Source organism: Agromyces sp. NPDC058104 (genome assembly GCF_042884835.1).
GTDB lineage: Bacteria > Actinomycetota > Actinomycetes > Actinomycetales > Microbacteriaceae > Agromyces.
Window position 1 is genome coordinate 448,902 of record NZ_JBHVTD010000002.1, and the last position, 227,129, is coordinate 676,030.

Genomic DNA, 227,129 nt, shown 5'->3' on the forward strand with positions numbered 1-227,129 from the left:
CGGTGGGCGCCGGCGGGGCACGTCGTGGCGCGCGGGCAGCAGGTCGTCGCGGCGCCGTCGGGGGAGGCGGGCTCGAATCGCGGAGCCTCCGGAGCCGCCGGAGCCTCCGGAGCCTTCGGAGCCGCCGATGCCCCCGTCGTCGGTGCCCCCGCCGCCGACGCTCCCGAGCTCATCCAGGGCATCCACAACATCGGCGTGCGGGGCCCGCACTTCGAGGTCCTCTTCTCGCGCCTGACCGGCGCGCTGGTGTCGTACCGGTACGGCATGACCGCCGACGGCGGCCGCCAGATGCTCACCTCGCCCCCGCGGCCGAACTTCTGGCACGCCCCCACCTCGAACGAGCGCGGTTGGGGCGCGCCGTTCGAGGACGGCCAGTGGCTGCTCGCGAGCCGCTACGCGCGCCCCGTGGGCGACGCCCTGCGCGTCGCACGGGTGCACAACGGCGACGGCGCCGTGACGGTCGGCTTCACCTACGAGCTGCCGACGACGCCGCGAGCGAGCTGCGACGTCGACTACCGCATCACGCGCGACGGCCGCATCGAGGTCACCCTCGCGCTGGATGCCTCGGACGAGCTGCCCGAGCTGCCCGAGTTCGGCATGCTGCTGACGGCGCCGGCCGAGTTCCGGCGGCTCCGATGGTACGGCGACGGCCCCGAGGAGTCGTACGTCGACCGCAGGCTGGGCGCGCGCCGCGACGTCTACGAGCGCGACGTGACGGGCGAGCTGACCCCGTACCTCCGTCCGCAGGAGGCCGGGAGCCGGACCGGCGTCACGTGGGCCACGGTCACCGACGGACGCGGTTGGGGACTCCGGTTCGAGAGCGTCGCGGGCAGCGACGGCATGGAGTTCTCGGCGCTGCCGTGGACGCCGTTCGAGATCGAGAACGCCGAGCACCCGAACGAGCTGCCGCCCATCCACCGCACGGTGCTGCGGCCTGCGCTCATGCGGCGCGGCGTCGCGGGCGACGACTCGTGGGGCGCCCGCACGCACCCCGAGTTCCGGCTGCCGCGCGGCGGGCGACTGACGTTCACCTTCGCGGTGCAGGGGGTCGCCGGGCAGTACTGAGCCGGCCCGGCCGGGCCGGATCGACCGAGCCGGCCCGACTGAGCCGGCCCGACTGAGCCGGTCGGCCGCGTCACGTGGCCGGTGCGCTGCGCAATTCAGGACGAGAGCGTCGATGGGACCAGTGGAGGGCCTGTCGACGCTCTCGTCCTGAGAAGTGCGCGCGAGTGCAGCTGACGAGCGGGAGGCGCCGCCGACGATGCAGCGGCTCGGCGGCTCGGCGGCTCGGACGCGACGGCAGGATCGCTCAGCGGCGCTCAGCGGCGCTCAGCGACGCTCAGCTGCGTTCAGCGGCGCTCAGCCGCGCGGCTCGTACCGCTCCGGCTCGAACGCCCGTGCGACGAGCGCGCGCAGCGACTCGAGGTCGCCCGAGGCGAAGCCCTGCGCCCGGGCCTGCACGAGCACGTTGCCGATCGCGGTCGCCTCGACGGGGCCGGCGAGCACGGGCAGGCCCGCGCGATCGGCGGTGCGCCGGCAGAGCAGCCGGTTGAGCGCGCCGCCGCCGACGATGTGGATCGTCTCGACCTCGACGCCCGAGAGGGCGGCGGCGTCTCGCACGGCGTCGGCGAAGGCCTGCGCGAGGCTCTCGATGATCGAACGGGCGAACTCGGCCCGGGTCTGCGGGGCGGCGAGGCCGTGCTCGGCGCACCACTCGGCGATGCGGCCAGGCAGGTCTCCGGGTGCCATGAACCGCGGGTCGTTCGCGTCGAACACGGGCATGGGACGGTCGACGGCGGCCGCGGCATCCAGCAGCTCGCCGAGCACGATCTGCGAGCCGTCGCGTTCCCACCAGCGCACCGACTCGCTGAGCAGCCACAGCCCCATGACGTTGTGCAGGAACCGTACCCGGCCGTCGACGCCGCCCTCGTTCGTGAAGTTGGCCTCGCGTGCGGCGTCGCTCGTGACCGCGTGCTCGAGCTCGACGCCGACGAGGCCCCAGGTGCCGCACGAGATGTACGCGGCCGACTCGGCTCGCATCGGCACTGCGGCGACGGCGGAGGCCGTGTCGTGCGAGCCGACGGCGACCACCTCGACGCCGTCGGGTGCGCCGAGCTCGGCGGCGACGGCGGGGCGCAGCGGGCCGATCGCGGCTCCGGGCGACACGAGGGGCGCGAGCAGGGATGCCTCGAGCCCGAGCCGCTCGATCAGCTCGAGGTCCCACTCGCCGTTCGCGACCCCGAGCAGCCCGGTGGTCGACGCGTTCGTGCGCTCGGCCACCGCGGCGCCCGTGAGCTGGAAGGCGATCAGGTCGGGGATCAGCAGGAGCGTGTCGGCGAAGCCGAGCCATCCCGTCGGCCGCTCGGCCGCGAGCTGGTAGACCGTGTTGAACGGCAGGAACTGCAGGCCGTTGCGGCGGTAGAGCTCGTCGAACGGCACGGCCGCGTGCACGCCGTCGACGGCGCGGGCGTTGCGCTCGTCGCGGTAGTGGAACGGCTCGCCGAGGAGGCGGCCGTCGCGCAGCAGCCCGTAGTCGACCGCCCACGAGTCGACGCCGATCGACGCGATGCCGGGCTCGCGCCGGAACGCCTCGGCGAGGCCCTGCGAGAGGTCGCGGTGGAGGCCCGTGACATCCCAGTGCAGCCCGGACGCCAGGCGGACGGGGCCGTTCGCGAAGCGCGCGACCTGCTCGAGCTCGAGTCGTCCGGCCGCCTGGTCGACGCGGCCGACGACGACCCGGCCGCTGGTCGCGCCGAGGTCGACCGCGGCGACCGAGCCGCCGGTGGCGTTCATCGCAGGAACGCCGCGGCGACGCCCGAGTCGACCGGGATGTGCAGGCCCGTGGTGCGGCTGAGCTCGGGACCGGTGAGCACGTACACGGCGTCGGCGACGTTCTCGGGCACGACCTCGCGCTTCAGGATCGTGCGGTTCGCGTAGAACTGGCCGAGGTCCTCCTCGTTCACGCCGTAGGTCGCGGCGCGGTTGGCGCCCCAGCCGCTCGCGAAGATGCCCGAGCCGCGGACGACGCCGTCGGGGTTGATGCCGTTGACGCGCACGCCGTGCTCGCCGAGCTCGACCGCGAGCAGGCGCACCTGGTGGGCCTGGTCGGCCTTCGTCGCCGAGTAGGCGATGTTGTTCGGGCCGGCGAACACCGAGTTCTTCGAGGAGATGTAGATGATGTCGCCGCCGAGCCGCTGGTCGATGAGTGCGCGCGCGGCGGCCTTGGACACGAGGAACGACCCCTTCGCCATGACGTCGTGCTGCAGGTTCCAGTCGGCCTCGGTGGTCTCGAGGAGGGGCTTCGAGAGCGAGAGGCCGGCGTTGTTCACCACGAGGTCGACGCCGCCGAAGGCGAGCACCGCCTCGTTCAGGGCGGCCTGCACCGCGTCGGCGTCGGCGACGTTCGCGGCGACGCCGATCGCGACGTCGGTGCCGCCGAGCTCGGCGGCGGCGGCCTGCGCCTTCTCGAGGTCGAGGTCGGCGACGACGACGCACGCGCCCTCGGCCGCGAGCCGGGTCGCGATGGCCTTGCCGATGCCGCTCGCGGCGCCGGTGACGAAGGCGATGCGGCCCTGGTGGGTCTTGGGCTTCGGCATTCGCTGGAGCTTGGCCTCCTCGAGGGCCCAGTACTCGATGCGGAACTTCTCGGCGTCGGAGATGGGGGAGTAGGTCGAGACCGACTCGGCCCCGCGCATGACGTTGATCGCGTTGACGTAGAACTCGCCCGCGACGCGCGCGGTCTGCTTGTTCGCGCCGTACGAGAACATGCCGACGCCCGGCACCAGCACGATGAGCGGGTCGGCGCCGCGGATCGCGGGGCTCTCGGCCGTGGCGTGGGCGTCGTAGTACGCCTGGTAGTCGGCGCGGTACTCGGCGTGCAGCTCGTGCAGGCGCGCGAGCTGCTCCTCGGCCGTCGCGGTCGCGGGCAGGTCGAGGATGAGCGGCTTGACCTTCGTGCGCAGGAAGTGGTCGGGGCAGCTGGTGCCGAGCGCCGCCAGGGCCGGGGCCTTCTCGCTCGCGAGGAAGTCGAGCACCACGTCGGCGTCGGTGAAGTGGCCGACCATGACCCGATCGTGCGAGGCGATGCCGCGGATCGTCGGGGCGAGGGCGGCGGCGCGCTCGCGGCGCTCGGCCTCGGGCAGCGCCTCGTAGCCGGCGCGCACGCCCCCGAAGGGCTGCGCCTCGCCGTGCGACGCCAGGTAGGCGGCCGCGGTGTCGATGATCCAGAGCGAGTTCGCCTCGGCCTCGTCGGAGGTGTCGCCCCACGCGGTGATGCCGTGCCCGCCGAGGATGCAGCCGATCGCCTGCGGGTTCGCCGCCTTGATCTCGGCGATGTCGAGGCCGAGCTGGAAGCCGGGGCGACGCCACGGCACCCAGACCACCTTCTGCACGCCCGCGGAGTCGGTGAAGATCTTCGCCGTCAGCGCCTCGCCGTCGGCGGCGGTCGCGATCGCGATGCCCGAGTCGGGGTGCAGGTGGTCGACGTGCGCCGCGTCGACGAGGCCGTGCATGGCCGTGTCGATCGACGGCGCCGCGCCGCCCTTGCCATGGAGGCAGTAGTCGAACGCGGCGACCATCTCGTCTTCGCGGTCGACGCCGGGGTAGACGCCCTTCAGCGCCTGCAGCCGGTCGAGCCGGAGCACCGCGAGGCCCGGCTCGGTGAGGGTGCCGAGGTCGCCGCCCGAGCCCTTGACCCAGAGGAGCTCGACGGGCTCGCCGGTGACCGGGTCGGTTTCGGTGCCCTTTGCCGAGGTGTTGCCGCCGGCGTAGTTCGTGTTCTTCGGGTCGGCGCCGAGGCGGTTCGACCGGGCGATGAGCGCTGCAGCTGCGGGGTTCGTCATGATCACGCCCCCCAGCCGGCCTGCACGCCGCCGACGCGGTCGGCGGCGATCTGTGCGAGGTAGCCGGATGCCGCGAACGCGCGCATCGGGTCGGCCGGCAGGCCGCGCGACTCGCGCCACTCGGCGAGGGCGGGACGCACGTCGGTGTAGAAGGCGTCCATGAAGACGCGGTTGGCCTCGAGCACGTCGCCCGAGACCTGCGCGGCGCGCAGCGCCTCGGCGTCGACGAGCAGGGCGCGCGCGGTCATCTCCTGCACGTTGAGCACGGAGCGGATCTGGCCGGGCACCTTGTCCTCGACGTTGTGGCACTGGTCGAGCATGAAGGCGACGTCGGGGTGGTTGAAGCCGCCGCCGCGGATCACCTCGAAGATGATGCGGAACAGCTGGAACGGGTCGGCCGCGCCGACGATGAGGTCGTCGTCGGCGTAGAACCGCGAGTTGAAGTCGAACGAGCCGAGCTTGCCGAGGCGCAGCAGCTGCATGACGATGAACTCGATGTTCGTGCCCGGCGCGTGGTGTCCGGTGTCGAGGCACACCATCGCCCGGTCGCCGAGGGCCGCGACCTGGGCGTAGCTCGTGCCCCAGTCGGGAACGTCGGTGTGGTAGAACGCGGGCTCGAAGAACTTGTACTCGAGCACGAGGCGCTGCTCGTCGCCGAGACGGGCGTAGATCTCCTGGAGCGACTCGTGCAGGCGGTCCTGCCGGCCGCGCAGGTCGGCCTGGCCGGGGTAGTTCGAGCCCTCGGCGAGCCAGATCTTCAGGTCGCGGCTGCCGGTCGCGTGCATGATGTCGATGCACTCGAAGTGATGGTCGATCGCCTTCCGGCGCACCGCCGCGTCCTCGTGCGTGAGGGCGCCGAACTTGTAGTCGTCGTCCTGGAAGGTGTTCGAGTTGATCGTGCCGAGGGAGACGCCGTGGTCCTCGGCGTGCCGCTTGAGGGCCTCGTAGTCGTCGACCCGGTCCCACGGGATGTGCAGGGCGACCGTCGGCGCGAGCGCCGTGTAGCGGTGCACCTGCGCGGCATCCGCGATCTTCTCGAAGGGATCGCGCGGGGTGCCCGGCGTCGCGAACACCTTGAAGCGCGTGCCCGAGTTGCCGAACGCCCAGCTCGGCAGCTCGATGGCCTGCGCGGCCAGCTGCGACTGGATCTCGGGGGTGAAGGTGGTCATGTCGTGTCGCTCTCTTCGATCGATCGGATGCCGCGTGGCGGCGCTGTTCGTGTGGCTGGTGCGGCTCGCGGTCAGGCGCCTGCGGGGCCCGGGGGCGCGGCGTCGAGTGCCGCGAGCTGGTCTTCGAGGTGGAACACCTCGGGGAGTCTGGGTGCGCCCTGGTCGGGCCGGTCGCCGTCGAGGGCGACGAAGAACGGGGCCATCTCGGCTTCCCAGGCTGCGGTGCGGGGGTCGGCGGCGAGCGCCGCCTGCGCGGCCGCGTCGTCATCGGTCTCGTAGTAGCCGATCAGCAGCCCGTCGGGGCGCAGGAAGAGCGAGTAGTTGCGACGGCCGGCCGCTTCGATCGCGCGCAGCATCTCAGGCCGGACGGCGGCGTGGCGCTCGCGGTACTCGTCGAGCCGGGCGGGGTCGACCTGGAGCTGGAACAGGACGCGCTCGGGGCGCGGTGCGGTGTTCATCGGTCGTCCTCCGTTCAATCTGTGAATCGTTTCAGGATGGAGTTGGGGTCGAGCGCGGGGCATCCGCTCGATGCGGCGAATGCGGAGGGCGCAGGCCGGCCGGCTGTCCGGACGTCCTGCGCCCTCCCATGGCGATCCGCTCGCTCCGGCTTCTTAGAAGTCGAAGTCGCCGATGTTGTCGGCGTCGAACACGTAGGGGTCGCCGAGGAGCACGACGCCGTCGGCGCCGACCTCGTAGTCGCCGAGCTTGCCGGCCTCGAACGAGTCGCCCTCTTCGCCGGTGATCTCACCCTCGATGAGCGCCTTCGACGCGTACGCGGCGAGGTAGCCGAGGTCGGCCGGGTTCCACAGCGCGAACGCGGTGACGGTCTCGTCCTCGACGTACTCGCGCATCTGGTTCGGCGTGCCGAGGCCCGTCAGCGCGACCTTGCCCTTGTACTCCGAGGTCGAGAGGTAGCGCGCGGCGGCGGCGATGCCGACCGTCGTGGGCGAGATGATGCCCTTGAGGTTCGGGTGGGTCTGCAGCAGCGCCGCGGTCTTGTCGAACGAGGTCTGGTCGTCGTCGTCGCCGTAGACGGTGTCGACGAGCGTCACGTTCGGGTGGTTCGCCTCGAGCTCGGCCTTCATCAGGTCGATCCACGCGTTCTGGTTGGTCGCGTTCGCCGACGCCGACAGGATGGCGATCTCGCCCTCGTCGCCGATCTGCTCGGTGATGAGGTCGACCTGCACCTTCGCGATGCCCTCCGCCGTGGCCTGGTTGATGAACAGGTCGCGGCAGTCGGCGTTGGTGTCGGAGTCGAAGGTGACGACCTTGATGCCGGCGTCGCGCGCCTCGTTCAGCGCGTCGCAGATCGCCTCGGGGTCGTTCGCCGACACCGCGATCGCGCCGACGCCCTGCTGGGTGAGCGTGTTGATGTAGCTCACCTGCGCGTCGGGCGTGGCCTCGGCCGGGCCGACCTCGGCGAAGGTGCCGTCGAACTCGCCGATGGCCTCCTTCGCGCCCGCCGACGAGGTGTCGAAGTACGGGTTGCCGAGGTTCTTCGGCAGGAAGGTGATCGCGAGGTTGGCGGAGTCGCCGCCGCTCGAGTCGCCGCCGTCGCTGCCGCTGTCGACGGCGCATCCGCTCAGTACCAGCGCTGCGGTCGCGACGACCGCGGCCAGCGCGCCGGCGCGGGTCTTCTTCTGAAACATCGTTGTTCTTCCCTTCATCGGATGAGGTCGACGAGTGATCGCCTCGACGGCCCGCGCGGCCCGGTCAACCTGCTGTGGAGGCCTCGACGCGCGGTGTTCCACCTGGTGCCTTCCGGCGCTTGCGCAGCCAGACCAGGAAGCTGGAGGTCACCACCGAGAGCACGAGCAGCGCCCCGGTGATGATGTTGATGACGTCGCTGGTGACGTTCGCGAGGCGGAGCGCGCTCGAGAGCACGCCGATCAGCAGCACGCCGGCGATGACGCCGTGGATCGCGCCGCGGCCGCCGAAGACCGAGACCCCGCCGAGCACGACGGCGGCGATGACCTGCAGCTCGAGCCCGGTCGCGTTGTCGCCGCGCGCGCTGCCGAAGCGCAGCGTGTAGAAGATGCCCGCGAGGGCCGAGATGAGGCCGGCGAGCACGAACAGCACGAACTTCGTGCGCTCGACGTGCACGCCCGAGAAGCGGGCGGCGGCCTTCGACAGTCCGATGGCGTAGATGCCTCGACCGAACGGCGTGAAGTGCAGCAGCACGATGAACACGACGAGGAGCACCAGGAACACGAACAGCACGACCGGCACGTTGCTGCCGCCGACGCGCGCCTTGGCGAGGTCGGTCCAGAAGTCGGGGAAGTCGGTGATGGCAGTCGTGCCGAGCAGGCCCACCGCGAGGCCGCGGAAGAGGGCGAGCGTGCCGATCGTCACCGCGAGCGAGGGCAGCCCGACGACGGTCACGAGGAAGCCGTTCACGGCGCCGCACACGGCTCCCGCGACGAGTGCCACGACCGCGGCGAGCTCGAACGGCAGGCCGCCTGCGGTGAGCACGCCCGTGAGCACGCTCGAGAGGCCGACGATGCTCGCGACCGAGAGGTCGATCTCGCCCGTGATCATGATGAGCGTCATCGGCAGCGCGATGAGCAGGATCGGCATCACGTCGAGCAGCAGATAAGTGACCGTGATCGGCTGGCCGAAGCCCCGCACGGTCGCCGCGGCCACGACGGCGACGACGACCACGAGGGCGACGATGGCCATCTCGCGGGTGAGCAGCACGCGCTGCCAGAGCGGGCGGTCGTAGTCGCGGTACGTGCGCGCGATGGCGGCGGCCGCGGTGGTGGTGGCGGTCATCGCTCGTCCTCCCTCGCCTCGAGGAGCTTTCGTTTCTGACGGACGGCCAGCACGCGGTCGAGCACGATGGCGCCGATGATGAGGGCGCCGACGACGGCGCGCTGCCAGAAGTCGGGGATGCCGAGGATCGGCAGGGCCCGGTTGATGGTGAGCAGCAGCCAGGCGCCGATCGCGGCGCCCCAGACCGATCCGACGCCGCCCGTGATGGCGACGCCGCCGATGACGGCCGCACCCACCGCGTCGAGCTCCCAGCCGGCGCCGGCCTGCGAGTTGATGGTGCCGTAGCGGGCGGCGTAGAGCACACCGGCGAGGCCCGCGAGGGCGCCCGAGGTGGCGAACGCGATGAGCAGGCGCCGGGTCACGCGGAGGCCGTAGAGCTCGGCCGCGGCGGGGTCGGAGCCGATCGCGTAGAACTCGCGGCCGCCGCGGGTGTTCTTCATGATCCAGCCGGTCGCGGCGAGCACGACGACGGCGATGATCGTGAGGAGCGGGATCCAGAGGATCTGCCCGGTGCCGAGCGCGAGGAAGTCCTTCGGCAGGTCGGAGGCGTTGATGCGGTCGCTGCCCGTCCACAGCACGTTGATGCCGCGGTACGCGTAGAGCGTGCCGAGCGTGATGACCATGGCCGGCACCTTCGCGAACGCGACGAGCGCGCCGTTGACGAGGCCCAGCAGGCCGCCGAAGACGACGGCGATGAGGAACACCGCGACGATCGGGATGCCCTGCAGGTCGATGAACAGGCGACCGGTGAGGTAGGCCGACAGGCCGAGGATCGAGCCGACCGAGAGGTCGACGTTGCGCGTGATGATGACGATCGCCTGCCCGATCGCGACGAGCACGAGGATCGCTGGGGTGAGCAGCAGGTCGCGCCAGCCGTCGGCGCTGAACAGGAAGTTCGGGTTCGCGACGGTCGCCGCGAGCACGACGAGCGCGAGCGCCAGCAGGATGCCGAACTCGCGCACCGCCCCGATGGCGTGCAGCCGCTTGGTGACGGCGGTCTTCTCGATGGTGGCGGTCACTGGTGGGCTCCCTGGGCGTGGGTCGCGGCGAACATGACGTTCTCGCTCGTCGCGTCGTCGCGGTCGATCTCGGCGGTGATGCGGCCCTCGCGCATGACGAGCACGCGGTCGGCCATGCCGAGCACCTCGGGCAGCTCCGACGAGATCATGAGGATGCCCATGCCGCGCCCCGCGAGCTCGGAGAGCAGCCGGTGCACCTCGGACTTCGTGCCGATGTCGATGCCGCGCGTGGGCTCGTCGATGATGAGCACCTTCGGCTCGGTGGCGAGCCACTTGCCGAGCACGACCTTCTGCTGGTTGCCGCCCGAGAGGGTTCCGGCCACGGTCGAGAGCGCGTTCGTCTTGACCTCGAGCCGGCTCGCCCACTCCTTCGCAGCGCGGTTCTCCATGCCCGAGGTGATGAGCCCGGCCTTCGCGATCGTCTCGCGAATGGCGAGCGTCACGTTGCGGGCGACGGACGACTCGAGCACGAGTCCCTGCTTGCGGCGGTCCTCGGGGACGAGCGCGAGACCGGCCTTCATCGCGGCATCCGGCCGGTTCTTCGGGATCTGGCGCCCCGACAGCCGGACCGTGCCCTGGTCGTACCCGTCGACGCCGAAGACGGCGCGGGCGACCTCGCTGCGGCCCGCGCCGACGAGGCCGGCGAGGCCGACGATCTCGCCCGCGCGCACCGTGAAGGAGATGTCGTGGAACAGCGGGCTCGAGAGCCCCTCGATCTCGAGCAGGGGCTCGCCGATCTCGGCCTCGAGCTTGGGGAAGAGCTCGGTCACGTCGCGACCGACCATCTGCCGCACGAGGTCCTCGACCGTCGTCTCGGAGATCGGCGTGGTCGCGATGTAGGAGCCGTCGCGCATGACCGTGACGGTGTCGCAGAGCGCGAACACCTCGTCGAAGCGGTGCGAGATGAAGAGGAGCGCGCGGCCCTCGTCGCGGAGGCTCCGGGCGATCTGGAAGAGGCGCTCGACCTCGACGCCCGAGAGCGCGGCGGTCGGCTCGTCCATGATGAGCACGCGGGCGTCGAGCGAGACCGCCTTCGCGATCTCGATGACCTGCTGGTCGGCGATCGAGAGGCCCTCGGCCGGTCGGTCGGGGTCGATGCCGACGCCGAGCCGGGTGAAGAGCTGTTCGACCTCGTGCCGCATCGCCTTGCGGTCGATGCGGCCGAAGCGGCTCACGGGCTGACGGCCCATGAAGACGTTCTCGGTGACCGTGAGGTCGGGGAAGAGCGTCGGCTCCTGGTAGATGACCGCGATGCCCGCGGCCTTCGACTGGGCGGTCGAGGTGAAGTCCACCGACTCGCCGTTGAGACGCAGGTCGCCGGCATCGCGGCGGTAGAGCCCGGCGACGATCTTCACGAGCGTCGACTTGCCGGCGCCGTTCTCGCCGATGAGGGCGTGGATCGAGCCGCGCTCGAGGCGAAGGCTGCCGGAGCGCAGGGCCACGACGGCACCGAACGACTTCGCGACGGCGTCGAGTTCGAGCATGGGCGGGGTCGCCGCAGGCACGGGCGGGGTGTCCGCCGACGTGCGCGGGATGTCCGTCACGGGGCCTCCTCGTCGAGGTGGGAGCAGGGGGATCGCTCCGCGGTGCAAGTGTGTGAATGAATCGATTCAAAATCGATCCATGGTCACTGTAGAGTCATGCGGGGCGGATGGTCAAGTCGGATCGAGTCACGGTTTTGAAACGAATCAATCCGCGTGCCGGACGCCCCGGGGATTCGATGCCATGATCGAATCGGTTCAACGCCGTCCGGCTCGCGCGGGCGGTGCGACATGAGGAGGAGCGGCAATGGCAGTCAGTGTTCGTGACGTCGCGGCCGCTGCGTCCGTCTCGGTGGGCACCGTCTCGAACGTGCTCAACCGCCCCGACCGCGTCGCGCCCGCGACCGTCGAACGAGTGCAGGCCGCGATCGAGGAGCTCGGCTTCGTGCGCAACGACGCGGCTCGCCAGCTCCGCGCCGGGCGCAGCCGCTCGATCGGCTTCGTGGTGCTCGACGTGCGCAACCCGTTCTTCACCGACGTCGCCCGCGGCGCCGAGACGCGCGCGGCCGAGGCGGGGCTCACCGTGCTCCTCGGAACGAGCGACGAGAACGTCGACCGCGAGCGCGTCTACGTCGACCTCTTCGAGGAGCAGCGCGTGCACGGGGTGCTGATCTCCCCGCTCGCCGACGACCTGCCGCGGCTGCAACGGCTTCGCGAGCGCGGCACCCCGGTCGTGCTCGTCGACCGGCAGGCGCACGACCGCAGCTTCTCGTCGGTCGCCGTCGACGACATCGCCGGCGGCAGGCTCGCCGCCGAGCACCTGCTCGGCATCGGGCGGCGGCGCATCGCGTTCGTGGGCGGCCCCGCGAGCATCCGGCAGGTCGCCGACCGGCTCGAAGGGGCGCGACGCGCGATCGCCGAGGTGCCGGGCGCCTCGCTCGAGGTCATCGCCACCGAGAGCCTCACCGTGCTGCAGGGCCGCGCCGCCGGGGAGTCGATCCGCTCCCGCCCCGCCGCCGAGCGGCCCGACGCCGTGTTCGCGGCGAACGACCTGCTCGCGATGGGCGTGCTGCAGGCCCTCGTCATGCGCGGCGACGCCCGCGTGCCCGGCGACATCGCGCTCATCGGCTACGACGACATCGACTTCGCCGCGGCCGCGGTGGTGCCGCTGTCGTCGATTCGGCAGCCCGCCGCGCTCATCGGGCACACGGCCGTCGACCTGCTGCTGCGCGAGGCCGACGACGCCGACTTCGACCCCGAGCAGATCGTCTTCCAGCCCGAGCTCGTCGTGCGGGCGTCGACCGCGGGCTGAGGCGCGGGCGCGCCGACCCGAATCGGGGAGGTTCGTGCGCACTTCTCAGGATGAGCGGGTCGATGGGTCTCGTGGAGGCCCTGACGGATGGCTCGTCCTGAATACTGCGGCGTGCCCAGCGGGTCAGGCCGCCGAGCGCGACTCCGCGCGCACGGCCGGCGCCGCGCGTGCCGGCAGCACCTCCCGAACCGTCACGACGACGAGCGCGACGAGGAGTGCGAGCACCGCGACATCCGCGGCGATATAGGCGTAGTGCGCCCAGTCGGTGCCGGGCGCCTCCGAGCCGGCGATCACGAGGTCGCTGCGCCGGTTGAGCACGGGGCGGATGACGGCGATCTCGGCGAGGTAGACGAGCCAGATCGATCCGAGCAGCACGAGCGGGGCGCGCCCGGCGCGCGGGCGGCGAAGGCTCACGAGCGTGAGCACGGCGAGGGCGATCCCGGTCAGCACGTTGAGCGCGGTGAACACGAGGCGGCCGATGCCGAGCCCCAGCGGGATGGTGATGCCCGGCGCCTGGAACTTCAGCGGCGCCTCGAGGAACGAGATCGCGACGATCGCGCCGATGAGGAAGGCGGGCAGCAGCAGACGGAGGGCGAGCGTCGCGCGGGACATATTTCTACACTACGTCGAAAAGGCTGGGGAGATGCCCCGCTACGGTGCCGACTCGCGCACCACGAGCCGATACGGCGCCTGCTCGACGCGCGGCGGCGCGTGCGGGTCGTCGGCGAGTCGCAGCACGGATGCCACGGCGAGCCGTGCGAGCTCGGTGAGGTCGGGGGCGATGCTCGTGAGTGACGGCGCGGCGAACGCCGATTCGGGGGAGTCGTCCCAGCCGACCACCGCGACCTGCCCGGGCACCTCGACACCCGCCTCGCGGAGGGCCCGCAGCGCGCCGATGGCGAGCAGGTCGTTCGCGCAGACCAGGCCGTCGAGGCCGTCGAGGCCGCCGCCTTCGAGCATGGCCCGAACGCGGGCGTACCCCTCCTCGCGCGAGTAGTCGCCGTCGGGCGACGCCGGATCCCACGGCGACACCTCGAGCACATGCTGCGGCTTCGCCTCGAGACCTGCCGCGCGCAGCGCCGAGCGGAAGCCCTCGAGCCGGAGGTCGGCGGCCGCGGCGCCGACCGAGGCATCGGGGACCGTGCCGAGGAAGCCGAGGGTTCGACGGCCCGACGCGATGAGGTGGGCCGCGGCATCCCGCGAGGAGGTGACGCTGTCGACGACCACGCGATCGACGCGCGCGGCGCGGATGCGCTCGCCGAGCACGACGAGGGGGGTGCGTCCGCGCGCGGCCACGAGCTGCGCGTCGTCGAGCGACATCGGGCTCAGCAGGATGCCGTCGGTGAGGAGGGTCTGGAACCCGGAGGCCGCGCGGAGCTCGCGTTCGGGATCGCCGTGCGTCTCGTCGACGACGACGTCGTACCCGACCCGCTCGGCGGCGCCGACGACGGCATGCGCGAGCTGGGCGAAGTACGGCAGCGAGAGGAACGGCACGGAGAGCGTGATGAGGTTGCTGCGGCCGACCCGGAGCTGGCGCGCGGCGAGCTGAGGCCGGTAGCCGAGTTCGGCGATCGCGGCCTCGACCCGTTCGCGCGTCGGCCCGCTGACCGGCACGCGCCCGTTGATGACGTTCGAGACGGTGCGGTAGGAGACGCCGGCGATCGCCGCGACATCCCGGAGCGTCGGGCCGGCCGAGCGGTGGCCGGGGCGTGCCCGGCCGGCCGGCCGACCCGTGCGGCCCGGCTCCTCGTGACCCGCGCGGCCCGGCTCCTCGTGCCCGGTCACCAGCGGTTCCGCACGTCCTCGGCCCAGCCGAGCAGGCCATCGACGGCGACGCGCTCGCCGCCCGCGTCGACCCAGCCCGAGTAGTGGCCGAAGCACTGGTGCCCGTGCGAGCCGAAGACGACGAGCTCGGTCGCGCTCACCCGGTCCCAGAAGGGCTCGAACCACAGGTCGGCGTGCTCGCCGCGGATGTGCCACGGTGCGAGCCAGTCGTGGACGTCGTAGTCCCAGTCGAGCTCCTCGCTGATCTTGTGCAGTCGGCCGTCGACGACGACCGCGTTCTCGGTCGAACCGGTGCCGTCGGTCCACTTGCCGCCGAGCTGCAGGCCGATCGTGCGGCCGTCGACGATGCCCGAGGCCGCGCCCCAGTTCCAGATCATCCGGTACGGCCAGCGCCCGCGGCCGTGGTCGAGCACGGCCCAGCTCTCGCCCTCGGGCAGTTCGATGCGCTCGACCGAGCCGTCGCCACGGCTGCCGTCGCCGCCGAGCTCCAGCCACCCGGTCGCGGGGCGCGCGACGTCCTTCACCGTGTACTGGAATCGGCGATCCGACCAGGGCACCACGACGCCGAGGCTCTCGTGGCCGGCGGGCCGGTGGGCGTCGATCTCGAGGCGCACGCCCTTCGCGGTGCCGCGCAGGCGCGTTCCCGCGCCGTCGGGCAGCTCGTCGAGGTCGATCTCGATCGACGAGGTGCGGGCGCGCGCCGGCCCGTCGCCGAGCGAGGCCGGCAACGTCGCGCTCGAGCCGAGCGGTGCGATCGCCGAGCGGTCGATAGTCGACCCGTCGCGCCGGTCGTGCACGAGGATCGCGTGCACCGCCGCGTAGTCGATCGACGAGACGGTGAGCGCGATGAGGTGGGTCGGCGTCGTGACCGCCCAGTACTCCCAGCGCTTGTTGCGGCCCCACACCCGGCGGCCGTCGATGCCCGAGGTGTCGTGCAGCGGCGTGCGGGTCCAGCCGACGGCCTCGCGGTTCAGGCGGCCGTCGGGCCCGCAGAGGGCGACGGGGGCGGTGAGCTCTCGCTCGACGATGGTGCGGGCCATGGGGTTCCGTTCTCGGGGAGGGGCGGGGAAGTGCGGGGACGCCGCGGGTACGGCGGTCAGGCTCGGGCGTCGGATGTCGCGGGGTGCGCCTCGGCCGGGGAGGCCGCGCCCGCCCCCGTGACCGCGTCGAACTCGGCGAACAGCTCGCCGATGGCGCCGCGCACGCGGTCGGCGTCGACCTTCACGACGGTGCGGTCGGCGGTGAGCAGCCCGTTGAGCTCGTCCTCGACGTCGGAGAGCTGCGTGTAGACGATGCCCGACAGCCCCGCGCCGATCGCGGGCAGCACCTCGTCGCGGTGCAGCCCGACGAAGCCGTCGGTGAGGGCGTCGATGCTGCGGTAGCGCCGGTAGCCGAACTCGCGCGGCCCGAACTCGTGACCGGGCAGCCGCAGGCTGTAGCCGCCGTACTCCGAGACGACGACGGCGCGCCCGTCTCGGCCCCAGCGTCGCTTCGGCTTCAGCCTCCGGAAGTACACGTGCAGGCTCTCGAGGTCGCCGCCGCGCTGGTCGTGCCATCCGCTCGCGTGGTCGATCACGCGGTCGGGGTCGATCGCGCGCACCCGTTCGACCGCGTCGAGCGCGTCGAACTGGCCCCACCCCTCGTTGAACGGCACCCACACGACGACGCTCGGCGAGTTCCTCAGCAGTCGCACGGTCGTCTCGAGCTCGGCGGTGAACTCGGCGCGCCCCGCGGCATCCTGCCGGCCGAACCGGCGGTGCCTGCGGTCGTCGAGCCGCAACGGCAGCTTCACCGGCAGCGTGATGACCGCCGGGTCGTACCGGCGGCCGCCGTTCACCATGTCCTGCCAGACGAGGAGTCCGAGCCGGTCGCAGTGGTGGTACCAGCGCTGGGGCTCGATCTTGATGTGCTTGCGCACCGCGTTGAAGCCGAGGTCCTTCATGCTGCGGAGGTCGTGCAGCATCGCCTCGTCGGACGGCGGCGTGTAGAGCCCGTCGGGCCAGTAGCCCTGGTCGAGCACCGCGGCGTGGAAGACGGGCTCGCCGTTGAGCAGCAGCCGCGGGCGGCCGAAGGCGTCGGGCGCGACGCCGACCGAGCGCATGCCCACGTAGCTCTGCACGACGTCGTCGCCGAGGCGCACCTCGACGTCGTGGAGGAAGGGGTCGTCGGGGCTCCAGCGCCGGGCGTCGGGCACCGGGACGATGAGGGTGCGGCCGGCCGGGCCCTCGGTCCGGGCGATCTCGCGTCCGTCGGCGCGCACGATGACGGTCGCGAGCGGGGCGGCGGCGTCGGCGGCGGCGTCGGCCGAGTCGACGGTCGCGTCATCGGCCACGTGCCCGGATGCCTCCACGACGACCTCGATCGTCCCGTCGTCGAGCCTCGGGCGCAGCACGAGCTCTCGCACGTGGAGCTCGGGCACCGACTCCATCCAGACGGTCTGCCAGATGCCCGACTGCGCGGTGTACCAGATGCCGCCGCGCTTCAGGGCCTGCTTGCCGCGCGAGTGGTACGAGGTGTCGCTCGGGTCGACGACGTCGACCGTGAGCTCGTGCTCGGCGCCGTCGGCGAGGGCTTCGGTGACGTCGATCGAGAACGGCAGGTAACCGCCCTCGTGCGCCCCGACCTCGACTCCGTCGACGAAGACGCGGCAGCGCTGGTCGACCGCGCCGAAGTGCAGCAGGGCCCGCCCGACGAGGAAGCCCTCGGGCAGGCGCACCATGCGCCGGTACCAGAGGTGCTCGCCGGGCTGCAGCTGCCGCCCGACGCCCGAGAGCTCTGCCTCGGGGGAGAAGGGCACGAGGATGCGGCCGTCCCAGTCGGCCGGCCGGCGGTCGTCGGCGGTGAACGCGTGGTCCCACCAGCCGTTGAGGTTCAGGTGGCTGTCGCGGGCGAGCTGCGGGCGCGGGTACTCGGGCAGCACCGCGTCGGGGTCGAGGGCGTCGGCCCATGGGGTGCGGCGGCTCATGCGCGGGTCTCCTCGGCGGCGTCGGTGGTGTCGCCGGCGTCGGCGGCGTCGGTCGCGGCGGGGGCCGGGGCCCCGGCATCCGCCGCCCGCCGCAGCACCCGCGTGCGGAGCGCCGCGAGCACCGGCACGGCGACGAGCACGAGCGCGGCGACGGGGAAGATCTCGGGACCGGGCACGGGGTGCTCGCGGCCGAGCTCGACGTAGCTGTGGGCCGCGCCCGAGATGACGGCGGCGCCGATCGCCGGACCGATCACCATCGGCAGCATCACCGCCATGAGCATGCGGGCGCCCTGCACGCCGCCCGCCCGATCGGCAGGCGTCTGGTCGCGCGTCATCGCCGAGACGGCGGCGATCGAGGCCATCATGCCGGCCATCATGAACGTCGCGGCGACGATCACCCAGGCGAAGTCGCGCACGAAGGTCATCGCGACGAGGCCTGCGACGAAGACGCCGACGGCGGGCAGCAGGAACCGCTCCTTGCCGACGCGATCCATCACGCGTCCGCCGACGACGCTGAGCGCCGAGGCGAGGACGAGCACGATGCCGAGCGCGATCGCCGAGGCCTCGAGCGCCAGCGAGTAGCGCAGGTAGATGAGCACGAAGGGGATGAACACCTGCGAGCTGATGCCGATCACGCACCAGATCGCGAGCGTGAGGAAGAGCGCGGGCTCGCGCCGGACGGTGGCCGGACGCAGGCCCTCGACGACCGCCCGCAGCACGTGCTGCTCGCGAGGGGCGACGCCCCGGTCGCGCACGAGGAACCAGGCGACGACGCCCGTGGCCGCGGTGACGCCGCCGACGAGGGCGAAGAAGGCCGGCCACTGCCCGGCCTGCGTCATCGGGTCGAGCAGCACGAAGACGAGCAGCATCGCGACGAGCGGCATCGTCGCGAGCCATCCGTCGACCCGGCCGCGGTTCGCGGGCACCGTCGAGTCGGTGACCCAGGCGGCGAAGGCCGCGTCGTTCGCGCCCGAGCCGATGAAGCTCATCACGCAGTCGAGCGCGATGATCGCCACGACCGCGCCGATCAGCACGGGGGCGGCCGCCGCCGCGGCATCCGGTGCGCCGACGAGGCCGAACGCCGCGGTGACCGCACCCCAGGCGAGGTAGCCGCCGGCGATGAGCTCGCGTCGACGGCCCATCCGGTCGGACCAGGCGCCGACGATGAGGGTCGCGACGGTCGCCGCGATCGCGCTCGCGGCGACCATCCACGCGATGACGCCGGGATCGGTCGAGACGGTCTCGTAGACGAACAGGTTGAGGTACATGTTCTCGATCACCCAGGCGAGCTGGCCGACGAGGCCGATCAGGATGATCGCGGCCCAGGTACGGGGGCCGAGCGCGGGGGCGGTCGCGGCGGCGTCGGTCGGGATGCCACGGGGTGGGGTTCGGGTCGTCATGTCCTCGGCTCTCTGCGATTTCAACGTTGAAACCAACAGGAACACTAGCAGGCCCGGCCCCGCCGTATGCGGGGCCCCGTCAGTTCCCGCCCGCCGGCGCGCCCGACCGCTAGGGTGGCCCCATGACCGACGCCTCGCGCTCATCCCGGCTCGAACCGATCGGCGTCGTCGCGTTCGTGCTGGGCATCGTGCTCGTCGTCACCGACTTCGCCGCCATCTTCATCAACGCGGCGCTCATCCGATCGGGCGACTTCTCCTCGTTCTCGACCGTCTCGTTCGTCATGACGACCATCTCGGTCGTGCTCGCCCTCGCCACGGTCGCGATCGGCATCGTCGCCTGCCTGCGGGGCGGGCCCACCCGCGTCTACGGGGCGATCGGCACGACGGTGGGCGCGATGGTGCTCCTCCAGCAGTTCGGCTCGCTGATCTACGCGCTCATCGTCAACGCCTGACGCCCGATCCGCTCCGCGGATGCGGTCGAACCGCGAGCCGCCTATCCTCGTTCGTGGCCCCCTGAACGCGGGTCGCACGATGAGACGAGGCCGATGTGAGCGACGGAACCGGCGAACGCCGCACCCGACCGCGCGGCCGCCGCGCCGCCGAGCCCGCTTCGGCGACCGCGAAGCAGCTCGATGCGGTCGCCGCGAGGCTGGCCGCGGCCGTCGCCGCGACGGCGGGTTGGGTGACCGCGCACCGGGCGGTTGCGCTGACGGGTGCGACCGCGCTCCTCTCCATCGGGATCATCGCCGGTGGAGCCGCCGTCATCCAGGCCGGCACCGGGGCGCCCGACACCGAGGCCTCCTCCGAACTCCAGACGCCGCGGCCGACCCCGAACGCCCCGGCGAACTCGCAGGCGTTCCCGCCCGTGCTGCCGACGGCGACGCCCGCGGCTCCCCAGCCCACGACCGAGCCCACGACCGCGCCCGACGAGCCCGTCGCCGACGAGCCCGACGAGCCCGTCGTCGAGCCGACCGTCGAGCCCACGCCCGAGCCCGAGGACGACCACCCCGGGCGCGGGCAGGGGCCGAAGAAGCCAAAGGGCTGACGGCGGGCCGCGTGCCGCGCCGGCCGCCCCCTCGACGCCGCCCCGCGGTATCCACCGGGGCTTTCCCAGCACCGGGGACTACCCTGAAGCGTGACTTCTGAAGAACTTCCCGCCCCGGCCGCGGCACCTGAAGAGCCCGCCGCGACGACATTCGCAGACCTCGGTCTCGACGGGGCGGTGCTCGAGGCGCTCGACGACGTCGGGTACGAGACGCCCTCCGCCATCCAGGCCGCGACCATCCCGACCCTGCTCGAGGGGCGCGACGTCGTCGGCCTCGCCCAGACCGGAACCGGCAAGACCGCCGCGTTCGCACTGCCCATCCTCGCCCGCCTCGACCTCTCGCAGAAGACGCCGCAGGCCCTCGTACTCGCCCCCACCCGCGAGCTCGCCCTGCAGGTCTGCGAGGCGTTCGAGAAGTACGCCGCGCACCTGAAGGGCGTGCACATCCTCCCCGTGTACGGCGGGCAGGGCTACGGCGTGCAGCTCTCGGCGCTGCGCCGCGGCGTGCACATCGTCGTCGGCACGCCCGGCCGCATCATGGACCACCTCGACAAGGGCACCCTCGACCTCTCGGAGCTCAAGTACCTCGTGCTCGACGAGGCCGACGAGATGCTCAAGATGGGCTTCGCGGAAGACGTCGAGACGATCCTCGCCGACACCCCCGACGACAAGCAGGTCGCGCTGTTCTCGGCGACCATGCCGGCCGCGATCCGCCGCATGTCGAAGCAGTACCTGCACGACCCCGAAGAGATCACCGTCAAGGCGAAGACGCAGACCTCGGCGAACATCACGCAGCGTTCGCTGATCGTCGCGTACTCGCAGAAGGTCGACGCGCTCACCCGCATCCTCGAGGTCGAGAACTTCGAGGGCATGATCATCTTCGTCCGCACGAAGAACGTCACCGAGGAGCTGGCCGAGAAGCTGCGCGCCCGCGGCTACGCGGCCGCCGCGATCAACGGCGACGTCGCGCAGGCCCAGCGCGAGCGCACGGTCGAGCAGCTGAAGAACGGCAAGCTCGACATCCTCGTCGCCACGGATGTCGCGGCCCGCGGCCTCGACGTCGAGCGCATCTCGCACGTCGTGAACTTCGACATCCCGACCGACCCCGAGCCGTATGTGCACCGCATCGGCCGCACCGGCCGCGCCGGTCGCACCGGCGACGCGATCAGCTTCGTCACCCCGCGCGAGCGGAGCCTCCTCGCCCGCATCGAGAAGACGACGAAGCAGCCGATGACGCCCATGACGCTGCCGAGCGTCGACGACGTCAACGTGACCCGGCTCGCACGCTTCGACGACCGCATCACCGCGGCGCTCGAGCAGTCGGAGCGCATCGAGGGCTTCCGCGACATCATCGCCCACTACCTGCGCCACCACGACGTGCCCGAGGTCGACGTGGCCGCCGCGCTCGCCGTGGTCGCCCAGGGCGAGTCGCCGCTGCTGCTCGAGCCCGAGCCCGAGCGGCCGGCGCGCTTCGACCGCGACCGCCGCGACGACCGGGGGCGCGACCGCGACGACCGGCGCGACGACCGAGGCCGCGGCGGCGACCGGTACGACCGCGACGACCGCCCCGCCCGCCGCCCGCGCGGCAACGGCGTGCCCATGGCGACCTACCGCATCGCGGTCGGCCGACGCCACCGGGTCGAGCCGCGCCAGATCGTCGGCGCCCTCGCGAACGAGGGCGGGCTCAACCGCGACGACTTCGGCGCGATCCAGATCAAGCCCGAGTTCTCGCTCGTCGAGCTGCCCGCCGACCTGCCCCGCGAGACGCTCGAACGCCTCGACGGCACCCGCATCTCGGGGCGCCTCATCGAGCTGCGGCCCGACCGCGGGGCCCCGCGGCGCCGCGACCGCGACGACCGCGACCGCGACGGCCGCGGCGGGCGCTACGGGCGCGGCGACCGGACGCGTCGTGACGACCGGTACGACCGGCCGCGTCGCGACGACCGCGACGACCGGCCGCGTCGCGACGACCGCGCCGGCGACTCGGGCGACGACCGCCCCGCCCGCAAGCCCCGTCACAAGGGCTCGCGCGACGAGTGACCCGCGCGGCGGGTGAGGGGCGTGCGCGACTGAACTTCGCCGCGACCGCCGCGGTCGTGCTGCTCGTGGGCCTCGGCCTGCAGCTGCTCGACCGCACGGTCGTGGTCGACCTCGCCGGAAGCGCGCTGTACGCGTGCCTCGCCGGGCTCGTGGTCGCGATCGTGCGACCCGGCCTGCCTGCGTGGGTCGTCGCGGCAGCCGGGTTCGGCATCGCGGCGGCGGTCGAACTGCTGCAGCTCACCGGCATCCCGTCGCGCCTCGTGGAGGCGGTGCCGCCGCTGCGGCTCGTCTTCGGCAGTTCGTTCGACCCGCTCGATCTCGTCGGCTACGCCCTCGGCGCGCTGCTGCTGATCGGGATCGTGCCGCTCGCCGCACCCGACTGACCGCATGCTGCTTCTGCAGGAAATTGGGCCTCATGGTCACCTGACAGCCCGGCTCAGTGCAATTCTCCTGCAGAAGCAGCATGACCCCGGATGACGGCCCGTTCCATTCTGTGAAGCGGGCGGTCGCGGCATCCCCGAGCCCTGCCTAGCGTCGAGGCATGTCGCACCACGTCTCGCTCGTCGCCGTCTCGGGCAGCCTGCACAGCCCGTCCAAGACCACCGTGCTCGTGCGCGAGATCCTCGAGGAGTTCGCGGTCGCGCTCGCGGCGCAGCCCGGGGTCGAGGTCGAGACGCACCTCATCGAGCTCGGCGAGATCGGGCGCGAGTTCAGCGGCGCGCTGCGGCGCGACGAACTGAGCCCGGCCGCCGAGGCGGCGATCCGCCGCATCGAGTCGGCGACGCTGCTCATCGTCGCGAGCCCCGTCTACCGGGCGAGCTTCACCGGTCTGTTCAAGCACGTGTTCGACTTCGTCGGGCAGTACTCGCTCATCGACAAGCCGGTGCTCCTCGCCGCGACGGGCGGCAGCGACCGGCACGCCCTCATCATCGAGCACCAGTTCCGGCCGCTGTTCTCGTTCTTCCAGGCGCTGACCCTGCCGATCGGCGTGTACGCGAGCGACGGCGACTTCGTCGACTACCGCATCGCGTCGTCGCAGCTCCGCGAGCGCATCGCCCAGGCGGTGCAGCGCGGGGCGCCCGTGGTGCGGGGCACGCTGCCCGACCGGGTCTCGGAGTACGTCGCGACCTGGTGAGCGGCGGGTCCGACAGCCCCGTCATGTGACGCCCGCTGTCCCCGTGTGACACCCGGTTCCCCCGTGTGACGGGTGGGCTCGCGGCATCCGATCGCCCTCCCTAGCGTCGGATCCCGGGAGGTCGAAACATGACACGACTCATCATCGGCGCAATGGTCAGGGCGATCGGCGCCTACCCCTCGGGCTGGCGGTATCCGGGCGCGCATCGAGATCCGAGAGGGGATGCCGCGGTGCTGCGCCGCACGGCCGAGATCGCCGAGCAGGCGCGCCTCGACTACCTGTTCTTCGGCGACTGGCTCGCCACGGGGCACGACCTCGAGTACCGCGACCCGTACCTCGTGGCCCGCATCGACCCCCTGTCGGCGGTCACCTACCTCGCGGGCGTCACCGAGCGCATCGGCCTCATCGCGACGGCGAACACGAGCTACTCCGACCCGTTCACGCTCGCGCGGGCGACCGCCTCGGTCGACCTCCTGAGCGGCGGTCGCGCCGGGCTCAACCTCGTGACGGGGGCCGAACCGCGGGCGGCCGGCAACCACGGGCGCGACTTCCACGCGGCCAACGAGACGCGCTACGACCGCGCGGTCGAGTTCGAGCACGTGCTGCGCCGCCTCTGGGACTCCTTCGAGGACGACGCGATCGTCGCGGATGCCGCGGCCGGCGTCTTCCTCGACCCGTCGAAGCTGCACGCCACCGACTTCAACGGCCAGCACCTGAGCGTGACGGGGCCGTTGAACGTCGCCCGGCCCGTGCAGGGGCACCTGCCGATCGTGCATGCCGGCACCTCGCCGCGCTCGCGCCTGTTCGCCGCGCAGAACGCCGACCTCGCGCTCGTCGCGGTCAGCGATCTCGACCACGCCGTGCAGGTGCGCGAGGAACTGCGGGCGCTCGCCTTCGAGTCGGGGCGGGACGACCGCACCCTGAAGGTCATCGCACCCGTGCTGCCGATCGTGGGCGAGACCCGCGAGCACGCGCAGTCGATCGCAGACGAGCTCAGCGAGCTCGTGCAGATCGCCGAGGACTGGCCCGACGGCCCGCCGGCGGCGTTCCCCGCGAACCGCTCGCTGGCCCAGCTCTCGACCCTGCTGGGGGTGGATGTCTCCGGGCTGTCGCCCGACCGCGCGGTCACCCCGGCGATCGTCGCCGAGTTCAGCGCGCCCGGCCAGGAGCTCGTGGAGATCGTCGCCGAGCGCACCGGGCGGAACCCCTCGGGCGAGCGGCCCCCGACCCTCCGCCACCTCGTCGTGGCCGCCTCGGTGAACGCCTCGATGATCGTCGGCACCGCCGAGGACATCGCGACCGAGTTCGAGGCCTGGGGCGACGCCGGCGCCGTCGACGGCTTCAACGTGCTCTCCGCGATCCAGCCCGCCCAGTTCGACGCGTTCGCTCTCGGGGTCGTGCCCGAGCTGCAGCGACGCGGCGCGTTCCCGACCGAGTACGAGGGCGAGACCCTGCGCGACCACCTCGGCCTGGCCCGCCCGGAGAACGTCCACGTGACGCCGGGTGACGCCCCGTTGCCGCCGGTTTCCCGCGGTGACGGCCGGCGTCGAGGGGTGGTTGAGACGGGCGCGGGGCATCCGTAGCTTCGACGATCACACCCCGCACCCAGGGGCCGAACGTCTCGATTCCGAACCGAAGGAACCCACAGCACATGTCCACGAAGAACACGCGACTGATCGCCGCCGGCGTCGCCGCGCTCGCCGCGACCGGCCTGCTGGCCGGTTGCGCCGGGCAGGGCGCGCCGGGCACGGCCGACGCGGCCGGCGACCCGGTCACCGGCGGCACGCTCACCTATCTCGAGCACCAGCCCCACACGACGCTCTACCCGCCGCAGGCGGGCTTCTACCCGAACGGCGGCATCGTGAACAACATCACGGCCCGCCTCACCTGGCAGGACCCCGAGACCCTCGAGATCGAGCCGTGGGTCGCGACCGAGTGGTCGGTCAACGAGGATGCCACGGAGTACACCTTCGAGCTCCGCGACGACGTCACCTTCTCGGACGGCACCCCGCTCGACGCGTCGGCCGTCGCGAAGAACTTCGACACCTACGGGCTCGGCAACGAGGAGCTCGGCCTCACCGTCTCCGAGGCGATCAACAACTACGCCGCGAGCGAGGTGGTCGACGCCGACACGGTGACCTTCACCTTCTCGGCGCCCGCACCCGGGTTCCTGCAGGCGACCTCGACGATCAACTCCGGGCTCGTCTCGCCCGCGACCCTCGACCGCAAGCTCGAGGACTGGGGCGCGGGCGCCTCGACCGAGATCGTCGGCTCGGGGCCGTTCGTCGTCACCGAGGAGGAGATCGGCACCTCGCTGCACCTCGAGGCGCGCGAGGACTACGACTGGGCGCCGCCCTCGTTCGAGCACCAGGGCCGGGCGTACCTCGACGCCATCGACCTCATCGTCACCCCCGAGGACAGCGTGCGCATCGGCTCGCTGCTCGCGGGCCAGGCCGACGTCATCCGATACGTGCAGGCCTTCGACGAGGCCCAGGTCGCGGACGCCGGCTTCGAGATCGTCGCCGCCCCCACCCGGGGCGTCAACAACTCGCTCGGGCTGCGGTTCACCAACCCGCTGCTGAGCGATCTGCGCGTGCGCCAGGCGCTCGTGCACGGCGTCGACGCCCAAGAGGTCGTCGACACGATCTTCACCGAGAACTACCCGGTCGCGACCTCGCAGCTCGCCGCGACGGCCGCCGGGTACACGGACGAGTCGGCGGCGCTCGCCTTCGACCCCGAGCGCTCGGAGGAACTGCTCGACGAGGCCGGCTGGAAGGTCGGCGCCGACGGCATCCGCGAGAAGGACGGCGAGCGGCTCTCGCTCGCCGTCTACGAGGCCAAGCCGCAGCCGCTCTCGAAGCAGACGCTCGAGCTCGTGAGCCAGCAGCTCGCGAAGATCGGCGTCGAACTCGAGGTGAAGGCCGCCGACGCGGGCAGCTACGCCGAGGACATCCTCGACCCGCTGAAGACCCCGCTCTACCACTCGATGGTCGGCCGCGCCGACAACGACGTGATCAAGAGCCAGTACTTCACGAAGAACCGCAACACGCTGCTCTCCGACGACGCGAAGCTCGACGAGCTGCTGCTCGCCGTGGCATCCGAGCCCGACCCCGCGAAGCGCGACGAGGCCTCGGCCGCCGTGCAGGACTACCTCACCGAGCAGGCCTATGTGATCCCGCTCTTCGAGGAGCCGCAGGTGTACGGCGCCGCGCCGTACGTGCACGGCTTCACGACCGAGGCGGTCGCCCGGCCGCTGTTCTACGACACCTGGGTCGCGAAGCAGTAGCGAAGCGCTCGGCGGGGGGGGGGCGGCCCCCCCCCCCCCGGCCCCCCCCACCGCCGCGGACCCCTCACGCGAACAGAACGGAAGGAGACGACGATGGCCTATCTCGCACGCCGCTCAGGGCAGGCGCTCCTCGTGCTCGCGATCGCGTTCACGGCGACGTTCGTGCTGCTGCAGGCGCTGCCGGGCGACGCGATCCTCATCAAGTTCGAGAGCCCCGAGCTGGGGCTCTCGCCCGAGCAGATCGCCGAGATCCGCCAGAGCTACGGCGCCGACGTGCCGGTCTGGCAGCAGTACCTGCACACCGTCGCCGGGTTCCTCGCGGGCGACTTCGGCACCTCGGTGCAGTACGGCACCCCGGTGCACGAGCTCATCGGCTCGGCCCTGCCCGAGACGCTCGTGCTCGCCGGGCTCGGGTTCCTCGTCGCGGTGGTGCTCGCCGTGGTGCTGGCGTTCCTCTCGACGCTGGCCCCGTTCGGCTGGCTGCGACAGGCCCTGCGCTCGCTGCCGGGCGTGTTCGTGTCGGTGCCCGTGTTCTGGCTCGGCATCGTGCTCATCCAGGTGTTCTCGTTCCAGCTCCGGCTCGTGCCGGTCATCGGCGCCGACCCCGTGCAGGCGCTGATCCTGCCGGTGCTGACCCTCGCCATCCCGATCTCGGCGCCGCTCGCCCAGATCCTCGCCCGGGCGATCGACGACGTGCAGCTTTCGCCGTTCGTCGCGGTCGTGCGGGCGAAGGGCGCGAGCCCCGCGCGCGTGCTCTGGCGCGACGTCGCCCGCAACGCGACGCTGCCGACGATCACGATCGCGGGAGTGCTGATCGGCGAGCTCATCGGCGGCGCGGTCGTCACCGAGACGGTCTTCGGGCGGGCGGGCATCGGCCGGCTCACCGAGCAGGCCGTCGCCAACCAGGATGTCGCGGTGCTCCAGGCGATCGTCATCCTCGCCGCGCTCGTGTTCGTCGTCGTGAACCTCGCCGTGGATCTCGTGTATCCGATCCTCGATCCTCGGCTCAAGCGAAAGGCGGTGGCGGCATGAGCGCCGACGTCCTCGAACGGGCCGCCGGCGGCGGCCTCGACACGCGCCCTCCCTCGTCGGGCGCTCCTCGACCGACGGCGACGGCGACGGCGACGGCGGCCGCGCGGCGGCGGCTCCGTGGCATCCGCCCCGGCCTCGTGCTCGCCTGGCTCGTGATCGCGGTGGCGGTCGCGTGGGCGCTCGTACCGTGGCTGTTCACCGGGCAGGACCCGCTCGCGGGGGTGCCCGCCGACAAGCTGCAGGCGCCGAGCGCCGCGCATCTCTTCGGCACCGACGCGATCGGCCGCGACCTCTTCACTCGAGTCGTGTACGGCGCGGTGCACTCATTGTCGGGCGCGTTCGTCGCCGTCACGGTCGGCCTCGTGGGCGGCACCCTGCTCGGCGTGCTCGCGGGCTCGCTCGGCGGCGCCGTCGACGCGGTCGTGATGCGGCTCGTCGACGTGCTGCTCGCGATCCCCGGGCTGCTGCTCGCGCTCAGCATCATCATCCTGCTCGGCTTCGGCACTGTGAACGCCGCGATCGCGGTCGGCGTCGGCTCCATCGCCGCCTTCGCCCGGCTCTCGCGCTCGGAGGTCGTGCGGGTGCGGCAGGCCGACTACGTCGAGGCGGCGATCGGTTCGGGCGCGCGGCTGCACGCCGTGCTGTTCCGGCACGTGCTGCCGAACTCGCTCACGTCGGTCGTCGGGCTCGCCGCGCTGCAGTTCGGCACCGCGATCCTCGCGATCTCGACGCTCGGCTTCCTCGGCTACGGCGCCCCGCCGCCGACGCCCGAGTGGGGCCTGCTCATCGCTGAGGGCCGTAACTACGTCGCGACCTCGTGGTGGCTGACCGTGCTGCCCGGCCTCGTCGTCGTCGCCGTCGTGCTCAGCGCCAACCGCATCAGCCACGCCCTCGGGAGGACCCGATGACCGCGAACACGAACCCGAACGCGACCTCGCCGCTGCTCGCGATCGAGCACCTCGACGTCGCCTATGCCGGCCGCGACGGACTCCGCCGCGTCGTGCACGACGTGTCGTTCGAGGTGGCCCCCGGTGAGGTCGTCGCCCTCGTCGGCGAGTCGGGCTCGGGCAAGACGACCACCTCGAGCGCCGTGCTGGGCCTGCTGCCCGGCGGCGGCCGCATTCAGGGCGGCGCGATCCGCCTCTCGGGCACCGACCTCGCCGGCTGGAGCGATCGACGCCTCGAGTCGGTCCGCGGCGCGCGCATCGGCTACATCCCGCAGGACCCGGTCTCGTCGCTCAACCCCGTGCGGCCGATCGGCGTGCAGCTCGCCGACACCTTCCGCATCCACGGGCGCGGCGACCGCCGGAGCATCCGTGCCCGCGTGCTCGAACTGCTCGACCGGGTGGGCCTCGACGATCCGGCGCTGCGGGCGCGGCAGTACCCGCACGAGCTGTCGGGCGGCATGCGCCAGCGGGTGCTCATCGCGAACGCGGTCGCACTCGAGCCCGAGCTCGTGATCGCCGACGAGCCGACGAGCGCCCTCGACGTCACCGTGCAGCGACGCATCCTCGACCTCATCGACGAACTGCGCCGCGAGCACGGCACCGCAGTGCTGCTCGTCACCCACGACCTCGGCGTCGCCGCCGAGCGGGCCGAGCGCGTCGTCGTCATGCAGCACGGCCGCGTCGTCGAGCAGGGCGGCACCGGGCAGCTCATCGACGCGCCGGTCGAGGCATACACGCGCCGCCTGCTGGCGGATGCCCCGGGGCTCGCCGAGCATCCGTTCCGCCACCCCCGTCCGCCGCTGTTCCTGCGCGACCCCGGGGTCGCCGCGGCCGAGAACCCGTTCGTGCTCGAGGCATCCGGACTCGTGAAGGAGTTCTCGCTCGGACGCGGGCGCGAGCCGTTCCGGGCCGTCGACGAGGTGTCGTTCCAGGTGCTGCGCGGCACGACCCACGCCATCGTGGGGGAGTCGGGCTCGGGCAAGACGACGACGGCCCGCATCATCGCGCGCTTCGTCGAGCCCGACGCGGGCACGGTCGCGCTCGGTGCCCGCGGCGGAGCCCCGTCGCTCGACGTCACCGCGCTGGCGGGGGCGGCGAAACGGGAGTTCCGGCGGCGGGTGCAGCTCGTCTACCAGAACCCCTTCGCCTCGCTCGACCCCCGGCAGACGGTCGCCGAGATCATCGCCGAGCCGCTGCGTAACTTCGGCATCGGCGACCGCCGCAGCCGCGGCGAGACGGCACGCGACCTCATCGAACGGGTCGCACTGCCGGCCGACGTCGCCGGGCGCCGTCCCGCCGAGCTCTCGGGCGGGCAGCGCCAGCGCGTCGCGATCGCCCGGGCGCTCGCCCCCGAGCCCGAGCTCGTGATCCTCGACGAGGCCGTCTCGGCGCTCGACGTCACCGTGCAGGCGCGCATCCTCGAGCTGCTCGAGCGGCTGCAGGAGGAGCTCGGGCTCAGCTACCTGTTCATCTCCCACGACCTCGCCGTCGTCGCCCGCATCAGCCACTCCGTCTCGGTGATGCGCCGCGGGCGGGTCGTCGAGCAGGGCGCCACCGAGCAGGTGTTCGACGCGCCGCAGCACGAATACACCCGCGAGCTCCTCGACGCGGTGCCGCGGCGGGCCGTGCGGCCGTTCGACGCGGACGGCGGGCTCGGGCCCGGCTCCGCCGACGCCCGCGATGCTGCCGCCGCTCCAGCCGCTGCCGCCGACCCAGCCGCTGGCGCCGCGCACGACCCTCGCGACTCGACCGACGTCGCCCTCGCCGTCTCCTCAGGAAAGGCCCTCGCATGACCCGCATCGGATTCTTCACCCGGCTGCTCGACGACGCCGGCGCCGCCGAGCGCTACCGCATCGCGACCGAGCAGATCGTCGCTGCGGAGCGCCATGGCTTCGACTCGGCCTGGGTCGCGCAGCACCACTTCCACGCCGCCGAGGGAGGGCTGCCGTCGCCGTTCGTGTTCCTCGCGCACGTCGCCGCGCAGACCTCGCGCATCCGGCTCGGCACGGGCGTCGTCACGCTGCCGCTCGAGGACCCGGTCCGGGTCGCCGAGGACGCGGTCGTGCTCGACCTCGTCTCGGGCGGCCGGGCCGAGCTCGGACTCGGCTCGGGCTCGACGCCCGCCTCCTTCCTCGCCTTCGGCGAACGCTCGGAGGACCGGGGTCGCGTCTTCGGTGAGAAGATCGACTCGCTCGTCGCGGCGCTCGCGGGCGGCGCGCTCGGCGACGACGCCAACCGGTTGCAGCCGCCCGGGCGCGACCTGCTGGGCCGCGTCTGGCAGGCGACCTTCTCGCCATTCGGCGGCACGCGCGCCGGTCGCGCCGGTCACGGCCTGATGCTCTCGCGCACCCAGCCCAGGGCGGCGGATGCCCCGCGCGCGAGCCTCTCGGACGTGCAGCAGCCGGTCGTCGACGCCTACCTCGAGGCGCTGCCGCACGGCGTGCCGCCGCGCATCCTCGCGTCGCGCACGCTCTTCGTCGCCGACTCGCGCGACGAGGCCCGGCGCTACGCCGAGATCGGACTGCGCCGGGCCGCCGTGGGCTTCACCCGCATGGGCCAGGCGCCGCACGGCGACACCCTCGACGACCTCATCGCCGCCTACGACACGCACGTCGGCACGGTCGACGAGGTGATCGAGTCGCTCTCGCGCGACGCGGTCGCCGCGCAGGCGAGCGAGGTCGCGTTCCAGGTGCACTCCGTCGATCCGCCGCACGAGCTCGTGCTGCGCTCGATCGAGCTCATCGCCCGCGAGGTCGCGCCGGCGCTCGGCTGGGGTGCGACCGCACCGGCCGCCGCGCTCGCCGGCTGATCCGGCCGCCGTCCGCTCTCCGACGCATGACGTCGGGGAGGAGGTCCTCCTCCGAAGAAGGCGACCACATGACCACATGACCACCCCGGCCGCGACCATGACCACCCAGGCCGCGACCACATGACCACATGACCACACCTCGTGCGGAGCAAGCCCCGCCCGTGGGCGGACCGGACCGGCGACCGTCGTCGTCGCGGCCCCGCGGCCCGAGGCCGCACGACCGAAGCGACGCGACGCAGACGCTGACGATTCATCGCCGGAGCCGGCGATCCCGACGGGAACCCCGGCGGGACCCGGATCGGCACCCGAACGACCGACAGAAAGGCACCGACATGACCGACCTCATCGACCGACTCGCGGGGGTGACCCCCGGCAGCTCCGCCGACGCGCTGCGCCGGCACCGCCCGGCGACCCGCGACAACGCCCAGGCGAGCTACGACGCGCTCTTCACCGAGATCGACGAGTCGCACGCGACCCTCGCCGAGCGCGCCGCCGTCGCGCAGTTCGCCGCGATCCTGCACGACGACGAGGTGGCGACCGCGCACTACGGCGCCCTGACCCGCAGCGCCGGCGGCGACACCGGCGACGCGCTCGCCGACGCCGTGGCCGACCTCGCCGCCTCGGTGCGCACGACGGGACCGTACGGCGACTACCCGACGGCCGCGCTCGCGGCCGAGAACCGCGACGGGCTCCGTCTCTCGGTCGCCGCAGGCGACCCGGCCCGTGCGGCGCTCGGCGATCGGCTCACGGCCGCCCTCGAGCACGCGCACCTGCTCGTGTTCCGGCCGCGTGAGGCCTCGCCCGAGGCGCTCGCCGCGCTCGCCGCGGCGGGGTGGTCGAGCGACGGCATCGTCACCCTCTCCCAGCTCGTGTCGTTCCTCGCGTTCCAGCTGCGCGTCGCCGCCGGGCTCCGACTCCTCACGACGGAGGACGCAGCATGACCGACCACGCCACGCACGAGGCCGCCCGGGTGCTCGGGCACCCCGAGGCATCCACCCCCGAGGTCTTCACCCAGGCCGAGCTCGGCTGGGTGCCCTGGCTCCCACCGGCCGACGAGGCCGAGCTCACCGAGCGCCAGTACGACGGGCTCGTCGACCGGGCGCGGGCGAAGAGCGACTACTTCCGGCTGCTCGCGCGCGACCCCGACATCCTGAAGGCGCGCACGCTCACCGACAAGGACATCTTCTACAACGCCAAGGACGGGCTGCCGCGCGCCGAGCGCGAGCTCGCCGCCGCCGCGACGAGTCGCTTCAACGGCTGCATCTTCTGCGCCTCGGTGCACGCGCGGTTCGCGACGCACCACTCGAAGCGCCACGACGACGTGCAGCGGCTGCTCGACGAGGGCGTCGACGGCGAGCAGGATGCCGCGTGGCGGGCCGTCATCGACGCGGCCGTCGCGCTCGCGGCCACGCCGCCGCGACTCGAGCGCGGCCACCTCGACGCGCTCCGCGAGGCCGGCTTCGACGAGCAGGCCGTATCGGACGTCATCCACTCCGCGGCGTTCTTCAACTGGGCGAACCGGCTCATGCTCTCGCTCGGCGAGCCGACGAACCCGCCCGGCGAGTAGCCGCGGCACGGCCCGGCCTCAGCGTCTCGACCCTCCGTGTTTCCGTTTGTTGCGTGCCGTGACGGCCCGCGTCACGGAGGGTTGAGGCGGGCCAGGGGCATCCGTAGCGTCGTCCGAACCACGCACCCGAGGAGAGCCCCGTGATCGCCACCGAGTCGACCGCCGCCCGCACCGCGCGCACGTCGGAGCCGGCGGCGATGATGGACGCCACGGCCGACGGCACCGCGCCCGGCCCGCTCGCGCGGCTCGTCGACGCCGGACTCGAGGTGCCCGTGCTCGGCGGCGGGCTCGTGCGTCACGTGAACCTCGACACCGCGGCCTCGGCGCCTGCGCTCTCGGCGGTCGCCGCGCACGTCGCCGAGGTGCTGCCCTATTACGCGAGCGTGCATCGCGGCACCGGCTACCCGTCGCAGCAGACCACCGCCCTCGTCGAGGCCGCCCGAGTGACCGTCGCCCGGCACGTCGGCGCCCGCGACGACGACCTCGTCGTCTTCACGCGCAACACGACCGACGCCCTCAACCTGCTCGCTGCCGCAGTGCCGGGCGACACCGTCGTGCTCGACCTCGAGCACCACGCCAACCTGCTGCCCTGGCGCGACGGCGCACGACGGGTCGTCGTCGCCCGCGCGACCATCGCCGAGACCCTCGAGGCGCTCGACGCCGAGCTCGCCCGATGTCCCGCGGCCCTCCTCACGGTGACGGGCGCCTCGAACGTCACCGGCGAGGTGCTGCCGGTCGACCGTCTCGCCGAGCTCGCGCACGCGCACGGCGCCCGCCTCGCCGTCGACGCCGCACAGCTGCTGCCGCACCGCAGGGTCTCGCTCGAGGCATCCGGTATCGACTACCTCGCCTTCTCAGGGCACAAGGCCTACGCGCCGTTCGGGGCGGGCGCCCTCGTCGGCCGGGCCGACTGGCTCGACGCGGCACCGGCGCACCTCGCCGGCGGCGGCGCCGTCGACTCGGTCGAACTCGACCGCGTCGCATGGAAGCAGGGGGCGGCCCGCCACGAGGCCGGCACCCCGAACGTCCTCGGCATCGCCGCGATCGCGCGTGCGCTCGGCGAGCTCGAGCGCCTCGGCGACACCGCCCGCGACCGGCACGAGCGGGCGCTCACCGAACGACTGCACGCCGGGCTCGCGGCGCAGCGCGGCGTGCGCGTGGTGCGCGGCTTCGACGATGCCCACGACCGGCTCGGCATCGCCACGATCGAGCTCGAGCGCGGCTCGGTGGGGCTGCTCGCCGCGGCGCTCGGGGCGGAGCACGGCATCTCGGTGCGCGCGGGCCGGTTCTGCGCCCACCCGTTCTTCGAGCGCGTCGCGAGCCGCGCGAACGGGTTGCGGGCGAGCCTCGGCGCGGGGTCGTCGGCCGACGACGTCGACCGCTTCCTCGCCGCGCTCTCGCGACTCATCGCCGACGGCCCCGCGCACGCGTACGACCGCGGGCCCGAGGGGTGGCATCCGCTCGTCGACGACAGGCCGCGGCCCGTCTTCTGAGCCGCGCGCCGTGGCCGACATCGGGTGCGGCTCGGCGGCTGCGCGCCGCACGATTCAGGACGAGCGGGTCGACGGACCGGGTGGAGGGCGCATCGGGGCTCTCGTCCTGAATTGTGCGGTGGTGCGGTGTGCTGGGACGGCGAATTCCCGGTGGTCGTCTCGGCACTTTTCAGGATGAGCGGGGCGTTGGCTCTCGTGGAGAGGTCATCGGGGCTCTCGTCCTGAAAAGCGCGGCGGGCGGGATGCCGCGGACGGGGGCTTTCCGAACGATCCTCTGCGGGCTAGCGTCGGCATCGGAGGGGCCTTGACGAGCGACGACGCGGAACTCGAGGCGCGGGCCGACGACCTGCGCCGGATCGTCTACGGCACTCGCGACGGCTTCGCCTCGGGCGCCGCCGAGGAGCTCGAGTCGGTCGAGACCGAGCTCGCCCGGCGGGCCGACGAGCGCGATCGGGCCGACGAGCGCGAACGGGCCGCGGCCGCGGCGGCCGCCGCCACGGCGGTGCGGGCCGGCGAACGGGGCGCAGGCGAGGCATCCGGGCCCGGCAGCGCGAGGGTCGGCCCTGGCGGGACCGACGGCGCACCCGGAGCCGTCGGCGGAACGCCGGGCGCCGCGAGCTCGGGCGCGACGGACGGCGGGCACCCCGCGGCATCCGCGAGGCGTGTTCGATGGCCGCGGCGGCTGGGCACCCGCGCGGTGAACGGGCTCGCGATCGCGGCCGTGCTCGCGGGCTTCGCGATCGTCGGCGGGGTCGCCGTCGTGACCCTCGCGACGCCGGTCCGGGGCCTGGCCGTGTTCGATCGGCCGCAGCGCGCCGACGACGAGAGCCTCACGGTCGCGCTCGGCGCACAGGCCGACACCGTGCGCCGCATCGACGACGTGTTCGGGCGCGGCTTCTGGGCCTACCTCAACGGCATCGACCAGGTCTGCCTCTCGGTGGTTCCCGAGGGGACGAGCCTCGTCGAGCGCGGCGAGTGCGCCTCACGCGCGCGCTTCGACGAGCACGGCATCATGGTGCAATATGCCGCCGCCGAGCTCGGCGACGAGCGCCCCGAGGGCATGGGCGAGCGCGACGTGGTCGTGATCTCGTGGTCGGCGAAGAGCGAGGGCGTCACGTGGGAGCTCGTGTTCATCGATCCGCCCCCGCCCGACCGGATGACCTTCGAGGAGTGGTCGGGCGGATCCGACGGCCCCGGTGTCCCCGACACCGTGCCCTGAGCGGTCTCCGTGGTCCGTTCGTAGACTGGAAGGGTCGCACGAGGGGATCCGCATGCAGCCACTGGTCGAGTCCGAGGTCCGGGCGGCGCTCGGCAACGCCGACGCCTCCGAGCTCGAACAGCTCTCGCTGCCGGTGAACTTCTTCGTCACCGAATGGGCGCACCTCGACGCGTTCGCGTGGCGCGACCCGCGCATCGCCTCGCGGGGCTACCTCGTCACCGAGCTCGACGGCGCTCCCGCGGGCATCGTGCTGCGCAGTGCCGAGCGCACGGGCTCGCGGCATCGCGCCGCGGTCTGCAACCTCTGCCACACGCACCAGCCGGGCGACCAGGTCGCGCTGTTCTCGGCTCGTCGCTCGGGAGCAGCCGGAGCCCGCGGCGACAGCGTCGGCACCTACATCTGCGGCGACCTCGCCTGTCAGGAGACGGTGCGGCTCGGCCGCCCGCCTGCACCGTCGGAGGTCATGCCGAGCGTGCACGAGCTCGAGCGCATCGAGGGGCTCGCGCGTCGCACCCGTGCGTTCGTCGCGGACGTGCTCGGCGGGTAGCGCGGCAGGCCCATGGCAGGCCCGGCGGCGCGGTGTGCGCCGGCCCAAGTTCAGTGCTCGCCGGCTGGGGCACGGCGTTCGTCGCACGGGCGCGCGACCCCGCGAGTCAGCTCGGCGCGAGCGCCTCGAGCGTCGCGCGCTTCGCGACCCGCCCGTCGCCCGACGAGCGGCCGGTGAGACGGCGGCCGATCCACGGCAGCACGAACTCGCGGTAGTACGCGGCCGTGTTGCGGCTGCGCGGGCCCGCCGGAGCCGCCGCGACCTCCTCGACGCCCCATTCGGGCGGCACCGGCACGTCGAGCGCGGTGAGCACGTTCGACGCGACGCGGGCGTGCCCGAGGGCGTTGAGGTGCAGCTTGTCGGGCGACCAGTACCGGATGTCGCGGAGCCCCCGGTCGTTGAAGTTGTCGACGAAGGTGACGCCGTCGAGCGAGCCGAGGTCGACGAGCGCCGCGGTGAGGCGGGCGCCGCGGGTGTCGAAGACGCGCCCCATCGGCAGGTGGTCGGTCGGATTCGCGCCGCTCAGCATGAGCACGTGGATGCCCGACTCGCGGATGCGGTTGATCGCCGCGCGGAAGCGGATCGCCGTCGCCTGCTCGTCCATGCGGGGGCGCAGCATGTCGTTGCCGCCGCCGTTGAAGCTCAGCAGCTCGGGCTTCAGCGCGATCGCGGCCTCGAGCTGCTCGTCGATGATCGGGCCGAGCTTGCGGCCGCGGATGGCGAGGTTGGCGTAGCCGATCGGCTCGCGGGCGTGCTTCGCGAGGCCGATGGCGACGAAGTCGGCCCAGCCGCGCACGCTGCCGTCGGGCAGCTCGTCGCCGACGCCCTCGGTGAAGCTGTCGCCGATCGCCGCGTAGGAGTGGAACATGCCCTCAACGCTAGCGCGCCGCGCTCACTGCTCGGCGTGCTCGATCTCGCAGTCGGCGCCTGGGAAGAGCAAGGTCTCGTGGCCGTCGTCGAACCGCACGAGGTACGGCGGCCCGCCGTTCTCGCCGCGCACCTCGAGGATCTCGCCGTGCCGGCCGGGCTGACCGACCTGCTTGCCGTGGATGACGAGGCGTTCGCCGACCGTCGCGTTCATCGGAGCCCCCTTCGACCACTCCAGCGTACGCTCGGGCGCCGCGGGCGGGAAGGGGCGGCGGCCCTTCCCAGCGCGGGCCCGGCCCGCTAGGGTGGGTCGAACTGGGTCAAGCGTCCCAGTTGCGACGGACAGTGAGGTTCACGATGCAGAGTGCCCCGATCACGCGTGCGACGGCCGAGCCGTGCGCGGCCGAGCCGGCGCTGCGACTGCCGGCAGGCTTCCGCTGGGGCGCGGCGACGGCCGCGTTCCAGATCGAGGGCGCCACGGACGCCGTGGGGCGCGGGCCGAGCATCTGGGACACCTTCACGGCCGAACCCGGCCGGGTGATCGACGGCTCGAACGCGCTCGTCGCGGCCGACAGCTTCCGGCGGTTCCGCGACGACGTCGCCCTCCTCGCCGAACTCGGCGCGAGCGACTACCGCTTCTCGATCGCGTGGCCCCGCGTGCAGCCGGGCGGCACCGGGCCCGCGAACGCCGTGGGGCTCGACTACTACGAGCGACTCGTCGACGCGCTCGCCGAGGCGGGCATCGCGCCGCTGCCGACGCTCTACCACTGGGACCTGCCGCAGCCGCTCGAGGACGCCGGCGGCTGGCTCGTGCGCGACACCGCCGCGCGCTTCGCCGAGTACGTCGGCCTCGTGCTCGAGCGCCTCGGCGACCGGGTCGGCCGCTGGATCACCCTCAACGAGCCCGCGATGACGACGCTCGAGGGCTACGCGCTCGGCACCCAGGCGCCGGGGCGTGAGCTCATGCTCGGCGCCCTGCCGACCGTGCACCACCAGCTGCTGGGGCACGGTCTCGCGGTCGCCGCGATCCGCGCCGCCGCGCCCTCGGCCGAGGTCGGCATCACGAACAACCACACGCTCGTCGTGCCTGCGGGCGACTCGCCGGCCGACGCCATGGCCGCGGGCGCCTTCGACCTCATCTACAACCGCATCTTCGCCGACCCCGTGCTCACGGGCGCCTACCCCGATCTGTCGGCGTTCGGCCTCGACGAGTTCCCCGGGCTCCAGCCCGGCGACCTCGAGCTCGTCTCGGCGCCGCTCGACTTCTACGGCGTGAACTTCTACAACCCGACGTATGTCGCCGCGCCCGCCGCCGACTCTGAGTTCGCCGCAGCCGGGCTGCCGTTCGAACCGGTCGACCCGCCCGCGGGCACGCCGCGCACCGGCTTCGACTGGCCGATCGTGCCTGGCGCGTTCACCGAGCTCCTCGTCGGCCTGCGCCGCGACTACGGCGACGCGCTGCCGCCCGTCGTCATCACCGAGAACGGGGCGTCGTTCGCCGACGAGGTGGTCGAGGCATCCGACGGTGGTCGCGCCGTGCACGACGACGAGCGCATCGCCTACCTCGACGGCCACCTGCGGGCCGTCGCCGCGGCGATCGAGCAGGGCGTCGACGTGCGGGGCTACTTCGCCTGGTCGCTCATGGACAACTTCGAGTGGGCGCAGGGCTACACGCAGCGCTTCGGGCTCGTGCACGTCGACTTCGCGACCGGCGAGCGCACCCGCAAGGACTCGTTCGACTGGTACCGCCGGGTGATCGCCGCGCAGCCGCGCTGAGGCCCCGGCCCCCGGCCTCGGCCGCCCTCGCGCCGCGCGTGGTGGGCGCGGGCAGGTCCCCGGGCCGGAGCAGGGCCGGAGCTGGCGCCCGGGAAGCTGTGGACTCCCTACTCGACGGCGAGCAACGCCGCCCAGAGGTCGGCGCGGGCGTGGAACCCCGAGAGGTCGCGGCCCAGCAGCCGCTCGGCGAGCGCGATGCGGCTGCGCACGGTGTGCCGGTGCACGCCGAGGGCCTGCGCGGTCGCATCGAACTGCCCGCCGTGCTCGAGCCAGGTGCGGGTGGTGACGACGAGCGAGGTGCCGTTCGCGGCGTCGTGCTCGGTGAGCGGGGCGAGCGTCGCGAGGGCGACGGCGCGCGCGTCGGTGCGGGCGAGGAACGCCAGGACGCCCTGGCGGCTGATCTCGTCGAAGGCGATGACGCCGGCGCCGCTCTCGCGGGCCCGGTCGAGGGCGCGCAGCGCCTGCTCGTGCGCCTGCGCGACGGCGACGGCGCCGACCGGGTCGGAGACGCCGACGGGCAGTTCGAACTCGGCCGCGATCTCCTCGGCGAGTGGGGCGTCGGCCTCTTCGACGACGAGCACGTACTGCTCGTCGTCGCGGCCGAAGAAGAGCCGGCCTCCGCGCTCCTCGACGCGGAGCTCGAGGAGCTCGGTGAGGCGGTCGGCCTGGGTGAGCGGGGCGTCCGTCACCATGATGCGCAGCGGCGGCTCGGGCAGCGGCCCCCACATCTCGGCCGAGACGCGCTCGGCGAGCGTCGTGTCGCCGGCGAGGATGCCGCTGAGCAGCCCCGACCGGAGGTGGCCGCGTGCCCGGTCGAGGTCGCGGTTCTGTTCGAGCGCGAGCCCCGCGAGCGCGATCACCGAGGTCACGACCTCGCGGCCGGCCTGGTCGAGCTCGGCCGAGTCGCCGATCGCGAGCACGCCGCGGAGCGCGCCGCCGCCGCCGAGGGTCTGCAGGGTCATGCGCTGCGGCGACTCGGTCGACTCGGCGGCGAGCAGGGTGCGGCTCGCGCGCTGGCCGCGGCGCAGCATCGAGCGGGCTTCGCCGACGACCTCGCCGAGCGCGGGCTGGGCGAGCCCGCCCTCGGGGGCCTCCCGGTCGAGCGATCCCGTCGCGTCGATGAGCCCCACCCAGGCGCCGAGCCGGTGCGAGAGCTCGGCGAGGGTCGCCGAGAGCCCGTCGGGGCGCAGCGCCGCGAGCGAGATCGCGCGCTGCGCGGAGAGCGCCCAGGCCTGCCTGGCGTAGGCGTCCTCGGCGATGAGGTCGGCGACGGTGCGCGCGATCGCGATGAAGGGCACCCGGTAGGGGACCTCGAAGAGCGGCAGGCCCTGCGCGAGGCACGCGGCGACCAGCGTCTCGGGGGTGCCGGCGCGGATCACCTCGGTGCCGAAGCCGAGCGCCGCGATCCCGCGCTCCCTGAGCCGGCGCACGAAGGACTCGGCGAACCCGTCGTCGGCCGCGGCGCCGTCGGCGAACTGGGTGCCGGTCGTCAGCAGCACGTGGCCGGCGTCGAGGAACGGGGTCGGGTCGGCGAGGTCGGAGCTGTGCGCCCACACGACGGGGGCGTCGAGCGCGCCGTCGGGCAGGGCGTCGGCCGGGGTGAGCAGGCCGAGGGCGAGCTCGGGGTGGTCGAGCAGGGTCTGCACGGTGGGCTTCACGGGGCTCCTCGGTGATCCCGAACGGATCTCGAGTCGGCCGCTGAGGGCCTACTCGACCGGCGAGCTGGTGTACACGCCGGCGATCATGATGCCCTGAGTGTACACATCGGCCCGTGGCATCCGCCGAATGTTGCGCGGTGCCCCTGAGCGCGGAGCGCGGTCAGGTGACCGCCCCGCGACGTGCGAATCGGGGCTCGCGCCAGCTGCCGCTGCGAAGGAGGTCCTCGAGGGCCGCGACCGCGTCCCACACGTCGGTGTGCGTGACGTAGAGGGGGGCGAAGCCGAAGCGCATGAGGTCGGGCGCGCGGAAGTCGCCGATCACGCCACGTTCGATGAGCGCCTGCATGAGCGCGTAGCCGTCGCCGGGATCGAGCGCGCCGCCCGACCCGCCCGCGCGCAGCGCGACCTGGCTGCCGCGCCGTGCCGACTGCCGCGGCGTCACGACCTCGATGCCCCACTCGGCGAGCCGTGCGTCGACGAGGCAGATGAACAGCTCGGTCAGCCGCAGGCTCTTCTCGCGCAGCTCGGCGAGGTCGACCTCGGCCCAGAGGGCGAGGCTCGCCTCGAGCCCAGCGACCGCGAGCAGCTGCGGGGTGCCGACGCGGAACCGCGTGATGCCGTCGGCGGGTTCGTAGCCGACGGTGAAGTCGAACGGACGGGCGTGCCCGTGCCAGCCCGTGAGCGGGGGGCGCGCGACGCCCTGGTGCCGGCCCGCGACCCAGATGAACGAGGGCGAGCCGGGCCCGCCGTTGAGGTACTTGTAGGTGCAGCCGATCGCGAAGTCGGCGCCGGCGGCGTTGAGCTCGACGGGCACCGCGCCGACGCTGTGGCAGAGGTCCCACACGATCAGCGCCCCCGCCTCGTGCACCCGGCGGGTCACCTCGGCCATGTCGTACATCCGCCCCGTGCGGTAGTTCACGTGCGTGAGCACGACGACCGCGACGTCGTCGTCGAGCACCTCGTCGAGGGTCGGGCCGTCGTCGTCGATCAGCCGCCGCTCGAGCGGACGGCCCGGCTCGCCGAGGAGCTCCTGCACCGACTCGAGCACGTAGAGGTCGGTCGGGAAGTTGCCGCGCTCGGAGATGATCACCCGGCGGCCGGGGCGCAGCCGCGCCGCCGCCGTCGCCACCTGGAACAGGCTCGCCGAGGTCGAGTCGCCGAGCACCACCTCGCCGGGCGCGGCGCCGATGAGCAGGGCGATGCGGTCGCCGAGGGCGGCCGGCTTGTCGAACCAGCCCGCATCGTTCCAGCTGCGGATGAGGCCCGTGCCCCACTCCTCGGCGATCACGCGCTCGACGTGCCCCGGCGTCGCCCGCGGCAGCGCGCCGAGCGAGTTGCCGTCGAGGTAGACGACGCCCTCGGGCAGCGCGAAGCGCTCGCGGAAGCGGGCGAGCGGGTCGGCCGCGTCGAGCGCGGCGCAGGTCGCGCGGTCGATCGTGTGGGGTTCGGATGTCGCGAGGCTCATGTGCGGGGTCTCCGTGTCTGGGGTCGGGCGGGACGAACGGGCGGGGCCGTTCCGGGGCGCCCACGACGCGGGGCGCCCCGGATCAGATCGCCAGGAAGCGGCGGGCGTTGCCGTGGCGGATGGCCGCCTTCTGCCCCTCGGTGAGGAAGCCGGCGCGATCGACGACCGATCCCGCAGGGCGCTCGCCGAGCGGGTAGGGGTAGTCACTGCCGACCATGACGTGCTCGGCGCCGAGGGTGTCGACGAGCAGGCGCAGCGGCGCCTCGTCGAAGACGACCGAGTCGACGCTGAAGCGATCGAGGTAGCTCGACGGCGGCCGCTCGCTCGTCGCGATGAGGTCGGGCCTGCGGTGCCAGCCGTTCTCGAGCCGGCCGAGCCAGAACGCGAACGAGCCGCCGCCGTGGGCGAAGGCGATCCGGAGCGATTCGGGCACCCGGTCGAAGACGCCGCCGAGGATCATCGCGATGATCGACAGGTGCGTCTCGGCGGGCATGCCGGTGAGCCAGCGCGCCATCCAGCGGTCGAGCCGCGGCGACTCGGGCATGTCCCACGGGTGCACGAGCACGGGCACGCCCTGCGCCGCGCAGTGCTGCAGGAAGGTGACGACGCCCGCGTCGTCGAGGTCGCGGTCGCCCACGTGGTTGCCGATCTCGACGCCGCGATGGCCGGCGGCGATCGCGCGGTCGACCTCGGCGCACGCCGCGTCCGTGTCCTGCAGGGGCACCTGCGCGAACGGCAGCAGGCGGTCGGCGGCCGGTGCGCAGATCTCGAGGGCGAGGTCGTTGAAGATGCGCGCGACCTTCACGGCCTCGTCGCCCGTCTTGTCGTACGAGAAGAAGACGGGCGTCGGCGAGACGACCTGGATGTCGACGCCGTCGGCGTCCATGTCGGCGAGGCGAGCCTCGGCATCCCAACAGTCGGCCTCGACGCGACGGAACTCGGCCTGGCCGAGCATGATCATCGCCTCGCGCTCCGAGTCGACCCGCAGCGACGGCCAGACCCCCGGCCCGACCTGCGTCGACAGATCGGGCCAGGCGCTCGGCACGTAGTGCGTGTGGATGTCGATGGTTCCCAACGGGTTCAGCCCTTGCCGGGGTGGACGGTGCCGCACTTCGGGCACGTCCGACCCTCTTCGCTCTCGTAGAACTCGCGGAAGACGGGCGGCAGGTCCTCGACGATGTCGCGCACCTGCAGCTCGACCTCGTGCACCTTCTCGTTGCAGTTCGGGCAGAACCACGCGAACTTCTCGAGCGTGCCCTCCTCGCGGATGCGCTCGATGACGATGCCGATCGAGCCGGCCTCGGGGCGCTGCGGCGAGTGGTACACGTTGCCGGGCAGCAGCCACATCTCGCCCTCGCGGATGTCGATGCGCCGCGGGCCGTCCTCCGTCTGGATGTTGACGTGCATGTCGCCCCGGTACTGGTAGAACCACTCCTCGTAGGGGTCGAAGTGGAAGTCGGTGCGCTGGTTGGGACCGCCCACGACCTGCACGATGAAGTCGTTCATGGGGATGAACGCCTGCTTGTTGTTCACCGGCGGCTTGAGCAGGTGCTCGTGCTCCTTGATCCAGGCCGGGAAATCGATCACGGGTGGGATGGCGGTCATTTCTTCTCCTCCTCGAGAGTGGTGGTGCTGGGAACGGGGGAAGCATCGGGGCGCCGCGCGATCGCCTGGATCTCGATGCGCAGGTGCGGGTGCGGCAGCTGGTGGACGGCGACGGTCGTGCGGGTGGGCCCGCCCTCGTCGAAGTACTCGGCCCAGACCGCGTTGTAGCCGGCGAAGTCGTTCATGTCGACGAGGTAGCTCGTCGCCTGCACGAGGTCGTCGAGCCCGCAGCCGGCCTCGGCGAGGATCGCGCGGAGGTTCTCGATGACGGCGCGGGTCTGCACCGCGATGTCGAGCCGGGTCGCGCCGAACTCGTCGGCCTCGGCGCCCGCGATCGTGTTGTCGGGCCGACGGCTCGACGTGCCCGACACGAACACGAGGTCGCCCGAGACCTTGGCGTGCGGGAACCGCCCGCGAGGGGTCGCCTTGCCGGCGACGAGGATGCCACGGGTCTCGCTCATGACGCGTCCTCCTGCCGTTCGGCGGCGCCGACGGGCTCGACGCGGAACGACACCCGGCCGAGGCCGGCGATCGTCGCCTCCACGAGGCCGTGCTGCGGCAGCGGCACGGCGGCGGTCGCCGCGCCAGCGAGCAGCACCGTGCCGGCGCGCAGCGCGAAGCCGTGCTCGCGTGCGAGACGACGGGCGGCGCCGAGCGCGCGGGCGGGGTCGCCGAGGATCGCGGCGGTCGACCCGGCCTGGGCGAGCCGCCCGCTGAGCTCGAGCCGCACCGCGCGGTTGTCGAGCGGGCCTGCCTCGGCGGGCGTGCGCCACGGGCCGATCGCGTACGCGGCGGCCGAGGCGTTGTCGGCGACGACGTCGTCGAGGCTGAACCGGAAGTCGCGGTAGCGGGAGTCGATCACCTCGAGCGCGGGGGCGACCGCGACGATCGCGAGGGCCGGGTCGGGCTCGGCGTCGCTCGCGTCGTCGAGGTCGGCGCCGAGGAGGTACGCGACCTCGGGCTCGACGCGCGGATGGATCGCGGCGCGGGGGTCGAAGGCGCCGCCATCGGCGACCCGCATGGCGTCGGTCAGGGTGCCGATGATCACGTCGTCGACGCCCATCTGCGCGGCCTTCGCGCGGCTCGTGAACCCGAGCTTCACGCCGGTGACGCGCTCGCCGCGAGCGACGCGGCGGGCGACGAGGGCGTGCTGCGCGGCATAGGCGGTGCCGAGGCCGATGACCTCGCCCGCGTCGAGCCGGGCGATCGGCGACGCGGTGCGCTGGGCCCGGTCGAGGGCGGCGGCGAAGGCGGCGGCGGTCATGCGGCGTCCCCGTCCGCGCGGGCAGCGGTCGCGGCGTCGGCGTCGCGCGCGGCGACGAGGTCGAGGGCGACGTCGACGATCATGTCCTCCTGGCCGCCCACCATGCGCCGGCGGCCGAGCTCGACGAGGACGTCGCGGGCGTCGAGCCCGTGGCGCTCGGCCGCGCGCTCGGCGTGCAGCAGGAAGCTCGAATACACCCCGGCGTAACCGAGCGTGAGGGTTTCGCGGTCGACGCGGACGGGCCGGCGCTGCAGCGGCCGCACGAGCTCCTCCGCGGCATCCTGCAGTGCGAAGAGATCGCAGCCGTGCCGGAAGCCGAGCAGGTCGGCGACGGCCACGAACGCCTCGATCGGGCAGTTGCCGGCGCCGGCGCCCTGCCCCGCGAGCGAGGCGTCCACGCGGAAGACGCCGTGCTCGACCGCCGTGACGCTGTTCGCGACGCTCAGCGAGAGGTTCTCGTGCGCGTGGATGCCGATCTGCGTCGCCGGGTCGAGCACCTCGCGGTAGGCGTCGACGCGGTCGGCGACGCCCTGCATCGTGAGCCGGCCGCCCGAGTCGGTGACGTAGACGCAGTGCGCGCCGTACGACTCCATGAGCCGCGCCTGCTCGGCGAGGCCACGCGGGTCGTTGAGGTGGCTCATCATGAGGAACCCCGAGACATCCATGCCGTGCTCGCGCGCCCAGCCGATGTGCTGGGCGGCGACGTCGGCCTCGGTGCAGTGCGTCGCGACGCGGACGCTCCGCACGCCGAGGTCGCGGGCGCGGGCGAGGTCGTCGATCGTGCCGATGCCCGGCAGGATGAGCGTCGTGAGCTTCGCCCGATCGAGCACCGACGCGGCCGCCTCGATCCACTGCCAGTCGGTGTGCGCGCCCTGCCCGTAGGCGACGCTCGAGCCGCCGAGGCCGTCGCCGTGCGCAACCTCGATCGCGTCGACGCCGGCGGCCTCGAGGGCCTGCGCGATGTCGCGGACCTGGTCGAGCGTGTAGCGGTGCGCGATCGCGTGCATGCCGTCGCGGAGCGTGACGTCCTGCACGTAGACGGTCGGCGCGGCGGTGGCGGCGGTGGCGCTCGCGGTGGCGGCGGCGGCGGCGCTCGCCGTGGCGGCGGCGGTCATGCTGCGGCTCCGTTCCGTGCGGCGACGAGACGCTCGGCCGTGCGCAGCGCCGCCGAGGTCATGATGTCGAGGTTGCCCGCGTACTCGGGCAGGTAGTGGCCGGCGCCCGCGACCTCGAGGAGGACGGTGACGCGCATGCCGCGGAAGGGTCGGTCGACCGCCGGCACGTAGGGCTCGTCGACGCGGTCGAACTGCACCTCCTGCTTGAGGCGGTAGCCGCCGACGTAGCCCTGCACCTCGGCGACCATCGCGGCCACCGATTCGCGCACGGCGGACTCGTCGAGCGGTGCCGAGTCGTCCTCGACGAGGCAGTAGACCGTGTCGCGCATGATGAGCGGCGGCTCGGCCGGGTTCAGCACGATGATCGCCTTGCCGCGCTCGGCGCCGCCGATCACCTCGAGCGCCCGGGCCGTGGTCTCGGTGAACTCGTCGATGTTCGCCCTCGTGCCGGGGCCGGCCGAGCGCGACGAGATCGACGCGACGATCTCGGCGTACGCCACCGGCGCCACCCGCGAGACGGCCGCGACCATCGGCACGGTGGCCTGGCCCCCGCACGTCACCATGTTGACGTTCGTGGCCTCGAGCTCGTCGCCCAGGTTCACGACGGGCACGACGTACGGCCCGATCGCCGCAGGGGTGAGGTCGACCATGAGGCGCCCCAGGTCGCGCACGATCGCGTCGTTGCGCGCGTGGGCGCCCGCGGAGGTCGCGTCGAAGACGAGCTCGACGCCCTCGAACTCGGGCAGGGCGACGAGCCCGTCGACGCCCTCGTGCGTCGTCGCGATCCCGAGGCGGCGTGCGCGGGCGAGGCCGTCGGAGTCGGGGTCGATGCCGGCCATGGCCGCCACGTGCAGCGTCGAGGAGAGGCGCTTGACCTTGATCAGGAGGTCGGTGCCGATGTTGCCCGAACCGATGATGGCGACGGCGGTGGTCATGCTGCGGCTCCTTCGAGAACGGTCGTGGTGAAGTCCGCGCGCACCTCGCCGAGCCCGTCGAGCCGGGCGTGGAAGACGCCCGCGCCCGCGGCGATCATCGGTCCGAGCGCGCCCGAGAGCACGATCTCGCCGGCGCGGAGCGGACGCCCGTGCCGGGCGACCTCGCGTGCGAGCCAGGCGACGGCGATGACGGGGCTGCCGAGGCACGCGGCGCCCGACCCGGTCGACACGGGGTCGCCCTCGTGGTCGAGGCGCATGCCGAGGGCGGCGAGGTCGAGCCCCTCGATCCGGCGCGGCGTGGTGCCGAGCACGATCGCCCCGCTCGAGGCGTTGTCGGCGATCGTGTCGGTGATGCGGATGTCCCAGCCGGCGATGCGGGAGTCGACGACCTCGATCGCCGGCAGCACGAACTCGGTCGCGGCGAGCACCTCGGCCACGTGCGTGGTGGGGGAGTCGAGGTCGCGGCCGAGCACGAAGGCGACCTCGGCCTCGACGCGGGGCTGCAGGAAGCGCGCGAGGTCGATCGGCTCGCGGTCCGCGAACGCCATGTCGTCGAGCAGCACCCCGTAGTCGGGTGTGAACACCCCGAACTGGGACTGCACGGCGGGCGAGGTGAGGCCGATCTTGCGCCCGACGATCCGCCGGCCCTCGGCGAGCCGGCGCGCGATGCCGAGCGACTGCACGGCGTAGGCCGCATCCTGGTCGGTCTCGCCGATGAGCTCGCGCACGGGCGCGCAGGCGAGGCCGTCGCGGGCCGCCGTGTGCAGTCGCTCCTCCGCGGCGCGGAGCGCGGCCGCCGTCGTCTCGGTGCTCACAGCTGCACGCACACGTTCGTCGGCTCGGTGTAGAACTCGAGCGAGTGCGTGCCGCCCTCGCGGCCGATGCCCGAGAGGCCCACGCCGCCGAACGGGCTGCGGAGGTCGCGCAGGTACCAGGTGTTCACCCACGACATGCCGACCCGCATGCGCTGCGCGACCCGGTGCCCGCGGGTGAGGTCGCTCGTCCAGGTCACCGCCGCGAGGCCGTAGTCGGTGTCGTTCGCGAGGGCGATCGCCTCCTCCTCGGAGTCGAAGGGGATGAGCGCGGCGACGGGACCGAAGATCTCCTCGCGCACGGTGCGGTGCGAGTTGTCGAGTCCGGTCCAGAGGGTCGGCTCGATCCACGAGCCGCCGTCGAGGCCGTCGCCGAGGGTCGGGATGCCGCCGCCGGCGAGCACCGTCGCGCCCTCGGCGACGGCGAGGTCGAGGTAGGAGCGCACCTTCTCGCGGTGCGCCTGCGAGATGAGGGGTCCGGTCGTGGTCGCGGGGTTCTCGGGGCGGCCGAGGCGCAGCCGTCGCGCCTGCTCGGCGAGGCCGGCGGCGACGTCGTCGAAGACCGAGCGCTCGACGTAGATGCGCTCGGTGCAGAGGCACACCTGGCCCGTGTTGAGGTACGTCGAGCGGGCGAGGCCCGCGACGGCGGCGTCGAGGTCGGCGTCGGCGAAGACGACGGCCGCGTTCTTGCCGCCGAGCTCGAACGACACGGGGCGCACCCGCGGGGCGACGGCGCGCATGATGGTCGAGCCGGTCGAGGACTCGCCGGTGAAGGTCACGCCGTCGATGCCCGGATGCTCCGTGAGGAACGCCCCGGCCGAGCCCGCGCCGAAGCCGTGCACGACGTTGACGACGCCGGCCGGCAGCCCCGCCTCGGCGAGGATCTCGGCGAGCATGGTCGCCGACGACGGCGTCTCCTCCGAGGGCTTCACGACGACGGTGTTGCCCGCGGCGAGTGCCGGGGCGAGCTTCCAGGTGAGCAGGAGCAGCGGCAGGTTCCACGGCACGATGACCGCGACGACGCCGAGCGGCTTGCGCACGGCGTAGTTCAGGGCCCGGCGCCCGTCGGGCAGCTCGGTGAGGAACGAGTCGAGCCCGGCCGCGGCGACGGTGTCGGCGAACGAGCGGAAGTTCATGGCCGCACGGGCGACGTCGAGGTCGCGGGCGAGGGTCTCGGGCTTGCCCGTGTCGCCGACCTCGGCCGCGACGAGCTCCTCGGCCCGCCGATCGATGACGTCGGCGATGCGCCGCAGCAGGCGGGTGCGCTCGATCACCGACATGCGTCCCCACGGGCCGTCGAGCGCGGCTCGGGCCGCGGCCACGGCACGGTCGACCTCGACCCGGCCGGCCTCGTGCACCTGCCCGACGAGCGACCCGTCGACGGGGTCGAGCTTGTCGAAGCCGCGGATGCCGTCGACGAACTCGCCGTCGATGAAGTTGCGGATCTGGCGGGGCGCGCGAGGCGTCGGCTTGGTCGGCAGGGCGAGCGTCGCCGGTGACGTCGGGGTGGACATGGCTTCAGGTTAGGAAGCGGGCGGGATGCCGACAAATGCCATCTTGCCGCGCTGCCATGCCTGTTCGGCTATGGTTCGGTTGCATGAGCACTGACCGCCTCCTCGATGGCCGACTCAAGATCCGGCACCTCGTCCTCGTCACGACCATCGCCGACGAGGGCACGCTCGTGCGGGCCGCCGAGGCGCTCCACATCACGCAGCCCGTCGTGACCCGCGGGCTGCGCGAGGTCGAGGAGCTGCTCGGGGTGCCGCTGTTCGAGCGGCTGCCGCGCGGCGTCACGCCCACGGAGTACGGCCGGCCGTTCATCGAGCGCGCGAGGTCGGTGCTCGCCGAGCTGCGGATCGCGGGGGAGGAGGTCCGGCTGCTGCAGTCGGGCCAGCTCGGCACCGTCACGGTCGGCACGCACCTGGCCGGCTCGAACCTGCTGCTGCCCCGGGCGATCGCGGGGCTCAAGGCCGAGCATCCGCGCCTCACCGTCGTCGTCCGCGAGGGCACGCCCGACACCCTGCAGCAGCTGCTGCTCGCCGGCGACCTCGACCTCATGGTCGGGCGGCTCTCGTCGAGCGTGCCGGTGCGCCTCGAGCAGGAGCGGCTGCACCTCGAGCCCATCCGGCTCGTGGCGCGGGCGGGGCATCCCGTGCACCAGGGCCCGACGACCGCGCTCGCCGAACTCGTGCGCTATCCGTGGATCTTCCCCCTCGCGCAGACGGCGCTGCGCGCCGAGCTCGAGGCCGTGTTCTTCCACGAGGGCCTGCCGCTGCCGGCCGACCGGGTGGAGTGCACCTCGATGCTCACCCTCCGCAACCTCCTCGTGTCGACCGACGTCATCGCGGCGCTGCCGATGTTCATCGCCGTCGACGACCGCGAGCTCCGCATCCTGCCGACCCCGCTGAGCTCGATCCGCCGCGCGGTCGGCGTCACGCGGCTCGCCGACCGCGCCCCGTCGGCGGCGTCGTCGGCCCTGCTCGAGCACCTCCGCGTCGAGGGCGCGCGCCTCGCGGAGTTCGAACGCGAGCACGCGGAGCGCGAGGCGCAGCAGTTCGGCCGGTATGCCTGAACGGTCATGGCTGCGAGCCGAATAGATATTGGACGGCATCGCAACTTCTGGCGACGCTGATTGGGACGACGCACCGCGTCGAGACGATCTCAGTTCCAGCTGCCAATGGAGGCGACATGGCCGGCTCACCGTACGTTCCCCACGCGAAGAAGTACCGCCCCGAGGACTTCCAGCGAGTGGCCGGCGAACCGAGCGATCCCGAGCCCGGCACCTGGGGCATGCAGCCCGACGGCACCTTCCTCCCGCCGGCCTCGACCCCGTCGGTGCCGCGCGACGTCTTCGTCGACTGGCCCGGCCAGCTCGACTACCGCGACCCCGAGACGTACGCGCTGAACGCGACCGCCGAGGCGTTCTACCCGATCGTGGTGAACACGAGCCACTCGTGGCAGTGCATCTACGACTGGGACGACCGCCGCCTCATGCTGCACTACGGCGGCGGCAACCACTGGAAGCTCTACGACATCACCGACCCGCGCGACCTGAAGGTCGTCGACGAGGAGCAGTGGGGCTGGGACGACCCCCGCCCGCAGTTCGGCGCCACGACGGTGCAGTACAACGAGAAGCTCGGCAAGCACATCGCGATCCAGGCGTCGGAGACGCCTCGCTACTTCCTCAAGGGGCGCGTCGCGAACAAGTGGACCGACGACACCGTCGAGGGCCAGCTGCTCGAGTGGGAGGGCCTCCGCGGCTTCCGCACCTTCGAGATGAACGGCCCGAGCCCGCGCGACTGGACGCTCATCACCGAGGTCTCGACCGACCCGAACCACGGGCCCGACGAGATCCAGGAGGGCAACGGCGTGCTCGACCTGCCCGTCTACTACGGCGACAAGTACCTCTTCGTCGCGACGGCGCCCGACAACACCTTCACGAACCAGCCGTACAAGACGACGCTCTGGGCGGCGGGCCACGCCGCCTACGACGTGAGCGACCCGGCCAACCCCGAGCTGCTCTCGACCTGGTGGGTGCCGGGCACCCGCGCGGGCGAGGAGCAGGACTCGGAGTACCTCGCCGGCAACGACCGGTGGAACAACAAGACGAGCTGGTTCGGCTCGCGCATGGGGGTCTTCATGCCCCGCTCGGTCGAGTCGGGCTACCGGTACGCGTACGCGGCCCAGGGCGGCCAGGGCTTCTTCGTGCTCGACGTCTCCGACCCGGCGAACATCCACCACGTCGGCTGGTGCGCCCTGCCGACGAGCGTCGCCGGCACCGAGGGCGACAACGTCGACACGACCCAGGTCGAGGAGACCGGCTACGTCTACGTCTCGGGCTACCCGATGAACACCGACTGCTACGAGCCGGCGAAGGAGATCTACCAGATCGATGTCAGCGACCCCACGCAGCCGAAGGTCGTGCGCACCCTGCCCCGCCCGCTGCCGCCGGCCGAGGCCGCGTTCACCGACTGGGCGCAGCGCCGCGGCTCGTTCGGGCCGAAGCGCTCGGGCTACTTCACGAACACGGGCACGCCGCACGGCGGCGTGATCCCGTACGCGTTCTACGCGGCGGGCCTGCAGATCTTCGACGTGCGCGACCCCGAGGACCCGAAGGTCGGCGCGTACTTCGTGCCGCCGATGGGCCTGAAGGACGACGACGACCTCGCCGCCCCGGTGCACGGCATCTTCGTCGAGTGGGACCGCAACCTCATCTGGCTCTTCGCGAACCACGGCATCTACGCGGTCTCGACCCCGCTCCTCGGCGACCCCGTCGTCGGGCTGCCGGGCGGGTCATCCGACGCGAACTGAACCGAACCGAACCGAGCCCCGGCCGTGACCTCCCCCTGCGAAAGCCGACCATGAACCAGACCGCCAGACCGTGGCCCGCCCTCTGGGCGCTCGTCATCGGGTTCTTCATGATCCTCGTCGACACGACGATCGTGTCGATCGCGAACCCGGCGATCCTCGACGACCTCGACACCGACCTGACGGCGGTGATCTGGGTGACGAGCGCCTACCTGCTCGCGTACGCCGTGCCCCTGCTCATCACGGGCCGGCTCGGCGACCGCTTCGGACCGAAGCGGGTGTACCTCGTCGGCCTCGTCGTGTTCACGCTCGCGTCGCTGTGGTGCGGCCTCTCGGCCGACATCACGACGCTCATCGCGGCCCGCGCGGTGCAGGGGCTCGGCGCCGCGCTCATGACCCCGCAGACGATGGCGGTCATCACCCGCGTGTTCCCGCCGAACCAGCGCGGTGCGGCCATGGGGCTCTGGGGCTCGGTCGCGGGCGTCGCGACGCTCGTCGGCCCGATCCTCGGCGGGGTGCTCGTCGACTCGCTCGGCTGGGAGTGGGTGTTCTTCGTGAACATCCCGGTCGGCGTGGTGGCCTTCGTCGCCGCGTGGCGGCTCGTGCCCGACCTCGAGACGCACGCGCACCGCTTCGACTGGCTCGGCGTGGTGCTCAGCGCCGTGGGCATGTTCCTCCTCGTCTTCGGCATCCAGGAGGGCGAGACCTATGACTGGGGCGTGATCGTCGGGCCGATCACGGTCTGGGGCCTCATCGTCGCCGGCCTCGTCGTGCTCGCCGGCTTCGTGGCCTGGCAGGCGTTCAACAGGGCCGAGCCGCTGCTGCCGCTCGGGCTCTTCCGCGACCGCAACTTCTCGCTCTCGAACGTCGCGATCTCGCTCGTCGGCATCGCCATGACGACGATGCCGCTGCCGCTCGCGTTCTACTTCCAGGTGGGGCGCGGGCTCACGCCGACGCAGGCGGCCCTCATGCTCGTGCCGATGGCGGTCGTCTCGGGCGTGCTCTCGCCGCTCGTCGGCCGCTTCAGCGACCGGATCGACCCGAAGTGGGTCGCGCTCGCCGGGCTGTCGCTCTCGGCGATCGCGCTCGGCTGGTACAGCGTGCTGATCGGGCCGGATGTCCCGTACTGGCTGCTGCTCCTGCCCTCCGCCCTGCTCGGGTTCGGCATCTCGGGCATCTTCGCCCCGCTCGCCTCGACGGCGACGCGCAACCTGCCCAGGGCGCAGGCCGGCGCCGGATCGGGCGTCTACACGATGACCCGCCAGCTCGGCTCGGTGCTCGGATCGGCGGCCATCGCCGCACTCATGAGCGCCACCCTCGCGGCGCAGCTGCCGGGCTTCACCGCCGAGGAGCTCGCGCCGGGCGCCGCCGGAGCGCTGCCCGAGGCGGCCGTCGGCGGGTTCGCGACGGCGATGGCCCAGTCGCTCTGGCTCGCGGTCGGCGCGTTCGCCCTCTGCGCGCTGGTCGTGCTCTGCTTCGCCAGGCCGAAGGTCACGGTCGGGTGGGGCGACGCGCGCGAGGCCGGTGCCGCCGGTCGCGGCGGGGTGCCGGCCGAGGCGGTCGATCGCTGATGGCCGCCGCGACGCCTCGGCGGGGCCTCCTCGCCGTCCAATCGGATCCAGAATACAAAAATTGCCAAGGAGCGGACACATGAGTGCAGCAAGCGGAGGCGGCCGGCTCGTCGTCGACGGCCTCGAGAAGCAGTACGAGCTCGACGGCGGCGCGGTGCCCGTCGTCAAGGGCGTCAGCTTCACCATCGAGCCGGGCACCTTCACCTCGCTCCTGGGGCCCTCGGGGTGCGGCAAGACGACCACGCTCCGCTGCGTCGCCGGCCTCGAGACGAGCAACGGCGGGCGCATCACGCTCGACGACAAGGTGCTCTCGACCGGCACCGAGCACATGCCGCCCGACAAGCGCGACGTCGGCATGGTCTTCCAGAACTACGCGATCTGGCCGCACATGACGGTCTTCGCCAACGCGGTCTTCCCGCTGCAGGTCTCGGGCGGCAAGCTGCCGAAGAAGGAGGCGCGCGCCCGCGCCATGGAGGCGCTCGAGCTCGTGCAGCTCGACGCCTACGCGAACCGGCCGGCCACCGCCCTCTCGGGCGGCCAGCAGCAGCGCCTCGCCCTCGCCAGGGCGCTCGCGCACCGGCCCCGCCTCCTGCTGCTCGACGAACCCCTCTCGAACCTCGACGCCAAGCTCCGCGACACGATGCGCAACGAGCTGCGGAGCCTCCAGCAGCGCCTCGGGATCACCGCCCTCTACGTCACGCACGACCAGTCCGAGGCGCTCTCGATGTCGGATCGCGTCGCCGTGATGAACCAGGGCCGCATCGTGCAGGAGGCCTCGCCCCGCGAGCTCTACTACCAGCCCGCCGACCGCTTCGTCGCCGACTTCGTGGGGCGGGTCAACATGATCCCCGCCGTCGTGCGCGAGCGCGGCGCCTCGGGCGAGGCGTTCGTCGAGGCCTTCGGCACGCGGCTCGCGACCCCGTGCCCCGACGGCGTCGGCCTCGGCGACGAGGTGACGGTCACCTTCCGCCCCGAGAGCGTGCGCTGGCACGAGGCGGGGCCCGACCGGCCCAACGTGCTGCCCGCCCGCGTCGTCCGCGTCGAGTTCCTCGGCGAGATCGTCGAGGTCGAGGTCGAGGTGCTCGCAGGCCCGACCGTCGTCGGCACGATCGTCGCCCGCGGAGCCCCCCTCGACTCGCCCGCCAACGGCAGCGAGATCTTCATCGAGCTCGCCCCGCACGCCTGCCGCGTGCTGGCCCACTAGCGCTCCACCGCCGCCGAGAGGCCCGCCCCACCCGTTCCACCGCACCGTCCCACCCCGCTCCACCCACCCGAGATCCACGTCAGAGAGGACACCCGGATCATGAAGTCATCCACAGCCCGCAGCGGCCTCATCGCCCTCGCGGCGAGCGGCATGCTGCTGCTCAGCTCGTGCAGCACGCCCTCCGGCGCATCGGAGCCCATCGAACCCTCGGGCGACGCCGCGCAGGCCGGCGCCTGCGACGCCGTCGAGGTCGGCCCCGTCACCCGATGCGAGAACTTCTACGAGGACATCTGGCCCGCGATCGACGAGCAGATGGACGCCCTCTACGAGCAGGCCAAGGAGGCCGACGGCGGCCGCCTCGTGATCTGGGACTGGTACGAGCTCTCGCCCGAGGTCATCGCCGAGTTCAACAAGAGCTACCCCGACCTGAAGATCGAGACCCAGGGCCTCACCTACAACCTGTCGTCGGCGATCATCTCGGCGAAGGCGACCGGCGCCCGCAACACCGACGTGATCTCGGGCTCGATCGTCTCCTCGGCGGCGATGACCGACGAGGGCTACTGGGCCGACGTCGACTGGGCGAAGTTCGGCGTGCCCGAGGAGTTCCTCACCCTGGGCTCGACCGGCATGCTGCCCGACAGCGTCAACGGCTCGCTCATGCAGGTCAACACCGAGAAGATCGAGGCGCCGGCCACGCTCGAGGGGCTGCTCGACCCGCAGTACACGGGCAAGGTCTCGGTCGCGAGCTACAACGCGAACGTGTTCTCGGGCGTCGGCATGGCCGACGGCGAGGAGGCCATGGTCGACCTCATCGGCGAGCTGAAGTCGTCGGGCACCCTCCAGGTGCTCGAAGACCAGGACTCGCCGCTCTCGAACGGCGACGTGCCGATCGCGCTCGGCCAGACCCTGTTCAACCCGAACCCGGCCCTCACCGTGCAGCCGTACGAGAACGGCCCCGTCTTCGCCCAGTTCTCGGGCGTGAACGTCGACGCGAAGAACCAGGCCGGCGGCATGCTCTGGGTGCTCTGGAACGCCTTCAACCCCGAATGGCTGAACCTGCGCATGACCGACGAGCAGTTCTCGACGACGCAGGTGCCGTACGCGGGCCTGCCGTCCTCGGTCTTCGAGGAGGCGACCGGCCTCATGAAGACCAACGCCGACGCGCTGCTCGAGGGCCTCGAGGGCACGACCAACATCGAGTCGCCCGAGAACCGCGACGAGTGGATCGCGATGATCAACGCCGCCGACGCGGCACTGAACGGATAAGACATGTCGACGGCAGGACGGACCACGGACACCGGGCGCACGCGCCCGACCGGAATGAAGATCGCGACGATCGTCGCCGGAGCGGTGATCACCCTCCTCCTCGCGATCCCGCTGGCCGTGCAGGTCATCACGGCGTTCCGTGGCCCGTTCCTGCCGTTCGGCGTGTCGAGCGCGAAGTGGTCCGTCGACAACTTCGTCACCCTCTGGGAGCTGCGCGAGGACTTCTGGTCGGTGCTCGGCTCGACCGCCGTCTTCGTCGGCGGCTCGACGATCATCTCGCTGCTGCTCGCCTTCGGCCTCGCGTGGGTCACGGTGCGCACCGACATCCCGTTCAAGCGGGTGATCTCGGTGCTCGTCGTGGTGCCGTTCATCATCCCGCCGATCGTCAAGGCGCAGGCGTACCAGCTCATGCTCTCGCCCGAGTCGGGCGTGCTGAACCAGCTGCTTCGGCTGCTGCCCGGCGACCTCGTCATCGACCCCTACTCGTTCGCGACGATGACGGTCGTGCAGTCGCTCACGAACGTGACGTTCCCGTTCCTCATGATCGTGCCGATCCTCACCTCGATGGACGGCTCGCTCGAGGAGTCGGCGCGGGTGTCGGGCGCGTCGTGGGGCCAGACCCTGCGCCGCGTCACCCTGCCGATGCTGTGGCCGGGCCTGCTCGGCGTCGCGGTGCTCACCGGCATCCTCGGCCTCGGCAGCCTCGAGATCCCGCTGCTGTTCGGCCAGGAGGCGGGCAAGAACATCTTCGCGCTCAAGCTCTGGAACCTCATCAGCGCGGGCGCCGGCGAGCTGCCGCAGTACGGCCTCGCCGCGGCGTGGGGCTGCGTGTTCCTCGTGATCACGACGATCGCCTTCGTCATCTACCTCCGTGCGACGCGCAGCGCGGAGCGCCGCGCCTCGATCTCGGGCAAGGGCTTCCGGCCGACGATCATGAAGCTCGGCGGCTGGAAGGCGCCCGTCCTCCTCGCGATCCTCGTCTTCGTGCTGCTCACCGCGATCCTGCCGATGTTCGCGCTGCTCTGGTCGGCGATCACGCCCTACCCGATCGCGTTCTCGTTCGAGGCGCTCGCGACGCGCACGCAGTTCGGCGCGTTCGGCGAGGTGCTCGCCGACGGCGAGTTCTGGGCCTCGCTCGGGCGCACGCTCCTCATCGCCGGCGCCAGCGCGACGATCGCGTGCGTCGCGGCGACGGTGCTCGCCTACGGCATCGCGCGCGGCCGGCGCACGCCGGGGTCGAGGGCGATGGATCTCTTCGCCTCGTCCTCGGTCGCGATCCCCGCGGTCATCGCCGGCTTCGCGATGTTCCTCACCTTCCTCGTGATCAACCCCGTCATCCCGCTCGCGGGCACCATCGCGGCGCTCGTGATCGCCTACTCGTACCGGGTGTCGATCGCGTACCGCTCGGGCTACAGTGCGACCCTGCAGATCCGCAAGGAGCTCGAGGAGGCGGCCGTCGTGAGCGGTGCGAGCCCGCTCGAGGGCTTCCGCCGGGTGGTGGTGCCGCTCCTGATGCCCACGGTGTTCGCCGTGTGGATCCAGATGTTCATCCTCGGCACGAACGAGTTCACGCTGCCCGCGTTCCTCGCGACGCCCGAGTCGCGGCCGCTCTCGGTGTACATGTACGCCATGATCAGCCCGCGCTCGGCGCAGCTCTACCAGCCCGACCAGGGCGCGGCGATGGCGCTCATCTTCACCCTGCTCGTGTTCCTGATCGGCTACGGCCTGCAGTGGGCGGTGTCGCTGCGGGCGATCGGCCGGGCGCGGCGCCGCTCGGCGATCCCGGGCCTCGGCGCCCGGCCCGCCGCCGCGCCGAACGACCCGCCGGCGCCCGCGACGCGCGCCGTCGCGGCGCAGGAGATCGAGGAGCAGAAGGAGTTCGCCGGCCGCTGACGCCCAGCCCCGGACATCCGGCCCGCACCGGCTCGCACCCGGCTTCTGCAGGAAATTCGTCGCCATGGTCGCCTCACACGGCGTCTCGCGTCATTTCTCCTGCAGAAGCCGGGTGTTCGCGTTGTACGCGGTGTCCAAGAAGGGGATGCTTCGTGTACACGCTGGCGCCGAGGCATCCGTGCCGCCCGACCTACCATCGACGCATCAGCCACCGTCGTCACATTGCATCGGAGCAGCCATGACCCTCGTCGACACCCCGGCCACCACCATCCCCGGCGGCCCCGCACTCGCCCAGGAGCGCCGTCTCGTCACGGCCATCCCCGGCCCCCGCTCGCAGGAGCTCATCGCCCGCAAGGCGCAGGCCGTCGCGGCCGGCGTGGGCCACACCCTGCCCATCTCGGTCGTCGTCGCAGGCGGCGGCGTGGTCGTCGACGCCGACGGCAACTCGCTCATCGACCTCGGCTCGGGCATCGCCGTCACCGGCGTCGGCAACTCGGCCCCGCGCGTCGTCGACGCCGTCGCGGCGCAGCTGAACGCCTTCACCCACACGTGCTTCACCGTCTCGCCGTACGAGGGCTACGTCGCCGTCGCCGAGAAGCTCAACGAGCTGACCCCCGGCGACCACGAGAAGCGCTCGGCCCTCTTCAACTCGGGCGCAGAGGCCGTCGAGAACGCGATCAAGATCGCGCGCCACTACACGAAGAAGCAGGCCGTCGTCGCGTTCGACCACGCGTACCACGGCCGCACGAACCTCACCATGGGGCTCACGGCGAAGAACATCCCGTACAAGAGCGGCTTCGGCCCGTTCGCCCCCGAGGTGTACCGCGCGCCCCTCAGCTACCCGTTCCGCGACGGCGGCCTCGACGGCCGCGAGGCCGCGGCCCGCGCGATCCTCCAGATCGAGAAGCAGGTCGGCGTCGAGAACCTCGCCGCGATCATCATCGAGCCCATCCAGGGCGAGGGCGGCTTCATCGTCCCGGCGAACGGCTTCCTCGCCGCGCTCGTCAAGTGGGCGAACGAGAACGGCGTCGTCTTCATCGCCGACGAGGTGCAGACCGGCTTCGCCCGCACGGGCGCCTGGTTCGCGAGCGAGCACGAGGGCATCGTGCCCGACGTGATCGTCACCGCCAAGGGCATCGCCGGCGGCCTGCCGCTGTCGGCCGTCACCGGCCGCGCCGAGATCATGGACTCCGCCATGGCCGGCGGCCTCGGCGGCACCTACGCGGGCTCGCCGCTCGCCTGCGCCGCCGCGCTCGCGACCATCGAGACCTACGAGCAGGACGGCCTCGTCGAGCGCGCCAAGGAGATCGGCTCGGTGCTCATCGGCCGCCTCAACGCACTCCGCACCGCCGACCCGCGCATCGGCGACGTCCGCGGCCGCGGCGCCATGGTCGCGATCGAGCTCGTCGACCCCGCCACGGGTGCGCCCGACGCGGCCCTCACGAACCGGGTCGCGAAGTTCGCCCACGAGCAGGGCGTCATCCTGCTCACCTGCGGCACCTACGGCAACGTGATCCGCTTCCTCCCGCCGCTGACGATCTCCGACGAGCTCCTCATCGAGGGCCTCGGCGTGATCGCGGAGGGTCTCAAGCAGGCATGAGCACCGTGATCGACAACGTCGTCGCCGCGCACACGACCCCCGTGTCGACCCCGCTGGCCGACGCGCGCTCGCAGCTGGCCGAGGCCATCGGCCTGCTCGGCTTCTCCGAGGGCACCCACCAGATGCTCGCGACCCCGCGTCGCGAGCTCACGGTCGCGGTGCCGCTGCGCCGCGACTCGGGCGAGACCGTGCTGTTCACCGGCTACCGCGTGCAGCACAACTTCAGCCGCGGCCCCGCCAAGGGCGGCCTGCGCTACGCGCCGAACGTCGACATCGACGAGGTGCGGGCGCTGGCCATGTGGATGACCTGGAAGTGCGCCCTGCTTGACGTGCCGTACGGCGGCGCCAAGGGCGGCATCGCGATCGACCCCCGCGAGCACTCCAAGGCCGAGCTCGAGCGCGTGACCCGTCGCTACACGAGCGAGATCCTGCCGATCATCGGCCCGGAGCGCGACATCCCCGCGCCCGACATCGGCACCGACGAGCAGACGATGGCCTGGATCATGGACACCTACTCCGTGAACTCCGGCTTCACCGTGCCCGGCATCGTGACCGGCAAGCCCATCGCGCTCGGCGGATCGCAGGGGCGCGCGAGCGCGACGTCGCGTGGGGTCACGCACATCGCGCTCGCGGCGCTCCGCCACGCCGGCATCACCCCCGCGCAGGCCACCGCGGCCGTGCAGGGCTTCGGCAAGGTCGGTGCGGATGCCGCGCGGTTCCTCACCGAGTCGGGCGTCACCGTGCAGGCGGTCAGCGACCAGTACGGCGCCGTCTTCAACGCCGCCGGCCTCGACATCGAGGCGCTCAGCGCGCACGTGCGCGAGACCGGCGCGGTCGTCGGCTTCGCCGGCGCCGAGGCGCTCGACGGCGCGGCCCTGCTCGAGCTCGACGTCGACCTGCTGGTGCCGGCCGCCGTCGAGGGCGTGCTGCACGAGGCCAACGCCGCGCGGGTGCAGGCCAAGGTCGTCGTCGAGGGCGCCAACGGACCGACGACGCCGGCGGCCGACCGCATCATGCGCGAGCGCGGCGTCCTCGTCGTCCCCGACATCCTCGCGAACGCGGGCGGCGTGATCGTCTCGTACTTCGAGTGGGTGCAGGCGAACCAGGCCTACTGGTGGCGCGTCGACGAGGTCGAGGCCAGACTGGAGGAGCGGATGCTCAGCGCGTGGCAGCACGTGCTCGGCTACGCGACCTCGCGGGGCCTGTCGCTCCGCACCGCCGCCACCGCGCTCGCGGTCGAGCGGGTCGCCGAAGCGCACAAGCTGCGCGGCCTCTACCCCTGATCCGATCACAGCTCCCCGAGTCGCCCGTCACCGCACGGGGGCGGGCGACTCGGAGGCATCCGGACCATCGCAACCGCACGAACCGCACAACTGCACGAATCGAACGGGAAGTCACACATGACGAACGCAACGCTTGAAGCCACGGTGCTCGACAAGGTCGAGACCGGCCTCTTCATCGCCGGCGAGTGGGTGCCGGCCGAGGGCGGCAAGACCCTCGCCGTCATCGACCCCGCCACCGGCGACACGATCAAGGAGATCGCCGACGCCTCCGTCGCCGACGGCCTCAAGGCGCTCGACGCCGCCGTCGCCGCCCAGGACGAGTGGGCCGCCACCGCGCCCCGCGTCCGCGGCGAGCTGCTGCGCCGCGCCTTCGACCTGCTGCAGGAGCGCAAGGAGGAGTTCGCGCTCCTCATGACCCTCGAGATGGGCAAGCCGCTCGCCGAGGCCCGCGGCGAGGTCGCCTACGGCGGCGAGTTCCTCCGCTGGTTCAGCGAGGAGGCCGTGCGCATCTCGGGCCGCTACGGCCTCAACCCCGAGGGCACCGGCCACATGGTCGTCTCGCAGCGCCCCGTCGGCCCCTCGTTCTTCATCACCCCGTGGAACTTCCCGCTCGCGATGGCGACCCGCAAGATCGCGCCCGCGCTCGCGGCCGGCTGCACGGTCGTCATCAAGCCCCCGGCACTCACGCCGCTCACGACGATCGCGTTCGTGCAGCTGCTCGAAGAGGTGGGCCTGCCCAAGGGGGTCGTGAACGTCATCGCGACCTCGACCTCCTCGGCCGTCTCGGGCCCGATCATCGAGGACCCGCGCCTCCGCAAGCTCAGCTTCACGGGCTCGACCGGCGTCGGCCGCGCCCTCATGAAGCAGGCCGCCACCGGCATCCTGCGCACGAGCATGGAGCTCGGCGGCAACGCGCCGTTCGTCGTCTTCGGCGACGCCGACCTCGACAAGGCGGTCGACGGCGCGATGCTCGCGAAGTTCCGCAACATCGGCCAGGCGTGCACCGCCGCGAACCGCTTCATCGTGCACGAGTCGGTCGCAGCCGAGTTCTCGAAGCGGGTCGCCGAGCGTGTCGCCGGCTTCTCGGTCGGCCGCGGCACCGAGGACGGCGTCAACATCGGCCCCCTGATCGACGACAAGGCGGTCGCCACGACCGACGAGCTCGTGCAGGACGCGGTCGGCAAGGGCGCGAAGATCCTCACCGGCGGCACCGTCATCGACGGCGCGGGCACGTTCTACGCGCCCACCGTGCTCGGCGACGTCTCGGCCGACGCCCGCCTCCTCAAGGAGGAGATCTTCGGCCCGGTGCTCGGCATCACGACCTTCTCGACCGAGGACGAAGCGGTGCGCCTCGCCAACGACACCGAGTACGGCCTCGTCTCCTACGTCTTCACGCAGGACCTGGCGCGCGGCCAGCGCATGATCGAGAAGCTCGCCACGGGCATGATGGGCCTCAACACCGGCCTCGTCTCGAACGCGGCGGCCCCCTTCGGCGGCATCAAGCAGTCGGGAATCGGCCGCGAGGGCGGTGCGGAGGGCATCCACGAGTACCTCGACACCAAGTACACGCTCATCCCGGTGAGCTGAACGACGCGAGCGGATGCCACCGGCTGAGCCCGTGGCATCCGCTCGCCTCTTTTCGGGCGCGAGCCCAAACGAACCGCAGAAAGCGAAACGAAGAACCATGGAACGCATCGAGACCGACGTCGTCATCGTCGGCGCGGGGGCCGCAGGCCTCACCGCCGCCAACAAGCTGAGGGACGCCGGCGAATCGGTCGTCGTGCTCGAGGCCCGCGACCGCGTCGGCGGCCGCCTCTGGACGGGCGACGTCGACGGCGCCATGCTCGAGATCGGCGGCCAGTGGGTCTCGCCCGACCAGGACGCCCTGATCGAGACGCTCGCCGAGCTCGGCCTCGAGACCTACGAGCGCTACCGCGACGGCGAGAACATCTACATCGCAGGCGACGGCGAGCGCCGGCGCTTCGAGGGCGACATCTTCCCGGTGCCGGCGAAGACCGAGGGCGAGATCGTCGGCCTCATCGAGAAGCTCGACGCGCTCGTCGCCGAGATCGATCCCGACGCTCCGTGGGCGCACCCGCGCGCGAAGGAGCTCGACGAGGTCTCGTTCGCCGAGTGGCTCGGCACCCAGACCGACGACGACGAGGCCAAGCTCAACATCGGCATGTTCATCGCCGGCGCGATGCTCACGAAGCCCGCGCACGCGTTCAGCGCGCTGCAGGCCCTGCTCATGGCCGCCTCGGCCGGCTCGTTCTCGAACCTCGTCGACGCCGACTTCATCCTCGACAAGCGCGTCGTCGGCGGCCTCCAGCAGGTGCCGCTCGGCCTCGCCGCGAAGCTCGGCGACGCCGTGCGCCTGAACCAGCCGGTGCGCAAGCTGCGCTGGGACCCCGAGCACCCCGATGCGGGCGTCGTCGCCGTCACCGACTCGATCGAGGTGCACGCGAAGCGCGTCGTGCTCGCCGTGCCGCCGATCCTCTACAGCCGCATCTCGTACGAGCCGCCGCTGCCCCGCCGCCAGCACCAGCTGCACCAGCACCTCTCGATGGGCTTCGTCATCAAGGTGCACGCCGTCTACGAGACGCCGTTCTGGCGCGAGCAGGGCCTGTCGGGCACGGCGTTCAGCCCCTACGAGCTGTGCCACGAGGCCTACGACAACACGAACCACGGCGACAGCCGCGGCACGCTCGTCGGCTTCGTCTCCGACGAGGAGGCCGACGGCGTCTTCACCCTCTCCGCCGAGGAGCGGAAGGCGAGGATCCTCGAGTCGCTCTCGCACTACTACGGCCCCGAGGCCCTGAACCCCGTCGTGTACTACGAGAGCGACTGGGGCAGCGAGGAGTGGACCCGCGGCGCGTACGCGGCGAGCTTCGACATGGGCGGACTCGCCCGCTACGGCGCCGACCTGCGTGAGCACGTCGGCCCCATCCACTTCGCCTGCTCCGACATGGCGGGCAAGGGGTACCAGCACGTCGACGGCGCGATCCGCATGGGCCGCCTCGTCGCCGAGCAGATCCTCGACGAGCAGCGTCTCGCGGGCTGAGCGGAGCGGCACGATGTCCGAAGCCATCCGCATCGTCGTCGGCTACACGGCCGACGACTCGGGTGCCGACGCGCTCGCGTTCGGCGGCCGGCTCGCCGCGGCGACCGAGGCGTTCCTCGAGGTCGTCATGATCCTGCCGATCGAGGCCCGCGGCGGCGTCGTGCCCCGCGACCCCGGTTACGAGCGGCACGTCAAGGAGCGCTCGCAGCGCTGGCTCGCCGAGGCGAGCGCGAAGATCGGCGACGAGATCGACCAGTCGCTGCACATCCGCTACGCGGAGTCGTTCGCCGAGGGCCTCGTCGACGCGGCGCACGAGTTCGGCGCCTCGCTCATCGTGGTCGGCTCGGCGCGCGGCGCCGCACTCGGCCGCTCGCGCATCGGCTCGGTCGCGAGCGCGCTGCTGCACGCCTCCGACGTGCCGGTCGCGCTGGCCCCCGCGGGCTCGCGCGAGGTGCCGACGTCGCTCGGCGTCACCCGCATCACCGCAGCGATCGGCCTGCGCGCCGGGGCGAGCGCCGTGCTCGAGGCATCCGTGCGCCTGGGTCGTGCGACCCACGCGCCGCTGCGCCTGCTCTCGCTCGTGCCGATCGACCTGCCCTCCGGCATGGACGAGGAGCTCGCCGACCTCACGTCGACCGCCCACGCGCACGAGGTGCTCGTCGAGGCGCAGCGGGCGCTGCCCGCGGGCGTCGAGGCGACCGTCTCCACCGCGACCGGCTCCTCGATCGAGGAGTCCGTGCGCGGACTCGACTGGCACGCCGGCGAGATCGTGCTCGTCGGCTCGAGCCGGCTCGCCACGCCGAGCCGGCTGTTCCTCGGGTCCACCGGCTCGAAGATGCTCCGCGAGCTGCCGGTGCCGATGATCGTCGTGCCGCGCCCCACCGACTGAAAGACACGCAATGACGCACCCACACGAACACCACACCGAGCCGCATGCGCCGCTGACCACGGCGAGCGCCACGGTCGACGGCACCGAGGCGGGCCTCTCGAAGAAGGGCCTGTCGGCCGGATCGGTCGGCCTGATCGGCGCGATCGTCATCGGCATCTCGTGCATCGCCCCGGCCTACACGCTGACCGGCGCGCTCGGCCCGACCGTCGCCGAGGTGGGCACGCAGCTGCCGGCGATCTTCCTGCTCGGGTTCATCCCGATGCTGCTCGTCGCCTTCGGCTACCGCGAGCTCAACAGCGCGATGCCCGACTCGGGCACCTCGTTCACCTGGGCGACCCGGGCCTTCGGCCCGTGGCTCGGCTGGATGGGCGGCTGGGGCCTCATCGCCGCGACCGTGGTGGTGCTCTCGAACCTGGCGGGCATCGCGGTCGAGTTCTTCTACCTCGCGGTCTCGCAGGTGGTGGGCTTCTTCGGCGGGGATGCCGCCGCCGTCGCCGACCTCGTCGGCAACCCGTTCGTCAACGTCGCCACCTGTCTCGTGTTCATCCTCGGGGCGACCCTCATCTCGTACCGCGACATGCAGACGACGCAGAAGGTGCAGTACTGGCTCGTCGGCTTCCAGCTGCTCGTCATGATCGGCTTCGGCGTCGCCGCGTTCTGGCACGTCGCGAACGGCACCGCGTTCGACGCGACGCCCGTCGAGCTCAGCTGGTTCAACCCCTTCGAGATCGGCTCGTTCTCGGCCGTCGTCGCGGGCCTCTCGGTCTCGCTCTTCGTGTTCTGGGGCTGGGACGTCACGCTCACGATGAACGAGGAGACGAAGGGCTCGCGCACCACGCCCGGTCGCGCGGCGACGCTCACCGTCACGATCGTCGTGGCGATCTACCTCTTCGTCGCGATGGGGTCGCTCGCCTTCGCGGGCGTCGGCACGGAGGGCGTCGGCCTCGGCAACGAGGAGATCCAGGAGAACGCGTTCTTCTACCTCGCCGGCCCGATCCTCGGCCCGCTCGCCATCCTCATGTCGCTCGCGGTGCTCTCGAGCTCGGCGGCGTCGCTGCAGTCGACCTTCGTCTCGCCCGCCCGCACCCTCCTCGCCATGGGCCACTACGGCGCCCTGCCCGAGAAGTTCGCGCGCGTGAGCCCGCGCTTCTTCACGCCCGGCTACGCGACCGTCGTCGCGGCGATCGTGGCGGCCGTGTTCTACACGGTCATGCGCTTCGTCAGCGAGGACGTGCTGTGGGACACGATCACGACGCTCGGCATGATGATCTGCTTCTACTACGGCATCACGGCGTTCGCGTGCGTCTGGTACTTCCGCAAGACGTGGTTCCGCTCGGGCCGCGACTTCTTCTTCCGCCTGTTCGCCCCGTTCGTCGGCGGGCTCATCCTGTCGGTGCTGTTCTTCACGACGCTCATCGACAGCATGGACCCCGACTACGGCTCGGGCTCGGAGATCGGCGGCGTCGGCCTCGTGTTCGTGCTCGGCATGGTGATCCTGCTCACGGGCGTCGTGATCATGTTCTGGCAGCGCTGGAAGCGCCCGGCCTACTTCCGCGGCGAGACCCTCTCGCGCGCGGTGGCGGAGGAGTGACGCCCGCGTCCCCTCCGTGCGTATGACGAGGCCGCCCCCTGCGACACCAGGGGGCGGGCTCGTTCGCGATTCCGGTGGCCGAAGACCGGCCTGAACGGTGGAGCGGCGACGGGTGCCCGCCGGGCTCGGTGTGCGCGCTCCGCCCGGCGCGCTCCGCCCGGCGCTCTCCGAGCGGGGCTCTCCGATCTTCGTCCTCGATGGGTGCGGGCTTCCCGATGAGCTGTGCCAGTTCCGCCTCAGTGATGAGGCGGAACTGGCACAGCCCCGAAAGGATCACCTGCTCGACGCACGCGCAGTCGGCGACCGGGGGTGGAGCGGCGGTCGAGGAGCGCCCGACGAAGGAGGGGCGCGTCTCGAGACCCCTACGCCTCGAAGGCGGTGCGTCCGCCGACGACGGTCCGGATGACTCGTGCCTCGAGCAGCGCCGCGTCGCCCACCGCGAACGGATCGGCGTCGAGCACCGCGAAGTCGGCGGCGAGCCCCGCGGTGAGGCGCCCGCGCACGTGCTCCTCGCGGATCGACGCGGCGGCATCGCGGGTCGCGTGCCCGACGGCCTCGCCGAGCGGCAGGGCGTACTGCGGCGTCAGCGCCTCGAGCGAGGGGTCGAGCGCCGAGCGGCGGGTCGCGGCGATGTAGAGGTTCGCGAGCGCCTCGTGCGGCGCGGTCGGCGCATCGGTCGAGAACGCGAGCAGCGCCCCGGCGTCGCGGTACTCGCTCCACGCGAAGCCGCGGTCGGCACGCGCGTCGCCGAGCTGCGCGATCCAGTTGTCCATGACGGCGGGGTCGCAGTGCACGGGCTGCATCGAGGCGGTGACCCCGAGGCGCGCCATGCGCTCGGCGGTGCCGGGCGCGGCGTACTCGAGGTGCTCGATCCGGTGGCGGCGGGGCCGGTCGCCGTTCACCTCGGCCGCGTGCTCGAGCGCGTCGAGCGCCGACTCGCTCGCGAGGTCGCCGATCGCGTGCAGGGCGATCTGGAGGCCGGCGGCGTCGGCCGCGGCGACGACGGGCGCCATCTGCGCGTACGGCCAGATGGGGTCCTCGTTCGAGCCGTCGGCGTACGGCTCCTTCATCGCGGCGGTGCACGCGTCGATGACCCCGTCGGTGATGAGCTTGATGCCGACGACCTGCACCCCCGAGGCATCCGGCCGCTGCGCGAGCTCGGCGGCCCGCGCGACCTGGGCGAGGTTCTGCGCGTCGTCGCCCGTGTTGTCGATGAGCCAGTAGGCGACGAGGTGGAACGGCAGCTCGCCGCCGCGGCGCGCGACGACGCGTTCGATCGAGGCGAGTTCGAGCTCGCCGAACGCCATATCGGCGGCCCCGGTGACGCCGGCCGCGACGTAGGCGTCGAGGGCGCGCTCGACCGCGGCGTCGCGGTCGGCGTCGGTCGTCTGCTCGGCGAGGAACCGCCACACGAAGAACTGCGTCGCCGTCTCGTAGAGCATGCCGTCGGGTTCGCCGTCGGCGTCGCGCCCGATGCGCCCGCCGATCGGGTCGGGGGTGTCGCGGGTGATGCCGAGCTCGGCGAGCGCCGCGGTGTTGACCCACGTCGAGTGCAGGTCGTTCGCGTCGAGGTAGACGGGCACGTCGGCGACGGCCTCGTCGATCATCTGCCGGGTCGGCGCACCGCCCGGCACCGCGTCGAACAGCCACGAGACGCCGAGCAGGCGCGGGGCCTCGGGGTCGGCGTCGCGGCCCGCGCGGAGGCGCGCCTGGATCTCGCCGAGGTCGCCGGCGTCGCGCAGCTGCACCCGGCCGAGCGCGTCGCCGAGCATGTGCAGGTGCGTGTGCACGTCGAGGAAGCCGGGCATCACGAGCCGGCCGCCGAGGTCGAGCACCTCGGCGTCGGCGCCGGCGGCCGCGGCGGCGCCCGTGGCATCCCCGACGTAGGCGAGCACCTCGCCGTCGACGACGAGCGCCTCGGCCCATTCGGCGCCGTCGCCGGGCAGGTTCGCGGTGAAGATGCGGGCGTTGGTGACGAGCGTGCGACTCACGCGATGACCTCCTGGGTTTCGGTGGATGCCTCGGCGCGCGCGCCGGCCGACGGCTCGGCCTCCGCACGCTGCAGGCGGGTGGAGAGACGGGCGACCGCGACGGCCGGCACGGCGAGCACGAAGCTCGCGATGCCGAGCGCGACGGCGAAGCCCTGGTAGCCGAGCACCTCGACGAGCGCCGCCCCGATGACCGGGGTGAGGCTCGAGCCGACGAGGTAGACGGCGAGCAGCGGCCCAGACCAGCGGCCGTCGGCGTCGAGCGCGGCCGAGGTCGAGACGAAGTACATGAAGGCGATGGCGTAGACGGTGTTCCACGCGATGAAGACGACGATGAACGACGTCTCGTCGCTCGTGAAGCCCTCCACGATCTTCAGGATGCCACCGAGCGCGAGCAGGATGCCGAGCGGGAGCGCGCGTCCGAAGCGGTCGCCCACGATCATGAGCAGCACCGAGCCGACGAGGCCGCCGGCGGTCGCGCCGCTGAGCGCCAGGCCGAGGCCCGCGTCGGTGAGTCCGGCCTGCTCGGCGCCCATGAAGCCGGCCATCGCCCAGAGCGAGTCCTCGCTGGCCGCCCAGAGGGCGAAGGTCACGAGCAGCGTGAACCCGGCGATCGTCACGAGGCGGGTCGTGGCGGGGCTGCGCTCGGGCAGGGCGCGCACGGTGCCCGTCGGCGGGACCTCGACCGGGACGGCCTCGGCGACCGCCGCGCCGGCCTGCGGTGCGTGCACGGGCGCGGCCGGCAGCCAGCCGCTCACGGCGATGCCGATCAGGCTGAAGAGCGCGAGTGCGCCGAACACGTCGATCGGGGCGAGCCCGATGAGCGGGAGCACGAAGAGCACGATCGTGATGACGCCGCGGTTCGCGAGGCCGTTCACGCCCGCGACCCGGTCGGGGTTGCGGAACGCGGCGATCGCGGCGCCCGCGGCGGCGACCGCGCCGCCGGCGCCGGCCCCGCCGAGGAGGAGGCCGCCGACCACGACACCGGGCGCCGGCACGAGGGCCGCCGCACCGAAGCCGACGACGCCGAGGGCGAGCCCGCCGCGGGCGACGAGCAGCCGGCGCGGGCCGGCGCAGAGCGGTGCGAGGGCGAGCCCGACGACGGCGGTGGCGAGGAGCGCGGCGGTCACGATCCAGCTCGCGGTGAGCAGCTCGGTATCGAGCGCCGTCTGCAGGGCGGTGATCATGTACGGCGAGAGGTTCACGCCGAGGTAGCCGGCGATGGCGATCGCGAAGGTGGCGGTCGCGGTGGGCAGGCGCAGCGGGACGCGTGCGCTGAGGTCGGAGTGCGACATCGGGGGCTCCGTCGGGGGTCGGGGCACATCGGCGTGCCTGGGGGTCGACACGCGGCGGGGGACCGCGTTAAACGAATAGTGTTCGTTTATTATGCATCGCGAGGCCGGATGACGGAACCCCCGGCCCGCGGCATCCGCGTAGGCTGACCTGATTGCGCGAGTGATCGCCCGAGACGACCACCGACCCGAGGAGTGCGCATGGCGAGGCCGAAGGTGCCGCTGCTGTCGGCCGATCGCATCGCCGACGCCGCCATCGAGCTCGCCGACTCGGGCGCCGGCTTCGGGGTGAACGCGCTCGCGCGCAGCCTCGGCGTCACCCCCTCCTCGCTCTACAACCACGTCGACGGGCGCGACGGCATCATCGAGCTCATGCGGGGGCGGCTCGCCCACCGCTACCTGCCCGAGCTGCCCACCGGCACGTGGGAGGAGGTGGTCGTCGCCACCCTGCAGGGCCTGCGCCGGCTCTACGCGGAGCACCCCGCGATCGTGCCGCTGCTCGTCGGCAAGACGATCACCGACGACACGGTCATCGCGAGCTACGACGCCCTCGCGACCGCCCTCGTCGACAGCGGGTTCCCCGACGACGAGGTGCTCTCGGTGGTCGCCGTGCTCGATGCGTTCGCCCTCGGCTTCGGGCTCGACGTCGCCTCGCCCGACGACATCTGGCAGCCCGGCGCGCCCACGCGGAGCCTCGGCCGGCTCATCGCCTCGGCCGAGCGCGGCGACGCGCGCTCGGAGCGGGTCTTCGAGCTCGGCCTCGAACTCCTCCTCGACGCGCTGCGCCTGCGGCTCGCACGGCTGCGCGACGACTGAGCCCGCTGTCACCGGGCCGGGCGCCTCTTCCGGTGACTGCGTCGCTCCCGATACCGTGAAGACCGGGGCGTCCCGACGGCGGGCGCGGAAACGGGGAATCCGAATGCCTGCACTCGACGACATCATCGCCGACCTCCCTATCGGCGACATCGCCGCCAAGCTCGGGGTCGACGAGGCCACCGCGAAGCAGGCGGTCGGCGACGCGCTGCCCGCGCTGCTCGCGGGCATGGGCGCCAACGCCGCCGACCCCGCGGGCGCGGCCTCGCTCGAGAAGGCCGTCGCGAGCCACGACCCGAAGCTCGTCGAGGGCGGGGTGAACCTCGCCGACGTCGATGAGGCCGACGGCGAGAAGATCGTGAAGAACGTCTTCGGCGGCAACACCGACCAGGTCGTGCAGGCGCTCGACAAGAAGGAGGGCGGCTCCGGCAACCTCATCGGCAAGCTCCTGCCGATCCTCGCGCCGATCGTGATGAGCTTCCTCGCGAAGCAGTTCCAGCAGAAGCAGGGCGCGCCGGCCGAGAGCGAGGCCTCCGGCGGGGGCATCGGCGACCTCCTGGGCGGGCTCCTCGGCGGCGGTTCGGGCGGCGGCGGCGGTTCGGCCGGCGGCATCGACCTCGGCGGCATCCTCGGGGGTCTCCTCGGCGGCGGCTCCGGCGGCGCCGGCGGCTCGGGGTCGGGCGGCGGCCTCGGCGACCTGCTGGGGGGTCTCCTCGGCGGCGGTAAGCGCTGACCTCGTCCGCGGGGCCGCGGGCGGCCGAGTCGCTCCCGCGGCCCCGCGGCATGCGACCCGCATAGACTGTCCGGGTGTCACTGAACCCCGAGCTGCAGGGGCGGGTCTACCCGTCCACCGAGCCGTACCTCGTCGGTCGTGAGAAGGTGCGCGAGTTCGCCCGCGCCGTGTTCGCGACGAACCCGATCAACCTCGACCCCGAGGCCGCCACGGCCGCCGGCTACGCCGACGTCGTCGCCCCGCCGACCTTCGCCGTCGTGGTGCAGGAGCGCTCGCTCGCGCAGCTGCTCGCCGATCCCGACGCGGGCATCGACTTCTCGCGGGTGGTGCACGGCGACCAGCGCTTCACCTCGACCCGCCCGATCGTCGCGGGCGACCTGCTCAGCGCGACGCTCACCGTCGCGAGCGTGAAGACCCTCGGCGCCCACTCGATGGTCACCGCCGAGACGGCGGTCACCGACGCCGCGGGCGAGCACGTCGTCACCGCGATCTCGACGCTCGTGATCCGAGGAGAAGACTGATGGCCGCCCCCGACTTCGCGTCCCTCGCCGTCGGCGACGTGGTCGCCGGGCGCGAGTTCCCGCTCACCCGCGACTCGCTCGTGCGCTACGCCGGCGCCTCCGGCGACTTCAACCCGATCCACTACCGCGACGACGTCGCCGCTTCGGTGGGGCTGCCGGGCGTGCTCGCGCACGGCATGCTCACGATGGGCCTCGCCGTGCAGCCGGTCGTCGACTGGGCCGGCGACCCCGGCCGCGTCGCCGACTACCAGGTGCGCTTCACCCGCCCCGTCGTCGTCGACCCCGAGCAGGGTGCGCTCGTCACCGTGTCGGCCAAGGTCGGTCAGCTCGACGAGGCCGCGACCGTCGCCCGCATCGACCTCACCGTCAAGCTCGGCGACGACACCGTGCTCGGCAAGGCGCAGGTCCGCGTCGCGCTCGGCTGACATGACCGGCGCCTCGTTCTCGGAGCTCACGACCCTGCGGGTCGGCGGGCCGATCGCCCGGCTCGTCACCGCGACCACCCAGCGCGACCTCGTCGACCTCGCCGCCGAGGCGTGGTCGACGGACGACCCGTGGCTCGCCCTCGGCGGCGGCTCGAACCTGCTCGTCGGCGACGACGGGTTCGACGGCACCGTCATCCGCGTCGCGACCAAGGGCATCGAGGTGCTTCCGCGGTCGGGCGAGGGCGAGGGCGACGACGTCGCCCGACTGCGGGTGCAGGCCGGCGAGGTGTGGGACGATCTCGTCGCCTGGACGGTCGAGCACGGCTACTCGGGCCTCGAGGCGCTCTCGGGCATCCCCGGCTCGGTCGGTGCCGCGCCGGTGCAGAACATCGGCGCCTACGGCCAGGAGCTGGCCTCGACGCTCGTCGCGATCGAGTTCCTCGACGAGGGTGCCGAGCGGCCGCGCCGCATGACGGCCGAGGAGCTCGAGCTCGGCTACCGCACCTCGGTGCTCAAGCAGGGTCTCCGGGGCATCGTCGTCTCGGTCGAGCTCGAGCTGCACGACACCGCCTCCGAGCTCGCCGTGCTCGGCGAGGCGCCGGGGCAGCCGATCGCCTACGCCCAGCTCGCGACCGCCTTGAACGTGCAGCTCGGCGACCGCGTGCCGATCGCGCGCGTGCGCGAGACGGTGCTCGCGCTGCGCGCCTCGAAGGGCATGGTGCTCGACGACGCCGACCCCGACTCGGTGAGCGCGGGCTCGTTCTTCACCAACCCGATCGTGACCGAGCGCACGGCCCGCTCGATGCCGGCCGACGCGCCGCGCTGGTACGTCGAGCCCGACGAGCCCGACGAGGTGACCCCGCTCTCGACGATCGCCTCGGGCACCCCGCTCGACGCGTTCCTCGCGCTGCAGGCCGAGCTCGAGGCATCCGGCATCGAGACACCGCCGGATGCCCCGGCCCACGGGCCGCTCGTGAAGCTCTCGGCGGCGTGGCTGATCGAGAACTCGGGCATCTCGCGCGGCTTCGCGCTGCCGGGGTCGCGGGCCGCGATCTCGTCGAAGCACACGCTCGCGCTCACGAACCGGGGCGGGGCGAGCGCCGACGAGCTGGCGCAGCTCGCGCGCTTCGTGCAGCAGCGCGTGCAGGCGGAGTTCGGCATCGTGCTGCGGCCCGAGCCGGTGCTCGTCGGCGTCGAGCTCTAGCCCGGCGCGGCTGAGTGAGGTTCGGCGCCCCGAGGGCGGTGCGAACCGTCCTCACGGCGCAGAACCTGCCGTGGAGTGCGCGAGCGGCGCGCCGGAGCGGGCTATCGTCGAACGGGTGGACCGCAGCGACTTCATCGAACACCGCCGCCCCGACGGGGAGCTCGTCGGCTGGCTGCGCCCCGAGGGCGAGGACTTCGTGCCCGTCGACCTGCTCGGGCGCGAGCTCGGCGATGCCGTCGACTGGCTGACGGGCGAGCAGCAGCTCGAGGAGCACGGGCTCCGGTATCTCGCCGATCCGTACGTGCTCCGTCTCGACGACGGCAGCGAGCTGCGGGTGCGCATCACCGAGGTGAGCACCGACCGCATCGTCGTGAAGAAGGACGACTTCGGCGCGATCGACGTGCCGCTGATGCGGTTCGAGCTCGGCTGGCCGATGCCGGCCGAGCTCACGCCGCTCGGCGACCGGGACGTGCCCGTCGTCTGGTGACGGCGAGCGCGCCCGGTGCGCTCAGGACGACGACGAAGCCGACGCGCGGCGCTGGCGCTCGCCCCGCCGGATGAGCCCCACGATGCCGAAGAGCGCGACGACGATGCCGACCACGGCGAGCAGGTAGAGCGGCACGAGCTGCATCGGCACGGCGGCGATCCAGAAGAGCACCTCGTCGCGGTGCTGCAGGTCGGTGAGCGTCCAGAGCGCGAACGCGGCGACGGTGCCGAACAGCAGCGCCCAGACCAGCGCGCCCCAGCGGATCGTCGGGCGGGGGAGCGCGGCGCCCGTCGCCGCAGCGGTGTCGCTGCTCGAGGGGGTCGCGGTCGCGGTGGACCAGTCGGCCGCGGTCGCGGCCGGCGGCGTCAGCGGGGTGTCGTCGGCGAGCACCCGGTCGGAGGCGAGCGTCTCGATGCCGTCCTCGACACGAGCCGTGCCGTCGAGGCGAGCCGTGCCGTCGAGGCGAGCCGTGTCGTCGCGGCGCTCGTCGGGCGTGGGTTCGGGCATGTTCGCTCCGTTCATTCGAAGACCTCGATGAAGACCGATCCGCTGTTCTGCCGGAGGACGAGTCGCGCGTCGGCCGTCGCGCCCTCGGTGTCGTCGGCCGCCACGTCGCCGAGCACGAGGATGCGGTCGTCGACGTCGCCGAACTGGCGCTGCGACGGGTTGCCGTCGGCGTCCCAGACGGTGTAGGTGATGGCACCCGCGTCGTTCGCGTCGAGCACGAGCGAGGTGCGCGGCTCGACGGCGATGTAGGTGTCGCCGGTGCCCTGGGTCAGGGTGATCACCTGGGTGTCGTTCGGATAGGCGTCGTAGGAGCCGACCGAGACGTACGCGTCGCCGACGGGCTGCAGGAGCTGCTGCGGGTAGCCGAGCGAGATCGCCTGGTTGGGGCCGATGAGCGAGCCGTAGGGCGCGAAGGCCGAGACCGCGGTGCTCACGAGCATCGCCACGAGGGTCGTCGCCGTGACCGCAGCGAGGATGCCGCTGCGGCGGCGCCGGAGGGCGGCGATCGCCATGCCGAGCGAGAGCGCGAGCGTCGCGGCGGCGAGGGCGATCGCGGTGCTGAACGCCGCAGCCTCGGCCGAGCCGAAGGCCCAGATGGCGGCGACGGCCCCGACGACGACCGCGAGGCCGAGCATCGTGAAGACGTATGCGGCGCTCGCCCGGGGACGGCTCGCCTTGCGCGCGGCACGGGCCGCTGCGGCCTGCGCCTGGAACTCGAGCGACCGGGCCCGGTTCTCCTCGGCGAACTGCGCCCGCGCGGCCCGATCGGCCTCGGCCTGGCCGGCCTTCCATTCGGCGTGCGAGACGCGCCACGCCTCGTGCTGCGCCCGCCAGTCGGCGATCGCGGCCGCATCGGCGCCCTCGGCGGGCACGGGCGGCTCGGCGGCCGCGGGCGGCGCGGCGGAGGCGGCGGATGCCGCTCCGGCGGCCGTGCCGGCGGCGAACGCGGCGGCCGTGGTCGGGGTTGCCGCGGTGGCCGGGGTCGCGTCGGCCGTGGTGCCCGGGTCGCCGGGGGCGGCGGCGACGGGCCCCGAGCCGGCGGCGCTCGGCGCGGAAGCCATTCGCGCGGCACCGCCGGCCGGGGAGTTCGCGGAGGATCGACGGGCGAGCCAGATGACGAACCAGACGATCGCGCCGACGACGAGCAGCACCCAGATGACACGCAGCGGCCACGTCAGGTTGACGCCGAACACCGGGTCCGAGATCTGCCAGTCGGGCCACCAGCGCCAGCCGAGCCACCCGCCCTGCACGAGGGGGATGAACCCGATGACGCCCATCACCGCGATGCCGACGACCGCGGGGTCGACGATGCCGCGGGTGAGGCGCTCGAGGTGGATCTCGCCCTCGGCGTCGGGCAGCAGCAGCCAGGCGATCGCGTAGACGAGCACGAACGGAGCTCCGAGCACCGCGAGCACGACGACGATGCCGCGCACGATGATCGGGTCGATGCCGAGCCGGGCGCCGACGCCGGCGCAGACGCCGCCGAGCCAGCCGGCCCGCCGCGGCACGCCGAGCCGGCGGAGCCAGGCGTAGAAGCCGGGGCCCGTGGCATCCGGCTGGTTCGAAGGCGAACCGACCGCCCCGTCGGCCTGCTGGCCGGCGGACGCGGAGTCCCCCTGCACATCCTCCGGCGCTGGGCCGGCCCCTGGGGCGGTCTGGTTCGTCTCCATGCTTCGATGCTGGCAGCGCCGCCGGGTCGCCCGCCATGGGGTGGATCCCTGATTCGACCCTGAGGGTGGGCCCACGCCTGAGGCCGGGGCGGCGTCGTCTGCTTGGATTGCAGGCATGGAGCAACGCGCGGTGCCTGAGGAGGTCGCGTCGGCGACCGCGGCGCCGTCGCCGAGGATGACCCGCCCGCGCGCCTGCCTCGCGACGGGCACCGCGGCCGGGCTCGCCGAGCACCTCGGGTGGCCCGTCGCGCTCGTGCGCGCGGCGTTCGTCGTGACCTGCCTCGCGAGCGGCGCCGGGCTGCTGCTGTACCTCTGGTTGTGGGCGCTCACCCCGTGGCAGGAGGGCGAGGCGCAGCCGACCCGGCGCGCGCCGGTGGCCTGGATCCTCGTCGTCGCCGCGACGGTGTGCCTCGTGGTGGCCTGGGCGACGCCGGGGCGCGTCGTCGAATCGGGCGGCCAGGGCCTCGTCGGCTGGCTCGGCCTCGTCGCCGCGGGCGTCGCGCTCGCCGCAGGTGCCGGAGCCTGGGCGACGCTCGTCGACCGCCCCGATCCCGAACGCGGGCCGCGCGCCGAGCTCGCGATCCGCCTCGTCGCGACGGTGCTGCTCGCGGTGACCGCGCTCGCCCTCGTGCTCGGCCCGACCGCATCGTGGTACCCGGTGCCGACCTTCGTCGCGGCGTTCGCCGCGCTCATCGGCATCGCGCTCGTCTACCTGCCGACCCTCCTCGCCCAGTGGCGCGAGCTGAGCGACGAGCGCACGAAGCGCATCCGCGAGGAGCAGCGCAGCGAGATCGCCGCGCACCTGCACGACTCGGTGCTGCAGACGCTCGCGCTCATCCAGAACCGTGCGGGGGCCACGAGCGAGGTCGCCCGCATCGCACGGGCGCAGGAGCGCGAGCTCCGCGACTGGCTCTTCGCGGGCGACGGGCCGGCCGACAGCGACCTCGGCACCGACCTCCGCGACTTCGGGGCCGCGCTCGAGATCGACTACGCGGTGACGGTCGACGTCGTGGTGGTGGGCGAGATCCGCGAGCGGGCGAGCGGCGAGCTCGCCGCGGCGGCGCGCGAGGCGATGTTGAACGCGGCGCGTCACGCCGGGGGAGAGGTGTCGGTGTACGTGGAGTCGAGCCGTGAGGCGGTCGAGGTGTTCGTGCGCGACCGCGGGCCGGGGTTCAGCCTCGCCGAGGTGCCGGGCGACCGGCTCGGGGTGCGCGAGTCGATCATCGGCCGGATGCGCCGGGCCGGCGGCTCGGGATCGGTCGCGCCGGGCGCGGGCGGAGTCGGCACCGAGGTGCGCCTGCGGTTCCCGGCCGAGCGCGGCAACGGGGAGGGGCAGCGTGGCTGAGCGCGTCAGGGTCGTCGTGGTCGACGACCATTCGATCTTCCGGTCGGGACTGAAGGCCGACCTCGACGAGACCATCGAGGTCGTCGGCGAGGCGCACGACGTCGAGTCGGCCGTCGCGACGGTGGTGGAGGCCGCGCCCGACGTCGTCCTCCTCGACGTGCACCTGCCCGGTCTCGCGGTGCCCACGGGCACGAGCGGCGGGGCGGAGGTGATCCGGCGTGCGGCGAACTCCGTGCCGGCCACGAAGTTCCTCGCGCTGTCGGTCTCCGACAAGGCCGAGGACGTCGTCGGCGTGATCCGCGCCGGCGCGCGCGGCTACATCACGAAGGGCTCCTCCGGCGCCGACGTCAGCCGCGCGGTGCACGCCGTCGCGGGCGGCGACGCGGTGTTCTCGCCGAAGCTCGCCGGCTTCGTGCTCGACGCGTTCGGCGCCGCGGTCGGCGAGACCGCGCAGGCGAGCGACGAGCTCGACCGGCTCTCGGCGCGCGAGCAGGAGGTCATGCGGCTCATCGCCCGCGGCTACGCCTACAAGGAGGTCGCCTCGGAGCTCTTCATCTCGACGAAGACCGTCGAGACGCACGTCTCGGCGGTGCTGCGCAAGCTCCAGCTCTCGAGCCGGCACGAGCTGACGGCGTGGGCGAACGCGCGGCGCCTGCTCTGAGGCGCCGCCCTCCGGGGGCATCCTGCCCGGCGGACCCGCCCGCACGCGCCGTCCGGTCGACAGGGACTTCGGCGGCCGTCGGCAGGGGGTCCCCTCGGGAGATCGCGCTGCAACTCCGCTTCACCACCGATTCTGCGGCGGCACCTCCTCGCCGGGCGAGGATCGACGCGCAGTCACGCCGAAGTACCGACGCACCGACGTACCGGCGTACCGATACCGACCCCGGACGCGCAGCGGCCGACTACTCCGAGCGCTCGAGCAGTGCGTCGCGCACCTCGCGGCGCAGCACCTTGCCGATGAGCGAGCGCGGAAGCTCGTCGAACGGCTCGATGCGCCTCGGCACCTTGTACGGCGTGAGGCTCGCGCGGCAGAAGTCGCGCAGCGCCGTCTCGTCGAAGACCGCGCCCTCGCGGAGCTCGACGCCCGCCGCGACGGTCTCGCCGCCCGAGCGGCCGGGGAGGCCCACGACGGCCGCACCGCGTACGTCGGGGTGCGCGAGCAGCGCGACCTCGACCTCCGAGGGCGAGACGTTGAATCCGCCCGTGATGATGAGCTCCTTTCGGCGGTCGACGATCGTCACGAAGCCCTCGTCGGAGACGCGCACGATGTCGCCGGTGCGCAGCCAGCCGCCGGGCAGCAGCGTCTCGGCGGTCTCGACCGGGCGTCGCCAGTACCCCTGGAACACCTGCGGACCGCGCACGAGCAGTTCGCCGGCCTCGCCGGCGGGCAGGTCGACGTCGGGGTGGTCGGGGTCGATGACCCGGATGTCGGTGCTCGGGAACGGCACGCCGACGGTGCCGGGTCGCCGGGTCGGCCCCATCGGGTTGCCGAGGGTGATCGGCGACGACTCGGTCATGCCGTAGCCCTCGACGAGCAGCCCGCCCGTCGCGTTCTCCCACAGGTCGACGGTCGCGATCGGCAGGCTCATCGCGCCCGAGATGGCGAACCGGATGCTTCGGAGCGCGCGCGGATGCGTCGCGGCATCCCGCACGAGGCGGTCGTAGATCGGCGGCACGGCCGGCAGGAACGTCGGCGGCGAGTGCCGCGCGGCGTCGAGCACCAGCTTCGAGTCGAACGTCGGGAAGAGCACGAGCCGCGCGCCGATGCTCATCGCGAAGGTGAGGCAGAGGGTCATGCCGTAGGCGTGGAAGAGCGGGAGCACCCCGTAGAAGACCTCCTCGCCCTCGACGAGGCCCGGCACCCAGGCCCGCCCCTGCATCGCGTTCGCCCGCAGGTTGCGGTGGCTGAGCACCGCGCCCTTCGGCGACCCGGTGGTGCCGCTCGTGTACTGCAGCACCGCGGTGTCGTCGAGCCCGGGGCGCGGATGGCGCTTCGAGAGCGCGCGCCGAGCGGTGAGCCGCTCCCAGGCGATGAGGCCGCGCGCCGTCGGCGTCGTCGTGAGCGCCGCGCGGGAGCGGCGCGCCGTCGGGATCGGCAGTCGGAGCGCCACGCGCTTGCCGAGCGGGAACGCGCGCGTCAGGTCGACGGCGACGATGCCGCCCGGCCGGATGTCGGGCGGGAACTCGGCGACGGTGTCGGCGACCTTGTCCCAGACGATCGCGACCTTCGCGCCGTGGTCCTCGAACTGATGCCGCAGCTCGGGCGGCGTGTAGAGCGGGTTGTGCTACGATCGCGCCGAGGCGCAGCACCGCGTAGAACGCGACGACGTGCTGCGGGCAGTTCGGCAGCACGATCGCGACGCGGTCGCCCGCCTCGACGCCGAGCCGGCGCAGCCCTTCGGCGGCCGAGGCGATCTGCGCGCCGAGCTCGGCGTAGCTCGTCTCCGCGCCGAAGAACTCCAGGGCTGTGCGTCGGCGGAACCGGCCGACCGCGTCGTCGATCATGTCGACGAGGGTGTGGCTCGGCTCCTCGATCGTGTGCGGCACGCCCTCGGCGTAGTGCGCGAGCCAGGGGCGGTGTTCATACGGGGTCATGCGAGCCTCTCGAGGCCGTCGGCATGCGTCGACGGCGGGCTCGGCCCGGCCGCTCCTGCGGTGCATGCGGACGCCACGTCCAGCGTAGGCGACCCCGCATGCACCGCACCGGATGCGAGCGGGTCAGCGCTGCGCGGGCGTCGATCCGGTGGCGGCCCCGGCCGGGTCGCCGTCGTCGGCCGGCCCCGTCACCACGGTGCCGCCGTCGCGCAGCGCGAGCTCCGCGGCATCCGCCTCACTGCCCGCGATCGCCTCGCCGCGCGCGACCATGCCGGCCTCGTCGGAGAGCGGGATCTGCTTGAGGAACAGGGCCAGCACGAAGGCCGCGAGGATGAACGGGATGAGGTACCAGAACACCGGCGCGAGGGAGTCGGCGTACGCCGTCACGATCGCGTCGCGGACGGGGTCGGGCAGCTCCGAGAGCGCCTGCGGGTCGAGCGTCGACATCGCGTCGCCGGCCTGCGAGGCGCTCGCCCCGGCATCCGTGAAGATCTTCGTGAGGTTCTCGGAGAGCCGGGTCGTGAACATCGCGCCGAAGATCGCGACGCCGAGCGAGGCGCCGACCTCGCGGAAGTAGTTGTTCGTGCTGGTCGCGGTGCCCACCTGGGTGGCCGGCACGGCGTTCTGCACCACGAGCACGACGACCTGCATGATGAGGCCGAGGCCCGCGCCGAACACGAACAGGTAGACGCAGATCAGCCAGATCGGGGTGTCGGCCGAGAGGGTCGTCATGGCGAGCATCGCCGCCGCCGTCACGAGGGTGCCGGCGATCGGGTAGGCGCGGTAACGGCCCGACTTCGAGATCGCGATGCCCGACCAGATCGACGTGCCCATCATGCCGGCCATCATCGGCAGCATCAGCAGGCCCGAGGCCGTCGCCGAGGTGCCCGACGACATCTGCAGGAAGGTCGGCACGAAGGCGATCGCCGAGAACATGCCGATGCCGAGGGTGAAGCCGATCGCGGTCGCGTTGATGAAGACCGGGTTCTTGAAGAGCGACAGCGGGATGATCGGGTCTTCGGCACGCGCCTCGGCCCAGACGAACATGCACGCGGCGGCGAGGAGGCCGACACCCCAGGCCCAGGTCTCGATCGCGCCCCAGCCGTGCTCGGCGCTGCCGCCGAAGTCGGTGAAGAAGATGAGGCAGACGGTCGCGGCCGAGAGCAGCATGACGCCGAGCACGTCGATGCGGTGCGTCGCCTTCTTGCTCGGCAGCGTCAGCGTGAACCAGGCGATGGCGAACGCCGCGATGCCGATCGGGATGTTGATGTAGAACGCCCACTGCCACGTGAGGTGGTCGACGAAGTACCCGCCGAGCAGCGGCCCGGCCACGGCCGAGAGGCCGAAGATGGCGCCGAGCGGGCCCATGTACTTGCCGCGCTCGGAGGCCGGCACGATGTCGGCGATGATCGCCTGCGACAGGATCATGAGCCCGCCGCCGCCGAGGCCCTGCATGGCGCGGAACGCGACGAAGGCCCAGAACGTGGGTGCGAAGGCGGCGCCGACCGAGGCCACCGTGAAGAGCGCGATCGCGATGAGGAACAGGTTGCGGCGCCCGAGCACATCGCCGAACTTGCCGTAGATCGGCATGACGATGGTCGTCGCGAGCAGGTAGGCGGTGGTGATCCACGCCTGGTACTCGACGCCGCCGAGCTCGCCGACGATCGTCGGCATGGCGGTCGAGACGATCGTCTGGTCGAGGCTCGAGAGCAGCATGCCGGCGATGAGCGCCGAGAAGATGATCCAGATGCGTCGCTGGGTGAGGAGGAGGGGGGCCGCCGGGGCGGGTGGTGCGGTGGTCATTCGGTTCCTTCGGGGGTGGGGGAGAAGAGGGCGCGTGCCGAGTCGAGCGACTCGAGGAGCAGCGCCGCGAAGTCGGTGGTGTTGCCGGGGGTGAAGTAGCGGGCGGCCGAGGCGCGCACGATCGTGCCGATCAGCTGCACGGCCATCGCGGCGCGGGGGTCGCCGGGGGCGAGGCCCTCGCGGAACTCGATGACGCCGATCATCCTGCGCTCGAGCTCGGCGCCCTCGCGCATGAACTTCGGCAGCAGCTGCGGCTCGCGTTCGACGAGCATCTCGGGGTTCGGCTCGTCCTCGGGGTGCTCCACGTCGAAGGGGATGCTCGCGATCGCGAGGCCGACGAGATCATGCATGAGCGTCGACGAGATGCCGGTGGCATCGCTCGGGCGCGCGTTCACGAACTCGGTGAGCGCGGCATCGTCGAGGGTGTCGTCGCGGTGGCCGATGACCGCGTCGTCCTTCGCGTGGAAGTAGTTGAAGAAGGTGCGGCGGGAGACCCCCACGCGCTCGCAGAGCTCCTCGACCGTGAAGCCGCCCAGGCCGTGCTCCATGGTGAGCAGGCGCGCCTGGCGGGTGAGTTCGCGCCGAGTGCGCTCCCGGCGTTGCGCACGGACGCCCTCGGGTTTCGTTGCACTCTCGTTCATAGAGTGCAAGTTTGCACTATTGGGCCAGGAGTGCAAAATCCCGATCGGTTCTCGAGGCTTCTAGAGCAGGCCCAGCTCCATCGCCCGGGTCACCGCGCGGGTGCGGTCGCTCACCCCGAGCTTCTCGAAGACGTGCAGCAGGTGCGTCTTCACCGTCGCCTCGCCGATGAAGAGCTCGCGCGCGATCTCGGGGTTCGAGCGGCCGGCGGCGACGAGCCGCAGCACCTCGAGCTCGCGCGGCGAGAGCGACGGCGCGGCCTCGGCGGGCTCCGCGGCGTCGGCGCGCACCCGCGCCACGAGCTTCGCGGCGATCGACGGCGCAAGCACGGTCTCGCCGCCGGCCACGGCGCGGATGCCCGCGAGGATCTCCTCCTGCGGCGCCGCCTTCAGGAGGTACCCGCCGGCGCCGGCCTCGATCGCCGACAGGATGTGCTCGTCGGTCTCGTAGGTCGTCAGCACGAGCACGCGGGTGCCCGGCACCTCCGCGACGATCGCGGCGGTCGCCGAGGCGCCGTCGACGCCGGGCATGCGCAGGTCCATGAGCACCAGGTCGGGATGCTCCGCGCGCGCCAGCTCCACGGCCTCCGCCCCGTTCGACGCCTCCCCGACGACCTCGATGCCGGCGGCCGTGCCGAGCAGCCCGACGATGCCGGCCCGCACGATCGGGTGGTCGTCGGCCACGACGACGCGGATCGGATTCATCCCTGCTCCTTCCGGGGCACGGTCACGCGCAGCAGCGCACCGCCGCCGTCGGCCGGGCCGAACTCGAACGTGCCGCCGACGAGCGCCGCGCGGTCGCGCAGGCCCGCGAGCCCGAAGCCGCCGGGCTCCGCCTCCTCGCCCGCGCCCGCCGGGCCGACGCCGTCGTCGCGCACCGTCAGCTCCACCCGCTCGGCCGACGCCCGCACCGCGATCTCGGCGCGGCTCGCCTGCGCGTGCTTGCGCACGTTGGCGAGCCCCTCCTGGGCGCACCGCAGCAGCACGACCTCGAGCTCGCGGTCGAGGCCCGTGGCATCCGCCTCGATGCCCACCCGCACCCCCGTCTCGCGCTCGAACGCGGCACCGAGCCGGCCGAGCGCGGCGGCGAGGCCGCCGTCGGCCGAGACCGGGGCGAGCGAGGCGACGAGCCCGCGTGCTTCGGTGAGCGCCTCGCGCGCCATCTGCTCGATCAGCTCGACGTCGCCGCGCGCCGCGGCCGCCGCCTCGCCCTCGACGGTCGCGAGGCGGTTCTCGGTGCGCTGGGCGACCATCACGAGGCCGGTGAGGCTCTGTGCGATCGTGTCGTGGATCTCGCGGGCGAGCCGCCCGCGCTCCTCGTTCACGCCCGCCTCGCGGTGCATCGCCGCGAGCTGGCCCTGGGCGGCCTGCAGTTCGTCGTACAGCCGCACCCGCTCCTCGCCGATCTCGGCGATGTGGGTGATCCAGAGGCCGAGCGCGAGGCTGAAGCCGAGCGAGAGCGCCGCGACGGTGAGGCCCGCGAGCCAGCCGCCGAGGCCGAAGTGCACGAGGTACCCGACGAGCAGCGCGAGCGCGATCACCACGTTGGCGATGATCGCGCGCCTGGTCGACGGGGCTGTGATCCAGATGAACGGGTAGGCGAAGGCCTGCAGGATCGACGCGCTCGGGTCGTACGCGACGCCCGTGCCGACGACGGCCGCGAGCACGATCGTGATGACGACGTGCCGCGTCGGGTCCTCGCCGCCGATGCCGCCGCGCAGGTAGGCGAAGTAGAGCACCAGGAACGCGGCCGAGACCGCCCACGCGCCCCAGTCGCCCGGGCCGTAGGGCGGTTCGGCGAGCCCGAAGAGCACGGTCACCGCGGCGACCGCGAGCGCCCCGAGATCCCACCAGCGCCGGTTCAGCATGCCGTCATGCTCTCACGGGCGGATCGGGGCGCTCGCGAGGCCCGCGAACGCTCGCGGGCCCCGCGGAGTGGGATCTCAGGCATCCCGCCTGATCCAGCGGAACGTGATGCGGCTGAGCACGATCCCGACCACGAGCCAGATGCCGAGCGCGATCGCCACGCCGGGCAGGTTCCACGACTCGTTCTGCTCGAGCGCCTCCCAGCCCTCGGGCAGGAAGACGTACCGCATGCCCTGCGCGATCCACTTGAGCGGGAACAGGCTCGCGATGTCCTGCAGCCAGGTGGGCAGCATGTTCCACTGCAGGTAGACGCCCGAGATGAACTGCAGCAGCAGCACCATCGGCACGACCACCGCGGTCGCGCTCTTGCCGCTGCGGGGCACCGCCGAGAGGGCGATGCCGACGAGCGCGCACGTCACGAGGCCGAGCACGAACACCCACGCGAAGGTGAGCCACTTCTCGGGCTCGGTGGGCATCTCGATGCCGAGCACGAGCCATCCGCCGAGGATGAGGAGGCCGGCCTGCAGCGAACCGGTGACGAACACCTGGCCGATCTTGCCGAGGAAGTAGCCGACCGGCGACAGCGGGGTGCCGCCGAGCCGCTTGAGCGTGCCGTTGCTCTTCTCGAGCGCGATGTCGACCGCGAGGTTCTGCACGCCCGACAGCAGGATGCCGGCGGCGATCATGCCGGGGAGGTAGTACGCGGCGATCGAGACCTCGGCCCCGGGAGGGCCGACTTCGCCCTGCGCGCTGAACGCGGCCGAGAAGATCGCGAGCATCACGAACGGGAAGAGGAACGTGAAGAACAGGGTGTCGATCGAGCGGAAGTACGTCTTCGTCTCGTAGCCGATGCGCGAAGCGCCGAGCGCGACCGTGCTCATGCGAGCACCTCCTCCGGTTCGGCAGCGTCGACGCTGCCCACGAGCTGCAGGTAGATGTCCTCGAGGCTCGGTCTGATGACCTCGAGGTCGGCGGGTTCGCCCACCGAGGATGCCATGACCGCGGCGACGACCCGGCCGGGCTCGTGCGTGCGCTCCTCGTGGAGCACGCCGGCCGCGTCGCGCCAGCGCACGAGCGGCACGCGCGCGTCGGCGCCGCCGATCTCGTCGATGCCGCCGAGGCCGACCAGCCGGCCGCCGGCGATCACTCCCGCCCGGTCGGCGAGCTGCGCCGCCTCGTCGAGGTAGTGGGTCGTGAGCAGGATCGTGGTGCCCTCGGCCTTGAGCCCCCGGATGACCTCCCAGAACTGCCGCCTGGCCTCGGGGTCGAAGCCGGTCGTCGGCTCGTCGAGGAAGAGGAGCTCCGGCCGTCCGATGATGCCGAGAGCGACGTCGACGCGCCGCTGCTGCCCGCCGGAGAGCTTCGCGATGCGGGTCTTCGCCTGGGCCTCGAGGCCCACGGCCGCGATGACCTCGTCGACGTCGCGCGGGTTCGGGTAGAACCCCGCGAAGTGCCTCAGCTGCTCGGTCACCGTCACGAGCCCGGTCTCGCCGGTCGACTGCAGCACGATGCCGAGCCGCGCCTTCCAGTCGAGGCCGCCCTTCGCCGGGTCGGTGCCGAGCACGCTCGCCTCGCCGCCGGTGCGGCTGCGATACCCCTCGAGGATCTCGATGGTCGTCGACTTGCCCGCGCCATTCGGCCCGAGCAGCGCGAAGGTCTCGCCGGGGCCGATGTCGAAGCTCACCCCGTCGACCGCCGTCTTCTGGCCGTACTGCTTGCGGAGCTCCCGCACGCTCACGGCCGCGTCGTTCTTCGTCATGGCTCCAGCGTGACAGTCGGCCCGCCCGGGCGGCAGCGTCCGACGGGTCGATTCCGGCATCCACCGGTCGATGGATGCCGGGGCGGGCGCGCCCCTACCGCGGCTCGATCTCCGCCAGGCGGCGCTCGAGGAACCGCCGCTCGGGCGCGGTCGGCGCGAGCGCGATGGCGTCGCGATAGCGGTCGGATGCCTCGGCGAGCCGCCCCTCGCGGCGCTGGAACTCGGCCTGCGCCGCGGGCAGCAGGTGGTACTCCGCGAGGCGTCCGTCGGCCTGGAGGCGGGCGAGGGCGAGGAGTGCCGTAGCGGCGCCCTCGGCCTCGCCGAGGGCGATCGCCCGGTTGAGCCGGACGAAGGGCGAGTCGGTGAGCGTCGCGAGCGCGTCGTAGCGAGCGACGATCGCGGGCCAGTCCGTCGCGTCGGCGGTCGTCGCGACGGCGTGCAGCGCCTGGATCTCCGCCTGGAGGCGGTAGGCGCCGGCAGGCGCGCCGCCCGGTCCGGCGGTCGCGCTCGGGCCCGCGAGCAGTGCCAGTCCTTCGGTCGTCTCGCCCCGGTCCCAGCGGGACCGATCCTGCTCCGCGAGCGGCACGAGGTCTCCCGCCGCGTCCACCCGTGCGGCGGAACGCGCGTGCTGGAGCAGGAGCAGCGCCAGGAGCGCCCGTGCCTCGTCGAAGTCGGGCATGAGCGAGACGACGAGCCGGGCGAGCCGGATCGCCTCGGCTGAGAGGTCGAGCCGTTGCAGGCGATCGCCCGACGAGGCGAGGTAGCCCTCGTTGGCGATCAGGTAGACGACCGCGAGCACGCCGCCGAGCCGCTCGGCCAGCGCCTCGGCCGGCGGCACGCGATAGGGGATCCCGGCGTTCCGGATCTTGCGCTTCGCGCGAGCGATGCGCTGCCCCATCGTCGACTCGGGGACGAGGAACGCCCTGGCGATCTCGCGGGTCTCCAGCCCGCCGACGGTGCGCAGCGTGAGCGCGACCCGCGCCTCCATCGGCAGCGCCGGGTGCGCGCACGTGAAGACGAGGCGGAGCCGGTCGTCCCACGCCGGGTCCTCGCCCTGCGCGACGACCTCGCCCGGGTCGGCGGGGCCGTCGAGGCTTCCGTCCGCACGGGCGTCCGTCATCCACTCCCTCACCTTCTCGGCCTCGACGCCGCGTCGACGCAGCCGATCGAGCGCGATGCGGCGCGCGGTCGTCGTGAGCCATGCGCCGGGGTTGCGCGGCACCCCGTCACGGGGCCAGGTCGCCGTCGCCCGCTCGAACGCCCCGGCCGCGGCCTCCTCCGCGACGTCCCAGTCGCCGGTCACCCGGATGAGCGTCGCCACGACGCGCGCCCATTCGCCCTCGAACGCCGTGCGGAGTGCACGGTCGACGTCGGCCGAGGCGGCTCCGCCCTGCTCGGGCCGAGCCGCCTCGTGCGCGCCGTGCGCGTCGGGGGCGCGCGTCAGGTCCTCGCCCCCGCCAGGGCGGCGGCGTCGACCGCGCGGGGCTCGAGCCGCACCGCGACGTCCGCAGCCTCGCGCTCCGTGCGCTCGACGTGGTCCTCGTGCGGGTCGAACGGCCAGAGCGGGCGGAGCTCGAGGGCGCCGCCACGGGCCATCGGATGCTTCGACGCGACCTCGATCGCCTCGGCGAGGTCGGCCACCTCGAGCAGGTCGAAGCCCGCGATCCACTCCTTCGCCTCGGTGAGGGGCCCGTCGGCGACGAGCACCTCGCCGTCGCGCCGGCGCACGAAGGTGGCGTCCTCGGGGCCGCGCAGCACCTCGCCGAAGAGCCGCACGCCCCGGCCGTCCATCTCGGTCACCCACGCCTCGGGATCGTCGCCGGCGGCACCGTCGCTCGCGGCTCGCTCACCGGTGGGGTCGGCGATCACGAGCAGCAGGTACCGCTTGCCGACGGGCTCCCGCTCCGCGAATCCGGCCGGCACGATGCGGGCGCCCGGCTCGGCGTCGGGCCACCGCACGAAGGGGCGCACCTCGACCCGGCCGAACGACGCGACCGGATGCCGCGACGCGATCTCGATCGCCTCGTCGAGGTCGCGGGCGTCGATGACGTCGAACCCGCCGATCGACTCCTTCGACTCGGTGAACGGCCCGTCGCTCACGAGCAGCTCGCCGCCCCGGACGCGCAGGGTCGTGGCATCCTGCTCGGGGCGCAGGCGCTCGCCGAACTCGGAGACGCCGCTCGCGACGACCTCGTCGACCCAGTCGCCGACGTTGTCGTCGGCGGCGACGTAGGGCAGTGCGTCCGTTCCCTCTGCGTACAACAGCGCGTATTCCATGTCGGAATCCTCTCTCTCGATCACGCTACGCAGGTACGACGAACGGCGGTAGCCGTTTTCGACACCTCATGCCGGTTCCGCGCGTTCGGCGGGTTCGGCGCTCGCCCGACCCGGTCAGGCGTCGACGAGCAGCCGCGGGTACTGCGCCTCGACGACGTTCGGGTGGGCGCGCAGGCGGCTCTTCAGCCAGTTCTCGCCGAACACCGCGTGCAGCGGGTTCGCCGGGTCCCGGGTGATGCCGGGCGCCTCGGCGGCGAGCTCGGGCGCGAGCTCGATCGTCGGGATCACGGCGTCGAGCGCCGGCCCGTGGAAGTACGGGATCGAGATGCGCTCGGTGCCGGGTGCGGGGGAGACCACGCGGTGCTTGGTCGCCTTGAGGTAGCCGTCGGTCGCGATCTCGAGCAGCTCGCCGATGTTGACGATGAACGCGCCGGCGGGCGCCACGACGTCGATCCATTCGCCGTCCTTCTCGACCTGGAGCCCGGCCTTGCCGTCCTCGACCGAGAGCAGCGTGAGCACGCCGAGGTCCTTGTGGGCGCCGACGCCCTGGGCGGGCTGCTCGGCCGCGACGCCGGGGTAGCGCACGACCTTGAGGTAGGGCGAGGGGCGCTCGAAGGCGGCGTCGAAGGTGTCGGGCGCCGCGCCGAGCGCCTCGGCCCAGCTGCGCAGGAGGCGGGTGCCGACCTCGTCGAGCCGGGCGATCCACTCCTCGGCGACCGCGCGGAACTCGGGCAGCGCCTCGGGCCACAGGTTCGGTCCCTCGAGGATCCAGTAGTCGGGGGTGCCGGCCGTCATGGTCACTGCCGGGCGCTCGGCGCCGAGGTCGATCTGCTCGCGGATGTCGACGCGGCCGAGCGTGCGCTCGCCGCCCATGCGGGTGTAGCCGCGGAAGTGCGGGCTCGTGACGTTCTCGATCGCGAGCTTGTGCGACTCGGGCAGGGCGAAGAACGCCCGCGCCGCCGCGTACGCGCGGTCGATGAGCTCTGCCGGCACGCCGTGGCCGATGAGCGAGAAGAAGCCGACCTCGTGGGTCGCGCGGCGGAGGTCGTCGCGGAACTGCGCCTGCTGCTCGGTCGTGCCGTTGAGCAGGGAGAGGTCGAGAACGGGGATGCCGGACATGGGATGGTCCTTTCGAGTGCCGGGTGGTGCGCCGACGATGCAGCGGCCCCGGCATCCGTTGACGTCGGCTGCGTTGCATCCGGTGATTCGAGTCCGATGCGGGAGATCGGTTCGAGGCGGATGCCGCGGAGCCGACGCGGACGCGTCGGATGCGGCGTGAGCACGGGGCTGCGGTCGGCGGCGCGGGGAATCGCGCCCTGGGGTCGTCGGGGAGACGACCGCCTAGCGGCGACAGCAGCGACAGGTGAAGGTGCTCACGATGTCGGAAACGGTAGCACGGCCCGGGGCGACCCGCCATTCCCCGATCAGTGGGGCAGCACGAGCGAGGCCGCGATGGCGAACATGACCACCGCGATCACGCCGTCGAGGATGCGCCACGCCCGAGGGGTGGCGAGCACGCGACCGAGCAGGCGCGCGCCGTATGCGAGCGCGAAGAACCAGGCGAGGCTCGCGGCCCCCGCGCCGGCGGCGAACGCCCAGCGCTCGTCGCCGTGGCTGTTCGCCACCGAGCCGAGCAGGAACACCGTGTCGAGGTAGACGTGCGGGTTCAGCCAGGTGAGGGCGAGGCAGGTGAGCACGGCCACCGTGAGGGTGGACCGGGCCGGGCGCGAGCGGGCCGGCGCGAGCACCGCGGCGGGAGCCGGGCGGGCGGCGGAGGCCGTCGAGTCCGGGGACGCACCGGGAGTCCCGGCCCGAGCGTCCGCGGGCCCGGCGGCCTCCGCCGCGTCCTCGGCGACGAGCGCCTCGCCTCCGGGCTTCAGCGCGCGCCGCAGGGCGAGCAATCCGTAGCCGACGAGGAACGCGGCGCCCACCCAGCGGATCACCTCGACGAGCCACGGCACGGCGGCGAGCACCGCCCCGATGCCCGAGACCCCGACGACGATGAGCACGAGGTCGCTGAGCGCGCAGATCGCCGCGACCGCGAAGACGTGCTCGCGCCGGATGCCCTGGCGCAGGACGAACACGTTCTGGGCCCCGATCGCGACGATGAGCGAGAGGCCGAGACCGAGGCCGGCGAGCACGGAGGAGAGGGGCATGGAGTCGAGGCTAGGAGGGATCAGAGCATGAATCCAGCTCAAGATCCTTCAGAACCATTAGCCTTGCTTCAGATGCAGATTCCGCTCGACCTCGCTCGCACCCTCGCCGCCGTCATCGACGAGGGCACCTTCGACGCGGCCGCCCGCCGGCTCCGGCTCACCCCCTCGGCGGTCTCCCAGCGCGTGAAGACGCTCGAGCAGCAGCTCGGACGGGTGCTCGTCGTGCGTTCGAAGCCCGCCAGGGCGACCGAGGCGGGGGCGGCGGTCGTGCGGCTCGCGCGGCAGCTCGCGCTCCTCGAGCACGATGCGCTCGCCGAGTTCGGGCTCGATGCCGACAGCGACCAGGACGAGCACGGCGCCGTCCCGGTGAGGCCCGTCTCCATCCCGCTCGCGGTCAACGCCGACTCGCTCGCCACGTGGTTCCTGCCCGCACTCGCCCGGGTCGCCGAGGCCCACCCCGTCGTCTTCGACCTGCACCGCGACGACCAGGACTTCACGGCCGGCCTGCTCGAGTCGGGCACCGTCATGGGGGCGGTCACCTCGCAGGCGACGCCGGTGGCCGGATGCCTCGTGCACCCCCTCGGCGTCATGCGCTACGAGGCCGTGGCGACCCCGGCGTACGTCGCCCGGTGGTCCGCCGGGCACGGCGACGGCGAACGCCCCGGGCCCGGCGCCGTGGCATCCGCATTGCCCGCCTGGCTGGAGCACGCGCCGCTCGTCGACTTCGACCGGCGCGACCACCTGCAGCACGATGCGCTGCGCGCCGCCGGATTCGACGCCGAACGGGCGCCCCGCCACTACGTCCCCGCGTCGAACGACTTCGCGAGCGCCGTGAAGCTCGGGCTCGGCTGGGGCATGCTGCCCGAGTTCCAGTCGTCGCCCGAGCTCGAGCACGGCGAGCTCGTGCGCCTGGGCGGCGCCCCGGTCGGCGTGCCGCTGTACTGGCAGCAGTGGAACCTCAGCTCGCCCCTGCTCGACGCGGTGGCCGACGAGCTCGCGCGCGAGGCGCGGATCACCCTGGTCTGAGCGGGGCCCGAGAGTCCAGTGCTGGCACGCATGCGGAGTCCAGTGCTGGCACGCATGCGGCCATGGGAGTGCCTGCGCTAGCCTCGCCGGCGACCCGGGCGAGGAGCTGCCGGTCCTGGCGAGGAGTTGCCCATGAAGATCTGGGTGGTCGCGGCGATGGTCGCCGCCGCCACCATCGCCGCTGTCGCCGCCGCATACGGCGTCGGGACCCTCGTCGGCCTGGAGGTGGCCACGTCGAGCGGGTCGCCGACGGGGATGGCGGTGCCGGAGCCACTGGGATCGCGCCCCGGAGACCGCCGTGACGACCTCGTCCTGCGGGACGCCCCCGAGCTGCTCGGATCGTACGACCTCGAGGGGTCCGCCGTCGCGTACTGCGGGGAGGGCGAGCTCGCGATGGGCGGCGGACGACTCGGCGCGAGCGGCGGCCTTCGCCTCGTCCACGACGAGGCGGTCGCCGGCAGCAGCGGCGCCGCGCGCCCGATCGGCTGGCGGATCGAGGTCGAACGGAGCGGTCCCGATCGGAGCCCGAGGTTCTTCACCGCCTACGTCGTGTGCCGGGCGGCGGGCTGATCAGGGGCGCACCCACACCCGAAGCGGCCCGAGCGGCCGGAATCCGGCGGAGAGCGCGACGGCGAGCGCGTCGTCCGCCTCGTAGCCGACGACCGGGAGCCCGGGCCAGCGCGCCCCCGCCTCGCGCTGGAGGGCGCGGTACAGCTCCTCGCCACCGCCGAAGGCGTTCGACAGGCCGACGACCTCGCCCGTGCGGGTGAGCACACCGCCGGCCGTGGCAGCCGCGTGCCCCGGTGCCGCGGTCAGCACGAGCACCCCCGGCGCCTCGAGCAGCGGCGCGGCGAACGCCTCGGGCAGGCCGTGGGACCGCGCCCAACGGGCGAGTCCCTGTCGGTCCGTCACCGGGACGAGCCGGGGCGCGTCAGCGCCCGTCAGCGCCGGGGCGGGCGCGGACGCCGCGGGGTCGGCCGCGATCCGGCTCGCCTCGAACAGGGGCGGCCCAACCCGCCGAGGCGAGTTCGAGATCGGCGAAGGAGTCCTTGAGGCTCGAGGCCTCAGGCGAGCGCGTCGCCAGCTCGGCGAGCACCGCCGAGCTGTCGAGCCCGGCTTCGAGGGTGACGGCCTCGGGGTAGCCGCAGGGCGTCGGCGACTCGGCCAACCACAGGGCGCCGTCGAGCGCGAAGCCCGAGGCGATGCCGTGGCTCGCGGCGACCGTGCGGCACCAGTCCGCGTTGTCGCGTGCGGCGAGGCGCGCGAGCTTCGCGTCGCCGCGGGGCATCCGTCTCAGCCGAAGAGGCGCTGCAGTCGCTGCACGCCCTCGAGCAGCGGCTCGTCGCCGAGGGCGTAGCTGAACCGCAGGAAGCCGCTCGGCCCGAACGCCTCGCCGGGCACCGCGGCGACCTCGGCCTGCTCGAGGATCAGGTCGGCGAGCTCGAGCGAGGTGGTCGGCGTGACGCCGCCCCACTCGCGGCCGAGGAGGCCCGTCACGTCGGGGTAGACGTAGAAGGCGCCCTCGGGCACCGGCACGGTCATGCCGTCGATCTTCGAGAGCTCGGCGACGATCAGGCGGCGGCGGCGGTCGAACGCCTGCCGCATCGCCTCGACGGGCTCCTGCGGGCCGTTGAGGGCGGCGATCGCCGCGCGCTGCGAGATGTTCGAGACGTTCGACGAGAGGTGCGACTGCAGGTTCGCGGCGCCCTTGATGACGTCGGCGGGGCCGACCATCCAGCCGAGGCGCCAGCCCGTCATCGCGTAGGTCTTCGCGACTCCGTTGACGAGGATCGTCTGGTTCGCGAGACCCGGAACGGCCTCGACGATCGAGAGGGCGCGCGGGGCGGCGCCGCCGACCTCGGAGTCGAGCGAGCCGTAGGTGAGGTTCTGGTAGATCTCGTCGGCGACGACCCAGATGCCGTGCTCGAGCGCCCATTCGCCGATTTCGCGCGTCTGCTCGGGCGAGTAGACGGCGCCCGTCGGGTTCGACGGCGAGACGAACAGCAGCACCTTGGTGCGCTCGGTGCGTGCGGCCTCGAGCTGCTCAACCGTGACGAGGTAGCCCTGGTCGCTGCCCGCGAAGACGTCGACCTGCGTTCCGCCGGCGAGCTTGATCGCCTCGGGGTACGTGGTCCAGTAGGGGGCGGGCACGAGCACCTCGTCGCCCTCGTCGAGCAGCACCTGGAACGCCTGGTAGACCGCCTGCTTGCCGCCGTTCGTCACGACGACCTGGCCGGGGGAGACCTCGAGGCCCGAGTCGCGCAGCGTCTTCGCGGCGATCGCCTCGCGCAGCTCGGGCAGGCCCGCCGCAGGCGTGTAGCGGTAGTTCTTCGGGTCGCGCGTGGCGGCGAGCGCCGCCTCGACGATGTGCTCGGGCGTCGAGAAGTCGGGCTCGCCGGCGGCGTACGAGATGACCGGGCGGCCCTCGGCCTGGAGGGCCTTCGCCTTCGCATCGACCTTCAGGGTCGCGGACTCGGCGATGGCGGCGATGCGGGCGGAGAGACGGGCGCGTTCGGTCACGGGAACCAGCCTACGGCGCGCGCGCTCCGGATGACAGGCGGTGCGACGCCGCAATCCATCCGGAGACGCGCGGCGGTTCAGCCGAGGTGTTCGAGCTCCTTGCCGTGCACCGTGAGCGCATAGATGACGAGCACGTCGAGCGTGAGCACGATGAGCGACCACCAGGGCTGCACGGGCAGCAGCGCGAGCTGGCCGAGCGCGTTGACCACGACGAGGATCACCGCGATGACGCGGGCCCACGTCGCGCCCGTGAAGAGCACGGCGCCGATCAGCACGAGCAGGGCGCCCGAGATGACGTGCCACCAGCCCCAGCCCTCGACGTCGAAGAGCAGCAGGCCGCCCTGCGCCGTGACGAAGTATGCGCTGTCGGGCATGAACAGCGCGATGAAGCCGTAGAGCAGGTCGAAGCCGCCGGCGACGATCAGGATGATCGCCGCGAAGACGCCCCAGCCGACCCAGCCGGTCGGGCGGACCTCGCCGGTCTGCGTGTCACTCATGGAACCAACCCCCTCGTCGAATGCGGGATGCGACGGGGCCTCGGCGGCGCCGGCGCGCGATGGTGCTGATGGTGCTGAGCCACATGCTACTCAGGGGCGAAGCGCAGGGGAACCGATCTGCCCGCTGACCGGTGATTCCGGCGTCCCCGCGCCGCGGTACGGCCCCGGCGGCGGGCGCCGTCCCCGGCCTCCGCGCACGAGGGGATGCCGCGGGCCGGGCCCGTGGCATCCCCTCGCCGGCGAACGCGCGGGCTCAGCCGGCGACCGTCACCGCCACGTCGGGCTGGTCGCTGAACACGCCGTCCATGCCGGCGGCGAGGTAGACCGCGATCTCGCCCGCCAGGTCGCCCGCCTCGTTCGGCAGCGTGCTCGAACGGAACTCGACCGGGAGGAACTGGTTCTCGAGACGGAAGGTCCAGCCGTGCACGTCGAGGCCGGCGGCGTGCGCGTCGGCGATCACGGGACTCGGCGCGGCGAGCGTGCCCGACGGCGTCCGCGGGATCAGCACGGACTTCTCGACGCCGATGCCGTCGGCGTACCCGGCGATCTCGGCGAGGCCGGCGGGCGTCACGAGGTCGCGGTAGGTGCGGGCGTCGCCCGAGAGGGCGAAGTCGTACGGGCGGCCCGAGTTGCTGACGAGCTGGGCGAGCGGCACCTCGGTGAGGCGGTCGAGCTCGCGGAGGTTCGACACCTCGAAGCTCTGCACGATCACCGGGGCGTCCGCGCGGTCGAGGCCGTCGGCCCGGAGCGCTGCCACGAGCGGCTCCTCGAGCGAGAGGCCGATCGCGTCGAAATAGCTCGGGTGCTTCGTCTCGGGGTAGACGCCGACCTGGCGGCCGTCGCAGCTGATCGAGTGGCGGGCGAGGTCGACGACCTCGTCGAGCGTCGGCACCTGGTAGAGGCCGTCGAACGCGGTGTTCGCAGGGCGGGTCTGCGGCAGCCGCTCCTTCGCGCGGAGTGTGCGGAGCTCGGCGAGCGTGAAGTCCTCGGTGAACCAGCCGGTCACCGTGGTGCCGTCGATGACCTTCGTGGTCCTGCGGTCGGCGAACTCGGGCCGGGCGGCGACGTTCGTCGTGCCGCTGATCTCGTTCTCGTGGCGGGCGACGAGCACGCCGTCCTTCGTCGAGACCACGTCGGGCTCGATGTAGTCGGCGCACTGCACGATCGCCTGCTCGTAGGCCGCGAGCGTGTGCTCGGGGCGGTGGCCGCTCGCGCCGCGGTGGCCGATGACGGTCACCTGTTCGGGCTCGATCTTCGTGCGATCGAGGTCGATCACGGCGAACTCGGTGTCGTCGGGGGTGCCGGGCACGCGGGCGTCGTTGCCGGGGTAGTTGTTGTCGTTGCCGATGAGCAGGCGCCCGTCCTTCAGCTGCACGATCGTCTCGAACGACTGCACCGGCAGCGAGAACACCTCGCCGGTGCCGTAGCCGTCGCCCGCGCCGATCCCGTCGGGGTTGGCGATGCGCAGGGCGTCGAGCACGAGCGTCTTCTCGAGGTATCCCTCCGCGTCGGCGCGCTTCAGGTTCACCTGGTAGACGCGCTTCGTGACCGACTGCTCGCCCTCGAAGTCGTCGCGCTCGACGACGAGCAGCACGTCGTTCTTCACGGTGAACGCGTCGCCGACGACGTTCGGCTCCTGGTCGGCCTGGTAGTTCCAGGTGCGGCCGGTGTAGACGCCCCGCTTCGTGTCGAACTCGTGGATCTCACGACGGCGGAGGTCGTCGTCGTCGGCGTACGAGCCCTCGACGATCGGGTAGAGGTAGCGGCCGTTGACCGAGCCGGCGAGCGCCTCGAAGCCGCGGCTCGCCCGCACTCGCGGGGTCTCGCCGGCGGCGAGGTACGGGTTCTGGGGCGACTTCGCGCCGTCGAGCGAGTAGGGCTTCTCGAGCAGCGTGCCCTCGGCGTCGAAGTGCAGCAGGAACGGCCCGAACTCCTCGCCGACCCAGAAGCTGCCGTCCTTCGCACGCACGACCGACTCGATGTCGAAGTCGGCGCCGGTGAGCAGGCGGTCCGGGGTGTCGTCGTTCACGATCGGGAAGTCGAGCACGCCGTTGCGGTCGTTGTACGAGATGAACCGCTCGACCTCGAGCGAGCCGTCACCCCCGTCCGCGGTCTGCCAGTCGGGCGTCACCAGGTAGTTGCGCAGCAGGAAGTCGGCCGAGTTGCCCTTCGAGCCGAACCCGTTGTCGGGCTGCGCCCAGAAGGTGCCGTCGGCGTTCTCGATCACGGCCGAGAAGCCCGGGATGACCTGGCCCTCCCACGGGCCCTGCCGGCCGTTCGCGGCGGAGGCGAGCGCGCCCGATGCGGGCCCGTCGGCGAGGAAGTCGGCCGAGAGCGTCGCTCGCGCGACGAGCGTCGGCTCGAAGGCGTGCATCGGCGAGGTCGGGGTGGTCTGCCCGTTGCCGACGGCGTCGGCCGGGGCGGCGGCGAGCAGGGCGGCCGCGGCGGCGGTCGCGGCGGTGACGGCGATGACGCGCGGCAGCGCGCGTCGCGTGAGGATTCGGCTCATGGTCGCGAGCAAATCGGGCACGGCCTGCACCCCCGTGTCGCCCGGGCGTCCGGCGGGCGACGAGCCGGTGAACGATCGTCGGCGGCGCGACGGCTCAGAGGTTCTGGCCGATGTCCCACAGGCGGTCGGGCCGGCCGTCGATCGCCTCGGAGACCGCGAGCGCCTGGTCGTCGGAGAGGGAGGCGACGTAGTCGACGACGCCGCGGCCGACGCCGAGCCGGCGCACCGCGCCGGCGTCGGGCACGGGCACTCCCTCGGGCCGGGTGGCCCGCACGAGCTCGTAGCCCGCGGTCGCGATGTCGACGAGCTCCTTGAGTCGCTGCGGCACCCGGTGGCGGTCGTAGTCGTCGGTCACCCACGCCGTGAGGCCCTTGACGGCCCGGGTCAGCACCCGGCTGAGGCCGCGCTGGTACATCGCGATGTCGGCCCGGTCGAGGATGAAGTGCCGGTGCACGAACTTCAGGATCTCGACCTCGTGCCACGCCCCCCGGTCGAGCGCGACGAGGCCGGTGCGGGCGACGCCCTCGGGGGCGGGCACGACCGAGGTCTGCAGGTGGCCGATCCAGCGGTTCGTGAACGAGGAGAGGGCGCGCTCCGACGCGATCGAGCCGTCGAACGGCGTCGCGAGCAGGCCGTCGACGAGGTCGTCGGCGACGGTGTCGACCGCAGCGGCGAAGGCATCGTCGTCGGCGACCCAGGCGTCGCTCGCCCTGAGCTTGCGACGGAGCGCCTCGAGGGCGGCGCCGGCGGGCGCGGTGCGGGAGGCGAGCTCCTCGTCGCCGAGCGCGCGCAGTTCGCTCCACCCCTCGACCCAGCCGCGGAACTCCCGCGCGACCGCGCCGTGGCTCAGCAGCCCGGCGCGGTAGAAGTCGTCGACGTCGTGGATCGAGTACGCGATGTCGTCGGCGGTGTCCATCACCGAGCACTCGAGCGACTGCACCATCGACGGCAGGCCCGCGCGCGCCGCGGCGAGATCGGCCGCGTCGAGCCCGTAGGCCGAGAACTTCGTCGCGACGGCCTCGCCGTCGACGACGCGCATGCCGCGGGGGAGGCCCCCGTCGGCGAACGGCGTCGGAGAGGCGAAGCGGGTCCACGGGTACTTCGCGATCGCGGTGCGCACGGCCGCCGTGAGATTCAGGCCATGGGATGCCGCGGCGCTGACGTCGAGGGTCGCGATGATGCGGTAGCTCTGCGCATTGCCCTCGAAGCCGTCGTCGAGGCCGAGCGTCTCTCGGGCGAGCCGGTCGAGCACGCGCTCGCCGAGGTGCCCGAAGGGCGGGTGGCCGAGGTCGTGCGCGCTCGCCGCGGCCTGCACGACGACGGCGTCGCAGCCGTGCTCCACGGCGAGCGCATGGGCCGGCGACGAGGCATCCGCGAAGCCGACCGCGATGGCGCGCGCGACCGCGGTCACCTTGATCGAGTGGGTGAGCCGGTTGTGGATGAGCGGGCCCGCACCAGGCTGCGCGATGACCTGGGTGACCGCCGAGAGCCGCGAGAAGTACGGCGAGAACCGGATGCGCTCGAGGTCGAGGCGGAACTGCGAGTGCTCGCCGACGACCTCGACGCTGGAGCTCGGCTCGGGGGTGCGGCGGGCGGCGCGGTCGGGGCTCATGAACCCAATGTAGGCGCCGGTTCGCGCGAGCCGCTCGCGTCGCATAGACTGTTCGATGTTGCTTTCCTCAGCAAAACTTCACTGCGCCCGAAATCTCAGATTTCGAGTGCGACGGAGCGAGGCGGTGACTCCGAGGTGCCCTCGCAACAGGGCCCGAGGGCGGTGGCTCAATTGGTAGAGCAGCGGTCTCCAAAACCGCAGGTTGCAGGTTCGAGTCCTGTCCGCCCTGCGAGCCGGCAGTGATTGCCGGCCCACGAAAGGTGTACGAGGTGGCACGAAAAGTAATCGACGAACCGAGTGAGGACGTCGTCGCCAACGCGAAGCGCGACCGCGCCGCGCGTCGGAATCCCTTTTCGCGCATCGCCCTGTTCATCCGGCAGGTCATCGCTGAGCTGAAGAAGGTCGTCACCCCCACGCGGAGGGAGCTCGTCAGCTTCACGATCGTGGTGCTCGTGTTCGTCATCATCATGATGGCGCTCGTCTGGGGCCTCGACCAGCTGTTCGGGTGGCTGGTGCTGTACGTCTTCGGAACGACCGGGGTCTGATCGAGGCCTTCGGCTCGCCAACCCGTTCGCCGCAGGCGCACGAAGAGAAGGATCGAGAATTGTCAAGGACTGAGCACGACGACGTCGATTGGGCCACGGCTGCAGAGCAGTCGGCCGAAGACGACGAGGCGCAGACGGGCAACGTCAACGAGCACGAGGAGCAGTCCTCCGAGCCGGCCGAGCACGTGGCCGTGCACATCGTCGACGACGAGGGCAACGACGTCGACCTCGACGCCGTGCTCGACTCCCTCGCCGAGGCGAGCGACCCCGAGGCCGACGCGATCGTCGACGACGCACTCGACATCGACTCCGCCGACGAGGCCGAGGCCGCACTCGAGGCCGTTGAAGAAGAGGCCGACACCGAGTTCGACCCGTACGAGGAGTTCCGCGCCGAGCTGCGCTTCCTCCCGGGCAAGTGGTACGTCATCCACTCGTACGCGGGCTTCGAGCGCCGCGTGAAGGCGAACATCGAGCAGCGACGCGAGTCGATGGCGATGGCCGACTACATCTACCAGGTCGAAGTGCCGATGGAAGACGTGGTCGAGATCAAGAACGGCCAGCGCAAGATGGTCACCCGCGTCCGTATCCCCAGCTACGTGCTCGTCCGCATGGAGCTGAACGAGGAGAGCTGGTCGGTCATCCGCCACACGCCCGGCGTCACGGGCTTCGTGGGCAACGCGCACAACCCGACCCCCCTCCGCTTCGAGGAGGCCTTCGGCATGCTGAAGAGCCTCGTCGAGATCAAGGACGTCGCGCCCGCCAAGGGTGCGAAGGCCGGCGCCGCCACCGGTGCAGCCCGCCAGATCCCCGCCGAGGTCGACTTCGAGGTCGGCGAGACGATCACCATCAAGGACGGCTCGTTCGCCGGCCTGCCCGGCACGATCAGCGAGATCAAGCCCGAGAGCGGCAAGCTCACCGTGCTCGTCTCGCTCTTCGAGCGCGAGACCCCGGTCGAGCTCAGCTTCGACCAGGTCACGAAGCTCTAAGCACCCTCAGAACCTCCACAGCCAGCCCTCCGGTATACTCGGAGGGTTGTGCTGCGTTCGGCTCCGGCCGAACCCACACGAACCACCGCCGTCCGGAACCGCCGGAACGACGGGAGAGTGCCCCCAGGGCGTTCGAACAGAAAGAGAGAAATCATGGCACCGAAGAAGAAGGTCACTGGTCTGATCAAGCTTCAGATCAACGCCGGCGCCGCCAACCCCGCACCGCCCATCGGTCCGGCGCTTGGTCAGCACGGCGTGAACATCATGGAGTTCTGCAAGGCCTACAACGCGGCGACCGAGTCGCAGCGCGGCAATGTGATCCCCGTCGAGATCACGGTCTACGAAGACCGCTCGTTCACCTTCATCCTGAAGACCCCGCCCGCTGCCGAGCTCATCAAGAAGGCCGCCGGCGTCGCCAAGGGTTCTGGCGTCCCCCACACCACCAAGGTCGGCAAGCTCTCGCAGGACCAGGTCCGCGCGATCGCCGAGCAGAAGATGGCCGACCTCAACGCGAACGACCTCGACGCCGCGTCGAAGATCATCGCGGGCACCGCTCGCTCGATGGGCATCACGGTCGAATAAGGCCGCAGCGGAGGTCGAGCGACCTCCGCTCCTCAGAACTCAGCATCAGTGGCAGCGCCCGCCAGGCGCAGATGACCACACTCTCTCAAGGAGAAGCAACATGGCACAGAAGTCCAAGGCCTACCGCGCCGCGGCCGAGAAGATCGAAGACGGCAAGCTCTACACCCCGAGCGAGGCCGTGGCCCTCGCGAAGGAGACCGGCTCGGCGAAGTTCGACTCGACCGTCGAGGTCGCGCTGAAGCTCGGCGTCGACCCCCGCAAGGCCGACCAGATGGTGCGCGGCACCGTCATCCTCCCGCACGGCACCGGCAAGACCGCCCGCGTCATCGTCTTCGCGACGGGCCCCGCGGCCGAGGCCGCCATCGCAGCCGGCGCCGACGAGGTCGGCGGCGCCGAGCTCATCGAGAAGGTCGCCGCGGGCTACACCGCGTTCGACTCGGCCGTCTCGACCCCCGAGCTCATGGGCCAGGTCGGTCGTCTCGGCAAGGTGCTCGGCCCCCGTGGCCTCATGCCCAACCCGAAGACCGGTACCGTGACCCCGAACGTGGGCCAGGCCGTCTCCGACATCAAGGGCGGCAAGATCGAGTTCCGCGTCGACAAGCACGCCAACGTGCACTTCGTCGTCGGCAAGGCCTCGTTCTCGGCCGAGCAGCTCGAGGAGAACGCGAAGGCGGCCCTCGAAGAGGTGCTCCGTCTGAAGCCGTCCAGCTCGAAGGGCCGTTACATCCAGAAGGGCGCCGTGTCGACCACGTTCGGCCCCGGCATCCCCCTGGACGTCAACGCCATCTGATCCACCCGGTGATCGAGTGGCGCGAAGCGCGACTCGAGATCCACGAAGGCCCCGCCGGTTCGCCGGCGGGGCCTTCGTCGTGCGTGCGCGCGTGCGTTCGTGCGTGCGCGCGGACGGGTCAGTGCGGGATCGCGTCCTGGTGCGCCTGCATGCTCGGGCGGATCGCCAGCACGGCAACGACGAGCGCGACCGCGCCGCAGATCCACGACATCCAGGCGGCCCCGCTCGCGGTGTCGACGTAGCCGCCGATCCAGGGCGAGACGAAGAGCAGCAGGCCGAGCGCGGCCTGCACGGACTCCATCGCGACGAGTCCCGGCGCGGCGAGGTTGACGAGCCCGGAGATGACGAGCAGTCCGCCGAGCGCGAGCATCAGGGCGAGCGAGGCGCCCATCGGGGGAACGAACAACGTCGAGAGCATCGCTGCAGCACCGGCGGCGACGGCGACCCAGTCTTCCCAGCGTGTCCACTTCTTCATAGAAACCAGCCTCCTCAAGGTGGTGGCTCCCAGTCGGGGGTCACCTCAACGGTACGACCGCGCCGAACGGCGGTCAACGTCCACGATGGCCGCCGCCGCCGCCGCCGCCGCCGCGGCCGCCACCGCCGCTGCGCCGAGCGCTCAGCGGAGGATGCGGAAGGCCTCGTCGTCGTCGAGCGGGTCGAGCTCGCTGACGACGATCCCGGTGACGTGCGATCCGGGCGGCCCGGCCTCGAGCCGGCGCAGCATCTCGTGCACCGCGGCCGCCTCGCCCTGGACCTCGGCCTCGACCGTCGCGTCGGGGCGGTTGCGCACCCACCCCGTGACGGCGAGCCGGTCGGCGTGCTTGCGCGCGAGGTAGCGATAGCCGACGCCCTGCACGAGGCCGCTGACGACGACATGGCGACGGATCATCCGCTCACCCTACCCGTCCGTCGGCGCGGCGCGGCCCGGTGCGGTGCCGCGGGGTGCGGTGCCGCGCGGCGCGGTGCAGGTGCGACCCGAGCCTGCGACGAACTGCGGGGGTGCCCGCCCACACGCCGGGCGGAGGAATCACCCGGTGGCCGACGGACACCCCCGCAGCGGGAGTGCACGGATCAGTGCACGGTCGTGGCGTCCGCCGCGGGCACCGCCCCCGTGCGGGTGCGGATCTCGTCGGCGACCGCGATCGCGTCGCCCGCCGGTGCGTCGGACTTGCGGTCGGGGCGTGCGATCACGAGGTACAGCGCGCCCGAGACGACCACGATGCCGAGGCCGATCAGCACGACCCAGTCGGTGAAGAAGTCGCCCGACGAGCCGGGCGTCGCGAGCAGGATCATCGCGAAGACGCCGTAGGCGAGCGCGGCGACGTTCACGACGAGGCCGAGGCGGCCGAGCGTGAACGGCCCGGCCGGCTTCCACCCCGTGAGCCGCTGCCGCAGCGACGCGAGCACGACCATCTGGAACGCGACGTAGATGCCGAGCACCGCGAACGAGGTGACCGGCAGCAGCAGGCCGTCGTTGAAGAAGATGAGCACGCTGATGAGCGCGGGCACCGTGCACGCGACGATGAGGGCGTTCGTCGGCACCTTGTTGCGCGGCGACACCTTCGCGAGCCAGGTGTGACCCGGGATCATGCCGTCGCGGGCGAACGAGTACAGCAGCCGGCTCGCCGCCGCCTGCAGGCTCAGCACGCAGCTGATGAAGGCGGTGATCGCGATGACGAGGAAGAGCTTCGCGCCCACGGGGCCGAGCGTCGCCTCGAGGATGCCGGGGATCGGGTCGACGTCGCCGCCCGCGACGATCTCCTCGAGGTTCGGCGCCGCGAGCACGTAGCCGCCGAACGAGAACAGCGCCGAGACGCCGCCGACGAGGATCGTCAGCACCATCGCCCGGGGAATGCGCCGCGCGGGGTTGGCGACCTCCTCGGCGACGTCGCCGCAGGCCTCGAATCCGTAGAACAGGAACAGGCCGGCGAGCGCCGCACCCATGAAGGCCGCCGCGTAGCTGCCGTCGCCCTCGACGCCCATGGTGTCGAAGAAGACCGAGAACTCCTGCTTGCGCTGGAAGATCAGGAGGTAGAGGCCGAGGCCGATCACGCCGACGAGCTCGGCCGCCAGGCCGATCTGCGCGACCCGGGCGAGGGTCTTCGTGCCCGAGAAGTTGAAGACGAACGCGACGAGCAGCAGGCCGAGCGTGATCGTGAGGTTCACGGCGGGGGTGAGTTCCACGCTGAAGAGGCTCGCCACGAATCCGGCCCCGAACTCGGCGACCGCGGTGATCGTGACGATCATCGCCCAGATGTAGACCCATGCGGCCATCCACGCGTAGCGGCGACCCCAGAGGCGGCGGGCCCACGGGTAGATGCCGCCGTGGATCGGATACTGCGAGACGACCTCGCCGAACACGAGGGAGACGAGCAGCTGCCCGGCGCCGACGATCACGATCCACCAGATCGACGGCGGCCCGCCGACGGCGAGGGCGGTCGCGAAGAGCGAGTAGACGCCCACGAGCGGTGAGAGGTACGTGAAGCCGAGCGCGAAGTTCGCCCAGAGGCTCATCGAGCGGTTGAACGACCCGTCGTAGCCGAGGACCTTCAGGTGTTCGTCGTCGCCGAGATGGTTCGGCGTGGGTTCTGCTGGCATGATGCCCTTTCGATCGACATTGATCTCGCGACCGCCCCCTCCGGCCGCACGGTATGCGCAAGCATAGCCATACATTCGGCAGTAAAGGTATAGCACCGGATGATTTATTCGGATGCCGTCCGAGGGGCTCCGTGGCAGGATGCCCGCATGGGAACCGTCACCGACTACCTCGCCGAACGCGACGGCGACAACCGCGCCGCACTCGAGCACGTCATGTCGATCGCCCGTGAGCTCTCGCCCGACGCGGTCGAGGGCGAGAGCTACGGCATGCCGGCGCTGCTGCACCGCGGCAAGGGGCTCGCGGCCGCGCTCGAGGCGAAGCAGCATCTCGGCCTCTACCCGTTCAGCGGGCAGATCCTCCCGAGCCTCGCGGCCGAGCTCGACGCGGCCGGGCTGAAGTGGTCGCCGGGTGCGCTCCAGTTCACCGCGGAGCATCCGGTGCCCGACGAGCTGCTGCGGCGCATCTTCGCCGAGCGCATCGCGCAGATCGACGCCCAGCTCGAGAAGAAGCGGCGCTGAGACGACGGATGCCCCGGGGCGAACCCCGGGGCATCCGATCACGCTGAGGCTGGTCAGCCGATGCGGATCATCTTCTTGTTGACGAACTCGTCGGCGCCGAAGCGGCCGAGCTCGCGGCCCGAACCCGAGCGCTTGACGCCGCCGAAGGGCAGCTCGGCGCCGTCGGCGCCGACCAGGTTCACGAAGACCATGCCGGCCTCGATGCCGTCGGCGACGCGCAGCGCCTGCTCGCTGTCGGTCGTGAAGACGTACGAGCCGAGGCCGAAGGGGGTGTCGTTCGCGAGCTCGATCGCGGCGGCCTCGTCGGCGACCTTGAAGACCTGTGCGACCGGGCCGAAGAACTCCTCGTGGAACGCGTCGGAGCCGGGCTGCACGTCGGTGAGGATCGTCGCCGAGTAGTAGTTGCCGTTCTTCTTGCCGCCCGAGTGGAGCGTCGCGCCCTGTGCGACGGCGCGCTCGACCTGCTCGGCGAGACCCTCGGCGGCCTTCGCCGACGAGAGCGGGCCGAGTGCGGTGCCGTCGGCGGCGGGGTCGCCCTCCTCGACCTCGTTCATCTTCGCGGTGAACTTCTCGAGGAACGGCTCGTACAGGTCTTCCACGACGATGAAGCGCTTGGCCGCGTTGCAGGCCTGGCCGTTGTTGTCGACGCGCGCGAAGACGGCCTGGTCGACGGTCGCGTCGAGGTCGTCGGTCGAGAGCAGGATGAAGGGGTCGGAGCCGCCGAGCTCGAGCACGACCTTCTTCAGGTGGCGGCCGGCGATCTCGGCGACGATCGCGCCGGCGCGCTCGGAGCCGGTGAGCGACACGCCCTGCACGCGGCGGTCGGCGATCACGGTCTCGATCTGCGCGTGCGAGGCGTAGAGGTTGACGTAGGCGCCCTCGGGGAAGCCGGCGTCGAGGAAGATGCGCTCGATCGCGGCCGCCGACTCGGGGCATTGCTCGGCGTGCTTCAGCAGGATCGTGTTGCCGATGATCAGGTTCGGCCCGGCGAAGCGGGCGACCTGGTAGTAGGGGAAGTTCCACGGCATGATGCCGAGCAGCACGCCGAGCGACGAGCGGCGGATGAGCGCCGAGCCCTCGCCCGCGAGGAGGTCGATCTGCTCGTCCTTCAGGAGCGCCTCGGCGTTGTCGGCGTAGTACTCGTAGATCGCGGCCGAGAACTCGACCTCGCCCACGGCCTGCTCGCGCGGCTTGCCCATCTCGCGCACGATGATGTCGGCGAGCTCGTCGACGCGCTCGTTGTGGAGCTCGGCGACGCGGCGGATGAGCGCGGCGCGCTCGGCGACGGTCGACTGCTTCGACCAGCCGCGGTGGGCCTCGTCCGCCGAGGCGATGGCGGCCTGGAGCGCCTCGTCGGTGATGGTGTCGAAGCTCTTGACGACCTCGCCGGTGGCGGGGTTGGTCACGGCATAGGGCATGGGGATTCTCCTTCTCGGGGGCACGCACGCCAGTCGGCCAGGGCCTGTCGGAGGGGTCGTCTGCCGCGGTGCATACGCTCGTCCGTCAAAGATATAACAACGGATGATTCTTCTCGACCCGTGCTCAGCGGATGCTCGGTTTCGTGCTCGCGAGCGGGCACGCCCCGCGCCGTCAGTGACCGGCGGACGCCGCCGGCGCGACGATCACCCGGAACGGCGTGCCGGCGCACTCGAGCGCGTCCGCGTCGTCCGCGTGCGCGAGCTGCCCCACCTGCAGCGCGGGCTCGGTCGACAGCACCACCCGGCCGTCGGCGTTCACGAGCGCGAGCGGCACCTCCACCCCGAGGAAGCGGGGGAGCAGCTCCTGCTCGAGGCGGCGCACCGAGATGTCGGCGCCGACGACGCCGACCATGCGCTCGCCGCCGTCGCCGTGCACGGGCATCGTGAGCGTGAGGATGTAGTCGCAGGTGCAGAGGTGGTCGACGAAGGGGCCCGTCACGTGGGCGTGACGGGTGGTCGCGGGGATGCGGTACCACTCGAGCGCGCGGAAGTCGCGCAGGTACTCGGTGTAGCCCCGCGTCGACAGGTCGAGCCTCGTCGGGCCGTCGGTCGAGCCGAGCACGGGGTTGTCGTCGAGCGGCCCGAGCCACCACGCGAAGTGCACCTCGCGGCCGCGCACGATCTCGCCGTCGGCGATGAACCCGGCCCCGATGAGCAGGGCGTCGGGCTCGACGAGGCGCGGGATCACGAGCTCGGCGACGGCCTCGTCGAGCTCGGCCGGTCGCACCTCGTTGCCGGCGGTGGGCGAGCCGGCGATCATCGCCTCGATCGGGGTGCGCCAGTCGGCGAGCTGATCGAAGACCCGGGCGAAGACCTCGCCGACGGCGTGGGCGACCGCCTCGACGGCGGTGCGGTGCTCATGCGTGGTCATCGAGTCCGCCTCCGCGTTCGACTCTGGCCTTCGCGGCGAGCAGGCTCGCGGCGAGCGCCGTGACGAGCACGCCGGCCGCCTCGCGGGCCCTCGCCGGGCGATGCGTGGCGACCGCGCGCACGATGCGGCGGTCGGCGGTCGCCGCCTGGGCGCGGGCCTCGGCGTCGTCGAGCCCGATGAGCAGCAGCGGGCCGAACTCGGCCTGCAACCGGATCTGCTCGCGCACGAGCCGGGCCGACTGGCTGAGCACGGCGAGCTCGAGGAAGAAGCCGCCCTGGTTCGTGCGGGCCGCCGCCGCGGTGCCGAAGTCGGCGGCGTCGAGCCAGGCCGCGAGCCGGGTCGCCTCGGGGTCGCTCGCCCGCTCGGCCGCGCGTTCGGCGGCGCCGGCGAGGATCGCGCCGAAGTAGACGGCCATGTCGCTGAGCTCGACCTGGGCGAGCCCGCGCAGGCGCACGGTGAGCAGCGCGCGGTGCTCGGCGTCGTCGTGCACGACGAAGCTGCCGCCGTCGCGGCCGCGCCTCGTCTCGACGAGTCCGGCCTCGCGCAGGATGCCGAGGCCCTCGCGGACGGTGATGAGGGCGACGCCGAAGCGGCGGGCCAGCTCGGGTTCGCTGGGGAGGCGCTCGCCGGGGTCGAGCACGCCGAGCACGATGCCGTCGGTGAGGCGCTGCGCGACCTGCTCTGCGCGGCCCGCATCGGCGAGCTGGGCGAACACGGCCTCGCGCGCGCCGGGGCCCACCCTCGATTCCATGCGTTCACGATAGCCGAGGGCGCGGCGGCCGAGTGGCGACGCGCGCAAAAAAGATTCACTATAGGATGAATGGAGCGAGGCCGAACGGCCGGCACATGCGAAGGCGGATGACCATGCACGAGCGACCCGACACGACGACCGGTGGCGAGCCACGGGCCGGTGCCGCGACGGCGCCCGCGGGCGGGCAGGGCGGGGTGCTCGCCGGGCTCCGCGTCGCCGACTTCTCCCGCGTGCTCGCCGGCCCCTACGCGACGATGATGCTCGCCGACTACGGCGCCGACGTCATCAAGGTCGAGCCGCCGACGGGCGACGACACCCGGCACTGGAAGCCGCCGGTCGACGCCGACGGCACCGCCACCTACTTCGGCAGCGTCAACCGCAACAAGCGCTCCGTCGCGCTCGACCTCGCGAGCGACGAGGGCCTCGCGGAGGCCCGCCGGCTCGCCGTCACGGCCGACGTCGTCATCGAGAACTTCCGGCCGGGCGTGATGCACCGCTTCGGCCTCGACTACCGGGCCGTGCGCGCCGAGAACCCCGGGGTCGTGTACTGCTCGATCACGGGCTTCGGCACCGGCGAGGGCGCCGGGCTCGCCGGCTACGACCTGCTCGTGCAGGCCGTCGGCGGCCTCATGTCGATCACGGGGGAGCCCGAGGGCGAGCCCGCCAAGGCCGGCGTCGCCCTCGTCGACGTGCTCTGCGCGCAGAACGCGCTCGCCGGCATCCTGCTCGCCCTCCGCGACCGCGACCGCACGGGCGAGGGCGCGCACGTCGAGATCAACCTGCTGCAGAGCCTGCTCTCGGCGCTCACCAACCAGGCCGCCTCGACCCTCGTCACCGGTCGCGCCCCGCGCCGGCTCGGCAACCAGCACCCGTCGATCGCCCCGTACGCCGTGTTCCCCGCCGCCGACCGCGACCTCGTGATCGCCGTCGGCAACGACAAGCAGTTCCGTGCGCTCGCCGCGATCCTGGGGGTGCCGGGGCTCGCCGACGACGAGCGCTACGCGACGAACGAGGCGCGTGTCGCCCACCGCGAGCACCTCCGCGCCGAGATCGAGGGCGCCCTCGTCGCCGACCGCGCCGCCGTCTGGGCCGAGCGCTTCAACGAGGCCGGCGTTCCCGCGGGGCTCGTCAACGACGTGGCCGAGGCCATCGCGTTCGCCGAGTCGCTCGGCCTCGAGCCGGTCGCCGCGATCGGCGGCAGCCGCACCGTGGCCAACCCGATCCGCCTCTCCTCGGCCCGCGCCGAGTACCTGACCCCTCCGCCCCGGCTCGACCAGCACGCGGGCGCAGACTGGCGCCCCGTGGCATCCGACCGCCTGACGCCACCTCGACCTGAAGCCACCTCGAAAGGACACCGCGCATGACCACCGCCCCCAGCATCGACCAGGTCTTCGACTTCGACGCCCTCCTCAGCGAGGAGGAGCGCGGCTGGCAGCAGAAGGCCCGCGCCTTCGCCCAGGAGCGGCTGCTGCCCGTCATCGAGGACGACTTCGAGGCCAAGCACTTCCGCCGCGAGTTCGTGAAGGAACTCGGCGACCTCGGGTTCCTCGGCATGCACCTCAAGGGCTACGGATGCGCCGGGGCCGCCGCCGTCTCGTACGGCCTCGTCTGCCTCGAGCTCGAAGCCGCCGACTCGGGCTGGCGCACCTTCGTCTCGGTGCAGGGCTCGCTCGCGATGAGCGCGATCCACAAGTACGGCTCGGAGGAGCAGAAGAACCGGTGGCTGCCCGGCATGGCCGCGGGCGACCTCATCGGCTGCTTCGCGCTCACCGAGCCCCAGGGCGGCAGCGACCCCGCCGGCATGACGACCACGGCGCGCCGTGACGGCGACGGCTGGGTCATCGACGGCGCCAAGCGCTGGATCGGCCTCGCCTCGCTCGCCGACGTGGCCGTCGTCTGGGCCAAGGTCGACGACCCGTCCGGCGCATTCGGCGAGGGCGGCAGCGCGGTGCGCGGATTCCTCGTGCCGACCTCGACCCCCGGCTTCACGGCGACGCCCATCGACGGCAAGCTCTCGATGCGCGCCTCCGTGCAGTGCGACATCGCGCTCGACGGCGTCCGCGTCGGCGGCGACGCGATCCTGCCCGGCGCCCGCGGCCTGAGCGGCCCCTTCGGCTGCCTCAACGAGGCTCGCTACGGAATCGTGTGGGGCGCGATGGGCGCCGCGCGCTCGTGCCTCGAGGCCGCGATCGAGCGCTCGACCTCGCGCGAGGTGTTCGGCAAGCCCATCGGCGCGAACCAGCTGATCCAGGCGAAGCTCGCCGACATGTTCCTCGAGGTCGAGAAGGGCATCCTGCTCGCACTCCACCTCGGCCGCCTCAAGGAGCGCGGCGCGCTCACGCCCGCCCAGATCTCGGTCGGCAAGCTCAACAGCGTGCGCGAGGCGCTCGCGATCGCGCACGAGGCCCGCGCGATCCTCGCCGGCGACGGCATCACCAACGCGTGGCCCGTCATGCGGCACGCGGCCAACCTCGAGTCGGTGCGCACCTACGAGGGCACCGACGAGATCCACCAGCTGATCCTCGGCCGCGAGCTCACGGGGCTCAACGCGTTCTGAGCGCATCGAACCGTCGATCTTCGCCCTTCACCGCACGGTTCGGGGCGAGGATCGACGGATCGACCGGCTTGGTAGCGAGATGAACGAGACGAGAAGGGGTCACGATGACGAACACGGATGCCACGGGGATCGCCCCCCGGGACGAGCCGACCGCAGGCGAAGAGCGGGTCGAGCTGTCCGCCTCGGGCGCGGTCGAGCTCGCGGTGCGCACGGCGGCCTCGTCGGGCCTCGGCCGAACGAGTCGGGCCGAGCGCGGCCGACTGCTCGTCGCGATCGCCGACGCCGTCGAGGCGCACCGCGACGAGCTCGTCGCACTCGCCGGCGAGGAGACGCACCTCTCGGCCGCACGCCTCGGCGGCGAGCTCACCCGCACCTCGACCCAGCTGCGCTTCTTCGCCGGCGTCATCGACGAGGGCTCGTACCTCGAAGCCACGATCGACTCGCCCGACCCCGCGCTCCTCCCGCCCCGCCCCGAACTGCGGCGGATGCTGCGCCCGCTCGGCGTCGTCGGCGTGTTCGCGGCCTCGAACTTCCCGTTCGCGTTCTCGGTGCTGGGCAACGACACGGCCTCCGCGCTCGCCGCGGGCTGCCCGGTCGTCGTGAAGGCGCACCCCGGGCACCCCCGGCTCTCGCGCCGCATCACCGAGATCGCCCACGAGGCGCTCGCCGCGGCCGGCGGCCCCGTCGGCGCACTGCAGCTCGTCGAGGGCATGGAGGCGGGCGTCGCGCTCGTGCAGCACCCGCAGGTCACCGCGGTCGGCTTCACCGGCTCGACCCGCGGCGGCCGTGCGCTCTTCGACCTCGCCGCCGCGCGCCCCGCGCCGATCCCGTTCTACGGCGAGCTCGGTTCGCTGAACCCCGTCGTCGTCACGCGCGCCGCGGTCGCGTCCGAGGCCGGCGCCGCGCCCGGCGCCGCCGCGATCGCCGCTGGCCTCGCGGGCTCGTTCACCCGCGACGGCGGCCAGTACTGCACCAAGCCCGGGCTCGTGTTCGTGCCCGAGGGGTCGGGCATCGAGGAGGCGCTCGCCGCCGTGCTCGGCGACGCCGCACCGCAGCGCCTGCTGACCGACGGCATCGCCGCCGCCTTCGACCGCGGCTCGGTCGAGCTGGCCGAGCGCGACGACGTCGAGCTCGTCTTCGCGGGGGAGCGCGCGGCCGACGTCGCCGCGCCCGTCGTCGTCGCGACGACCACCGCCGCGTTCGTCGCAGGCCGGGAGGCGTTCCTCGAGGAGTGCTTCGGCCCCCTCACGCTGCTCGTGCGCTACGCCGACGAGGCCGGACTCGACGCCGCGATCGCCGCGCTCGACGGCTCGCTCACCACGTCGATCCACCACGCGCCGGGCGAGGACGTGACCGCGCTCGCTGCGATGCTCGAACCCGTCGCCGGGCGCCTCGTCTTCAACGGCTGGCCGACCGGCGTCGCGATCGCGTGGGGCCAGCACCACGGCGGCGGCTGGCCCGCCACCACCGCCTCGGTGCACACCTCGGTCGGCGCGACCGCGATCCGCAGGTGGCTGACGCCCGTCGCCTGGCAGGACGCCCCGGCCGCCGTGCTGCCGCCCGAGCTCGCCGACGGCAACCCGCTCGGCGTGCCGCGCCGGGAGGATGGGGTGCTGCACCGCCCCTGACGCGGCCGCGGCCGCGGCTTCTGCAGGAGAATTGCACTGAGACGGGCTGACAGACGACCATCGCGCCCAATTTCCTGCAGCAGCAGCAGCGCAGTAGCGCAGCAGCAGCAGCAGCGAGCAGCAGGGAATGCAACGCGGGGTAACGCCGTTTCACCCTGAGGCCGTGACGTGATGGACTCGACCGCATCGACGCCGCGCACCTGCGGCCGCACCCCTCCCCACGAACGGAGCCCCCATGTCTCGCGCCCCCCGTGCCCGCACCCTGCTCGGCCTCGCCGCCGCGTCCCTCGCCGTCGTCGCCCTCGCCGCCTGCTCCTCGAGCGCCCCCGCCGCGAGCGACTCGGCCGCCGACGACGAGTTCGGGCTCGTGACGGCCGGCACCCTGACGGTCGCGACCGAGGGCACCTACCCGCCGTTCACCTACCACGAGGGCGGCGCGGGCGAGCTCATCGGCTACGACGTCGAGGTGGCCCAGGCCGTCGCCGACAAGCTCGGCCTCGAGATCGCCTTCGAGGAGACCCAGTGGGACGCGATCTTCGCGGGCCTCGACGCGGGCCGCTTCGACGTGATCGCCAACCAGGTCTCGATCAACCCCGACCGCGAAGAGGACTACCTCTTCTCGACGCCGTACACGGTGTCACCGAGCGTCGTCGTCGTGAACGAGGGCGATGACTCGATCTCGAGCTTCGAGGACCTGAAGGGCAAGACCACCGCCCAGTCGCTGACGAGCAACTTCTACCAGCTCGCCGTCGACGCCGGCGCGAACGTCGAGGCCGTCGAGGGCTGGGCGCAGGCCGTCGCCCTCCTCGAGCAGGGCCGCGTCGACGCGACCGTGAACGACAAGCTCACCTACCTCGACTACGTGAAGCAGACGCCCGACGCGAAGCTCGCCGTCGCCGCAGAGACCGACCCGACCGAGAGCGCCCTGACCTTCACGAAGGACAAGACCGCGCTCGTGAAGGCCGTCGACGAGGCGCTCGCCGAGCTCCGCGAGGAGGGCGTGCTCGCCGAGCTCGGCGAGAAGTACTTCGGCGAGGACGTCTCGGAGTAAACGCCCACCAATACGACCGGCGGATGCCGCGTTCCGCCCCTGATTCCCTCGGCGAGACCCTCCCGGATGGAATCATGGGGTGACGCGGCATCCGCCGTATTCCGGAAGGCGGTGGGGCGATGACCGAGTGGCAGCTCGTACTCGACTCGTTCTGGCCATTGCTCTGGGGCGGCATCACGGGCACCATCCCGCTCGCGCTCGCCTCGTTCGCGCTCGGCCTCGTGATCGCGCTCGGCATCGCGCTCATGCGGATCAGCCGCAACCGCGTGGTGAGCGGCATCGCGAGGGTCTACATCTCCGTGATCCGCGGTACGCCGCTGCTCGTGCAGCTGTTCGTGATCTTCTACGGCATGCCCTCGGTCGGCATCACGATCGACCCGTGGCCGAGCGCGATCATCGCGTTCTCGCTCAACGTCGGCGGGTACGCGGCCGAGATCATCAGGGCCGCGATCCTCTCGGTGCCGAAGGGCCAGTGGGAGGCGGGGTACACGATCGGCATGTCGCCGGGCACCACCCTCACCCGGCTGATCCTGCCGCAGGCGGCGCGCGTGTCGGTGCCGCCGTTGTCGAACACCTTCATCTCGCTCGTGAAGGACACCTCGCTCGCGTCGCTCATCCTCGTGACCGAGATGTTCCGGGTGGCGCAGGAGATCGCGGCGTTCAGCCGGGAGTTCATGGTGATCTACATCGAGGCGGCCGTCATCTACTGGGTCTTCTGCTTCGTGCTGTCGAGCGGGCAGAACGCGCTCGAGAAGAGATTGGACCGCTATGTCGCCCACTGACCGCGACGATCCGGCGAACGACGGTTCGCGGCATGGTTCGGATGCCGCGGGGCCCGACCCGCTCGCCCCCGGCCAGGCCCCCGACGACAGCGTGCTGCTCCAGGCACGGGGCATCCGCAAGTCGTTCGGCGACAACGAGGTGCTGCGGTCGATCGACCTCGAGGTGCGCCGCGGCGAGGTCGTCGTGCTCATCGGACCGAGCGGTTCGGGCAAGACGACCGTGCTGCGTTCGCTCAACGGCCTCGAGACGCCCGACGGGGGCACGGTCTCGATCGCGGGCGGGCCCTCGCTCGACTTCGCGACGCCGATCTCGAAGGCCGAGCGGTTCGCGCTGCGCGACCGTTCGGCGATGGTGTTCCAGCAGCACAACCTCTTCCCGCACATGACGGTGCTGCAGAACGTCATCGAGGGCCCGGTCCGGGTGCAGAAGGTGCCGAAGGCGCAGGCCGTGGCCGAGGCATCCGCCCTGCTCGACCGCGTCGGCCTCGCCGAGAAGCGCGACGCGTACCCGTTCGAGCTCTCGGGCGGGCAGCAGCAGCGCGTCGGCATCGTGCGCGCGCTCGCGCTCAAGCCGCAGCTGCTGCTCTTCGACGAGCCGACGAGCGCCCTCGACCCCGAGCTGGTCGGCGAGGTGCTGCAGGTCATCAAGGAGCTCGCCGACGAGGGGTGGACGATGGTCGTCGTCACCCACGAGCTCGGCTTCGCCCGCCAGGCCGCCGACGAGGTGCTCTTCATGGACGGCGGGGTCGTGGTCGAGCGCGGGGCGCCCGAGCAGATCTTCACGACGCCGCGCGAGGAGCGCACGCGCCGGTTCCTCCAGCGCATCCTGCGTCCGCTCGACTGAGGCGCCCCGGCCGGCGTCGTCGTGGAGCGACTCGGCGACCGCGGCGGCTAGCGTGGAGTCATGCCGGGCCCGCGTTCACCGAACGACGCGGGTCCGCTGCGCGCGCGGCGTGCGCTCGGCGTGTTCCGGCTCGCGATCGCCGCGCTCGAGATCGTCGCGCTCATCGGCAACTTCGAGTACGTGCTCGGCTTCCGCTTCTTCGCGACCGCCAACTTCTTCAGCTACTTCACGGTGCAGTCGGCGTTCCTCGCGGTGGTGACCCTCGGCATCGCCGGCGGGTTCGCACTGCTCGCGCCGCGCGACCCGGCCTGGCTCGGCGTGCTGCGCACGATGGTGACCGTGTACGTGCTGGTGTCGGGCATCGTGTTCGGCATCATCGTCGCCCAGGCCTCGACCCGGGACTACCGGGTCGACGTGCCGTGGTCCGACACCCTGCTCCACTTCGTCGTGCCGGCGCTCGCCGTCGTCGCCTGGACGGCCGACAGCATCATGGCCGTGAACCCGCGCGTGCCGTGGGCGACGGTCGGCTGGGTGCTCGTGTTCCCGACCGTGTGGCTCGCGTACACGCTCGCCCGCGGCGCCGACCTCGGCTGGTACCCGTACTTCTTCCTCGACGAGGCGCAGGTCGGCGGCCCCGTCGGCGTCGCGCTCTACTGCGCGCTCGTGCTCGTCATCTTCGTGACGCTGACCGCCGCACTCGTCGCCGTCAACCGGTGGCTGTGGCGAAGGGCACGAGATCGGCGAGCACCGCTTCCCGGAACGCCTGGTCGTCGAGCGCCTCGAGCCGCTCGGCCTGCGTCGCGGCGATGAGCCCGACGAGCACCGGCTCGCCGTCGGGTGCGCCAACGTCGAGCCAGGCGGCGACGCTCGGCGTCTCGCCCACGACGGTCAGCACGGCGACGGATGCCTCGGCACCGGCGCCGCTCGACTCGTCGGCGCCGTTCGCGTTCTCGCGGCCGTCGCCGGTGCGCCAGAAGGGCTCGTCGAAGCGCAGCCAGACGGTGTCGAGCAGGCCGACGCCGAGCTGCGAGATCGCCCGCTGGTGCAGCAGTGGCAGGGCGGGCGAGAACCGCAGGGTGTCGGTCTTGAGCACCCCGAGCGGGACCGTCACCACGACGCGGTCGACCGTGAGCGACTCGCCCGAGTCGAGGCGCAGGCTCACCCGGCGCTCGTCGTAGGCGACCCGGGTGACGACGCTCGTCACCGCGATGTCGAGCGCGTCGGCGTCGGGGTCGAGGGCCGCCGAGAGGCCGCGGGCGAGCGCCGGGGCGGTCGCCCGCGGCGCGCCGGGGTCGGTGCCCGCTCCGCCGCCGGCGCCGGTGAGCACCGCCGTGGGCCCGCGACCGAGGTCTGCGAGCGCCGCGACCCGGTTCGCCGTCGCCCCGGTCTCGACACCGACGCCGCTCGTCACCGAGTGGGCGAGCCAGGCCGCCGGCGCCACCCCGCTCGCATCGGGCACGGTCGAGAGCGAGGCGCTCGTGCCCGACTCGACGAGCGCGGTCGCGAGCGAGAGCCGGTCGACCCGCGCGCCGGGCTGGGCGGCAGCCCAGGCCTGGGCGGCGGCGATCGCCTCGGGGCCGGTCGCGGGGATCGGCACTGCGGTGCCGTCGGGCGTGATCGCGTCGGCGGGCGGCGCGATCGGCACCAGCTCGACCGAATCGGGGAGGCGGGCCCGCAGCGTCGCGCTGCCGACGACGAGCGCACCGAGCTCGACGGGGCCGTCGAAGCCGTCGGCGTCGATCGTGTCGATCCGGCCGCCGACGCGGTCCCTGGCCTCGATGACGACGACCTCGAGTCCGCCGTCGGCGAGCTCGCGGGCCGCCGTGAGTCCGGCGATCCCGGCGCCGATCACGGCGACGCGTTCGCCGGGCTCGGCGAGGCCCTGCACGAGGGAGGCCGCGCGCGCGCCCGAGCTCCGGGCGCCCTGCATGGTGCCCGGAGCCGCGGTGTCGCAGGCCTCGCCCGCGAAGAACACGCGGTCGGCGACGGGCTGCGACAGCGCGTCGCGCAGCTCGTCGGCGGCCCCCGCCGCGTCGAAGCTGAACGCCCCGCGGGCGAAGGGGTCGGCGCCCCAGCGGGAGCGGCGAAGCGCGAGCGGCTCGGGGACGGGGGACGGGGTCGGCGCGGGCGACGGCGACGGGCTCGAGGTCGGAGTGCCGGTCGGCTGCGGGCTCGGGGTGGGCTGCGGTGCGGTGCAGCTCGCGAGCACGACGGTCGCGAGGCCCGAGAACGAGGCGGCGAGGAACGTGCGCCGGGCCATGCCGCCGGGCGTCGCCCGTGAGTCCATGTGGTTCAGGCTAGCCGACGCCCGCCGCGGCGAAGGCTGCGGCGAACGGCGGAACGGACGCCTCGATCGTCTCCATCGTCGCGGTCAGCGAGATGCGGAAGAACCCGGGCGTCTCGAACATCCGCCCCGGCAGCACGAGCACGCCCTCGCGGTCGAGCAGCCGGGCGAACTCGGCGTCGTCGGAGAGCGGCGACTCGGGGAACAGGTAGAACGTCCCGTCGGGCACGGCGACGCGGTACCCGATCTCGCGGAGCGCCGCGACCATGACGTCGCGCTTGCGCTGGAACAGCGGCACGTCGAAGCGCAGTCGCTCGAGCCGCGGCAGCGCGTACTGCATCGACGCGTTCGGGAAGAGCCATCCGCCCGTGATCTGCACCGTCTCGACGGCGCTGCGGATCTCGGCGCGGGCCGGGGCGGGCATGGTCGACGGCACGGCGAGGTAGCCGATCCGCTCACCCGGCGAGAGCAGGGTCTTGCCGTAGCTGTACGCCACGAAGCTCCACGGGTAGAACTCGACGGGACTGCGGAACCGGGTGCCGTCGTACACGATCCGGTTGTAGGCCTCGTCGGAGACGAGGTGGATGCGCCGCCCGTGACGCTCGGAACGCTCGTCGAGCAGGGCGGCCAGGCGCTCGAGGAGCGCGGGCGGGGAGATGCGCCCGGTCGGGTTGTTCGGGCTGTTCACGATGACGATGCGGGTGCGCGGCGTGATCGCCTCTGCGATCGCCTCGAGGTCGAGGTCGAAGGTGCGCCGGTCGATGGGCACCTTCACGGGGACCATGCCCGCCTCGAGGATGAGCCCCTCGTAGAGGAACCAGGGCGGCAGGCTGTACACGACCTCGTCGCCGGGGTCGCCGACCACCTTCAACGCGGCCGAGATCGCCGCGAAGCCGCCCGTCGTCAGGTGCACGTCCTCGGGTTCGAACGGGAGGCCGAGGTGCTCGCGCAGCGAGTCGGTCGCCGCGCGGATCGCCGCCGGGTCGCCGAAGTTGTAGGCGAACCACAGCTCGTGCTGCGGCACCAGCGCCTCGCGGAGGATCTCGACGTACTCGGCCGACGGCGGGTCGTGCGGGTCGCCGAAGGTGAAGTCGAGCACCCCCGGCTCGTGCCGTCGTCGCTCGTAGCCCGACAACCGGTAGAAGTCGTAGAGCATCTGGAAGGGCGTCGCCGCGGCGACGGCCTCCACGCGGTCCGAGATATGACGGTCGTCCATGAGTGCTTCCCCCGATCCGGGCCCGCTCCGCCGATGCGGGGGCCCGCGAACGACGCCCATGGTGCTCCGCGCGAAAGGCCCGGGCATCGGGGAGAACCCCGAGGCCCGGGCCTCATGCGCGGACGGCGTCGGTCAGCCGGCGGTGACGTACCCGTCGGCGACGGTGAGCGCCTCGTCGATGATGTCGAGGCCGCGCACGAGCTCCTCCTCCGAGATGACGAGCGGCGGGGCCACGTGCATCCGGTTGAAATGGACGAAGGGCCAGAGGCCCGCCTGCTTGCAGGCCGCGGCGACCGCGCCCATGGGCGCCGCGTCGGCGCCGGCGGCGTTGAACGGCACGAGCGGCTCGCGGGTCGCGGCATCCTTCACGAGCTCGATCGCCCAGAACAGGCCGACGCCGCGCACCTCGCCCACCGAGGGGTGCTTCGCGGCGATCTCGCGGAGTCGGGGGCCGACCACGCGCTCGCCGAGGTCGCGCACGCGCTCGAGGATGCCGTCGCGCTCGAAGACCTCGAACGTCGCGACGCCCGGGGCGCAGGCGAGCGGGTGGCCCGAGTACGTCAGGCCGCCCATGAAGGCGACGGTGTCGAAGTGCGAGGCGATCTTCTGCGAGATCACGACGCCGCCGAGCGGCGCGTAGCCCGAGTTGACGCCCTTCGCGAAGGTGATCAGGTCGGGGGTGACGCCGAAGTGGTTCACCGCGAACCACTCGCCGATGCGGCCGAAGCCGACCATGACCTCGTCGGCGATGTAGACGATGCCGTACTTGTCGGCCAGCGCCCGCACGCCCTCGAGGTACCCGGGCGGCGGCACGAGCACGCCGTTCGTGCCGACCACCGTCTCGAGGATGATCGCCGCGATCGTCGATGCGCCCTCGAGCACGATGACCTGCTCGAGGTGCGCGAGCGCACGCTGCGCCTCCTCCTCGGGGGTCGTCGAGCCCCACGCGGACCGGTACTCGTACGGTCCGAAGAAGTGCGCGACCGAGCCGTCGGAGGGCTCGTTCGCCCAGCGGCGCGGGTCGCCCGTGAGCGAGATCGCGGTCGCGGTTCCGCCGTGGTAGCTGCGGTACATCGAGAGCACCTTGCGGCGGCCCGTCACGGCGCGCGCCATGCGCACCGCGTACTCGTTGGCGTCGGCGCCGCCGTTGGTGAAGAACACCTTGTCGAGGTCGCCGGGGGCGACCTCGGCGATGCGGCGGGCGAGCTCTCCGCGCACGTCGGACGCCATCGACGGCTGGATCGTCGCGAGACGACCGGCCTGCTGCTGGATGGCGGCGACGAGGTCGGGGTGCTGGTGGCCGAGGTTCAGGTTCACGAGCTGCGACGAGAAGTCGAGGTACGCGTTGCCCTGGTAGTCCCAGAACGTGGCGCCCTCGCCCGCGGCGATGGGCAGCGGGTCGATGAGGGCCTGCGCGCTCCAGGAGTGGAAGACGTGGGCCCGGTCGTCGGCGCGCACCTGCGCGTCGGCGGCCGCGTCGGGCAGCGCGTGCACGGCGCCGTGGCGGTCGATGTGGACGGCCTCGGTGCCGGGTTCGAGGCCCGCGACGTCGGTGCCGTCGGTGATGGTGTCGGTCATGTCGAAGTCTCCTCGCCGGGTCAGTGGTTCTGGGGGAAGCCCAGGTTGATGCCGGTGTGCGCGCGGTCGCTGCGCGTCGCCGGGTCGAGCCAGCGGCTCGTGATGGCCTTCTCGCGGGTGAAGAAGTCGAAGCCGTGGGTGCCGTACGCCTTCGAGTCGCCGAACAGCGACTGCTTCCAGCCGCCGAACGAGTGGTACGCGACGGGCACCGGGATGGGCACGTTGATGCCGATCATGCCGACCTGCACCTCGTTCTGGAAGCGGCGGGCGGCGCCGCCGTCGTTGGTGAAGATCGCGGTGCCGTTGCCGAACTGGCCCGAGTTGATGAGGTCGAGGCCCTCGTCGTACGACTGCACGCGCACGATCGACAGGACCGGGCCGAAGATCTCCTCGGTGTAGGCCCGCGAGGTGGTCGGCACGTCGTCGATCAAGGTCGGGCCGAAGAAGAAGCCGTCCTCGTGGCCGTCGACGGTGAAGCCGCGGCCGTCGACCACGATCTTGGCGCCGTCGGCCTCGGCGATGTCGACGTACGACGAGACCTTGTCGCGGTGCACGTCGGTGATCAGGGGACCCATGTCGGGCTCGACGCCGTCGACGCCCGCGCCGTTGCCGATCTTCAGCTCGGCGATGCGCTCGGTGATCTTCGTGATCAGCTCGTCGGCGACGGGCTCGACGGCCAGCACGACGGAGATCGCCATGCAGCGCTCGCCCGCCGCGCCGTAGCCCGCGTTCACGGCCTGGTCGGCGACGAGGTCGAGGTCGGCGTCGGGCAGCACGAGCATGTGGTTCTTCGCGCCGCCGAGGGCCTGGACCCGCTTGCCGTGCTTCGAGGCGGTCTCGTAGATGTACTGCGCGATCGGCGTCGAGCCGACGAACGAGATCGACTGCACGATCGGGGAGGTGAGCAGGCCGTCGACGGCGAGCTTGTCGCCCTGGAGCACGGTGAAGACGCCGTCGGGGAGACCGGCCTCCTTCCACAGCTCCGCCATCCACAGGGCGGCCGACGGGTCCTTCTCGCTCGGCTTGAGCACGACGGCGTTGCCGGCGGCGATCGCGATGGGGAAGAACCACATCGGCACCATCGCCGGGAAGTTGAAGGGGCTGATGATCCCGACCACGCCGAGCGCCTGCTTCAGCGAGTAGACGTCGATGCCCGAGGAGGCGTTCTCGGAGAAGGCGCCCTTGATGAGGTGCGGGAACCCGGTCGCGAGCTCGACGACCTCCTGGCCGCGGAGGATCTCGCCCATCGCGTCGGAGAGCACCTTGCCGTGCTCGGCCGTGATGATCGCGGCGAGCTCGCCCTTGCGCGAGTTGAGCAGCTCGCGGAACGCGAACAGCACGCTCTGGCGCTTGGCGATGGAGTACCCGCTCCACACCTCGAAGCCCGCCTGCGCCGAGGCGATCGCCGCGTCGATCTCGGCCTGGTCGGCCAGTGCGACCTCGGCCTGCACGGCACCCGTGGCGGGGTTGTAGACCGGGGCGGTGCGGCCCGAGGTCGAGGCGCGCAGGGCGCCGTCGATCCAGTGCCCGATCGCCGGCACTTCGGGGTTCGAAGTGGGCGACGTCGCGGTCTCGGTGATACTCATGACAGGTCCTTCCGGGCGGTGCATCAGGCCGTTCAGACAGAATGGCCGACGCTCGACTAAGCTTCTGATTCCAAGTGTTGCAGAGGCGAAGAGAGCGAAGCGGTGCCAGATCGTCGCGAAGATCAGTCGATCCGAACGGATCGTCCGGAGGGCCTGAACGGGTCGTCGGCGAGCACGGCGGGCGACGGTGCGGCGCTGCCGACCGTCCGCGAGATCCTGGCGTTGCCGGCCGTCGTCGCCGGGGTGCCCGAGGCGCTCTCGGCCGACGGCGGGGCGCTCGACGCGCGGGTGCGCTGGGTGCACGTCTCCGACAGCGCGGGCGTCGCCCGGCTCCTCGACGGCGGCGAGCTGCTGCTGTCGACCGGATCGGGGTGGCCGACCGACCCCGACGAGCTCCACGGGTTCATCTCGGGCCTCGTCGACGCCGGCCTCGCGGGCCTCGTGCTCGAGCTCGGCGTGCACTACCGCTACGTGCCCGCCGTGGTCGAGCAGGCGGCTCGCGAGCGCGGCCTCGCGCTCGTGGCGCTGCACCGTGAGGTGAAGTTCGTCACCCTCACCGAGGCCGTGCACAGCCGCATCATCTCCGAGCAGACGACCGCGCTGCGCGCCCGTGACGAGGTGCGCGAGCGCTTCACCGCGCTGAGCCTGCGCGGCTCGCCGGCCGACTACATCGTCGCCCAGCTCGCGCAGACGCTCGGGGCGCCCGTCGTGCTCGAGAACCTCGCCTACGAGGTGGTCGCCGCCGAGGTGCCCGCCGGCGCCGAGGCCGAGCTCTTCGCGAACTGGGAGCAGCGCTCCCGGCAGGCGCACCGCGAGCCCGACGAGTGGCTGGTCGTGCCGGTCGAGGCGCGGGGCATCCGCTGGGGCCACCTCATCGCACTGCCGGGCCCCGCCCACCCGGCCGGTCGCACCGGCGTGCTCGAGCAGGGTGCGATCGCGCTCGCGCTCGGGCGCCTCGCCGACGGCGACGACGCCGACGAGTGGGTGCGCGCGGGCCGGCAGCGGCTCATCGACGGCCTGCTCGAGGGGCGGTTCGCCGGCCTCCCCGCGGCGGCGGCGCGGCTCGGCGCCGCCGGGCTGCCCGTCGAGGGGGCGACGCTCCACGGGCTCGTCGTCACGGGGGCGCCGGTGACCGCGTCGCGGGCGGATGCCGCGGCGCAGGCGCTCGGCGGACGGGCCGTCGCCGGGGCGGCACCGGGCTGGCCGCGGCAGACCCAGGCGAGCGTCGTGCTGCTGTCGCTGCCCGACGGCACGTTCTTCGCCGATGCGGCCGCGCGCGAGTTCGCCCGGGCGCTGGTCGGCGACGAGGCATCCGCCGACCATCTGGTGCTCTCGATCGGCCAGGCGGCGTCGGGGCTCGACGGGCTGCTCGGCTCGGTGCAGGAGGCGATCGACCTCGCCCGCGCGCCCGGGCCCCGGTCGCAGCGGGGCCTCGCGATCCGCCGGGCCGAGGACCGCCCGCTGATCAGGCTCGTCACCTCGCTGCGCGACGACCACCGCCTGCTCCGGCACAGCGAGCAGATGCTCGCCCCGCTCATCGAGTACGACCTCGCGCGGGGCGGCGACCTGCTCGACGTGCTGGGCGCGACGCTCGCCCATCCGGGCAATCGCACCGCGGCAGCGGGCGCGTCGCACCTCTCGAGGTCGGTGTTCTACCAGCGACTGTCGCTCATCGGCCAGCTCCTCGGCGTGGACCTCGACGACGGCGAGACGCTCACCGCGCTGCATCTGGCGCTCCTCGTGCGGCGCAGCGCACTGCGCTGACGGATTCTTCACTTGCTATTGACAAGTGAACTTGCAAAGAGCAAGCTGGAGCACGAAACACCGACGACCACTGACGATCCCTCGGAGGCGATCATGACCGCGACCAGCATCTTCGTGAACCTGCCCACCAACGACCTCGACCGCTCGAAGGCGTTCTACGAGGCCCTCGGGTTCAGCATCAACCCGCTCTTCACCGACGAGAACGCCGCCTGCGTCGTGCTCGACGAGAACATCTACTTCATGGTGCTCACCCGCGAGTACCTCGGCACCTTCACCGACAAGCAGATCATCGACACCAAGACGCAGGCCCAGACGAGCATCTCGTTCACCCGCGACTCGCGCGACGAGGTCGACGCCGTGCTCGCCAAGGGGCTCGCCGCAGGCGGCACCGAGCCGCGCGACGCGCAGGACTACGGCTTCATGTACTCTCGCGACCTCGAAGACCCCGACGGCAACATCCTCGGGTTCCTCTTCATGGAGCAGGCGGCGGTCGAGCAGGGGCCCGACGCCTACCTGGCCGGCCAGGCCGAGGCGCAGTCGGCGACGGCCTGACCCGAATGGCGACACGCGGCGCGCGCGGCTTCGGCCAGTACGGCGGAGCCGCCCGCGCACTCGAGCGGGTCGGGGACCGATGGGCGCTGCTCATCGTCCGCGACCTGCTCGTCGGCGCGCGCCGCTACGGCGACCTCAAGGCGGGGCTGCCGCGCATCCCGACGAACATCCTGAGCGACCGCCTGAAGGAACTGCAGGAGGCGGGGGTCCTGCGCCGGGTGCCGAGCGTGCGCGGGGGCTACGAGCTCACCGAGCTCGGGCGCGGCCTCGAGCCCGTGATCGTCGCCCTCGAGCGCTGGGGCTGGGGGCTGCTCGGCGAGCCGGGGGACGGCGAGACGATGAGCGCCGACTCCGTCGCGATCACGCTGCGCGCGGCATTCCGGCCGGATGCCGCGGCGACGCTGCCGCCCACCGAGTACGTGCTGCACGTGGCGGGCGACGGCGCCGCGGTCTCGGTGTCGGCGATCGTCGTCGGCACGAGCCTCGACGTGGTGCCGGTCGGCGACGGGGCGCTCCCGCAGCCGCGCCGGCGTTCCGCCCTCGAACCCGTGCCGCAGGCCGTGCTCGAGCTCGAGCTCGCGCCGGCGGCGCTGCGCGCGCTGCTCGCGGGCGAGTCATCCGCCCCGTTCGCCGGCGACGCCGAGCTGCTCGCGCGGTTCGGCGCGACGTTCCGGATCGACCCGGTCGAGCCGACGCCGCGGGCGACCGAGGCAGTGGCCTGACCGCTGCTGCGGGGCTGTGCGTGTTATCGAAGCGATATCCGCGCCTCCGTTTCCGCGGCGAACCCTCGATAGCCTGAGCCTGGCGGTTCCCCCGCATGTCACCGATTCCGCGAGGAGTGTCCATGTCCCAGGCCCGCCCGTCCATCTCCGCATTCGTCTCGCTCGGGATCGTCGCGATCGCCGCGCTCGGACTCGGCGGGTGCGCCTCGCCGAGCGGGGCGACGCCCGAGGAGTCGGTGAACGCCGCACCCTCGGCCGAGCCGACTCCGGTCGCGACGCCGACGCCCGCCGCGGTCGATCCGGCCGAGGTGACGACCTGGCTCATCACGACCGAGGGCATGGGGCCGATCCAGCGGGGCGCGTCGTCGACGGAGACGATCTCGGGGCTCACCGCCTTCGAGACCGAGGAGTACTGCCCTGGCCGGCTGGCGCTCTCGGCCGACGGCGCCGCCGCGCTCCTCGTCGTCACTCCCGAGGGCGCCGACGAGATCTCCGCGGTGTGGGCGAGCGGCCGGGCCGATGCCGACGGCGTCGTCCCGGCATCGCCGCACACCGAGGCGGGCATCGAGCTGGGATCGACCCTCGACGAGCTGACCGCGGCCTATCCCGAACTCGAGCCGACGAACCAGACCGGCGCGAGCTCGCAGGGCTACGCGGTCGGCGACGAGGCCGACGGTCACCTCAACTTCCTCGTCGAGAGCGACGTCGTCGTGATGATCGGGGTCCAGGAGCAGGCCGGCGTGCCGAAGGAGTTCTGCGGCTGATCGGCGCCGCTCGGCGTCGCGCTCGGGGCCGCCGTCCACGACGATGCCACCGCGCGCCCGCCCGAACGCGGAGGGACCCGCAGGCAGCGCCTGCGGGTCCCTCCGCGTGACCGGGCCGGCTACTTCGCGACGAAGCGCAGGCGCCGGTTGGCGAACTCGCCGATGCCGACGGGGCCCATCTCCCGGCCGAAGCCCGAGCGCTTCACGCCGCCGAAGGGCAGTTCGGCGGCCTCGGCGGCGATCGTGTTGACGTGGGTCATTCCGACGTCGAGCCGCGCGGCGACCCGGGCGGCTCGCGCCTCGTCGGTCGAGAACACCGAGCCGCCGAGGCCGAAGGGGCTGTCGTTGGCGAGGTCGACGGCCTCGTCGTCGCTGTGCACGCGGTACACCGTCGCGACCGGGCCGAACATCTCCTCGCGGTACGACTCGGAGTCGCGCGGCACGCCGGTCAGCACCGCGGGCGAGAAGTACGCGCCGGGGCCGTCGGCGAGCACGCCGCCGACCTCGAGGGTCGCGCCCTCGGCGACGGCCTTCTGCACCTGGGCGTTCACGGTCTCGGCCGCCGCCCGCGACGACAGCGGCACGTACTGCCCCTCGCCGAGGTTCAGCTGGTCGCCCGGCTCGAGCCCCGTCGCGAGGCGGCGCAGCTCGGCGACGAACTCGTCGTAGATGTCGTCCATCACGATCAGCCGCTTGTTCGAGTTGCAGACCTGACCGCCGTTGTAGACGCGGAAGTCCCACGCCGCCTGCGCGACGCTCGCGACGTCGTCGGAGTCGAGCACGACCATCGCGTCGTTGCCGCCGAGCTCGAGCACGCACTTCTTCAAGTGACGGCCCGCCTGCTCGCCGATGATGCCGCCGGCCCGCTCCGAGCCGGTGAGCGAGACGCCCTGCACCCGCGGGTCGGCGATCATCGTCGCGATCTGCTCGTGCGAGGCGAAGACGTTCTGGTAGCCGCCGACCGGAACCCCGGCCTCCTCCATGATCTCCTGGATCGTCAGTGCGGAGCGGGCGCAGATGTCGGCGTGCTTCAGGATGATCGTGTTGCCGAGCACGAGGTTCGGGGCCGCGAAGCGGGCCACCTGGTAGTACGGGAAGTTCCACGGCATGACGCCGAGGAGCGCGCCCACGGGCAGCTGCTCGATGATCGCCTTGCCGGGGATCGTCGAGGGGATCTCGTGGTCGGTGATCAGGCTCGGCCCGTGCACCGCGTAGTACTCGATGATCGATCGGGCGAACTCGACCTCGTCGAGCGACTCGGCGATCGACTTGCCCATCTCGACGGCGATGAGCCGTGCGAGCTCGTCCTTGCGCTCCTCGAAGAGCTCGGCCACCCGCTTGACCACTGCGGCGCGCTCCTGCACGCCGCGCTCGCGCCACTCGCGGTAGGCGGCGTCGGCCGCTGCGAGGGTCTCCTCGATCTGCGCGTCGGTCGCGGCCTCGAAGGTCTCGACGATCTCGCCGGTCGCGGGGTTCTGCACCCGATACTTCGCCATGATGTTCCTCTTCTTCTTTCCGAGCCTCAACGCTCGATGAATACCTTGCGGAGCGGCTCGCGCACCGTCCAGATCGTCTTCATGCCCGCCTCGAGGCGGACGACCGCGCCCGGGGCGAGCACGATGGGGTCGCCGGGCCGGCCGGTCGACGGCACGTGCTCGAACTCGACCGTCGCAGCGCCGGCGAGCACGACGAAGACCTCGTCGACCTCGACGTCGCGCATCGCGCCGACCGACATCTCCCAGACGCCGATCTCGCCGGCCTCCGACGCGTCGAGCGCGCGGTACGCGGTGGTCGGGCTGCCCGACACGACCTGGTCGGCCGGCACCGGCTCGTGCTCGAGGGCGAGGCCCGGGGCATCCGTCAGTGCGCCCGCGGGGAGGCGAAGCGCGCTCTCGCCGCCGCTCACGAGTCGAACCCCAGGCCGAGCGCGTCGAGCGTCTTGAGCAGCAGGTTGCGCTTGCCGCGGTTGTGGTCGGCGCGGTCGAGCGACCAGCGGGTCGCATTGATGCCCATGGCCGCCGCGGGCTCGGGCGGGAAGGGCAGCGGGCGCTTGCGCACCATCTCGAGGGTGGTGCGCTCGTTCTCGCGGCGCTCGAGCAGGTCGAGCATCGTCTCGGCGGCGAAGCGGGTCGATCCGACGCCGAGCCCGGTGAACCCGGCGGCGTACGCGACGCGGTGGTCGCGGGCCGTGCCGAAGAACGCGGTGAACTGCGTGCTCGTGTCGATCGCGCCCGCCCACTTGTGGCTGAACTTCAGCCCCTCGAGCTGCGGGAAGGTCGTGAAGAAGTGGCTTGCGAGCCGCTGCCAGCTCTCGGGCCGGTTCTCGTACGACTCGCGCACCTTGCGCCCGTAGTTGTAGATGGCGTCGTAGCCGCCGAAGAGGATGCGGTTGTCCTTCGAGAGCCGGTAGTAGTGGAACTGGTTGGCCATGTCGCCGATGCCCTGGCGATCGTTCCAGCCGACCGAGGCGAGCTGCTCGGCCGACAGCGGCTCGGTCATGAGCACGTAGTCGTACACCGGCACGGTCATGAGGCGGTTGCGCTTCAGCAGCGACGGGAAGACGTTCGTCGCGAGCACTGCGTGCTTCGCGTCGACGCGGCCGCCGTCGGTGACGACGCTCACCGCGCCCGTCGAGCCCGGGGTCTCGAGGCGCCGGACGGGGGAGTGCTCGAAGATCTCCACGCCGCGCTCCTCGGCGACGCGGGCGAGCTCCGCGGCGAGGCGGGCGGGGTGCAGCATGCCGTTCGTGCGCTGCTCCCAGACGCCCGCGAGGTAGGTCGGCGAGGCGACGGAGGCCTGCATCGCGGCCTCGTCGAGGTACACGACCCCTTCCTCGCCGCGGGCGGTCGCCTCGTCGGCCCATTCCTTGAGCCACCCGACCTGGTGCTCCTCGACCGCGGGGGCGAGCTGCCCGGTGCGCTCGAAGTGGAAGTCCATGCCGTACTTCGCCTCGGCGGCCTCGATCGCGTCGAGGTTCTCGAGGCCGAGCCGGTCGAGGGTGGCCATCTCCTTCGGCCAGCGCGCCATGCCGTTCTCGTGGCCGTGCGTGAGGCTCGCCTCGCAGAAGCCGCCGTTGCGGCCGGAGGCCGCCCAGCCGACCCGCTTCGCCTCGACGAGCACGACGTGCGCGTCGGGGTTGCGCTCCTTGGCGAGCAACGCCGTCCAGAGGCCGGTGTAGCCGCCGCCGACGACGACGAGGTCGGCGACCGCGGTGCCGGCGAGCTTCGGGCGCGAGGGCTTCAGCTCCTCGGGCAGGTCGTCGATCCAGAAGGTCGAGTGCGAGGTGCCACCGAGCGCGTGCTCGATGACGGAGGGCTGGGGGATGCGTCGTTCGAAGACGGTGGTGCCCACGGGCTATCACTCCGATGCGATGGTAGGTCCCACCATCCTCGCCCGCCGGGGCGAGCGACCGCCACCTCGCGCTGTCGCGAGTTCGACGGCGGTCCGGACAAGGTGTCGCACGCCGATTCGGCGCCCGCAGTACATAGAATCCGGATATGGACGGACTGACGACCGTGCACGAGGACGTTTCGTCGCGATCGGTCGCCGACGCGGCCTCGCCGAAGTTCGCGCCGCCACGGGGTCGCGGCGGCAGTGTGAGCCGCCGGCGCCTGATCGATCGCGCCCGCGCGACGGGCGCTCCGCTCGTGAGCCTCGCGGCGCCCGCCGGCTACGGCAAGTCGACGTTGCTGCGAGAGTGGGCGGAGCGCGACGACCGCGTGGTCGTCTGGGTCTCGCTCGATCGATTCGACAACGACCCCTCGGCGCTCGTCAACGTGCTGGCCGGGGCGTTCGACCGCGCGGTGCCCGGCGACGAGCGGCTCGCCGCCGTGGCCGCACTTCCGATGACGGGGCCAGCGGTGCTCGGACGGGCCGCACCCATGCTCGCCGCCGCGATCGAGCTCGTCGAGTCGCCGTTCGTGCTCGTGCTCGACGACCTCCACGAGGCCGGGGCTCCGGCCTGCCAGGACGCGCTCGAGGTCGCGCTCGCCCGCATCCCGAGCGGGTCGCAGGTCGTCATGGCGAGCCGGCAGGTGCCCGAGTTCCTGTCGCGCCTCCGCCTCGACCGGGAGATCGTCGAGATCGGTGCCGATCAGCTCCGCCTCGACGTCGACGATGCCCGGCGGGTGTTCGAGACGCTCGACGCGGTCGCCGACGACGACGACCTGACGCGGCTCGTGGCGCACACCGAGGGGTGGCCGACCGGCGTCGCGCTCGCCGCGCTCGCCGCACGCGACGGCGGCCACCCGGTCGACATCGGCGGCGACGACCGCTTCGTCGCCGACTACCTCTACCGGGCCTGCTACCGCGCACTCGACGCCGACGACCAGGCGTTCCTGCGGCGCACCGCCCTGCTCGAGCACCTCTCGGCCGGATGCTGCGACGCGGTGCTCGAGCGCGACGACTCGCGGGGGCGCCTGAACGAGCTCGAGCACCGCGGGCTCTTCCTCGTGCCGATCGACCGGCGTCGTGGCGAGTACCGGTACCACCAGCTCTTCCGCGAGTTCCTGCTCGCCGAGTTCGATCGCGCCGAGCCGGGTTCGGGCCCCGCGGTGCACCTGAAGGCGGCGGAGTGGTGCGAGGCGCACGGCGAGGTCGCGCTCGCGATCGAGCACCTGCTCGCCGCAGGGGACCGACGGCGGTCGGTGCGGCTCGTCGCCGAGCGGGCGCTCGGCGCCTATCAGGCCGGCGAGCTCGCCGCGGTCGCGCGGTGGATGCACGAGCTCGGCCCCGAGGCGATCGCCGAGTACCCGCCGCTCGTCGTGCTCGCCGGGCTCCGGGCCATCCTCGACGGACACGCCGCCGAGGCCGACGGCTGGGCCCGGCTCTTCGATCGCATCGAGTACGACGGGCCGGCCGAGCTCGGACTGCCGAGCTACGACTCGGCCCGTGCGATGGTGCGGGTGATCATGTGGCGCGAGGGGCTCGACGCGGCCACGGCCGACGCGGCCTTCGGCCTCGAGTCGGAGTCGCCGTCGAGCCTGTGGCACGACCAGGCACTGCATCTCGTGGGGTGGACCCGGCTGCTCGCGGGCGACGTCGACGGTGCGGTCGAGGCGTTCGAACGATCCTCCGGCCAGGCCGAGCTCTTCGGCAACGCCGACTCGATCGTGCTGAGCGAGGCCGAGCTCGCGATCATCGCCCTCGACCGCGGCGACGCCGCGACGGCCGCAGCCCACGTCGACCGCGGGCTCACCGCGATCGACGAGCACGGCATGGACGGCTACGCGACCACCACGCTCCTGCTCGCGGTCGGCGCCCGCGTCGCGATCCGGAGGCAGGACGGGCCGGCGGCGAAGCGCCTGCTCGCGCGCGCCATGCGCGACCGGGGACTCTGCACGCACGTGATGCCGGTCTTCGCGGTCAAGGTCCGGCTCGAGCTCGCCCGCGCCTTCGTCGCGCTCGGCAAGGGCTCCACGGCGGCGCACCTGCTGCAGGAGATCGACGACCTCGTGCGCGTGCGACCCGATCTCGGCACCCTCCTCGACGACGTCGCCGAGCTGCGGTCCTCGATCGAGCACTCGAGGGAGGTGCTCGGCACCTCGCCGTTGACGCCCGCCGAGCTGCGGCTGCTGCCGTACCTCCAGACGCACCTGACGATCGGTGAGATCGGCGACCGGCTGTTCGTCTCGCGCAACACCGTGAGCTCGCAGCTCGGCTCGATCTACCGCAAGCTGCAGGTCACGACGCGGGGCGCTGCGGTCGCCCGGGCCGGGGAGCTCCGACTGCTCGGCTGAGTCTCAGCTGTCGGACGGGACGAAGGTCTCGAGGTCGAGTCCGAGCGCCACCGCGAGGTGCTGCGCCGCCGCCACCGCGCGCGGCATGCCGACGACCGGCACCACCGCGACCACGAGGTGCACGAGCTCGGGCCCGGTCGCGCCCGCCCGGATCGCGGCGTCGACCGCGGAGGAGAACGAGGCGTCCGTGCCGCCGACGCCGCAGAGCGCACCGAGGCGGGCCAGTGCGAGCGCCTTCGGGCTCAGCGGCCCGTCGCCGGGCTCGGTCAGGCTCTCGCCCGAGAGCCGGTCGTCGTCGATCGCCAGGCGACGCAGCAGTTCGAGGTGGTCCATGCCGGGCTCCAATCGGTGCTCCCGATCCCACCCCCCTTCACGGGCTTCCGCATCATGCAGATCACGCGAATGATGGGCGGCGTGTCTGCATCGCGCGATCTGCGTGATGCCGTCGGCCCATCGGTCGATCACGATGGAGCGTCGGCGCCCGGCGCCGTGGACCCAGGACTGCGCCCCGGGGGCGGGGGAAGACAGGAGCATCGCATGACCGACACCGCATCGCACTCGATCGTCGGAAGGCCGCTGCCACCGGCCCGCACGCTGCCGTTCCCACCCAAGCCGTCCGGCAGCATCCCCGGCCGCACCCTGGCCGAATCGACGTATTCGCCGCTGCCGCCCGAGCGCCGCCTCGGCGAGCAGGCGCCCAACGTGCTCGTCATCCTCATCGACGACGCCGGGCCCGCGCTGCCGAAGCCGCTCGGTGGCGTCGTCGAGACGCCGACGCTCGATCGCATCCGCTCGAACGGCCTCGGCTACAACCGCTTCCACACGACGGCGATGTGCTCGCCGACCCGCGCCTCGCTGCTCACCGGCCGCAACCACCACCGTGTCGGGAGCGGCCAGATCGCCGAGCTCGCGAACGACTGGGACGGCTACTCGGGTCACATCCCGAAGTCGAGCGCCACGATGGCCGAGGTGCTGCGCAACTACGGCTACTCGACGGGTGCCTGGGGAAAGTGGCACAACACCCCCGCCGAGGAGACGACGTCGTCGGGTCCGTACGACCGCTGGCCCACCGGATACGGGTTCGAGTACTTCTACGGCTTCCTCGCAGGCGAGGCATCCCAGTACGAACCGAACCTCGTGCGCAACACGACGGGGGTGCTGCCCCCAAGGACGCCCGAAGAGGGGTACCACCTGAGCGAGGATCTCGCGGACGACGCGATGCGCTGGCTGCGGGACCACAAGGCGAACGCCCCCGACAAGCCCTTCTACATGTACTGGGCGACCGGGGCCATCCACGGGCCGCACCACATCATGAAGGAGTGGGCCGACAAGTACCGGGGCCGGTTCGACGACGGCTGGGACGCCTACCGCGAGCAGGCGCACGAGGGCGCGAAGGCGGCCGGCTGGATCCCCGAGACCGCCGAGCTCACGCCTCGGCCCGACAGCCTGCAGGGCTGGGACGAGATCCCCGACCACCAGAAGGCGTTCCAGGCGCGTCTCATGGAGGTGTGCGCCGGCTTCGGCGAGCACGCCGACGTGCAGGCGGGGCGCCTCGTCGACGAGCTCGAGCGACTCGGCTACCTCGACGACACGATCATCCTCTACATCTGGGGCGACAACGGCTCGTCGGGCGAGGGCCAGAACGGCACGATCAGCGAGCTCCTCGCCCAGAACATGATCCCGACGACCATCGACCAGCACATCGCCGCGCTCGAGGAGCTCGGCGGGCTCGACGCCCTCGGCACCCCGGCCACCGACAACCAGTACCACGCCGCCTGGGCCTGGGCGGGTTCGACGCCGTACCAGGGCATGAAGCTCATGGCCTCGCACCTCGGCGGCACGCGCAACCCGATGTTCATCCAGTGGCCCGGGCGCATCGCGCACGATCCCGAACCGCGCACGCAGTTCCATCACGTGATCGACGTCGTGCCGACCATCTACGAGATCCTCGGCATCTCGCACCCCGACATGGTCAACGGCATCCCGCAGGACCCGATCGACGGCACCAGCTTCGCCTATTCGATCGACGACGCGGGCGCCGAGGGGCGGCACCGGGTGCAGTACTTCGAGGTGATGGCGAGTCGCTCGATCTACTCCGACGGCTGGATGGCGTCGGCGACCGGACCCCGCCTGCCGTGGGTGCCGGGAGCCCCTCCCGGCATCGCGACGTGGACGCCGGACGCCGACGCGTGGGAGCTCTACCACCTCGACGAGGACTGGAGCCAGGCGCACGACCTCGCCGCCGAGCACCCCGAGAAGCTCTCGCAGCTGAAGGAGCTGTTCGCGATCGAGGCGGCCAAGAACGATGTGCTGCCCGTCGGCGGCGGGCTGTGGGTGCCGGTCTACCACCCCGAGTTCCGGCTCGGGCCGGCATACACGGAGTGGGACCTCTCGGGCGACACGGTGCGCGTCCCCGAGTTCTGCGCGCCGGCGCTCGGCAACAAGCCGAACACGGTCACGATGAAGCTGCAGCTCCCCGAGCGCGCGAACGGCGTGCTCTACAAGCTCGGCGGCTCCGGCGGCGGCCTGACGTGCTTCTTCGTCGACGGAGTGCTCACCTACGAGTACAACCTGTTCCTCGTGCAGCGCACGACGATCGCGTCCGCGTCGCCGATCGGGGCGGGCGAGGTGACGGTCGAGGTCGTGACCGACTACGTCGAGCCGCGCCCCGGCGGGCCGCTCTCGGTCGCGTTGCGCGTCGACGGCGCCGAGGTCGGGTCGGGCACGGTCCCGGTCAGCGCGCCGCTGCTGTTCTCGGCGAACGACTGCCTCGACATCGGCCGGGCGTACGGCGGCGCGGTGTCGCGGGCGTACGTCGACCGCATGCCGTTCGCGTTCGACGGGTCGATCGAGTCGGTGCACATCGGCTACCACCTCCCGCCGAAGGCGTGACGCCGGCTGGACGTGAAGAGGACTGACGAGTCGGCGATCGGCACGGCATGAGCGGGATGCTCGAGGCGTTCGCACATGTCGTGCCGATCGCGGTCGCGGTCGCGGCGAGCTCCGTGCCGATCCTCGTCACGCTCTCCATCCTGCTCTCGCCCAACGGCGACCGCGTCGCCGTGCCGTTCCTCTCGGGGTGGCTCGTCGGCATGACCGCGCTCGTCATCGGGTGCACGCTGTTCGCGCAGGCGCTGCCCCGCCAGGGGTCGCAGCGCGAGCCCGAGCAGGCCGTCGGCATCGCCGAGATCGTCGTCGGCGCGCTCATCCTCGTCATCGCCGTCGTGAGTCGATTCCGCCCGCGGGGCACCTCGACCGATCAGCCGCCCAAATGGCTCGGGAGGTTGAGCCGTCTCGGCCGCGGCGAGGCGCTCGCCCTCGGCGCGGTGCTCAACATCCGGCCGAAGAGCCTGCTCCTCGTCGTCGCGGCGGCCCTCTCGATCCGGGGCGCAGGCCTCACGGCCGTCGAATCGGTCGTGGTGATCGCCAGCTTCGTCGTGATCGGCGCGTCGACGGTCGCCGTGCCCATCGTCTCGGCGAGGGTCGCGCCCGGACGGACCGCTCCGCGGCTCACGACGATGCGCGACTGGATGTCGCGGAACAGCCGGTCGATCAGCGAGCTCATCCTCGTCGTGATCGGCGTCTTCGTCATCGTGTCGGGGATCGGCCGGCTCTGATCCGCCGGGCGGCGGGCGCCGGAATCATGCAACCTGAGTGATGCCTGTGCGCGCAGGTGCTCGCTACCGTGGCGGCAACCGAGGCGACGCGCGGCCGTGCCCGTGCGGCGCCCGCCGAATCCACTGGGAGGAATCATGAGCGACACCGAAACGACCGGCTGGGTCGGTTGGGGCTACTTCGCCGCGATCATGCTGCTGGTCGCGGGCATCTTCGACGCGATCTACGGCCTCATGGCCATCATCGGCCCCGACAGCGCCTACTTCGTGACGAACGAGGGCCTGTTCCTCATGAACGTCGCCGGCTGGGGCTGGTGGCACCTGCTCATCGGCATCGTGCTGATCCTGGCCTCACTGGCGCTGTTCGCCGGCGCGACCTGGGCGCGCGTGGTGGCGATCATCCTCGCGATCGTCAACGCGATCGGCCAGCTCTTCCTGCTGCCGGCGCAGCCGTGGTGGTCGCTCATCGTGATCGTGCTCGACATCCTCGTGATCTACGCGCTGACCGTGCACGGCAGGGAGCTCCGCAAGGTGGCGAGCTAGCCGTTCGACCGACGCCCGGGCGGGCCGGCTCGAGGCCGGCCCGCCCGGGCGCGGTCGTGCGACGAGCGGTGGCCTCGGCACGATGGCGACCGCCCGCACGGGGTCGGTGTCGGATCAGTTCGGCGCGTGCGCTTCGAGGAACTGGTAGACCTCGGTCTGGTCGACGCCCGGGAAGGTGCCCGTGGGCAGCGCCGCCAGCAGCGAGGTCGGCGTGCGCGCGGCGGGCCAGGAGGCATCCGCCCACTTCTCGGCGAGGCCCGACGGCGCCTGGCAGCATGCCGGGTCGGGGCAGCGCGACACCGCACGATGGGGTGTCTCGCGGCCGCGGAACCACTTCACGTGCTCGAACGGCACGCCGACCGACACCGAGTACTCGCCCTCCTTCGCCTTCTCGATGCGCGAGGTGCACCAGAAGGTGCCCGAGGGCGTGTCGGTGTACTGGTACCACGGGCTGTAGCGGTCCTCGACGTCGAACACGGTTCTCGCCGTCCAGTTGCGGCACATCGTGGTTCCCTCGATCGCGCCGAGCGCGTCGCTCGGGAACCGCACCCGGTCGTTCTCGTAGGCCTTGATGATCGTGCCCGACTCGTGCACCTTCGTGAAGTGCACGGGGATGTCGAGGCGGGCGGTCGCGAGGTTCGTGAAGCGGTGCGCCGCGGTCTCGTACGAGACGGCGAAGGCGTCGCGCAGGTCCTCCATCGAGATGCGGCGCAGGTTCTTCGCCTCGGAGAGGAAGCGCACGGCAGCCTGCTCGGGCAGCAGCAGGGCGGCCGTGAGGTAGTTCGTCTCGATGCGCTGGCGCAGGAAGTCGCCGTAGTTCGCGGGCTCCTCGTGGCCGAGGAGGTGGCTCGCGAGTGCCTGCAGGATGGGCGAGCGCGAGTCGCGCGAGGGCGACTGCTGCGTCGGCAGGTAGATGCGGCCGTGGTGCTTGTCGGTCACCGAGCGGGTCGAGTGCGGCAGGTCGCCGACGTAGTGCAGCGAGTAGCCGAGGTGCGAGGCCATGTCGGCGACGAGCTGGTGCGAGACCGGCCCGCCGGTGTGCCCGACCGCCTCGAGCAGCTCGGCGGCCTTCTGCTCGAGCTCGGGGTAGAAGTTGTCGCGGGCGCGCATCTCGGCGCGCAGCTCGCCGTTGGCGCGGCGCGCCTCCTCGGGGGTGGCCGCGCGCTCGCGGTGCAGGCGGTCGATCTCGTTGTGCAGGGCGAGGATCGTCTGCAGCGTCTGGTCGTTCATCGTCTTGGCGACGCGGAACGGGTCGAGCCCGAGCGCCGCGAACACGGGCCCGCGCTGCGCGCGCTCGACGGCGATCTCGAGGGCGACGCGCTCGTTCGGGGCGTCGGTGCGCAGCAGCTCGTCGACCGAGGTGCCGAGCGCGAGGGCGATCGTCCGCAGCATCGAGAGGCGCGGCTCGCGCTTGCCGTTCTCGATCGCGCTGACCTGCGAGGGCGCCCGGTCGATGGCGCGCGCGAGCTCGCCGAGGGTCATGCCGCGGGCGGTGCGGCGGTCGCGGATGCGCCGGCCGAGCGTGAGCGCGTCGAGCTGGTCGGCGGCTTCGGCGGTGGCATCGACGGTGATCATGCCATCGATGGTCACACGCGCGGGCGGTTCTCGCAAACGGAAGAATCGGAGAAGTTCTGCATGCGATGCGCCCTGAAGGTGCTTTCGGCGGTGAAATGGATGCTTCGCAAGCGAAGAATCCGGGATGTGCTAGCCCTGCGCGAGGATCTCCTCGGCGCTCGCGACCGCGGCGTAGCTGCCGTCGAGCGCGGCCATGAACGCGGCATGCACCTGGGCGCCCGGCACGACGACCCCGCCGAACTCGAGATCGGGGGCGGCGCACGCGTCGTGGGCGACGGTCACCGTGAAGCCCGCGTCGGCCGCCGCGCGCACGGTCGCGTCGACGCACATGCTCGACATCATGCCGGCCACGACGAGCTCGTCGGGGGCGAGCGCGCGCAGCCGGTCGCCGAGGTCGGTCCCGAGGAACGAGTTCGGGTTCTCCTTCGTCACGAGCGCCTCGCCCGCGAGCGGTGCGACCGAGGGGTGGATCTCGACCCCCGGCGTGCCCGGCTGGAAGAACGCCGCGTCGGGTGCGTCCCAGATGTGCTGCACGTGCACGACGGGCTCGCCGCGCTCGCGCCACGCCGCGAGCAGCCGCGAGGCCTGCGCCGCCGCCGCGTCGGTGCCGACGAGCGGGTGACGCCCACCGGGGAAGTAGTCCTGCTGGATGTCGATGACGATGAGCGCTCGGGTCACTCGCCCAATGTAATCGGCACGGCGGCGCACCGGTACCGGTGCCCGGGCGTCGCGTCGCGGTCGGCGGGCGAACGGCCTCAGCCTGCCGCGCGCTCGCGGGAGGCGAGCACCTCGGGCACGTGCCGTTCGGCCCACTCGCGCATCGCGGCGATCGGCTCGAGGAGGGAGTCGCCGAGCGGGGTGAGCGAGTACTCCACGCGCGGCGGGGAGTCGGCGTAGGCGCGGCGCTCGACGAGCCCGTCGGCCTCGAGCGCGCGCAGCGTCTCGGTCAGCACCTTCGGGGTGACCTCGCCGACCCTCGCGCGCAGCTCGGTGAAGCGCAGCGTGCCCGCGCGCGAGAGGGCGAGGATGACGAACATCGTCCAGCGTTCGCCGATCCGGCTGAGGATGACGCGGCTCGGGCAGTCGGGCGCGAGCGCGTCGCGCACCTCGTCGTCGCCCGGCGACGGGGCCGGGCTCGCGATCGTGACGTGGTGCTGCGGCATCCGACCCCCGATGACGGCTCGTGCTTCCCTCGAGGGAAGTTCCGTTGAAGTAACCGGCGTCCGCTCCGTAGCGTCGCAGGCATGAGGATTCTACTGACCGGGGGAACCGGATACATCGGATCGGCGGTGCTCGACGAGCTCGTCGGAGCGGGGCACGAGGTCGTCGCGGTCGTGCGCAGCGAGCGCGCCGCCCGAGCGGTCGAGGCGCGCGGCGCCACCGCCGCGATCGGCGAGGCGACGGATGCCGCGTGGCTCGAGCCGCTCCTCGCCGACGTGGACGGCGCGGTGCACACGGCCGCCCCCGCGGCGGACGCCGCGGCCTTCGACGCCGCGATCGCCAACGCCGTCGTCGAGGTCTTCGGCGGCACCGCCCGCCGGTACGTCCACACCGGCGGCATCTGGGCCTACGGCGCGGGCGAGGCGCTCGACGACGACGGCCGGCCCGATGCGCCGGAGCTCGTCGCGTGGCGGCTGCCGATCGAGGAGCGGCTGCTCGAGTCATCCGTCTCGGCGACGATCATCGCGCCCGGCGTCGTCTACGGCGACGACCGCGGCCTCGTGCAGCTCGTCACCGAGGCGCCGCGCGACGCCGACGACCGCATCCTGCTCATCGGCGACGGCGAGCAGCACTGGACGTGGGTGCACGTCGGCGATCTCGCCCGCCTCTACCGGCGCGCGCTCGAGCACGAGCACGCGCTCGGCCGCGTCATCGGCAGCGACGGCTCGCCGACGACGGTGCGCGCGGTGGCCGAGGCCGTCGTCGCCGCCGGCGGCGCAAGCGGGGTCGTCGCTGAAGGAGCGGACGCCTCGCGCGCCCGCCTCGGCGCGGAGTTCGCCGACGCGCTGCTCCTCGACCAGCGGGCGAGCGGTGCGAAGGCCCGTTCGCTCGGATGGGTGCCCGAGCACGAGGACGTCCTCGCCGAGCTCGCAGGCCGCTCGCGGCGCTCGGCGCGCGCGGCGCGGGAGGACTCCGCCGCCTGAGGCGGAGCGGCGGCGCCCCCGCCTCACCCCTCCTGCACGAGCTCGTCGCGGGCGGCGAGCATGTCGAGGTAGTGCACGTTCGTCATGACTCCGAGCACGTTGCCGAAGGGGTCGACGACCGACGCGGTCACGAACCCGGGCCCGTGCTCGGTGATCGGCAGGAGCGGCGCGGCGCCGAGCTCGATGAGGCGGGCGAGTGCGCGCTCCAGGTCGTCGACGTGCCAGTGCACGAGCGCGCCGCCCGCGCCGGCGCCGAGCCCTGCCGGGGCGAACCGCCGGTCGATGAAGCCGAGCTCCTGCTGGTGGTCGCCGATGCGGAACTCGACGTACGCGGGTCGTCCGTCGGGCCCGGGGCGCGAGAAGTACGGCTCGATGCCGAGCACCTCGGTGTACCAGGTCGCCGCCGCGGCGGGGTCGTCGACGTAGCAGTTGATGGTGGCGATGCCTCGCAGCATGGGGTTCTCCCTCGTGTTCCGGCGACCCGTCGTCGCCTGGTGCATCCATGATCGAACGCAGAAGTGCTCACCTTCTGACTACTTTTGCGAGGAGAATCGGATCATGCGCGCAGACCGGCTCGTCGCCACCCTCCTCGTCATGCAGGCGCGCGGTCGCGTCACCGCCCGCCAGCTCGCCGAGGAGCTCGAGATCTCGGTGGCGACCGCTCGCCGCGACCTCGAGGCGCTCTCAGCCGCCGGCATCCCGGTCTATCCGCAGCCCGGTCGCGGCGGGGGCTGGCAGCTGCTCGGCGAGGGGCGCACCGACCTCAGCGGCTTCACCGCCTCGGAGGCGCGGGCGCTGTTCCTGCTGCTCGGGCCGCGCGCCGACGAGAGCGACGCGACGCGCTCGGCGCTCCGCAAGGTGCTCAGGGCCCTGCCCGCGACGTTCCGCGCCGACGCCGAGGCCGCCGCCGACGCGGTGATCGTCGACGCCAGCGGGTGGGACGCCCCCGCGACGCGACCGCCCCGGGCCGTCGAGCTCCTGCAGCAGGCCGTGCTCGAGCGGCGCGTCGCACGGTTCGCCTACACGCGGTGGGGCGGCGAGGCCGCACTGCGCGAGGTGCGCCCGCTCGGGCTCATCGAGACCCGCGGCGTCTGGTACCTGATCGCCGACGCGGTCGCCGGTCGGGCCGATGCCGACGACGGCGCGGGGTCGCTCGCCGTGCCGGCCGTCGGCGCGTCACGGCGCAGCTACCGCGTCGACCGCATGGCCGACGTCCTCCTCCTCGACGAGCGCTTCGAACGGCCTGAGGCATTCGACCTCGACGCCGAGTGGGCGGCGCTGCGCACGGCGGCGAACGCGGCGCGGCGCAGGGCTGAGGCGACGGTGCTCGTCGATGCCGCAGCCCTCGAGGAGTTCCGCGGCTGGGTGCCCGGCACGAGCGACGAGGGTGCTGCGGGCGACGACGGTCGCGTGCGGCTGCGCGTCACTGCGCCGAGTGAGCAGGTGCTCGCCCGGCGCCTGGCCGCGTGGGCCGGCGAGGCCGAGGTGATCGAGCCGATGAGCCTGCGCGAGCGGCTCGCTGCGATCGGCGTCGCGATCACCGAGCGCTATCGGTGAACGTCGGGTGACGTTCGCGCGGTGGGCAGGGGTCCCCATTTCCGCTCGTCGGCGGTGCCTGCTTGGATGTACCGGGGCCCGGGAACGACCCGGGCCGAACTCTCTTGGGGGAAACACCACGATGACCGCATCACGCCCGCTCGCCGCCGCCTCGCTCGCGCTGCTCGCCCTCCTCTTCACCGGCTGCGCCGCCGGCGGTGCGGCTCCGGCAGCCGACAGCACGAGCGACGCCAAGACCGACAGCTCCGACGCCGCGCCCGCCGGCGACCAGTCGAAGGAGGAGGCGTGCGAGCTCGTGAAGACCACGCTCGCCGAGCTCGAGGGCCTCGCGTCGGTCGACACGAGCGACCCCGCCGCCGCGCTCGAGGCGTTCAAGGGCGCCGAGCAGACGGTCAACGAGACCGCGGCGCAGATCAGCAACGCCGAGGTCAAGACCGCCGCCGACGGCGCGGCTGCCGCGATGACCGAGTACGTCACCTACGTCGACGGCATGCTCGCCGACCCGGCCAATGCCGACGTCTCGGCCATGGGCGACCACCTCACGGCGCTCACCGAGGGCATCACCGAGCTCACGACCGTCTGCGCCTGACGCACGACGTACGCAGAACGGGGGCGCACCTTCCGGTGCGCCCCCGTTCTGCGTACGGTCCCGAGCCGGGGCCCGCGGGATGCGCTCAGCCGCCGCCCATCGTCCGGGCGATGTCCGCGGCCGAGTCGCCTGCGCGCCGGAGCACGAGCGCCACCAGCCCGAGTGCGACCAGCGTCAGCACGAGCATGACCGTCGACACGGCGGCGATCTCGGGTCGCAGCCCGCTGCGCAGGGCGCTGAGCACGTAGACCGGCCACGGTGTCGACCCCGACACCGAGACGAAGGCCGCGATGACCGTGTTGTCGAGGCTCAGCGTGAACGACAGCAGGAACCCCGCCAGCACCGCGGGCATCGCGAGCGGCAGCGTCACCTTGCGGAAGGTGCGCGCCGGGGTCGCGTAGAGGTCGGCCGAGGCCTCCTCGAGCTTCGGCTCCTGGCCGACGAGGCGCGCGCGCACGAGGTACGAGACGACCGCGACCGAGAACAGCGAGTGGCCGACGACGAGGCGCACGATGCCGTCGTTGAAGATCGACAGGCCGAGATCCTGGCCGAGGAACACCATCCACGGCAGCAGCGCGACCGCGTCGACGATCTCGGGCGTCACCGAGACGAGCAGCAGCAGCCCGAGGAACCACCAGACCCACTTGCCGGCGTGCCGCGCCATCGCGATGCCCGCGAGCGTGCCGAGCAGCGTCGCCACGAGCGCGGCGATGAAGCCCGTCTGCACCGAGATCCAGACGGCGTCGCGCAGCGCGGGCTTCGCGAACAGCGCGAGGAACGAGTCGAAGCCGAACGACTCCCACGACACGAGCAGGCGGCCCACGTTGAACGAGGAGGCGATGATCACGAGGATCGGCGAGAAGAGGAAGAGGAGCACGATGACCCCCCAGACGCCGAACGCGACATCCGACCACGCCCTGCGGGGGCGCAGCGCCCGCGCCGGCCGTGCCGTCGGCGCCGCCTGCTCAACCGGCCGTTCCATCTGTCGAAGGCTCATGCCGCGACCCCCTCGCGAATCGAAGCGGATTCCGCCGTCGACGCCGTGCCGATGACGAGCCGGTTGCGGGCGCGGAACGGCAGCGAGACGAGCCACACGACGACCGCCCCCGCCGCCGCGGTGAGCAGGATGACGAAGATCAGCACCACCGCCATCGCCGAGCCGAGCGCCCAGTTCTGCGCGGTCTGGAACTGGCTCGCGACGAGCTGGCCGACCATGTTGCCCTTCGCCCCGCCGAGCACGGTCGCCGTGATGTAGTCGCCCATCAGGGGGATGAAGACGAGCAGGACTCCGGCGACGATGCCGGGCTGGGCGAGCGGGAGCGTGATGCGGAAGAACGTCGTCAGCTTGCCCGCCCCGAGGTCCTTCGAGGCCTCGCGGAGCGGCCCGTTGACCCGGTCGAACGCGACGAACAGCGGCAGGATCATCAGCGGCAGGTAGTTGTACACGACGCCGAGCAGCACCGCACCGCGGGTGTTCAGGATCGCGAGCGGTTCGAAGCCGACGCCCTGGAGCAGCGTCGAGAGCGCGCCCTCCGGTGCGAGGATCACCTGCCAGCCGATCGTGCGCACGAGGAAGTTCGTCCAGAACGGCACCATGACGAGTGCGACGAGCAGGCCGCGCCGCGACGGCGGCGCCTTGACGGCCATCCAGTACGCGACGGGCAGGCCGATGACGAAGCACAGCACGGTGCCGACGACGCCGACCCACAGCGTGTTCTGGAAGGTCGAGAAGAAGGTCGGGGTGAGCACCTCGGCGTAGCGGTCGAACGACAGCCGGTCGGTCGCCTGCGTGGCGAAGATGCTCGGCTTGTAGCCGAAGCTGAACCAGACCACCATCGCCACCGGCGCGATGAAGAAGATCGCCAGCCACGCCCACGCGGGCGCGGCGAGCAGGAATCCGGGGAGTCGTCTACGCACCAGCCGCCGCCTTCGTCGTGTTCCAGATCTGCACGATGCGCTCCTGCGCCTCGGTGAGCTCGCCCTCCTGCATGGTGGCGAGCTGCTCGGGCGTGAAGAACACGAGGTCGAGCATCGGCAGCCCGGCGTCGGCCGCGACCTGCTCGATGTCCTTCGCGCCCGTGTGGTACCCGATGTAGTCGAGCTCGGACAGGGCGTTCTCGGGGGCGAGCACGTAGTCGATGAACGCGTGCGCGGCCTCGGGGTGCGGGGCTCCCGCCGGGATCGCCCAGTTGTCCATCCACAGCTCGGTCGAGGGCGAGCCGAGCACGAACTTCCAGCGCTCGGGGTTCGGGCTCTCGAGGATGCCGAGCCGCGCGTCGCCGTTGTACGACTGCATGAGGGCGTGCGTCGCCTGCGGGATCGCGCTGCCGCCCGGGTACGAGTCGAACGCCGAGATGTGCGGGGCGAGCTCGTCGACGAGGAAGGCCTCGGCCGCGTCGAGCTCGGCCGGGTCGGTCGTGTTCCACGGGATGCCGTTCGACCAGAAGTACAGGCCGGTGAGCTCCGCGGGGTCGTCGAGGAGCGAGGTCCTGCCGCTCGCCTCGTTCATCGCCGCGTCGATGAAGTCGTTCCAGTCCTTCAGCTCGCGGTCGATCACCGTGGTGTCGTAGACGAAGCCCGTCGTGCCCCACGCCTTGCAGATCGAGTACTCGTTATCGGGGTCCCACGCGCGGCCGAGGAACTCGGGGTCGACGTACTGCAGGTTGGGGATGAGGTCGCGGTTGAGCTTCGACAGCAGGCCGTGCTCGGCCATCTGCGCGACGAAGGTGCCGGTCGGCACGACGATGTCGTAGCCGCTCGTGCCGCGGGCCCCGACGAGCTTGGCCACCATCTCCTCGTTCGAGTTGAAGGCGCTGAGCGAGATCTTCGGCCCGAGGTCGGCGGTGAAGGCCTCGAGCACGTCGGGGGCGTCGTAGTCGCCCCAGGTGTAGATCGAGAGGCGGTCCTCGAGGGCGCCGCCCGAGGCCTGCGCGGCTCCCGGCGTGCCCGACGGCGCGCAGGCGGCGAGCAGCCCGGCCGAGCCCGCCGCGGCGGCGAAGCTCAGGAATCGGCGGCGCGACAGCTCGCGCCGGATGGTCTTCGCCGCGCCCGCGGGCGCGAGGATGCGGATCGGTTCTGCTGACATCGTGGCTCCTCGGCGACTCACGCGGTGGGCGGGGCGACGAACCCGCCGTCGCTCGCCGCATCGTCGGCCGGGAAGAGGAGCACGCTGTCGGGGCGCCACGAGCACACGACGGTGTCGCCCACCGAGACCTGCGGAGCCTCGGGGGTGGGGCGTCGCGCGATGAGGCTCTGGTCGTCGCCGAGCCGCACGAGGTACTGCATGGTCTCGCCGAGGTGGGAGACGCCGATGAGCGTGCCGCGGGCGGTGTTCGCCCCGTCGGATGCGGCGTCCGCGGCCGCCTCGAGCCGCACGAACTCGGGGCGCACGGCGGCGAGACCCGCGTCGCCGTCGCGGAGGGCGGGGGAGGCGGGGGCCGCCGCGCGGACGAGCGCGTGCGCCGCGTCGACGGCGCCGCCGCCCTCGGCGACCGGGCCGCGGAAGAAGTTCTGCTGGCCGACGAACGCCGCGACGTAGGCCGAGGCGGGGCGGGCGTACACGGTGTCGGCGTCGGCGAGCTGCTCGATGCGGCCGCTGCGCATGATGGCGATCCGGTCGCTCATCGAGAGCGCCTCGCCCTGGTCGTGCGTGACGAAGACGAACGTGATGCCGAGCCGCGACTGCAGGAGCTTCAGCTCGAGCTGCATCTCCTCGCGCAGCTGCCGGTCGAGCGCGCCGAGCGGCTCGTCGAGCAGCAGCACCGAGGGGCGGTTGACGAGGGCGCGCGCGAGCGCGACGCGCTGCTGCTGGCCGCCCGAGAGCTGAGTGGGCTTGCGGTCGGCGAAGCCGCGCATCTGGGCGAGGTCGAGGGCGTCGATCACGCGCTCGCGGATCTCGGCCTTCGGCGTGCGCTTCTGCTGCAGGCCGTAGGCGACGTTCTCGGCGACCGACATGTGCGGGAAGAGCGCGTAGGCCTGGAAGACGGTGTTCACGTCGCGGCGGTAGGGCGGGACGCCGAGCAGCGATCGGCCCGAGACGCGGATGTCGCCCGCGTCGGGCTGCTCGAAACCGGCGATCATGCGCAGCGTCGTGGTCTTGCCGCAGCCCGAGGGGCCGAGCAGCGAGATGAACTCGCCGGCCTGGATGGTGAGCGAGAGCCCGTCGACCGCGGTGGCGTCGCCGTAGCGCTTGGTGACGGCGTCGATGACGACCGTTCCGGGTGCCTCGCCGAGGGATGCCCCTGATGCGGGAGCCGTCCCCGACTCCGTCTCGATCGTGGATGCCTGGGTCACTGACGACGCCTCCTGTTCACTCGCGCGCCATCGCGCAGTGGCCATTCAATCCACGTGGTCGTGCAGGCGCAACGCGGTTCGAGGCGAATGAGACGAACCATCGGACGGGGGCGCGGGGACCTGACAGTCCGTCTGGTCGGTCGGCGCCCCCGCCCGTGGCGGGTCGGGCGGCGTGTCAGGAGACGGACGCGGCCGTCCGCAGTCCGCGGCGCCGCGCGCGCTGCTCGATGCGCCCGGCGAGCAGCACCGCACCGACCGCCGTGAGGTAGGCGCCGGCGACCGTGCCGCCGCCGATCTGCGAGAAGAACAGCAGCGGCACCTGGACGAAGGGCAGGCAGAGGGCCAGCCAGAGTGCGACGCGGCCGGCGCGGACGAGCGAGACGCAGAGCGCGATCGAGCCGATCAGCCACAGCGCGTTGGCCGCCATCGCCACGATCGGGAAGAACTCGAGGTCGATGCCGTTCACCGCGCTCGTGATGGTGCCGACGGTCAGCAGCACCGTGCCCACGGCGGCGACGATCGCGCCCCAGCTCGACCGGGCGTACCGCGCGAGGCCGAGGAACAGCACGGCGAGCGCCCAGAGGCTGACCGTGAACATCGCGAGGATCAGCCGGGTGCGCGGGTCGATCGCCGGGTCCTCGTCCTGCGGGAAGAGGATCTGGAGCACCCCGGTCACGATCGAGAGCACGCCGGCGGTGAGGGCGGCGATGCCGGCGAGACGGGCGCCGACGCGGCCGGGGCGCGGGAAGGCGACGTCGGCGCGGCCGGCGCGCGGCGCAGGTCGAGGCGAGCGGACTGCGCGGTCGGGGGCGGATCCTGATTCGGTGAGGGGCACCATGGCGGGCCTTTCGTTCGGTGGTCGGGGCCGACCCGATCGGCCGGCGATGCGACGCTACGGAGGACGCGCCGCCCTCGGCATCGGCAACGCGTCGACGGGGCGGCCGACCGCGATCGCGCCTCGGGGCGACCCCGGTCGCCCGGAATGCCGACCTTCGTCGCTGTCGGCGAGCGAGCCCCGAGGCCTACGATCGGAGCGTGACGAGCCGGGACACCGCACGGGAGCTCGCGCGCGACGAGCGCCGGGCGCCGCCCGCCAGCGCGCCCGCGCTCCGCGGCCGGCGCGCCTGGACCTCGCCGCTCGACCTCGCGATCGCCGGCGGGATCGCGCTCTGGGCGATGCTCGAGGCGCTGCTCGTGCCCTCGGCGAGCGTCGTCGCCCAGCTCGGCTTCGCGCTCGCCGTCTCGCTGCCGCTCGTGGTCCGGCGCCGGTTCCCCGCGCTCGTGATGCTCGCGGTCGCGGGCGCGCTGGTCGTGCACGCGGCGACGAGCGGGCCGGACGCGACGTTCAACCCGTTCCCGAGCCTGCTCGTCGCCACGTTCACGGTCGCCGAGCGCATCTCCGCGTGGTGGCTCGCCGTCCTGCTCGGGCTCGTGCCGATCGCGGCGATGCTCGCGGCCCACGCGCTCGGCTACTTCGGATCGCCCGGCATCGAGACCGCGGGCACCGTCTTCCTCGTGTTCTTCGTCGGTGCGACCTGGACCGCAGGACGCGTGATCCGTCACCGCGCCCTCGCCGTGCAACGGACGCGCGACAGCTCCGACCGGCTCGCCGCCGACGCGGTGGCGGCCGAACGGGTGCGCATCGCCCGCGAGCTCCACGACATCGTCGCGCACGCCCTCTCGATCGTGGCACTCCAGGCGGGGGCGGCCGAGCAGTTCCTCGACAAGGACCTCGACCGCGCGCGCCGCCACCTCGCGCTCACCCGGGGCACCGCGCAGTCGGCCCTCGACGAGATGCGGCACCTGCTCGGCGTGCTCCGCGAGGACGGTGCGGTCTACGCGCCGCAGCCCGGGCTCTCGGGCCTCGCCGAGCTCATCGCCGAGACCGAGGCCGCCGGCCACGAGTGCCGCCTCGAGCTCGACGCGGCGGCCGCCGAGATCCCCGACGGTCACGCGCTGGCGGTGCACCGCATCGTGCAGGAGTCCCTCACGAACGTCCGCACGCACGCCGCAGGCGCCCCCGTCGAGGTGCGGGTCGGCCGCGACGCCGGCGCGGTCGTGGTCGAGGTCGCCAACGGGGCGCCGACGATCACGGGTCAGGGCTCCCGCGGCAGCGGCCGCGGCCTGCCGGGCATGGGCGAGCGCGTGCGCGTCTACGGCGGCACGCTCGACGCCGGACCGGCCGGACCGGCGGGTGCGGGATGGCGGGTGCTCGCGAAGCTGCCGCTCGGCTCGCAGGCGGGCGGAGCGACCGCATGAGCGGGCCCAGGCTCCTCGTCGTCGACGACCACGCCCTCGTGCGCTCCGGCATCATCGGCCTCCTCGAGGCCGCCGATCTCGAGGTCGTCGGCGAGGCGGGCGACGGCCACGGGGCGGTCGAGCTCGTGCGCCGCGTTCCCGCCGACGTCGTGCTCATGGACATCCGGATGCCGGGTCTCGACGGCATCGAGGCGACCCGTCGCATCGCGGGCGCGCCCGGCGGGCCGCGGGTGCTCGTGCTCACGACGTTCGACCTCGACGAGTACGTCTACCGGGCCCTCCAGGCGGGCGCCTCGGGCTTCCTGCTGAAGGACGCGCCGCCCGAGCGGCTCGTCGAGGCGGTGCGCACCGTGGCGCGCGGCGAGTCGCTGCTCGCCCCGTCGCTCACCCGGCGCCTGATCGAGCGCTACCTCGCGGCGCCGCCCCCCGACGCCCGCACCGAGGCCGCCGTCGACCTCACCCCACGGGAGCGGGAGGTGTGGGCCCTCATCGCGCGCGGCCTCTCGAACCACGAGATCGGCTCGGAGCTCTTCCTCAGCGAGGCCACCGTCAAGGCCCACATCACGCGGTTGTTCGTGAAGCTCGGCGTGCGCGACCGGGTGCAGGCGGTCGTCGCCGCCTACGAGTCCGGGCTCGTGCGGCCCGGCGAGCAGGCCGAGGCCGGGTAGCGGGGGTTCTTCCGCTTCGCGGAAATACTGCGGAAGTTCACCCCCCGAATCGTCGGTCGGGGTGCTCCGGGCGGGCGCAGCATGGGTTTCAGACGAACGGATGACCCGCCACGAGGCATCCCGAGAACGCACCCCGCAGCACCGAAGGAGCACGACGATGAGCACCCCCAACCGCCCCGGCGACCAGACCCAGACCGCGGCCGAGCTGCAGCTCGAGTGGGACGCCGACCCCCGCTGGGAGGGCGTGAAGCGCGACTACACGGCCGAGGACGTCATCGCCCTCCGCGGCCCCGTCCGGGAGGAGCGCACGCTCGCCCGACGCGGCGCCGAGAAGCTCTGGGAGAACATCCAGAAGAACACGGGCAACGCCTTCGAGCGCATGGAGGACCCCGAGTGGTCGGCCGCGCTCGGCGCCCTCACCGGCAACCAGGCCGTGCAGCAGGTGCGCGCCGGCCTCAAGGCCATCTACCTCTCGGGCTGGCAGGTCGCGGCCGACGCGAACCTCAGCGGCCAGACCTACCCCGACCAGTCGCTCTACCCCGCCAACTCGGTCCCGGCCGTCGTGCGCCGCATCAACAACGCGCTGCTGCGCGCCGGCCAGATCGAGCAGGGCAACGAGGCGCAGACGGGCATCTCCGACTGGATGGCCCCGATCGTCGCCGACGCCGAGGCCGGCTTCGGCGGTCCGCTCAACGCCTACGAGCTCATGCACCAGATGATCGAGGCGGGCGCCGCCGGCGTGCACTGGGAGGACCAGCTCGCGAGCGAGAAGAAGTGCGGCCACATGGGCGGCAAGGTGCTCATCCCGACCTCGCAGCACATCCGCACGATCAACGCGGCGCGCCTCGCGGCCGATGTCGCGGGCGTCCCGTCGATCATCATCGCCCGCACCGACGCGCTCGCCGCGACCCTCCTCACGAGCGACCACGACGAGCGCGACCAGCCGTTCGTCACCGGCGAGCGCACCGCCGAGGGCTTCTACAACGTGCAGAACGGCATCGAGCCGGTCATCGCCCGCGGCCTCGCCTACGCCGAGTACGCCGACCTGCTCTGGGTCGAGTCGGCCGAGCCCGACCTCGACCTCGCGCGCCGCTTCGCCGAGGCGGTGCACGCGAAGTTCCCGGGCAAGCGCCTCTCGTACAACTGCTCGCCGAGCTTCAACTGGAAGAGCCACCTCGACGACGACCAGATCGCGAAGTTCCAGCGCGAGCTCGCGTCGATGGGCTACGCGTTCCAGTTCATCACCCTCGCGGGCTTCCACTCCCTGAACCACGGCATGTTCACGCTCGCCAAGGACTACAACGAGCGCCACATGTCGGCCTACGTCGAGCTCCAGGAGGCGGAATTCGCCTCGGAGGCCGCCGGCTACACCGCCACGCGCCACCAGCGCGAGGTCGGCACCGGCTACTTCGACCAGATCGCCACCGCGCTGAACCCCAACAGCGCTACGCTCGCCCTCGTCGGATCGACCGAGGAAGAACAGTTCAACCACTGATCCCGTTCGCGTTCTCAGGAGCAGAGCTGCTGAGCAGACGGATTCTCAGGAGGGTCCGGGTGCGGATTCCGCATCAGCCCCGGATCCCTCCTGAGAAACGAAGATCTCAAGGAGACGACACCATGAACACCCTCATCATCGAACGAACGGATGCCCCGCCCGCACGCGCGTCCGAGGCATCCACCTCGCGTCCCGCGACCGGGAGCTTCCAGACCGTCGCACCGCGCATCGAGGTCACCGCGCCGCTCGGCGCGCGCTACGACGAGATCCTCACGCCCGAGGCGCTCGCGTTCCTCGCCGAGCTGCACGACCGCTTCGCCGGCACCCGGCACGAGCTGCTCGCCGAGCGCCTGCAGACCCGCGTCGACGCGGCGAACGGCCGCGACCCCCGGTTCCTGCCCGAGACCGAGTGGATCCGCAACGACGCCACCTGGCGCGTCGCCGGCGCCGCGCCCGGCCTCGAGGACCGCCGCGTCGAGATCACGGGGCCGACCGACCGCAAGATGGCGATCAACGCCCTCAACTCGGGCGCGAAGGTGTGGCTCGCCGACCAGGAGGACGCCACCAGCCCGACCTGGGCGAACGTCATCGAGGGCCAGCTGAGCCTGTTCGACTTCCTCCGGGGCGAGCTCGAGTACACGAGCCCCGAGGGCAAGGAGTACCGCGTGACGGCCGCCGAGACGCCGACCATCGTGATGCGCCCGCGCGGCTGGCACCTCGTCGAGAAGCACCTGAAGTTCCACGACCGTGCCGGCCGTGCGATGCACGCCTCGGGCTCGCTCGTCGACTTCGGGCTGTACTTCTTCCACAACGCGAAGGCGCTCATCGCGGCCGGCCGCGGCCCCTACTTCTACCTGCCGAAGCTCGAGTCGCACCGCGAGGCGAAGCTCTGGAACGACATCTTCGTCTACGCGCAGGACGCGCTCGGCATCCCGCAGGGCACGGTGCGTGCGACGGTGCTCATCGAGACGATCCAGGCCGCGTTCCAGATGGACGAGATCCTCTACGAGCTCCGCGACCACTGCGCCGGCCTCAACGCCGGTCGCTGGGACTACATCTTCTCGATCGTGAAGACCTTCCGTTCGCGCGGCCGCCGCTGGGTGCTGCCCGACCGCAAGCAGATCACGATGACGGTGCCGTTCATGCGGGCCTACACCGAGCTCCTCGTGCAGACCTGCCACAAGCGCGGCGCGCACGCGATCGGCGGCATGAGCGCATTCATCCCGAACCGCCGCGACCCCGAGGTCACCGAGCGCGCGCTCGCCGCGGTCTCGGCCGACAAGCGCCGCGAGGCCGGCGACGGCTTCGACGGCACGTGGGTGGCGCACCCCGACCTGATCCCCACGGCCCGCGCGGAGTTCGACGCGGTGCTCGGCGACCGCCCGAACCAGGTCGACCGCCTCCGCGACGACGTGCAGGTGACGGCGGCGCAGCTGCTCGACATCCCGTCGATCGGCGGCGAGGTGACCGAGGGCGGCGTGCGCGACAACATCTCGATCGCGATCCGCTACATCGAGTCGTGGCTGCGGGGCGTCGGCGCCGCGGCGATCGACAACCTCATGGAGGACGCGGCGACCGCCGAGATCTCGCGTTCGCAGCTGTGGCAGTGGCTCAACGAGAACACCGTCACCGCCGAGGGCACGCGCATCGACCAGACCTCGATCGTGCGCCTCATGGCCGCGGCCGTCGCCGAGCTGCCCCGCTTCGAGGGCGACCGCTTCGACGACGCGATCTCGGTGTTCCGCACCGTGGCGCTCGAGCCCGAGTTCCCGACGTTCCTCACCGTGGGGGCGTACGCGCGCTTCCTCTGAGGCGCAACCGACGACCAGGGCCTTCCCGACCGCATCCGGCGACCCCGGAGGTGCAGCGGCCGGGGAGGCCCGTCGTCGGCTTCCAGGGCCTCGGATGCCCGTCAGGACGCTACTCGGGAATGCGTCCTGACGGGCTTCCGTCGTCCCGGGCGGCCCGTCACACGACGTCGAGCAGGCGGTCCGCTCTGACAGAATCGCGGCGTGACCGACCTCGTGATCCGACCAGCGACCGCCGCCGACCTCGAGGCGCTCGCCGACCTCGCTGCCGAGACCTTCCCGCTCGCATGCCCGCCGCACACGACGGCCGAGTCGATCGCCGACTTCGTCGAACGGCACTTCCGGCCCGAGCACTTCGCGGCCTACCTGGCCGACCCCGAGCGGCGGCTCGTCGTCGCCGAGCGCGGGGCATCCGGTGCGCTCGTCGGGTACAGCATGCTCGTCGGCGGCGAGCCGGGCGATGCGGATGCCGCGACCGCCGTCGGCGCCAGGCCCGCGATCGAGCTCAGCAAGTTCTACACGCGTGCGGGCGAGCACGGCGGCGGCATCGCGGCGTCGCTCATGGCGGCGACGCTCGACGCGGCGCGTGCCGCGGGCGCCGTCGTGTGCTGGCTCGGCGTGAACGAGGAGAACGCGCGGGCGATCCGCTTCTACGAGAAGCAGGGCTTCGCGAAGGCGGGGCGCAAGCACTTCACGCTGGGCGGGAGGGTCGAGGACGACTGGGTGCTCGTGCAGCCCCTCGTCGCCGTCGGTGGGTGAGGGCGCGCTGCCGTCGGGCGCCGGCGCCCGGGCTCAGCGCAGGGGCACCCCGACGTCGCCGCCTCCCTCGGGCGTGAGCCGCGGGTTCATCGAGAGCACCATCGGCGCGGGGGCGAACCCGCCGGCGAAGAGGGCCTCGCCCTGCCGGAACCACGGGGAGCGGTCCAGCAGCGCGGTCGGCGCGTAGCCGAAGTAGGTCGCGAGGCCGTCGAGGTCGATGGGCGAGCTCATCTTCATCAGCGCGAGGTTGTCGCACTGGGAGATGATGCTCGGGTGCACCTTCGACGGCCGCTGCGTCGAGAGCAGCAGCCACAGGCCGTACTTGCGCCCCTCCGCGGCGATCTGCACGAGGCGCTCGCGCACGGCCACGGAGAGCGGCGAAGTCAGTTCGGGCGAGCACAGGTTGTGCGCCTCGTCGATCACGAGCAGCGCCGGCCGCCGCTCCTCGCGCCGCTCCCACAGCTCGTCGAGCACCGAGAGCGCGACGACGAGGTGCTGGTCGGGCGTCGAGAACCCGCCGAGGTCGAGCACCGTGGCATCCGCCCGCTCGTCGACGATGCGCGTCGCCTCGCGGTCGTGCCCCGCCCAGACCTCCCACGTCAGGAGCCCCATGTTCTCGATCCGCAGTCCGAGCGCGCGGCGAGCGGGGTCGTCGGAACCGAGGAGCTCGGGGAGCACCTGGTCGGGCTCGCTCGCGCTGAGCGTGTCGCTGAGATGCACGACGGCGTTGAACTCGTCGCGATCGGCGACGGGGTCGAGGCGCAGCACGGCGGCCTTCGCCGCCATGCTCAGGGCGGGGAACCGGGCGCGCAGGGGCTCGGTCCCGGGGGTGCTCGGGCGCAGCACGCGGATGTCGCGCTCGCGCAGTCGCTCGGCGGTGTCGCCGCTCGCCCCGGGGTTCAGCTCGCCGAGCCGCACGAAGTCGGAGTTCGGGTCGAAGACGACGACGGGCAGGGCGGTGTGCGCGATGAGCTGCTCGAGCACCACACCGAGGGCGTAGGTCTTGCCCGAGCCGCTCTGCCCGCACCAGAAGGTGTGCCGGTTGAAGCGGTGGGCGAGCAGCAGCGCCGGGCGGATCGGCGGGCTGAGGTTGACCCCGATCTCAAGCGTCGCCCCCATCGCCGTGTGCACGAGGTCGATGGTGGCGGCGTCGGCGACCTCGACGGTGCCGCCGGCGAACGGTGCGCCGCCGCGCTGGTCGAAGCGCTCGCCGTCGACCTCGCCGAGCAGCCGCCCGTGCAGCGCCTCGGCGTTGTCGTCGTCGGTGAGCTTCCGCGACTCGACGAGCGCGAGCTGCCGGCCCTGGTCGGTCGCGATGAGCAGCAGGGTGCCCGCGATGAAGGGCGTGCCGGAGGCGTCGGGGATCGTGAACGACCTCCCGTCCTCGGAGCGGGCGGTCAGCGGCGCACGGTGCTCGGCCATGGGCCGATCATGCCACGGCGGCCGCCCGTCGTGCGATCAGCCATGTGCCGAGCCCGGAGGCGAGGAAGATCGCGGCGAGGATCGCCCAGCCCGAGACGCCGTGCGAGATGGCGGTCGCGTTGACGACGAGCGGCGCGGCGAGGGCGCCGACCGAGTACCCCATGCCGAAGACGCCCTGGTAGGTGCCGGCGCGCACGGGATCGGCCAGCTCGAAGCTGAGGCCCCAGCCGCCCGCCTGCGAGAGCACCTCGGCGAACGCGTGGGCGGTCGCGGCGATGACGAGCACCGCGATCGCGAAGCCGACCGGCAGCCCGGCCGAGGCGGCGTAGACGAGGCACGCGCCGGCCATGAGCCAGGCGGCGATCGCCGAGACCCGCCCGGCGACGCGGAGGTCGTGGGTGCCGCGCGACATCGGCACCTGGAAGACCACGACGATGATCGTGTTGAGGATGAGCAGCGCGGCGATGAGCACCTCGGGCGCGGCGGTCTCGCGGGTGATCCAGAGCGGCACGCCGAGCTCGCCGACGCCGAACTGCATGCCGAAGATCGCGCTGAGCGCGGTGAGCCAGAGGTAGCGCGGGTCGCGCCACGGCGAGTGCGAGCGCCAGTTGCGGCGCTCGCTCGCGATCGCCTCGGCGGTGGCCGCGGCATCCACCGAGCCGGTCGCGGTGACGACCTCGGCGACCGCGGCGCGCGCCGGCGCGTCGACCCGTGCGGGCAGGCGCACGAGCTGGAAGAGCCCGAGCAGGTAGAGGACGCCGGCTCCGAGGATGAGCCCGCGGTACGCCTCGGCGGTGCCGAGCGCGAGGGCGAGTGCGCCGAGCCCCGAGCCGACCGCGATCGAGACGTTCGTCACGGTGCGCAGAACGGCGCGGGCGTGCACCCGCGACTCGCCGGTGAAGGCCCGCGCGATGATCGCCGAGCGAGTCGAGTTCGCCCCCTGCTCGAAGAGCCCGCAGATCACGGCGATCACGAGCGCCGTGACGAAGTCGCCGGCGAACACGTAGGTGATGAGGGCGGCCCCCTCGATCGCCGTGAACAGGATGATGAGCCGCTTCGCGCTGAACCGGTCGGCGAGCCACCCGCCGGCGAACGAGGCGACGACGCCCGCGCCGCTCGCCGCGGCGAGCACGATCGCGACCTCGCCCGGGGTGAGGCCGACGATGAGGGTGAAGTAGAGCACCGTGACGGTGAGGAAGATGCCGCGACCGATGCGGGAGATGAGCGTCGCGCCGACGAGGATGCGCAGCACGGGGTCGGCGACCGAGGCGGCGAGCCGGGCGACCAGGGTCGGGCGCGCGCCGGGAGCGGCGTCGGTGTCGACGGCGGGGGTCGCGCCGGTGTCGGGGGAGGCCGGGGCGGTGCCGGGCGGGGTGGTAGGGCTCACCCCACAGTTCTCGCAGAGCCGACGGAGGCGCGAAATTGATGTAGCGTATGGCTACATGTTGCGTTACGTCCTGAACGAGTCGGATGTCGCGTCCGTGCGCTTCGGCATCTCGCCGCTGTGCGAGCTCGGGCTCTCGCTCCGCGCCATCCGCGACCCCTCCCGGTTCCCGCTGCAGCTGCCATGGCTCCGCCGCACCGAGGCGGCGCGCGCCGATCTCGACCTCGACGCCCTCACCGCGCTCATCGACGACCGCCTCTGGACCCCCGACTTCCTGAACCCGCGCCCGACGTCACCGCTCACCCGGCTCGACGAGGAGCTCGACGCCCTGCGGCACCTGCCGGCCGACGAGTTCGAGCGCGACCTCGTCGGCGTGCACGGGCGCGTGCCCGAGGTGTTCGCCGGGTCGAGGCGGGTCGCCGTGCGCCGGCTCGTCGACGCGCTCTCCGAGCTCTGGGCCGCGACGTTCGAACCGTACTGGCCGCGCATGCGCGCCGTGCTCGAGGCCGACGTCGTCTATCGGGGCCGGCAGATCGCGCAGAGCGGCCTCGCGACGATGCTCAACGGCATCTCGTCGACCGTCGACTACGAGGGCGGCGTCGTCTCGGTGCGGCTGAAGGACCCGAACGACCGCGTGCAGCACATCGACGGGCTCGGCCTCACCCTCGTGCCGACGATGTTCACCCGCCGCGGTTCCGCCCCCGTCGGCGACGGACCGCCGATGATCATGTACCCGGCGCGCGGCCAGGGCGCGCTGTGGGAGGCGGAGAGCGTCGCCAACCCGGCCGCCGTCGCGGCCGTGCTCGGCGAGACGCGCGCGCGGCTGCTCTCGGCACTCGGCGACCCGGCGTCGTCGACCGAGCTCGGCGTGCGCTTCGGCGTCACCGCCTCCGCGGTGAACCAGCACCTGCGGGCGCTGCGCGACGCCGGGCTCGTCGTCTCGACGCGGTACGGGCACAGCATGCTGTACCTCCGCAGCGAACTCGGCAGCTCGCTGCTCGCGGCGGGGCGCTAGGCCGGGTCGGGCGCGACTCGCAGCACGAGCTTGCCGCGTACATGCCCGGCCTCGGTCAGCCGGTGCGCCTCGGCGCCCTCGGCGAGCGGCAGCTCGCGGTCGAGGTGCACCCGCACCGCGCCGTCGTCGATCAGCCGGGTGATCACGGCGAGGGTGCGCGCATCGGGCGAGACCACGTAGCCGGTCGCGCGGATGCCGCGTGCCGCCGCCTCCTCGTCCATGGTCGGCCACGAGCCCGTGGGCACCGTCACGATGAGCCCGCCCGGGCGCAGCGCGTCGAGCGAGCGCGTGCCCGTGGCATCCTTCACGTTGCCGATGAGGTCGATCACGACGTCCTGGTCGCGCGCGACCTCCTCGAAGCGCTCGTTCGTGTAGTCGACGACCCGGTGCGCGCCGAGCCCGCGCAGGAAGTCGGCGTTGCGCGCCGACGCGGTGGTGGTGACGGTGGCTCCGAAATACGCCGCGAACTGTACGGCGAAATGCCCGACGCCGCCGGCCCCGGCGTGGATCAGCACCCGCTGCCCGTCGTGCACCCGCGCGGTGTCGACCACGGCGCCCCATGCCGTGAGCGCCGCGAGCGGCACGGCCGCGGCGTGCGCGAAGTCGAGGGAGGCGGGCATCGGGGCGAGGCTCATCGAGCTCACCGTCGTGAACTCGGCATGGGCGCCCGGCATGCGCGGCACCCGAACCATGCCGTAGACGCGGTCGCCCGGCTGGAGCGGATGCGCCGCGTACGGCACCTGCTCGACGACGCCCGCGAAGTCGTGCCCGAGCACCGCGGGATAGCGCTCGATCGCCGCCGAGGTGCCGCGACCGGCGCGGGTCTTCACGTCGATGGGGTTGACGCTCGCCGCGACCACGCGAACGAGCACCTCGTCGCTGATGCGCAACGGCCGCGGCACCTCGGCGAGGCGCAGCTCGCCGGGATCGCCCGTGCGGTCGATCACCAGTGCCTGCATCGTCTCCTGCGCCGCCTCAGCCTGCATTCCCCGTGCCTCCCGTCGTCGTCCTCGCTCCATTCTGCCCGCCGTGGCTATGCTGCGAGGAGCGTCGTCGCGGGGCGGCCGGGAGGGGGCATCGTGCGTCGAGCATTCGGAGTGCTGCGGGTCGTGGCCGCCGCCGGGATCATCGCGGCCATCGTGGGGCAGTTCGCGAAGAGCCTCTCGCTCGTTCCCGACCCCGCCGTGTTCGTCGTGAACTTCTTCAGCTTCTTCACGATCCTCTCGAACGGCGTCGCCGCGGTCGTCCTGCTCGTCGGGGCCGCGTACGCGTTCCGGCGGGCGAGCGACCCGCCCTTCTTCGACCTCGTGCGCGCCTGCGCGACCACCTACATGGCGACCACCCTCGTCGTGTTCAACCTGCTGCTGCGCGACCTCGCGCTCGACCAGGCGGCCACGGTGCCGTGGTCCAACGAGATCCTGCACGTGTGGGCGCCGCTCTACCTCCTGGTCGACTGGGTGCTCGCCCCCGGACGCGGCCGCATCCCCTGGAACCGCTTCTGGTGGATCGCGGCGTTCCCCGTGGCGTGGGTCGTCTACACGATGATCCGCGGGGCGATCGTCGGCTGGTACCCGTACCCGTTCCTCGACCCCGAGGTGAGCCCCGGGGTCGGCTACGACGGGGTCACGGTCTACGTCATCGCCATCGCGGCGTTCATCCTGCTGGTCGGCGCGGGCGTCGTCGGCATCAGTCGCACGGCCTGGCCGTATCGACGGGCCGAGGTCGAGGCGGCCCCGGCGGGCGATCGCGCGATGACGTCGGCGGTCGGCTGAGCCGGTTCAGCCGAGGGTTCCCCGGCGGGCCTCGCTCGCCTCGAGCCACCGTGCGAGGTGCTGGCCGAGCACCGCGTTCTGCTGCGCCTGTCCGTCGTCGCGGGCGGTGAGCGTCACGAGCGGCGCCTCGAGCCCGAGGGCCCAGCGCTCGGCGATGGCCACGGGGTGAACGGGGTCGCGGGGGGCCGCGACGACGAGCGAGCGCACGCCCCGGCGCGGAAGCCGCGCGAGCTCGTCGTCGCTCGTGAACGCGCGGTTGCGCGGGATCTCGATGAGGCGCATCGCGCGCCGAGCCGCATCGGGCGAGGTGAACTGCGTCAGCAGCCCCTTGGCCCCGGCGGGCGACTCGGCCGCGATGCGGTGGAAGATCTCGCGCTCGCGGAACTCCGCCGCCCCCGCGGCGCCGGCGTCGACGAGCAGCTGGCCGATGACGGGGAAGACCCGCAGGTTGTCGGGCAGCGGGCGGTCGTCGAAGGCCGGTCGCACGAACACGGCGCGATCGATCGGCAGCAGCTCGTCGAGCGCGAGCCGCAGCGCGATCGCCGCGCCCATCGAGATGCCGAGCACGGTGAGCGGCGCGCTCTCGTCGACGGGGCGCCCCGTGGCCTCCTCCACCTGCTCGCGGACCGTCGTCGCGACCTCGGCAGCGAGGCGGTCGAGCGCGAAGTCGGCCGGCTCGCCGACCGTGAGGTAGCCGCCGTGGGCGCGCACGTCGGGTGCGATGACGAGCTCGTCGTCGCCCGCGACCGAACGGACGACGGGCGCGAGGAGTTCGAGCGGCTGCCTGCGGTCGGCGCCGAGGCCGTGCAGGAGGAGCGTCGTCACGCGAGCGCCCCCGGGCGGTAGGCCGCCCGCGGGTCGACGGCGCCGGGGTTCGGCCGGATGGCCTGCAGCAACTCGTTCGCGAGTCCGACGAGGATCTCGATCTGGTCGTCGTCGCGGTCGACCCAGCGCGATTTCGGCTCGTCGCCGACGGGCACGAAGTCGGCGTGCTCCTCCCAGACGACGAGGGTGCGCTCGGCGCCGAGCACGTACTGCTGCCACCACACCTGCCGCAGGTAGCCGCGGGGGATGCCGCGCCACGGCTTCGAGGTGGTCTTGATCTCGCACAGCTCGAGCGCGCCGTTCGCGGCGACGCCCAGCCCGTCGGGCGTGGCGAGATGACGGCGCTCGAACTCGGAGTGGAAGAGCAGCGTCGACGGCGCGAGCCCGTGGGTCTGCCTGACCCACTCCGCGATCACGGGCTCGCGGGCTCGCCCGTGGTCGGTGTACCGGCTGCCGCCGAAGCTGCGGCGGCCGCCGTGGAGCTTCTCGTGGGCGGCGGTGCGCACCGACTCGCGGGTGGCGAGCTTGGCCGCGTCGGTCGCGGTGATGCCCTGCGCCCGCGCGCGCAGCCACGCGACGCGGTCGCCCGAGTCGGCGACGACACGGGTCTCGTGCGGATGCCGCGGACGGGGCTCGGCCGGCGGCGCCCACGTGTCACCCTCGAGATCGAAGAGGGCGAATGGTTCAGGCACCCTTCGAGCGTACTCGCCGCCGCCCCCGCGCGCCGTACGATCGACGGCATGCCAGCTGATTCGAGGACCGCGTCGCGCGGGTCGTCCGGCCGCGCCGTCCGGGGCGATCGCGACCTCGCGCGCCCGCTGCCCGCGGCGCTCAGCTGGGGCGTGCTGCTCGGCTTCGCCGCGCTGCTCGCCGGCGCCGTCCTGCTGGCGGCCGTGCCCTGGTGGGTCGCAGGCTGGTACGCGGCCTGGTCGATCGTCGCGTTCGCCTCGTACGGCGTCGACAAGGCGGCGGCGAAGCGGTCCGCGGGTCGGGTGCCCGAGCGGACCCTGCACCTCGTCGACCTCGTGGGCGGCTGGCCCGGCGCGCTCGCCGCGCAGCAGGTCTTCCGGCACAAGACGCGCAAGCGCAGCTTCCGCCGCGTCTTCTGGGCCGGGGTCGCGCTGAACATCCTCGCGCTCGCCGTCGCGCTCGCCTGGTGGCTCGGGCGCTGAGCGCCCGGCCGGGGGCACCTCGCCCGGCCCGTCCGTCCTCGAGCCGGTGCCGTGCGGGAGGGGCGGTCGACCGCGCGCGAGCGGAGAGCGGCGTCCCGCCATTCGGAGCGGCGACGCTCATCTTCCGTTTCGGCTCCTGACAACTTTTGATTGCTTAACCATCAAAAGTAGGCGACAGTGTTCGAGCACGAACTCTCGGCGTTGAGACGGAAGGAAACAGCATGTGCTACGGACATGACGGCAAGGGCGCGCTGCGCGCATCGCTCGGGGAGCGGGGGGTGACCCGGCGCGGGCTCCTGCTCGGCGCACTGGGCGCGACCGCAGCGGCGGCCACATTCTCGGCGGGGGCGGCGCCCGCGATCGCGGACGTCGCGAAGAAGCCCTGGAAGCGAGTGCCGCCCGGCAAGATCAGCCTCCAGCTGTGGACGGTGCGCGAGGCCCTCGGGGCGCCCTGGGGTCCCGGCGACTACGACACCACGCTCCGCGCGATCGCCGAGCTGGGGTACCCGCGCGTCGAGCAGGCGCTCGGCTACTTCGGTCGCACCGCCGCCGAGCTGCGCGCGTTCTACGACGAGATCGGCATCCGCGCGACCTCCTCCCACGACGGCACCTCGGCCGATGCCGCCGCACTCGAGCAGAAGCTCGAGAACGCGGCGACGCTCGGGCAGCGCTACCTCAACGTGCCGTACTTCGCCTCCGGCGAGCTCGCCGACTGGCAGCAGCTCGCCGACACGATGAACGCCGAGGCCCGGGCCGCGGCCTCGTACGGCATCGCCTATGGCTACCACAACCACGCCCACGAGTTCACGACCGACCTCGGCGGCGGACGCACGCCGTGGCAGGTGCTCACCGAGCGGCTCGACCCCGCGCTCGTGCACCTCGAGGTCGATCTCTACTGGGCGGTGACCGGCGGTGTCCAGACCGGTGCCGCCGACCCCGAGCAGTTCGCGATCGACGTGATCCACGCCGCGCCGCAGCGGGTGCGCCAGTTCCACGTGAAGGACCGGCACGTCGGCGGCGACATGGCCGATCTCGGCACCGGCACGATCGACTTCGCGCGCATCTTCCGGGCGCATGCCGTCGAGGAGTACATCGTCGAGAACGACACCCCCGACGTCACCCCGCTGCAGACCGCCGACGTCGGCTACGACTACCTGCGCGACCTGCGCTTCTGACGCGCGATCGGGGCGGGCGCGCGGCATCCCCGCTCGCTCGCCCCTCGGCATGCCCGGCCCGACCGGTCGCCCGCCGCCCGTGCAGGATTCAGGAGCCGACGGACGCGTGCCGGCGTGTCGGGCGCCGACGCGCCGGGCGCCGCGCCGGGGCTCCTGAATCCTGCACGGCCGAAGGGCCGACGGGGGACGAAGGGCCGACGGGGGACGAAGGGCCGACGGGGGACGAAGCGCCGACCGCGGCCGAAGCGCCGACGACGGGCGCGAGCGTCCGGATCGCAGGATGCCCCGGGTCAGCGCGCCGCGAGCGCGTCGATGCCCTCGGGCGAGAGCGCGTGGTGGATGGCGAGCATCGCGGCGCCGAGCACGGCCGCGTTCTCGGCCGCGGCCGACTGCACGATCGCGAGGTGCTCGGTCGCGAGCGGCATCGAGCGCGTGTAGACGACCTCGCGGACGCCCGCGATGAGGTGCTCGCCCGCACGGGCCATCGAACCGCCGATCGCGATGACCGAGGGGTTCACGAAGCTCACGCAGGCGGTCAGCACCTCGCCGATGTCGCGGCCGGCCTGGCGCACCGCCTGGATCGCGTCGATGTCGCCGCGCTTCACGAGTTCGACGACATCGCTGCCGGATGCCGCGTCGAGACCCTGTTCGCGGAGCGTCCGCGCGATGGCGGGGCCCGAGGCGAGCGCCTCGAGGCATCCGCGATTGCCGCAGTGGCAGGGCACCTCGCTGCCGCGCGCGACCCGGATGTGCCCGATGTCGCCCGCGATGCCCTGCGCGCCGCGCTGCAGCAGCCCGCCCGAGATGATGCCGGAGCCGATGCCGGTCGCGACCTTCACGAACATGAGGTGCTCGGTCTGCGGCCAGGCGATCGCCTGCTCCCCGAGCGCCATGATGTTGACGTCGTTGTCGACGAGCACGGGCACCTCGAGGTGCTGCTGCACCCAGCCGGGCACGTCGAAGCGGTCCCAGCCGGGCATGATGGGCGGGTTCACCGGCCGGCCGGTGGAGTGCTCGACGGGGCCGGGCACGCCGATGCCGATCGCGACGAGCTCGTGGCGGGTTCGGCCGAGCCCCTCGATGAGGGCGAGTCCCTGTTCGACCATCCAGCCGAGCACGGGCTCGGGGCCCTGGGCGATGTCCATGCGCTCGGAGTGCTCGGCGAGCACGGTGCCGGCGAGGTCGGTGACGGCGAGGGTGGCGTGCGAGGCGCCGAGGTCGGCGGCGAGCACGATGCGGGCCGCCGGGTTCAGCGCGAACTGCGACGGAGGCCGTCCGCCGGTCGAGGCGGCGTCTGCGACGGGGGAGACGAGGCCGAGCTGCATGAGCTCGTCGACGCGGGCGGCGATGGTCGAGCGGGCGAGGCCGGTCGACTGGGCGAGTGAAGCGCGCGTGCGGGGGGCGCCGTCGCGCAGCAGCTGGAACAGCTCGCTGGCCCCTGAGGTCCCGAGCGCCGATCCGCGGCTGATGTCGGTCATGCAATTGAGTAAAGCACACCGACTTCTCTGATCGGGGAATCGACATGATGTCGCCCAGCGAACAACTTTTGCCGAGGGGCTAGCAAAAGATGCCGGGTCTATGTCAACATGTCCTCATGACAACGGACGTCACCGCCCCGACCCGCACTCGCCGTGCCGGCTTCGTCGGTGGCGGCTTCATGGCCGCCGTGCACTCCAGGGCGGCACGCGCCGCCAGGGCAGAGCTCATGGGCGCCGCCTCATCCTCACCCGAACGGGCCGTCGCGGCCGCCGAGCGGCTCGGACTCCGGGCCTCCTTCGACTCCTTCGAAGCCCTGCTCGCCGACCCGGCCGTCGAGATCGTGCACATCTGCACCCCGAACGCGACCCACGCGGGCTTCGCGCGGGCGGCCCTCGAAGCCGGCAAGCACGTGATCTGCGAGAAGCCGCTCGCCACCACCGCGGCCGACGCCGCCGAGCTCGTCGCCCTCGCCGAGGAGCGCGGGCTGGTGGCCGCGGTCCCCTTCGTCTACCGGTTCCACCCGATGGCGCGCGAGGCGCGCGCCCGGGTCGCCGCCGGCGAGACCGGGCGACTGCTCAGCGTGCACGGGGCCTACCTGCAGGACTGGCTGGCCGCCCCGCACGACGACGACTGGCGGGTCGACCGGGCCGTGGGCGGCCCCTCGCGGGCCTTCGCCGACATCGGCTCGCACCTCGTCGACCTCGTCGAGTTCGTCGCGGGCGAGCGCATCGTGCGGCTGAACGCCGCGAGCCGCACCGTCTACGCCGACCGCGCCACCCACTCGGGCATCGAGACCGAAGACCTCGTCGCCCTGGTCGTCGAGCTCGACTCCGGCGCGCTCGGCACCCTGCTCGTCTCGCAGGTCGCTCCCGGTCGCAAGAACGCGCTCTCGATCGAGCTGGCCGGCACCGACGCGAGCGTTCGCTTCGAGCAGGAGCGGCCCGACACCCTGTGGCTCGGCCGCACCGAGGCATCCAGCGTCATCGAACGCGACGCGAGCCGACTGAGCGCCGATGCCGCCCGGCTCGCGATCGTTCCCGCCGGTCATCCGATGGGCTACCAGGACGCGTTCAACGCGTTCGTCGCCGACGCCTACGCCGCGATCGACGGCGCGGCGCCCGACGGGCTGCCGGGCTTCGCCGACGGACTGCGGGCCGCCCGGATCACCGAGGCGGTCCTCGCCTCGTCCGAACGACGCGACTGGGTGGAGGTGCCCGCATGAGCGGCGAGGCCGTGCTCGTGGCCGAGGGGCTCGAGAAGTCCTTCTTCGGCGTCACCGTGCTGCGCGGGGTGGGGCTCACCCTCCGCGCCGGCGAGGTGCACGGCCTCGTCGGCGAGAACGGCGCGGGCAAGTCGACCTTCATGAAGATCCTCGCGGGCGTCTACCAGCGCGACGCGGGCACGGTCTCCCTCGGCGGCACCGACGTCGAGTTCACCCACCCGGTGCAGGCGTCGCGTGCGGGTCTCGCGACCGTCTTCCAGGAGTTCAACCTCCTGCCCGAACGCACCGTCGCGCAGAACGTCTTCCTCGGTCGCGAGCCCAAGCGCCGCGGCCTCGTCGACAAGAAGGCGATGCTCGCCGAGACGCGGGCGCTCCTCGCCGAGCTCGGCATCGACTCCATCGAGGCGGATGCCCCGGTGCGCACCCTCACCGTCGCCGAGCAGCAGATCGTCGAGATCGTGAAGGCGCTCTCGGTCGACGCCCGGGTCATCCAGATGGACGAGCCGACCGCCGCCCTCGCCGACCACGAGGTCGAGCTGCTCTACACGATCGTGCGACGGCTGCAGGCCCGCGGCGTCGCGATCCTCTACGTCTCGCACCGCCTGAAGGAGATCTTCGACCTCTGCGACACGATCACGGTGCTGAAGGACGGGGCGCTCGTCTCGAGCGGCCCGGCGTCGGAGCTCGACACCGACGAGCTCGTGCGGCGCATGGTCGGCCGGCCGATCTCGGCGTACTTCCCCGAGGCCGAACCCGGCACCGTGCTCGGCGAGCCCCGGCTCGAGCTCCGCGGCGCGGGCAACGCCTACGTCGACGGAGTCGACCTCGAGCTCCGCGCGGGCGAGATCGTCGGCATCGCCGGCCTCCAGGGCTCGGGGCGCACGGAGCTCGTCGAGGCGGTCTTCGGCGTGGTGCCCTTCACGCGCGGCGAGATGCGACTCGACGGCGAGCCCCTGCGGCTCGGCTCGGCCCGCCAGGCCGTGAAGCGGGGCATCGCCCTCATCACCGAGGACCGCAAGGCGCAGGGCCTCGCGCTCAACCAGTCGATCACCGACAACGCGCTGCTCGTCATCCGCTCGGTCTTCTCGCGGCGCACCCGCGACACCCGGCGCGAGCTGCCCGGCGTGCTCTCCTCGCTCGAACTCGCCTCGCGCGGGCTCGACCAGGAGGTGCAGTACCTCTCGGGCGGCAACCAGCAGAAGGTCGTGCTTGCGAAGTGGCTCGCCACGAAGCCCCGCGTGGTGCTCCTCGACGAGCCCACCCGCGGCATCGACGTCGGTGCGAAGGTCGCGGTCTACACGCTCATGCGCCGACTCGCGAAAGAAGGGGTCGCCATCCTCATGATCTCGTCCGAGCTCCCCGAGGTGATCGGCATGTCCGACCGCATCATCGTCATGCACGACGGCCGCGCCTCGGCCGAACTGCCCGCCCGCAGCGACGAGGCCACCATCCTCGGCGCCGCCACCGGGACACTGCGCATCGGGGGAGAGGAGCTGCGATGAGCACCACGACCCCCACCGCGCCCGCACGCCGCACCGGTCCCCGCCGCCGGCTCGACTCGAGCCTCATCGTGGGCATCGCCCTCGTCGCGGTGATCGCCGTCGGCGCGATCCTCGTCGCGACGGTGGGCCGCAACTTCTTCAGCGCCGGCAACATCCGCGACATCCTCACCGGCATGAGCGTGCTCGGCTTCGTGGCGATCGGGCAGACCCTCGTGATCCTCTGCGCCTCGCTCGACCTGTCGGTGCCGTACGTCGTGAGCCTCTCGAGCCTCATCGCGGCCGACCTGATGGCCGGCAACCCGGCGAACATCCCGTTCGCGGTGCTCGTCGTGCTCGTGGTCGCGGCGCTCATCGGCCTCGCCAACGGGCTCATCGTCACCAAGCTCAAGGTGAACGGCTTCATCGCGACGCTCGGCACGGGCCTGATCATCAAGGGCTACCTCGACTCGAACTACAAGGGCACGAGCGGCCAGGTGCCGTGGGAGTTCCAGCTCATCGGCGCCACCGGCGTCGGCCCGGTGCCCGTGTCGACGCTGCTCATGCTGGCCGTCGCGCTCGGCGCCGCGTTCTTCCTCGCCCGCACCCGCACCGGCAACCACATGTTCGCGGTCGGCGGCAACGAGCAGGTGGCCCGGCTCTCCGGCATCCGCACCGCCCGTCCGCTCATCGTCGCGCACGTGCTGTGCTCGGTCACCGCGGCCCTCGCCGGGCTCCTGCTCGCGAGCCGCCTCGGCGTCGGCAGCCCGGTCGTCGGCACCCAGGGCGGCTACGACCTGCTCTCGATCGCCGCGGTCGTGCTCGGCGGCACCCTGCTCATGGGCGGTCGCGGCTCGATCTGGGGCACCATCGGCGGCGTCGCGATCTTCGCGGTCGTCGACAACGTGATGAGCGTCATGCAGGTGAACCCGTTCCTCAAGGACGTCGTCCGCGGCGTCGTCATCGTCGCGGCGGTCGCCGTGTACACGAGCCGTTCGCTCGACCGCCGACGGCCGAGATTCAGCGCGGGGGCCGAGCCGCCCGCGGGCGCGGACGCGCCCGTCACCGCCGAGGCACCGAAGGGAGGCGCGGCATGAGCGCCGTGACATCCGAACGCCCGAGCGTCGGCGAGCGCCTGGCCGAACTCGGCCGCACCCTCGTGAGCCCGCGCGGCGCGGTGTTCCTCCTCCTGATCGTGCTGCTCGTCGCGATCGCCGTGCTGAACCCGTCGTTCGCCGAGCCCTCGCAGTTCATCCGCTTCATCCAGCGCGTCGCCCCCGTGGCGATCGTGGCGATCGGGCAGTACTTCGTCATCGTCGGCGGCGAGTTCGACCTCTCGATGGGCTCGGTGGTGACGGCGCAGGTCGTCATCGCCGGCAACCTGATCGGCCAGGACGAGTCGAAGTCGCTGCCCGTGCTCGCGCTCATGCTCGTGTTCGGCGCGCTGGTCGGCCTCGTCAACGGACTCATCGTCACGATGCTCAAGGTGCCGAGCTTCATCGTCACGCTCGGCATGATGCTCGCCCTGCTCGGCGGCACCCTGTACTGGACGGGCGGCGCCGCGACCGGCAACCCCGCCGACGGGTTCCGCGAGATCGGCCGCGGCGGCATCCGCGGCATCCCGGTGATCGACATCCTGCCGTGGTCGGTGCTCGTGCTCGCCGTGGCGCTCGCCGCCGCGATCTGGTTCTCGAAGCGGCCCTTCGGGCGCACGATCATCGCCCTCGGCGACAACCCGACGACCGCGCGATTCTCGGGCACCCGCAACTGGTGGGTGAAGACCTCGACCTTCATGATCTCCTCGCTCTCGGCGACGGTGGCCGGTGTGCTGCTCGTCGGCTACGCGGGCGTGCACCCCTCGGTCGGCCGCGGCTACGAGTTCATCGCGATCACCGCGGTCGTGCTCGGCGGCGTCGTGCTCGGCGGCGGGCGCGGCTGGGTGGTGGCCGCCGCGGCGGGCGCGTTCGCCCTCGAGGCGCTCTTCACGCTGCTGAACTTCGCCGGCGTGCCCTCGACGTACCGCGACGCGGTGCAGGGCGCGATCATCATCCTCGCCGTCGCCTATTCGGCGACGACCTTCCGCGCGCGCCGCCGAGGGCGCGGCATCGAGGCACCGACGGATGCCACGAGCCCGACCTCGCCCGACGCCGCGACCCAGACCTCGCCCGATGCGGCGACCAAGACTTCGCCGGCACCGGCGGAGGAGCGCGATGCCGAGGCATCCGCTCGCCCTGCACCCATTCCCTCGACGTCGAGGGCTGACAACGAAACCAAGGGAGGTTCGTGATGCGACGCAGGTATACGGTGGCATCCGCAATGGTCGGCGCCCTCGCGCTGCTGACGATGGCCGGCTGCACCACCGACCCCAACGTGGCCGCGCCGACGGAAGACGCCGCCGCCACGGAGGAGTCGGTCGAGTGGTTCGACCAGGAGCTCTTCGACAAGCAGGACGCCGAGCGCGACGTCGTGCCCGAGGGCCCCGAAGGGCAGCCCTGGCTGCAGCACATCAACGCCGAGATGGTCGACACCTCGGAGTTCGCCGCGGAGGGCGCCAAGAAGGCGTGCTTCGCCAACGCCTCGATCTCGAACCCGTGGCGCCAGACGGGCTGGATCACCATGAACCAGCAGCTCGAGGTGCTCCAGGAGGCCGGGGTCATCAGCGAGATGGAGACCCGCGACGCGCAGGACTCCGATGACACGCAGATCGCCGACATCGACTACTTCATCAACGAGGGCAACTGCGACGTCTTCATCATCTCGCCGAACTCCACGGCGGCGATGACGCCGGCCGTCGAGCGCGCCTGCGACACCGGCAAGCCGGTCATCGTGTTCGACCGCGGCGTGCAGACCGACTGCCCCGTCACGTTCATCCACCCCATCGGCGGATTCGCGTGGGGCATCGACACGGCCGAGTTCCTCATCGACGAGCTCGAAGAGGGCGACAAGGTCGTTGCGCTGCGCATCCTGCCGGGTGTCGACGTGCTCGAGCAGCGCTGGGCCGCGGCCGAGAAGCTGTTCGACGAGGCCGGCATCGACGCGGTCGACTACTTCACCGGGGCCGACCCGGCGGAGATCAAGAAGATCATCTCCGACGAGCTCGCCAAGGGCGACGTCAAGGGCGTCTGGATGGACGCCGGCGACGGCGCCGTCGCCGCCATCGAGGCGTTCGAGGACGCCGGCGTCGACTACCCCGTCATGACGGGTGAGGACGAGATGAGCTTCCTCCGCAAGTGGAAGGAGACCGGGCTCACGGGTCTCGCGCCGGTGTACTCGAACTTCCAGTGGCGTACGCCGCTCCTCGCCGCGCAGATGATCTTCGCCGGCGAAGAGGTGCCGCAGGAGTGGGTGCTCCCGCAGTCGCCGATCACCGCGGAGGAGGTCGACGAGTATCTCGCGCTCAACGAGAACATGCCCGACGGCCACTACGCCAAGTTCGGCGGCGAGGACCTGCCCGGCTACCCGCAGGTCTGGGAGGACCGGGTCATCCCGTAAACCGGCATCCGTGACCGGCTGAGTACGGTGGTCGAGGAGCGAGACATCGCTCCTCGACCACCGCATCTGCAAGGAGGCAGCATGCGCCGCACGATCGGCGTCAACACCTGGGTGTGGGCTTCCCCCCTCACCGACGAGAACCTTCCCGCGCTCGCCGCCAAGGCGGCCGAGCTCGGCTTCGGCGCGATCGAGCTGCCGGTCGAGAGCCCGGGCGACTGGTCGCCGGATGCCGCAGCCGAACTGCTGGCGGAGCACCGCCTCGCCCCGATCGTGATCGGCGCCATGGGCCCCGGCCGCAACCTCGTCGCGGCGCCCGGTTCCGAGATCGTCGCCACGCAGAACTACCTCGTGCACTGCCTCGGCGTCGCCGAGCGGCTCGGCTCGCCGGTCGTCGCCGGCCCCTTCACGGCGGCCACGGGTCGTGCGTGGCGCATGGACGCCGAGGAGCGCGAGGCCCGGTACCACGAGCTGCGGGCGAGCCTCGCACCCGTCGTCCGGCAGGCGGAGGCCCGTGGCATCCGGCTCGCGATCGAGCCCCTGAACCGCTACGAGACGAGTCTCGTGAACACGGTCGAGCAGGCCCTCGAGGCGCTCGGGCCGCTGCTCGGCCCCGGCCTCGGGCTCGCGCTCGACAGCTACCACCTGAACATCGAGGAGAAGTCGATCGGCGACGCGATCCGCGCCGCGGGGGAGCACCTCGCCTACGTGCAGGTGTGCGGCAACGACCGCGGCGCCGTCGGTGACGACCACCTCGACTGGCCCGCGTTCCTCGACGCACTCGACGACGTCGGGTACGCGGGCGCGCTCGGGCTCGAGAGCTTCACGGGCGAGAACGCGACGATCGCGGTCGCCGCGTCGGTGTGGCGCCCGCTCGCTCCCACGCAGGACGAGCTCGCGGCACGGAGCATCCGATACCTGACCGCGCTGCAGGACGAAAGGAACCCGGCATGACCGCCTCCACGCACCCCGTCACGCTCTTCACCGGACAGTGGGCCGACCTGCCCTTCGCCGAGGTCGCACGCCTCGCCGCCGAGTGGGGCTACGACGGCCTCGAGATCGCCTGCTCGGGCGACCACCTCGACCTGAAGCTCGCCGAGGAGGAGCCCGGCTACCTCGCCGAGCGTCAGGAGATCCTGAAGCGGCACGGCCTCGAGGTGTTCGCCATCTCGAACCACCTCACGGGGCAGGCGGTCTGCGACGACCCGATCGACTTCCGCCACGAGGCGATCGTCCGCCCGTACACGTGGGGCGACGGCGACGCCGAGGGCGTCAGGCAGCGCGCGGCCGACGACATGAAGCGCGCGGCACGGGTCGCGCGGAAGCTCGGCGTCGACACCGTCGTCGGCTTCACGGGCTCGGCGATCTGGCAGTACGTCGCGATGTTCCCGCCCGTGCCGGCCTCGGTCATCGAGGGCGGCTACGAGGACTTCGCGAACCGCTGGAACCCCATCCTCGACGTGTTCGACGCCGAGGGCGTGCGCTTCGCGCACGAGGTGCACCCGTCGGAGATCGCCTACGACTACTGGACCTCGGTGCGCAGCCTCGAGGCCATCGGCCGCCGCGAGGCGTTCGGCTTCAACTGGGACCCGTCGCACATGATGTGGCAGGGGATCGACCCCGTCGGCTTCATCTGGGACTTCAAGGACCGGATCTACCACGTCGACTGCAAGGACACCCGGATGCGCCCGGCCACCGGCCGCCCCGGCATCCTCGGGTCGCACCTGCCGTGGGGCGACCCGCGCCGCGGGTGGGACTTCGTCTCGACGGGGCACGGCGACGTGCCCTGGGAGGACGCGTTCCGCGCGCTCGACGCGATCGGCTACACCGGCCCGATCTCGGTCGAGTGGGAGGACGCCGGCATGGACCGCCTGCACGGCGCGGCCGAGGCCGTCGGCTTCATCCGGTCGAAGCTCTTCCCCCGACCGACGGCCTCGTTCGACGCGGCCTTCTCGAACCAGTAGGAGTCGCCGCATGCCCATCGAGCACACCGTCGTCTTCCGGCTCGTCCACGAGCCCGGCTCGGCCGCCGAGCAGGAGTTCTTCGACACCGCCCGCGAGACGCTCACCGGCATCCCCGGGGTCGCGGACTTCGCGATCAGCCGCCAGGTCAGCCCGAAGAGCGCGTACACCCACCGCTTCGGCATAGTGTTCGCCGACCAGGCGGCCTACGACGCCTACAACGCGCACCCCGCCCACGTCGGCTTCGTCGAGGGCCGGTGGGTGCCCGAGGTCGCCGAGTTCCAGGAGTACGACTTCGAGCGGCTCTGAACGGCGGGGGAGCCCGCGCGCCGACGTCGTGGCCTGAACGGGCCAGGCCGGACTGGCCCGGACACGCGATGCGCACGGCGCGTCGTCGGCGGTGGAATCGGAGCGTCGCGAACCGGCGACGCACCGATCCGAGGGAGCCACCGATGAACACCCCATCCGAATCCGCCGGCAGCATCGCCGACTCGATCGCCGTCGGACGCGCGCGCGGCTACTACCGCGTGCTCTTCGACGCCGGCCCCGTCGACGCCGAGACGTTCGCCGAGCTGGCCGGGGTGCCCGAGCCGAGCGGCCGCGTCTGGCTCGAGGAGCAGGCCGGCGCCGGCCTGCTCCGCGTCGTCCGCGCCCCCGAGGGCGACCGTGACGAGCTGCTGCTGCCCGGCGAGTACGTGCCCGTGCTCGTCAACGCCGCGGACACCCGGGAGTTCTCGGGTGCGCGCGCCCTGCTCCGCGAGCATCTCGTCGAGGTCGAACGGGTGCGCGCGCTCGCCGCCGGTGCGCAGCCGTCGCTCGCGAGGTAGTGCCGAGCGTCCCTCGCGTTCGTAGACTTGCGCCGTGCGACCTGAAGACCAGGTGATCCACCATGCGGAGCTCGACGGCCGTTCGATCGCGTGGTCGGCCGTCGGTGCCGGACCGCCCCTCGTGATCGGCGGCTGGTGGTCGAGCGACCTGGAGCTCGACTGGCGCGACGCGGGGTTCCGGCGCTTCGTCGAGCAGTTCGCGCGCCACCGCACGGTCATCCGCTACGACCGCCCCGGCACGGGGAGGTCCGATCGGGACGCCGCGCCTGCCGGCACCCTCGACGAGGAGCTCGCGGTGCTCGAGGCGGTCGTCGACGCGGCCGCGGACGCATGCGCGGGGGAGCCGATCGCCCTGTTCGGCGGCTCGTCGGGCGGCGCGGTCGCCTCGCTGTTCTCGGCGCGGCATCCCGGACGCGTCGATCGCCTCGTGCTCTACGGCACGTACGCCCGTGGGGCCGACCTCGCGCCGCCGCCCGCCCGGGCGGCGATGCTCGGCGTCATCGAACAGCACTGGGGCCTCGGATCGCGGGTACTGGCGGACCTGTTCCTGCCGGGCGCGACGGCCGAGGAGCGTGCCGAGTTCGTCGAGTACCAGCGGAGGTCGGCCTCGCGGGAGGTCGCACTCGCCTCGCTCCGTGCGGTCTACGGGGTCGATGCGACACCGCACCTCGCCGACGTCCGCGCGCCGACGCTCGTGCTGCACCGCCGCGGCGACCGGGCGATCCCGTTCGCGCTCGGCAATGACGTGGCCGCGCGGATCCGCGACGCGCGGTTCGTGGGGCTCGAGGGCGACGACCACTTCCCGTGGCGGGGCGACGCCGACTCCGTCGCGCGCGAGACCCTCGCCTTCCTCGGCGCGCCGGTCGAGGCGCCGAGCGCCGGACCGAGGCCGGGGCCATCCGGTGCCGCCCGCCTCACCGCGCGCGAGCGGGAGGTGCTGCGGCTCGTCGCCCGGGGCGACACCGACGCCGAGATCGCCGCGCGTCTCCTGCTGAGCCCCCACACGGTGCACCGGCATCTCGCGAACATCCGCACGAAGCTCGGGGTCCCCTCACGGGCCGCTGCGGCCGCATGGGCCGTGCGGCACGACCTCATCTGACGCGACCGCAGCCCGCCCGCGGATCGCACGTGCGCCTGGGCCCGGTCCCGCTCAGCCGGCGATGCTCCAGTAGCTCACCTGCGTCTCGGGATGCCGCGGGTGGTCGTCGACCGAGCGGTCCCACGTGGCATCCGTGTGGCCGCCGTAGAAGACGTCGACGTTCCCGTCCTCGTCCTCGATGACCGCGGTGACGATCGCGGTGTGGTCGCGGTCGCCCGAGGCGTCCCAGTCGAACTGCACGATATCGCCCGGCTTCACCTGCGCGCGCTGCGCGTCGCCGAGCGCCGTCGCCCGCTCGGGGTGCGCGGCGAGGTAGTCGCGGAACAGGGTCGACGAGCGCCAGGCGGGGGAATGGGCGTAGGCGTCGCCGTCCTCCGAGTACCACCACTCGTCGTCGGGCAGCCAGCCGCGCTCGATGAGCGACTGCGAGGCGAAGTTCACGCAGTCGTCGTCGCCGAGCACGCCGTAGCGCTCGCTCTCGTCGGCGTCCCAGTGCTCGCGCACGTACTCGAGCTGGCGCAGCACGGGGGCGGGCAGCTCGGGGTCGAGCTCGAGGGCCGCCGCGTTCGGATGACTGCCGTCGCCGCCCTGCGTGCCCGGTCCGCGCGGGGCGTTGGCCGCGACGACCGCGCCCACGACGGCGGCGACCGCCCAGACGAGGAGCGCGAGCACCGCCAGCAGCGCGCCGCCGACGAGCAGGCGACGGCGGAGGTACACCCATCGTCCGGGACCCGTCGAGGGGCGCGGCGCCGTCGGCTCCGCCCCGCCGTCGCGGGTCGCCTCGGCGACCCCGCCGCTCGTGTTCAGGTCATCCACTCGATCCACCGTACGTCGCTTCGGCGGGCGTTCGCTCAGGACTCGGCGGTCGCACGCGGATGCCCCGGCCCGACCCGCGGCCCGGGGCACCCGCGTCGTGCTCAGCGCTCGGTGACCGTGCCCGCCGTGATGTGGAGGCGGCGCTCGGCGCGGCGGGCGACCGCCGAATCGTGGGTGACGACGACGAGCGTCAGCCCGCGGTCGCGGCGGAGCCCCTCGAGGAGCTCGAGGATCTCGTCGCGGGTCTCCTCGTCGAGGGCGCCCGTCGGCTCGTCGGCGAGCAGCACCTCGGGCTCCTTCACGAGCGCACGGGCGATCGCGACCCGCTGCTGCTGGCCGCCCGAGAGCTCGCTCGGCAGGTGGCCGGCGCGATCGGCGAGCCCGACCGAGGCGAGCGCCGCCGCGGCGCGTTCGGCCCGCTCGCGGCCGGCGACGCCGAGGGGTTCGAGCGCGGTCTCGACGTTCTCCTGCGCGGTGAGCGTCGGGATCAGGTTGAAGTTCTGGAAGACGAACCCGATCTCCTTCGCGCGGATCTTCGCGAGCCTCGCGTCGGGCATCTTCGAGATCTCGTCGTCGCCGAGGCTGATCGTGCCCGAGGTCGGCCGGTCGAGACCGCCGAGCATCTGCAGCAGCGTCGACTTGCCGCCGCCCGTCGGCCCCTGGATCGCGACGTGCTCGCCCGTGCCGATCGCGAGGTCGACGTGCTTCAGGGCGTGCACCGTGCGGTCGCCCTGCCGGTAGGTCTTCGTGAGCTGGGTGAGGGTGTACATGGTCTGCTCCGTGATGGTCGTTTCGATGAGGGGATGTCGCGGGGCGGGCGCCCGCCCGTCAGCCGACGCTCCTGAGCGCCTCGGCGGGGCGAAGGCGTGCGGCTCGCCAGCCGCCGATCGCGCCCGCGAGGAGGCCGCCGAGGACGGCGATGCCGACGGCGATCGCGATGACCGACACCGTGACGGGGGCGTTGAGGGCGACCTCGGTGGTCGCCGCGGCGGTCTGGCCCATGGGGCCGAACGCCCGCCCGCCGGCCGCGTCGCCGCTCGTCTCGCCGGGGCCACCAGCGCCGCCGGGGCCGGAGGCGAGGTCGAAGCCGCCGCTCGCGGCGCCGCCCGACAGGGTCGGGGCGAGCAGGTTGACGACGGCGATGCCCAGCAGGCCGATGAGGACGCCGCCGGCGCCGCCGATGAGGCCCTGCACGAGCGACTCGCCCGCCACCTGGCCGACGACGCGACTGTTCGACCAGCCGATCGCCTTCAGGGTGCCGAACTCGCGGGTGCGCCGGGTCACGCCCGAGACGGTGAAGAGGATGGCGATGAGGAACGCCGCCACGAGCACGGCGAGCGAGAGCCAGAGCCCGAGGTTCGACACGAGGCTCGACGCCGTCGAGAGCGAGCCCGAGACGCTCGACGCGAGCTCCTCCTGCGTCGACACGGTCGCGTCGGGCAGCGCCGCCTCGATGTCGGCCTGGACCTGCGGGATGTCGGTCGACGACGCCGCCTGCACGTAGACGTTCGAGATCATGCCGTCCTCGCCGGAGAGGGCCTGGGCCACGTCGAGCGGGATGTACACGTTCGACGCGCTCGCCGAGTCGGCGGCGTTGGCGGTCACGGTGCCGACGACCTCGAACCCGGTGCCGCCGAGGTCGATCGTGTCGCCGACCGAGAGCTCGGCGCTCGTCGCGTAGTCGGCGTCGAGCACGGCCACGTCCTCGCCGGCGTCGTCCGCATCGAGCGCGCGGCCCTCGGAGAGGGAGACCGCCGAGAGCGGGCCGATCGCGTCGGCCGCGGGGTCGAGGCCGAGCACGGTGAACGAGTCGACGTCGAAGGCGCTGCCGCCGGCGCCGTCGGGGCCGCCCTGCGGCGGCGCGGCCTGCCCGCCCTCCCCGTCGGTCGAGGGTCCGCCGTCGGCGCCTTGCATCCGGCTGAGGTCGGGCAGCTCGCCGTTGAAGGTCGTGTTGGTGAGCGACAGCGTCGCCGCGGCCGCGGCGACGTCGTCGATGCCCTGCACGGTTACGAGGGCGCCATCGTCGAAGGTGCTCGAGCCGAAGCCCGCGCTGAGCCGCGACTGGCTGAGCTCCGTGGTGCCGTCGCTCGTGGTGCCGGCGCCCGCGTCGAACTCGAACCGGGGGCCGCCGCCCTCGCCCTCCCCGGGCGGGGTGGGCGACTGGGCCACGGTGATGTCGGTGCCGACGCCGTAGACCGACTCGAGCACGGAGGCCTGCGCGGCCTTCACCCCCGAGGCGATCGAGTCGACGATGATGACGAGCGCGATCGCGAGCGCCATGCCGATGGCGATGATCGCCGTCTGCCGGCGGCGACCGGCGAGCTCGCGCCGGAGGTAGGTGAAGAACATGGGCATCCTCAGGGGGTCGGAGGGCGGGTGGTCGGACGGGGCCGGGACTGGCGACCCGGACGGATCGCCGATCGCGACGGTAGGCAGCCGCGCTGTGCCCGCCCCATGGCAGGACTATGACCCGGCTATGACCGCCTGTGCTGCGCCGGCACGGGGCATCCGCCCATCGGAGTCATAGGAAACGCATAGCCGGGTGCGGATACTGGAATCATGACCACGACTCCCGCAACCCCCCACCGCGCGCCCGCCATCGTCAAGGGCGACGGGTCGATGGTGCGCGTGCTCGTGGTCGACGACGAGCACTCGCTCACCGAGCTGCTCAAGATGGCGCTGAAGTACGAGGGCTGGGACGTGCGCACCGCCGCCGACGGCCACAGCGCGGTGCGCATCGCCCGCGAGTTCCGGCCCGACGCGATCGTGCTCGACATCATGCTCCCCGACTTCGACGGGCTCGAGGTGCTGCAGCGCGTGCGCGCCGACGGCACCGAGACCCCCGTGCTGTTCCTCACCGCGAAGGACTCGCTCGACGACCGCATCGCCGGGCTCACCGCGGGCGGCGACGACTACGTCACGAAGCCGTTCAGCCTCGAGGAGGTCGTGGCGCGCCTGCGCGGACTCATCCGCCGTTCGACGCTCACGCTCGCCCAGGCGAAGGACCCGGTGCTCGCCGTCGGCGACCTCACCCTCGACGAGGACTCCTACGAGGTCGCGCGTGCGGGCGAGCCCATCGAGCTCACCGCGACCGAGTTCGAGCTGCTCCGCTACCTCATGCGCAACCCCCGCCGCGTGCTCTCGAAGGCGCAGATCCTCGATCGCGTCTGGTCGTACGACTTCGGCGGCAAGGAGTCGGTCGTCGAGCTCTACATCTCGTACCTGCGCAAGAAGGTCGACGCCGGCCGCGAGCCCATGATCCACACGGTCCGCGGTGCCGGGTACATGCTGAAGGCCGCCGGATGACCCGGCCCGGCGACCCGGGGCACGCCGCCGCCTCGCGCGAGGCGAGCGCGGCGGTCGCGACCGGTTCGACGGGGGCGGTCGACGCGCTCGGCGCCCCCGACGACGTGGACGCCCCGCACCGACACCCGTGGACCCTGCGTCGCCGGCTCCTCCTCATCGTCGCCGCGCTGCTCGTCGCCGTGAGCGCGGTCGTCGGCCTCGTGAGCGTCGCCGTGTTCCACAGCTCCTCGGTCGCCCGGCTCGACGCGAACCTCGACTCGACGATCTCGCGCGCGAACCTCGCGATCTCGGGCCAGCCGCCCGGCTTCCCCGGCGACCCCTCGGCGGCGCCGTCGCTCGTGCTCAACATCCCCGGCCAGGAGGCCGGCACCCTCGCCGCGCTCGTGCCCGCCGACGGCGAGACGAGGGCCGGGTACATCACCGAGGGCGGCCGCGTGCTCGACCTCCACGCCGACCTCGCCGAGGTGCTCGCGGCGGTGCCGACCGACGGCGAACCGCACTCGATCCGGGTGGGAGAGCTCGGCGACTACCGCGCGCTCGCACTCGAGCAGACCGACTGGGAGGGCGTGCGGATCGTGCTCGCCCTGCCGCTCGCCGAGGTGAACGCCGACAGCTCGCAGCTCGCCCTGACCATCACGATCGTCGCGCTCGCGGGGCTCGTCGTCGCGCTCGGGCTCGGCTCGGTCATCGTCGCCAGGGCGCTCAGCCCGCTCGAACGCGTCACCGCGACCGCGCAGCGCGTCTCCGAGCTGCCGCTCGACCGCGGCGACGTCGCGCTCGCCGAGCGGGTCGACGTCGACGACGACGGCACCGAGGTCGGCCGGCTCGGCTCCGCGTTCAACCGCATGCTCGGCCACGTGGCCTCCGCCCTCACCGCCCGCGAGCAGAGCGAGCAGAAGGTGCGCCGCTTCGTCGCCGACGCCTCGCACGAGCTGCGCACCCCGCTCGCGTCGATCCGCGGCTACGCCGAGCTCACGCGCCTCCACGGCGGCGAGCTGCCCGACGACGTCGTGCATGCGCTGTCCCGGATCGAGTCTGAGTCGCTGCGCATGACCGGGCTCGTCGAGGACCTGCTGCTGCTCGCCCGGCTCGACGAGGGTCGCGAGCTCGTGCACGGCCGGGTCGACCTGCGGGCGATCGTGGTCGACGCGGTCGGCGACGCGCAGGCCGCCGGCCCCGACCACGAGTGGTCGGTCGACGCGCCCGACGACGACGTCGAGGTCTCGGGCGACGACGCGCGCCTGCGGCAGGTGCTCGCGAACCTCCTCGCGAACGCCCGCGTGCACACTCCCGCCGGCACCGAGGTCGTGGCCCGGCTCCGGGCGACCGGCGACCGCGCCCGACTCGAGGTGGTCGACGACGGCCCCGGCATCGACGAGTCGGTGCGCGCCACGCTCTTCGAGCGGTTCGCACGCGGGGATGCCTCGCGCTCGCGCCGCGCCGGATCGACGGGCCTCGGCCTCGCCATCGTGCGCGCCGTGGTCGAGGCGCACCACGGCACGGTCGAGGTCGCGAGCGAACCGGGCCGCACCGTCTTCACGGTGGAGCTGCCGCTCGCGACGGCCGCAGCGCCCGTGTCGACGCCCGCGCCCGCGCCGACGTCGGCCGGGGCCGCCGAGTAGCGCGGATCGCTCGCACTCGCCGCCGGTTCGCCCGCCCGCGCCGCCCCGCACTTCTCAGGATGAGCGGGTCGATGCCCTCGACCTGGGCGCCATCGGGGCGCACGTCCTGAATACTGCGGCGTACGGTCGGCTCTCGGGCGCAGGCCCGCGGCCCGGCACGGCCCTGCCCTCGCTCTGGCGTGTCGCGCTCGCGCGCCCGTAGCGTGTGGAGCAGCCACGGGGCGGTGGCACCGCGCCGGGCGCGGGGGGAGGCCTGCGCCCCGGAACCACCGAAGGAGCATCCGCATGATCCGAGCGGTACCTACCACCGCAGGGCGGCGACGCGGTCATCGCGTCGCCGTCGCCATGACGGCCGCGCTCGCCTGCGCGGGCGTCGCGATCGCGTCGCCGGCGTACGCGAGCCCCGAGCCGGCCGAGCCGACCTTCGTCGACGGCCTCTCGCAGGCCGTCTTCACCAAGAACTCGGCCGAGTGGGTGCACGAGGAGGCCTGGGTCGAGAGCGAGGTCGACTCCGACCGCGACGGCCTGCCCGACCTCGTGCACATCGACGTGAGCCGGGTCCCCGAGACCGAGAGCGCCGACCTCAAGGTCCCGGTGCTGATGGAGCTCAGCCCGTACTACGCCGGCGGTTCGCAGGTCACGAACTGGTCGGTCGACCACGAGATCGGCGACCCGCCGAGCGAGAAGGAGCCGTGGCCCGCCTACGTGCCGCGCAACCGCACGAGCCCGACCATCTCGCGTTCGCTCGAGAACACCTGGGTGCCCCGCGGCTTCGCCGTCGTGCACGCCGAGGGCTTCGGCAGCGGCTGGTCCGAGGGCTGCCCGACCTCGGGCGGCACCAACGAGTCGCTCGCGGGCAAGGCCGTCGTCGACTGGCTGAACGGCCGTGCGACGGCCTACACCAGTCCCGAACGCACGACGGAGGTCGCCGCCGACTGGACGACGGGCAGCGTCGGCATGATCGGCACCTCGTACAACGGCACGCTGCCCATCGGCGTCGCCTCGACCGGCGTCGAGGGGCTCGACGCGATCGTGCCGGTCTCGGCGATCTCGAACTGGTACGACTACTACCGCGCGAACGGCGCGGTGCGAGCGCCCGGCGGCTACCAGGGCGAGGACCTCGACGTGCTCGCCGACTACGTCTACACCCGCTTCGACCAGGAGATCTGCCAGCCGGTCATCGACGAGCTGCGGGCGAACCAGGACCGCGTCACCGGCGACGAGAGCCCCTTCTGGGCCGAGCGCGACTACCTCGCGACCGCCGATCGGATCTCGGCCGCGACCCTCGTCGCGCACGGGCTCAACGACTGGAACGTCATGACGAAGAACGCCGCCGACCTCTACGAGGAGCTCAAGGCGAACGACGTGCCGCACCAGATCTACCTGCACCAGGGCGGTCACGGCGGCAACCCGAACGACACGCTGCTGAACCGCTGGTTCACCCGGTACCTCTACGACGTCGAGAACGGCGTCGAGGCGTTGCCGAAGGCGTACGTCGTCCGCGAGGACCGCACCCTCACCGAGTACGCCGAGTGGCCCGACCCGGCGGCCGAGCAGGTCAAGCTGAAGCTCGGCGGTGCGGCCGAGGCCGACGGCGTCGGCACGATCGCGGTCTCGCGTTCGGGGTCGAAGGCGAGCGAGGACCTCGTCGACGACGCGAGCCTCCTCGCCGCCGACCTCGCGGCGGCGGCGTCCTCGCCGAACCGGCTCGCCTACCGCACCGAGGTGCTGGGGGAGCCGATGCGCCTCTCGGGCACGCCCTCGGTATCGCTGCGCCTCTCGGTCGACCGGGAGAAGGCGAACCTCACGGCGCTGCTCGTCGAGTACCCGACGACCGGCGCGCCGAAGATCATCACCCGCGGGTGGATGGACGTGGAGAACCGCAACTCGGCCGCGGTGACCGACCCGATCACCCCCGGCCGCGCGTACGACTTCGCGTTCGAGCTCGAACCGAAGGACTACGTGTTCTCGGCCGGATCGCAGATCGGGCTCGTCGTGCTCTCGAGCGACCACGAGTTCACCGTGCGCCCGGCCCCGGGCACGACGCTCACGCTCGACCCGTCGAAGTCGACGGTGCACCTGCCGCTCGTCGGCGGCATGGGCGCGCTGCAGCAGTCGCTGCACGCCGGCTGAACCGGCGCACTGCGACCCGCCGCTCGGGCGGCCGGCAATGACGAAGGAGCGTATCGAGACCCGGGGGTCTCGATACGCTCCTTCAGCGTCGGAGTGACGGCTACGCCTCGGCGAGGCCGCCGAGCATCTCGGCGAACAGCTCGAGCTCCTCGACCGAGCGCTCGCGCAGCACGGCGTGCAGGCGCGACTGGTTGCGCGCCCGCACCGCGGTGATGCGCTCGACCGCCTCGGGGGTGGGCGCGATCACGCGCACCCGCCCGTCGCGCTCGTCGGGGCGGCTCGCGACGAGGCCGACCTCCTCGAGCATGCGGATCTGCCGGCTCACGACGCTCTTGTCCATGTCGAAGAGCTCGGTGAGGACGTGCGCGTTCGTCGAACCGAGCCGCACGACCGTCGCCAGCAGCTTGTACCCGGCGGGGTTCAGCTCGGGGTGGATCTGCTGCGCCGCCTCCTTCCACACCGTGCGGGCACGGCCGAAGACGACGGAGAGCTGGTCCTCCACGTGGGCGATCGCCTCGTCGACGGTGGGCTCGACGGCGGAGTCGGCGGTGGGCTCGGTCACGACGCTCATGCTACTTGCGGCCGCCCGTGGCCTCGGCCCCGGCATCGCGGGCGGACGCCTCGTCGCGGCGGCCGCCCGTGGCATCCGAAGCGTCGACGAGCTGGATCGACGAGGTGACCGGCGCCGCGATCTCGGCCTCGGCGAGGTCGATCGCGACCTGCTCGGCCTCCTCGGCCAGCGTCTGCGCCGCGTTCTTCGTCGACAGGGGCTTGTTCGGCAGGAACGCGATCGCGATGAGGCTGATGACCGCGAGCGGGATCGCGATGAGGAACACGTCGGCGATGCCGTGGCCGTACGAGCCCTCGACGATCACGCGGATCGTGTCGGGCAGCTCGGAGACCTTCGGCAGCGAGCCGCTCGCGAGCGACTTCAGCGCGTCGACCTCGTCGGCCGAGCTCGGGGTGAACTTCGACAGCCCGTCGGTGATGTGGGCGGTTACCTGGGTGGCGAGCACCGAGCCCATCACGGTCACGCCGATCGTGCCGGCGATCGAGCGGAAGAAGTTCACGTTCGAGCTCGCCGCGCCGAGCTGCGAGGCGGGGGTGTCGTTCTGCACGATGAGCGTGAGGTTCTGCATGATCATGCCGAGGCCGGCGCCGAGCACGAACATGTAGATCGAGACGAGCGTGAAGTCGGTGTCGTAGCGGAGCGTGGTCATGAGGCTCACGCCGGCGAGGGTGAGCACCGAGCCGAGGAGCATCCAGCCCTTCCACTTGCCGAAGCGGCTGACGAGTGCGCCGATGCCGATGGAGGCGCCCATCTGGCCGACGATCATCGGGATGGTCATGAGGCCCGACTCGGTCGGGGTCGCGCCGCGTGCGAGCTGGAAGTACTGCGCGAGGAAGACGCTCGTCGCGAACATCGCCACGCCGATCGAGATCGACGCGATCACCGACAGGGTGAAGGTGCGGTTCGCGAAGAGGGTCATCGGCACGATCGGTTCCTCGACGAGGAACTCGGTGACGATGAAGCCGATGATCGCCGCGGCGGAGACGCCGATGATGACGAAGCTCTCGATCGAGTTCCACTCGAACTGGTTGCCGCCCATGGACACCCAGATGAGGAGGAGCGAGACGCCGACCGTGAGGAGGATCGCACCGAGGTAGTCGATCTTCACGCGCTCGCGGTTGGGCTTCGGCAGGTGCAGCGTGCGCTGGATGAGGATGATGGCCGCGATCGCGAAGGGCACGCCGATGAAGAAGTTCGCGCGCCAGCCGAAGGCGTCGGTGATGACGCCGCCGAGCAGCGGGCCGCCGATCGTGGCGAGCGCCATGATGCCGCCGACGACGCCCATGTACTTGCCGCGCTCGCGCGGCGAGATGATGAGGGCGACCGCGATCATGACGAGCGACATGAGGCCGCCGGCGCCGAGGCCCTGCACGACGCGTACGGCGATGAGCATGCCGGTCGACTGCGAGAAGCCCGCGACGACCGTGCCGACGACGAAGAGGCCGAGCGCGAGCTGCAGCAGCATCTTTCGGTCGACGAGGTCGGCGAGCTTGCCCCAGATCGGGGTCGAGACGGCGGTCGCGAGCAGGCTCGCGGTGATGACCCAGGTATAGGCCGACTGGTCGCCGCCGAGGTCGGCGATGATGACGGGCATCGAGGTCGAGACGACCGTGCCCGAGAGCACGGCGACGAACATGCCCATGATGAGGCCCGAGAGGGCGGTGAAGACCTGCCGAGGCGTACGAGTCGTCGTCTCGAGGTCGTTCGGAAGCGTGGAGGTCACAGAGGTTCCTTGCATAAGTAGTTGATCGACATCAACTATAGAGAAAGTCGTTGCATTCGTCAACTGTCGACATGGGTCAACTATTCCCGCGCGGGCGATGGCGGGGTCGGGGCTGGGCCGGGTCGCGGGACGCGGTCGGCCCGATTTGGCGGAGCCCGGGGCATCCGCTACGCTTGACGGAGCCGAAGACCGCTGGTTGTCGTGCGCGCTCGTGAAAACGGGCGAATGCGACCGAAGTCTTGCGAAAGCAAGGGCCCGCGCAGGTGTGACGAAGACTTTCCGAGAGATCTCGGCCTGAGCTCCGCGCAACTGCGCCGGAGCTTTTTTCTTTCTCCCCATTGCTTCCAGCGCTCCAGGCCGTGCATCGCCTCCGCGATGCACGTTGAGTACACAAGGAGTGGCCATGGCGAACAAGGAAGCCTCGGTTGCCGAACTCACGAACCTGTTCGAGAGCTCGGCCGCCGTTCTGCTGACCGAATACCGCGGCCTGACGGTTGCACAGCTCAAGCAGCTGCGCAACACCATCCGTCAGGACGCGAACTACGCCGTGGTGAAGAACACGCTGACCAAGATCGCCGCCAACAAGGCCGGCATCTCGACGCTGGACGAAAGCCTCACCGGCCCGTCCGCCGTCGCCTTCGTGCACGGTGACTTCGTCGCCACTGCCAAGGCCGTGCGTGACTTCGCCAAGGCGAACCCGAACCTTGTGATCAAGGGCGGCGTTTTCGAGGGCAAGACCCTCGACGCCGACGAGGTCAACAAGTACGCCTCGCTCGAGAGCCGCGAGGTTCTGCTTGCGAAGGCTGCGGGCATGATGAAGGCGACGATGGGCAAGGCTGCCGCCACCATCGACGCGCTTCGCGAAAAGCTGGAGACCGCCGAGGCCGCGTAAGCGCCCGACGGACTCGTTACAACCCCATCTATTAGGAGATACATCATGGCGAAGCTCACCACCGAAGAGCTGCTCGAGCAGTTCGCAGGTCTCACGCTTGTCGAGCTCAGCGAGTTCGTGAAGGCGTTCGAGGAGAAGTTCGAGGTCACCGCGGCCGCTCCCGTCGCCGTTGCCGGCGCTGCCGGTGGCGCGGGCGCTGCTGAAGAGGCTGAGGAGAAGGACTCCTTCGACGTCATCCTCGAGGCTGCCGGCGACAAGAAGATCCAGGTCATCAAGACCGTCCGCGAGCTCACCTCGCTCGGCCTCGGCGAGGCCAAGGCCGTCGTCGACGGTGCTCCCAAGGCCGTGCTCGAGGGCGCGAACAAGGAGACCGCCGACAAGGCGAAGGCCGCCCTCGAGGAGGCCGGCGCGACCGTCACCCTCAAGTGATCGGGGCGCCTTCGGGCGCGCTCGCTTGAGGTGACCCGCGTCACCTGAACGACACGGATGCCCCGTGGCCCATCGGCCACGGGGCATCCGTCGTTCTCGGGGCCCCGCGCTGCGCTGCACGCGTTCAGGACATAGTCCCCTGGTCAGGACGAAATCGCAGGAATCGTCCTGAGCGGCTCGCCTTCTCCTGAATCGGCGATGGTTCGACTATTGGATAGCTCGGCTATATAGTTGAGCTATGCAATCCTCCGGCCACGCCGACCTCACCGACCTCATCGGGGGCCTGGTCTCGGTGAACCATCGACTCACCCGCCTCGCCGCCGCCTCGACCTCGTCGACCGAGTCGCCCGCCGTCTGGCGCACGCTCGCGGTGCTGCGCGACCTGGGCCCGATGCGCCTCGGCGAGCTCGCCAGGGTCAGCCGGGTCAGCCAGCCCACCATGACCAAGCTCGTGCACGCGCTCGACGACCGCGGCTGGGTCCGCCGCATCGCCGACGCCGGCGACGCCCGCGCCTGGCTCATCTCGGCCGACCCGCGCGGCCTCGCCGCGCTCGACGACTGGCGCGACGAGCTCGTCGGCGCCATGGCGCCCTACTTCGACGACCTAGCGCGCGACGAGCGCGAGACGCTCGCGAGCGCCGTCGCGCTCATCCGCGCCCGAATCGAGCGGGCCGACGACGCCGCGCGCGGCGGAGCGATCGCGTGACCGCGCACGGCCACGAGACCTCCGCGTCGATCCTGAAGCAGCCGAAGGCCGTCTGGGCGGTCGCGTTCTCGTGCGTGATCGCGTTCATGGGCATCGGCCTCGTCGACCCGATCCTCCCCGCGATCGCCGAGAGCCTCGAGGCCACGCCGACCGAGACCGAGATGCTCTTCACGAGCTACCTGCTCGTCACGGGACTCGCGATGCTCGGCACCAGCTGGATCTCGAGCCGCATCGGCGCGAAGAAGACGCTGCTCATCGGCCTGGGCATCATCGTGGTGTTCGCCGCCGCCGCCGGGCTCTCGCAGAACGTCGAGTCGATCATCGGCTTCCGCGCCGGCTGGGGCCTCGGCAACGCCCTGTTCATCTCGACCGCACTCGCGACGATCGTCGGGGCCGCGGCGGGGGGCTCGGGCTCGGCGATCATCCTCTACGAGGCGGCGCTCGGGCTCGGCATCGCGGTCGGGCCCCTGCTCGGCGGCCTCCTCGGCCACCTCAGCTGGCGAGGCCCGTTCTTCGGCACCGCGGCGCTCATGGCGATCGGCGTGATCGCGATCCTCGTCTTCCTCAAGGACGACGAGGGCGCCCCGGGCAAGCGGCCCGAACCGACCCGGCTCTCGGCGCCGCTGCGCGCGCTGCGCCAGCCGGCGCTCGCCGTGCTCGCCGCCGCGGCGCTGTTCTACAACATCGGCTTCTTCGTGCTGCTGGCGTACTCGCCGTTCCCGCTCGGCTTCGACGCGCTCGGGCTCGGCTTCACGTTCTTCGGCTGGGGCGTCGCGCTCGCGATCACCTCGGTGTTCGTCGCGCCGCTGCTCACGGCGAGGATGCCGCGCACGCGAGTGCTGTGGATCGCGCTGCCGCTGCTCTCGCTCGACCTCGTCGCCGCGGGCCTCCTCGTCGAGAACTCCGCCGCGCTCGTGGTCTGCATCGTCGTCGGCGGGCTCGTGCTCGGCGTGCTCAACACCGTGCTCACCGAGTGCGTGATGGAGGCGACCGATCTCCAGCGTTCCGTGGCATCGAGCGCGTACTCGGCGGTGCGGTTCCTGGGCGGCGCCCTCGCCCCGCCGGCCGCGGCCGAGCTCGCGCACCTGATCTCGCCGTCGGCGCCGTACTCCGCGGCAGCGGGCTCGGTGCTCGTCGCCGCGCTCATCGTCGTGCTGGGGCACCGCGCGCTGCGCAGGGTCGACCGGGTGGAGGGAGCCGCCGAGGCATCCGAGGCGACCGAGCGCGAGGCCGAGGCGATCACGGCGGGCGACGCCGCCTGAAGCGCGCTCGCGAGTGATCCCGGCCGACCGACGCCCGACCTGGCGACACCCGGCAGGGGCGTGCTCAGCCGCGCGGCGCGGTCGTGCTCGAACGCACCACGAGCCGGGTCGGCAGCGGTGCGCCCGAGTCGGGCAGGGGGTCGGCGACCTCGCCGTCGCCGAGCAGCCGCAGCACCGCGTCGACCGCGAGGCGCCCCTGCTCGCCCGGCGACTGTTCGATCGTGGTGAGGCCGAACATCTCGGCGTACTCGTGCCCGTCGACCCCGATGACCGAGAGCTCGCCGGGCACCGCGATGCCGAGTCGCTCGGCGGCGATCATCGCGCCGAACGCCATCTCGTCGGAGGCGGCGAACAGGGCGGTCGGGCGGGGCCCGGGCTGGCCGAGCAGCTGGAGCGCGCCGGTGCATCCGGCCGGCATCGTCGTGTCGGCCTCGACGACGTGACCCTCGCCGGGGACGAGCCCGGCGGCGGCGAGCGCGTCGAGATAGCCCCGCAGGCGCTCGCCCTGCACGCTGCCCGGCTCGGCGGCCGCGTCGGGCCCCGCCAGGTGGGCGATGCGGGTGTGGCCGAGGCGCAGCAGGTGCTCGGTCGCGAGCGTGCCGACGGCGCGGTCGTCGATCGCGAGCCGGGCGTCGACGGCGCCCCGCCCGCCGAGGCACACCAGCGGCTTCTCGCTGCGCGCGAGCCCGGCGGCCTCGTGCTCGGCGAGGTCGACCCCGACCGCGATGACCGCGTCGACCCGCTTGCGCGCGAGGAAGAACTCGAACACCCGATCGCGCTCGGGGCCGTCGTCGCCCACGTTGTAGAGGGTGAGGTCGTAGCCGGCCGACAGCAGCGCGCGCTCGATGCCCTCGAGCACCTCACCGAAGAACCAGCGGTTGACGATCGGGATGACCACGCCGACGTTCATCGTGCGGCCGGTGACGAGGCTCGCGGCCGCGGGCGAGGCGATGTAGCCGATCTCGGATGCCGCAGCCTCGACCCTGCGACGGGTCTCGTCGGCGACGTGGCCGCCCCCGGAGAGCGCTCGGGAGGCGGTGGCCTTCGAGACCCCCGCCAGGCGCGCGACATCGCCGATGGCCGCCATGCGCAACCCCCTCCGTCGGGCAGTTCCGGAGCCGAGCCTAGCGGCAGACCGGCCGCGGATGGAACCGGTTCCGGCGGATTCGCGGCGCGACTCGTGGGAGCGCTCTCCAGCCGCGAACCCGGCTGCCCGCTACGGTGACTGATTCGTGACCCGGGCTCCCTTGTGGTCGCCCGCACCGCTGGCCTACCGTGGGGTCTGGAACCGGTTCCCGGCTCCGCCCTGCACCACACTCAACGAGGAGATGACATGAGATTCACACGGCATCGCCGTCTGATGGCCCCCGTCGTGGTGGCCGCAGCGGTCGGTCTCACACTCACGGCCTGCACGGGCGACATCGCGAACGAGGAGTCCGCCACCGGCGACTGCGGGCCCTACGAGAGCTACGGCAGCTTCGAAGACGGCACCGAGGTCGATGTCTACGGCACCATCCTCGACCCCGAGGCCGAACTGCTGAACCAGTCCTGGGCCGACTTCGAGAGCTGCACGGGCATCGACATCGTGTACGAGGGCTCCGACCAGTACGAAGAGCAGCTGAACGTGCGCATCGAGGGCGGCAACCCGCCCGACCTCGGCATCACCCCCCAGCCGGGCCTCATCGCCCGCCTCGCCGAACAGGGCGACCTCCTCGAGGCGCCGCAGGCGGTCGCCGACAACGTGGCCGAGTACTGGTCGGAGGACTGGGCGGCCTACGGCACCGTCGACGGCACCCTGTACGGCGCGCCGCTCATGGCGAACATCAAGGGGTGGATCTGGTACTCGCCCGCGATGTTCGAGGAGAACGGCTGGGAGGTCCCCGAGACGCTCGACGACCTCGCGACGCTCACCACCGAGGTCCGCGAGTCGGGCGCCGTCGACAAGCCCTGGTGCGTCGGCTTCGCCTCGGGCGCGGCCACCGGCTGGCCCGGCACCGACTGGGTCGAGGACATGGTGCTCCGCCAGTCGGGCGCCGACGTCTACGACCAGTGGACCACCCACGAGATCCCGTTCAACGACCCGGCGATCGCCGAGGCGTTCGACACGGTCGACGGCTTCATCCGCGACGACGCCAACGTCAACGGCGGGCTGGGCGACGTCCGCTCGATCGCCACGACCGACTTCGGCGACGCCGGACTGCCGATCATGGACGGCGCGTGCGCGATGCACCACCAGGCCTCGTTCTACGAGGGCTTCTGGCCCGAGGGCACGACGGTCGCCGAGGACGGCGACGTGTGGGCGTTCATGATGCCCGGCACCGAGGCCGGCGCCAACGCGGTCACGGGCGGCGGTGAGATCGTCGCGGCGTTCTCCGACGCCGACGAGGTCGTCGCGGTGCAGACCTACCTGTCGAGCCCCGAATGGGCCAACTCGCGGGTGAGCCTGGGCGGCGTCATCAGCGCGAACACCGGGCTCGACCCCGAGAACGCCGGCAGCGACCTGCTGAAGGCGTCGGTGGAGCTCCTCCAGGACCCGAACACGACCTTCCGCTTCGACGGCTCCGACGTGATGCCGGCCGCGGTGGGCTCGGGCTCGTTCTGGACGGGCATGGTCGACTGGATCGGCGGCAAGAGCACCGCCGACACGCTCGACTTCATCGAGGCGAGCTGGCCGCAGTAGCGACGGATGCCTCGGGGCCGCGCCGCGCGCGGCCCCGAGGTCTCCCATCCCCACCCTGCCGCGCGGTGCGCCGGCTCATCTGATTCCGCCTGCGATCGGAGGCCCTCGACGTGACCACAGCCGACCTGATCGGCAAGATCTTCCAGATCCTGCTCGGGCTCGCGGTCTTCGCGGCCGTCATCGGGCTGATCCTGTTCCTCATCGATCGCGCCCCCAAGCGCGGTCGCGACTGGTATCAGCTCGTGCTCTTCCTCGCCCCCGCGTGCCTCCTGCTCGCGGTGGGCCTGCTCTACCCGGCGGTGCGCACCGCCTTCACCTCGTTCACGAACCGCGCCGGAGACTTCGTCGGCGTCGACAACTACGTGTGGATGTTCACGCAGCCCGAGGCGCTGCTGACCCTCGGCAACACGATCCTCTGGGTCGTGCTCGTGCCGACGGTGTCGACCGGCATCGGCCTCGCCTACGCCGTGTTCATCGACCGCTCCCGCGGCGAGCGCATCTACAAGTCGCTCGTGTTCATGCCGGTCGCGATCTCGTTCGTGGGCGCCGGCATCATCTGGAAGTTCATCTACGAGTACCGGCCGTCGAGCCGCCCGCAGATCGGCCTCCTGAACCAGGTCGTGATCTGGTTCGGCGGCGAGCCGGTGCTGTGGCTGCAGGAGCCGTTCGTGAACACGATCCTGCTCATCATCGTGATGATCTGGGTGCAGACCGGCTTCGCGGTCGTGGTGCTCTCGGCCTCGATCAAGGGCATCCCGGCCGAGCAGCTCGAGGCGGCCGAGCTCGACGGGGCGACGAACTGGCAGCGGTTCAGGAACGTGACGCTGCCCGGCATCCGCGGCGGCCTCGTCGTGGTCGTCACGACCATCACGATCGCGACGCTCAAGGTCTTCGACATCGTGCGCGTCATGACCGGCGGCAACTTCAACACGAGCGTCATCGCGAACGAGATGTACACGCAGGCGTTCCGCGCGGCCGAGCCGGGCCGCGGCGCGGCGCTCGCGCTCGTGCTGTTCCTGCTCGTCGTGCCGGTCGTCGTCTACAACATCCGAGTGCTTCGCAAGCAGAAGGAGATCCGATGAGCCAGACCACCGGATCGACCGACAAGGCGATCGCGAAGGAGCTCGACTCCGCCGCACGCCGGGGCTACAACCTCGACGGCACGAAGGCGCAGCGGGTGAAGCGCCGGCTGACCTCGCGCCCGGCGACGGTGTTCGCCATCCTCATCACCGTGCTCTGGACGCTGCCGACCTTCGGCCTGCTCGTCTCGTCGTTCCGCCCGGCCGAGCTCATCAACACCACCGGCTGGTGGACGGCCTTCGAGAACTGGGGCTGGACCCTCGACAACTACAGCGAGGTGCTGCTGTCGGCGTCCTCCTCGGCGCCGCAGCTCGGCTCGTACTTCGTGAACTCGCTCGCGATCACGATCCCGGTCGTCGTCTTCGCGACGGTGCTGGCCGCCATGGCGGCCTATGCGCTCGCCTGGATCAAGTTCCCGTTCGCGGAGTGGGTGTTCATCATCATCTTCGCGCTGCAGATCGTGCCGCTGCAGATGGCGCTCATCCCGCTGCTGCAGATCTTCACCTCGACGCTGAAGCCGGCGCAGGAGTGGCTGCACGACGTCATCCCGATCATCCCCGACGAGACCTACGTGCAAGTCTGGATCGCGCACACCATCTTCGGTCTCCCGCTCGCGATCTTCCTCCTCCACAACTTCATCTCCGAGATCCCGCGCGAGCTGATGGAGGCCGCACGAGTCGACGGGGCGACCCACGGGCAGATCTTCCTCCGCATCGTGGTGCCGCTCTCGGTGCCGATCCTCGCGTCGTTCGCGATCTTCCAGTTCCTCTGGGTGTGGAACGACCTGCTCGTGGCCCTGGTCTTCTCGGGCGGCACCGCCGACGTCGCTCCGCTCACGCAGCGGCTCGCCGAGCTCGCGGGCCAACGCGGCCAGACCTGGCAGCGCCTCACTGCCGCGGCGTTCATTTCGCTCGTCGTGCCGCTCATCGTGTTCTTCAGCCTGCAGCGCTACTTCGTGCGCGGCCTGCTCGCAGGTTCGACCAAGGGCTGATCCGGGCGGGCGGGGGAGCCGGATGCCGCGTGGCCGGCCACGCGGCATCCGTGCTGCCCGCTCGTGGCGAGCTGCCCCGCGGGTGCGCCGGGGGCGAACGGCGCCGACCGCGGGAGGCGGCGGTCGTAGGGTGAATCCATGAGCATGCACGGCGGGGGCGGTGGAGGCGGGGCGCAGGTCGGCCGCTACGGCAAGGCGCGCACGCGCATCGCCTCGTCCGACGAGTCGGCGCAGCGGGCGGCCAACGCCGAGGCGCCCAAGATCCCGCACCTGCTGCGACGCATCGCCGAGCTGTTCGCCCCCCACCGGACGGCGCTCATCACGACGGTCGTGCTCGTGCTCGTCGGTGCGGCGCTCAGCGTGATCCCGCCGCTCCTCACCCAGCGCGCCTTCGACGACGGGCTCTTCCCGACCGGCGCGGGCGGCGAGGCATCCCCGCCGAACGTGCCGGTGCTCACGGCGCTCGTGCTCGCGATGATCGCGGTGTTCGTGGTGTCGGCGCTGCTCGGCGTCTGGCAGACGTGGCTCACCGCGACGATCGGCAACAAGGTGATGGGGTCGCTCAGGGTGCGGCTGTTCAGCCACCTGCAGGCGATGGAGCTGAGCTTCTTCACGCGCACGAAGACGGGCGTCATCCAGTCGCGCCTGCAGAACGACGTCGGCGGCGTCGCGGGCGTGCTCACGAACACCGTGTCGAGCGTGCTCGGCAACACGGTCACGGTCATCTCGGCGTTCATCGCCATGCTCCTGCTGAACTGGCAGCTGACCCTCATCGCCCTCGTGCTGATGCCGTTCATGGTGATCGCGCAGCGCCGGGTCGGGCAGGTGCGAGCGCGCATCGCCGGCAAGACGCAGGAGTCGCTGTCGGAGATGACGGCGATCACGCAGGAGACGCTGAGCGTGTCGGGGATCCTGCTCTCGAAGAGCTTCACCCGGCAGCAGAGCGAGATCGAGCGCTACGCCGACGAGAACCGCAACCAGATCCGCCTGCAGGTCAAGCAGCAGATGACCGGCCAGTGGTTCTTCGCGATGGTGAACATCTTCATGTCGTCGATCCCGGCGATCGTGTACCTCGTGGCGGGCTGGCTCATCGCCGGCGGCACCGCGGGCCTCACCGCAGGCACCATCGTCGCGTTCACGACCGTGCAGGCGCGACTGCTGTTCCCGCTCATGGGGCTCATGCGCGTCGCCCTCGACCTGCAGACCTCGAGCGCGCTGTTCGCCCGCATCTTCGAGTACCTCGACCTGCGGCCGACGATCACGGATGCGCCCGACGCGCGGGAGGTGCCGGTCGAGCGGGGCGACGCGCCCGGCGGCGGCGACGGCTCCGACGGCCGCGTCGAGGTGCCCGCGAGCGGAGCGCTCGGCCGCGTCGAGTTCGACGAGGTCTCGTTCCGCTACCCCGACGCCGACGCCGAGTCGCGCCCGACGCTCGACGGGGTCAGCTTCACCATCGAGCCCGGCCGCTTCGCGGCCTTCGTCGGGCCGAGCGGCGCCGGCAAGACGACGGTCTCGTACCTCGTGCCGCGCCTCTACGAGGCATCCTCCGGCGCCGTGCGCTTCGCGGGCATCGACGTGCGCGAGCTCCGGCAGGAGTCGCTCATGTCGCACATCGGCATCGTCAGCCAGGAGACCTACCTGTTCCACGCGACGATCGCCGAGAACCTCCGCTACGCGAAACCGGGCGCCACCGACGCCGAGCTCGAGGCGGCCGCGCGCGCCGCCAACATCCACGACACGATCGCCTCCTTCCCCGACGGCTACGACACGGTCGTCGGCGAACGCGGCTACCGCCTCTCGGGGGGCGAGAAGCAGCGCATCGCGATCGCCCGCGTGCTCCTGAAGGACCCGGCGGTGCTCGTGCTCGACGAGGCCACGAGCGCGCTCGACACCATCTCCGAGCGCGTCGTGCAGCAGGCCCTCGACGACGCGGCGCGCGGTCGCACCACGATCGCGATCGCGCACCGGCTCTCGACCGTCGTCGCCGCCGACGTCATCTTCGTGGTCGTCGCCGGGCGCATCGTCGAGCGCGGCACGCACGCCGAGCTCGTCGACGCCGGCGGGGTGTACGCCTCGCTCTACCGCCAGCAGGAGGAGCGCCCGGTGGAGGGCGCGGGCGTGCTCGAGCCCTGATCCCCGAGAACCCCGTGGCATCGGCGCATCGGAAGGCCCCGCGGCAGTAGCGTGGTCGGACGACGCCGAGGGGGAGACATGGGCGATCACCAGGATGACGACGCGGATTCGGGCGCGACGAGCGCACCGGCCGCGGGCACGACGGGTCCCACCGGCTCGACCGGCCCGACCGGGTCGACCGGCTCACCGAGCGCGAAGGCACTGAACCGACGGGTCGTCGGGCTCGCCGCGGCGGGAGCCGTCGGCGGGTTCCTGTTCGGCTTCGACTCCTCGGTCGTGAACGGCGCGGTCGACGCGATCGAGCACCAGTTCGGGCTCTCCGCGGCAGCGACGGGCTTCGCCATCGCGAGCGCGCTGCTCGGCTGCGCGATCGGCGCCGAGCTCGCCGGGCGGCTCGCCGACCGGTGGGGGCGCATCCCGGTCATGCTGCTCGGCTCGGCGCTCTTCCTCGTCTCGTCGATCGGCTCGGGCTTCGCCTTCGCCGGGTGGGACCTCACGATCTGGCGCATCATCGGCGGGATCGGGATCGGCATCGCCTCCGTCGTCGCGCCCGCCTACATCGCCGAGATCTCGCCGCGGAAGCAGCGCGGGCGGCTCGCCTCGCTGCAGCAGCTCGCGATCGTCTTCGGCATCTTCGCCGCGCTGCTCTCCGACGCGCTGTTCGCGACCGCGGCGGGCGGCGCGGTCGAACCGTTCTGGTTCGGCCTCGAGGCCTGGCGCTGGATGTTCCTCGCCTGCATCGTGCCCTCGGTGGTCTACGGCCTGCTCGCGTTGCGGCTGCCCGAGTCGCCGCGATTCCTCGTGCGGCAGGGCCGTGAGGAGGTCGCGCGCTCCGTGCTGGCGCAGATCCAGCCGGCCGACGAGATCGACCGCTCCGTGCGCGAGATCCACGACTCGATCGCGAACGACGCGCTCGCGAACCGCAAGGGCGCACTGCGCGGCCCGGTGCTGGGCCTCCGCCCGATCGTGTGGATCGGAATCCTGCTGTCGGTGTTCCAGCAGTTCGTCGGCATCAACGTGATCTTCTACTACTCGACGACCCTCTGGAGCGCCGTCGGCTTCGACGAGTCGAACTCGTTGCTCATCAGCGTGCTCACCTCGGTGACGAACATCGCCGTGACCTTCGTCGCCATCGCGCTCGTCGACCGGGTCGGCCGGCGGCCGCTGCTGCTCGTGGGATCGGTCGGCATGACGCTCGCGCTCGCGACGATGGCGGTCTCGTTCGGCAACGCCGTGACCGTCGACGGCGAGCTCAGCCTGCCCGGCGCGTGGGGGCCGATCGCGCTCGTCGCCGCGAACGTGTTCGTCATCGCCTTCGGCTTCTCGTGGGGCCCGCTCGTGTGGGTGCTGCTCGGCGAGATCTTCCCGAACAGCATCAGGGCGCGGGCGCTCGGCCTCGCCGCCTCGGCCCAGTGGATCGCGAACTTCCTCGTCACGGTCAGCTTCCCGGTGATGAGCGACTTCTCGCTCGTCCTCACCTACGGCATGTACGCGACCTTCGCCGCGCTCTCCTTCTTCTTCGTGCTCACGAAGGTGCCCGAGACGAACGGCATGTCGCTCGAGCAGTCGGAGACGCTGTTCCCGCCGAAGGGGTCGGCGAGGCGGAAGCAGACCGCGGTCGAGTAGCGACGCGTCCCGTTCGGGCGGCCTGGAGCCGAGACCCGAGCCGGGGTCTCGATCTGCTTGCGACCGACCGGCCCTATTCGACCGGAGCGGCTCCGCGCTCCTCGAGCATCGACTCCATGAGCTCGATCTCGCTCGTCTGGCTGTCGACGATGGACTGCGCGAGCGCCACGACGACCTCGGTCGAGGAGCGGTCGAGCACGGCCTCGGCCATGTCGACGGCGCCCTGGTGGTGGGCGACCATGAGCTCGAGGAACCGCACCTCGGCTTCCACTCCGGAGAGCGTACGGAGTTCGGCCACCTGCTCGGGCGTCGCGAGTCCGGGCATCGGGGCGCCGGGTTCGTGCGCGGCGTCGTCGGCGGATCCGTCGGCTCCGTGCGACGCATGTCCGGAGCCGTCGGCGGCGGGCCGGGTCATCCACGTCATCGACGGCTCGCGGCCCGCCTGCGGCAGCCCCCAGCTCGCGAGCCAGCCGTACATCTGCCCGGCCTGCTGGGCCTGCGTGGTCGCGATGTCGTAGGCGAGCAGCCGAACCTCGTCGTCGGAGGTCGCGTCGCGCACGATCATCGCGAGCTCGACGCCCTGCTGGTGGTGCACCTGCATGTCGCGGGCGAAGCCGGCCTCGGCGCTCGTCGTGGTCGGCGTCGGCTCGGCGAGCGTCGAGAGACGCCCGATCGAGAAGGCGGCGACCGCGACGACGACGACGGCGAGGGATGCCACGACCGCGACCGCGATCCGGCCGCCGCGGCCGCGCCGGGGCGGCCGCGACGGCGTGGCAGCGGGCGGGGCGAGCGAGGAGCCCGTCGCGGTGTCGGGTGCGGTCACGACACCTTGCCGGGGGCGTCGTAGGCGCCGGTGCACAGCGCGCCGGGCTCGGGGACGTCCTGGCTCTGCCAGTACTCCTCGAAGAACTCCGCGATGCGGGGGTCGCCGGCGTCGTCGAGCTGGAGCTGGGTGTTCCAGCCGCTCAGCACGATGGGGGAGGGCAGCCCCTCGAACGGCGACAGCACGACGTAGCTCGACGGCAGCTTCGACTTCAGGGTCGCGAGCTCGTCGTCGGAGACCTTCGCCGCGTCGTAGGTGACCCAGATCGCACCGTGCTCGAGCGAGTGCACGGCGTTCTCGTTCGGCACGGGCTGCTCGTAGACGCCGCAGTTCAGCCACACCTGGTTGTGCTCGCCGCCCGCGGGCGGGGTCTGCGCGTAGTCGACGACGCCCTCGACGTGGCCCGCGCCGTTCTCGAACGTCTCGACGCCCTCGATCTTCGCGCCGTCGCCGCCCGCGCCGTAGCTCGCCGGCTGCGGCGTGAGCACGATGGCGGTGACCAGCAGCGCGATGACGGCGACGCCGCCGGTGATGCTCGACCACAGCACGATCTTGCGATTGCGCTTGGCCCGCGCCTCCTTCTTGCGGAACTCCTCGAGCTTGCGCTGGCGCTCGGCGGCGCGCTGCTCCTTGATGCTCTGCTGCTTCGCCTGCTGCTTCGCCTTCGGGGGGATGGGCGGGGTCGCGCTCACGCGGGCCTCTCTCGGTTCGGGACGCCGACGGCGGGGAGAATCGCGTCGACGTCGAGGGGACGTCAGAACCATACGAACGCATGCGGCTGGGAGAACGCCGCATCGCGTGCGGGATGCGGCACGGGGCATCCGGCCCGCGCCATCGTCATCGTGACAGGCCGAGCGCCGCCGGGCTAGAGTTGACCTCGTGATCCTCTCGCTGTGTTGTCGCTGACGCCGACGTCTCCCGACCCCACGCACGCACACTCGCCCAGATCTCTCGCCGCCCACTCCGCCGGCCGAGCAGCCGCGGCCGACACGCAAGGACACCCATGAAGTACGCAGAATCCATCGTCGACCTCGTCGGCGACACCCCGCTCGTCAAGCTCCAGCACGTCACGGAGGGCGTGACGGAGGCCACGGTGCTCGTCAAGCTCGAGTACCTGAACCCCGGCGGCTCCTCGAAGGACCGCATCGCGGGCCGCATCATCGACGCAGCCGAGCGCGACGGCCTGCTGAAGCCGGGCGGCACCATCGTCGAGCCGACGAGCGGAAACACCGGGGTGGGCCTCGCGCTCGTCGCGCAGCAGCGCGGCTACCGCTGCGTGTTCGTGTGCCCCGACAAGGTGGGTGAAGACAAGCGCAACGTGCTCACCGCCTACGGCGCCGAGGTCGTCGTCACGCCGACCGCGGTCGCGCCCGACAGCCCCGAGTCGTACTACGGCGTGTCCGACCGGCTCGCGCGCGAGATCCCGGGGGCGTTCAAGCCCGACCAGTACTCGAACCCGAACGGGCCGCGCTCGCACTACGAGACCACCGGCCCCGAGATCTGGCGCGACACCGACGGGCGCGTGACCCACTTCGTCGCGGGCGTCGGCACGGGCGGCACGATCACGGGCACCGGGCGGTACCTGCGCGAGGTGTCGAACGACGCGGTGCGCATCATCGGCGCCGACCCCGAGGGCTCGGTCTACTCGGGCGGCACGGGACGCCCCTACTTCGTCGAGGGCGTGGGCGAGGACTTCTGGCCGTCGGCCTACGACCCCACGGTGCCGCACGAGATCATCGCCGTGAGCGACGCCGACTCGTTCGCGATGACGCGGCGCCTCGCGCGCGAGGAGGGCATCCTCGTGGGCGGCTCGAGCGGCATGGCCGTCGTCGCGGCGCTCGAGGCCGCGGCAGCGCCCGGCGTGACGGCCGACGACGTGTTCGTCGTGCTGCTGCCCGACGGCGGCCGCGGCTACCTCGGCAAGATCTTCAACGACAAGTGGATGCGCGCCTACGGCTTCGGCAACGCGCCCGCCGGCCACACGATCGCCGAGCTGCTCGCGGCGAAGGCCGACCGCACCGCACCGCTCGTGTACGTGCACCCGAACGACACGGTCAAGGAGGCGATCGACCGCATGACCGAGACCGGCGTCTCGCAGCTCGTCGTGCTGTCGGCCGAGCCGCCCGTCGTCCTCGGCGAGGTGCTCGGCGCCCTGCACGAGGAGGTGCTGCTCGACCAGGTGTTCTCCGGCGTGGTGAAGCTCACCGACGAGGTGAGCACCGTCGTCGGCGATCCGCTGCCCCTCATCGGCGTGACCGAGCCCGTCGCCGCGGCCCGGCAGGCCTTCGCCGGCGCGCCCGCGATGCTCGTCACCGACGGCGGCAAGGCCCTCGGCGTGATCACCCGCACCGACCTGCTCGGCTACCTCTCCCACTAGACCCCTCACCGATTCAGGAGAAAGCACGCCGCTCAGGACGATTCCGGCCGAATCGTCCTGAGCAGCCGCCGAATTCCTGAAACACCTGCGAAAGGCACCTCCTCATGCACGACGACGCACGCTTCGACACCCGCGCGATCCACGCCGGCCAGGCCTTCGACCCCACCACGGGCGCGGTCATCCCGCCGATCTACCAGACCTCCACCTACGTGCAGGACGGCATCGGCGGGCTCCGCGGCGGCTACGAGTACTCGCGCGGCGGCAACCCCACGCGCACCGCGCTCGAGACGCAGCTCGCGGCGCTCGAGGGCGGCGCGCACGGCCTCTCGTTCGCCTCGGGCCTCGCCGCCGAGGACGCGCTGCTGCGCACCGTCGTGAAGCCGGGCGACCACGTGGTCATCGGCAACGACGTGTACGGCGGCACCCACCGGCTCATCCGCCGCGTCTTCGGCGACTGGGGCGTGCGCCACTCGACGGTCGACACGAGCGACGTCGACGCGGTGCGCGCGGCGATCGAGCCGGGCACCACGAAGGTGCTCTGGATCGAGACCCCCTCGAACCCCCTCATGAAGGTGTCGGATGTCACGGCGCTCGCCGAGCTCGGACACGAGGCGGGCCTCGTCGTGGTGGTCGACAACACCTTCGCCTCGCCGGCGCTGCAGCAGCCCCTCGCACTCGGCGCCGACGTGGTCGTGCACTCGACGACGAAGTACCTCGGCGGCCACTCCGACGTGGTCGGCGGCGCGCTCGTCTTCGGCGCGGGCGAGCGCCTCGACGAGGTGCATGAGCGGGTGAAGTTCACGCAGTTCGCCGCGGGCGCCGTGTCAGGTCCGTTCGACGCGTTCCTCACCTCGCGCGGCATCAAGACCCTCGGGGTGCGCATGCAGCGGCACAGCCAGAACGCGCTCGCGATCGCGCGCCGGCTCGACGAGCACGCCGGCGTCGAGCGGGTCTACTACCCGGGGCTCGAGTCCCACCCGGGCCACGAGCTCGCGGGCCGGCAGATGTCGGGCTTCGGCGGCATGCTCTCGATCGCCCTCGCCGGGGGCGGCGCGGCGGCGCGTCGTTTCGCGGAGTCGACCGAGCTGTTCCAGCTGGCCGAGTCGCTCGGCGGCGTCGAGTCGCTCGTGAACTACCCCTCGGAGATGACGCACGCCTCCGTGAAGGGCACCGAGGCCGAGGTGCCCGAGTCGGTGGTGCGCCTCTCGGTGGGCATCGAGGACGTCGACGACCTCCTCGCCGACATCGACCAGACGCTCGCGCGACTGTAGCCGTCCCGGCCGGTCGTTCCCCGACGGGGAGCGACCGGCGCCTGCGGTGCGACAATGGAGGTGACGGCGCGCGGCCCGTCACCGGCGCCGCTGGGAGATGATTCTCATGGTCTGGCTCTGGATCACCGTGATCGTCGTCGTCATCCTCGCGATCATCCTCTTCTTCATGTCGGTGAGGATCGTGAAGCAGTACGAGCGCGGCGTCGTGCTGCGGTTCGGCCGCCTGCACAACGTGCGCGATCCGGGCATCAGGTTCATCATCCCGATCGTCGACGTGATGACCAAGGTCTCGCTGCGGGTGGTGACGCTGCCGATCCAGTCGCAGGGCATCATCACGCGCGACAACGTGAGCGTCGGCGTCTCGGCGGTCGCGTACTACCGCGTGACCGACGCCGTGAAGTCGGTCATCGTGATCGAGAACGTGAAGTCGGCGATCGACCAGATCGCGCAGACCACGCTGCGCAAGGTGATCGGGCAGCACCACCTCGACGAGGCGCTCTCCGACACCGCGGTGCTCAACGTGAACATCCGCGAGATCCTCGACGTGACGACCGCCGAGTGGGGCGTGCAGGTGACGCTCGTCGAGCTGAAGGACATCCTGCTGCCCGACGCGATGAAGCGGGCGATGGCCCGCCAGGCCGAGGCGGAGCGCGAGAAGCGCGCGAAGATCATCGCGGCCGAGGGCGAGGCGCTCGCCGCGGCGCAGCTCGGCGTCGCGAGCGACACGATGATGTCGCATCCGCTCGCCCTGCAGCTGCGCACCCTGCAGACGCTCGTCGAGGTCGGCGTCGACAAGAACACGCTGGTGGTCGTGCCGGCGCCGCTCCTCGGCTCGATCGGCGAGCTGACCTCGTTCATCGACCGGGAGTCGGCGGTGGCGCAGGTGCGCGGGCACTGAGCGAGGTGTGGCAGAAAATCGACGAAGAGTGCCGATCCAGCCATCGCGTCGGGCGCGACGGGTGCCCCAGAATGATCGGGTGACTTCGAACGACACCGCCTCCGCGAGCGCCGCGAACGGCGAGCACCGCGGCAGCCTCGGGCTCGGCCAGGGTACCGCGCTCTACATCGCGAGCGTGCTCGGCACCGGCATCCTCGTGCTGCCGGGCCTCGCCGCGAAGGCCGCCGGCCCCGCCTCCATCGTCGCCGTGGCGGCCGTGCTCGTGCTCTCCATCCCGCTCGCGGGCACCTTCGCCGCGCTCGCCGCGCGCTACCCCGACGCCGGCGGCGTCGCGAGCTACGTGCGCCGCGCGCTCGGCGACACCGCGGCCCGCATGGCGGGCTACTGGTTCTACTTCGGCGTGTGCGTCGGCGCGCCCGTGCTCGCCGTGCTCGGCGGCGAGTACGTCGTGGCGGTGCTCGGCGTCGACCGCTCGGCCGTGCCCGTCATCGGGCTCGCCGTGTTCGTGCCGCCCTTCATCGCGAACTGGTTCGGCGTGCGCGTCGCGGGCTGGGTGCAGTTCGTGCTCTCGGGGCTGCTCGTCACCGTCGTCGTCGGAGTGGTCGCCGTGACCTTCCCGGCCGCGGAGATGTCGAACTTCCAGCCGTTCCTGCCGAACGGCTGGGCCGGCGTGGGCGTCGCCATCAGCCTCTTCGTCTGGGCGTTCGCCGGCTGGGAGGTCGGCACCCACATCGCCGGCGAGTTCAAGAACCCGCGCCGCACGATCCCGATCGCGACGGCGATCGCGGTCGTCGTGGTCGGCGTCGGCTACCTCGCACTCCAGTTCGTCACCGTCGCGGTGCTCGGCGACCGGGCGGGCGACGGGCAGGTGCCGCTGCTCGACCTCGTCGAGACCACCGCGCCCGGCATCGGGCCGGTGCTCGTGGCGATCATCGCGGCGATCGTCACCGTCGGCGTGATGAACGCGTACCTCCCCGCCTTCGGCAAGCTCGGCGCCGCCCTCGGGCGCGACGGCGACCTGCCCCGCTTCCTCGCCAAGGGCGCCGCCGACGGCGAGATCCCCCGACGGGCGCTCGCGGTGACGGGCGTGCTCATCCTCGTCTACTACGGGCTGATGCTCGCGAACGACCTCGAGCTGTCGGGCTTCATCCTGGTCCACACGAGCAACATGGTCGCGATCTACGCCGCCGGCATGCTCGCCGCGACCCTGCTGCTGCGCCGCTGGTCGTTCGGCTGGTGGCTCGCGGTGGTCGCGACCGTCATGACGGTCGGACTGCTCGTGCTCGCCTGGGCGAACCTGCTCGTGCCCGCGGTGCTCGCGCTCGCCGCGATCGCGGTGACCGTGGTGCGCCGCTGGCGGGCGCGGCGCGCCTCGAGGGCGGCCGGGGCGAAGGCGGCATCCGCGGCGGGCGAGACCGACGACGGATCCGCGCCCGACGAGACCGCATCATCACCCGACCGCATCGCCGAGGAGCAGCACGCATGACCGAGTACCGGGCCCACTTCGACGCCGAGATCGACTTCGTCAACGGGGGAGGGCTGCGGGCCGAGGGATTCCGCCTCGACCTGCCCTCGCCCGAGCTCGGCGAGGCCGAGATCGGCGCGCTGCTCGTGCGGCATCTCGGGCTCGCCCTCGTCGGCAGGGTCGCGCTCTCGAACCTCGAGATCGTCGCCGAGCCGCACCGCGGATCGCGGGGCGTCGACGCGAGCGGCGCGGAGCCCGAGGCATCCGCCGCGGACCGCGCCGAGCGCGGGGCGCTCGTCGACCTCAGCCACCCGATCTCGGCCGGGCTCGTCACCTATCCCGGCCTGCCCGCACCGACGATCACGCCGCACCTCTCGCGCGAGGCCTCGCGCGAGCACTACGCGCCCGGCACCGAGTTCGCACTCGACGTCATCACGATGATCGGCAACACGGGCACCTACCTCGACAGCCCGTTCCACCGCTACGCCGACGGCGGCGACCTCGCGAGCCTGTCGCTCGAGACGCTCGTCGGCCTCCGGGCCGAGGTGTTCAGGCTGACGGATGCCACGGGGCGCGGCATTCCCGCTGAGGTGTTCCTCGATCGCGAGCTGGCCGGCAGCGCGGTGCTGCTGCACACGGGGTGGAGCCGTCACTTCGGGCGGCCCGAGTACGCGACGGGTGCGCCGTTCCTGACCGAGGCCGGGGCGCGACACCTCGTCGCGGCCGGGGTCGCGGCCGTCGGCATCGACTCGCTCAACATCGACGACACCGAGTCGGGCGGGCGGCGGCCCGCCCATTCGATCCTGCTCGAGGCGGGCGTGCACGTGATCGAGCACCTGACCGCGCTCGAGCGGGTGCCGGTCCGCGGCGCGCGCTTCACGGCGGTGCCGCCGCGGGTCGAGGGCTTCGGCACCTTCCCGGTGCGCGCGTTCGCCGAGCTCCCGGCCTGAGCGGCGCCCGTCGCGGCCGGGACGCGGTGGCGCAGGGGGGCCGCGTGCGTGAGTATTGGGGGATGAGCGTTCCCGCCTATTCCCTTCGCGACGGCAACTCCATTCCCGCGATCGGGCTCGGCACCTACGGGCTGAACGACCAGCTCGGCATCGCGGCGATCACCTCGGCCATCGACGAGGGCTATCGCCTGATCGACACGGCCTACAACTACGGCAACGAGGAGGCGGTGGGCGAGGCCATCGAACGCACCGACGTCGACCGCAGCGACCTCGTCATCACGACCAAGCTGCCCGGCCGTCATCACGGCTTCGACGAGACGATCGCGAGCTTCGAGGAGTCGCGGAAGCGGCTCGGCCTCGAGTGGGTCGACCTGTATCTCATCCACTGGCCGCTGCCGCGCATCGACAAGTACGTCGACAGTTGGCGCGCGATGATCTCGCTGCGCGAGAAGGGGCTCGTGCGGGCGCTCGGCGTCTCGAACTTCACGCCCGCCATGCTCGAGCGGCTCATCGACGAGACGGGCGTGGTGCCGGTCGTCAACCAGGTCGAGCTCCACCCGTACTTCCCGCAGGAGGAGCTGCGGGCCTTCCACGACGAGCACGACATCCGCACCGAGAGCTGGAGCCCGCTCGCGCGCCGCACCGAGCTGCTGCGCGAGCCGGTGGTGGTCGAGCTCGCCGAGGTGCACGGCGTGAGCCCGGCACAGCTCGTGCTGCGCTGGCACGTCGAGCTCGAGTCCGTGCCGATCCCGAAGTCGTCCGACCCCGAGCGGCGCCGCGAGAACCTCGATGTGTTCGGCTTCTCGCTCACCGCCGAAGAGGTCGCGGCGATCTCGGCGCTCGCGCGGGGGCGCATCTGGGGTGCGGACCCCGACACGCACGAGGAGTTCTGAGGCGGGGCCGTCCCGGACGGCCCCGGACGCGGCGAACCGGGCCGACCCTGATGGGCCGACCCGGTTCGCACCGGCCGATTCGCCCGGCCGCGTGAAGGACCGGATGGCGCTCGACCCGTTCGCTCCACCCCGACGCGGTCCGGCCCGGTGCGACCTGTTCGGACGCACCGGGCCGGAGGGTCACCCGCGGCTCACCAGAGCAGCAGCGGCACCGGGAAGGTGGCCGAGTCCGCGTAGCCGCCGGCGCCCGCGAACTCGCCGCGCACGAAGTGGAGCCCGGCTCCGAGCTTCGGCAGCTTGATGCTCACGCTGCCGTCGTCGGCCGCGGTCACCGGCACCTCGGCGAGCACCGTGTCGCCCTCGTACACCCTGAAGGTGCCGATCGGCGAGCTGCCGTCGAGCGCGACGACCCCACCGACGAACCGGATGGCCGAGCCCGACTTCGCGAGCAGCTTGTTCGGTCCGCCGAGGGCGAGCGTCACGACCTCGGTGGTCGACCCGGTGACCGTCAACGTCGCCTGGGCGCTGAGCCCCGACGTCGCGCCCTCGGCGATCAGCGTGTGCTCGCCGAGTGCGACCGTTGCGGGGATCGTCACCTCGGTCGAGAACGAGCCGTCGCCGTCGGTCGTGACCTCGGCGAGCCTGACGGGCTCGGAGTGGAGCGTGATCGCCACGATCTCGCCCGAGCCGAATCCGGTGCCCGTGAGCTCGAGCTTCCCGCCCTGCGCCACGGTGTCGTCGCCGAGCACGAGCTCGGCATCCACCACCGGTGCGTCGCCGACCTCGATCGAGAACGGCTCGGAGACCGAGGCCAGGTAGGCCGCGGGGTCGTCGGGCGTGAAGTGCGCCGTGTAGGTGTGGACCCCCGAGGTCTCCACGCGCACGTCCACCGTCGCGGTGCCCGCGATGACGGTCGCCGTGCCGACCACGGCGTCGCCCTCCCGGATCTCCACCTGGCCCGCGGCCGCCGCGGGTGCGACGGTCGCGCTCAGCGCGAGGAGGTCGCCGGCCACGGGAGCCTCGGCCTCCGAGCCGAGGACGACCGTGGTGGCCGTCGCCGGCGTGAGCACGGTGAGCGTGGCGGACGCCTCGACCGCCGAGACGGCACCGAACGCGGTCACCGGGTACTCCCCGTCGGCCACGTCGCCCGGGACGGCGATCTCGGCATCGATCTCGCCGTCGCCGTTCGCCGTCGTGCCGACCGGCTCGCCGTCGCCGAACCGGAGCTCGACCGCCTCGTCGGGCGCGAACCCGTCGCCGGTCACCCGCGCCGTGCCGCCCGGGGCGACCACGGCCGGGTCGACCGCGATCTCGGGCGTGTACACCGGAGCGGGCTCGTCGACGACGATCTCGAGCGTGGTCGAGGCCGACCGGACGCCGTCGTCGACCGTGACCGAGACGGTGTAGGTGCCCGCGACGGCGTAGGTGTGGTCACCGACGACGTTGCCGTCGGTCACCGGCAGCGCCGACACGGGGGCGCCGTCGCCCCAGTTCACGATGGCGGACTGCTCGGGTGCACCGCCGGCGGCCGTGGCGAGCGTCGCCTCGAACGCCTGCGCGGCGACCTGGGTCCCGACGGACTGCGGCTGCACCTCGAGCGCCGAGGCACTCGAGCGGTCGCCGTCGGAGGCGACGGCGAACACGTGCACGCGTCCGTCGCCGAGCGTGCCCGACTCGGTCGGCATCGTCAGCGCCTCGACGACCTTCGGGGCGCCGGCGTCGTCGGTGTCGATCGTGATCGGCGCCGTCGCGTAGATCGCGGTGTTCTTGACCGAGGACTCGGCCGCGGTGCCGGAGAGTCGACCCTCCGAGATCGCGAGCACGGTGTTGCCGTACGCCGGGTTGCCGGAGGCCCCGACCCAGTCGCCGAACGAGATCTTCACGGTCTGCGAGCTGCCGTCGGTGAAGTGGAGCACCGCCTCGGGCTGGCGCCCGCTCTCGGTCGCCGCGCCGACGAAGGCGAGCCGGCTCGCTCCCGCGCCGAGGTCGAGGCGCACCGTCTGCCCCTCACCGGTGAGGTTGTCGGGCTTGCCGGCCGCCACCGCGGGCAGGTCGAAGCTCAGCTCGGTGCCGGGGATCGCGATGGTCGTGCCCTGGACGAATCCGTCGGCGGCGAGCTTGTCGCGGAAGTACCCGTGGCCCTGGCTGTCGCAGTTCGCGGCGGTCGTGCCGAGGTCGCCGATGCAGACGGAGCCGAACGAGCCGACGAGCGTCTCGTCACGGGTGACCGAGATGTTCGACGCCGCCGAGGCGAGGGCCCCGGTCGAGTCCTGCACGATGACGGTGGCGGTGTACACGCCCGGCGCCGCGAAGGTGTGCGGCGCGGTCACGCGCCAGCCGCCGAGGTCGTCGCGCTTCAGCACCGCCACGACCGCACCGGTGCCGTCGCCGTAGTCGACCGAGACCTGGTAGCCGTCGGCCGAGGTCTCGGTGCCGACGATGGTCGCGATGGAGCCCGAGAACTCGGTGTCGACCGCGACGGACTGCGCCGGCGCCGGGTTCACCGAGAGCCCGTCGGCGCTGCCCGCCGAGGCGAACAGCTCCACCTCGGACAGCGCGAGCGGTCCGCCGGCCGACTCGACCGTGAGGCGCAGGCTCGTGTAGACGCCGTCGCCGTCGGTCGAGAACGGACGCGTCTGCGTCGGCCAGTCGAAGGACTCGCCGTCGCGGTGGTCGAGCTCGGTCCAGGTCTCGCCGTCGGTCGAGCCCGAGAGGGTCCACGCCGCGGGCGCCGTGGCGAGCGCGGCGCCGGTCAGCGTGTACTGGCCCACCGTCACCGGCCCGGACTGCGAGGTCCAGGTCAGCTCGGCGGTGCCCGCGTCGAACGTCGCGGCCGAGTTCATGCTGTCGTCGACGAGCGCCGCCGTCGAGGTGCCGTCGCCCGCCGTGAGGGTGCCGCGGCCGGGCTTCGTGGCGTCGACGAGCGTGCGCGGAACCTCGAGCCCCTCGCCGAGGTCCTTCGCGCCCCACGTGCTCGGCTCGTCGCTCATCGTGAACGAGAGCTCGCCGCCGTCGCGCAGCAGGTCGCCGTCGAGGGTGGTGACGTCGACGGACTCGCCGTTCAGCTCGACGCCCGAGACGTAGGTCTTGCCCTCGGAGGCGCCGGGTGCCGAGATCACGAGCTCGCGGTCGCCGACGGTCAGCGTCGCACGGTCGAACAGCGGCGTGCCGATGGTGTAGTCGCCGGAGCCCACCTCGAGCGGGTAGAGGCCGAGGGCGGAGAACACGTACCAGGCCGAGAACTCGCCGTTGTCCTCGTCGCCCGGGTAGCCCTGGCCGATGTCGGAGCCCACGAAGAGCCGCTGCTGGATGTCGCGGATCAGCGCCTGCGCCGATGCCGGGTCGCCCGCCTCGGCGAGCACGTACGGGATGTGGTGCGCGACCTGGTTCGACATGCCGAGCATGCCGAGTCGGACGTCGCGCGCCTCCCGCGCCTCGTGGATGCCGGAGTAGTCGGCCTTCTCACGGACGGTGAGGAACTCGTCGAGCTCGTCGATGAGGCCCTGCCGCCCGCCGTAGAGCGCGGCGAGCCCCGCGACGTCGTGCGGCGCGTGGAACCCGAAGGTCTTCGCGCTCGCCTCGGTGAACGCGCCGCCCCAGGCCTTCTGGTCGAACTCGGCGCCCACCGGCCAGCTGCCGTCCGCGTTGCGGGCGGTGAAGGTGCCGGCCTCGGGGTTGAACATCTCGGCGTAGTGGCTCGCGCGGGCCTGGAAGTACTCGGCCTCCTCGAGGAGCCGGTCGACGCGGTCGGCCGGCGTGTTCGGGTCGTCGGCGAGCGCCGTCGCCATCTCGCCGATGCCGAAGTCGTTGATGAAGCCCTCGAGGCCCCACGACGCGCTCTCGTGCGTGGTCTCCTCGGTGTAGCCGAGGAAGATCGACTGCGCGAGGCCCTTCCGGCCGACGGCGTTCGACGCGGGGAGCACGGTGGCGTTCTTCACTGCGGCGTCGTAGGCCTCGAGCGCGGTCTCGGTGTCGAGCGCGCCGGCGAGGTACGCCTCGGCGAAGGCGACGTCCGAGCTCGTGCCGGTCATCAGGTCGGCGTAGCCGGGCGAGGACCATCGGGCGATCCAGCCGCCGTCGCGGTACTGCTGCACGAACCCGTCGACGAGCTCCTCGGTGATGTCCGGGTAGAGCAGCGAGTAGAGCGGCCACGCGGTCCGATACGTGTCCCAGAAGCCGTTGTTGACGTAGATCTTCCCGTCGACGATCTTCGCGTTGGTCGTGGTGTCGGTCGCGGATCCGCTGGTGGCCGAGACGGGGCTCGCGTACTTGTACTCGGGGTCGCCGGCGGTGCCGACGTTCTCGAACTGCGAGTTCGGGTAGAGGTTCAGGCGGTACAGGCTGGAGTAGAGGGTCACCAGCTGCGTCTCCGTCGCGCCCTGCACGTCGTGCACCACGCCGAGACGGTCGTTCCAGGCCTGCTGCGCGGCCGCGTGGGCGTCGTCGAACGAGACGCCGGCGAGCTCGAGCCCGTGGTTGCGCTGCGCCTGCTCCTGCGAGATGAAGGAGGACGCGATGCGGAGCTCGACCGTGCGGTCGCCCGAGGTGTCGAACGCGGCGAAGCGTGCGCTGCCGTTGCGGTTGCCCTGCGTCGTCGCCCCGGCCTTCGTCGGCTGGGCGTCGAAGGTGCCGTACACGAACATGCGGGTGCGGCCCGGCCAGCCGGAGCCGCCGTCGACCCAACCGCTGACCGTGTCGCCCGTGATCGTGAGCTTCGACGAGTTCACGAGCTGGTCGACGATCACCGAGCTCTGGTCTCCGGTGAAGCCGAAGCGGTAGATCGCCCCGTGGTCGGTCGCGGTGACCTCGGTCGTGATGCCGTTGTCGAACTCGACCCCGTAGACGTCGGGCCGCGCCACCTCGTTCTCGCGGTGGAAGGTGAGGCGCCGGTCGTCGAGCGTCGAGGTCGGGTTCGCGCCCACCGCGGGGAGGACGGCGAGCTGGTTGCGGTCGCCCATCCAGATGCTCGGCTGGTGCGAGAAGCCGATGCCCTCGAGCGCCGGCAGGTTCTGCGCCGTATTGGCGCCCTGGTACTGGTAGATCGTCCCGGTGTTGTCGGCGTTCGTCATCGGGGTGATGAAGTTGAAGCCGTTCGGCACGCCGACCGCCGGGATGTTGTTGCCGCGCGAGAAGCCGCCGGTCGAGTTCGTGCCGCGGCGCGTGTCGACGTACGAGACGAGTCCGTCGGAGTCGTCGAGCGGCTCCGCCTCGTCGATGCTGAGGTCGTCGAGCCATCCGAGGACGGTCGTGCCCGCCGTCGGGGTCTCGACACCGGTGACGCCGTCGCCCGGGTGGTCGTAGTCGAGGAGGACGTCGGTGACCGTGCGCCCGGCGAGCGAGCCCAGGTCGACCGTCACCTTGTTCCACTGGTCGGGCCAGAGCACGTTGGCCAGGCCCTGCGAGCGCGCGTCGGCGCCGTAGCCGTACGAGTCGGTCAGCTCGTGCGACGAGAGGGTCGTGCCGTCGTCGAGCACGAGGTCGACCGAGACGAACGTCGAGGCGTAGCTCTGCCCCGCGTCGAGCACGGGGAAGACCGTGTACGAGAGGCGGCTGTCCTCCTGGACGGCGATGTCGACGTCGGCGTAGATCACCGAGGTCGATGCGGCCGGGCCGGCCGCGAGGTGGCTGCCGGCGTACCGGAGCGCGTGGGTGCCCGAGAACCCGACGTTGGTCTTCGCGGTGTACGAGCTCGTCGGACCCGAGTCGACCTCGAGTGCCAGGTCGGTGGGCGTCGGCACGGCGTCGGCGTCGGCGATCGGCTCCCAGCCGGCGAGCTGGATGAGGCCGCCCGAATGGTTCGCGGTGATGTCGAGCCGGTAGTAGCGGTAGGCCGCGCTCGGGGCGGCGAGGGTGAACGTCCGGGTCTGGCCGCGCGCGGTGAACGACTCGCCGCTGCGCGCGTCGACGACCGCCCAGTCGCTGCCGTCGTTCGAGCCGAGGATGCGGAAGTCGCGGGGGTCGCGCTCGGGTGCGTCGTTGCCCGAGGTCAGCGTGTAGGCCTCGATCGGCTTCGCCTCGGCGAGCTCGTACTGCGCCCACGCGGTCGAGGTGAACGTCAGCCACTTCGACCCGGGATTGCCGTCGGCGAGGTTGCCGGCGACCTCGTTCGGCGGGTTCTCGGCCGAGGCCGTGACCTTCGTCACCTGCGGCAGCAGGCTGCCCGGCACGTTGCGGTCGCCGCTGAGGTTGACCGATTCGCCAGTGCCCGCGAGCGCCGGCACGGCGTCTCCTGCTTCGAAGGACGACGTGAATGTCACCTCCCCGGCGGCCGCCGCGGCCGAGATCGGCGTCAACGCCGCCGCGGCCATCGCCATCGTGATCACTGCTGTTGCGGTCGCCCGCGTTCGGCGGGCGCTGCCCGACCGCTTGAAGTGCTTCACCGTCGCTCCCTGTCGCTTCACTGCGAAACCTATGACACCGCTGTCATCGGCTTTTGGACGCTACCACGTCGCCGACCGATGCGGAAGGGCTCGATCTGCCGGGCCCGGTGCGCCCGGGCGAGGCGAGGTGATTCCCCGAGGGCCGCACTCGAGCGGCTTGAGTTCAAGCGCCCTTGAAGTCGTAGGCTCGATCGGGTGAGTGAGCCGACCGCCGAGACCCCGATGCCGACCCGCGACGACGCGGAGCTCGAGACCCCGGCGTCCGCCGAGCCCGAGGCCCGCAGCCCGCTCTCGCGGCCGTATCGCTGGCTGTCGATCGGCATGTTCTCGCTCATCTTCCTCGCGGCGTTCGAGGCGATGGCGGTCACGACGGTCATGCCGATCGTCGCGCGCGACCTCGACGGGGTCGCGCTGTTCGCGCTCGCGTTCGCCGTGCCGCTCGCCGCGGGCATCATCGGCATGGTGATCGCCGGCAACTGGACCGACCGCTCCGGGCCGCTTCCCTCGCTGATCACGGCGGCCGTGCTGTTCGTCGTCGGCCTGCTCATCGCCGGCACCGCCACCGACATGACGGTGCTCATCGTCGGCCGCTTCGTGCACGGACTCTCGGGCGCCGCGGTGATCGTGCCGCTCTACGTCATCGTCGCGCGCGTGTACCCCGAGGCGCTGCGCGCCCGGGTATTCGCGGGGTTCGCGGCGGCGTGGGTGATCCCGTCGATCATCGGGCCCGCCGTCGCCGGCGCCATCGCCGAGGTGTTCAGCTGGCACTGGGTGTTCCTCGGCGTCATCGTGCTCGTCGCCCCCGCGGCGGCGATGGTGGTGCCGCCGATCCTCCGGGTGCGCGAGAAGATCCAGGGCGACCCGGCCGTGGCCTGGAGCCTCGGCCGGATGGGCTGGGCGGTGCTCACCGCCGCCGCCGCGCTCGCCCTCTCGCTCTCGAAGGAGTTCGCCGACCCGTGGCGCTGGGTGGTGGCGGCCGCGGCGATCGCGCTCATCGTGATCGCGGCCCGCCCGCTCCTGCCCGTCGGCACGCTGCGCGCCGCCCGTGGCCTGCCCGCGACGGTGCTGCTGCGCCTCATCGTCGCGGGCGCGTTCTTCGGCAGCGAGATCTACCTGCCGTACCTCTTCATGGAGCGCTACGAGTTCTCGGCGAGCCTCGCGGGCGCCGTGCTCACGGGCGCCGGCGTGAGCTGGGCCGTCGCGTCGTGGCTGCAGGGCCGCCTCGGCGACCGCGTCTCGAACGCGCAGGCGGTCATGATCGGCTCGGTGCTGCTCACGCTCTCGCTCGTCGGCGTGCTCGCGGTGGCGGCGTTCACCCTGCATCCGGCGATCGCCTTCGTCGCGTGGACCTTCGCCGGCGCGGCCATGGGGTTCATGTACCCGCGCCACTCGGTCGCGGTGCTCGGCCTCTCGCCGGTCTCGGCGCAGGGCTTCAACAGTGCGGCGCTGTCGATCGGCGAGTCGCTCGGGGCGTCGTCGGCGCTCGCCATCACCGCGCTCGTGTCGAGCGCGGTCGCCGCGTCGGCCTTCACGGCCGACTTCGCGGTCACGGTCGTCATCGCGCTCGTCGCGGTGGTGCTCGCCCCGCGCGTGCGCCCGCGCGCCTGACGCGGCCGGCTGCCGAGACCGCCGTCGGGGACGGTCGAATCGCCCGCGACCGGTCGAATCGAATCGACCCCGCGATGTGACTGTCACATGGCGACGTTGTGCGATCGCGCCCGACGTGCATAATGGAAGCACCTTCGATGTGAACGTGCACATCGACGTCGATCGGTCTGGCAGTGAATCCTGATTCTCCCAAGGGGCGGGCGCCCAGCATCCGCGATGTCGCGCGCCTCGCGGAGGTGTCTCACCAGACCGTCTCGCGGGTGCTGAACGACCATCCGAGCATCAGGCCCGAGACGCGCGATCGCGTGATCGCCGCGATGGAGACGCTGCAGTACCGGCCGAACCGCGCCGCCCGTGCGCTCGTCACGAGCCGCTCGCACACGATCGGCGTGCTCGCCGCCCGCAGCACCGAGTACGGCCCGGCGACGGCCATCGCCGCGATCGAGGACGCGGCGCGCGAGCACGGCTACTACGTGAACACCGCGAACATCGCCGACCCCTCGCCCGAGGGCATCGCCGACGCGCTCGAGCACCTGATGCTGCAGGCGATCGAGGGGCTCGTCGTCATCGCCCCGCAGGTGCGCGTGTTCGAGGTGCTCGCAGGCGCCCCGGTCGGCGTGCCGTTCGTGAGCCTCCAGTCGACCGGGCGCAGCGACCACCTCGCGCTCTCGGTCGACCAGGTCACCGGCGCCCGACGCGCGACGCAGCACCTGATCAACCTCGGCCACCGCGAGATCGTGCACCTCGCCGGACCGCAGGACTGGATCGAGGCCGAGGCGCGGATGCGCGGGTTCCTCGACGCGATCGGCGACGCGGAGCTCGACCTCCACCCGCCGATCCTCGGCGACTGGAGCGCCGACTTCGGCTACTTCGCCGGCCGCGAGCTCCTGCGCCACCGCGACTTCACCGCGGTGTTCGCGGCCAACGACCAGATGGCGATCGGGCTCATGCACGCCTTCCGCGACGGGGGCGTCGACGTGCCCGGCGAGATCAGCGTCGTCGGCTTCGACGACATCCCGGTGGCGCAGCACGTCTGGCCGCCGCTCACGACGGTCTACCAGGACCACCGCGAGAGCGGCAGGCGGGCGGTCGCCCTGCTCCTGAACCAGCTCCACGGCGAGCAGGTGCTCGAGGTCGAGCAGATCGTGCCGCGTCTCGTGGTGCGCGGCACGACCGCGGAGGCGCCGGTGCGCAAGCCGCTCGCCCGGGCCTGACACGTGCCGTCTTTCGGCCCCCGCTTGACAGCGGGGCATGTCGGATGCACCATAGGTCTCGATGTGAACGGTCACACGCGTCACATCGAGTCCCCGAACCACAGACACCGAGGTCGCGAATGTACCCGTCGATGATGACCGCAGCACCGGGAGGCCGCCGATGAGCGCGCCGCCGATCCTCGAGATGCGCTCCATCACCAAGGAGTTCCCGGGTGTGAAGGCCCTGTCCGAGGTCTCGCTCACGGTGATGCCCGCCGAGGTCCACGCGATCTGCGGCGAGAACGGCGCCGGCAAGTCGACGCTCATGAAGGTGCTCTCGGGCGTCTACCCGTACGGCACCTACACGGGCGACATCATCTTCCGCGGCGAAGAGGTGCAGTTCCGCGACATCCGTGCCAGCGAACAGGCCGGCATCGCGATCATCCACCAGGAGCTCGCCCTCATCCCCGAGCTCTCGATCACCGAGAACATCTTCCTCGGCAACGAGATCGCCCGCGGCGGCCGCATCGACTGGGCCGCGGCCAAGCTCCGCGCCATCGACCTGCTCGCCCGGGTCGGCCTGTCCGAAGACCCCGACACGCAGATCAAGCACCTCGGCGTCGGCAAGCAGCAGCTCGTCGAGATCGCGAAGGCGCTCGCGAAGGACGTGAAGCTCCTCATCCTCGACGAGCCCACCGCGGCGCTCAACGAGGACGACTCGGAGCACCTGCTCGACCTGATCCGCGGCCTCAAGGGCAAGGGGATCACCTCGATCATCATCTCCCACAAGCTCAACGAGATCGAGGAGATCGCCGACGAGATCACGATCATCCGCGACGGCCACACGATCGAGACGCTCGATGTGAAGGCCGGCGGGGTCGACGAGGACCGCATCATCCGCGGCATGGTCGGCCGTTCGCTCGAGAGCCGCTTCCCCGACCGCACCCCGCACATCGGCGACGTGTTCTTCGAGGTGAAGGACTGGACGATCCAGCACCCGCAGGTGCCCGAACGGCTCGTGGCGAAGGGGTCGAGCTTCAACGTGCGCCGCGGCGAGATCGTCGGGCTCGCGGGGCTCATGGGCGCCGGGCGCACCGAACTCGCGATGAGCGTCTTCGGCCGCTCCTACGGCAACTACCTCTCGGGCACGATCGTGAAGGACGGCAAGGAGATCGTCCTCAAGGACGTCGAGTCAGCGATCAACCACGGGCTCGCCTACGTGAGCGAGGACCGCAAGCAGCTCGGCCTCAACCTCCTCGACACCATCAAGCGGTCGATCGTCGCCGCGAAGCTCTCGAAGATCGCCAAGCGCGGCGTCATCGACGACTCGCGCGAGTTCGGCATCGCCGAGGACTACCGCAAGCAGCTGCGCATCAAGACGCCGAGCGTCGAGGCGGGGGTCTCGAAGCTCTCGGGCGGCAACCAGCAGAAGGTCGTGCTGGCGAAGTGGATGTTCACCGACCCCGACCTGCTCATCCTCGACGAGCCGACCCGCGGCATCGACGTGGGCGCGAAGTACGAGATCTACACGATCATCCAGTCGCTCGCGGCGCAGGGCAAGGGCGTCATCCTCATCTCGAGCGAGCTGCCCGAGCTGCTCGGCATCGCCGACCGCATCTACACGGTCTTCGAGGGCCAGATCACCGACAACATCCCCGCATCAGAGGCGAACCCCGAGGCGCTCATGCGCAGCATGACCTCGGCGAAGAAGAAGGCGAACGCATGAGCACGGCGAGCACCCCCGCGAGCACCCCTCCGAAGAAGGGCGGCCTCGCCGACATCCGCAAGGTCTTCGGCGGCGGGCAGTCGAGCCTCCGCCAGTTCGGCATCCTCGGCAGCCTCATCGTCATCATCGTGATCTTCCAGATCTGGACGAACGGGCTCACGCTCTCGCCGACGAACCTGATCAACGTCGTCAACCAGTACTCGTACATCCTGATCCTCGCGATCGGCATGGTGATGGTCATCATCATGGGCCACATCGACCTCTCGGTCGGCTCGGTGGCGGCGTTCACGGGCATCATCGTGGCGAAGTCGATGGCCGAGTGGAACCTGCCCTGGCCGCTCGCGATCGTGCTCGGCATCGCCGTCGGCGCCGCGATCGGCGCCTGGCAGGGCTTCTGGGTGGCGTTCGTCGGCGTCCCGGCGTTCATCGTGACGCTGGCCGGCATGCTCATCTTCCGCGGCGGCAACCAGCTGATCGGCCAGTCGACCACGACGCCCGTGCCCCAGGAGTTCGGCGTCATCGGCGCCGGCTACCTGCCCGAGCTCGCGGTGCCGCTGGACTTCAACGTGCTGACCATGTTGCTCGGCGTGCTCGGCGCCGGCTGGATCGTCTGGAACGAGATCCACCTGCGCCGCACGCAGAAGAAGCTCGGCTCCGAGATGGCGCCCGTCTGGGTGAGCGCCGTCAAGGTGGTCGTGCTCGCCGGCGTGATCCTCTGGGCAGCCTGGCTGTTCGCCACGGGCCGCCCCGGCACGAGCTTCCCGATCTCGGGCATCATCCTCGTCGTCCTCGTGATCGTCTACTCGTTCATCACGAACAACACGATCTTCGGCCGCCACATCTACGCGGTCGGCGGCAACCGTCTCGCGGCGACGCTGTCGGGCGTGAAGGACCGCCGGGTCGACTTCTTCGTGATGATGAACATGTCGGTGCTCGCCGCCCTCGCGGGCATGATCTTCGTCGCCCGCTCGACGGCGTCGGGCCCGCAGGACGGCAACGGCTGGGAGCTCGACGCGATCGCGGCCGTGTTCATCGGCGGCGCCGCGGTCTCGGGCGGCATCGGCACCGTGATCGGCTCGATCGTCGGTGGTCTCGTGATGGCGTTCCTCAACAACGGCCTCCAGCTCATCGGCGCCGGCGCCGACGTCGTGCAGATCATCAAGGGCCTCGTGCTCCTCCTCGCCGTGGCCGTCGACGTGTGGTCGAAGCGCCAGGGCGGGCCCTCGATCTTCGGCATCTGGTCCAACCGGCGCAAGGCGAAGCTCGAGTCGGAGGGCCCCGTCGAGGCCCCGGCCGTCGCTCCGACCGTCGCGTCCAACGAGTCCTCCCAGCCGAGCGACCTCCGCTCGCGCTGAACGAGAACGGATGCCTCGGCGTCGACGCCGCAGCATCCACCCACCCCTTCCCCTCCAAGAGAAGTCAGCAATCCCAAACAAGAAAGTGAATGATCAATGAAGAAGCTCACTCTTGCGGCCGCAGCGGTCGCAGCGGTCGCAGCACTCGCGCTCGCGGGCTGCTCGTCCGACCGCGGCGGTTCGACGGGCGGCGACGAGACCGGTTCGGCCGGCTTCGCGGCCGACTCGACGATCGGCATCGCACTTCCCGACAAGACCAGTGAGAACTGGGTGCTCGCGGGCGGCCTCTTCGAGGACGGCCTCAAGGACGCCGGCTTCAAGGGCGACGTGCAGTACGCGCCGGCCTCGAACACCGTCGCCGAGCAGCAGAACCAGATCTCGGCCATGGTCACCAACGGCGCGAAGGTCATCGTCATCGGCGCGAAGGACGGCAAGCAGCTCGGCACGCAGCTCCAGCAGGCCGCCGACGCCGGCGTCAAGATCATCGCGTACGACCGCCTGATCGAGAACACGCCGAACGTCGACTACTACGTGGCGTTCGACAACTTCGAGGTCGGCAAGCTGCAGGGCCAGGCCCTGCTCGACGGTCTCGCGGCGCGTTCGGGCCACGAGGCGCCGTGGAACATCGAGCTCTTCTCGGGCTCGCCCGACGACGCCAACTCGGCCGTGTTCTTCAACGGCGCCATGGAGGTCCTCCAGCCGAAGATCGACGACGGCACGCTCGTCGTCGTCTCGGGCCAGACCGACATCGCGCAGACCGCGACCCAGGGCTGGGAGGCCGAGAACGCCCAGAGCCGCATGGACTCGCTGCTCGCCGCGAACTACGCGGACAAGGACGTCGACGGCGTGCTCTCGCCGAACGACAACCTCGCCCGTGCGATCATCACCTCGGCCAAGCAGGCCGGCAAGGACATCTCGAAGGTGACCGTCACCGGTCAGGACTCCGAGGTCGAGTCGGTGAAGTCGATCATGGCCGGTGAGCAGTACTCGACCATCAACAAGGACACCAACCTCCTCGTCGAGCAGACGATCAAGATGATCCAGCAGCTCCAGAAGGGCGAAGAGGTCGACGTCAACGACACCGAGCAGTACGACAACGGCGTGAAGGTCGTCCCGGCGTACCTGCTCGCCCCGGTCATCGTGACCAAGGAGAACGCGGCCGAGGCGTACGCCAACAACCCGAACCTCCTCGACATCGTGAACGCGGCGGGCTAGTCCCACCCGGCCGAACGGCACGAACGACGGCCCCCGCTCCTCGGAGCGGGGGCCGTCGTCGTGTTCGGCCTCCCACTCGGTCCGCCGCCCGCCGTCCGCCGCCCGCCGCCCGCCGCCCGCCGGCGGGACCCCGGGCGAGGGCGCTGCACCAATCCGGACGGAAACCGTCCGGATGCTTGTGGAGGATGTGGGCAGGGGTTCAGATGGTGCGGACCGTCCGCCCAGCGCCCTACGAGAGAAGGCTGATCATGGACTGGAAGATCGAACTCATCTTCGTGCCCGTCACCGACGTCGATCGGGCGAAGGAGTTCTACGTCGAGAAGCTCGGGTTCAACGCCGACCACGACCAGACGGTGATGGAGGGGCTGCGCTTCGTGCAGCTCACCCCGCCCGGCTCGGCCTGCTCGATCGCGATCGGGCAGGGGCTCGGCAGCGCGATCCAGCCGGGCACCCTCGACGTGATCCAGGTGGTCATCCCCGACGCCGACGCGGCGCTCGCCGAGCTGCGGGCGAAGGGCGTCGAGGCCGAGGGGGTCGACGAGCAGGCCTGGGGCCGGTTCGTCAGCCTGAAGGACCCCGACGGCAATCGCTGGACCCTGCAGGAGCTGCCCGACTACTCGCAGCAGGCGTAGCCGAGCGCGCGCGGCCCACCGCCCGCGTCGCGCGCGCCCGTGGCCGTGAGCTCGCACCGGTGCGAGGATGGAACGCATGGCACTGCACATCACGGGGGACCAGGCGGCCGATGAGCTGCTCTCGAACGACGCGTTCGCGCTGCTCACCGGCATGCTGCTCGACCAGCAGGTCGCGATGGAGACGGCGTTCGCCGGCCCGGCGAAGATCGTCGAGCGGCTCGGCACGATCGATCCGGGGGCGATCGCCGCGACCGATCCCGAGCGCTTCGCCGAGCTGTTCGCGCAGACGCCGGCCGTGCACCGCTTCCCGGGGTCGATGGCGGGTCGGGTGCAGTCGCTCGCCGGCGCCGTGCGCGACGACTGGGGCGGCGACGCCTCCGCGATCTGGACGCAGGGCGACCCGTCGGGCGCCGAGGTGCTCAAGCGGCTGAAGGCGCTGCCCGGGTTCGGCGAGCAGAAGGCGAAGATCTTCCTCGCGCTCCTCGGCAAGCAGTGCGGCGTCGAGGCGCCGGGCTGGCGCGAGGCGGCCGGCGCCTACGGCGACGAGGGCTCGTTCGCCTCGGTCGCCGACATCGTGAGCCCCGAGTCGCTCGCGAAGGTGCGCGCGACGAAGCAGGCGGCGAAGGCCGCGGCGAAGGCTGCGAAGGCCTGATCGATCCACCACGGCGGATGCCGCGGGGCCGGCCCCGCGACATCCGCCGTCGTGCTGCCGTCGTGGGCACGGCGACACGCTCTCGCGGTGCCCGCCGATGTCGGTGGGTGGTGGCATGGTGGGGGCTACAACACCATATGTAGGGGTGGTCGCACCCGAGGGCCCCCAAGTGTCGTGCATCGCGACACGCCGGGGCGTTCATCCACAGCCGTGAGATCTCGAAATCCCGCAACTGTGGATAACCGCACGGCACCCCTGCAAACAGGCCGATCATCGCGACATCCGTTGTTCACAACCGGTGGAAAACCCCGTGGATAACTACATGAATGTAACTACATCATGTTGTGGCGGTTCAGTTCGGCAGGCACTAGATGTAGTATTGAAGTGTCAATCAGCAACATGGGGGATGGGCCTTGAAAAGCCCGAGAACGAGGGGAAAACCATGACGGTCACGGTCTACACGAAGCCTTCCTGCGTCCAGTGCAACGCGACGTATCGCGCCCTCGACAGCAAGGGCATCGAATACGAGGTGCTCGACCTCTCGGTCGACGAGAACGCGCTCGCCCAGGTCAAGGAGCTCGGCTACCTGCAGGCCCCCGTCGTGATCACCGACGAAGACCACTGGTCGGGCTTCCGCCCCGACAAGATCGACGAGCTCGCCTCGCGCCTGGCGTAATCGCCGCCGGTGAGCTCGGGGGAGTGAACCGGAACGCGAAGGAGACGATCATGACGAACCTGGTCTACTTCTCGAGCGTCTCGGGCAACACCAAGCGCTTCATCGAGAAGCTCGGCCGGCCGGCTGCGCGCATTCCGCTGCACGCCCGTGAGCCGGCACTCGAGGTCGACGAGCCGTTCGTGCTCGTCGTGCCGACCTACGGCGGAGGCGACGGCAAAGGCGCCGTGCCGAAGCAGGTCATCAAGTTTCTCAACGACGAGCGCAATCGCGCCCTCATCCGGGGCGTGATCAGCGCAGGCAACACCAACTTCGGGTCGGCCTTCGGTCTGGCCGGCGACATCATCGCCGCGAAGACCGGGGTGCCGCACCTCTACCGCTTCGAAGTATTCGGAACCCCAGACGACGTTCGCGCCGTCGACGATGGATTGGACGCATTTTGGCGAAGTCAGCAGCAGCAACGGACGGCGTAGCCCTCATGGAGGCGCCCCGCACCGCGATGGATTACCACTCGCTCAACGCGATGCTCAACCTCTACGGCGCCGACGGCAAGATCCAGTTCGAGAAGGACCGCGAGGCGGCGCGCGAGTACTTCCTCCAGCACGTCAACCAGAACACCGTCTTCTTCCACTCGCTGAAGGAGCGGCTCGACTACCTCGTCGAGAAGGAGTACTACGAGCCCGAGGTGATCGAGCAGTACTCGTTCGAGTTCATCCAGAAGCTCAACGACCTGGCCTACTCGAAGAAGTTCCGCTTCGAGACGTTCCTCGGCGCGTTCAAGTACTACACGAGCTACACGCTCAAGACCTTCGACGGCAAGCGCTACCTCGAGCGCTTCGAAGACCGGGTCGTCATGACCGCGCTCGGCCTCGCGCAGGGCGACGAGCAGCTCGCGATCGACCTCGTGGAGGAGATCATCGGCGGGCGCTTCCAGCCGGCGACGCCGACCTTCCTCAACACGGGCAAGGCGCAGCGCGGCGAGCTCGTCTCCTGCTTCCTGCTGCGGATCGAAGACAACATGGAGTCGATCGCGCGCGGCATCAACTCGGCGCTGCAGCTCTCGAAGCGCGGCGGCGGTGTGGCGCTGCTGCTGTCGAACGTGCGCGAGTCGGGCGCCCCGATCAAGCAGATCGAGAACCAGTCCTCGGGCATCATCCCCGTGATGAAGCTGCTCGAAGACAGCTTCAGCTACGCCAACCAGCTCGGTGCCCGCCAGGGCGCCGGCGCGGTGTACCTCTCGGCGCACCACCCCGACATCATGCGGTTCCTCGACACGAAGCGCGAGAACGCCGACGAGAAGATCCGCATCAAGACGCTGTCGCTCGGCGTCGTCGTGCCCGACATCACCTTCGAGCTCGCGAAGAACAACGAGGACATGTACCTGTTCTCGCCGTACGACGTCGAGAAGGTCTACGGCAAGCCGTTCGGCGACGTGCCGATCACCGAGCACTACCGCGAGATGGTCGACAACCCGCGCATCAAGAAGACGAAGATCAACGCGCGCGAGTTCTTCCAGACGATCGCCGAGATCCAGTTCGAGTCGGGCTACCCCTACATCGTGTTCGAGGACACGGTGAACAAGGCGAACCCGATCAAGGGCCGCATCAACATGTCGAACCTCTGCAGCGAGATCCTGCAGGTGAACACGCCGACCACGTACAACGAAGACCTGTCGTACGACCAGATCGGCAAGGACATCAGCTGCAACCTCGGTTCGCTGAACATCGCCCTCACGATGGACTCGCCCGACTTCGGCAAGACCGTCGAGACCGCGATCCGCGGCCTCACCTCGGTGTCGAACCAGAGCCACATCGCCTCGGTCCGTTCGATCGAAGACGGCAACGACAAGTCGCACGCCATCGGCCTCGGTCAGATGAACCTGCACGGCTACCTCGCCCGCGAGCGCATCTTCTACGGCAGCGAAGAGGGCATCGACTTCACGAACATCTACTTCTACACGGTGCTGTTCCACGCGCTGCGCGCGTCGAACAAGATCTCGATCGAGCGCGGCGAGACCTTCGACGGCTTCGCCGACTCGAAGTACGCGTCGGGCGAGTTCTTCGACAAGTACACGGATGCCGCGTGGGTGCCCGAGACCGCGAAGGTCACCCAGCTCTTCGCCGACGCCGGGGTGCACATCCCGACGCAGCAGGACTGGCAGGAGCTCAAGGCCTCCATCCAGGAGCACGGCATCTACAACCAGAACCTGCAGGCGGTGCCGCCGACCGGCTCGATCTCGTACATCAACAACTCGACGGCGTCGATCCACCCGATCGCCTCGAAGATCGAGATCCGCAAGGAGGGCAAGCTCGGGCGCGTCTACTACCCGGCGGCGTTCATGACGAACGACAACCTGGAGTACTACCAGGACGCGTACGAGATCGGCTACGAGAAGGTCATCGACACCTACGCCGCGGCGACGCAGCACGTCGACCAGGGCCTCTCGCTCACCCTGTTCTTCAAGGACACGGCGACGACCCGCGACATCAACCGCGCGCAGATCTACGCGTGGAAGAAGGGCATCAAGACGATCTACTACATCCGTCTGCGCCAGCTCGCGCTCGAGGGCACCGACATGACCGAGTGCGTCAGCTGCATGCTGTAGTGCCGGTCGAGTAGCGAAGCGTATCGAGACCCACAGCCACGCGGCATCCGCCCTCTTCTTGAAGGAACAGCAATGACCCTCACCGACCCGGTCAACTCGGCCAGCAACGACCCCGCGCACGTCGGCGGCAAGCTGAAGCTCGTCGACCACGTCAACGCGATCAACTGGAACCGGATCCAGGACGACAAGGACCTCGAGGTCTGGAACCGCCTGGTGAACAACTTCTGGCTGCCCGAGAAGGTGCCGCTGTCGAACGACATCCAGTCGTGGAACACGCTGACGCCCGAGGAGCAGACGCTCACGATGCGCGTGTTCACGGGCCTCACCCTGCTCGACACCATCCAGGGCACGGTCGGCGCGGTCTCGCTCATCCCCGACGCGATCACGCCTCATGAAGAGGCCGTCTACACGAACATCGCGTTCATGGAGTCGGTGCACGCGAAGAGCTACTCCTCGATCTTCTCGACGCTCTGCTCGACGAAGGAGATCGACGACGCCTTCCGCTGGTCGGTCGAGAACGAGAACCTTCAGAAGAAGGCCGCGATCGTCATGGAGTACTACCAGGGCGACTCCCCGCTCAAGCGCAAGGTCGCCTCGACCCTGCTCGAGAGCTTCCTCTTCTACTCGGGCTTCTACCTGCCGATGTACTGGTCGAGCCGCGCGAAGCTCACCAACACGGCCGACCTGATCCGCCTCATCATCCGCGACGAGGCCGTGCACGGGTACTACATCGGCTACAAGTTCCAGAAGGGCCTCGAGCGCATCTCGCAGGCCGAGCGCGACGAGCTGAAGGACTACACCTTCTCGCTGCTCTACGAGCTCTACGACAACGAGGTGCAGTACACGCAGGACCTCTACGACGGCGTCGGGCTGACCGAGGACGTCAAGAAGTTCCTGCACTACAACGCGAACAAGGCCCTCATGAACCTCGGCTACGAGCCGATGTTCCCGAAGACCGTCACCGACGTGAACCCGGCGATCCTGTCGGCGCTCTCCCCGAATGCCGACGAGAACCACGACTTCTTCTCGGGGTCGGGCTCGTCGTACGTCATCGGCAAGGCCGTGGTGACCGAGGATGAGGACTGGGACTTCTAGGTTCTTGTGAGACACCACTGAAGTTGATCCGGCGTGGGTTCCAAGTTGATCCGGTTCAAACTACTTGATCCCGTAGGGGGTAGTTGATCCATGATGCGACTGGGATCCACGCTGGATTGCTCCAGGAGGCTCTGAGATGGGCCGAACTTCACGTGAGAAGCCGCGCGAGCTGACTGACTCGTGGCCCGACCGTCCGTCGGAGGATCCTGCTGGCGAGGAGGCCCGTAGGTTCGCTCAAAACCTGATCGCAGCACTCGAGGGGCGAAGCCTCCGAAGCGTCGCAACAGACGCCGGACTCGACGAAGGGACACTCCGTCGGGTCATCGCGGGGGAGTCATGGCCAGACTTGAGGACGATCGCGCGAGTCCAGCAGGGGCTTGGCAAGCGGCTTATCTGAGGTGCTCGCCGTGACCGGGCGGGCGAGCTCCTCACGCCCGGCCGAACGTCTCGAGCACGGCTGAACTCTGTGCCGCCGTGGAGTCGACGAAGCGGCGCCGACTGTGGATAACCGGAATAGGCCACCCTTGTCGTATCTACCCTCATCTGATGGATGAGATCTTCGCCTCGGAGCCGGACTGCCCGAACTGCGGCACCCGCACAATCGCAACGAAGGGCGGCATCTACGTTTATCGCGCCTGCAAGCTGCCTGTGCATCCAGCGATTGGCCTGTGAGCCTAGGGGCGGCGCAAGCACCTGACCAGCGTCATCCGCTCGAGCAGCCCGTTCCATGCGTGTACCAGTGGCTCAGCAGTGCCAATGTGTGTCCAACCCCGAACGGCTGTGTGTAGGGACTCCAGCCGGTCGGGATCATAAACGGGCGTGGGGCCATCTCAGCCTCTGTGTCAGACGCCGAAGCGTAGAATCGAGGCATCCCGCGCGGGCCGGCGTGTTCCCCTTTCGACCCCTCGAATGGAGCTCCGGCCCGTTGCGCTATTGGTCCCCGAACCTCAGATCCGTCACCCGTGGCGAATGGCTGCAGTTTGACGGCGAACGTCGCATCGCCGTAATCCGCGAAGTCAATGTCGGCACCCCGCCGCAGCAGTTGCTTCGCGCCGATACGTGGGTGCCCGCCGAGGCTGGTCGCGACTTTCTCGGCTACTTTCCGGGCGAAGCCCTTCGCCTCGCCGCGGAGATGGTGTGGGAGGTGTACCAGGCTGCTCTCGCAGCCACGAAAAGAGGAGCGATTTGTGCCGCCGCGTGACGAGGCAAGGTGGCACCCGATCATGGCCGCCGTCGAGGGTCCCGTCGGCACGTGGCGTCTGGTCGACTCCCTCGAGAAGGAATACGGACGGATCCGGCTCGTGCGCCTCGACGGCGAGCCGCGTTATCGAACAGAGTTTCGCGGCCGGCTCCTCGGGTACGGCGCCACGCTGAGGAGTTCGTGCGAGCGTGGGCAGCAGGCCTACATCGCATCCGTCGCGCCGGGCGGGCGGATCGGGTGGGAGGCCGAGGGCAGTGCCACCCGGCGCAACGTCACGCCTGGTCGATGATCTGGGGGCCGTCCTCGCCGACCTTGAACGGCCGCATGGTCCGCATCTCGATTTGCTCCGCGACGGGGGGGGGCATTCACCGCCTCATCGACCATCTCCTGATCGCCCATGCACGATGGGTCGAGCCACCAGTCCCAGAGAGCGCCGGGGCATCATTACGGGAGATCGGCCGTGGCTTCGACGAACTCACCCGCATCACATAGAAGTTTGGGAATTTAGTAGGTCGCCCGACTCATTTAAATTATGCTCGGAAGCATCCGGAGGACGCGTCACCAGGCCGACGTGGTCGGCGTACTTGGCCTAGTGCGCAGTCAGAAGGTCTGGTCGTGATCGTCCATCGTGCTAGCGGGGAGCATTCGTATGCGGTGTCTAGAGGGGAACGACAAGCAGAACGCGTTGACAACTCTTCAGAAGGCGCGTGCGGAGGGAACGACAAGGCCATGAATCGGCTGGCGCCCGGCCTCTGCGTCGGCGGCACGTCCGGTCGCAGAAAGTGGTTCCGATGTCCGGACATTCAGGTAGGCAAATCATGAGCACTAAGAACCGGTCAGGAGATCGTATTGAAGTTCTTGAAGAGCATCGCAGCCGGTAGTTCCGCGTTCTTGTTGATCGCGACGATCGCTGGAACAACATCACCTGCGTACGCAGAAGGGAGTACACCAGAATTCACACTGCAGGCGATCGGTACGGCGCTTGAAGAGGGGCTGACCGCTCGGAGCGGTGATTCCCGGCTGCAGGTCATTCTCGCTGGCAAGTCCTCGAGTGAGACAGAGGGGGCAGCGACGGATCTGCTCGTCATGCGCTCTCCAGATGGCACGGAAGCGCTTGTCGACACAACGCTGCTTGCCTCCGAGGACTCGCTGAGTCACGCCGTGTCGGCAGTTGGGGACGGATTCGTAGACCTTTCCTGGCCGGATGTGTCCGCCACTGGCGAGTATGAAGTTCTTCGGGATGGACAAGCCATAGCCACCGTCGGGGAGAACTCCTATCGTGACGTGACCGCCCTCGCAGGTACGACGCATCACTATCAGGTGAGTACAAGCGTCACGAAGCCGGACGAACTGATGACCGACGCCGAGCAACGAGCGGCGGCGGCCGGCGACCCTGCACCAGAGAGCGGGAAAATCTGGGGATTCGAGATCGACATCCCCGAAGCGGGAGTCGACTCCCGGGCGCTTCTAGCAGATGCGAGCGCGGCAGCAACCAACTCCGCATCGATGAACGTCTACTATCAAACCTTCATCCGGCCCATGACGATCACAGCCGATGTTCCCGGATCTTGCAAGTACACGGCGCCTGACAAGTACATGGGCGACAACCGCGGATTCGAGCTTAAGAACTTCAATTTCCGTACTGATTCCCAGATATTGATCCTCTGGGGAGCCTATTCGAGCCCCGGATTCTTCCAATCAAGAATCTATACGGGAGTGACCACGGCATTCACCGCCGACGATCAATTCTTGGAAGCTGGACAGGCTGTGCCGAATCAAACAGCCCAAGTGATGGGCCAATCCCCGAGCACGATTGACTTCCGTGTTTCCTTCCAAGCCGGCGACCCTTTTTGCTATGCCAGGTCTATTGCGGCTGTCTACAACGCGACTCTAACTCGCACAGGCAACTACGCCATCGGAGGCACCCACCGAGGCGCACCGGACCACCAGATCGTGTTGGAGCGCGGTGACTACGACGCAAACTACAACATCATCCAGAAGCGGAAGTTTATCTACACTCGGGAACAGGCAGACATCCTCTGCCTCGTAGGAGGATTGTGTCCGGAACTCCAGATCGCTACTCAAGGAACGTACGAGTAGCCTTCAAGCCGACTGCCCGCTCGACGGCCCAGGAGGCCTGTGCGGTTGCGTTTGTATCGATCGTTTCAGGTTCATTCGGCGCAGCGGTGATCTCCGGTGGCGAGCTCGCGCTGACAGGGGTACCTGAGTACCTCGTAGGTGCGCTCGCGAGCGGATTGATCTACTGGCTCCTGGCCTTGAGATTTCCGCGAGGAGAGCTGTGGGCTGCGCTCGCTCAAGCGGTGGCCGCGTCGCTGATTGCTGCGACACTGATGGCGATCTGGGTAGTGATCCAGACCCAGGGAAGCGTTCAGACGATTGTCATCGGGTTTCTTTTGTACTGGGTCATGTACGGAATGCCATTCGGCGCGGCAGTTGGGGCCCTCGGTGTTCGACTGATCCTTGCGCGTCGCAGACGGCAATCAGATGCGTATCAAGTTGAGTCATCGAATGCAGTTGCATCCTCGACCGGCGGGGATAGCCCAGAGAAGTGAAATGTGACGGGGAGGTGGGCTTCAGGCCACCTCCCCGCCCTCATACCTCCGCATAAGGTGAACTCGCGAAGTCCCCTCGTAGTGCGCGTCGACTTCCGCGAACGACCAACCGGCTGCATTCAACACATTTGGGCGCTACCGTTTGGTGACCGCCGTGCAGCGATGAATCGCGCCCGGCAGGTCGTCATCGTCTCCTGACGCCGGGGCCCGCGCGTCGAATCGACTTCGTTCTCGCGAACCGGCGCTTTCATCGTTCAACCGCGCTGTCCAGGGAAAGACTCTTGGTTAGGCGGTGCCGGGGAACAGCCGCCAGCTGTTGGCGGCCGCTATCCGGACGAGGTGCGGGTCGTTGCCAACGACGATGGGGTTCCCAACGATCCGGAGCAGCGGCTCATCGCTGCGATGGTCGGCGTATGCGTAGGCAGCCCCCAGGTCAGTGCGGGTCTGCTCTGCGTGCGCACGAACAGCGGAGGCCTTTCGCGGGCCGAGCATCATGACCTCGAAGGCACCACTCAGTGTGTCGCCGTCCTGCTCCAGCTGAGGGACGCTTTGCAGCACCGTGCCAACTCCGAGCTCGCGTGCAATCGGCTCAAGGCAAGGAGCCCAGGAACCGGACACGAACACGATCTCATCGTTGCCATCCAGATGGGACTGGAGGGCGTTCACCACGTTTTCCTGATAGAGCGACGAGGCGACCGACGTATGCCATGCCACCCCGGCCTCTCGCAGATTAGACCAGGATTCGCCGCGGAATGCGTTCGCGAAAGCCTGGTGAATCTCATCCAGATCGGTGCTGTGCGCAGCAAGCGACAGCAACGCATCGACTCGGCTGGACACAACAGCTCCCGAAGCCGTTCCTGCGTAGAAGTGGATGAATGATTCGAGCGAGCCGATACGGGTCAGCGTGTGATCAACATCGAAATACGCAACGACCCTCCCTGCATGATTGCCTGCCACCAGTGGTGTCTCCATAAGTAACTCGACTAAGTTGAACGAACCCCTTACTTTAGTCGCGGACATCCTCCAACGACAGGCAAGGTGATACCCATGGCGACCCGAATGCCAAACATCACGACAGAAGCGGATGGGTTTGAGCGACTGCTCGGCCCCGCCTCCAGTCGCTACTTCGGAAGCGGATTCAGGCGTACCCGATACGAGATCGACACCCTTCGAATAGGGGATCCTGGCGACGCGCAGGCGAGCGCAGTCGGTCGCGTCCACTACCCGGACGACTGGTCGATCAAGGCTGGAACGGGAAGTCTCACCCCGCACCTGAGCACAGTCGATGCGGCCATCCTCTCCGCGAAGATGATGGAAACGACGCTTGCAGTAATTGGCCTCAGCGCTGGGCAAATCGGAGAGGCCTGGGTCGATTCAATGTCGATTCGCGCGGGCGCCCGTCCGCTGGAATCCCTGGCAGCGGTCCCGCTGAATACGCGTCTCAGCGCACAGACTCAAGGGGACGACGACGTCAGCACGACCTTCGAGAGCCG

At 71.8% G+C, this 227,129-nt stretch carries 202 protein-coding genes, 1 tRNA gene and 1 pseudogene (2 of these 204 cut by a window edge); 119 read left to right on the plus strand and 85 right to left on the minus strand.

Going from position 1 to position 227,129, the window contains the following annotated elements:
• Positions 1–1,065: the final stretch of a glycoside hydrolase family 2 TIM barrel-domain containing protein gene (locus tag ACFVTH_RS10035; RefSeq protein ID WP_387089956.1), read on the plus strand. Its footprint begins 2,055 nt before the window's first position; 1,065 of the gene's 3,120 nt are visible here — the last part of the coding sequence; its start codon lies off the left edge, out of view; its stop codon occupies positions 1,063–1,065.
• A 294-nt stretch (positions 1,066–1,359) separates the two neighbouring features.
• Here ACFVTH_RS10035 and ACFVTH_RS10040 read toward each other — a convergent pair whose 3' ends face one another.
• The 8 genes from ACFVTH_RS10040 to ACFVTH_RS10075 form a co-directional block, all read right to left on the minus strand.
• Positions 1,360–2,793: a rhamnulokinase family protein gene (locus ACFVTH_RS10040; protein WP_387089959.1), complete on the minus strand. Its 1,434-nt coding sequence runs from the start codon at positions 2,791–2,793 to the stop codon at positions 1,360–1,362.
• Positions 2,790–4,841 (minus strand): bifunctional aldolase/short-chain dehydrogenase, encoded by a 2,052-nt coding sequence (locus ACFVTH_RS10045; protein WP_387089962.1) that lies wholly within the window; start codon positions 4,839–4,841, stop codon positions 2,790–2,792. Before ACFVTH_RS10045 ends, ACFVTH_RS10040 begins: the two co-directional genes overlap by 4 nt.
• 2 nt (positions 4,842–4,843) lie before the next feature.
• On the minus strand, positions 4,844–6,010 hold the full coding sequence (gene rhaI, locus ACFVTH_RS10050) for an L-rhamnose isomerase (RefSeq protein ID WP_387089965.1): 1,167 nt from the start codon (positions 6,008–6,010) through the stop codon (positions 4,844–4,846).
• Positions 6,011–6,081: 71 nt separating this feature from the next.
• Positions 6,082–6,468 (minus strand): L-rhamnose mutarotase, encoded by a 387-nt coding sequence (locus tag ACFVTH_RS10055; protein WP_387089967.1) that lies wholly within the window; start codon positions 6,466–6,468, stop codon positions 6,082–6,084.
• A gap of 153 nt (positions 6,469–6,621) precedes the next feature.
• Positions 6,622–7,659, minus strand: coding sequence for a rhamnose ABC transporter substrate-binding protein (rhaS, locus tag ACFVTH_RS10060; protein WP_387089970.1), 1,038 nt, complete (start codon positions 7,657–7,659; stop codon positions 6,622–6,624).
• A 64-nt stretch (positions 7,660–7,723) separates the two neighbouring features.
• Complete coding sequence (locus tag ACFVTH_RS10065; protein ID WP_387089973.1) at positions 7,724–8,782, minus strand: ABC transporter permease; 1,059 nt, start codon at positions 8,780–8,782, stop codon at positions 7,724–7,726.
• Positions 8,779–9,801: an ABC transporter permease gene (locus ACFVTH_RS10070; protein WP_387089975.1), complete on the minus strand. Its 1,023-nt coding sequence runs from the start codon at positions 9,799–9,801 to the stop codon at positions 8,779–8,781. Before ACFVTH_RS10070 ends, ACFVTH_RS10065 begins: the two co-directional genes overlap by 4 nt.
• Positions 9,798–11,285: a sugar ABC transporter ATP-binding protein gene (locus tag ACFVTH_RS10075; protein WP_387091842.1), complete on the minus strand. Its 1,488-nt coding sequence runs from the start codon at positions 11,283–11,285 to the stop codon at positions 9,798–9,800. The genes ACFVTH_RS10070 and ACFVTH_RS10075 overlap by 4 nt, the downstream gene beginning before the upstream one ends.
• A gap of 304 nt (positions 11,286–11,589) precedes the next feature.
• Between ACFVTH_RS10075 and ACFVTH_RS10080 the strand changes: the two genes are divergently transcribed.
• A complete protein-coding gene (locus ACFVTH_RS10080) occupies positions 11,590–12,594 on the plus strand; it encodes a LacI family DNA-binding transcriptional regulator (RefSeq protein WP_387089978.1) in 1,005 nt (334 codons plus the stop codon).
• A gap of 123 nt (positions 12,595–12,717) precedes the next feature.
• On the opposite strand, the gene ACFVTH_RS10085 is transcribed toward ACFVTH_RS10080, so the two are convergent.
• From ACFVTH_RS10085 to ACFVTH_RS10105, 5 genes are read right to left on the minus strand one after another with little or no spacing between them, the layout of a single operon-like run.
• Positions 12,718–13,206: a hypothetical protein gene (locus tag ACFVTH_RS10085; protein ID WP_387089981.1), complete on the minus strand. Its 489-nt coding sequence runs from the start codon at positions 13,204–13,206 to the stop codon at positions 12,718–12,720.
• A gap of 39 nt (positions 13,207–13,245) precedes the next feature.
• Positions 13,246–14,379 carry a LacI family DNA-binding transcriptional regulator gene (locus ACFVTH_RS10090; protein WP_387089984.1) on the minus strand — a complete coding sequence of 378 codons (1,134 nt, stop codon included), beginning with the start codon at positions 14,377–14,379 and terminating at the stop codon, positions 13,246–13,248.
• On the minus strand, positions 14,376–15,419 hold the full coding sequence (locus tag ACFVTH_RS10095) for a DUF2804 domain-containing protein (RefSeq protein WP_387089987.1): 1,044 nt from the start codon (positions 15,417–15,419) through the stop codon (positions 14,376–14,378). The genes ACFVTH_RS10090 and ACFVTH_RS10095 overlap by 4 nt, the downstream gene beginning before the upstream one ends.
• 56 nt (positions 15,420–15,475) lie before the next feature.
• Entirely contained in the window at positions 15,476–17,344 is a 1,869-nt protein-coding gene (locus ACFVTH_RS10100; protein ID WP_387089989.1) for a glycoside hydrolase family 2 protein, read from the minus strand.
• The gene (locus ACFVTH_RS10105) at positions 17,341–18,744 is read right to left on the minus strand and encodes an MFS transporter (RefSeq protein WP_387089992.1); all 1,404 of its coding nucleotides are present in this window, start codon (positions 18,742–18,744) and stop codon (positions 17,341–17,343) included. The genes ACFVTH_RS10100 and ACFVTH_RS10105 overlap by 4 nt, the downstream gene beginning before the upstream one ends.
• Before the next feature lie 122 nt (positions 18,745–18,866).
• Between ACFVTH_RS10105 and ACFVTH_RS10110 the strand changes: the two genes are divergently transcribed.
• From ACFVTH_RS10110 to ACFVTH_RS10185, 16 genes are all read left to right on the plus strand, one after another.
• The gene (locus tag ACFVTH_RS10110; RefSeq protein ID WP_387089995.1) at positions 18,867–19,196 is read left to right on the plus strand and encodes a hypothetical protein; all 330 of its coding nucleotides are present in this window, start codon (positions 18,867–18,869) and stop codon (positions 19,194–19,196) included.
• A 95-nt stretch (positions 19,197–19,291) separates the two neighbouring features.
• Positions 19,292–19,789, plus strand: a complete 498-nt coding sequence (locus ACFVTH_RS10115; RefSeq protein ID WP_387089998.1) for a hypothetical protein — start codon at positions 19,292–19,294, stop codon at positions 19,787–19,789.
• 90 nt (positions 19,790–19,879) lie between these two features.
• Positions 19,880–21,829, plus strand: coding sequence for a DEAD/DEAH box helicase (locus ACFVTH_RS10120; RefSeq protein ID WP_387090001.1), 1,950 nt, complete (start codon positions 19,880–19,882; stop codon positions 21,827–21,829).
• Complete coding sequence (locus ACFVTH_RS10125; protein WP_387090004.1) at positions 21,826–22,212, plus strand: DUF2809 domain-containing protein; 387 nt, start codon at positions 21,826–21,828, stop codon at positions 22,210–22,212. Before ACFVTH_RS10120 ends, ACFVTH_RS10125 begins: the two co-directional genes overlap by 4 nt.
• A 158-nt stretch (positions 22,213–22,370) precedes the next feature.
• Positions 22,371–22,964 carry an FMN reductase gene (gene msuE / locus ACFVTH_RS10130; protein ID WP_387090006.1) on the plus strand — a complete coding sequence of 198 codons (594 nt, stop codon included), beginning with the start codon at positions 22,371–22,373 and terminating at the stop codon, positions 22,962–22,964.
• Between the two features lie 128 nt (positions 22,965–23,092).
• Positions 23,093–24,547 (plus strand): NtaA/DmoA family FMN-dependent monooxygenase, encoded by a 1,455-nt coding sequence (locus ACFVTH_RS10135; protein ID WP_387090009.1) that lies wholly within the window; start codon positions 23,093–23,095, stop codon positions 24,545–24,547.
• 68 nt (positions 24,548–24,615) lie between these two features.
• Entirely contained in the window at positions 24,616–26,250 is a 1,635-nt protein-coding gene (locus ACFVTH_RS10140; protein WP_387090011.1) for a TIGR04028 family ABC transporter substrate-binding protein, read from the plus strand.
• A 93-nt stretch (positions 26,251–26,343) separates the two neighbouring features.
• Positions 26,344–27,282, plus strand: a complete 939-nt coding sequence (locus tag ACFVTH_RS10145; protein ID WP_387090014.1) for an ABC transporter permease — start codon at positions 26,344–26,346, stop codon at positions 27,280–27,282.
• On the plus strand, positions 27,279–28,190 hold the full coding sequence (locus ACFVTH_RS10150) for an ABC transporter permease (protein ID WP_387090017.1): 912 nt from the start codon (positions 27,279–27,281) through the stop codon (positions 28,188–28,190). Before ACFVTH_RS10145 ends, ACFVTH_RS10150 begins: the two co-directional genes overlap by 4 nt.
• Positions 28,187–30,022 (plus strand): dipeptide ABC transporter ATP-binding protein, encoded by a 1,836-nt coding sequence (locus tag ACFVTH_RS10155; protein WP_387090020.1) that lies wholly within the window; start codon positions 28,187–28,189, stop codon positions 30,020–30,022. Before ACFVTH_RS10150 ends, ACFVTH_RS10155 begins: the two co-directional genes overlap by 4 nt.
• Positions 30,019–31,038: a putative FMN-dependent luciferase-like monooxygenase gene (locus tag ACFVTH_RS10160; protein WP_387090023.1), complete on the plus strand. Its 1,020-nt coding sequence runs from the start codon at positions 30,019–30,021 to the stop codon at positions 31,036–31,038. The genes ACFVTH_RS10155 and ACFVTH_RS10160 overlap by 4 nt, the downstream gene beginning before the upstream one ends.
• A 332-nt stretch (positions 31,039–31,370) precedes the next feature.
• The gene (locus ACFVTH_RS10165; RefSeq protein ID WP_387090026.1) at positions 31,371–31,979 is read left to right on the plus strand and encodes a CMD domain protein; all 609 of its coding nucleotides are present in this window, start codon (positions 31,371–31,373) and stop codon (positions 31,977–31,979) included.
• Complete coding sequence (locus ACFVTH_RS10170; protein ID WP_387090028.1) at positions 31,976–32,605, plus strand: alkylhydroperoxidase domain protein; 630 nt, start codon at positions 31,976–31,978, stop codon at positions 32,603–32,605. Before ACFVTH_RS10165 ends, ACFVTH_RS10170 begins: the two co-directional genes overlap by 4 nt.
• Before the next feature lie 140 nt (positions 32,606–32,745).
• Positions 32,746–34,098: an aminotransferase class V-fold PLP-dependent enzyme gene (locus tag ACFVTH_RS10175; protein WP_387090031.1), complete on the plus strand. Its 1,353-nt coding sequence runs from the start codon at positions 32,746–32,748 to the stop codon at positions 34,096–34,098.
• Between the two features lie 304 nt (positions 34,099–34,402).
• Complete coding sequence (locus ACFVTH_RS10180) at positions 34,403–35,317, plus strand: hypothetical protein (RefSeq protein ID WP_387090034.1); 915 nt, start codon at positions 34,403–34,405, stop codon at positions 35,315–35,317.
• Between the two features lie 52 nt (positions 35,318–35,369).
• Positions 35,370–35,864, plus strand: a complete 495-nt coding sequence (locus ACFVTH_RS10185) for an FBP domain-containing protein (RefSeq protein ID WP_387090037.1) — start codon at positions 35,370–35,372, stop codon at positions 35,862–35,864.
• A gap of 106 nt (positions 35,865–35,970) precedes the next feature.
• On the opposite strand, the gene ACFVTH_RS10190 is transcribed toward ACFVTH_RS10185, so the two are convergent.
• Both ACFVTH_RS10190 and ACFVTH_RS10195 read right to left on the minus strand, forming a co-directional pair.
• A complete protein-coding gene (locus ACFVTH_RS10190) occupies positions 35,971–36,732 on the minus strand; it encodes an SGNH/GDSL hydrolase family protein (RefSeq protein ID WP_386938695.1) in 762 nt (253 codons plus the stop codon).
• Between the two features lie 24 nt (positions 36,733–36,756).
• Entirely contained in the window at positions 36,757–36,945 is a 189-nt protein-coding gene (locus tag ACFVTH_RS10195; RefSeq protein ID WP_376941772.1) for a DUF1918 domain-containing protein, read from the minus strand.
• 143 nt (positions 36,946–37,088) lie between these two features.
• On the opposite strand from ACFVTH_RS10195, the gene ACFVTH_RS10200 reads away from it, so the two are divergent.
• Positions 37,089–38,507, plus strand: a complete 1,419-nt coding sequence (locus tag ACFVTH_RS10200; protein ID WP_387090040.1) for a GH1 family beta-glucosidase — start codon at positions 37,089–37,091, stop codon at positions 38,505–38,507.
• A gap of 107 nt (positions 38,508–38,614) precedes the next feature.
• Here the strand turns inward: ACFVTH_RS10200 and ACFVTH_RS10205 are convergent, their stop codons facing one another.
• The 10 genes from ACFVTH_RS10205 to ACFVTH_RS10250 all read right to left on the minus strand — a co-directional run bounded on the left by ACFVTH_RS10205 (position 38,615) and on the right by ACFVTH_RS10250 (position 48,875).
• Positions 38,615–40,165 carry a PucR family transcriptional regulator gene (locus tag ACFVTH_RS10205; RefSeq protein WP_387090043.1) on the minus strand — a complete coding sequence of 517 codons (1,551 nt, stop codon included), beginning with the start codon at positions 40,163–40,165 and terminating at the stop codon, positions 38,615–38,617.
• A 160-nt stretch (positions 40,166–40,325) separates the two neighbouring features.
• Positions 40,326–41,630 (minus strand): kynureninase, encoded by a 1,305-nt coding sequence (gene kynU / locus ACFVTH_RS10210; RefSeq protein ID WP_387090046.1) that lies wholly within the window; start codon positions 41,628–41,630, stop codon positions 40,326–40,328.
• Between the two features lie 82 nt (positions 41,631–41,712).
• Positions 41,713–42,705: an amidohydrolase family protein gene (locus ACFVTH_RS10215; protein ID WP_387090049.1), complete on the minus strand. Its 993-nt coding sequence runs from the start codon at positions 42,703–42,705 to the stop codon at positions 41,713–41,715.
• Positions 42,706–42,710: 5 nt separating this feature from the next.
• Complete coding sequence (locus ACFVTH_RS10220) at positions 42,711–43,235, minus strand: 3-hydroxyanthranilate 3,4-dioxygenase (RefSeq protein WP_387090052.1); 525 nt, start codon at positions 43,233–43,235, stop codon at positions 42,711–42,713.
• Positions 43,232–43,696, minus strand: a complete 465-nt coding sequence (locus ACFVTH_RS10225; RefSeq protein ID WP_387090055.1) for a RidA family protein — start codon at positions 43,694–43,696, stop codon at positions 43,232–43,234. The genes ACFVTH_RS10220 and ACFVTH_RS10225 overlap by 4 nt, the downstream gene beginning before the upstream one ends.
• Positions 43,693–44,499, minus strand: coding sequence for a 2-keto-4-pentenoate hydratase (locus ACFVTH_RS10230; protein ID WP_387090057.1), 807 nt, complete (start codon positions 44,497–44,499; stop codon positions 43,693–43,695). The genes ACFVTH_RS10225 and ACFVTH_RS10230 overlap by 4 nt, the downstream gene beginning before the upstream one ends.
• Entirely contained in the window at positions 44,496–45,614 is a 1,119-nt protein-coding gene (gene dmpG, locus ACFVTH_RS10235; RefSeq protein ID WP_387090060.1) for a 4-hydroxy-2-oxovalerate aldolase, read from the minus strand. The genes ACFVTH_RS10230 and dmpG overlap by 4 nt, the downstream gene beginning before the upstream one ends.
• The gene (locus tag ACFVTH_RS10240) at positions 45,611–46,549 is read right to left on the minus strand and encodes an acetaldehyde dehydrogenase (acetylating) (protein WP_387090063.1); all 939 of its coding nucleotides are present in this window, start codon (positions 46,547–46,549) and stop codon (positions 45,611–45,613) included. The genes dmpG and ACFVTH_RS10240 overlap by 4 nt, the downstream gene beginning before the upstream one ends.
• Positions 46,546–47,364, minus strand: coding sequence for a 2-keto-4-pentenoate hydratase (locus tag ACFVTH_RS10245; RefSeq protein WP_387090066.1), 819 nt, complete (start codon positions 47,362–47,364; stop codon positions 46,546–46,548). Before ACFVTH_RS10245 ends, ACFVTH_RS10240 begins: the two co-directional genes overlap by 4 nt.
• Positions 47,361–48,875 (minus strand): 2-hydroxymuconic semialdehyde dehydrogenase, encoded by a 1,515-nt coding sequence (locus ACFVTH_RS10250; protein WP_387090069.1) that lies wholly within the window; start codon positions 48,873–48,875, stop codon positions 47,361–47,363. The genes ACFVTH_RS10245 and ACFVTH_RS10250 overlap by 4 nt, the downstream gene beginning before the upstream one ends.
• An 83-nt stretch (positions 48,876–48,958) precedes the next feature.
• Between ACFVTH_RS10250 and ACFVTH_RS10255 the strand changes: the two genes are divergently transcribed.
• From ACFVTH_RS10255 to ACFVTH_RS10310, 12 genes are all read left to right on the plus strand, one after another.
• A complete protein-coding gene (locus ACFVTH_RS10255) occupies positions 48,959–49,933 on the plus strand; it encodes a LysR substrate-binding domain-containing protein (protein WP_387090071.1) in 975 nt (324 codons plus the stop codon).
• A gap of 116 nt (positions 49,934–50,049) precedes the next feature.
• Entirely contained in the window at positions 50,050–51,672 is a 1,623-nt protein-coding gene (locus tag ACFVTH_RS10260; RefSeq protein WP_387090074.1) for an LVIVD repeat-containing protein, read from the plus strand.
• Positions 51,673–51,722: 50 nt separating this feature from the next.
• On the plus strand, positions 51,723–53,240 hold the full coding sequence (locus tag ACFVTH_RS10265) for a DHA2 family efflux MFS transporter permease subunit (protein ID WP_387090076.1): 1,518 nt from the start codon (positions 51,723–51,725) through the stop codon (positions 53,238–53,240).
• Positions 53,241–53,319: 79 nt separating this feature from the next.
• Positions 53,320–54,444: an ABC transporter ATP-binding protein gene (locus ACFVTH_RS10270; RefSeq protein ID WP_387090079.1), complete on the plus strand. Its 1,125-nt coding sequence runs from the start codon at positions 53,320–53,322 to the stop codon at positions 54,442–54,444.
• A 99-nt stretch (positions 54,445–54,543) separates the two neighbouring features.
• Positions 54,544–55,710, plus strand: a complete 1,167-nt coding sequence (locus ACFVTH_RS10275; protein ID WP_387090082.1) for a hypothetical protein — start codon at positions 54,544–54,546, stop codon at positions 55,708–55,710.
• A gap of 3 nt (positions 55,711–55,713) precedes the next feature.
• Entirely contained in the window at positions 55,714–57,603 is a 1,890-nt protein-coding gene (locus ACFVTH_RS10280) for an ABC transporter permease (protein ID WP_387090084.1), read from the plus strand.
• A gap of 238 nt (positions 57,604–57,841) precedes the next feature.
• The gene (gene gabT / locus ACFVTH_RS10285; RefSeq protein WP_387090086.1) at positions 57,842–59,203 is read left to right on the plus strand and encodes a 4-aminobutyrate--2-oxoglutarate transaminase; all 1,362 of its coding nucleotides are present in this window, start codon (positions 57,842–57,844) and stop codon (positions 59,201–59,203) included.
• Positions 59,200–60,486: a Glu/Leu/Phe/Val dehydrogenase gene (locus ACFVTH_RS10290; protein WP_387090089.1), complete on the plus strand. Its 1,287-nt coding sequence runs from the start codon at positions 59,200–59,202 to the stop codon at positions 60,484–60,486. The genes gabT and ACFVTH_RS10290 overlap by 4 nt, the downstream gene beginning before the upstream one ends.
• Positions 60,487–60,603: 117 nt before the next feature.
• Positions 60,604–62,073, plus strand: coding sequence for an NAD-dependent succinate-semialdehyde dehydrogenase (locus tag ACFVTH_RS10295; RefSeq protein ID WP_387090092.1), 1,470 nt, complete (start codon positions 60,604–60,606; stop codon positions 62,071–62,073).
• A gap of 97 nt (positions 62,074–62,170) precedes the next feature.
• Positions 62,171–63,547, plus strand: a complete 1,377-nt coding sequence (locus ACFVTH_RS10300) for a flavin monoamine oxidase family protein (protein WP_387090095.1) — start codon at positions 62,171–62,173, stop codon at positions 63,545–63,547.
• Positions 63,548–63,560: 13 nt separating this feature from the next.
• Positions 63,561–64,436, plus strand: coding sequence for a universal stress protein (locus ACFVTH_RS10305; RefSeq protein ID WP_387090096.1), 876 nt, complete (start codon positions 63,561–63,563; stop codon positions 64,434–64,436).
• Positions 64,437–64,446: 10 nt separating this feature from the next.
• Entirely contained in the window at positions 64,447–66,027 is a 1,581-nt protein-coding gene (locus ACFVTH_RS10310) for an APC family permease (protein ID WP_387090098.1), read from the plus strand.
• 362 nt (positions 66,028–66,389) lie between these two features.
• On the opposite strand, the gene ACFVTH_RS10315 is transcribed toward ACFVTH_RS10310, so the two are convergent.
• Both ACFVTH_RS10315 and ACFVTH_RS10320 read right to left on the minus strand, forming a co-directional pair.
• Positions 66,390–68,018: an amidohydrolase gene (locus ACFVTH_RS10315; protein ID WP_387090101.1), complete on the minus strand. Its 1,629-nt coding sequence runs from the start codon at positions 68,016–68,018 to the stop codon at positions 66,390–66,392.
• A complete protein-coding gene (locus ACFVTH_RS10320) occupies positions 68,015–69,310 on the minus strand; it encodes an MFS transporter (RefSeq protein WP_387090104.1) in 1,296 nt (431 codons plus the stop codon). Before ACFVTH_RS10320 ends, ACFVTH_RS10315 begins: the two co-directional genes overlap by 4 nt.
• Before the next feature lie 198 nt (positions 69,311–69,508).
• On the opposite strand from ACFVTH_RS10320, the gene ACFVTH_RS10325 reads away from it, so the two are divergent.
• From ACFVTH_RS10325 to ACFVTH_RS10350, 6 genes are all read left to right on the plus strand, one after another.
• Entirely contained in the window at positions 69,509–70,123 is a 615-nt protein-coding gene (locus ACFVTH_RS10325) for a TetR/AcrR family transcriptional regulator (protein ID WP_387090107.1), read from the plus strand.
• Between the two features lie 103 nt (positions 70,124–70,226).
• Complete coding sequence (locus ACFVTH_RS10330; RefSeq protein WP_387090110.1) at positions 70,227–70,853, plus strand: DUF937 domain-containing protein; 627 nt, start codon at positions 70,227–70,229, stop codon at positions 70,851–70,853.
• A gap of 74 nt (positions 70,854–70,927) precedes the next feature.
• Positions 70,928–71,374 carry a MaoC family dehydratase N-terminal domain-containing protein gene (locus ACFVTH_RS10335; protein WP_387090113.1) on the plus strand — a complete coding sequence of 149 codons (447 nt, stop codon included), beginning with the start codon at positions 70,928–70,930 and terminating at the stop codon, positions 71,372–71,374.
• Positions 71,374–71,799, plus strand: coding sequence for a MaoC family dehydratase (locus tag ACFVTH_RS10340; protein ID WP_387090116.1), 426 nt, complete (start codon positions 71,374–71,376; stop codon positions 71,797–71,799). The genes ACFVTH_RS10335 and ACFVTH_RS10340 overlap by 1 nt, the downstream gene beginning before the upstream one ends.
• A gap of 1 nt (position 71,800) precedes the next feature.
• On the plus strand, positions 71,801–73,003 hold the full coding sequence (locus ACFVTH_RS10345; protein ID WP_387090118.1) for a UDP-N-acetylmuramate dehydrogenase: 1,203 nt from the start codon (positions 71,801–71,803) through the stop codon (positions 73,001–73,003).
• Positions 73,004–73,118: 115 nt separating this feature from the next.
• Positions 73,119–73,490, plus strand: coding sequence for a hypothetical protein (locus ACFVTH_RS10350; RefSeq protein WP_387090121.1), 372 nt, complete (start codon positions 73,119–73,121; stop codon positions 73,488–73,490).
• A gap of 21 nt (positions 73,491–73,511) precedes the next feature.
• Here ACFVTH_RS10350 and ACFVTH_RS10355 read toward each other — a convergent pair whose 3' ends face one another.
• Together ACFVTH_RS10355 and ACFVTH_RS10360 are read right to left on the minus strand one after the other, a co-directional pair.
• Positions 73,512–73,997 (minus strand): hypothetical protein, encoded by a 486-nt coding sequence (locus ACFVTH_RS10355; protein ID WP_387090123.1) that lies wholly within the window; start codon positions 73,995–73,997, stop codon positions 73,512–73,514.
• An 11-nt stretch (positions 73,998–74,008) separates the two neighbouring features.
• The gene (locus ACFVTH_RS10360) at positions 74,009–75,667 is read right to left on the minus strand and encodes a PspC domain-containing protein (RefSeq protein WP_387090126.1); all 1,659 of its coding nucleotides are present in this window, start codon (positions 75,665–75,667) and stop codon (positions 74,009–74,011) included.
• Between the two features lie 115 nt (positions 75,668–75,782).
• On the opposite strand from ACFVTH_RS10360, the gene ACFVTH_RS10365 reads away from it, so the two are divergent.
• The gene (locus tag ACFVTH_RS10365) at positions 75,783–77,012 is read left to right on the plus strand and encodes a PspC domain-containing protein (RefSeq protein WP_387090129.1); all 1,230 of its coding nucleotides are present in this window, start codon (positions 75,783–75,785) and stop codon (positions 77,010–77,012) included.
• Entirely contained in the window at positions 77,005–77,673 is a 669-nt protein-coding gene (locus ACFVTH_RS10370) for a LuxR C-terminal-related transcriptional regulator (protein WP_387090132.1), read from the plus strand. Before ACFVTH_RS10365 ends, ACFVTH_RS10370 begins: the two co-directional genes overlap by 8 nt.
• A 241-nt stretch (positions 77,674–77,914) precedes the next feature.
• On the opposite strand, the pseudogene ACFVTH_RS10375 reads toward ACFVTH_RS10370, so the two are convergent.
• The 11 genes and pseudogenes from ACFVTH_RS10375 to ACFVTH_RS10425 form a co-directional block, all read right to left on the minus strand.
• Positions 77,915–79,607: pseudogene (locus tag ACFVTH_RS10375) on the minus strand (long-chain-fatty-acid--CoA ligase).
• A 123-nt stretch (positions 79,608–79,730) separates the two neighbouring features.
• Positions 79,731–81,410 (minus strand): MDR family MFS transporter, encoded by a 1,680-nt coding sequence (locus ACFVTH_RS10380; RefSeq protein WP_387090135.1) that lies wholly within the window; start codon positions 81,408–81,410, stop codon positions 79,731–79,733.
• Complete coding sequence (locus ACFVTH_RS10385; protein ID WP_387090138.1) at positions 81,407–82,051, minus strand: TetR/AcrR family transcriptional regulator; 645 nt, start codon at positions 82,049–82,051, stop codon at positions 81,407–81,409. The genes ACFVTH_RS10380 and ACFVTH_RS10385 overlap by 4 nt, the downstream gene beginning before the upstream one ends.
• Positions 82,052–82,111: 60 nt before the next feature.
• Positions 82,112–82,753 (minus strand): response regulator, encoded by a 642-nt coding sequence (locus ACFVTH_RS10390; RefSeq protein ID WP_387090141.1) that lies wholly within the window; start codon positions 82,751–82,753, stop codon positions 82,112–82,114.
• Positions 82,750–83,916: a sensor histidine kinase gene (locus tag ACFVTH_RS10395; protein WP_387090144.1), complete on the minus strand. Its 1,167-nt coding sequence runs from the start codon at positions 83,914–83,916 to the stop codon at positions 82,750–82,752. Before ACFVTH_RS10395 ends, ACFVTH_RS10390 begins: the two co-directional genes overlap by 4 nt.
• 75 nt (positions 83,917–83,991) lie before the next feature.
• Positions 83,992–84,795, minus strand: coding sequence for an ABC transporter permease (locus tag ACFVTH_RS10400; protein WP_387090146.1), 804 nt, complete (start codon positions 84,793–84,795; stop codon positions 83,992–83,994).
• The gene (locus tag ACFVTH_RS10405; RefSeq protein WP_387090149.1) at positions 84,792–85,673 is read right to left on the minus strand and encodes an ABC transporter ATP-binding protein; all 882 of its coding nucleotides are present in this window, start codon (positions 85,671–85,673) and stop codon (positions 84,792–84,794) included. Before ACFVTH_RS10405 ends, ACFVTH_RS10400 begins: the two co-directional genes overlap by 4 nt.
• Positions 85,674–85,767: 94 nt before the next feature.
• Complete coding sequence (locus tag ACFVTH_RS10410) at positions 85,768–86,994, minus strand: RNA polymerase sigma factor (RefSeq protein ID WP_387090152.1); 1,227 nt, start codon at positions 86,992–86,994, stop codon at positions 85,768–85,770.
• Between the two features lie 119 nt (positions 86,995–87,113).
• On the minus strand, positions 87,114–87,950 hold the full coding sequence (locus ACFVTH_RS10415; protein ID WP_387090155.1) for a YciI family protein: 837 nt from the start codon (positions 87,948–87,950) through the stop codon (positions 87,114–87,116).
• Positions 87,951–88,064: 114 nt separating this feature from the next.
• On the minus strand, positions 88,065–89,069 hold the full coding sequence (locus ACFVTH_RS10420; RefSeq protein ID WP_387090158.1) for an isopenicillin N synthase family dioxygenase: 1,005 nt from the start codon (positions 89,067–89,069) through the stop codon (positions 88,065–88,067).
• A gap of 305 nt (positions 89,070–89,374) precedes the next feature.
• Positions 89,375–90,106: a LysE/ArgO family amino acid transporter gene (locus ACFVTH_RS10425; RefSeq protein WP_387090161.1), complete on the minus strand. Its 732-nt coding sequence runs from the start codon at positions 90,104–90,106 to the stop codon at positions 89,375–89,377.
• 72 nt (positions 90,107–90,178) lie between these two features.
• Here ACFVTH_RS10425 and ACFVTH_RS10430 point away from each other — a divergent pair, with 72 nt between their 5' ends.
• Together ACFVTH_RS10430 and ACFVTH_RS10435 are read left to right on the plus strand one after the other, a co-directional pair.
• On the plus strand, positions 90,179–91,132 hold the full coding sequence (locus tag ACFVTH_RS10430) for a LysR family transcriptional regulator ArgP (protein WP_387090164.1): 954 nt from the start codon (positions 90,179–90,181) through the stop codon (positions 91,130–91,132).
• A gap of 132 nt (positions 91,133–91,264) precedes the next feature.
• Positions 91,265–91,702 carry a hypothetical protein gene (locus ACFVTH_RS10435; RefSeq protein WP_387090167.1) on the plus strand — a complete coding sequence of 146 codons (438 nt, stop codon included), beginning with the start codon at positions 91,265–91,267 and terminating at the stop codon, positions 91,700–91,702.
• On the opposite strand, the gene ACFVTH_RS10440 is transcribed toward ACFVTH_RS10435, so the two are convergent.
• The 6 genes from ACFVTH_RS10440 to dgt form a co-directional block, all read right to left on the minus strand.
• The gene (locus ACFVTH_RS10440) at positions 91,703–92,044 is read right to left on the minus strand and encodes a hypothetical protein (protein ID WP_387090170.1); all 342 of its coding nucleotides are present in this window, start codon (positions 92,042–92,044) and stop codon (positions 91,703–91,705) included.
• Positions 92,045–92,063: 19 nt separating this feature from the next.
• The gene (locus ACFVTH_RS10445; protein ID WP_387090173.1) at positions 92,064–92,420 is read right to left on the minus strand and encodes a hypothetical protein; all 357 of its coding nucleotides are present in this window, start codon (positions 92,418–92,420) and stop codon (positions 92,064–92,066) included.
• A gap of 5 nt (positions 92,421–92,425) precedes the next feature.
• Positions 92,426–93,652, minus strand: a complete 1,227-nt coding sequence (locus ACFVTH_RS10450) for a pyridoxal phosphate-dependent aminotransferase (RefSeq protein ID WP_387090176.1) — start codon at positions 93,650–93,652, stop codon at positions 92,426–92,428.
• 77 nt (positions 93,653–93,729) lie between these two features.
• Positions 93,730–94,149: a hypothetical protein gene (locus ACFVTH_RS10455; RefSeq protein WP_387090179.1), complete on the minus strand. Its 420-nt coding sequence runs from the start codon at positions 94,147–94,149 to the stop codon at positions 93,730–93,732.
• Positions 94,150–94,402: 253 nt separating this feature from the next.
• Positions 94,403–96,658 (minus strand): esterase-like activity of phytase family protein, encoded by a 2,256-nt coding sequence (locus tag ACFVTH_RS10460; protein ID WP_387090182.1) that lies wholly within the window; start codon positions 96,656–96,658, stop codon positions 94,403–94,405.
• Positions 96,659–96,752: 94 nt separating this feature from the next.
• On the minus strand, positions 96,753–98,270 hold the full coding sequence (dgt, locus tag ACFVTH_RS10465; RefSeq protein ID WP_387090185.1) for a dGTP triphosphohydrolase: 1,518 nt from the start codon (positions 98,268–98,270) through the stop codon (positions 96,753–96,755).
• Between the two features lie 156 nt (positions 98,271–98,426).
• Here dgt and ACFVTH_RS10470 point away from each other — a divergent pair.
• From ACFVTH_RS10470 to rplA, 5 genes are all read left to right on the plus strand, one after another.
• Positions 98,427–98,499, plus strand: a tRNA-Trp gene (locus ACFVTH_RS10470).
• A gap of 40 nt (positions 98,500–98,539) precedes the next feature.
• Positions 98,540–98,815 carry a preprotein translocase subunit SecE gene (secE, locus tag ACFVTH_RS10475; RefSeq protein WP_386938610.1) on the plus strand — a complete coding sequence of 92 codons (276 nt, stop codon included), beginning with the start codon at positions 98,540–98,542 and terminating at the stop codon, positions 98,813–98,815.
• A gap of 59 nt (positions 98,816–98,874) precedes the next feature.
• Positions 98,875–99,801, plus strand: a complete 927-nt coding sequence (gene nusG / locus ACFVTH_RS10480; RefSeq protein WP_387090188.1) for a transcription termination/antitermination protein NusG — start codon at positions 98,875–98,877, stop codon at positions 99,799–99,801.
• A gap of 153 nt (positions 99,802–99,954) precedes the next feature.
• Positions 99,955–100,383: a 50S ribosomal protein L11 gene (gene rplK, locus ACFVTH_RS10485; RefSeq protein WP_022889257.1), complete on the plus strand. Its 429-nt coding sequence runs from the start codon at positions 99,955–99,957 to the stop codon at positions 100,381–100,383.
• Positions 100,384–100,483: 100 nt separating this feature from the next.
• Positions 100,484–101,173, plus strand: a complete 690-nt coding sequence (gene rplA / locus ACFVTH_RS10490) for a 50S ribosomal protein L1 (protein ID WP_386938607.1) — start codon at positions 100,484–100,486, stop codon at positions 101,171–101,173.
• A 118-nt stretch (positions 101,174–101,291) separates the two neighbouring features.
• Here the strand turns inward: rplA and ACFVTH_RS10495 are convergent, their stop codons facing one another.
• From ACFVTH_RS10495 to ACFVTH_RS10505, 3 genes are all read right to left on the minus strand, one after another.
• Positions 101,292–101,648 carry an SPW repeat protein gene (locus tag ACFVTH_RS10495; protein ID WP_387090191.1) on the minus strand — a complete coding sequence of 119 codons (357 nt, stop codon included), beginning with the start codon at positions 101,646–101,648 and terminating at the stop codon, positions 101,292–101,294.
• A 141-nt stretch (positions 101,649–101,789) separates the two neighbouring features.
• Positions 101,790–102,062 (minus strand): acylphosphatase, encoded by a 273-nt coding sequence (locus tag ACFVTH_RS10500; protein ID WP_387090195.1) that lies wholly within the window; start codon positions 102,060–102,062, stop codon positions 101,790–101,792.
• 182 nt (positions 102,063–102,244) lie between these two features.
• Entirely contained in the window at positions 102,245–103,771 is a 1,527-nt protein-coding gene (locus tag ACFVTH_RS10505; RefSeq protein ID WP_387090198.1) for an APC family permease, read from the minus strand.
• A 147-nt stretch (positions 103,772–103,918) separates the two neighbouring features.
• Here ACFVTH_RS10505 and ACFVTH_RS10510 point away from each other — a divergent pair, with 147 nt between their 5' ends.
• Positions 103,919–104,290 (plus strand): iron chaperone, encoded by a 372-nt coding sequence (locus ACFVTH_RS10510; RefSeq protein ID WP_387090201.1) that lies wholly within the window; start codon positions 103,919–103,921, stop codon positions 104,288–104,290.
• A gap of 53 nt (positions 104,291–104,343) precedes the next feature.
• Here ACFVTH_RS10510 and ACFVTH_RS10515 read toward each other — a convergent pair whose 3' ends face one another.
• From ACFVTH_RS10515 to ACFVTH_RS10525, 3 genes are all read right to left on the minus strand, one after another.
• Complete coding sequence (locus ACFVTH_RS10515; RefSeq protein WP_387090204.1) at positions 104,344–105,708, minus strand: NAD-dependent succinate-semialdehyde dehydrogenase; 1,365 nt, start codon at positions 105,706–105,708, stop codon at positions 104,344–104,346.
• A gap of 172 nt (positions 105,709–105,880) precedes the next feature.
• Positions 105,881–106,639: a cache domain-containing protein gene (locus tag ACFVTH_RS10520; RefSeq protein ID WP_387090207.1), complete on the minus strand. Its 759-nt coding sequence runs from the start codon at positions 106,637–106,639 to the stop codon at positions 105,881–105,883.
• Positions 106,626–107,390 carry a GntR family transcriptional regulator gene (locus tag ACFVTH_RS10525; RefSeq protein WP_387090210.1) on the minus strand — a complete coding sequence of 255 codons (765 nt, stop codon included), beginning with the start codon at positions 107,388–107,390 and terminating at the stop codon, positions 106,626–106,628. The genes ACFVTH_RS10520 and ACFVTH_RS10525 overlap by 14 nt, the downstream gene beginning before the upstream one ends.
• Positions 107,391–107,503: 113 nt before the next feature.
• On the opposite strand from ACFVTH_RS10525, the gene ACFVTH_RS10530 reads away from it, so the two are divergent.
• From ACFVTH_RS10530 to ACFVTH_RS10560, 7 genes are all read left to right on the plus strand, one after another.
• Positions 107,504–108,754: a CaiB/BaiF CoA transferase family protein gene (locus ACFVTH_RS10530; RefSeq protein ID WP_387090213.1), complete on the plus strand. Its 1,251-nt coding sequence runs from the start codon at positions 107,504–107,506 to the stop codon at positions 108,752–108,754.
• Positions 108,751–109,947: an acyl-CoA dehydrogenase family protein gene (locus ACFVTH_RS10535; RefSeq protein ID WP_387090216.1), complete on the plus strand. Its 1,197-nt coding sequence runs from the start codon at positions 108,751–108,753 to the stop codon at positions 109,945–109,947. The genes ACFVTH_RS10530 and ACFVTH_RS10535 overlap by 4 nt, the downstream gene beginning before the upstream one ends.
• 104 nt (positions 109,948–110,051) lie before the next feature.
• Positions 110,052–111,575, plus strand: coding sequence for an aldehyde dehydrogenase family protein (locus ACFVTH_RS10540; protein ID WP_387090219.1), 1,524 nt, complete (start codon positions 110,052–110,054; stop codon positions 111,573–111,575).
• Positions 111,576–111,810: 235 nt separating this feature from the next.
• Positions 111,811–112,626, plus strand: coding sequence for an amino acid ABC transporter substrate-binding protein (locus ACFVTH_RS10545; RefSeq protein ID WP_387090223.1), 816 nt, complete (start codon positions 111,811–111,813; stop codon positions 112,624–112,626).
• 119 nt (positions 112,627–112,745) lie between these two features.
• Complete coding sequence (locus ACFVTH_RS10550; protein ID WP_387090226.1) at positions 112,746–113,408, plus strand: amino acid ABC transporter permease; 663 nt, start codon at positions 112,746–112,748, stop codon at positions 113,406–113,408.
• Positions 113,395–114,252 carry an amino acid ABC transporter ATP-binding protein gene (locus ACFVTH_RS10555; RefSeq protein WP_387090229.1) on the plus strand — a complete coding sequence of 286 codons (858 nt, stop codon included), beginning with the start codon at positions 113,395–113,397 and terminating at the stop codon, positions 114,250–114,252. The genes ACFVTH_RS10550 and ACFVTH_RS10555 overlap by 14 nt, the downstream gene beginning before the upstream one ends.
• A 60-nt stretch (positions 114,253–114,312) precedes the next feature.
• Positions 114,313–115,062: a Pr6Pr family membrane protein gene (locus ACFVTH_RS10560; protein ID WP_387090232.1), complete on the plus strand. Its 750-nt coding sequence runs from the start codon at positions 114,313–114,315 to the stop codon at positions 115,060–115,062.
• Here the strand turns inward: ACFVTH_RS10560 and ACFVTH_RS10565 are convergent.
• The 4 genes from ACFVTH_RS10565 to ACFVTH_RS10580 form a co-directional block, all read right to left on the minus strand.
• Positions 114,959–116,539 (minus strand): FAD-dependent oxidoreductase, encoded by a 1,581-nt coding sequence (locus ACFVTH_RS10565; RefSeq protein ID WP_387090234.1) that lies wholly within the window; start codon positions 116,537–116,539, stop codon positions 114,959–114,961. The two genes, ACFVTH_RS10560 and ACFVTH_RS10565, sit on opposite strands and share 104 nt — an antisense overlap.
• A gap of 10 nt (positions 116,540–116,549) precedes the next feature.
• Positions 116,550–117,752 (minus strand): aminotransferase class I/II-fold pyridoxal phosphate-dependent enzyme, encoded by a 1,203-nt coding sequence (locus ACFVTH_RS10570; protein WP_387090236.1) that lies wholly within the window; start codon positions 117,750–117,752, stop codon positions 116,550–116,552.
• Positions 117,753–117,884: 132 nt separating this feature from the next.
• The gene (locus tag ACFVTH_RS10575) at positions 117,885–119,330 is read right to left on the minus strand and encodes an aspartate aminotransferase family protein (protein WP_387090238.1); all 1,446 of its coding nucleotides are present in this window, start codon (positions 119,328–119,330) and stop codon (positions 117,885–117,887) included.
• A gap of 20 nt (positions 119,331–119,350) precedes the next feature.
• A complete protein-coding gene (locus ACFVTH_RS10580; protein WP_386938577.1) occupies positions 119,351–120,916 on the minus strand; it encodes a CoA-acylating methylmalonate-semialdehyde dehydrogenase in 1,566 nt (521 codons plus the stop codon).
• Between the two features lie 102 nt (positions 120,917–121,018).
• Here ACFVTH_RS10580 and ACFVTH_RS10585 point away from each other — a divergent pair, with 102 nt between their 5' ends.
• From ACFVTH_RS10585 to ACFVTH_RS10600, 4 genes are all read left to right on the plus strand, one after another.
• Positions 121,019–122,680 carry a PucR family transcriptional regulator gene (locus ACFVTH_RS10585; protein ID WP_387090241.1) on the plus strand — a complete coding sequence of 554 codons (1,662 nt, stop codon included), beginning with the start codon at positions 121,019–121,021 and terminating at the stop codon, positions 122,678–122,680.
• A gap of 93 nt (positions 122,681–122,773) precedes the next feature.
• On the plus strand, positions 122,774–123,232 hold the full coding sequence (locus ACFVTH_RS10590) for a VOC family protein (RefSeq protein WP_387090242.1): 459 nt from the start codon (positions 122,774–122,776) through the stop codon (positions 123,230–123,232).
• A 5-nt stretch (positions 123,233–123,237) separates the two neighbouring features.
• Positions 123,238–123,954 (plus strand): winged helix-turn-helix transcriptional regulator, encoded by a 717-nt coding sequence (locus ACFVTH_RS10595; protein WP_387090245.1) that lies wholly within the window; start codon positions 123,238–123,240, stop codon positions 123,952–123,954.
• Between the two features lie 122 nt (positions 123,955–124,076).
• Positions 124,077–124,718 (plus strand): hypothetical protein, encoded by a 642-nt coding sequence (locus ACFVTH_RS10600; RefSeq protein WP_387090248.1) that lies wholly within the window; start codon positions 124,077–124,079, stop codon positions 124,716–124,718.
• Positions 124,719–124,837: 119 nt separating this feature from the next.
• On the opposite strand, the gene ACFVTH_RS10605 is transcribed toward ACFVTH_RS10600, so the two are convergent.
• The 3 genes from ACFVTH_RS10605 to ACFVTH_RS10615 are packed head-to-tail and all read right to left on the minus strand — an operon-like array spanning position 124,838 to position 128,069.
• Entirely contained in the window at positions 124,838–126,214 is a 1,377-nt protein-coding gene (locus ACFVTH_RS10605; RefSeq protein WP_387090251.1) for an NAD-dependent succinate-semialdehyde dehydrogenase, read from the minus strand.
• Positions 126,215–126,240: 26 nt separating this feature from the next.
• Positions 126,241–126,624, minus strand: a complete 384-nt coding sequence (locus tag ACFVTH_RS10610) for a cupin domain-containing protein (protein ID WP_387090254.1) — start codon at positions 126,622–126,624, stop codon at positions 126,241–126,243.
• On the minus strand, positions 126,621–128,069 hold the full coding sequence (locus tag ACFVTH_RS10615; protein ID WP_387090257.1) for an NAD(P)/FAD-dependent oxidoreductase: 1,449 nt from the start codon (positions 128,067–128,069) through the stop codon (positions 126,621–126,623). The genes ACFVTH_RS10610 and ACFVTH_RS10615 overlap by 4 nt, the downstream gene beginning before the upstream one ends.
• Before the next feature lie 146 nt (positions 128,070–128,215).
• Here ACFVTH_RS10615 and ACFVTH_RS10620 point away from each other — a divergent pair, with 146 nt between their 5' ends.
• Positions 128,216–130,456, plus strand: a complete 2,241-nt coding sequence (locus ACFVTH_RS10620; RefSeq protein WP_387090259.1) for an AAA family ATPase — start codon at positions 128,216–128,218, stop codon at positions 130,454–130,456.
• Positions 130,457–130,459: 3 nt separating this feature from the next.
• Here ACFVTH_RS10620 and ACFVTH_RS10625 read toward each other — a convergent pair whose 3' ends face one another.
• Positions 130,460–130,789 carry a carboxymuconolactone decarboxylase family protein gene (locus ACFVTH_RS10625; protein WP_387090262.1) on the minus strand — a complete coding sequence of 110 codons (330 nt, stop codon included), beginning with the start codon at positions 130,787–130,789 and terminating at the stop codon, positions 130,460–130,462.
• A gap of 204 nt (positions 130,790–130,993) precedes the next feature.
• Here ACFVTH_RS10625 and ACFVTH_RS10630 point away from each other — a divergent pair, with 204 nt between their 5' ends.
• From ACFVTH_RS10630 to ACFVTH_RS10640, 3 genes are all read left to right on the plus strand, one after another.
• Complete coding sequence (locus ACFVTH_RS10630) at positions 130,994–133,348, plus strand: arylsulfatase (RefSeq protein WP_387090265.1); 2,355 nt, start codon at positions 130,994–130,996, stop codon at positions 133,346–133,348.
• 47 nt (positions 133,349–133,395) lie between these two features.
• The gene (locus ACFVTH_RS10635; RefSeq protein WP_387090267.1) at positions 133,396–134,073 is read left to right on the plus strand and encodes a GAP family protein; all 678 of its coding nucleotides are present in this window, start codon (positions 133,396–133,398) and stop codon (positions 134,071–134,073) included.
• Positions 134,074–134,208: 135 nt separating this feature from the next.
• A complete protein-coding gene (locus ACFVTH_RS10640; protein WP_387090270.1) occupies positions 134,209–134,613 on the plus strand; it encodes a hypothetical protein in 405 nt (134 codons plus the stop codon).
• Positions 134,614–134,727: 114 nt separating this feature from the next.
• On the opposite strand, the gene ACFVTH_RS10645 is transcribed toward ACFVTH_RS10640, so the two are convergent.
• From ACFVTH_RS10645 to ACFVTH_RS10655, 3 genes are all read right to left on the minus strand, one after another.
• Positions 134,728–136,188: a helix-turn-helix domain-containing protein gene (locus tag ACFVTH_RS10645; protein ID WP_387090273.1), complete on the minus strand. Its 1,461-nt coding sequence runs from the start codon at positions 136,186–136,188 to the stop codon at positions 134,728–134,730.
• Positions 136,189–136,317: 129 nt separating this feature from the next.
• Positions 136,318–136,866, minus strand: coding sequence for a cysteine hydrolase family protein (locus ACFVTH_RS10650; RefSeq protein ID WP_387090276.1), 549 nt, complete (start codon positions 136,864–136,866; stop codon positions 136,318–136,320).
• A 77-nt stretch (positions 136,867–136,943) separates the two neighbouring features.
• On the minus strand, positions 136,944–137,351 hold the full coding sequence (locus ACFVTH_RS10655) for a winged helix-turn-helix transcriptional regulator (RefSeq protein ID WP_387090278.1): 408 nt from the start codon (positions 137,349–137,351) through the stop codon (positions 136,944–136,946).
• An 81-nt stretch (positions 137,352–137,432) separates the two neighbouring features.
• On the opposite strand from ACFVTH_RS10655, the gene ACFVTH_RS10660 reads away from it, so the two are divergent.
• The gene (locus ACFVTH_RS10660) at positions 137,433–138,332 is read left to right on the plus strand and encodes an NAD-dependent epimerase/dehydratase family protein (protein WP_387090281.1); all 900 of its coding nucleotides are present in this window, start codon (positions 137,433–137,435) and stop codon (positions 138,330–138,332) included.
• Positions 138,333–138,355: 23 nt separating this feature from the next.
• Here ACFVTH_RS10660 and ACFVTH_RS10665 read toward each other — a convergent pair whose 3' ends face one another.
• Positions 138,356–138,787, minus strand: coding sequence for a VOC family protein (locus tag ACFVTH_RS10665; RefSeq protein ID WP_387090283.1), 432 nt, complete (start codon positions 138,785–138,787; stop codon positions 138,356–138,358).
• Positions 138,788–138,890: 103 nt separating this feature from the next.
• Here ACFVTH_RS10665 and ACFVTH_RS10670 point away from each other — a divergent pair, with 103 nt between their 5' ends.
• Positions 138,891–139,889 (plus strand): helix-turn-helix transcriptional regulator, encoded by a 999-nt coding sequence (locus tag ACFVTH_RS10670; protein ID WP_387090286.1) that lies wholly within the window; start codon positions 138,891–138,893, stop codon positions 139,887–139,889.
• A 121-nt stretch (positions 139,890–140,010) separates the two neighbouring features.
• Complete coding sequence (locus tag ACFVTH_RS10675) at positions 140,011–140,478, plus strand: hypothetical protein (protein WP_387090288.1); 468 nt, start codon at positions 140,011–140,013, stop codon at positions 140,476–140,478.
• A gap of 85 nt (positions 140,479–140,563) precedes the next feature.
• On the opposite strand, the gene ACFVTH_RS10680 is transcribed toward ACFVTH_RS10675, so the two are convergent.
• From ACFVTH_RS10680 to ACFVTH_RS10700, 5 genes are all read right to left on the minus strand, one after another.
• On the minus strand, positions 140,564–141,460 hold the full coding sequence (locus tag ACFVTH_RS10680) for an ABC transporter permease (RefSeq protein WP_387090291.1): 897 nt from the start codon (positions 141,458–141,460) through the stop codon (positions 140,564–140,566).
• A gap of 11 nt (positions 141,461–141,471) precedes the next feature.
• Positions 141,472–142,395 (minus strand): ABC transporter permease, encoded by a 924-nt coding sequence (locus ACFVTH_RS10685; protein WP_387090294.1) that lies wholly within the window; start codon positions 142,393–142,395, stop codon positions 141,472–141,474.
• Positions 142,388–143,563 (minus strand): spermidine/putrescine ABC transporter substrate-binding protein, encoded by a 1,176-nt coding sequence (locus tag ACFVTH_RS10690; RefSeq protein ID WP_387090296.1) that lies wholly within the window; start codon positions 143,561–143,563, stop codon positions 142,388–142,390. The genes ACFVTH_RS10685 and ACFVTH_RS10690 overlap by 8 nt, the downstream gene beginning before the upstream one ends.
• A 17-nt stretch (positions 143,564–143,580) precedes the next feature.
• Positions 143,581–144,771: an ABC transporter ATP-binding protein gene (locus ACFVTH_RS10695; RefSeq protein ID WP_387090298.1), complete on the minus strand. Its 1,191-nt coding sequence runs from the start codon at positions 144,769–144,771 to the stop codon at positions 143,581–143,583.
• A gap of 175 nt (positions 144,772–144,946) precedes the next feature.
• Entirely contained in the window at positions 144,947–145,609 is a 663-nt protein-coding gene (locus tag ACFVTH_RS10700; RefSeq protein WP_387090301.1) for a hypothetical protein, read from the minus strand.
• A gap of 197 nt (positions 145,610–145,806) precedes the next feature.
• Here ACFVTH_RS10700 and ACFVTH_RS10705 point away from each other — a divergent pair, with 197 nt between their 5' ends.
• The 5 genes from ACFVTH_RS10705 (at position 145,807) to ACFVTH_RS10725 (ending at position 151,760) form a co-directional block, all read left to right on the plus strand.
• A complete protein-coding gene (locus tag ACFVTH_RS10705) occupies positions 145,807–147,030 on the plus strand; it encodes a histidine kinase (protein WP_387090304.1) in 1,224 nt (407 codons plus the stop codon).
• Positions 147,027–147,698 carry a response regulator gene (locus ACFVTH_RS10710; RefSeq protein ID WP_387090307.1) on the plus strand — a complete coding sequence of 224 codons (672 nt, stop codon included), beginning with the start codon at positions 147,027–147,029 and terminating at the stop codon, positions 147,696–147,698. The genes ACFVTH_RS10705 and ACFVTH_RS10710 overlap by 4 nt, the downstream gene beginning before the upstream one ends.
• Before the next feature lie 157 nt (positions 147,699–147,855).
• On the plus strand, positions 147,856–149,193 hold the full coding sequence (gene aceA, locus ACFVTH_RS10715; protein WP_387090309.1) for an isocitrate lyase: 1,338 nt from the start codon (positions 147,856–147,858) through the stop codon (positions 149,191–149,193).
• A 122-nt stretch (positions 149,194–149,315) separates the two neighbouring features.
• A complete protein-coding gene (gene aceB / locus ACFVTH_RS10720) occupies positions 149,316–151,004 on the plus strand; it encodes a malate synthase A (RefSeq protein WP_387090311.1) in 1,689 nt (562 codons plus the stop codon).
• 201 nt (positions 151,005–151,205) lie between these two features.
• Positions 151,206–151,760: a GNAT family N-acetyltransferase gene (locus ACFVTH_RS10725; protein WP_387090314.1), complete on the plus strand. Its 555-nt coding sequence runs from the start codon at positions 151,206–151,208 to the stop codon at positions 151,758–151,760.
• A gap of 33 nt (positions 151,761–151,793) precedes the next feature.
• On the opposite strand, the gene ACFVTH_RS10730 is transcribed toward ACFVTH_RS10725, so the two are convergent.
• Positions 151,794–153,182 carry an ATP-binding protein gene (locus tag ACFVTH_RS10730; RefSeq protein WP_387090316.1) on the minus strand — a complete coding sequence of 463 codons (1,389 nt, stop codon included), beginning with the start codon at positions 153,180–153,182 and terminating at the stop codon, positions 151,794–151,796.
• Positions 153,183–153,189: 7 nt separating this feature from the next.
• On the minus strand, positions 153,190–154,569 hold the full coding sequence (locus ACFVTH_RS10735; RefSeq protein ID WP_387090318.1) for an MFS transporter: 1,380 nt from the start codon (positions 154,567–154,569) through the stop codon (positions 153,190–153,192).
• Between the two features lie 55 nt (positions 154,570–154,624).
• Here ACFVTH_RS10735 and ACFVTH_RS10740 point away from each other — a divergent pair, with 55 nt between their 5' ends.
• The gene (locus ACFVTH_RS10740) at positions 154,625–155,581 is read left to right on the plus strand and encodes a DUF5937 family protein (protein WP_387090321.1); all 957 of its coding nucleotides are present in this window, start codon (positions 154,625–154,627) and stop codon (positions 155,579–155,581) included.
• Here ACFVTH_RS10740 and ACFVTH_RS10745 read toward each other — a convergent pair.
• Complete coding sequence (locus tag ACFVTH_RS10745; RefSeq protein WP_387090324.1) at positions 155,578–156,567, minus strand: NADP-dependent oxidoreductase; 990 nt, start codon at positions 156,565–156,567, stop codon at positions 155,578–155,580. The genes ACFVTH_RS10740 and ACFVTH_RS10745 overlap by 4 nt on opposite strands.
• 93 nt (positions 156,568–156,660) lie before the next feature.
• On the opposite strand from ACFVTH_RS10745, the gene ACFVTH_RS10750 reads away from it, so the two are divergent.
• Positions 156,661–157,353 carry a Pr6Pr family membrane protein gene (locus tag ACFVTH_RS10750; RefSeq protein ID WP_387090327.1) on the plus strand — a complete coding sequence of 231 codons (693 nt, stop codon included), beginning with the start codon at positions 156,661–156,663 and terminating at the stop codon, positions 157,351–157,353.
• A gap of 6 nt (positions 157,354–157,359) precedes the next feature.
• On the opposite strand, the gene ACFVTH_RS10755 is transcribed toward ACFVTH_RS10750, so the two are convergent.
• On the minus strand, positions 157,360–158,178 hold the full coding sequence (locus ACFVTH_RS10755) for an alpha/beta fold hydrolase (RefSeq protein WP_387090330.1): 819 nt from the start codon (positions 158,176–158,178) through the stop codon (positions 157,360–157,362).
• On the minus strand, positions 158,175–158,870 hold the full coding sequence (locus ACFVTH_RS10760; RefSeq protein ID WP_387090332.1) for a YqaJ viral recombinase family protein: 696 nt from the start codon (positions 158,868–158,870) through the stop codon (positions 158,175–158,177). The genes ACFVTH_RS10755 and ACFVTH_RS10760 overlap by 4 nt, the downstream gene beginning before the upstream one ends.
• Positions 158,871–158,918: 48 nt before the next feature.
• On the opposite strand from ACFVTH_RS10760, the gene ACFVTH_RS10765 reads away from it, so the two are divergent.
• Positions 158,919–159,350 (plus strand): DUF1294 domain-containing protein, encoded by a 432-nt coding sequence (locus ACFVTH_RS10765; RefSeq protein ID WP_387090335.1) that lies wholly within the window; start codon positions 158,919–158,921, stop codon positions 159,348–159,350.
• A 221-nt stretch (positions 159,351–159,571) separates the two neighbouring features.
• Positions 159,572–160,525 carry a sugar phosphate isomerase/epimerase family protein gene (locus tag ACFVTH_RS10770; RefSeq protein WP_387090338.1) on the plus strand — a complete coding sequence of 318 codons (954 nt, stop codon included), beginning with the start codon at positions 159,572–159,574 and terminating at the stop codon, positions 160,523–160,525.
• Positions 160,526–160,815: 290 nt separating this feature from the next.
• Here ACFVTH_RS10770 and ACFVTH_RS10775 read toward each other — a convergent pair whose 3' ends face one another.
• Positions 160,816–162,003 (minus strand): ROK family protein, encoded by a 1,188-nt coding sequence (locus ACFVTH_RS10775; RefSeq protein WP_386938493.1) that lies wholly within the window; start codon positions 162,001–162,003, stop codon positions 160,816–160,818.
• A 116-nt stretch (positions 162,004–162,119) separates the two neighbouring features.
• Here ACFVTH_RS10775 and ACFVTH_RS10780 point away from each other — a divergent pair, with 116 nt between their 5' ends.
• From ACFVTH_RS10780 to ACFVTH_RS10825, 10 genes are all read left to right on the plus strand, one after another.
• Positions 162,120–163,226: a Gfo/Idh/MocA family protein gene (locus ACFVTH_RS10780; protein ID WP_387090340.1), complete on the plus strand. Its 1,107-nt coding sequence runs from the start codon at positions 162,120–162,122 to the stop codon at positions 163,224–163,226.
• On the plus strand, positions 163,223–164,728 hold the full coding sequence (locus tag ACFVTH_RS10785) for a sugar ABC transporter ATP-binding protein (protein WP_387090342.1): 1,506 nt from the start codon (positions 163,223–163,225) through the stop codon (positions 164,726–164,728). Before ACFVTH_RS10780 ends, ACFVTH_RS10785 begins: the two co-directional genes overlap by 4 nt.
• On the plus strand, positions 164,725–165,801 hold the full coding sequence (locus tag ACFVTH_RS10790) for an ABC transporter permease (protein ID WP_387090344.1): 1,077 nt from the start codon (positions 164,725–164,727) through the stop codon (positions 165,799–165,801). Before ACFVTH_RS10785 ends, ACFVTH_RS10790 begins: the two co-directional genes overlap by 4 nt.
• Entirely contained in the window at positions 165,798–166,991 is a 1,194-nt protein-coding gene (locus tag ACFVTH_RS10795; RefSeq protein ID WP_387090346.1) for an ABC transporter permease, read from the plus strand. The genes ACFVTH_RS10790 and ACFVTH_RS10795 overlap by 4 nt, the downstream gene beginning before the upstream one ends.
• Positions 166,991–168,196, plus strand: a complete 1,206-nt coding sequence (locus tag ACFVTH_RS10800; protein ID WP_386938484.1) for a substrate-binding domain-containing protein — start codon at positions 166,991–166,993, stop codon at positions 168,194–168,196. Before ACFVTH_RS10795 ends, ACFVTH_RS10800 begins: the two co-directional genes overlap by 1 nt.
• An 81-nt stretch (positions 168,197–168,277) precedes the next feature.
• A complete protein-coding gene (locus tag ACFVTH_RS10805) occupies positions 168,278–169,147 on the plus strand; it encodes a sugar phosphate isomerase/epimerase family protein (protein WP_387090349.1) in 870 nt (289 codons plus the stop codon).
• Positions 169,144–170,157, plus strand: a complete 1,014-nt coding sequence (locus tag ACFVTH_RS10810) for a sugar phosphate isomerase/epimerase family protein (protein WP_387090351.1) — start codon at positions 169,144–169,146, stop codon at positions 170,155–170,157. Before ACFVTH_RS10805 ends, ACFVTH_RS10810 begins: the two co-directional genes overlap by 4 nt.
• 10 nt (positions 170,158–170,167) lie before the next feature.
• Positions 170,168–170,464 carry a Dabb family protein gene (locus ACFVTH_RS10815; RefSeq protein ID WP_387090354.1) on the plus strand — a complete coding sequence of 99 codons (297 nt, stop codon included), beginning with the start codon at positions 170,168–170,170 and terminating at the stop codon, positions 170,462–170,464.
• A gap of 143 nt (positions 170,465–170,607) precedes the next feature.
• Positions 170,608–170,982: a hypothetical protein gene (locus tag ACFVTH_RS10820; RefSeq protein WP_387090357.1), complete on the plus strand. Its 375-nt coding sequence runs from the start codon at positions 170,608–170,610 to the stop codon at positions 170,980–170,982.
• Between the two features lie 34 nt (positions 170,983–171,016).
• Entirely contained in the window at positions 171,017–172,081 is a 1,065-nt protein-coding gene (locus ACFVTH_RS10825) for an alpha/beta fold hydrolase (protein WP_387090359.1), read from the plus strand.
• 51 nt (positions 172,082–172,132) lie between these two features.
• Here ACFVTH_RS10825 and ACFVTH_RS10830 read toward each other — a convergent pair whose 3' ends face one another.
• The 3 genes from ACFVTH_RS10830 to ACFVTH_RS10840 all read right to left on the minus strand — a co-directional run bounded on the left by ACFVTH_RS10830 (position 172,133) and on the right by ACFVTH_RS10840 (position 175,246).
• On the minus strand, positions 172,133–172,897 hold the full coding sequence (locus ACFVTH_RS10830) for an amidase domain-containing protein (protein WP_387090361.1): 765 nt from the start codon (positions 172,895–172,897) through the stop codon (positions 172,133–172,135).
• A 101-nt stretch (positions 172,898–172,998) separates the two neighbouring features.
• Entirely contained in the window at positions 172,999–173,667 is a 669-nt protein-coding gene (locus ACFVTH_RS10835) for an ABC transporter ATP-binding protein (RefSeq protein ID WP_387090364.1), read from the minus strand.
• Between the two features lie 58 nt (positions 173,668–173,725).
• A complete protein-coding gene (locus tag ACFVTH_RS10840) occupies positions 173,726–175,246 on the minus strand; it encodes an ABC transporter permease (RefSeq protein ID WP_387090367.1) in 1,521 nt (506 codons plus the stop codon).
• A 210-nt stretch (positions 175,247–175,456) separates the two neighbouring features.
• Here ACFVTH_RS10840 and ACFVTH_RS10845 point away from each other — a divergent pair, with 210 nt between their 5' ends.
• The 3 genes from ACFVTH_RS10845 to ACFVTH_RS10855 all read left to right on the plus strand — a co-directional run bounded on the left by ACFVTH_RS10845 (position 175,457) and on the right by ACFVTH_RS10855 (position 179,958).
• The gene (locus ACFVTH_RS10845) at positions 175,457–176,203 is read left to right on the plus strand and encodes a response regulator transcription factor (protein WP_387090370.1); all 747 of its coding nucleotides are present in this window, start codon (positions 175,457–175,459) and stop codon (positions 176,201–176,203) included.
• Positions 176,200–177,825 (plus strand): sensor histidine kinase, encoded by a 1,626-nt coding sequence (locus tag ACFVTH_RS10850; protein ID WP_387090372.1) that lies wholly within the window; start codon positions 176,200–176,202, stop codon positions 177,823–177,825. The genes ACFVTH_RS10845 and ACFVTH_RS10850 overlap by 4 nt, the downstream gene beginning before the upstream one ends.
• 285 nt (positions 177,826–178,110) lie before the next feature.
• Positions 178,111–179,958 carry a Xaa-Pro dipeptidyl-peptidase gene (locus ACFVTH_RS10855; protein WP_387090374.1) on the plus strand — a complete coding sequence of 616 codons (1,848 nt, stop codon included), beginning with the start codon at positions 178,111–178,113 and terminating at the stop codon, positions 179,956–179,958.
• Between the two features lie 100 nt (positions 179,959–180,058).
• Here ACFVTH_RS10855 and ACFVTH_RS10860 read toward each other — a convergent pair whose 3' ends face one another.
• The gene (locus tag ACFVTH_RS10860; protein WP_387090377.1) at positions 180,059–180,520 is read right to left on the minus strand and encodes a MarR family winged helix-turn-helix transcriptional regulator; all 462 of its coding nucleotides are present in this window, start codon (positions 180,518–180,520) and stop codon (positions 180,059–180,061) included.
• Between the two features lie 10 nt (positions 180,521–180,530).
• Positions 180,531–182,267: an MDR family MFS transporter gene (locus tag ACFVTH_RS10865; RefSeq protein WP_387090378.1), complete on the minus strand. Its 1,737-nt coding sequence runs from the start codon at positions 182,265–182,267 to the stop codon at positions 180,531–180,533.
• Between the two features lie 388 nt (positions 182,268–182,655).
• Between ACFVTH_RS10865 and rplJ the strand changes: the two genes are divergently transcribed.
• The 4 genes from rplJ to ACFVTH_RS10885 all read left to right on the plus strand — a co-directional run bounded on the left by rplJ (position 182,656) and on the right by ACFVTH_RS10885 (position 185,541).
• A complete protein-coding gene (rplJ, locus tag ACFVTH_RS10870; RefSeq protein WP_386938458.1) occupies positions 182,656–183,144 on the plus strand; it encodes a 50S ribosomal protein L10 in 489 nt (162 codons plus the stop codon).
• A 45-nt stretch (positions 183,145–183,189) separates the two neighbouring features.
• The gene (gene rplL, locus ACFVTH_RS10875; protein ID WP_387090381.1) at positions 183,190–183,573 is read left to right on the plus strand and encodes a 50S ribosomal protein L7/L12; all 384 of its coding nucleotides are present in this window, start codon (positions 183,190–183,192) and stop codon (positions 183,571–183,573) included.
• A gap of 238 nt (positions 183,574–183,811) precedes the next feature.
• Positions 183,812–184,279 carry a MarR family winged helix-turn-helix transcriptional regulator gene (locus ACFVTH_RS10880; RefSeq protein WP_387090383.1) on the plus strand — a complete coding sequence of 156 codons (468 nt, stop codon included), beginning with the start codon at positions 183,812–183,814 and terminating at the stop codon, positions 184,277–184,279.
• Positions 184,276–185,541 (plus strand): MFS transporter, encoded by a 1,266-nt coding sequence (locus tag ACFVTH_RS10885; protein WP_387090385.1) that lies wholly within the window; start codon positions 184,276–184,278, stop codon positions 185,539–185,541. The genes ACFVTH_RS10880 and ACFVTH_RS10885 overlap by 4 nt, the downstream gene beginning before the upstream one ends.
• A gap of 64 nt (positions 185,542–185,605) precedes the next feature.
• Here ACFVTH_RS10885 and ACFVTH_RS10890 read toward each other — a convergent pair whose 3' ends face one another.
• The gene (locus tag ACFVTH_RS10890; RefSeq protein ID WP_387090388.1) at positions 185,606–186,628 is read right to left on the minus strand and encodes a LacI family DNA-binding transcriptional regulator; all 1,023 of its coding nucleotides are present in this window, start codon (positions 186,626–186,628) and stop codon (positions 185,606–185,608) included.
• Between the two features lie 246 nt (positions 186,629–186,874).
• Between ACFVTH_RS10890 and ACFVTH_RS10895 the strand changes: the two genes are divergently transcribed.
• The 5 genes from ACFVTH_RS10895 to ACFVTH_RS10915 all read left to right on the plus strand — a co-directional run bounded on the left by ACFVTH_RS10895 (position 186,875) and on the right by ACFVTH_RS10915 (position 194,051).
• Positions 186,875–188,221 (plus strand): ABC transporter substrate-binding protein, encoded by a 1,347-nt coding sequence (locus ACFVTH_RS10895; protein WP_387090390.1) that lies wholly within the window; start codon positions 186,875–186,877, stop codon positions 188,219–188,221.
• Positions 188,222–188,331: 110 nt separating this feature from the next.
• Entirely contained in the window at positions 188,332–189,303 is a 972-nt protein-coding gene (locus ACFVTH_RS10900) for a carbohydrate ABC transporter permease (protein ID WP_387090392.1), read from the plus strand.
• Positions 189,300–190,292, plus strand: coding sequence for a carbohydrate ABC transporter permease (locus ACFVTH_RS10905; RefSeq protein ID WP_387090394.1), 993 nt, complete (start codon positions 189,300–189,302; stop codon positions 190,290–190,292). The genes ACFVTH_RS10900 and ACFVTH_RS10905 overlap by 4 nt, the downstream gene beginning before the upstream one ends.
• Positions 190,293–190,436: 144 nt before the next feature.
• Positions 190,437–192,425 carry an ABC transporter ATP-binding protein gene (locus ACFVTH_RS10910; RefSeq protein ID WP_387091844.1) on the plus strand — a complete coding sequence of 663 codons (1,989 nt, stop codon included), beginning with the start codon at positions 190,437–190,439 and terminating at the stop codon, positions 192,423–192,425.
• Positions 192,426–192,503: 78 nt separating this feature from the next.
• On the plus strand, positions 192,504–194,051 hold the full coding sequence (locus tag ACFVTH_RS10915; RefSeq protein ID WP_387090396.1) for a sugar porter family MFS transporter: 1,548 nt from the start codon (positions 192,504–192,506) through the stop codon (positions 194,049–194,051).
• Positions 194,052–194,124: 73 nt separating this feature from the next.
• Here ACFVTH_RS10915 and ACFVTH_RS10920 read toward each other — a convergent pair whose 3' ends face one another.
• Positions 194,125–194,874 carry a DUF305 domain-containing protein gene (locus ACFVTH_RS10920; RefSeq protein ID WP_387090399.1) on the minus strand — a complete coding sequence of 250 codons (750 nt, stop codon included), beginning with the start codon at positions 194,872–194,874 and terminating at the stop codon, positions 194,125–194,127.
• Positions 194,871–195,566: a DUF3105 domain-containing protein gene (locus tag ACFVTH_RS10925; RefSeq protein ID WP_387090401.1), complete on the minus strand. Its 696-nt coding sequence runs from the start codon at positions 195,564–195,566 to the stop codon at positions 194,871–194,873. The genes ACFVTH_RS10920 and ACFVTH_RS10925 overlap by 4 nt, the downstream gene beginning before the upstream one ends.
• A 311-nt stretch (positions 195,567–195,877) precedes the next feature.
• Here ACFVTH_RS10925 and ACFVTH_RS10930 point away from each other — a divergent pair, with 311 nt between their 5' ends.
• From ACFVTH_RS10930 to ACFVTH_RS10955, 6 genes are all read left to right on the plus strand, one after another.
• The gene (locus tag ACFVTH_RS10930; RefSeq protein ID WP_387090403.1) at positions 195,878–197,251 is read left to right on the plus strand and encodes a cystathionine beta-synthase; all 1,374 of its coding nucleotides are present in this window, start codon (positions 195,878–195,880) and stop codon (positions 197,249–197,251) included.
• 104 nt (positions 197,252–197,355) lie between these two features.
• Positions 197,356–198,522, plus strand: a complete 1,167-nt coding sequence (locus ACFVTH_RS10935) for a cystathionine gamma-synthase (RefSeq protein WP_387090405.1) — start codon at positions 197,356–197,358, stop codon at positions 198,520–198,522.
• Between the two features lie 106 nt (positions 198,523–198,628).
• Positions 198,629–199,420, plus strand: a complete 792-nt coding sequence (locus ACFVTH_RS10940) for a slipin family protein (protein ID WP_387090408.1) — start codon at positions 198,629–198,631, stop codon at positions 199,418–199,420.
• A 79-nt stretch (positions 199,421–199,499) separates the two neighbouring features.
• Positions 199,500–200,906, plus strand: coding sequence for an APC family permease (locus tag ACFVTH_RS10945; protein ID WP_387090411.1), 1,407 nt, complete (start codon positions 199,500–199,502; stop codon positions 200,904–200,906).
• On the plus strand, positions 200,903–201,835 hold the full coding sequence (locus tag ACFVTH_RS10950) for a cyclase family protein (RefSeq protein ID WP_387090414.1): 933 nt from the start codon (positions 200,903–200,905) through the stop codon (positions 201,833–201,835). Before ACFVTH_RS10945 ends, ACFVTH_RS10950 begins: the two co-directional genes overlap by 4 nt.
• A 62-nt stretch (positions 201,836–201,897) precedes the next feature.
• Positions 201,898–202,728 (plus strand): aldo/keto reductase, encoded by an 831-nt coding sequence (locus ACFVTH_RS10955; RefSeq protein WP_387090415.1) that lies wholly within the window; start codon positions 201,898–201,900, stop codon positions 202,726–202,728.
• A gap of 191 nt (positions 202,729–202,919) precedes the next feature.
• Here ACFVTH_RS10955 and ACFVTH_RS10960 read toward each other — a convergent pair whose 3' ends face one another.
• Positions 202,920–209,129, minus strand: a complete 6,210-nt coding sequence (locus ACFVTH_RS10960; RefSeq protein ID WP_387090418.1) for a GH92 family glycosyl hydrolase — start codon at positions 209,127–209,129, stop codon at positions 202,920–202,922.
• 174 nt (positions 209,130–209,303) lie between these two features.
• Here ACFVTH_RS10960 and ACFVTH_RS10965 point away from each other — a divergent pair, with 174 nt between their 5' ends.
• From ACFVTH_RS10965 to ACFVTH_RS11040, 16 genes are all read left to right on the plus strand, one after another.
• Positions 209,304–210,716 carry an MFS transporter gene (locus ACFVTH_RS10965; RefSeq protein WP_387090421.1) on the plus strand — a complete coding sequence of 471 codons (1,413 nt, stop codon included), beginning with the start codon at positions 209,304–209,306 and terminating at the stop codon, positions 210,714–210,716.
• 173 nt (positions 210,717–210,889) lie between these two features.
• Positions 210,890–211,930, plus strand: coding sequence for a LacI family DNA-binding transcriptional regulator (locus tag ACFVTH_RS10970; RefSeq protein WP_386938422.1), 1,041 nt, complete (start codon positions 210,890–210,892; stop codon positions 211,928–211,930).
• A 160-nt stretch (positions 211,931–212,090) separates the two neighbouring features.
• Positions 212,091–213,635 (plus strand): multiple monosaccharide ABC transporter ATP-binding protein, encoded by a 1,545-nt coding sequence (gene mmsA, locus ACFVTH_RS10975; RefSeq protein ID WP_387090424.1) that lies wholly within the window; start codon positions 212,091–212,093, stop codon positions 213,633–213,635.
• Positions 213,632–214,990 carry a multiple monosaccharide ABC transporter permease gene (mmsB, locus tag ACFVTH_RS10980; RefSeq protein WP_387090426.1) on the plus strand — a complete coding sequence of 453 codons (1,359 nt, stop codon included), beginning with the start codon at positions 213,632–213,634 and terminating at the stop codon, positions 214,988–214,990. Before mmsA ends, mmsB begins: the two co-directional genes overlap by 4 nt.
• A gap of 96 nt (positions 214,991–215,086) precedes the next feature.
• A complete protein-coding gene (locus ACFVTH_RS10985) occupies positions 215,087–216,205 on the plus strand; it encodes a substrate-binding domain-containing protein (protein ID WP_387090429.1) in 1,119 nt (372 codons plus the stop codon).
• A gap of 248 nt (positions 216,206–216,453) precedes the next feature.
• A complete protein-coding gene (locus tag ACFVTH_RS10990) occupies positions 216,454–216,837 on the plus strand; it encodes a glyoxalase superfamily protein (RefSeq protein ID WP_386938414.1) in 384 nt (127 codons plus the stop codon).
• A 67-nt stretch (positions 216,838–216,904) separates the two neighbouring features.
• Positions 216,905–217,489 (plus strand): HhH-GPD-type base excision DNA repair protein, encoded by a 585-nt coding sequence (locus ACFVTH_RS10995; RefSeq protein WP_387090431.1) that lies wholly within the window; start codon positions 216,905–216,907, stop codon positions 217,487–217,489.
• Between the two features lie 442 nt (positions 217,490–217,931).
• Positions 217,932–218,165, plus strand: a complete 234-nt coding sequence (nrdH, locus tag ACFVTH_RS11000; RefSeq protein ID WP_386898926.1) for a glutaredoxin-like protein NrdH — start codon at positions 217,932–217,934, stop codon at positions 218,163–218,165.
• Positions 218,166–218,215: 50 nt separating this feature from the next.
• Positions 218,216–218,635, plus strand: coding sequence for a class Ib ribonucleoside-diphosphate reductase assembly flavoprotein NrdI (gene nrdI, locus ACFVTH_RS11005; protein ID WP_386938411.1), 420 nt, complete (start codon positions 218,216–218,218; stop codon positions 218,633–218,635).
• A 26-nt stretch (positions 218,636–218,661) separates the two neighbouring features.
• Positions 218,662–220,767, plus strand: coding sequence for a class 1b ribonucleoside-diphosphate reductase subunit alpha (gene nrdE, locus ACFVTH_RS11010; RefSeq protein ID WP_387090434.1), 2,106 nt, complete (start codon positions 218,662–218,664; stop codon positions 220,765–220,767).
• Positions 220,768–220,839: 72 nt separating this feature from the next.
• On the plus strand, positions 220,840–221,862 hold the full coding sequence (gene nrdF / locus ACFVTH_RS11015; protein ID WP_387090436.1) for a class 1b ribonucleoside-diphosphate reductase subunit beta: 1,023 nt from the start codon (positions 220,840–220,842) through the stop codon (positions 221,860–221,862).
• 546 nt (positions 221,863–222,408) lie between these two features.
• The gene (locus tag ACFVTH_RS11020; protein WP_387090439.1) at positions 222,409–222,534 is read left to right on the plus strand and encodes a hypothetical protein; all 126 of its coding nucleotides are present in this window, start codon (positions 222,409–222,411) and stop codon (positions 222,532–222,534) included.
• Between the two features lie 253 nt (positions 222,535–222,787).
• Positions 222,788–223,063, plus strand: a complete 276-nt coding sequence (locus ACFVTH_RS11025; RefSeq protein ID WP_387090441.1) for a hypothetical protein — start codon at positions 222,788–222,790, stop codon at positions 223,061–223,063.
• Positions 223,064–223,085: 22 nt separating this feature from the next.
• Positions 223,086–223,352 carry a hypothetical protein gene (locus ACFVTH_RS11030; RefSeq protein WP_387090444.1) on the plus strand — a complete coding sequence of 89 codons (267 nt, stop codon included), beginning with the start codon at positions 223,086–223,088 and terminating at the stop codon, positions 223,350–223,352.
• 560 nt (positions 223,353–223,912) lie between these two features.
• On the plus strand, positions 223,913–225,163 hold the full coding sequence (locus ACFVTH_RS11035) for a hypothetical protein (RefSeq protein WP_387090446.1): 1,251 nt from the start codon (positions 223,913–223,915) through the stop codon (positions 225,161–225,163).
• Complete coding sequence (locus ACFVTH_RS11040) at positions 225,121–225,636, plus strand: hypothetical protein (RefSeq protein WP_387090449.1); 516 nt, start codon at positions 225,121–225,123, stop codon at positions 225,634–225,636. Before ACFVTH_RS11035 ends, ACFVTH_RS11040 begins: the two co-directional genes overlap by 43 nt.
• Before the next feature lie 285 nt (positions 225,637–225,921).
• Here ACFVTH_RS11040 and ACFVTH_RS11045 read toward each other — a convergent pair whose 3' ends face one another.
• Entirely contained in the window at positions 225,922–226,593 is a 672-nt protein-coding gene (locus tag ACFVTH_RS11045) for an HAD family hydrolase (protein ID WP_387090451.1), read from the minus strand.
• A gap of 90 nt (positions 226,594–226,683) precedes the next feature.
• Between ACFVTH_RS11045 and ACFVTH_RS11050 the strand changes: the two genes are divergently transcribed.
• A protein-coding gene (locus ACFVTH_RS11050; protein WP_387090454.1) for an AvrD family protein crosses the window boundary here: on the plus strand, positions 226,684–227,129 show its 5' end (the start). The gene runs 535 nt beyond the window's last position; 446 of the gene's 981 nt are visible here — the first part of the coding sequence; its start codon is at positions 226,684–226,686; its stop codon lies off the right edge, out of view.

Excerpts from the sequence above, each read along its gene's own strand:
- ACFVTH_RS10135 (WP_387090009.1), top strand. The coding sequence starts at position 23,093 with ATGACACGACTCATCATCGGCGCAATGGTCAGGGCGATCGGCGCCTAC.
- ACFVTH_RS10820 (WP_387090357.1), top strand. The coding sequence starts at position 170,608 with ATGAACACCCCATCCGAATCCGCCGGCAGCATCGCCGACTCGATCGCC.
- ACFVTH_RS10150 (WP_387090017.1), top strand. The coding sequence starts at position 27,279 with ATGAGCGCCGACGTCCTCGAACGGGCCGCCGGCGGCGGCCTCGACACG.
- kynU (WP_387090046.1), bottom strand. The coding sequence starts at position 41,630 with ATGAGCCTCGCGACATCCGAACCCCACACGATCGACCGCGCGACCTGC.
- ACFVTH_RS10775 (WP_386938493.1), bottom strand. The coding sequence starts at position 162,003 with ATGACCGACATCAGCCGCGGATCGGCGCTCGGGACCTCAGGGGCCAGC.
- ACFVTH_RS10510 (WP_387090201.1), top strand. The coding sequence starts at position 103,919 with ATGGGAACCGTCACCGACTACCTCGCCGAACGCGACGGCGACAACCGC.
- ACFVTH_RS10400 (WP_387090146.1), bottom strand. The coding sequence starts at position 84,795 with ATGAGCACGGTCGCGCTCGGCGCTTCGCGCATCGGCTACGAGACGAAG.
- ACFVTH_RS10790 (WP_387090344.1), top strand. The coding sequence starts at position 164,725 with ATGAGCACCACGACCCCCACCGCGCCCGCACGCCGCACCGGTCCCCGC.
- rhaI (WP_387089965.1), bottom strand. The coding sequence starts at position 6,010 with ATGACCACCTTCACCCCCGAGATCCAGTCGCAGCTGGCCGCGCAGGCC.
- ACFVTH_RS10950 (WP_387090414.1), top strand. The coding sequence starts at position 200,903 with ATGACCGAGTACCGGGCCCACTTCGACGCCGAGATCGACTTCGTCAAC.
- ACFVTH_RS10730 (WP_387090316.1), bottom strand. The coding sequence starts at position 153,182 with ATGGCCGAGCACCGTGCGCCGCTGACCGCCCGCTCCGAGGACGGGAGG.
- ACFVTH_RS10140 (WP_387090011.1), top strand. The coding sequence starts at position 24,616 with ATGTCCACGAAGAACACGCGACTGATCGCCGCCGGCGTCGCCGCGCTC.
- ACFVTH_RS10055 (WP_387089967.1), bottom strand. The coding sequence starts at position 6,468 with ATGAACACCGCACCGCGCCCCGAGCGCGTCCTGTTCCAGCTCCAGGTC.
- ACFVTH_RS10160 (WP_387090023.1), top strand. The coding sequence starts at position 30,019 with ATGACCCGCATCGGATTCTTCACCCGGCTGCTCGACGACGCCGGCGCC.
- ACFVTH_RS10260 (WP_387090074.1), top strand. The coding sequence starts at position 50,050 with ATGGCCGGCTCACCGTACGTTCCCCACGCGAAGAAGTACCGCCCCGAG.
- ACFVTH_RS10430 (WP_387090164.1), top strand. The coding sequence starts at position 90,179 with ATGCAGATTCCGCTCGACCTCGCTCGCACCCTCGCCGCCGTCATCGAC.
- ACFVTH_RS10110 (WP_387089995.1), top strand. The coding sequence starts at position 18,867 with ATGACCGACGCCTCGCGCTCATCCCGGCTCGAACCGATCGGCGTCGTC.
- mmsB (WP_387090426.1), top strand. The coding sequence starts at position 213,632 with ATGAGCACGGCGAGCACCCCCGCGAGCACCCCTCCGAAGAAGGGCGGC.
- ACFVTH_RS10265 (WP_387090076.1), top strand. The coding sequence starts at position 51,723 with ATGAACCAGACCGCCAGACCGTGGCCCGCCCTCTGGGCGCTCGTCATC.
- ACFVTH_RS10620 (WP_387090259.1), top strand. The coding sequence starts at position 128,216 with ATGGACGGACTGACGACCGTGCACGAGGACGTTTCGTCGCGATCGGTC.
- ACFVTH_RS10940 (WP_387090408.1), top strand. The coding sequence starts at position 198,629 with ATGGTCTGGCTCTGGATCACCGTGATCGTCGTCGTCATCCTCGCGATC.
- ACFVTH_RS10170 (WP_387090028.1), top strand. The coding sequence starts at position 31,976 with ATGACCGACCACGCCACGCACGAGGCCGCCCGGGTGCTCGGGCACCCC.
- ACFVTH_RS10635 (WP_387090267.1), top strand. The coding sequence starts at position 133,396 with ATGAGCGGGATGCTCGAGGCGTTCGCACATGTCGTGCCGATCGCGGTC.
- ACFVTH_RS10840 (WP_387090367.1), bottom strand. The coding sequence starts at position 175,246 with ATGTTCTTCACCTACCTCCGGCGCGAGCTCGCCGGTCGCCGCCGGCAG.
- mmsA (WP_387090424.1), top strand. The coding sequence starts at position 212,091 with ATGAGCGCGCCGCCGATCCTCGAGATGCGCTCCATCACCAAGGAGTTC.
- ACFVTH_RS10540 (WP_387090219.1), top strand. The coding sequence starts at position 110,052 with ATGACGAACACGGATGCCACGGGGATCGCCCCCCGGGACGAGCCGACC.
- ACFVTH_RS10240 (WP_387090063.1), bottom strand. The coding sequence starts at position 46,549 with ATGACCACCGCCGTCGCCATCATCGGTTCGGGCAACATCGGCACCGAC.
- ACFVTH_RS10040 (WP_387089959.1), bottom strand. The coding sequence starts at position 2,793 with ATGAACGCCACCGGCGGCTCGGTCGCCGCGGTCGACCTCGGCGCGACC.
- ACFVTH_RS10360 (WP_387090126.1), bottom strand. The coding sequence starts at position 75,667 with ATGGAGACGAACCAGACCGCCCCAGGGGCCGGCCCAGCGCCGGAGGAT.
- ACFVTH_RS10445 (WP_387090173.1), bottom strand. The coding sequence starts at position 92,420 with ATGCCCCGCGGCGACGCGAAGCTCGCGCGCCTCGCCGCACGCGACAAC.
- nrdE (WP_387090434.1), top strand. The coding sequence starts at position 218,662 with ATGGATTACCACTCGCTCAACGCGATGCTCAACCTCTACGGCGCCGAC.
- ACFVTH_RS10895 (WP_387090390.1), top strand. The coding sequence starts at position 186,875 with ATGAGATTCACACGGCATCGCCGTCTGATGGCCCCCGTCGTGGTGGCC.
- ACFVTH_RS10275 (WP_387090082.1), top strand. The coding sequence starts at position 54,544 with ATGAAGTCATCCACAGCCCGCAGCGGCCTCATCGCCCTCGCGGCGAGC.
- ACFVTH_RS10310 (WP_387090098.1), top strand. The coding sequence starts at position 64,447 with ATGACGCACCCACACGAACACCACACCGAGCCGCATGCGCCGCTGACC.
- gabT (WP_387090086.1), top strand. The coding sequence starts at position 57,842 with ATGACCCTCGTCGACACCCCGGCCACCACCATCCCCGGCGGCCCCGCA.
- ACFVTH_RS10785 (WP_387090342.1), top strand. The coding sequence starts at position 163,223 with ATGAGCGGCGAGGCCGTGCTCGTGGCCGAGGGGCTCGAGAAGTCCTTC.
- ACFVTH_RS10535 (WP_387090216.1), top strand. The coding sequence starts at position 108,751 with ATGACCACCGCCCCCAGCATCGACCAGGTCTTCGACTTCGACGCCCTC.
- ACFVTH_RS10530 (WP_387090213.1), top strand. The coding sequence starts at position 107,504 with ATGCACGAGCGACCCGACACGACGACCGGTGGCGAGCCACGGGCCGGT.
- ACFVTH_RS10155 (WP_387090020.1), top strand. The coding sequence starts at position 28,187 with ATGACCGCGAACACGAACCCGAACGCGACCTCGCCGCTGCTCGCGATC.
- ACFVTH_RS10880 (WP_387090383.1), top strand. The coding sequence starts at position 183,812 with ATGCAATCCTCCGGCCACGCCGACCTCACCGACCTCATCGGGGGCCTG.
- ACFVTH_RS10930 (WP_387090403.1), top strand. The coding sequence starts at position 195,878 with ATGAAGTACGCAGAATCCATCGTCGACCTCGTCGGCGACACCCCGCTC.
- ACFVTH_RS10800 (WP_386938484.1), top strand. The coding sequence starts at position 166,991 with ATGCGACGCAGGTATACGGTGGCATCCGCAATGGTCGGCGCCCTCGCG.
- ACFVTH_RS10220 (WP_387090052.1), bottom strand. The coding sequence starts at position 43,235 with ATGACCGCCATCCCACCCGTGATCGATTTCCCGGCCTGGATCAAGGAG.
- ACFVTH_RS10300 (WP_387090095.1), top strand. The coding sequence starts at position 62,171 with ATGGAACGCATCGAGACCGACGTCGTCATCGTCGGCGCGGGGGCCGCA.
- ACFVTH_RS10700 (WP_387090301.1), bottom strand. The coding sequence starts at position 145,609 with ATGGTGCCCCTCACCGAATCAGGATCCGCCCCCGACCGCGCAGTCCGC.
- ACFVTH_RS10505 (WP_387090198.1), bottom strand. The coding sequence starts at position 103,771 with ATGCCAGCAGAACCCACGCCGAACCATCTCGGCGACGACGAACACCTG.
- ACFVTH_RS10595 (WP_387090245.1), top strand. The coding sequence starts at position 123,238 with ATGGCGACACGCGGCGCGCGCGGCTTCGGCCAGTACGGCGGAGCCGCC.
- ACFVTH_RS10575 (WP_387090238.1), bottom strand. The coding sequence starts at position 119,330 with ATGACCGACACCATCACCGACGGCACCGACGTCGCGGGCCTCGAACCC.
- ACFVTH_RS10600 (WP_387090248.1), top strand. The coding sequence starts at position 124,077 with ATGTCCCAGGCCCGCCCGTCCATCTCCGCATTCGTCTCGCTCGGGATC.
- ACFVTH_RS10230 (WP_387090057.1), bottom strand. The coding sequence starts at position 44,499 with ATGACCGCCGCCGCCTTCGCCGCCGCCCTCGACCGGGCCCAGCGCACC.
- ACFVTH_RS10405 (WP_387090149.1), bottom strand. The coding sequence starts at position 85,673 with ATGACGAAGAACGACGCGGCCGTGAGCGTGCGGGAGCTCCGCAAGCAG.
- ACFVTH_RS10690 (WP_387090296.1), bottom strand. The coding sequence starts at position 143,563 with ATGTCAGCAGAACCGATCCGCATCCTCGCGCCCGCGGGCGCGGCGAAG.
- ACFVTH_RS10545 (WP_387090223.1), top strand. The coding sequence starts at position 111,811 with ATGTCTCGCGCCCCCCGTGCCCGCACCCTGCTCGGCCTCGCCGCCGCG.
- ACFVTH_RS10560 (WP_387090232.1), top strand. The coding sequence starts at position 114,313 with ATGCCGGGCCCGCGTTCACCGAACGACGCGGGTCCGCTGCGCGCGCGG.
- nrdF (WP_387090436.1), top strand. The coding sequence starts at position 220,840 with ATGACCCTCACCGACCCGGTCAACTCGGCCAGCAACGACCCCGCGCAC.
- ACFVTH_RS10580 (WP_386938577.1), bottom strand. The coding sequence starts at position 120,916 with ATGAGTATCACCGAGACCGCGACGTCGCCCACTTCGAACCCCGAAGTG.
- ACFVTH_RS10500 (WP_387090195.1), bottom strand. The coding sequence starts at position 102,062 with ATGATCCGTCGCCATGTCGTCGTCAGCGGCCTCGTGCAGGGCGTCGGC.
- ACFVTH_RS10835 (WP_387090364.1), bottom strand. The coding sequence starts at position 173,667 with ATGTACACCCTCACCCAGCTCACGAAGACCTACCGGCAGGGCGACCGC.
- ACFVTH_RS10550 (WP_387090226.1), top strand. The coding sequence starts at position 112,746 with ATGACCGAGTGGCAGCTCGTACTCGACTCGTTCTGGCCATTGCTCTGG.
- aceB (WP_387090311.1), top strand. The coding sequence starts at position 149,316 with ATGAACACCCTCATCATCGAACGAACGGATGCCCCGCCCGCACGCGCG.
- ACFVTH_RS10640 (WP_387090270.1), top strand. The coding sequence starts at position 134,209 with ATGAGCGACACCGAAACGACCGGCTGGGTCGGTTGGGGCTACTTCGCC.
- ACFVTH_RS10670 (WP_387090286.1), top strand. The coding sequence starts at position 138,891 with ATGCGCGCAGACCGGCTCGTCGCCACCCTCCTCGTCATGCAGGCGCGC.
- ACFVTH_RS10065 (WP_387089973.1), bottom strand. The coding sequence starts at position 8,782 with ATGACCGCCACCACCACCGCGGCCGCCGCCATCGCGCGCACGTACCGC.
- ACFVTH_RS10765 (WP_387090335.1), top strand. The coding sequence starts at position 158,919 with ATGCCAGCTGATTCGAGGACCGCGTCGCGCGGGTCGTCCGGCCGCGCC.
- ACFVTH_RS10280 (WP_387090084.1), top strand. The coding sequence starts at position 55,714 with ATGTCGACGGCAGGACGGACCACGGACACCGGGCGCACGCGCCCGACC.
- ACFVTH_RS10415 (WP_387090155.1), bottom strand. The coding sequence starts at position 87,950 with ATGGAATACGCGCTGTTGTACGCAGAGGGAACGGACGCACTGCCCTAC.
- ACFVTH_RS10460 (WP_387090182.1), bottom strand. The coding sequence starts at position 96,658 with ATGAGCCGAATCCTCACGCGACGCGCGCTGCCGCGCGTCATCGCCGTC.
- ACFVTH_RS10855 (WP_387090374.1), top strand. The coding sequence starts at position 178,111 with ATGATCCGAGCGGTACCTACCACCGCAGGGCGGCGACGCGGTCATCGC.
- ACFVTH_RS10080 (WP_387089978.1), top strand. The coding sequence starts at position 11,590 with ATGGCAGTCAGTGTTCGTGACGTCGCGGCCGCTGCGTCCGTCTCGGTG.
- ACFVTH_RS10795 (WP_387090346.1), top strand. The coding sequence starts at position 165,798 with ATGAGCGCCGTGACATCCGAACGCCCGAGCGTCGGCGAGCGCCTGGCC.
- ACFVTH_RS10525 (WP_387090210.1), bottom strand. The coding sequence starts at position 107,390 with ATGGAATCGAGGGTGGGCCCCGGCGCGCGCGAGGCCGTGTTCGCCCAG.
- ACFVTH_RS10520 (WP_387090207.1), bottom strand. The coding sequence starts at position 106,639 with ATGACCACGCATGAGCACCGCACCGCCGTCGAGGCGGTCGCCCACGCC.
- ACFVTH_RS10555 (WP_387090229.1), top strand. The coding sequence starts at position 113,395 with ATGTCGCCCACTGACCGCGACGATCCGGCGAACGACGGTTCGCGGCAT.
- ACFVTH_RS10665 (WP_387090283.1), bottom strand. The coding sequence starts at position 138,787 with ATGCTGCGAGGCATCGCCACCATCAACTGCTACGTCGACGACCCCGCC.
- ACFVTH_RS10675 (WP_387090288.1), top strand. The coding sequence starts at position 140,011 with ATGACCGCATCACGCCCGCTCGCCGCCGCCTCGCTCGCGCTGCTCGCC.
- ACFVTH_RS10985 (WP_387090429.1), top strand. The coding sequence starts at position 215,087 with ATGAAGAAGCTCACTCTTGCGGCCGCAGCGGTCGCAGCGGTCGCAGCA.
- ACFVTH_RS10990 (WP_386938414.1), top strand. The coding sequence starts at position 216,454 with ATGGACTGGAAGATCGAACTCATCTTCGTGCCCGTCACCGACGTCGAT.
- ACFVTH_RS10570 (WP_387090236.1), bottom strand. The coding sequence starts at position 117,752 with ATGGACGACCGTCATATCTCGGACCGCGTGGAGGCCGTCGCCGCGGCG.
- nrdH (WP_386898926.1), top strand. The coding sequence starts at position 217,932 with ATGACGGTCACGGTCTACACGAAGCCTTCCTGCGTCCAGTGCAACGCG.
- ACFVTH_RS10255 (WP_387090071.1), top strand. The coding sequence starts at position 48,959 with ATGAGCACTGACCGCCTCCTCGATGGCCGACTCAAGATCCGGCACCTC.
- ACFVTH_RS10805 (WP_387090349.1), top strand. The coding sequence starts at position 168,278 with ATGCGCCGCACGATCGGCGTCAACACCTGGGTGTGGGCTTCCCCCCTC.
- ACFVTH_RS10770 (WP_387090338.1), top strand. The coding sequence starts at position 159,572 with ATGTGCTACGGACATGACGGCAAGGGCGCGCTGCGCGCATCGCTCGGG.
- ACFVTH_RS10815 (WP_387090354.1), top strand. The coding sequence starts at position 170,168 with ATGCCCATCGAGCACACCGTCGTCTTCCGGCTCGTCCACGAGCCCGGC.
- ACFVTH_RS10190 (WP_386938695.1), bottom strand. The coding sequence starts at position 36,732 with ATGTTCCACTCCTACGCGGCGATCGGCGACAGCTTCACCGAGGGCGTC.
- dmpG (WP_387090060.1), bottom strand. The coding sequence starts at position 45,614 with ATGACCGCCGCCGCCACGGCGAGCGCCGCCGCCGCCGCCACCGCGAGC.
- ACFVTH_RS10295 (WP_387090092.1), top strand. The coding sequence starts at position 60,604 with ATGACGAACGCAACGCTTGAAGCCACGGTGCTCGACAAGGTCGAGACC.
- dgt (WP_387090185.1), bottom strand. The coding sequence starts at position 98,270 with ATGAGCCCCGACCGCGCCGCCCGCCGCACCCCCGAGCCGAGCTCCAGC.
- ACFVTH_RS10995 (WP_387090431.1), top strand. The coding sequence starts at position 216,905 with ATGGAACGCATGGCACTGCACATCACGGGGGACCAGGCGGCCGATGAG.
- ACFVTH_RS10305 (WP_387090096.1), top strand. The coding sequence starts at position 63,561 with ATGTCCGAAGCCATCCGCATCGTCGTCGGCTACACGGCCGACGACTCG.
- aceA (WP_387090309.1), top strand. The coding sequence starts at position 147,856 with ATGAGCACCCCCAACCGCCCCGGCGACCAGACCCAGACCGCGGCCGAG.
- ACFVTH_RS11030 (WP_387090444.1), top strand. The coding sequence starts at position 223,086 with ATGGCCGCCGTCGAGGGTCCCGTCGGCACGTGGCGTCTGGTCGACTCC.
- ACFVTH_RS10380 (WP_387090135.1), bottom strand. The coding sequence starts at position 81,410 with ATGACCACCGCACCACCCGCCCCGGCGGCCCCCCTCCTCCTCACCCAG.
- ACFVTH_RS10225 (WP_387090055.1), bottom strand. The coding sequence starts at position 43,696 with ATGAGCGAGACCCGTGGCATCCTCGTCGCCGGCAAGGCGACCCCTCGC.
- ACFVTH_RS10355 (WP_387090123.1), bottom strand. The coding sequence starts at position 73,997 with ATGCCCGAACCCACGCCCGACGAGCGCCGCGACGACACGGCTCGCCTC.
- ACFVTH_RS10085 (WP_387089981.1), bottom strand. The coding sequence starts at position 13,206 with ATGTCCCGCGCGACGCTCGCCCTCCGTCTGCTGCTGCCCGCCTTCCTC.
- ACFVTH_RS10385 (WP_387090138.1), bottom strand. The coding sequence starts at position 82,051 with ATGAACGAGAGTGCAACGAAACCCGAGGGCGTCCGTGCGCAACGCCGG.
- ACFVTH_RS10395 (WP_387090144.1), bottom strand. The coding sequence starts at position 83,916 with ATGCTGAACCGGCGCTGGTGGGATCTCGGGGCGCTCGCGGTCGCCGCG.
- ACFVTH_RS10195 (WP_376941772.1), bottom strand. The coding sequence starts at position 36,945 with ATGAACGCGACGGTCGGCGAACGCCTCGTCATCCACGGCAAGCAGGTC.
- ACFVTH_RS10495 (WP_387090191.1), bottom strand. The coding sequence starts at position 101,648 with ATGAAGAAGTGGACACGCTGGGAAGACTGGGTCGCCGTCGCCGCCGGT.
- ACFVTH_RS10105 (WP_387089992.1), bottom strand. The coding sequence starts at position 18,744 with ATGACGACCCGAACCCCACCCCGTGGCATCCCGACCGACGCCGCCGCG.
- ACFVTH_RS10420 (WP_387090158.1), bottom strand. The coding sequence starts at position 89,069 with ATGTCCGGCATCCCCGTTCTCGACCTCTCCCTGCTCAACGGCACGACC.
- ACFVTH_RS10845 (WP_387090370.1), top strand. The coding sequence starts at position 175,457 with ATGACCACGACTCCCGCAACCCCCCACCGCGCGCCCGCCATCGTCAAG.
- ACFVTH_RS10290 (WP_387090089.1), top strand. The coding sequence starts at position 59,200 with ATGAGCACCGTGATCGACAACGTCGTCGCCGCGCACACGACCCCCGTG.
- ACFVTH_RS10200 (WP_387090040.1), top strand. The coding sequence starts at position 37,089 with ATGCAGAGTGCCCCGATCACGCGTGCGACGGCCGAGCCGTGCGCGGCC.
- ACFVTH_RS10710 (WP_387090307.1), top strand. The coding sequence starts at position 147,027 with ATGAGCGGGCCCAGGCTCCTCGTCGTCGACGACCACGCCCTCGTGCGC.
- rhaS (WP_387089970.1), bottom strand. The coding sequence starts at position 7,659 with ATGTTTCAGAAGAAGACCCGCGCCGGCGCGCTGGCCGCGGTCGTCGCG.
- ACFVTH_RS10850 (WP_387090372.1), top strand. The coding sequence starts at position 176,200 with ATGACCCGGCCCGGCGACCCGGGGCACGCCGCCGCCTCGCGCGAGGCG.
- ACFVTH_RS10625 (WP_387090262.1), bottom strand. The coding sequence starts at position 130,789 with ATGGACCACCTCGAACTGCTGCGTCGCCTGGCGATCGACGACGACCGG.
- ACFVTH_RS10340 (WP_387090116.1), top strand. The coding sequence starts at position 71,374 with ATGGCCGCCCCCGACTTCGCGTCCCTCGCCGTCGGCGACGTGGTCGCC.
- ACFVTH_RS10740 (WP_387090321.1), top strand. The coding sequence starts at position 154,625 with ATGTTGCGTTACGTCCTGAACGAGTCGGATGTCGCGTCCGTGCGCTTC.
- ACFVTH_RS10910 (WP_387091844.1), top strand. The coding sequence starts at position 190,437 with ATGCACGGCGGGGGCGGTGGAGGCGGGGCGCAGGTCGGCCGCTACGGC.
- ACFVTH_RS10075 (WP_387091842.1), bottom strand. The coding sequence starts at position 11,285 with ATGCTCGAACTCGACGCCGTCGCGAAGTCGTTCGGTGCCGTCGTGGCC.
- ACFVTH_RS10145 (WP_387090014.1), top strand. The coding sequence starts at position 26,344 with ATGGCCTATCTCGCACGCCGCTCAGGGCAGGCGCTCCTCGTGCTCGCG.
- ACFVTH_RS10935 (WP_387090405.1), top strand. The coding sequence starts at position 197,356 with ATGCACGACGACGCACGCTTCGACACCCGCGCGATCCACGCCGGCCAG.
- ACFVTH_RS10455 (WP_387090179.1), bottom strand. The coding sequence starts at position 94,149 with ATGAGTGACACGCAGACCGGCGAGGTCCGCCCGACCGGCTGGGTCGGC.
- ACFVTH_RS10630 (WP_387090265.1), top strand. The coding sequence starts at position 130,994 with ATGACCGACACCGCATCGCACTCGATCGTCGGAAGGCCGCTGCCACCG.
- ACFVTH_RS10165 (WP_387090026.1), top strand. The coding sequence starts at position 31,371 with ATGACCGACCTCATCGACCGACTCGCGGGGGTGACCCCCGGCAGCTCC.
- ACFVTH_RS10905 (WP_387090394.1), top strand. The coding sequence starts at position 189,300 with ATGAGCCAGACCACCGGATCGACCGACAAGGCGATCGCGAAGGAGCTC.
- ACFVTH_RS10345 (WP_387090118.1), top strand. The coding sequence starts at position 71,801 with ATGACCGGCGCCTCGTTCTCGGAGCTCACGACCCTGCGGGTCGGCGGG.
- ACFVTH_RS10810 (WP_387090351.1), top strand. The coding sequence starts at position 169,144 with ATGACCGCCTCCACGCACCCCGTCACGCTCTTCACCGGACAGTGGGCC.
- ACFVTH_RS10865 (WP_387090378.1), bottom strand. The coding sequence starts at position 182,267 with ATGCAAGGAACCTCTGTGACCTCCACGCTTCCGAACGACCTCGAGACG.
- ACFVTH_RS10590 (WP_387090242.1), top strand. The coding sequence starts at position 122,774 with ATGACCGCGACCAGCATCTTCGTGAACCTGCCCACCAACGACCTCGAC.
- ACFVTH_RS10890 (WP_387090388.1), bottom strand. The coding sequence starts at position 186,628 with ATGGCGGCCATCGGCGATGTCGCGCGCCTGGCGGGGGTCTCGAAGGCC.
- ACFVTH_RS10655 (WP_387090278.1), bottom strand. The coding sequence starts at position 137,351 with ATGCCGCAGCACCACGTCACGATCGCGAGCCCGGCCCCGTCGCCGGGC.
- msuE (WP_387090006.1), top strand. The coding sequence starts at position 22,371 with ATGTCGCACCACGTCTCGCTCGTCGCCGTCTCGGGCAGCCTGCACAGC.
- ACFVTH_RS10045 (WP_387089962.1), bottom strand. The coding sequence starts at position 4,841 with ATGACGAACCCCGCAGCTGCAGCGCTCATCGCCCGGTCGAACCGCCTC.
- rplJ (WP_386938458.1), top strand. The coding sequence starts at position 182,656 with ATGGCGAACAAGGAAGCCTCGGTTGCCGAACTCACGAACCTGTTCGAG.
- ACFVTH_RS10435 (WP_387090167.1), top strand. The coding sequence starts at position 91,265 with ATGAAGATCTGGGTGGTCGCGGCGATGGTCGCCGCCGCCACCATCGCC.
- ACFVTH_RS10390 (WP_387090141.1), bottom strand. The coding sequence starts at position 82,753 with ATGAATCCGATCCGCGTCGTCGTGGCCGACGACCACCCGATCGTGCGG.
- ACFVTH_RS10100 (WP_387089989.1), bottom strand. The coding sequence starts at position 17,344 with ATGAGCCGCCGCACCCCATGGGCCGACGCCCTCGACCCCGACGCGGTG.
- rplK (WP_022889257.1), top strand. The coding sequence starts at position 99,955 with ATGGCACCGAAGAAGAAGGTCACTGGTCTGATCAAGCTTCAGATCAAC.
- ACFVTH_RS10425 (WP_387090161.1), bottom strand. The coding sequence starts at position 90,106 with ATGCCCCTCTCCTCCGTGCTCGCCGGCCTCGGTCTCGGCCTCTCGCTC.
- rplA (WP_386938607.1), top strand. The coding sequence starts at position 100,484 with ATGGCACAGAAGTCCAAGGCCTACCGCGCCGCGGCCGAGAAGATCGAA.
- ACFVTH_RS10250 (WP_387090069.1), bottom strand. The coding sequence starts at position 48,875 with ATGTCCACCCCGACGTCACCGGCGACGCTCGCCCTGCCGACCAAGCCG.
- ACFVTH_RS10515 (WP_387090204.1), bottom strand. The coding sequence starts at position 105,708 with ATGCCCTATGCCGTGACCAACCCCGCCACCGGCGAGGTCGTCAAGAGC.
- rplL (WP_387090381.1), top strand. The coding sequence starts at position 183,190 with ATGGCGAAGCTCACCACCGAAGAGCTGCTCGAGCAGTTCGCAGGTCTC.
- ACFVTH_RS10680 (WP_387090291.1), bottom strand. The coding sequence starts at position 141,460 with ATGGAACGGCCGGTTGAGCAGGCGGCGCCGACGGCACGGCCGGCGCGG.
- nrdI (WP_386938411.1), top strand. The coding sequence starts at position 218,216 with ATGACGAACCTGGTCTACTTCTCGAGCGTCTCGGGCAACACCAAGCGC.
- ACFVTH_RS10330 (WP_387090110.1), top strand. The coding sequence starts at position 70,227 with ATGCCTGCACTCGACGACATCATCGCCGACCTCCCTATCGGCGACATC.
- ACFVTH_RS10660 (WP_387090281.1), top strand. The coding sequence starts at position 137,433 with ATGAGGATTCTACTGACCGGGGGAACCGGATACATCGGATCGGCGGTG.
- ACFVTH_RS10095 (WP_387089987.1), bottom strand. The coding sequence starts at position 15,419 with ATGGCCCGCACCATCGTCGAGCGAGAGCTCACCGCCCCCGTCGCCCTC.
- ACFVTH_RS10185 (WP_387090037.1), top strand. The coding sequence starts at position 35,370 with ATGCAGCCACTGGTCGAGTCCGAGGTCCGGGCGGCGCTCGGCAACGCC.
- ACFVTH_RS10270 (WP_387090079.1), top strand. The coding sequence starts at position 53,320 with ATGAGTGCAGCAAGCGGAGGCGGCCGGCTCGTCGTCGACGGCCTCGAG.
- ACFVTH_RS10565 (WP_387090234.1), bottom strand. The coding sequence starts at position 116,539 with ATGGACTCACGGGCGACGCCCGGCGGCATGGCCCGGCGCACGTTCCTC.
- ACFVTH_RS10745 (WP_387090324.1), bottom strand. The coding sequence starts at position 156,567 with ATGCAGGCTGAGGCGGCGCAGGAGACGATGCAGGCACTGGTGATCGAC.
- ACFVTH_RS10365 (WP_387090129.1), top strand. The coding sequence starts at position 75,783 with ATGGAGCAACGCGCGGTGCCTGAGGAGGTCGCGTCGGCGACCGCGGCG.
- ACFVTH_RS11020 (WP_387090439.1), top strand. The coding sequence starts at position 222,409 with ATGGATGAGATCTTCGCCTCGGAGCCGGACTGCCCGAACTGCGGCACC.
- ACFVTH_RS10605 (WP_387090251.1), bottom strand. The coding sequence starts at position 126,214 with ATGGCGAAGTATCGGGTGCAGAACCCCGCGACCGGCGAGATCGTCGAG.
- ACFVTH_RS10915 (WP_387090396.1), top strand. The coding sequence starts at position 192,504 with ATGGGCGATCACCAGGATGACGACGCGGATTCGGGCGCGACGAGCGCA.
- ACFVTH_RS10325 (WP_387090107.1), top strand. The coding sequence starts at position 69,509 with ATGGCGAGGCCGAAGGTGCCGCTGCTGTCGGCCGATCGCATCGCCGAC.
- ACFVTH_RS10955 (WP_387090415.1), top strand. The coding sequence starts at position 201,898 with ATGAGCGTTCCCGCCTATTCCCTTCGCGACGGCAACTCCATTCCCGCG.
- ACFVTH_RS10320 (WP_387090104.1), bottom strand. The coding sequence starts at position 69,310 with ATGTCGCACTCCGACCTCAGCGCACGCGTCCCGCTGCGCCTGCCCACC.
- ACFVTH_RS10780 (WP_387090340.1), top strand. The coding sequence starts at position 162,120 with ATGACAACGGACGTCACCGCCCCGACCCGCACTCGCCGTGCCGGCTTC.
- ACFVTH_RS10645 (WP_387090273.1), bottom strand. The coding sequence starts at position 136,188 with ATGATCACCGTCGATGCCACCGCCGAAGCCGCCGACCAGCTCGACGCG.